Raw genomic sequence first — 230686 nt, 5'->3', positions numbered from 1 at the left:
CCGGGCCGAGCGCGTCCACCGCGATCGCCAGGGTCAACGCGGAATCGATACCGCCAGACAGCCCCAGGACCACACCCCTGAAGCCATTCTTATTCACATAGTCACGCACCCCCAATACCAGCGCCTGATACACCGAGGCGAGGTCTTCCAGAGGCTCCGCGTCGTTGCCCTGGGCGATGCTCACTTCGTCGCCGTCGGCCTCTACCGTGACCGGCAGCAGGCTCTCGATAAACTCGGGAGCCCGCCCGCGCAGACTGCCGTCTTTATCCACGGCAAAGGAGCCACCATCAAATACCAGCTCGTCTTGACCGCCAACGGAATTGACGTAGACAATCGGCATGTCACCGGCCTGTGCCTGGCGCCCCAGCAGCGCCAGGCGCTCGGCGGCCTTGCCACGATGGAAGGGAGAGGCATTGATATTCAGCATCAGCTTGGCACCGGAATGCTTGGCCTGCGCCACGGGCTCCGGGTGCCAAATGTCCTCACAAATGGTAATCGCAGTGGGAATGCCTTTGATGTCCACCACACACGGCTGGTCACCGTGGGCAAAGTAGCGCAGCTCGTCAAAGACCTGGTAATTGGGGAGCTTCTGCTTGGCGTACTCGGCAACCAGCTTGCCATCCTGAATCAGCCCCGCCATGTTGAGCACGGTGCCGCCTACCACACGGGGGTACCCCACCAGTACCGCGCAGGGAAGCGCCGCTTCCTGCAACTGGTTCAGGGCATCGTCGATACGCTTTTGCATACTGGGGCGCAGCAGCAGGTCTTCGGGCGGGTAACCACACAGGGTTAGCTCCGGAAACAGAACCAGATCGGCACCGTGTTCGCGGCGCGCCCGGCGAGCGATCTCGACCACTTGGTCGGTATTGCCCGGGATATCCCCCACCATTAGATTGATTTGCGCCAGCACTAGCTGCAAAGTAGACATCTTGTAACCCCATTGCGTTGAGGCCGCTATTGTAGCCACGCAGCGAAAGCGCACAATATCTGCTGGGGCAAGAACCTACTCACACCAAGAGAATAAAAAGTGAGCGACCAATCCCCAGCGGCCAACCAGCTCGCGAGTGCTTCGGGTTTTTCCATGCCATCCGCTACGGCTACAGAAACCACCGCAGACAATAAGAGCAATGGGAGCCCAACCCCCAGGCAATTACGCCTGCGCCAGCGGGACCTGCTGAAGATCTACGCCTGGTACCGGGTTGCCATGAGCCTCGTCCTGCTCGGGCTTTTCATCTCCGGCATTAGCCGCGGTTCCGTCGGCACCCTGTTCCCGGCACTCTATTTGAACACCGCCATCAGCTATTCGATCCTGAATATCGCCTGGATTATCTTCCTCTACCCCAGTCGATTCCGCACATCGCCCCGGCGTATCGGCAGCATTCTCGGCTGCGATATCCTCGCCTTTTTATTATTGATCCAGGCAAGCGGTGGGCTCGATTCCGGCATTGGCTACCTGCTGTTAACAACCTGTGCGGTAGGCTCACTGCTACTAGACCGGCGCATGAGCGCCTTCCTGGCGGCAATCGCCAGTATGGCGGTCATTGGCCAGCATGTACTAAACACCTTTAATGAACGGGCCGATACTCAGGATATCGTGTCGGCAGGCAGTCTCGGTATTCTGCTTTTCACCAGTGTGACCGCACTGCAATACCTTTCCACCCATATCCAGCTGGCAAACGAAAAAGCGGAGCAACAGCGTAGGCAGGCCGCGCGGCTGCAGCGCCTGACCCAGCAAATTGTGGCGCAAATGCGCACCGGTGTGATGGTGCTGAATGCGTCGGGAGAACCCGAGCTGATCAACCGTGCCGCGCGCCAGCTACTGGGCCCAAAACAACTACAGGACAGCGGCCTCGAGGGCGACCTGCTTATGCATTTGGCCGAACTGCGTCATCAACCCGGTACAACCAGTGGTATCGTTCAGGGAGACCCTGGCAGCGAAATCCGGGCCAGTGTCACCGCGTTAAGTGGCGACACTTCCGACAGCTCGCTGGTATTCCTGGAGGACAACCGCAAACTGACCCAGCAAGCACAACAACTCAAACTGGCCTCCCTTGGCCGGCTCACCGGCTCCATTGCCCACGAAGTACGCAATCCCCTCAGCGCAATCAATCACGCGGCCGAGCTACTCTCGGAGTCCGAGTCTATCAGCGGTGAAGATCGCCAACTGACGGAGATTATCGGACGTCACAGCCAACGGGTTAATCAGATCATCGAAAATGTTATGCAGCTGTCGCGCCGCCAGGCCCCAAAAACAGCCATGCATGATCTTCGCCAATGGGCCACCACATTTTTGGAAGAGTACCAGCGAGAAACCAATCACCAGTACCAAGTAACGCTCACTAGTCCTGACACACCGGTACACGCACGGTTTGACCCCAATCAAATGGCGCAGGTTGCGACCAATTTATGTAACAACGCTGTGCGACACTCCCACCAAGCGCTGGGACGCTCCGTTGCAGAAATCGCTATCCGGTTTAACCCGAGCCGTGAGTGCGCGCAACTGGATTTTATCGACTTGGGGGACGGTGTAACAGAAGAGCACAAAGACAAAATTTTTGAGCCTTTTTTCACAACTGCAGCAACCGGTGCCGGCCTGGGACTATATATTGCGCGGGAATTATGCGAATCTAATCGGGCAAACCTGTACTACTGCAGAGACCCCAAAAATCGCAGCTGCTTCCGAATAGATTTCGCCAGCACCGAGCAGATTTTCTAACGACGTTTCTGATTGTCGATCAATAATAACGCTGAACATGATGACCGACCGTCAACCCATTGCCCTGGTTGTCGATGACGAACCAGATATTTGTGACCTGATCTCCATGACGCTGCAGCGCATGCATGTGCGCGCAGATATTGCAATGTCAGTTGCGGAGGCGCGTCGACGACTGCAGGAAAAACAGTACGATTTCTGCCTGACGGATATGCGCCTGCCTGACGGTGACGGGCTGGAACTGGTAGAAACAATCCAAAACCTCCCCGCGGATCGCACCCTCCCCGCTGCAGTGATCACCGCCCACGGCAATATGGATACGGCTATTGCCGCACTTAAGCTCGGCGCATTCGATTTTGTCAGCAAGCCCGTTAACCTCGCGCGCCTGCGCACACTGGTACAAATGGCTCTGCGCCTGGGTGAGGATCGGTTCCTGAAAAAGCAGGAATTTCCAGCGCTGCTGCAAGGGCAATCAGTCGCCATACAGGCACTGCGCACTAAAATCGAAAAAGTTGCGCGAAGCAATGCACCCGTCCACCTTTTCGGAGAGGCCGGTGCCGGTAAGGAGCTCACAGCGCGCTGTATTCACCAACTGGGCCCCAGATCCGATAAAGCATTTGTCACGGTGCACTGCTCAAGTATTCCTGGGGAGCAGTTTGAGCGCGTATTGTTTGGCAGCAAGGATAGTAACGGTGACAACGAAGGACTTCTGGCTGCGGCCAATGGCGGTACGGTTTTTTTCGACGAAATCGCCGAGCTGCCGAAAGAGATACAGGGAAAGCTGGTACAGGTCATTGAAGAGAAGCGCCTACCTGCGAGCGCGCATAACAGTCCAACCCCTCTCGACGTGCGCGTTATCAGCAGCACACGAAAATTGCTTTCTACGCTCACCCGCAGCGGCCACTTCCGCAGTGACCTGTACTTCCGACTAAATGTAATTGACCTCGTGGTACCACCACTGCGAGACAGGGCTGAAGACGTACCATTACTAACACGCTTTCTGTTGCGCAGGTTAAACGAAAATCAGAGGGGGGGCACTCCTCGCGTCAGCCAGGAAGCGCTGAATTCACTGCTTTGCTACTCCTTCCCCGGTAACTTGCGCGAGCTCGAAAATATTCTTGAGCGGGCGCTGACACTGTGTGAGTCCAGCACCATTCGCCCGCAAGATCTGGATCTGGGCGGTGGACCCCAGATACTCCCGGCGACCTCTCCCCCACCCTCATCGAACAGCGAATACGACGAGCGGGGTAATAGCGCTCACGCCATTAGCGAGCAAGCCACCTACCCCGGTCAATTTAGCGCAGCCGATCACGAAACGCTGGACGACTTCCTGGAGACCATTGAGCGCGATGCCATTGAATTGGCGCTCAGCCAGACCCGCTGGAACAAAACAGCTGCTGCCGCAAAACTTGGGATCAGTTTTCGCTCACTGCGATACCGACTAAAAAAATTAGGATTGGAAAGCGAATAACCCGGCAAAAGCCGGGTTATTCGTAAACACTCGGCCCAGATTACCAACAATCAGTGCCATGCGGGCCGCTCGCATTGCGCACCCCTGCGTTGGTCAGCGTCAGACTCCCACACTTACTATCCAAAGCCTGTGTAGTACCGGCGACAGGCGTCGCTGTAAGCGTATAGCTAGTCGCATCATAATTGGCAGTCACATTGTACATACCCTCACCGGAAGCAATTCCACCACCATCTTTTAATGTGGTCGCCACCGAGCAATTTACGCTGTCATAACTGCTATAAGTGGTGAAGCAACGCTGTAAGCGATGCGCCACATCGTTTAATGCGGCCTTGGCATCCGCGCGATTACTTTTGCGCACGGAATCCATATAGGAAGGGTAAGCAATTGCAGAAATAACTCCCATAATTGCGATAACTATCAACAGTTCAATTAAGGTAAAACCGGTTTGTTTTTGCATTTTTTGAATCTCAACCTTTGTAAAGCTTATCGCAACTGACGCCAGGACATACGGCCAACCGCCTCGGTTGGGAAACCACCTTCCGGCACGGCCACATCGCCGCGAATATTACTTGTGGGCAGATAGGCCTTTTCACCGCTGCGGATGATTTCCGAATAACTAATTACCGCATAATCCACTTCCACACCGTCTTCGCCGAAGATACTGTGCCCCTCGTAACGGTCACCTACCGCCACCAGTTCCATTAGCCAGCCGCTACCACCAAAGGAACAGGGGTCCGTTGAGGTAATGGTGGTTGGGAACAGAAGGCGATCGTAAACCAACAGCGGCTTACTGATCACGCGTTCGCCCGTAACACCACCAGAGTATGACAGGTCAAGGTACCAGCCTTTTTTGGTTTCCCAAAAGCTGGTATCCGTGTTTCCTGCCACCTCGCGCACGCCATCGGCCTCTGTGGAAATGGTTTTTTGGAACAATTGATCACGACCAGTGACCTGAGCATCCTCATCGGCAATCGCGTAGAAGCTATTGATTACAGTGCCCACAGCGTTATCGGTACTCGCCATATACTGGCCGGTACCGAAGTAGACCATGATTGCGTTGTCCATTTCACCATTGAGGCCAAGCGTCGGCGTAGAGGTAATCGGCTGTGGGTTGCCGCTCGAGTCTACCGCAGTAAACAGCGGTAAATTGGTTTGCCCCTGGGATAAGGCCACGTCCCAGTTACTCGCATTGTTTGCACTGAGATCGAATTTCCACATATTGCCGAGCAGGTCGCCCGCGTAGGCGGTGATCACTTCACCATCGGCATTGGCAATCAACGCAGGCCCTGCGAGACCATTGTTACCGGTATCATTTACTTCGATCACCTGAGTTTCGGTCAGCGGATTTTCTAAGTCCACGGCAAACAGGCGCGCTCGGTCATTTTCAGAGTTGTAGCCATTGCCAAAAATCAGTTTCCAGCCATCATTGGTCGGTGCGATCAGGGGCTCGCCGGTGATATTGCCAATACCGGGGAAATCCGCCTCGGTTAATTCGAACAATACGTCTGACGCATCGAAACCGTCAGGATTGGTGACATCCAAAGCAAAGATACCGCGACCGCCGGCCCCCAAAGAGCCAACCAAGATGTTCTTCCAAGCACCATTTACAAAGGCATCACCCACAAACAGCTTGCCGTCCATACTATAAGCGTGCGGGTTAGTCGTGCTACCGTAATCAGTTTCAGCTATGTTGGCCAGCTGTTCATAGACACCCGAAGGTATATAGGCAAATAGCTCCTCACCGGTAGAGGCATCGAATGCGTGCAGCATGCCGTCATTGGCACCGACGTAAATAACCTGGCGACGATTTTCCTTCTGACTGGAATAGTAATTATCGTAAGCGAGGCCACCCAGCGCTTCGGAAAGGTTACTGAAGTTGTACTTCTGATCACCGGCAAATACCGGACTGGAGTTCACAATATCTCCCAGCAACGAACTGCGTTCACGCAAGCCGGTAACGTCCGCACCACGAATCCAGTTCAAGCGCTCCTGCCCCTGGGCATCAGTACCGCCATCCTTCAAAGCAGTTTGTTGCGCGGCAGTCAAGTTTGCCCAGGTAAAATCAACACCTGCCGTACCGTTATGGGTTACGATATCCCGCAAGGCCGGACTCGCAAAATCGTCGTTTTCAGTCTGCCATTTCGTAGTCCCGACACTACCGTCACTATTCAGGTTCAATGCTCGGATTTCGCCGCTCCAGTCAGTGCTGTTAAAGCGAGCCTGATAAATCACGGTATCGGTACCGAGACGGGTGGAGTTGGTGGCTACCGAGGAGGCAGAACCATCTGTACGCCCAACGATGTTTTCCAGCACTTCAGACAGGTCTTCAGCAAAAGACTGAGGGTCTGCGGCACTAAAGAATCCACCGCGGCCATTAACGGAAGCGTGCAGCAAGTCATCTACTTTTGCCGAGTTACTGTTCGGATTAGGCCAAGTTACGGTCGCACCAGATTGAATTGCTGCAAACGCGGTATCTTTATTGACCGATCCCTCAACGCCAAAAGCCACACCGAAGGTAACCATATGCTGCCAAAAGGCAGGATCGATGGTGTCGTCTTTCACCGGCACCTGATTGTCAAGATCTGTACGCAGGTCGTTCTTCCAATAATACATCGCCACATCGGCAACCGTATTACTGTGTGAGTCGGTAAACGGAGATACCGCACTGTAGGTATAGGATTGTCCGTCGGGTCCGGTGATCTCCGTACCGTCAGTGCCATCCACATTGTTACGAGCATCTGCCGTACCAGCTTGACTTGAATTCCAGTAACCATCGGTCATCAAGATGGTATAGCTGGCGCGGCAGGCCAAGTGTGCCGTGTCATCCTCAACTCCCGGGTCCTGGCCCCACGGCCCCTTGTTATCCGTACGAGAAAAATATTGACCCGCATCATCCAGTGCACGTCGCAATGGCGTGCCGGAAGTGGTGACGTCTCCCTGGTATAAATTGTCGAAAAAGGTTGAGCGATTAGTACCAGAGAAAGCTCGCACACCCGCCTTGATGGTACGAGTGTTCACACCATCGACGGCTGTATTTGCTTGATTGATTGTTCCATAGCCAACGCGCAAATCCTCCCCTTGCGCCTGGAACGCGCGGCCGATACCCGCACGAGCAGCCAGCGTACGCGAGCGATAATAGGTATACCAATTGGCAAAGTTCTGTATTTCCTGTTCGTAGGTGCAGCTACCAGCAATACAGTCGGTGCGTTCATCACGACCGTGTCCTGTGTACGTAGAAACGCCAGGCTTAATCTCCTGCTTGGTGTAATTGCCAATAACCCACTCATCGGTACCGCTATACCAGTAATAAGTTGCCGGCATGTATTTCTGCGCTGCATCAGTCGAGGTGCAGGCGACATTTCCATCGGTGCCTTTGCTACAACTAACCCAGCCATTATTGTTGTAGTTAGTATTTTCTACGGTAAGGTTCCGAGCTATTGCATTGACTGTTGTGGTTCCGGTGGGACAATCGCCCGTATGATCGGGGTTATGCAGGGCACAGGCAGGCTTAGCATTCGAGTACAAAGTCCCATCATGTTTTAACCACGGCTCGTAGGTAATAGAGGGGTCGTAGTAACTTTTATTGATTTGCGGGGAACGCATCATAACACCGTATGGATTGGTGCCATCCGCGGTGACGACCTGATAATTTGCGTCCTTAGACTGATTGAAATTCGCGGATCCATAAACATTATCCGCGCGCGGGAAAATAAACGCTGTGTTTCTACGGTAATCTTCTGGCGTTATTTCAAACTGCATGGACCCCGAGTCGTCGAGAATAAACATCACATTCGGGGGAGAACCCGCACTGAGAAACAGCGGGCTCTGCGCCATATCCACCGACATCGCACTGTGGCTAACACTCAGGCTCATTACCGCGGCAGCCAGTCCGGCATAGAATTTTTTCACATTCAATTTTTTATACATGAAGCTTTCCTTGAGCCGAACTTAGCGCTTATAGGTAGACTGGAGAATAACCACCGCATCCGGGGTACCACCTTCAGCACGGCTGGTGACGCGGTAATACACCGTGTCTTCCGTCTTCAGGGTACTGGCGAAATCCACCGCACCACCGTCGGATGCATTAGTGGTGATCGTTGAGGTAACTTCTTCGATCACATACTGGGGCTGGCTAGCGACCAACTGAACACCCGCCGAACTGCGAATCGAACCCGCATCCCATCCATAGCTATCCCAATAACCGGTACTACTGGAGCCATCCATCGCCTGTACCAAACCGGCAGTGGTGCCATCAAAAACGGGAATGGTCGCGCCGGTAAGCACCTCCTCACCCGCACGCAGGCCCGCCTCGGCGGACTGAAACGCGAGGTTGCGGTCGCGCATATTACCGGCCATTAGTTCCTGCATACCGCTGCCGCGAATAGCCGCCATGCCCACTAAAGTCATCAGCAGCACCATAATGAGACCGACAATCAACGTCATCCCGCGCTGACCTCGGATTGCATTGAAGCTTGTTACTTTTTTCATAATCTTCTCGTGATTGACGCTTCGATCAGGGCAAGCGACTGCGGATGCCTACGGTATTGATAAACACTTGGCGCAAACGACGATCACCGGGCGTTGCGTTGGTGACACCATTGAACGTATACGGCTGCTCTTCCTGCAGTAAATTGTCTTCCGTACTCTGAATCAAGAGCTGAACACGCACACTGGAAATATCCTCCCAATCAGCAGTCGTGGTGAGGGCAGAGGCATTAACATAGACATCAGGAATACCATCGCCAGAGGTGTCGCGGCCATAGGTAAGCTGCATATTCTCGACTCCCTCCAGCAGTTCCAACGCGGTACCACCGTTGGTCTTCTGCCAAAGACTTGGCTGGCCGTTGCTATCTCCGATGTAATACAGCGACGTATTCATCTTGATAATTTCGGAATCATCGCCAAAGGTCTCCTCGGGATTGCTATTGCCCCCCCAAGAGGAGATGGCGTTGCCAGGCGTAGCGTTTGCGCCAGAGTGAACAACATTGACCTCCAGAGCGCCACCGCCTGCTGCTTGCAAGTTGGTAACTTGGAAAACCCGTGCCTTGGAGCAGTCGGACACCACCAGAATATCGTTTTCACACAGGCCGCTGTAACTATCCAAACCCGCACCACAACTGGCCGTCACCCCGGTATCTTCCGCGAACAACTGGGCACTGTCGTTGTTACGGGTAACATCCACACCATTACCATTGGCCCCACGTACTACCAATACATCGGTGCCCTCGACAATATCTGTTGGGTAGTCAGCAGGGGGAGTGGCACCAACATTATCCAGTCCCTCAATACCGATCTCGAAGTTGTAATCGAGGCCGCCGGAGTCATTCAGCGTATTGGTAAAATTTAGGTTGCGGCTCATACATCCCATGTAGCCGGCCATACGAATATCTTCGGCAAGAAACTCCATCGCCAGGCGGCCACTTTCCTGCACCCGTGCCAGTGCCTGCTGGGTAGAAAAAGTGGTACGGCTCGACAGGAACAGCTGCACCACACCGGTCATCAAAATCAGTCCGATGGTGAGAGAGATCATCAACTCAACCAATGAAATACCCTTTTGGCTGTACATAGTTCTTTGGGTATGCATTTTTCTCAACATTACTTATTAACCCTCATAGTCGAGTGGTGTAGACGAACTCACTTTCGCCTTCATTGGCATCGCCGGAACTATTTTGCTCACCCCACTGGATGGTGACGGTGCAGAAATTGGTGGCCGCGACACACTCAATACCACCATCGGCAGCCGGCAGCGTATCTTCCACATTGGTAAGCCATTCGCCCATATCCTGTTGCGCCAGAGTGCCTCCGGTAGGCTTGGCATCATCAACCCCAAGGGAATAACTCGCAGCATTGGCGCGGTTAATACGCGCACGATCAAGAATGTCGTAAGCGAGAATATTGGCTTGGGAGCGCAGATAGGCACTATGGTTGTATTGCAGCGATTGACTTTGCAGCGCGGCAAGCGCAAGCAGAGAGGTACCGAGAATCAGCACGGTTACCAAGACTTCTATCAGGCCAGCGCCCTGTTGTTTCTTCATTGGAATTCCTTTTTTAGGAGCAGCCAGCTGTTAAGAGCAACCAGAGGTGCTGCGCTTGGTGCTCAACATTCCTGCGGCACCCACAGTAATCTGCCGTGCACTGTTACTGCTGCAGCCGTTAAAACTGGTATTCAGGGTCACTTCACCGGTACCTGACAGACCAAGTGTTCCCTGGCGTGTGAAACGAACAAAGCTAGGAGAGGATCCACCCTGCGTCGCGGTTACTGTGGCACCATTACCGGGAGCCTCCCAGAAGCGCAGCACCGCCGCACTATTAGCAACTATTGGAGAGGCTGCGTCGTCCGTTGCCGCAGTGTCCACTACCACAATCCAGTTATCGGCCCAGCCCCCATCACAATCCGTTCCGTCACTGCTGCCACACAAGGTAACCCGCTCGCCCCTCTTGATCGCCTCACTACGTGCGTACTGAAGCGCACCTAATATCTCCTCCCCCAGGGTGGCAGAGCGAGTGTTCTGGACCATGGAATTGAAGCTCGGGATGGCGATACCAACCACGACGGCAAAAACCGTCATAGTGACCAACAGTTCAATCAAGGTCAGCCCCTGCTGTTTAAATCCCATAATGTGTAAGCCCCCGGATATTCTGCTTTTTATTACTTCTGGATTACCGCTCGTATTTCATCCACTTCTTAGCAGCTCAGCCTATTGCCAAAGATGGTACGGTTGAACTGCTAATACTGGCGCCGATTCTATCTTAAGAGGCATTTCCAATGTGCCCGCACTGGATGCCTAAATAGCGCGATGTTAGCTTTTGCGCACCCTATCACGCTTGCTGCGCGTACAGCAGTAGTGACCGACAAGCGGCGAGTTGAAGGGAGCAAGCGGCGGCCAGGACGGCAACCGCTGAAAATATATACAAGTCAGGGAGGAACTGTGAACCAACGTGGTCTCACATTAATTGAGCTGCTGATCACATGCAGCATTCTCGGCATCTTGCTCGCGATTGGTATACCCAGCTTTCAGCAACAGCTGGAAACCAGCCGCACAAGGGCCGCTGCCGACGCACTTCTACAAGCCATCCACCTCACTCGCAGTAAAGCCGTCAGTACAAACCGCCGGGCAACCTTGCGCAGGCTCGACACCTGGCATGCAGGCTGGGAAGTCTTTTATGACCGGGATTTCGATGGGGAGCGTGATGCCGATGAACAGCAAATCACCACAGGCACAGCTCTCATTGGGGTAACGATTGACGGCAATGGGCCACTGACCAATTACGTTTCGTTTATTGGCTCGGGGGAAAGCCGTTATGCGGGTACCGCAAACGGTGGCGGCTTTCAGGCAGGGACCTTCACTATTTGTCCGACAACCCCGGGAGAAGGTTACCAACTAATTCTCGCGCGCAGCGGCCGTGTCCGGGTGGACAGGGTCACTGCTGCAGATTGCGAGTAGAATGCTGTGCGGGTCAGGCCCGCAACTCTTTGGGTAGGCTGAAGCTGATGTTTTCCGGGATACCGGCCACTTCATCCGGGGCGTCCGCGCCCAGATCTCGCAGTTTCTTGATCACTCGCTCCACCAGTACTTCCGGTGCCGATGCGCCAGCAGTGATACCAATGCGTTTTTTTTCCTTCAGCCAGGAAGCATCAATGCAATCCGGGCCGTCAATCAGGTAGGCCTCGGCACCGCAGCGCTCGGCGAGCTCACGCAGGCGATTGGAGTTGGAGCTGTTCGGGCTTCCCACTACCAGCACCAGGTCACACTCCAGCGCCAGCTGCTTCACCGCATCCTGACGGTTTTGGGTGGCATAGCAGATATCATCCTTGCGCGGGCCGCGAATACTGGGGAACTTGGCCCGCAGAGCATCGATCACCCGGGAGGTATCGTCGACGGATAGAGTAGTCTGGGTAACAAAGGTCAAATTGGAGGGATCTTTTACTTCCAGCTGCGCCACGTCCTGCTCATCTTCCACCAAATAGATGGCGCCGCCAATACTGGTGTCGTACTGCCCCATGGTGCCTTCCACTTCGGGGTGCCCTTCGTGACCGATCAGAATACATTCACTGCCATCGCTGCTGAATTTGCTGACTTCAATATGCACCTTGGTGACCAGCGGACAGGTTGCATCAAACACTTTCAAACCGCGATCGGCCGCTTCCTGCTGCACGGCTTTGGATACACCGTGCGCGCTGAAGATCACGATCACGTCGTCCGGCACTTCATCCAGCTCGTCCACAAACACCGCACCGCGCTCACGCAGGGCATCTACAACAAATTTGTTGTGTACCACTTCATGACGCACATAGATGGGTGCTCCAAACACATCCAACGCGCGGTTCACGATATCAATAGCGCGGTCAACACCGGCGCAGAAGCCGCGAGGATTGGCGAGACGAATTTGCATCTTACTGTGTCCTTGACCTATTTAAGCCGTCTAATTAATTGACCGAGGCCACTTCGAGAATTTTTACGTGGAAGAATACGGTTTGACCGGCGAGAGGGTGATTGAAATCCACCTCCACATCATCCTCGCCAATTGCGCGAATCACACCCGGCAATTCTCCATCACCGTTATCAAACGAAACCACCAGCCCCTCTTCCAACTCCATATCCGGTGAGAAATGGCCTTTTTTCACCTTCTGAATATTGGATGGGTTGCGCTGGCCGAAGCCCGCTTCCGGGGGAACTTCGATCTCCGCCTCGTCACCGGCCTTCAGACCGAGCAAGGCGCTTTCAAAACCAGGCAGCAGATTACCGTCACCAACGATAAACGTGGCTGGCTCACCTTCAAAATTGGAGTCAATTTCCGAACCGTCATCCAGCTTCAATGCAAAGTGCAAGGTGACCCGGCTGTGTTCGCCAATTACGTTATTACTCATACTACTTCTCTAACAGATACGTCCGTTCAGCGATTAGGCTTCCGCGCCACTCTTGTTCGATTCTTCGTCTTTTTCTTTAAAAAACAGCAGCTCGATCAACAACATTGCTGCGCCCACGGAAATCGCCATATCGGCAACGTTGAATACCGGAAAATGCCAGTCTCCGTAGTACACGGAGATAAAGTCACGTACATAACCGAGCAGCATGCGATCCCACAGGTTACCCAGTGCACCGCCAAGAATAAGCGCCAACGCCATGGGCTCCCAGCGTTTGTCCGCCGGCAATTTCTTGATCCAGACAACCACCACGGCACTGAATATCACTGCCACCGCGCCGAAAAACCAACGTTGCCAGCCACCGGCATCCGCCAGAAAGCTGAACGCGGCACCGTAATTTTCGGCATAGGTGAACTGCAAAAAGCCGGGAATAATCTGCAGTGGCGGCCCATACATAAAGCGCTCCACCGCCCAAACTTTAGTGGCGATATCAATCACAATCACCACCAGCGACAGCAGGTACCATCTCCAGGGTGCCGCGAACAGGCCAAACGAAGACTTGGGCTTGAGAGCGTTAGGCATAGTGTTCCTCATGCAAAATCGCGTTGTTCATGCAAGGTCGCATTGCTCATACAAAGTAGCGCTTATTACGCAAAGTGACGCTCTTCACCATTGCCACTTACGTTTTCTACACAGCGCCCACACAATTCCGGGTGCTCACTATTGCTGCCCACATCTTCACGATAGTGCCAGCAGCGACCACATTTCGGCGCATCAACTTTATGCACGGATACGCGCAAGCCGGCGAGTTCTGTTTCCTCGGCACCGGCTGCGTCCGCAATCGGCTGCACGGAGGTGGAGGAACAAATCAGCACAAAGCGCAGTTCATCTTTCAGTGCATCCAGCTTGGCTTGCAGTGCTGGGTCGGCAAACAAAGTCACCGCGGCCTGCAGGGAGCCACCGATATTGCCCGCCGCACGCTGCTCTTCGAGCACCTTGTTCACCGCAGTTTTCACATCGGCAATGGCAGCCCAGAAGTCATCTCCCATTTCGATGCCTTGCGGCAACTCGGGGAATTCATGCCATTCCGCCAGCATGACGCTGTCTTCGGTATTGCCCGGGATGAACTTCCACAGCTCCTCCGCGGTGAAGCTCAGGATCGGCGCAACCCAGCGCACAAACGCCTGCATGATGTGGTACAGCGCAGTTTGTGCGGAGCGGCGCGCAACACTGTCTGCCTGAGTGGTGTACTGGCGATCCTTGATGATATCCAGGTAGAAACCACCCATTTCCACTACACAGAAGTTATGCAACTTCTGATAGATCTGGTGGAACTGATAGCGATCGTAGGAAGCGATAATCTCTTCCTGCAGCTTCGCGGCCTGCTCCAGCGCCCAGCGATCCAGCGCCAGTAAGTCTTCCACCGGCAACAGATCTTTCGCCGGGTCAAAGCCCGCCAGGTTAGACAGGAAGAAGCGCGCAGTGTTACGCAGGCGGCGGTAAGAATCCGCGGTGCGCTTCAGGATTTCGTCAGAAACCCCCATCTCGCCACTAAAGTCGGTGGCCGCAACCCACAGACGTAATACGTCCGCGCCCAGTTTATTGATCACATCCTGAGGAGCCACCACGTTGCCAACGGACTTCGACATCTTGCGGCCCTGCGCATCCACGGTGAATCCATGGGTCAGCACTTGCTTGTAGGGGGCGCAATCGTTGATGGCGATAGAGGTTTTCAGGGAAGACTGGAACCAACCGCGGTGCTGGTCTGAACCTTCCAGATACAGATCCGCCGGGAAGCGCAGGCCTTCACGGCGCTCAAGCACTGCGTGGTGGGTTACGCCGGAGTCGAACCATACGTCCAGGGTATCGGTGACCTTCTGGTAATTATCCGCTTCATCACCCAACAGCTCTTTGGCATCCAGGTCGAACCAGACGTCCATACCGCCTTCTTCAACCTTCTGCGCCACTTTTTCCATCAGTGCCGGGGTGTCCGGATGAATCTCCTGGGTTTCCTTGTTCACGAACAGCGCGATAGGTACACCCCAGGTACGCTGGCGGGAGATACACCAATCGGGGCTGGCATCCAGCATGGAGTCGATACGCGCTTTACCCCAGCCCGGGATCCACTGTACTTCGTCCGCCGCTTTCTGCGCGTGTTCCAGCAAATCGTTCTGTTGCATGCTGACAAACCACTGCGGGGTAGCGCGATAAATCAGCGGCGTCTTGGTGCGCCAGCAGTGCGGGTAGCTGTGCAGCAGTTTGTCCTCAAACAGCAGCACGCCTTTTTCTTTCAGCAGCTCGACAATTTTGCCGTCAACTTTGTAGACGTGCTCACCGGCAAACACGGGCACCGCATCGCGGAATACTCCATTGTCGTCGACATAATTCAGGGTCTCGATACCGTAACGCTTGCCCACATTGAAATCGTCCGGGCCGTGGTCCGGTGCGGTATGCACACAGCCGGTACCTGCATCGGTGGTGACGTGATCACCGAGGATGACCGGCAGCTCTTTGTCGTAGAAGGGATGCTTGATCTTGAGGTGTTCCAGCGCGGCACCGCGAATACGGCCAACCACTTCGCCTTCCAGGCCTGCACGCGCCAAGACGTCATCTTTGAGTGCCTCGGCAAGCAGGAGGCGCTTGTCGCCCACCTGTACAACCACGTACTCCAGGTCGCCGTTTACGGATACGGCTTGGGAAGAAGGCAGGGTCCAGGGGGTGGTGGTCCAGATCACTACAGAAAGCTGACCATCACCGGCGTGACCACCGGCTGCATCGGCAATGGCCAACGCAGTTTCGTCGGTTACCGGGTAGCAAACGTCGATAGAGAATGAGGTTTTATCCTGGTACTCGACTTCCGCTTCGGCCAGGGCGGATCCACCCACCACACTCCAGTAGACCGGCTTGAAGCCACGGGAAAGGTGACCGTTTTTCACCACACCCGCCAGGGAGCGAATGATGTCAGCTTCGAACTGGAAGTCCATGGTGCGGTATGGATTGTCCCACTCACCGAATACACCGAGACGGATAAAGTCTTTCTTCTGGCCTTCGACCTGCTTGGCTGCGTACTCACGACATTTCTGACGGAAAGTCTTGTGATCCACCTTAACGCCGGCCTTGCCAACCTTCTGCTCCACTTTGTGTTCGATGGGCAGGCCGTGGCAGTCCCAACCGGGCACGTAGGGGGCGTCGAAGCCGCTCAGGGTTTTCGACTTTACGATGATGTCCTTGAGGATTTTGTTAACCGAGTGGCCAATGTGAATATCGCCGTTGGCATAGGGAGGACCGTCGTGCAGGATAAATTGCTCACGACCGGCGCGGGCTTCACGAATCTTTTCGTAGAGCTTGCCTTCTTGCCATTTTTTCAGAATCTCCGGCTCCCGGTTAGGCAAGTTGCCACGCATCGGGAAATCGGTTTGAGGAAGATTCAGGGTCGCTTTGTAGTCGGTCATTGGCTATCTACTTCGGTTGTAGCTCAGAAATAATTCATTCTTTGTGCCTTTACACACTTCGTTAGGGAAACTTTCTTACGAAGTGCAAGGCTAAAAACCTAAGCTGGAGTGCTGGGGATCAGGTTTCAAAACCGTCGGTGACAGGACGTCACCGCCGGAGCGTACATGGATGTACTCGCAGCGATTTTGAAACCTGATCCCCAGTGCTCCAGCGCCACCGGAGAAAAGAAAGAGCTCCGGGGTTCTTTAATCTCGTTCAGTGGCGGCAGGGCACTGGGGGCGAGTTTTCAGGACCGCTGTAAACCCATCCCTGGGCGCTGCGGCGCAAACTTCCTGTTTGCGACGCTCCTGAAAACTCACCCCCAGCCCCCTACCTTCGCATCTCACAAAATACTTCGTTGGATGCGACGGGGTAATTCGTGATGCTCAAGCTGGCTTGCGGTTAGCAAACCAGGCTTTTGCATTTTCAATGTCGTCGGCGATTTTTTGTTTGAGGATATCCAGCGACTCAAACTTTTCTTCATCGCGCAGCTTGTGGCAGAAAGTCACCGCAATTTCACGGCCGTAAAGGTCGCCGTTGAAATCGAACAGATGCACTTCCAGCAGCGGCTTGGCCCCCTCGCCTTCTACCGTGGGGCGGAAACCCACATTGGCAACGCCAGCCACTTCCATGCAGCTGCCACCCATAGGTGCGCCGCTAGTCCGCTTTGCCGTCACCGTGTATACGCCCACTAAGGGCGAGCGGTAGCGGTGCAACCGCACATTGGCAGTCGGCGCGCCGAGCTGCCGGCCGAGCGCACGACCGCGGGCAACAAGCCCGGTAATCCGGTATGGCTTGCCCAGCAATTGCTCAGCCAGGGCGAAATCCGCATCCTGCAGGGCCTTGCGGATACGCGTACTGCTCACTCGCTCACCACCAATCTGCAAGGTGGCGGTATCCTCGACACTAAAGCCGGATTTGGCGCCGGCCTGCTGTAGCAAGGCGTAATCACCACTGCGATCGCAGCCAAAACGGAAGTCATCGCCCACTACAAGGTGGCGCACCCCCAGGCCATCTACCAACACCTGCTGGATAAAGGCGTCGGCGCTCAAGCTGCGCAGGCGCTCGTTGAACTGCAGGCACAACACCCGGTCCACACCCGCATCGAACAGGGCCAGCACCTTTTCCTTGAAGCGCATCAGGCGCGCCGGGGCTTTTTCGCCGGAGAAGTACTCGTGGGGCTGGGGTTCGAAAATAATTGCCACCGAGGGCAGCTGGTGCTCAGCGGCCCGCGCGCGCAGCTGCGTGATAATGGCCTGGTGCCCCAGGTGCACGCCGTCAAACGACCCAATGGTGGCCACGCATCCGCGGTGGTGCGGGCGCAAATTGTGCAGCCCGCGTATCAGCTCCCGTTGCTCGGTCACAGTGCTCCAACCACCCTTTTCCGCCCTAGCAAAATCAAGCGGCGCAGTATACCGGATTTAACCGGCTTCTGGGCACCGTCAACCGTGGTGCAACCCCCGAAAATTCAGGAAGTCGCCCGGAAATGCCGCGGCCGCAGACCGCTGGCCAGCAGGACAAAGCCATAGGTGGCGCCACCGGCGGCAACAAGGGCGCCCATACGCCAAGCTCGTTCCCACCACAGCCACTGATTCCACTCGCCCCAGAAATGCAGGATTGTCAGCAGTATTGCTGCCATGGCCAGATTGGCCAACAGCAGGCGCACAAGATACATCCGCCAGCCGGCCTCCGGCGCATAGACGCCGCCCTGGCGCAGGCCGCGGTACAGCAGCCAGGCGTTGATCGCCGCCTGCCCGGCGGTGGCCATCGCCAGCCCCATATGACCAAGCTTAAAGTAGATATGCAGTGGGATGACGAACAACAGGCTCAACAGCATCTTTGAGGCGATGGCGATCAGGCCAAACTTCACCGGTGTGGCGGTGTCCTGGCGCGCGAAGTACCCCGGAGCCAGCACCTTGATCAACATGAAAGACAGCAGGCCGAAGGTATAGGCGCGCAGTGACCACGCAGCCATCTCCATGTCCCGCGGGGTCATATTGCCGTACTGGAACAAAACGGTGAGCAGGGGCTCGGCCAGCACAAACAGGGCCACCGCTGCCGGCAGCGCGATCAGAGTGACGCTGCGCAGCGCCCAATCGATGGTATGACGGAACTTGCGCGGGTCGCCGCCGGCGTGCTGGCGGGAAAGGTTCGGCAGAATAACCGTCGCCACGGCCACCCCAAATACTCCCAGCGGCAGTTCCGTCAGGCGATCAGAAAAGTACAGCCAGGTCACCGAGCCGGTTGGCAGGAAAGATGCCAGCACCGTGTCCAGCACCAGACTGATCTGGGTAACCGACACACCAAAGATCGCCGGCGCCATCAAGCGCAGAATCTTGCGCACCCCGGGGTACTGCCAGTCCCATTTTGGTCGCGGCATCAGCCCCTGCTGCATCAAAAAGGGGATCTGGAACAGCAACTGCACCACGCCCGCCGCCAGCACCCCCCAGGCAAGCGCCATCACCGGCGGTTCAAACCAGCCGGCGGCAATGGTGGCCGCACCGATCAGCACCAGATTCAGTAATACGGGGGTGAGCGCGGGGATCAAGAAACGGTCGAAGCTGTTCAACATGGCGCCGGCAAAACCGGTCAGCGAGATCAGCATCAGATACGGAAAGGTGATACGCAGCATTTCCGTGGTCATGGCGAACTTTTCAAGCTCGTTGCCGCCCCACCACCAGCCAAAGGCAAATATTCCTGCCACCAGTGGCGCACACAGAACTCCGAACAAGGTCACCAGCAACAGGGTGCCGCCCAGCGCACCCGCAACGCGATCGTTCAGCTCCCTGACTGCCGCAATACCGCCGTTCTGGCGGTACTCTGCCAAAACCGGCACAAAGGCCTGGGAGAAAGCCCCCTCGGAAAACAGCCGGCGGAAGAAGTTGGGGATTTTGAACGCCACAAAGAAAGCATCGGCGGCATCGCTCGCACCAGTCAGGCGTGCAAAGACGATATCCCGGGCCAGGCCCAGCACCCGCGACAATAAAGTGGCGCTCCCCACCACCGAACTTCCGCGCAACAGTCCCCGTTGCGGACTATCTTTTGGTGCCTGCGGGGCCTGCTCGGGAGAGTCCGGGTTCGGATTGGAGGTCTGTTTTGGCGAAGATCCTGCCACTTCCCTGATTCCTGGTTCACGATCACAACATAATGGCCGGCAAGTCTACCGCAATCTACCTACTCGGCCATCTGGTCTGGGGAACTATTCCCGCATTTCATCCGCGCCACGCCCTACGCTTGGCGCAAGAGGGAACTATACTCAGGTTATGCAGTTGGCGCGCTACAGGGAGTAGTGGCAACAGAGGAGTAACGGAATGACCATCAACGCATTGATTATTGCACTGATACTGGCGGTTCTGCTGTATATCGCCGTAGCCATGGGCCCGCGCCCGCGGCGTGTGCGTGTGCGCATCGAGCAACCGAGAGACCGGCGTTACAGGCGACCTCAAGACTGAGACACCCCTCATACCAAGAGGCGGAACTCAGTCACAAGGGGCGACGCCATATTTCGCCATAATTGTTGCGGAATTCGCCCGATGGGCGCCACGCCAGTGCCTCCTTGCGGGATTTAAATAACTCTCAACCGAAGCGGGAAACACCCGATCGGAACCAAGAGAAGTTATTTCAATCCAATCGCAAGGAACACGATCATGAAAAAGTTGTTGATGGCAGTAACCCTGAGCACTCTGACCCTGAATGCTATCGCTTCCGCTGAAGCCGCTACTGACACCGAAATTGATTCACAGGGCTCCGTCCTGACCCCGGCCGCACAGGCCAGCGTATTCACCGGCGCCGCAGTTGCGGGAGCCGCCGTAGGAGGCCCCATCGGCTTTATCGCCGGGGCAATCGGCGGGGCCTGGCTGGGCGATCAGATTAAGCAAGCAGAAGAGGCAGACATGCTCGCAACGCAACTCACCGAAAGCCGCACCGAACTGGGCAACCTCGCACAACAACTGGATGCGGCGCGACTGTCCGCTAACGACGCCCGCGAGCTGGCACTGGAGAGCCTCGAATTCCAGATGCTGTTTACCACCGGCGACGACGAACTCCAGGAAGCTCAGGAACGTCAGGCTGCAGCCATGGCCGACTTCCTCAACCGCCACCCGCAGCTGCAGGTGTACCTTGAAGGACACTCCGATCCACGCGGCAGCGACGGTTACAACAATGTGCTGTCAGACCAGCGCGCACTGAGCGTACAGCGCGCCCTGGAAGCCTACGGCGTCGCTCCGGAACGCATCGAACGCCGCGCCCTCGGCGCCAGCCAGTCCAAAGCCAGCAAAGGCGACCACGACGCCTACGCGCTGGAGCGCCGTGTAGACATTCACTTCGGTATGCCGGAAGCGGTTGCGGGCTCCTTCTGAGCGAGCAAGCTAACGTAACGCACTAAACAGACCGGCCGCCGCTCTACAAAAGTAGCGGCCGGCTTCCCCGAGCACGATTCCCCTTCTGGGGCAGCAGCTCAGACTCCCTCAAGCTCAACCCTGTATGTGGTACTTTGCGCGCAGCACGCCTGTAGCTGCGCGCCTTTTTGCCACCTGAGTTGCCGCCCAAGCAGATCCAACCTGCAGATATCTTTGCCTCGGGCACCGCTAATCGGGCATGATTTTCCGCTGAAACAAATCTAATAATTCGTCACAGCGCCGGAAACCTATGAGCAGTCCCACCATTGCCATCGTCGAAGATGAAATCGCCATTGCCGAAAACTACCGCGACGCCCTGCGCCGCAGCGGCTACCAGGTGAATCTCTATCACACCCGACCGGACGCGCTGGCGGCCTTCCAGCAAAGACTGCCGGATCTGGCGGTGATCGATGTAGGACTGGGGGCTGAAATTGAAGGAGGCTTCGAACTGTGTCGCGAGCTGCGCGCCATGGCACCAACTCTGCCCATTCTGTTCCTCACCGCGCGAGATTCCGAGTTGGATATCATCTCGGGCCTGCGACTGGGCGCCGACGACTACCTGACCAAAGATATTTCACTGCCCCATATGCAAGCGCGTATCAGCGCCCTGCTGCGGCGGGTCAGCGTCATGCAGTCGAATACTGGCGATGACGACACCATCACCCAGGGTGACTTGAAGCTGGACGTATCCCGCCTGCACTGCCACTGGCAAGGCGAACCGGTGGACCTTACGGTGACCGAGTTCTGGATTGTGCACGCACTGGCCAAGCGCCCGGGCCATGTCAAATCCCGCAGCCAGTTAATGGAGGCGGCGCGCGTGGTACTGGACGACAACACCATCACCTCCCACGTAAAGCGCATTCGGCGCAAATTCCAGGCGATTGACGCCCAGTTCGATGCCATAGGCACCGCCTACGGCATGGGCTATCGCTGGCAGACCTAATGAAGCCACTTTCATGAACTTGCGCCGCCAACTGGTCCTACTAAGCCTTTGCGCGCTCGCCCTGCCCTGGTCGGGCTGCCAGTATTTGCGCCAGGTCGACCAGGCCCTGAGCCAGGGGCAAATGCAAACGCTGGAGGCGACCGGTAACGCCATCGCTGCGCGCCTCGCCAGTGCTCCGGAACTGGTGGCACCAGACCCCAGACGCACCGGGCGTCCACCGGGGGCCCAGCTATACCTGCACCCTCTGGAGACGACGCCACAACTGGACGGCTACGGAGCGGAATGGAGTGGGCGCGGCTTGCAACCGAGGGTACTGACCGACTCAGAGGACGAACCTCTCGCCCAGGTCACCCTGGGCAAACGCGGCAGCCAGGTTTACCTGATACTGACTGCCAGGGATGCCAGCCCCAGCTACAAGGACCCACGCGTCCCGGGTATATCCAACGGCGATACCGTAGAAATTCACACCGCCCACCAACAGTACACCTTACCCGTGGCCAGCCAGGGGCCGGTGCAAGCCATGTGGTACAACCCGCGACGAGGCGAGTATGAACGCGAGCTGCGCATCCGCGGACGTTGGACCGCATCCCCGCAAGGCTACCAACTTGAACTGGCGCTGCCATTTGCACTGACTGGCGGCGAGCTTGCACTGCGCGTGCTCGACCGCCAGCGCAGCGACGGCGGCAAACCCGCGCGCCAGGCCAGCACCCTGCCCGCCGATGGCCGCCCCGGCATATTGGTAGAACCGCTGCCCGCGCTGCAAAGGGAGCTGGAGCACTTCGCCCGCCCGGAGCTGCAACTCACGATTGTCGACCAGGAAGGCTTCGTGCTGGCCCGCACCGGCCGCGACTGGCATCAGGACACTGGGCAATACTCTAGCGGTGCAGAGAGTAACTGGCTGCAGGACTGGCTCAACCGCCAGGTACTCGCCACCGATAAGCTGCCGCCTCTCCCGGAAGACGCATTACCAGAGACCCTCACACAAAACCGGGAAACCGCGAGCCAGTGGTTCAATTTGCCGGCGGCACGCGCAAACGGTGCTGCCGAAGAGCGCATCGCTGCAGTGAGCGTGCCGGTGGTCACCCGTGCCGACAATATCATCGAGCGACCGCTACTCGGCCGAGTCATTACCGCCCAGTCTTCCAACGCCCTACAGTCGCTTACCGAGTCTGCGGCACAACGGCTCTGGCTGACCACCGCCGCCGCGGCGGGACTGGTACTGCTACTGCTACTGGGTTACGCCAGCTGGCTGTCCTGGCGCATTCGCAAACTGCATCGAGCCGCGCAAACCGCGGTGGACAGCAGCGGCCGCCTGCGCGGTGAATTCCCCCGACCCTATCTCAACGACGAGCTGGGAGCGCTGAACCGCGCCTTCGCCAGCCTGCTGGCGGAACTGGATCACTACCATCAGTATTTGCGCAGCCTCGCCAGCAAACTGTCCCACGAGCTCCGTACCCCCCTTGCCGTAGTGCGCTCTTCCCTGGACAACCTGGCGGCGGGAGAACTGGATACGGACAGCCGGCGCTATGCCGAGCGCGCTGCCGAAGGCGGAGCGCGCCTGTCGTCCATTCTCAACGCGCTTTCAGCCGCCAACCAACTGGAGGCCAGTATCAGTCAGGCGGAGCGCGAGGAATTCGACCTCTGCGACCTGCTGCAGCTACTCACCCAAAGCTATGCCGACGCCCATCCCAAGCACCAGCTTGCTCTGGACAGCCCCGATGGGCCTCTGGATTACCACGGAGCGCCGGAGTTACTCGCCCAGCTACTGGACAAGCTTGTGGATAACGCCGCCAGCTTTGCCCCGGAGGGTACCGCAATTCAGCTAACACTGGAGGCCGATGATGAAGCCTACCGAGTGCGCGTCGGCAATACGGGGCCACTCTTGCCAGAAGGCTTTGAACAGAAGCTGTTTGACTCGCTGGTATCGGTGAGGGATGACGGCGGCAAGGCCGGCCATCTGGGGCTGGGGCTGCATATCGCACGCTTGATCGCCGACTTCCATCACGGGGAGCTGCAGGCGGCCAATCGCGACGATAACAGTGGGGTAGTTTTTACCCTGAGCCTGCCACGCTGAACGGCGCTGCGCACGCCACCTTGGCGAAGCTATCCCCAGCGGTCACAAACAAGCCGCCAAGGCGGTTGACAAACAACCAACGCTGGGGATAATGTCGCGTCCCAAACGGGCCCCCGGCCCGATTGTTCGAGATTTTATAGATTCCAGACAGGAGCAACCGGTGGCCAACTCACCCCAAGCGAAGAAACGCGCGCGCCAAAACGAAAAGCGCCGCAATCACAACGCCAGCCTGCGCTCCATGGTGCGCACCTACATCAAAAAGGTAGTTGCGGCCATTGATGCAGGTGACGCAGAAAAAGCCAAGACCGCTTACGCGGAAGCTGTGCCGGTTATCGACCGCATGGCTGACAAGGGCATCATTCACAAGAATAAGGCTGCTCGCCATAAGAGCCGCCTGAATGCCCAGATCAAGAAGCTGGCTGCCTAAGCCACCGCTTCCTGAGCACAAAAAAAACCCCGCTTATGCGGGGTTTTTTATTTACAACAAAATAAGATTGTCGCGATGGATTAGCTCATCGTCGTCGCGATAACCAAGCAGCTCAACAATGCGATCGGACGACTGGCCACACACCTTGGCAGCCTCTGCACTGTCATAGTTGACCAGTCCGCGAGCAACCTCCACACCAGAACTGCTCACGCAGCTCACCAGCTCACCGCGGTGAAAACGCCCCTCCACGCCCACAACGCCCACCGGCAACAGGCTTTTGCCCTGGTTACACAGCGCGCGCTCGGCGCCGGCGTCCAGCACCAACTTGCCACGAACCTGCAACTGCCCCGCCAGCCAGCGCTTGCGTGCGGTCAATGGATCCGCTTCCGGCAGCAGCAAGGTGCCCACGTCTTCGCCCGCAGCCACGCGCTCGATTACCCCGTCGATACTGCCACCAACAATCACCGTGCGCGCCCCTGAGCGCGCCGCCAGCTGCGCCGCGCGCACCTTGGTCGCCATACCGCCACGCCCGAGGCCACTGCGGGAATCCCCCGCCATTGCCGCGAGCCGCGGGTCGGTCGCAGCCGCTTCACGCACCAGCTCTGCATCGGGATTATCCCGGGGATCCTCGGTAAACAGGCCATCCGCATCGGTGAGAATCAGCAGGGCATCCGCCTCCACCAGGTTCGCCACCAGCGCCCCCAGGGTATCGTTATCACCGAAGCGAATCTCGTCGGTCACCACCGTATCGTTTTCATTGATAATGGGCACGGCGCCCAGGGACAGCAGGGTCTTGATGGTGCTGCGCGCATTGAGATAGCGGGTGCGGTTGGAGAAGTCGTCATGGTCGAGCAGGATCTGCGCAGTGCGGCAGTCGTACTGCCCAAACGCGTGCTCGTAGACCTGCACCAGGTGGCTCTGCCCAATAGCGGCCGCCGCCTGCAACTGATGAATGGAGTCCGGGCGCTTGCGCCAGCCCAGGCGATCCATGCCCGCGGCGACGGCGCCGGAGGAGACCAGCAACACCTCAATGCCCTGGCGGCGCAAAGCGCTGATCTGGCCGGCCCAGTTCTGGATGGCCGCGCGATTAACCCCGCGACCATTGTCGGTTAACAGGGCACTGCCAATTTTTACGACCCAGCGCTTGCTCGCCGCAAGCTGCCGGCGTGGCGAGATGGAATCCATTTCTTCCTCATATGGGGTATGCCCCCGCAGAAAAACCCTTATCCAGATTTTTACGCTGCGAGGACCGATAAATCAGGGACGATATTCTATATCGACGTCGTAGTCGTCGTCGTCCCATTCTTCATCATCTTCCCCAGATTCTTGCGCCGATTTGCGCTTGGCACGCTGTGCCTCACGCAAATGGTCGATGCGCTCGCGGGCCTCGCGCTGCATCTGGCGCTGCGCTTCCTGCTCCGCCTCGAATAGATCGCCGTCCAGCTCTTCCTGCTCCTTGCGCTCTTCGAGGTAGTCCATCAGCTGGCCGGACAGCACATCGGTGCCATCGCCACGAATGGCCGCCACGCGGAATACCGGCCCCTGCCACCCCAGTGCGTTTACCACGGCCTGGCAACGCTCTTCCAGCTCCTCCGCCGGCACCAGGTCGGTCTTGTTCAGCACCAGCCAGCGCTCGCGCCCGGCCAGTGTCGGGCTGAAGGATTCCAGTTCGCGCTCGATGGCCAGCGCATTCTGCGCGGGGTCGGAGCCGTCGAACGGCGCCAGGTCCACCAGGTGTAGCAGCACACGGCAACGGGTCAGGTGCTTGAGGAAGCGGATACCAAGTCCCGCGCCCTCGGCGGCACCCTCGATCAATCCGGGGATGTCGGCAATGACAAAGCTGCGGTACTTCTGCACCTTCACCACACCAAGGTTTGGCACCAGAGTGGTAAACGGGTAATTGGCCACCTTGGGCTTGGCCGCGGACACCGCACGGATAAACGTCGACTTGCCCGCATTCGGCAAACCCAGCATGCCCACATCGGCGAGCACCTTCAGCTCCAACTTGAGGTTGCGGCGGTCACCCTCGCTGCCCGGGGTGGTCTGGCGCGGCGCGCGGTTGGTACTGGACTTGAAGCGGGTATTCCCGAGGCCGTGCCAGCCGCCCTGTGCCACCAGCAGCTTCTCACCCGGCTCCAGCAGGTCGCCGAGGGTCTCCCCGGTTTCCACGTCGATGGCGGTGGTCCCCACAGGCACCTTCAGCACCAGGTCTTCACCCTTGGCGCCGGTACAGTTGCGCCCGCGCCCAGCTTCGCCGTTCTGGGCCTGGTAGCGGGGCTGATAGCGGTAATCCACCAGGGTGTTCAGTGACTCATCGGCCACCAGATACACGGAGCCGCCGTCACCGCCGTCGCCACCGTCGGGGCCGCCCTTGGCGACAAACTTCTCGCGACGAAAGCTCAAGCACCCTTTACCGCCGTTGCCGGCCTGCACCGAAATCGGCGCCTCATCTACAAATTTCATGTGTCTACTTACCGGGTTATCCGGTCTTCAGTGTAATTTGCGGTCCATCAATACAAAAAAGCCCCGCGAATGCGGGGCTTTTCGATCGGGCGTTGTGACCGCTTAGGCTGTTTCGATGGAAACAAACTTACGGTTGTTAGCGCCTTTCACCTCGAACTTCACTACGCCATCAGCGGTAGCGAACAGGGTGTGATCTTTGCCCATACCAACGTTTACGCCAGCGTGGAACTTGGTGCCGCGTTGACGAACGATGATGCTGCCTGCGGAAACCGCTTGGCCGCCAAAGCGCTTAACGCCCAGGCGTTTACTTTCGGAATCGCGACCGTTTCGCGTACTACCGCCAGCTTTCTTATGTGCCATGAGTAGTTACTCCTCTTCTATTACCCGGGGATTAGCCTTTGATGCCAGTGATTTTAACTTCGGTGTACCACTGACGGTGGCCCTGACGCTTCATGGAGTGCTTACGACGACGGAACTTGATGATCCGTACTTTTTCGCCGCGGCCGTGGCTCAGCACTTCTGCAGTCACCTTGGCACCTTCCACTACCGGCGCACCGATGTTGATGGTGTCACCGTCCACTACCATCAGAACCTTGTCGAAATCGACAGATTCGCCAGTAGAGACTTCAATTTTTTCCAGGCGCAGTACTTCGCCTTCTTCTACACGGTGTTGTTTGCCACCGCTCTCGATAACAGCGTACATATCTCTATGCTCCAAAATGGACGACACGAAGCAGCGGCAGAGTCACAACAAGATAAGTGACCAACTAACCAGCATTTTGGGAGCTTGCGCCGTTGATGTTAAAAACTTCTTCCCTACCCACACTACATCCACAAAACACGGACGCGGTTTGAGCGGGGCGCAGATTCTAATCAATTCGCCCGCTGGATACAATAGTGCGTTTTTCGGACAGATCAGCCCCTGACTGCCCGCCAACCGGGGCTTGGCAGGCTCTTTCTAGCCTCGCGCCTTTCCCAGTGAAGACAAAACCGCTAGTCTTGCCGCCGTGAGAGAGATAAGCGCGGAAATCAAGCGCAGTAATAAGGAACCTTGTAAGGACCCCCGCATGTTGCCCTTCCACCAGGTAGCCGCCGACGACTTCGCGGCCGTCAACCAGCAAATCATCGACCAACTGCATTCCGACGTCCCTCTGGTGGAGAATATCGGATACTATCTGGTCGAGGCCGGCGGCAAACGCTTGCGCCCATTACTGGTACTGCTGTGCAGCCGCGCCGCGGGGTATGCGGGGAATGCCCACATCACCCTGGCGGCGATTATCGAATTTATCCACACCGCCACCCTGCTCCACGACGACGTTGTGGACACTTCCGACATGCGCCGCGGCCGCCTGACCGCCAACGCCCAGTGGGGCAACGCACCGGCGGTGCTGGTCGGTGATTTCCTCTACTCGCGCGCTTTCCAGATGATGGTGGCACTGAAGGACATGGATATCATGTCGATCCTCTCGGACACCACCAACACCATCGCCGAGGGCGAGGTACAACAACTGGTGAACGCCGGCGACCCCGCGGTGAGTGAAGCGAACTACCTCAGCGTGATCCATAAAAAAACCGGCGCCCTGTTCGAAGCAGCCTGCGAAACCGCCGCGGTGCTGGCGGGATGCAGCGCCGACGAGCGTGAATCCCTGAAGCTCTATGGCCGCCATCTGGGCTCGGCATTCCAGCTGGTAGATGACGCGCTGGATTACCGCGGCAACCCGGAAGAGCTGGGCAAAAATGTGGGCGATGACCTGGCCGAGGGCAAACCCACCCTGCCGCTTATCTACGCAATGGCAAACGGCACGGAGGAGCAGGCGGCGCTGGTGAAAGAAGCCATTGAACAGAAGAACTCCGAAAAACTGACGGAGATTGTTGCGGCCATCGAGAGCTGCGGCGCGCTGGACTACACCTTTGAACGCGCCAACAAGGAAGTAGAACTTGCGCTGGAGAAACTGGAGTTCCTGCCCAACGGGGAGCACAAGGCGGCGCTGCGCCAGCTCGCGGAATTTTCGGTAGCGCGCACCAAGTAATACGCACACCGAGCACCAAACAAAAAAGCCCCGGATTGTTCCGGGGCTTTTTATTTTGCAGCCGTTAAGACTAAAAGGCTGTTAACCGCGAATCAGGGTTAACAACTCTTCGGTCTTGGCCTTCATCAACGCCGCATCACCACGGGACTCAACGTTCAGTCGCACAACTGGCTCGGTATTGGACATACGCAGGTTAAAGCGCCAGTCGTCAAAGGCGACACTCAGGCCGTCTACGTGCTCCACACTTTTCGCGTTCACAGCGTATTTTTCTTCCGCCGCTTGCAGCAGCGCCTTGGGATCTTCGACCTTGGAGTTGATCTCGCCGCTACAGGGGAAGGCAGCCATGCGCTCACCCACCAACTGGGACAGAGACTTTCCGGTGCTACTCACCAGTTCGGCCACCAGCAGCCACGGAATCATGCCGCTGTCGCAGTAGGCAAAATCGCGGAAATAGTGGTGAGCACTCATCTCACCACCATAGATGGCGTCTTCCTTGCGCATACGCTCCTTGATAAACGCATGGCCGGTTTTACTCTGCACCGGAGTACCGCCAGCAGTCTGCACGATATCTTCGGTGTTCCAGGTCAGTCGCGGATCATGCACGACCTTCGCGCCCGGATGTTTAGCCAGGAACGCCTCGGCCAGCAGGCCAACGACATAGTAACCTTCAATAAACTCGCCACTTTCATCAAAGAAGAAGCAGCGATCAAAGTCGCCATCCCAGGCAATACCGAAATCGGCACCGCTTTCACGCACCGCAGCAGCGGTCGATTCGCGGTTCTCCGGCAAAATCGGGTTGGGAATACCGTTGGGAAAGTTGCCATTGGGTTCGTGATGTACACGCACAAACTCAAACGGCAGGCTTGGAGCCAGCGCATCCACCACGGCTCCGGCACCGCCATTACCCGCATTGACCACCAGCTTTAACGGTTTCAGCGCAGAAGTATCTACGTAGCCGAGCAGGTGATTTACGAAGTCGTCGCGGTGGGCAAAGGTGTGCAGTTCGCCACGCGTCTCGACCGCAGCGAAATCATTGTCTTCGGCCAGCTTCTTGATATCCAGCAAGCCAGTATCGCCGCTGATCGGGCGCGAACCCGAGCGGACAAATTTCATACCGTTGTAATCCATGGGGTTGTGGCTTGCGGTCACGCAAATGCCACCGTCAAAATCCCCGTGAAACGTCGAGAAGTAGATCTCCTCGGTACCGCACTCACCAATGTGGTAGACATCTGCACCGGCATCGCGCAGGCCATTGGCCAGCGCATCGGTCAGCTCGCCACTAGTCAGGCGAATATCGTGGCCCACCACGACGCGACGGGCGTCGAGAAATTGGGCGAAAGCCCGACCTACGCGATAAGCGACATCCGTGTTCAGCTCGTCCGGCACCCGGCCGCGCAGATCATAGGCTTTAAAACAGGTTAATTCAGACATCTCAGCCACTCTCCCCTGGCAAATAGACATTTTGGTAAACATGGTTGGTGGCTTCGATAAAGCCGTCGACAGAACCGCAGTCGAAGCGGCGCCCCTTGAATCGATATGCAAGAACACAGCCACGTTTGGCTTGGGTCAGCAGGGCATCGGTAATCTGGACCTCGCCGTTTTTACCCGGCGGGGTCTCGCGAATCAGGTCGAAAATATCCGGCGTCAGCACATAGCGGCCGATAATAGCCATATTGCTGGGGGCCTCTTCCGCCTTGGGCTTTTCCACCATGTCGGTGACCTGGTACAGGCCCGGCTTGATTTCATTGCCGGCAATCACCCCAAACTTGTGGATCTGCTCCTTCGGCACTTCCTCGACGGCAACGATGCTGCAGCGGAACTGCTTGTACAGTTGCACCATCTGCCCCAGCACGCCCAGATCGTCGTTCAGGCACAGGTCATCCGCCAGTACCACAGCAAAGGGTTCATCACCGACCAGGCGCTGCCCCTGCAGGATCGCATCCCCCAGGCCGCGCATTTCCCCCTGGCGGGTGTAGGAAAAACTCGCAGTGTCGATCACCTTGCGCACGCTATCGAGGTAACGCTCCTTGCCGGTGCCGGCAATCTGGTGTTCCAGCTCAAAATTCGTATCGAAATGGTCTTCGATCGCACGCTTGCCGCGGCCGGTGACAAAACCGATCTCGGTCAGCCCCGCCTCAATGGCTTCCTCTACGCCATATTGCACCAGCGGCTTGTTGACCAGCGGCAACATCTCCTTGGGCATGGCCTTGGTGGCCGGCAGGAACCGCGTACCGTAGCCCGCGACCGGGAAAAGACACTTTTTGAGCATTGCTCGCCCCTCATTATTAAATCGATTCCGTGTAACTTGTGCCGAAACGCTGACTTTCAAGAGCAACATGGCAAAACCACGGACATCCGTCGACCGCGCAACTTATCACAAATGGATGACAGTCTTCAGGCACACCTCGTCACAGCAACACAGGACTAGCGGTCTCTGCGGGCAATCTGGCAAGATGTCCGGAGTTTCGAGCCAAACAACGACGGTCAAGGGCTAATTGGGACAGTTCCAGTCACAAAAAGCGTTATGACTGACTGGACAAGATATCCTTAGCGCTTAGAATGCCGGCTCGTGTAAGAAATACCCAGAATGGGGACCCAATGAGTAATTTCGTTCAAAAAAGCAGCTACACCCGTGAGGAACTTCTGGCCTGTGGCCGCGGTGAAATGTTCGGGCCGGGCAACGCGCAGCTGCCGACTCCCAACATGCTGATGCTAGACCGCATCACCCACATCGCCAAAGACGGCGGTGAATTCGGCAAGGGAGAGTTGATCGCCGAATTGGATATCACTCCAGACCTGTGGTTTTTTGACTGTCACTTCCCTGGCGACCCGGTAATGCCCGGTTGTCTTGGCCTCGACGCCATGTGGCAGCTGCTGGGTTACTTCCTGGCATGGAAAGGCAACCCCGGCCGCGGCCGTGCTCTCGGTTGTGGCGAAGTGAAGTTCACCGGCCAGATTCTGCCGACCAACAAGAAGGTCACCTACCACATCCAGATGAGCCGCCTGGTAGAGCGCAAGCTGGTGATGGGTATTGGCAATGGCTCTGTGTCCGTGGACGGCCGTGAAATCTACACCGCAAAAGACCTGCGTGTAGGCCTGTTTACCCGTACCGACGACTTCTGATACGGCAGACAGTCACACCGGTGACTGTCACATAGAAATATAACAATTCACTCTACAAGTTTTATTGGAGATCACTATGCGCCGCGTAGTCATTACCGGAATGGGTATCACTTCTTGTATCGGTAACAACACACAAGAAGTGCTGGCCTCCCTGAAAGCTGGTCGCAGCGGTATCCGCGCGATGGAAGAGTACGCAGAGCTGGGCCTGCGTAGCCAGATCGCCGGCGTGGTCGATATCGACTTTAAAGAGCACATTGACCGCAAGCACCTGCGCTTCATGGGTGACTCCGCGGCCTACGCCTATATCTCCATGGCGGAAGCGATCGCCATGGCAGGCCTGGAAGAATCCGAGGTCTCCAACCCGCGCACCGGGTTGGTGATGGGCTCAGGCGGCACCTCTACTGCAGCCATCATCGAAGCAGCCAACATCCTGAAAACCAAGGGTGTACGCCGTGTGGGCGCTTACCGGGTTCCCCAGGTGATGGGCAGCACCGTATCCGCGTGTCTGGCCACGCCATTCAAGATCAAGGGAGTGAACTACTCCATTTCCTCCGCCTGTGCCACCTCCGCACACTGTATCGGCAACGGCGCAGAACTGATTCAGATGGGCAAGCAGGACGTGGTATTCGCGGGCGGCGGCGAAGAGCTGGCCTGGAGCCTGACGCACCTGTTTGACGCCATGGGCGCCCTGTCTTCCAAGTACAACGATGCCCCTACCACCGCATCCCGCCCCTACGACGCGGACCGCGACGGCTTTGTAATTGCCGGCGGTGGCGGCTGTCTGGTGCTGGAAGAGTACGAACACGCCAAGGCCCGCGGCGCCAACATCATCGCGGAACTGGTGGGCTACGGCGCCACCTCTGACGGTTACGATATGGTAGCCCCGAGCGGCGAAGGTGCGGCACGCTGCATGCAGCAGGCACTGGCTGGCATGGACGGCAAGGGACTGGAAGGCAAAGTGGACTACATCAACACCCACGGCACTTCTACACCGGTGGGCGATGTCGCGGAGCTGCGTGCCATGAAGGAAGTATTTGGCAATGACGTGCCGGCGTTTGCCTCTACCAAGTCCCTCACCGGTCACTCCTTGGGTGCTGCCGGCGTACAGGAAGCCATCTACTCCCTGCTGATGATGCAGAACGACTTTATCGCGGCCTCCGCCAACGTAGAGACAGTAGATGAAGCAGCGGAAGGGCTGGATCTGGTCACGGAACTGCGCGAGGCTAAGGTCAACCGCGCGCTGTCCAACTCCTTCGGCTTTGGCGGTACCAACGCCAGCCTGGTGTTCGACAAGATCTGATCGCTGTGCGTGGGCCGTTCGCGGCCCTCAACGCAACAAAAAAGGGCGAACCGCTATGCGGTTCGCCCTTTTTTGTTCTGCATGCTTCTAGAAGTCAGACTCAGGAAACAGGCTTCTGCAATCGTTCCAACCACAACTCCACCTGGCGAGTGAGCCCCTGGCGCCAGCTGCGCTGCTGGATACCGAACACATCCCGCAGGCGACCACAGGCCAGCACATAGGAGCGATCCTTTTCCGCTGGCTCCAGCACGGTCAACTCCGCGGTGAAGTCATCCCCGTTTAGCGAGCGCATCCGATCGACCACCTCGCGCCCAAAATCCATGGCGGTGCAGGTATCGGCGGAACCGTAGTGATACAGGCCGGATGTCGGTGCGCCGCTGGCAAGCTGCTGGGTGATCGCCACCACAACACGCACAAGGTCGGACACGGTCACCGGGTTGCCTAAGCTGGCGTCGTCCAGCGACACCGCGCGCCCGTCCAGCAGGCTGCGAATGACCCGGCCCAGTAGCGCCTGCTCGCTGCGGTCTACCTGCCAACCCAGGCGCAAGATACTGACGTTATCCAGCGAGGTGAGCGTTTGCTCGCACGCAAACCAGTCACGTCCGCGCTCGGATAGCGGGTCGGGCTCGGCTTCCTCATCAATTTTTCGGCTGCCTACATGGCCGAAGACCCCGTAGGAGGAAAGGTGCAGTATGGCGTGGCACGATTGATTCAGCAGAGCGTGACACGCTGCCTTGGCCTCGGGCATGCGAATACCGCCGGCACAGCTGGCGGCATTGACGATAATCGGGCGCACGCCCTCCGGGAGTCCGCCTTCGATAAACTGCTCGGCACTCAGCAATTGCACCCGGAACCCGACCTTTTGCAGGCCCTTTTGCAAGGCGCTATCCATTGCGTTGCCCGCACCGATCACGACGACGGTATCGGGCTTGTAGCCAGTGTGGTGCATGGCGGTTCAGGCCAACTTAGAACGGAATGTCGTCGTCGAAGCTGTTATCAAAGCCACCGGCGGGAGGCTGATTACCTGCGGGGCGATTCTGCGGCTGACCGCCACCCTGCTGCTGGTTGGACGGTGCCATCGGTGAAGGCGCAGAGCGACCCTGCGCGTATTCGTCCTGATAACCACCCTGATCCTGCTGGAAACCACCGCCCTGGTTTTGCTGCTGGAAGCCACCACCCTGGCCCTGCTGCTGGTAGCCACCTTCGCCACGGCTGTCCAGCATCTGCATTTCGCTGGCAACGATTTCGGTAGTGTAGCGGTCCTGGCCGGAGTTCTTGTCCTGCCACTTGCGGGTACGCAGGGAACCTTCCAGGTAAACCTTGCTGCCCTTGCGCAGGTATTCACCGGCAATTTCAGCGAGGCGATTGAAAAACACCACACGGTGCCATTCGGTACGCTCCTGCTGCTGACCGCTCTGCTTGTCCTTCCAGGTCTCGGAAGTGGCCACGGTCACGTTGGTTACGGCACCACCGCTCGGCATGTAACGGGTCTCAGGGTCACCGCCCAGGTTACCCACCAGGATTACTTTGTTCACGCCTCTGGAAGCCATGCGCCTCTCCTCTCTGCGCCCCGGGACGACCGGGACTCTCATGTTCTAGAAAAATAAAAAATAGTGTCGGAAAACCAACGGAGCTGCGGCAGAGCAAGCCCCGGCGCAGCCAACGGTGTATTTATATCCAGCAGCATACAATACTCGGCAAGGGCCGTCACCGCCGGTACGAGACTGGGACAGAGCCAGCCTCAGACTAAGCGGTGTCAATTAGCTACTGGCAACCGGCAGGCGGATTCTTCGCAGCTGCCACCAGCTGATCGACCAGAGCACCAGCACCCCCAATACGAAGGTCGCGACGCTGCCTGCGCCCCCATGGCCATATAGGAGCCCGCCCAAGCTACCGCCGGCAAACGCCCCCAAAAACTGGCAGGTGGCATAAAGGCCGGAAGCTGCACCACGGCACTCGGCCGGCGCTTCCCGGGTCAGCTGTGCAGGTAGCAGTGCCTCGAGCAGGTTGAATGCCAGGAAGAACAGCGCCAGACAGGCGACAATCCAGCCCCCCTGGGTCGACGGCATCAACGCAACACCGCCAAAAACCAGTCCCAACAGGGCCAGTCTCATTGCTGCGGGTACCTGCTGGCGCTTTTCCGCCAAGCGCATCAGCGGCACCATCACCACGAAGGTACCCAGCAACAGCGGTGCATAGAGCTTCCAGTGGTCCGCACTGGGCAACTGAAGCTGCTCCACCAGCAATAGCGGCAGGGGGATAAACAGTGCGGTCAGTAACAGGTGCAGGAAGAAGACCCCACACACCAGGCGCCACACCGAGGCATTACTGAGCACACGCGCGAAATCGCCCGATACCGGGCCGCGTCGCACCTGAACTTGCGGGTTGGGTACCAGGCGCCACACCAACAGTATCCCCAGCAGCGCAAGGAGCGCGGTCAGCCAGAAAATTGCGGACAAGCCACCCAGGTTTGCCAGCAGCGGGCCGAGCACGACTGCCAGCACGAAGGCCACACCAATGGAAGCGCCGATGATTGCCATCGCTTTACCGCGGTTCTCATCCCGGGTCAGGTCGGCTGCCAGCGCCATGGTTGCCGCGGCAATGGCACCGGCGCCCTGTAGAATACGCCCGCCAATCAGGCCGTACACCGACTCGCTCGTGGCCGCGACCACGCTGCCTATCGCGAACACCGCCAAACCCAGAAATATCACCGGCTTGCGCCCCCAGCGATCGCTCAGCACACCCAGGGGGATCTGCAGGATCGCCTGACTCAACCCATAGGCTCCCAAAGCCAGCCCCAGCAGGGCCGGGGTGCTGCCGGTATAGTCACTGCCGTATAGAGACAGCACGGGCAGCACCATAAACAGGCCGAGCATGCGGAACACATACAGGGAGGCGAGGCCGGCGAGCGCGCGGCGTTCGGTGGAGTTCATGCAAAAAATCCGGACACAGGAAAAATCGGGGCGCATTGTACCAGTGCGGGCCGCAGGAATTGATCCCCCTCGGCGTATCGCGTTACGCGGATTTTGGCACGTCGGCGCCTGGGATTATACTTGACCGTTTGTTTCCGCCGGGCCACACATGGCCCGACGCGCGAGTCACACACTTTTTGCAACAGGAAGACGAGTGGACACGATTTATGTCAGGGGTGCACGCACCCACAACCTGAAGAATATCGACCTGGATATTCCCCGCGACAAACTTATTGTGATTACCGGCTTGTCCGGTTCGGGTAAGTCCTCACTCGCCTTCGACACCCTGTATGCCGAGGGGCAGCGCCGCTACGTGGAATCCCTGTCCACTTACGCGCGCCAGTTCCTGTCAATGATGGAAAAGCCGGATGTGGACACCGTGGAGGGGCTATCGCCGGCGATCTCCATTGAGCAGAAGTCCACGTCCCACAACCCGCGCTCCACCGTCGGCACCATCACCGAGATATACGACTACCTGCGCCTGCTGTTCGCCCGTGTCGGCGAGCCCCGCTGCCCGGACCACGATGTGCCGCTGCAGGCCCAGACAATCAGCCAGATGGTGGATCACGTGCTGGCCCTGCCGGAGGGTACCAAGATCATGCTGCTGGCGCCGGTGGTGCGTGACCGCAAGGGTGAGCATCTGCATGTGTTTGAGCAGTTGCGCCGCGACGGTTTTGTGCGCGCGCGTATCGACGGCACCGTGTGCGACCTGGATGACACCCCCAAGCTGGACAAGCGCAAGAAGCACACCATTGAAGTAGTTGTGGACCGTTTCAAGGTGCGCGAGGACCTGCAGCTGCGCCTGGCCGAGTCCTTCGAGACCGCGCTGAATCTCACCGACGGCATCGCCTCGATCAGCTTTATGGATGGCGACCGCGACGACTACCTGTTCTCCGCCCGCCACGCCTGCCCCATCTGTGACTACTCACTGGAAGAACTGGAACCGCGACTGTTTTCCTTTAACAACCCCGCCGGCGCCTGCCCCAGCTGTGACGGCCTCGGCGTGAAACAGTTCTTTGACGAAGACAAGGTGATCCTCGATCCGGAGAGCAGCATCTCCGAAGGGGCCATTCGCGGTTGGGATCGACGCAATATCTACTACTATCACATGCTCGATTCCCTCTCGCAGCACTACGGCTTCGACCTGGACAAGCCGTGGAAAAAACTGACGAAGAAGTACCGCGCGGTGATTCTGAATGGCAGTGGCGACACTGACATCGACTTCAGCTACGTCAACGACCGCGGTGATATCACCGTGCGCCGCCACACCTTCGAGGGCATTATCCCCAACTTCCAGCGCCGCTACCGGGACACCGAATCCCAGTCGGTGCGCGAGGAACTGGCCAAGTACCTAAGCACCCAGAAGTGCCCCGAGTGTCACGGCACCCGTTTGCGCCGTGAAGCCCGGCATGTATTTGTGGATAACCGCACCCTGGCGCAGATCACCGAGCTGCCCGTGGGCGACGCCTTCGAATACTTTGCCGACCAACTGAAATTCAAGGGCGCGCAAAAAGAGATTGCCGATAAGATCCTCAAGGAGTTGCGCGATCGCTTCCGCTTCCTGGTGGATGTGGGGCTGAACTACCTGACCCTGAACCGCAGTGCCGAAACCCTGTCCGGTGGTGAGGCCCAGCGAATTCGCCTGGCCAGCCAGATCGGCGCCGGCCTCGTCGGTGTGATGTACATCCTCGACGAGCCCTCCATCGGCCTGCACCAGCGCGACAACGAACGTCTGCTCAACACCCTCACCCATCTGCGCGACCTGGGTAATACCGTGATCGTGGTCGAGCACGATGAAGACGCCATCCGCAGTGCGGACTTTATTGTGGATATCGGCCCCGGCGCCGGGGTACACGGCGGCGAAGTGGTGGTTGCGGGCACCTCGGAGGAAATCGCCGAGTGTGATCGCTCGCTTACCGGGCAATACCTGTCCGGTGAGAAGAAGATCGCGATTCCGGAAGAGCGCTATGTGTTTGACCCGGATTACGTACTGCGCATTGAAGGTGCCACCGGCAACAACCTGCAGTCGGTCAACCTGGAAATCCCGGTGGGCCTGTTCACCTGTATCACCGGAGTCTCTGGCTCCGGTAAGTCCACGCTGATCAATACCACCCTGTATCCGCTGGCTGCTACCGCGCTGAACAAGGCCACCACCCTCAAAGCGTCGCCACACAAAAAAATTGAAGGGCTCGAGCACTTCGACAAATGTGTGGATATCGACCAGAGCCCCATCGGCCGTACACCGCGTTCCAACCCCGCCACCTATACCGGTATTTTCACCCCCATCCGCGAATTGTTTGCTGGCACTCAGGAAGCCCGCTCACGGGGATACAAACCCGGGCGCTTCAGCTTCAACGTCAAAGGCGGCCGCTGCGAAGCGTGTCAGGGTGACGGAGTGATCAAGGTGGAAATGCACTTCCTGCCGGATATCTACGTGCCCTGCGATACCTGTAAAGGCAAACGCTACAACCGGGAAACACTGGAAGTGCAGTACAAGGGCAAGAACATCCACGAAGTCCTGGAAATGACCGTGGAAGACGCACGGGAATTCTTCGACCCGGTTCCGTCGATCGCGAAAAAACTGCAGACACTGATGGATGTGGGCCTGTCCTATATCAAGCTCGGCCAGGCGGCCACCACACTTTCCGGCGGTGAAGCGCAGCGGGTAAAACTCTCCCGCGAGCTTTCCAAACGGGATACCGGGCAAACCCTGTATATCCTCGACGAGCCCACCACCGGCCTGCACTTTGCCGATATCCAACTGCTGCTGGATGTACTGCACCGACTGCGCGATCACGGCAACACCATCGTGGTGATCGAGCACAACCTGGATGTCGTGAAGACCGCAGACTGGATTGTCGACCTCGGCCCGGAGGGCGGCTCCGGTGGCGGCCAGATCATTGCCACCGGCACGCCGGAAGACGTCGCCGAGGTAGAGGGTTCCCACACCGGCCGCTTCCTCGGGCCGATGCTCGGTTAAGACCTCGATTTAAGAACTTGGCTTAATCGCCCGCAGCAGAATCCGACTGCTGCGGGCGATAGCGACGTACCGCCTGTCGCTCAATCTGTGCGCGATCAAAATACACCGCACGCAATTGCTCACTGGCAAACAGGGTCGCCTGATCCGCGTAGTGCGGTGATGCAGTATCCAGCGTGGCGCTGCCAAAGTTATGCACAGCGCGCGATTGCACCTCACCGCCCTCGGGCCAGCTGACGAACATCACGTAGCTGTCGCCGGCGCGATTCGCCCAGAAGCCCTCGTCGTTTAACTCGCCCCCGTAAACCGCACGCAGCGTATCCGCAGCACCGCTCAATGGCAGGCTGAGATCCCCGCGCACATGCCGGTTAACCTCGCCGAAAGGCACCCGATGCTGCCCGTGTGCGTCAACCAGATCATCCACCGCGGTACGGAAGGCTTCGTCCACCAGCGTGTCGGCAACCTGCGCAGAGTTCGCGGCTTGGAACGGGGCAAGGGTCAATGCCGCCAGCGCCGCCAATTTATCGGTCTGCGCAAAGCTGCCCGACCAGCCCCGCAAATCCTCCAGCGCGGCGGCATAGTCCGTATCAACGAAACGTTCGTGGGCGTCACCTAACCACGCATTCAACCCGGTTAACTGATAGGAGTCCGGGTGGTAGTCGGCATCGTACTTGAAGGTTTCAAATTGCTCGGGAGAGATTTGCACGCTGTCGCCATACAGGGCTTCGATCTGCAACGCGCGGTTGGTGATTACCGACTCGATACCCATTGATACGGGGAACTGCTCGGAACGCGGGTCGTCATCGCCATCGGTAGCCTGGAACGGCGGATTGTTCGCGTTGTATACCAACCCGGAAACGGGGTTAACGGTTTTCGGCATCTGTGCAAACGGGCGGTATCCCTGCCAGATCAATTCGGAACGATCACCGGGCAAGACCTTGGACCAGTCCCAACCTTCAATCCGCTGCGGGAACTGCGCGTTGTAGTAGTGGGCAATGTTGCCCGCACGATCGGCGTACACATAGTTGATGCTGGGCATCGCCTGCAGGCGTAACGCGGCCTCGAAGTCATTCAGGTTTCGCGCCTTGTTAAGCGCCAGCATAAAGTCCAGCGTGCGCGACTCCTGCATACCCGCCCAGCGCAGCGCATAAACACCGTGTTCGGTTTCCATCACTGGCCCGTGTTGTGAGCGCAGCACGTCCTTGCCAAAGGTCCAGTGCAGTGGCCCGAAGAGCTTCACCGTCATCGAGGCAGGCTCGCGCTCAAACTCTACCCATTCGCCATCCAACCGATATTCGTTGGCATTTTCCGGGTTAATGCTCAGCCGGTAGATATCCACAAGGTCCGGCTTATTCACCGTATTGGCCCAGGCAACATCGCGGTTGTGGCCGTGAATAATCACCGGCGACCCGGGGAAAGTACTCCCCGCCATATCCAGCCCCTCATCGGAGTGAATACTCGCCTCATACCAAGCCACCGGCCCGGTCAGTGGCTGGTGCGAGTTCACCAGTAATCGGGTCGCACCATCCGACGAACGATGGGGTGCCACGGCGATGCCCTGGCTACCAATTGGCAGGTTGCTGAGGGGCTGCCAGCTCAGCGCGTCGTCACCGGCCACCGCAAGCTCAAGGGGCTGCTCACTATTCAGCAGCTCGCCGAGCGCTTTGTCGAAGCCATAAAACATTGGTGTCTTAAAGGTGAAGCCGGCAACGAGATCTTTCCCCGTGACCGGCAACAGCGCGCGCGCAACAGCATCCGGATGCTGCACCGCATACAGATTAATACCCGCCGCGTAGGCTTCGGCCATGGCCCGCCCTTCTGGTGACAGGCGCTGCTGGTAGCTGCTATTCACCGCATCCCATACCCCCATCCACTGCACCAGGTAGTCCGTTTTGATCGCGGACCAGCCCTTGTGTGTTGCAAGGCGACCGCGTGTCGCCAGGATCACATCCTGAATGGTGGCGAAATCATCCTCGGCATGGGCGTATGCGAGCCCGAAGGACGCATCCGCATCGGTGACACCAAAAACATGCGGAATGCCCCATTCATCACGCAGGATCTCCGCGCTGTAGTGGTCCGCGGCAGTTTCCATTTGAGTACGTAAGGTAGCGTCGATAGGGGCCGGCAAATTCTGTTCGGCAGCGTACCAGACCGTCGCAACGCAACCAGAGGCGGCCAATAGTGATGTGAGCAAGCGCATTGTTATTTTCTTATTGCAAATAAACCGTCAGTTTCAGGCCCATTGCGTGACAGGTAAAGCAGCGAACCTGTCTGACCGGTCAACTCCGCCAACAATTAATTGTCCGGTCATTCATCTACTGCGCCGGTGATACCTCAACCAATATCTATAATTTTCGCGGTAAACCGGAGCGGGAAGCACAGACAAACGTGTTTCTTCCACACCATACAAACGATCTCCGCAACCCAAAAAGCAACGAAGCTCTGACGATCCTTCCCGCCGAATAACAGTAATTGCCGGCACGGAAACTTATCGCCCTGAACAAGTCGACAAAGGATGTTCTCCTACATGGAAAACCCATCGCCTATCAAAAATTTGCTGCGGCATTTGAAACACTGGTATGTCGTGAAAACCACGCCACGCACCAATCGCGTGTATACCCAGTTCCACCGATTTCCACACCAGTATCGCGCTCTGGTGGAGCGGGTGTTACCGCAGATAATCAGCGATCCGGCAGCGCAAATGCGCATCCTTATATTCGGCTGTTGCAGTGGCGCCGAGCCAATCTCCCTGGCTACTACCTTGCGCCGCCACTTTCCAGATCTCGATTTCCGTATCGAAGCGTTCGACATAGTGCCGGAAGTCATTGAGCGCGCGCAAAACCCAATTTACTCCCGTGAAGAGGTCTACCAGGGTCCATTCGTGACCGAAGATTTTGTCGGCAGAACCTTCGATATAGAGGGCGACAACTACCGGGTTAAACCAGAAATACTGGACAGCATCCAGTTCCATGTCGGCGACATGCTGGACACGGACTTTATTGCCGAGCTAGGACATGCCGACCTGGTGTTTGCCCAGAATGTCCTGTTCCACCTGCCGGCCGCCAATGCGCGCAAGGCGTTTGCCCATCTGGAGAAGCTTGTAGCGCCAGGTGGCGCGCTGTTTGTCAATGGTATGGACATGGACATGCGCGTGCAGCTCACCAAAAAATTTCAGCTGCAGCCGGAAGACTATCTGATCGAAGAAATTCATAACGATGCGCGCCGCGACCGTGGTGACGGGTGGGCTGGTGCCTACTGGGGCAGAAAACCCTTCAGCCGCCGCTCCCGCGAATGGATTCGCGAACACTGCACTATTTATCGGAAGGCCACCGTATGACTACTGTCGAAGCAACCGCACAGAACGCCACCGAATTTACCCTTGCAGATACCGAGCAATCTGTTGCCCAGCGCTTTGAGAAACTGGTAGAACGTTACGGGGATCGTCTCGCCATAACCGACGCCAGTGGGTCGGTTACCTACAGCGCACTCAACCAGCTGGCAAACCGCTTCGCCCACCAGATTATCGCCCGGGTCCCAGCCGAGAAACCGGCGCGAGTGGCCCTGTATCTGGAAAAAGGGATTCCGCAAATTGCGGCCATTCTGGCGATTTTAAAGTGCGGCCACACCTATGTCCCCATCGACCCCGCCTTTCCTCAGGCACGCAACCGATACATCTATCAAGAATCCCAGGCAGCCCTGATCATCGGCAATGGGGCAAGCCTGAAAGCCGCCCGGGAATTGGCGGGCGACGACACCGCGATACTCAATCTCGACAGCGTCTCCGAGCATAACGACAGCAACAACCCGGATATTCCCGTTTCGCCGGACACACTGGCGTACATTATTTACACCTCTGGTTCCACCGGTACCCCGAAAGGCGTGGTGCAGAACAACCGCAACCTGTTACACGGCTGTATGCGGCGCAGCAACCTGCAGAATGTCACCCCCGAAGACCGCATGACGCTGTTGTATTCCTGCAGCGTCATCGCTTCTGTTTACTGTATTTTTGGCGCCCTACTCAATGGTGCCGCGTTATTTCCCTATGATTTTCATCGGGAGGGTGTGGAGAAACTGGCAGACTGGTTGAAGTCACGACGCATCACGATTTATCACTCGGTCGCCTCACTGTTCCGGGAGTTCGCCGCCCAGTACCGGCCGGAAGAAGACGATGACTTCCCTATTCGGCTTGTGACCTTCGGCGGCGAGAGAGTGCTGACCAGCGACATCGAGCTGGCGAGAAAAGTCTTTTCCCCGAAAATCGAGTTCTATACCGGCCTGGGTTCCACCGAGACCGGCACCATACGCTACTTCCACATAGGTCCAGACACCGAGCTCGATGGCGACGTGGTGCCCATTGGCTACCCGGTAGAGGGTGTGGACATATTGCTGCTCGATGAAAACGGTGCAGAAGTCGCGCCGGGAGAAGTCGGTGAAATTACCGCGCGCAGCCGCTACCTGGCACTTGGTTACTGGAAAAACCTGGAGGCCAGCGCCAAGGCATTTAGCCGCGATCGCCAAGACCCCAGAATCACCATTTATCGCACCGGTGACCTCGGCCAGATGGATGCCGATGGCCTGCTGCACCACCGTGGGCGCAGGGATTTTCAGGTGAAAATTCGCGGCTTTCGCGTGGAGGTGAGTGAAGTCGAGGCGCGGCTGTTGGCGCACCCCGACATCGCCGAAGCCGTGGTCGTCGCGCGCGAACATGAGCGGGAAACGCAACTGGTGGCCTACCTGGTACCGGTAGAGGGCGCTGCGCCGAACGTCCAGCAGCTGCGCGACCATATGAGCGAGGCGCTCAACTACTACATGATCCCGACCATATACGTGCAGCTCGAGCAACTGCCGAAAACCCCCAACAACAAAGTCGACCGCAACGCACTCCCATCGGCAGCGGCAAGCCAAATGCTGCCCGGCACACCCTACATCGCCGCACAGGGACCGACCGAAGCCCGTTTGGTAGCGTTCTGTCAGGAGCTCCTCGGCAAAGAGACCGTCAGTATCACCGATAACTTCTTTGCGCTCGGTGGCCACTCACTGAACGCAACCCAGTTACTGGCGCGTATAAACGAACAGTTTGATGTGAACCTGGATATGCGCAGCATCTTCGAGGAAAAAGATCTTCGTGCGCTCGCCACCCGCATCGATACTGTTATAAATACGCGTACAAGTAACGGCATCGATACCGGTGCTGAAGAGCACGTCGCAGAAAAAGGGATTACCCGCGCGCCCGCCAATACCCGCATTCCACTGAGTTCGGCGCAGAAACGGATGTGGCTGGCAGAAAAACTGTGGGGAAATAGCCAAGCCTATAAAATCTCCAACTCGGTGTTATTAAGAGGGGCGCTGAATATCGCCGCTCTGGAGCAGGCTATTGCCGCCCTGCTCGAGCGCCACGATGTGTTGAGAACGGTATTCCCGGAAGACGCAGAGGGGCCCTATCAACAGGTGCTGCCGCACACCTCGTTCAGTCTCAACACCATCGACCTGCGTAGGGAGCCACAAAAAGGGCGCGCCACCCGTGCGCTCGCCTACTGCCAAAAAATCCTGCGGGAACCAGACTCACTGGAACAGGGGCCGTTATTTCACGCTCATCTGATCCGTATTGATAACGAAACGGCGATTCTCGCCCTGAGCTTCCACCACATCATTTACGACAATATCTGGTCCAGTGGTATTTTCTTTGCGGAATTGGGCAAACTGTATGGCGCACTGAACAGCGGTAAAGTGATTTCACTGCCATCGCAACCATTGCAGTTTTCAGACTATGCCTACTGGGAACAGCAGCGTGAGACAGTGCCCACCTATCACCAGCAATTGAACTACTGGCGCGACCAGCTTAGCGCACTGCCGTCTCCACTGGATGTTCCCGCGGATAGAGTGCGCCCTGAAGCACCAGATTTCAGCGGCGGCATGGTGACCTTCAAGTTACCCGCAACCTTGACTGCAGAACTACATCTTCTGGCCCGACAAGAGTCCGCGACTGGCTTTATGTTGCTGCTCGCAGCGTGGCAGCTCTTGCTGCATCGTTATACCCAACAGAGCGACATCATTGTTGGGACTCCCAGTGGGCGCCGCCCGCATACGCAGACCGAGTCAATGATCGGCCTGTTTATCAACACCCTGGTAATGCGTACCGATTTTTCTCAGGCAAAAAGTTTCCGGGACTTGCTGCAGCGGGTACGTACAACCACCATTGACGCCTTTAGCAACGATCAGGTTCCGTTTGAAGATCTGGTTGCCGAACTGAATCCGCCGCGCGCTTCTGGAGAGCCGCCCTTTTTCCGACACCTGTTCATCCACCGCAAACAAAGCGCCGGGCAATGGAAACTGCCAGGACTCCGGCTAACGCCATTAACCACTCATGCCGGCGGTGCAAAATTTGATCTCACGCTTTCGATGCTGGAGAGCGATTCAACCCTGTCCGGGACACTGGAATATCGCACCGCGCTGTTCGACCGGGAAACCGCAAAAAATCTTACGCTCAACCTCGAACAACTGTTGAGCAGCATCGTGGCTATGCCCGACAAGCCGCTCGCAGAACTGCCATTACTGGCTCCTGAGGAACACCGCCTGGTATGCCGGCAGTGGAATCAAACCCGGACCGAGCTGCCGGTGGAACCGACCGTTCCACAGCTGTTCGATCAGCAGGTGCACATCCATGCAACAAAGACTGCTGTAACCGGCTCCGATGAGCAGCTCAGTTATCAACAGCTGAACCTGCGCGCCGACGGCTTCGCACAGGAGCTACGCGTCCGCGGTGTTAAGCCCGGCACCCTGGTCGCCATATGTATGCAACGCTCGACCAACCTGATGGTAGCGCTGCTTGCGGTATGGAAGGCGGGTGGCGCCTTTGTTCCACTGGACCCGATGTTCCCCCCCGAGCGGCTCGGTCACATCCTGGACGATAGCGGGACCAAATTGCTGGTTACTGACAGCGCCAGCCGCGACAAGCTACCCGCGTTCACCGGCGAAACGATCTTGTTGGACGAGAGCGCCGAATTCGAAACCAGTGAAAAGCATCCTCAACAGACTGCCTCTTCGCAGCAGGCTCAGCCAAATGCGCCGGCCTATGTTATTTATACTTCCGGCTCTACCGGCCGTCCCAAGGGCGTGCAGATATCCCAGCGCAGCCTGGTGAATTTTCTCTGCTCCATGCAGGAAAAACCCGGTTTCTCCGCCGACGATACGTTACTCGCGCTCACTACCGTCTGCTTCGACATTGCGTTACTGGAACTGTTCCTCCCTCTTCTGAGTGGTGGTCGTCTGGTGATTCAGGACTGGAAGCAATCGCGGGATCCCAAGGCGATACAGGCAACCCTGTGCCGCGAGAGCATCAGCGTAATGCAAGCGACACCGTCCACTTGGCGAATGCTGCTCGATCATGGCTGGCAAGGTAACCCAGGGGTGCGCGTGCTGTGTGGCGGCGAGGCCATGGGTAAAGACCTGGCCGGACGGCTTTTGGATTGTGGCCTGCAGGTGTGGAACCTTTATGGCCCAACCGAAACTACAATCTGGTCATCCGTCAGTGCCGTGGAATCGCCCGCAGATTCGGCATTTATCGGGATGCCCATCGCGAACACCACTCTCTACGTGCTGGATACTGCGGCCCAACCACTGCCCGCCGGTGTGCCCGGCGAACTGTGTATCGGTGGCGAAGGTGTTGCACTCGGCTACTACAATCGCGAAGAGCTCACGCGCGAAAGATTTTTCTCATGCCAGACACTCAATGGCGAGCGGCTATACCGCACCGGAGACCTGGTGGTACGCCATCGCGACGGACGCATTGAGTACCTGGGGCGCATGGACCATCAGGTTAAGATCCGTGGTTTTCGTGTCGAAGTGGGCGAGATCGAAGCGCGCATCGCCGAGAACCCAGCTGTGCGGCAGTGTGTGGTGATCGCACACGATGACGAGTCCGGCGGAAAATATCTGGTCGCCTATCTTCTGCGCCAACAGGCAGAAACCTCGGGGCAAGCGATCAGTGAGTTACCCGATAGCGAGACCCTGCGCCAGCAGCTTCGCCTCACCCTCCCGGAGTATATGGTGCCATCCGTCTTTGTCCCGGTAGCGTCATTCCCACTCACGCCCAATGGTAAAGTAGACAGAAAGGCGTTTTCGCCACCGAGCGCAAGTGCAACCATACCATCCACAGAAGTCCACGATACTTCGGGCACTGCAATTGACCTGCAAACCAAAGCCATCGACGAAACCACCAAAACCATCGCAACGCCAGCAGACATCCATAAAACCATCCAAAGTGTTTTCGAAAGCCAGCTAAAAACATCGGTAACCAACTTGGAGACCAGTTTCTTCGACCTTGGTGGCCACTCCTTATCGGCTCTTAACGTTATTGCACGACTTAACAAGCTATTTGCACTTGAGTTGCCGCCGACACTGCTTTTCGATTTCCCCAGTGTCAGTGCACTGGCACAGGCCATTTCTCAATTCCAAGACGGGAAATCTGAAGCCCAGGTGCTCGCAACAGCGAGCGTCGACGAAAAAACGGAGCTTCAGGTCAACAGCATCCTCGACAGGCTACGTGACAACCAGCAGGCAAGTGATCTACCGAGCTTCCCGCACGGCATGAAGATGCAACGCTCTAAAATCGCAAGCATGCTGCTGGCACCGATGTTCGCGATTAAGCGGGGGCTGGTACGCATCGCACTGGAGAAGCTCATCCTTAAACTGGAAGGGGGCTCCACATTCAGCCTTACCATGCGCGATCTGTATCGCAAGTATTACGATATTGAGGTCGGCGACTTCACCAGTGTCAGATTTGAACCTTCTAAGTTGAAGCGCTACACCCGGGTTGGTAAATACTCAACAATTTACCCCACGGTGCAATTCCAAACCGCGGATCACCCCCGTAATACACTGTCCACCCATGGTATTTTTTACCACTCACGGCTCGGGTTCAGTTCGGGCTATGAACTCGATCGGACCACTATCGAGGTAGGTAACGATGTATGGATTGGCGATGGAGCAAAAATACTCTACCCCACACAAAAAATTGGTGATGGTGCCGTCATCGCCGCAGGCGCGGTCGTTATCGAAGATGTTCCACCCTATGCCGTTGTTGCTGGATACCCAGCACGGGTCGTCCGCTATCGCTTTTCACAGGAAACCATTCCGAAGCTATTGGAAATTCAGTGGTGGACCATGTCGGGCAAACAACTCCATCACAGCAGAAGGGAGTTTTTGAAACCATTGGAGGGAGAACGAATCCGATAATCCTGTGCATGCGACTGTAAATTGAAATACCGGTACTAGATCAAAAGGACCTGAGAATGCCCTCGGAAGTTGAAACGGCTTTGCAGCCAGAGGCGAGTGTCGAACTGGAACAAGCACAATTTGTCTCTGTCACAGCTGACACCTACAGTGAATCCATTGATAAAAGTGCCACACTTCGGACTGGACACACAAATGAGGAGGCACGTCTTCTGCTATCGCACTGGGAGGCATTTTCCCAGTCGCGTAGCGATATACCCGGCTCACTTCATGCGCACTCTAGTTTCTACCTTCCTTTCCTTGCATCAAATGATATTTACCGTAGTCCACGAGTGGTTCTATGGGAGTCTGCCGATGCCCCTCGGGGAATATTAATCGCCCGTATCGCGTTGAGTAGAACCAGGTGCTCACTGGGACCGATTTCGATCCCAATGCCGCTGCTCAAGACCTTGGAAATAGTAAACGGCGGGTTTGTTGCCGATAGTGCGGAGGTTGCACAGCAACAGCTGCTGTACCTTCGCGATCAGCTTGCCAGCAAGGAAATCGATTGTATCGCCGTCCACCATCTACACAGTGACAGTGAGCTTGGCAAAGCCCTGTCACACGGTCTAAACCAGGCAGGAGAAGGAAATCCGGTATACACGGAGCATTGGTACACCGAGCTGACGGATGCCGATGGCGAGCCGGTGATCACCAACTCCTCGAAAACGCGCGGTTCCTTTCGACGTAAAGACCGTAAACTGGAGCGGCACTTTGACAACAAGATCCAGGTCGTTGAGTTTACAGAACCGCATCAGGTAAAGCCTCTCATCGCCGCGGCCTCCAAGATCGGCGACCAGAGCTATCAGGGGGGGCTTGGTGTCGGCGTCCGCGACAATCAGCACTGGCAGAACATTTTGGGTATCCTCGCAAACAATGGCCAGTTGCGTGGCTTCTTACTGCAGGCGGATGGAAACGACATTGCGTATGCGGTAGGCGGTTTGTGCAACGGCTGCTTCTGCTATATGGCCGCCTCCTTTCTGCCGGCACATCGAGACATTGCACCCGGCGGCTATCTGTTACGTCGCATTCAGGAAAAGCTGCAAGCCGCAGGGGTCCGCTGGTTTGACTTCGGCTTTGGCGATGCGAGCTACAAGGCGCTCTACGGTAACAAGAACAACAAGGAGGTGACCCTGCATTTTTACGGAAAATCTGTGGCCGCGCAGGTAACACGAATAGCGGACGGAGCGACCCGGATTGGAAAGCAATGGATACGCACTCTTCTGGTCAAGAGCGGTCTGATGACCTGGACGAAACGTCAGTGGCGACGCCGTCTCGAGCAACGCAACAAATAGCCCTGTAACTCTTGGCCGCGGAGACTTAGCGGTCGACGTTTACACAGGTTCGCGACTGGATTCATCCCGCTGCCATTGATACCGCGCATTGCCATGCCGGTAGCGCCACGCTGTGAGGTAGCTGAGAGCATTAACCCCGTAATACACCAGAAACTCCAGCATACTGGGACGCTGTGTAAAGACCGCACTGCGATGCGTTATCGGTGTGTGACATTCCGGCAGCTGCAATAGCTGTAACTTGCCCAGTTTGCTACGAGTTTTGATCTTCAGCAGGTCCCAGACGCCTTTCGGCGCAACAACTCGGCTCTGACTTTCTCTATTCACCACAATGTTTTCGTAACCGAAAACCGCACGCACATAGCCATCGTCCGAAATAATCTCCGGGAATAGAGAGAACCGCTCACGCGCAGCGCGGTTCAGTCCATAGACCCCGGCTCCGTAGCCAAACTCACTACAGAATCGCGTTTTTTGCCAGGCGGCATAGTAACACCGGACCAGGTAACTACTATGTGCCATATCCATTACACCTTCGGGCGCGACTACAGTCGGCTCCGCACCATTTTCGCGTTCCCGGCACTGATCGAGCAGCTTTAGCAGTGATATATCGTCAATACTGACATCCGCATCTACATAAATACGAGGAAACCCGGGGCCCAGCTTCTCCGCCTCATTAATTGCATGTGTTTTGCCTGCGCGCTGGATTTCCAGGCAGCAAACCTGCGGGAACTTATTGCGTACAATCTCCGCGGTAGCATCCGTGCAGCCGTTACAGGCAACCACCACAGAATAGTGACCAAGAAGCACGCCTGGGTACACAACATCCAACAAGGTGGCGATCGAGTGCTCTTCGTTATACGCGGGAATAATGATCGCGGGCTTGTGCGGATCAAGCATTACTGCGCGCCTTGTGCCATTGCCACTGGTCATCCAGAAACTGCTTCCAGACCGATTGTTGCTCCCTACTTCCTTTACCTATCTGCACCAAAGCAGAGAACGCAGCAAAGCGTATCGCGGAACCCAATGCAATCAGTACTCGTGCCACAACAACAGTGACAGATGACCCATGCTTGGCAAAGTACTGTAGTTTCGATCGATACAGATGATTGAGCTTATTGATACCAGAAAGCGTCTTACTACCGGCATGTAAAACTACCGCATTACCGGTAACCCGGGGCTGCGCCCCGAGGGCACGCGCCCGGCGGCATAAATCAATTTCTTCCGAATACAGGAAGAAGCCCTCATCAAAGCCATTCAGCAGCCGAAAAAGTGCCTGATCGATCAGCAGGAAACAGCCAGATACCGCATCAACGCTCGTACCTTTGCATAACGCACGAGGAGAGTAGCCGCCACTGGTGCGCCCGAACGTCCTGCGCAGCAGGAAGTCTCCACCCAGGCTCCAGCTCAATAGATCAATTAAGGAAGGTTCCCGCCACGCGGACTTTCCGTCGTACTCCCCCTGCTCATCACAGGTCACACCGCCCCAAATTCCTGCACCGGGTGTGGCAGCCGCGAATGCCAGTAAATTACTGAGGCTGTCATGCTGTAAGCGCACATCGGGATTCAGAAACAGGATCGGCGCCGAGTTGTCGATCGCCGCGGCACCCAGGTTGCATCCCGCCGCGAAGCCAATGTTTTCGTCAGACTCTATCAGGTGAATTTTCGGAGACAATGGCCTCAGGATCGACAAGGAATCATCCATGGAAGCATTGTCCACCACAAAAAACTCTATCGCCGGTAACGGCAGGTCACCATCATCGATATCCGCGAGTAATCTGGCAATATCTGCACCGCAGTTGTAACAGACAATAACGATATTGAGCCGAGTCTTACTGGACACGCTCACCTCCCGAAGTTATTCGATGAAGAGTTAGTTTTGCGTCGCCGGAGCGAGCGTTCCCTGCGTCGCTGGCACCCTAGCGGGCACTGGCCGACGCAGTTCCGTAACCGCAACCACGGCGCCACAGAAGAGATAGAACAGACACACCATCTGGCCGAAATACGATACGGCGAGAAAACTGACACAGTGAACAAACAGTGCCACCGCCATGCCCCAAAGCAGGCGGCTCTGGGCGTGGGAGCGGGTAAATTTTTGCGCGCGACCAAGTCGCACAAACAGCACCAGCAGAAAAAACGAAAACAGCAATAACTGGACAATCCCGCCATCGACCCCTTCGAGCACATACTGATTCGTGATGTCTTGCATGCCCCAGCCCCAGTGCGCGGTGGCAGTGGTGCCGAAGGCCCACCATTCACCCACATGGTTGATGGATTGCTGAATCAGATTGTAGCGATGCCAGCCGGTAGACCCGCCGGTAATGTCAATCCGTGATAGCAGGTGCCAAACCGGGGTATCCATTGAAAAATGCAGTACAGTAAGTACCGCGACCATGGCCATCGCCATGGTGCGCATGTAATGGCGGAAGGTATAGAAGGCGAGTCCAGCGAAACCGCACATAAGCGCCACCACAGGGGTGCTGGACGCGGTGGCCAGCACAATCAACGGCATACTGGCGATACCGGCCGCAATTAGTAGGCGGTTGCCAACCCTTCCCTGCCACAGTGCGACGAGGCAGGGAAGAATGGTTGCCCAACAAATACCCGCCATAATCGGATGCATGAATGGGCCCTGTGCGCGCAGCCGGCCATAGCGGGCGAGCGTCTCCGCCGGTACGCCACCGAATACGGAAAACACATTGCGTCCACTGAGCTGTTCCAGAATGAAAAAAGCAAGCATCGGCAGTGATAACAACGCAAAACACAGCAACATTCGCCGCATATCTGCGAATGAATGCAGGTAGGCCCTCCCGACCAGGTAGGCTCCGAAGGTATCAAAGGCACCACCGGCACTGGTAATCACACCATCGATACCGCCGATCAATATCCCCGAGGCGAGCATATTCCATAACGTCGCAGTAAGAATTAGGGAATCCGCCATGCCCCAACGTATTGTGCGCAATTGCCCACTCAATATCGCCACAGCTAGCGTGGCCATAATCATGATGCGCACGAAGGTGAAATCGAGAGAAAGTACAACGATGCGCTGGGCGCCAGGCAATGCAACGGCAATCAACAGCAAGGGTATTAGTTGAAAACGCCGCGGTAATACCAGTAGTGCAAGCAGCGCAGCAACCAGCGCGGCCAGCCCGATGGGATGCACCATCGTCTGGTCCGCCCATAGAGCGCCACCAAAATGCTCCGGCATTACACGTTCAGTCATCCACGATTACTCCAGAAACATTTCCCGGTTGCCGTGCTCCAAATTGACCGCACTAAACTGGAAGTGCGCTAGCGCGATTCAGCAACCGGCTCACGAAGCCGTTTGCGGTAGATTCGCCTTATGGTTCCGACGAATGACCGCACCTTGTCTGCAAGCTTTAATTCACGCAGCCAGAATGGAAACAAGGCAAAGCCCGTATAGTTAGGCACGGCCGCACCAAACAGCCGTAGCGTATATAAGCGCGCCCACAGGTTACCGCGCGCTGCCAGCAGGTTTGGCTGCGAGCGAGGGAGCAAGGACGCATCCCGCGCAGTGATTTTCAGGTAGCCGGCGGCGATGGCAGCCTCAACAATTTCTTTGCCCCGTTGACTGCGAATCACGATCAGGGAACTGCCCGGTTCCCCCGGCGCTATCTCACGATACCAGGGGTCACCAACCGCAATATCGGCAAACTCACCGGTATGATCCGGACAGATGTAACAGCGCCATTGCCGGTGGCGCTGCAAATAATCCCAGGATTCGGCATAACTCATCTCACGCCGCTGAAGCTCGTCTTCACTATCCATAAACTCCAGTGACCACACACCGGGCCAGCCGTTACCACGGTAACGTAACGAACGGATCGACTCGGGCGTTTTCGCTCCCTGCATCTCAGCGAGCTTCAGCGACGCATTAGTAGACGGAACACCGGCGCAGAATAACGCGATGCTCACACCAAGCTTTTCTTTCAGCGCTGGCGAGACCTTTCGCGCGGCATTTACCGCAGCCACATCACAGGGTTTACCAATGAATACGCATGGACCGTCGGATTCAGTGATCTTTCGTAACTCCGCGCAGGGGCTGGAGGGAGCATACCGGGAACCGCCTGCGGCAAGCAGCGATGCGCGATCCTGACTAAACACGGTACGGTTGCGGTAAGGTTGCTCCGGATCGGCCGCGGTATGGAGCGCACCACGCATGTTCTGCTGCTCGAGGCAATACAACGCAATTGCAGTGATCGCCCCACCACTGGATGAGCCTCGCCGAACTTCTTCATCTACGGCATAACCTTCCAGCACGTCATACACAGGGCCCCATCCGGAACGCAGTTCCTCACGAACCGGTTGATCTTTGAAACTGGAATCGTGCTTCAGTTGCGCCCCTGGACAAGCCTCGAATGCCTTGCCATTACTCTCTACATCGGCATTTTTCACATATGGACGAATTCCCTCGCCGGGAATATCCGCCATGGAATATCGCTTGCTCTCGAGTTCCGCGCACACACCACAACCGGTGCATAGTTGATAATTCCGTACATCTTCAATCGTGTTGATTTTCTGCATGAACTTCTATATCCGAAAGACGTCTTCGTAACTGCATCAGTCAGAAAATATGTCTGCGTCGACGTCGCAGACTTCTTCTAGTGCGTTTAAGCCATGAAAATATTAGCCCAACACCTGTAGTCCACCGTTCGCAGACTCAAAAACGGCGCATATTACTAGGTAGTAGCCGCCCACAACCGCGCAGATTCCCACACTCACAGGTTCTCGCAGCATTCTGCGATGGTATCCATCTGTGATCTGGCAATGGAAAGCACACGGGGAAGCTTCTTTCGCAGTAACGGAGCTATCTGTTCCCGCTGCGCAAAGGATTCGAATACAGAATCGACCAGGTCCTGAGTCTGTGTAACTCGAGGATCAAATACCTGATCCTGCTGACCACAAGTTGCGAAAACGCCTAGTGTTTTATCGCTATAGGCAATTGCAGCACTGGGCACTCCGGAAGAAAGAGAGGCAATCGTAGAATGCATGCGAGTACCGCAAAACCACTGCAACCGTGCAATAACCCATTTAATCTCCATCTCACTGTATTGACCGGTAAGCACGCGCACCCGGCCATTGGCAAGCGACCCTAGTTTATCCGCCAGTTGTCGACAGGCTCTCAAGTCGGACTCTATCTCAGCCTGCGGCACGTTCACATGTGGAACCAGCAACACATTGACATCCGTTTCCCTTAATAGCCGCTCAACCAAATTCTGCACCGCCAGGGCATAGTTTGCGGAAATACCATACTGGCGTGCGGCAGAGTCACCACCGTTATAAATCAATCCGCTGATGTTCAAGCCGATGACGTCGGGATTAGCGCCGTACGATTCGTCCAGCCACTGTGCAACGGAGTCTTCCAGCCGTTGTGGGCGTACTGTCGGCAACAAGAAAGCGACGTCGACGCCGCACTTGTGTCGCTCGCTGTCAAACTCCGAACCTAACAAATCCACCATTATCTCGAAGCTACGCGCGTCTCGAGCCCAGGTTGCATGACTGTGCCTCACAATATCCGCCGCGCGCGCATGCGCCTTTTTACTGCGAAATGGGCCGTAGGTTTGCGGTAGCAAAATCAACGGCTTGTGCGCGGCTAACGCAATCTCTTTGGGGCGGCTAATCAATTCGAATCGGCGGCTGCCGTAGAGGTCCGTAAAACTGTCACCACCGCTGATATCAAGTACCACATGGGACTGGCGAATAGTTTGTATGCCCGGGTTCATCAATTTAGGAAACACCTGACTCAGCCGCATGTGCGCGAGGCTCTCCCTTCTGTAAATACGCCGGCTATTGACCAGTCCACAACCGCGAAGGGACCACTCACTATCACCGATACGGAGATTTCTACGCCGTATGCCTTTTCCGTTATCAAACACACACAGGTCAGCACTAGGAATTCGCTCATGAATGGCGTGCACGACGGAGTTGGAGAGCGCACTTACACCAAGATTTCCGGTATCTGGTGCGGCGCCCAGTAAGGAGATACTGGTCATGGATCGTTAGCCTTTTTGGATACTTTCCGACACCAGGTACAGGACTCACATCCCGCGGTATTTAGCATCGGCAACAATTATTTGTACTCGCAGAAGACTAGTTCATGCAGAAACAATTGATATTGCGAAGAATCGATCTGGGCGGGATTCAAGCGTTGGTGTGGTATTTCCGTCTGGATAGTTGGCGCAGGTTAACTCTCCACACTCTCTATTAGACCTAAACTAGCGAGGGTCTTCACCGGCACAAGTATGCATTGCCCACAAGCGCACTATTGGCTGCTGTGCCGAAATTACGCTAGCTATAAAAACCCTGTCCGCGGGAGTCTGGTTTGTCCGTTCGCTCAAGCATTCTTAAAGGCGCATCGATACTCAGCGCCAGTCAGGGAATCGTCGCAATCAGCTCGATGTTGCGCAACATTATTGTCGCCCGTCACATAGATAGTGAGAATTTTGGTATTGCCACGACCTTTGCGTTGACCATCTCACTGGTGGAAATGACGAGTAATTTGGCACTGGATCGCGTACTGGTGCAGGATGATGAGGGCGATAGCGACGCCATGCTGGGCTCCGCACACTTGATACAGTTCATCAAGGGCATCCTGATCGCTTTGGTTCTGGTGGCAATCGCCGGTCCGGTGGCACATCTATTTGGTCTGCCCCACTTGATTCATGCGTTTCAACTGGTGGCACTGATCCCTGCTTTACACGGGCTGATGCATTTCGATTTCGTTGTACGGCAGCGCGAGCTCGACTTCTTCCCCACCGCCTTGTTCGACACCTTACCTGAACTGCTCACCCTGTTGGTTGCAGTGCTCGCAACCTACATTTTCGATGACTATCGGGTAATGCTTACTGTTATTCTGCTGCAAGCAATACTTTGTGTCGTTGCTTCGCACATACTCGCGCGCCGCCCATATCGCTGGACATTGAACTGGCCTCTGGCAAAGCGCAAACTTCGCTTCGGCTGGCCACTGTTGATTAATGGCTTTCTGATGTTCGGTATCTTTCAAGGCGACCGGGTAATCATCGGTTCGCAATTCGATATGCATACGCTCGGCTGGTACAGCGTCGCGTTTTCACTCTGTATGCTACCGACAATCATCTTCGCAAAACTCAGCGCGTCAATTCTAATGCCGATCCTTTCGCGCAATCGCGGCAACAGTGGAATATTCGTCCCTTGTTGCACCATGAGCCTCACCGCCTGCGCCGCCTTCGGTTTATTGATGGTACTGGGGTTTTCGCTGGCCGGTTCCGCATTGATCCAGTTGAGCTTTGGTGATCAATATATTGAGGCTGCGAGTGTCATCGTCATATTGAGCATTATGCAAGCGCTACGGGTACTGCGTATTGCACCATCCATTATCGCTAACAGCCAGGGACGTACTGAGAATGCAATGATTGCGAATATTTTTCGCAGCCTGGCGCTGCCAGTCGCAGTCTATCTCGCCGCCACGGGGCACTCCGTTCAGGCGGTTGCGGCCTGCGGCATTGGCGGGGAAGCCGTTGCACTCGCCATTTCCGTCTATCTGGCGCCCATTAAGCATGGGAAATCCATATTCGTGCGCCGCCTTATCATGCTAGCTGGATGTGGTACCGCGATTGCGGCGGTCACAATTGGACTGACTCCCACAGGCACAGCGGCCAGTGGAATATCCGGCCTTTTCCTGCAATTGCTGTACGGTGGCGGTATCGCTCTGGTACTGGCCAGCCTCCTGGCGCTGACAGATCCTCATTTGCGTAAGGAATGTCGTCACCTCTGGCACCGCACAGGTGACACAAAATCTGCAGATCAATCACTGATAAACAATGACATTTGAATCAAGCGCCATGCACCTTCCCAAACAATACCTGATAGCGAGACAACCCATTTCCGAGCTTTCTGGCTGGCGTAATGTTGAGTACCTGGGTTGGTGCTTATCCCTCTCCAAAGAAGTGCCGCTTATCTCGGTCGAGAACCTCGAAGGTGAGCTCATCGGACGAATTATCGGCTGGGTGATATGGCAGGGAAAACTCCTGCAGGACGGGGACACCATCCAATCCACAAACCAGGCTGACGGTATCGCTGTAGAGTACGAAGCGTTTTGTGGACGCTTTGTGTACCTATACCCTCTTCAAAGGCAGCTAGCGGCAATTACGGATGCCGGTGGCATGATGTCACTGGTATTCAGCACCGATCTCGAGGCTGCCGCGTCTACCCCCGCGGCGCTGCAAATGATCCAGGAACTGCACTTTGATCAGGTGACCTTTGACGCACTGACGGCGGGACGCCCAAAAAAATGGCTCCCTTTTGGCGTCACCCCCTATCACGGGGTAAAACGATTGCTCCCCAACCACCGGCTTACCCTAAGCGATTGGAATATTGAGCGGACATACCCGCACCTGGCCAACGTCGATGGTAAGCACATAGAGTCCTCCTTAAGCCACACACCTTCAAGCGACGGCTTCGATGTAGAAAACGTAACAGGACTGCTTGCCGGCTGGGTAAAGCAAAACGTCAAGGCACTGGTAAATGCGGGCCATAATGTGGCGCATCTGACCGGTGGCGTGGACTCAAGAATGATACTGGCGGCATCCAGGGAGCTTAGCGAGCAAATGCGCTTCCAGACAGTGAGCGCGGATGATGCCGGTACACGCCTGGATAATCATATTGCAGGGAGAATTGCTAGAAAATTTGGGCTCAATTACAGCACCCTACCATTTGAACAGCCAACCGACGCAGACATCCAAGCATGGCGTCAGCGTACCGGCTACTGCGTGGAAGATGCGGTTACCCAGCTGTGTACGACTGCGCGCATTCATAACAACCATTGCCATGAAATGACCGGCACCTGTGGCGAAGCATTAAAGAGCCCATATTGGTACCCGAGCGACGAAGACTTATCCACGCTAACGACTCAAGGGTTACTGCGCCGCTTTGAGTTCCCCGAAAATGACATCACTAGGAAGCTGGCAGACGCGTGGATAGGCGAATTCCCGGAGAATATTAGCGCCGGCAATCTATTGGATTTCGCCTATGTCGAACTGCGTTTAGGGTGCTGGGCTGGCCCCAGTATGTTTGGTCATGACGTACCCTTCCCATCCATCAGTCCATTCAACAGCGCCCGCTACTATCGAGCGATCTTGGCCATCCCAGAAAAAACACGTGCCCGTGGAGATTTGATCCCAGCGGTCTACAGGCATCTCTGGCCGGAGCTGCTGGACACACCATTCAACCGTGCCAGCGGATTTGCCAAACTGCTTTTTCTTTCCGAAGAAATACGCCGGATGTTGCCTGTAGAATTTAAAGATCAAATAAAGCGCATTCGCGCGGCGTTGCACGCTCGCAAGGTGCGTTCCCGGCAGAGGGCTCAGGTCTAGTGCATTTTTCTGACACCCGGTGCTATGGGCTGGCGCCAGTCACCTTTGTATTCGGCATTTCCGCTTTTGCAGATTCAGTAAATTGAACCGGGCCTGGCACCGGCCGAAGAACCTGCTTACGCACCACGGGCGCTCCGAGAAACCCGTTTTTCTGTAACGGGGCGAGAAAGTAATCGGGTAGTTGGTCCGCAGCCACATTTTGCCACTCCTCATATACCGCAGACGGGGTCAAATCGAGTATCGACTTTTCCGGAAAGGTTAAATCGTTGCGAACACGAAAAAACTCGCCATTCTCCATCAACATCGGATGCTCCCCGCAGCCTCGATCACGGGCAACAATCAGGCGTGACGCCTTGTCGACAGGCTGAGCCTGCCATTTTTTTCCACGTTTCAACGACCAGAATACATTGCTCCGCTCCTCCGCCGTAGGTGGGATCATGGCAGCGCCCAGAAAGATATTGTTGTAAAGCTTTAGTCCGGATCCGTCGAACCCGTCAGCAATCGAATGTACGTTCAAAGCGACGTTGTAGCGATAGTGGCCATCATTCGTTACGCCATCACATTTACCCGGTCGTTTCTTAGAGAAAAAGAAGTTGTTACGCAATATCACGTTGTCGCCGAGGTTGTAGATACGGAGAGCGCTGTTATTCGAGGTGTCGTAAAGTGCATTACTCTCAATAAGTATATTTCGATAGGCGGTAACATCGGTTGGCATGTCATTTTGGTAGAGCATCATGCCAGAAGAGTTGCCAATACCATGTAAAAGGTTTCCTCGTACCACCAGATCATTGGCACTAATCGCTATGATGCTCTGGTGAGGTTTATGGTACGCCAACGGATCCTCCGGGTAGCGCACATAGTCCCTTCCGGTTATGTGGTTATTCTCAATAAGTCCATTGCGACTCTGGCTCATGTAAATGATGCCTGACGAGCCGGTGACCGTAATAAAGTTTCCTCGCACGGTGACGTGATTTGATTTTCGAATCAAAACGCCGCGAAACACCTCATAAAATCGGTTTCTCTCAATGAGCACGCTTTCTGTACGCCGCAGGTTGATCGCATAGACACCGTCATCTGGACCCCGCGACCAATGATCGGAGTGCAACTCACCGTTGCGTATAATAAGGTGTCGTGCGTTAACGACCTGCACCAGTCGCAAGCGGCGCGTACTGTAGATGTCAAAGCCATCGAAGGAAACATAACTGTCGGAGGGCTCCGGGTAATGGATGTCGATTCCTTCGAGCCGCGGACGCGCACCTGGTGCGGCCACATATTCAAGAAATGCTGTGGCACCAGGTGCCTGGTGCTCGACAAACGCCCTGTAGTGACCGTCGTGAACGACCACTCTTGCAGGCCCCTTTACAGTGCGGCGCGCTTTTTCCAGTGTTGCCCAGGGAGAATCCGCCGTGCCGCGGTTGTTATCGTCACCGTTTTTTCCGTCAACGTGATAGTCCGCCCATAGATTCACGCTGAATGTTATCAACAAGAACATGCACAGATTGGCCACCTGAACCTTCACGCTCGGCACCTCTCATACTCAATAATTACTACATCCAGATAACGGCGTAATCAGGATAGTCCTGTTACCCATCCTACGATGGCGAATTCAATTGTTGCCTGAAAACAATCGATAAAGTGGCGGCTGGAATATGTATATCTGCCCTCTTTTCACATATTGACACATACACTAAATGTTACCGGCATCTATCTCTATTCTCTTGCTCTCAGCGGTAAATTTTAATCGTGAAACTCGACCTCAAAGACACTTCCGAACGTCACCAGGGAAAGTGGCGGCTACTTCTCTTTTCGATGCTAATCGTCTGTTTATATGCCGGTTTACGACCCAACCCGATTCCTCAACTGTTTCGTCATTTCGATCTGGCTCTGCACTTCTCCGCATGCGCGGGCGTTGCGTACGTTGTGGTGTTCGCATTCCGGCCACCGCTGCGCCACTGTGTCATGGCTGCGCTTTTTTTCGCAGCAGTTGCCATTGAGGTGGCACAGGGCGCACTGCTATCACGCCGCGCAGCTTCCAGTGCGGACTTCTTTGCGGGCATTGCTGGAATCCCCATCGGGTGGTGGCTCGCAAGGGAAGTTCGGCGACGCCTGCGTCGTTGGTGCAAAAGGAAAAGTTGGCGGGTTCCCCGCACACGCAATCATTGGTGACAATACTTTCCCAGCGACCTTGCGTGCTTCGGATACTCGTCCAATATTATGATCAAAAGGTGTTCAACTGGTTTAAAACACACACAAACCGTTCAAAACACCGGCAGTAAGTTGTAGAAGTGATCCCGGAGGTATCGCAGTGCAGCAGGGATGGATCCGCACACATCAAAGTGATTTGGCCGCTGTTTATCGTCTACTTGATGGTGCGCTGATACTCGGCGCCTTGTTAGCCTGCACTCTTGTCGGTGGCATATCGCTCGACAAGGACTGGCTCATAGCCGGTCTTACCGCGGTAATCCTATTTGCGTTTATTGGCGAGTCTCTAGAACTCTACCGGTCATGGCGCACAGAAAGCTTCCGCAATATGCTTCTAACGACCGCTCTCGCCTGGGCAGTGGTCTGCCTCCTACTGCTACTCATCGGCTACTTCTCCGCACACGCAGACATGTATTCCCGCATCGTGGTAGGCAGTTGGTTCTGTTTAACGTTGATTGGGCTAGGGTTGTGGCGTTTAGCTTTGCGACAGTTGCTCCACTACCTGCGGGTCAATGATCACAATACCCGTTCCGCGGCAATCCTTGGATTCAATCAAGCGGCAGTCAACCTGGCGGAGGAATTACAGCGCAACCCCCAATTAGGTATTCGGCTACAGGGTATCTACCGGCTGCCCGGGCACGACGGAGACACGGTAGCAACCGAAAACTCCAACCTCCTCGCAGGCGATTTGGAACAAGCGTTATCTGCTGCCAAGGCCGGCGATCTCGACTTGATATATATCGCCTTGCCAATGGGAGAGGCCCGTCATATCGGTGAGCTACTGGCAGCGTTGGGAGACACCACCGCCACCGTCTATCTTCTTCCGGATATCTTCGGGAGTAACTTATTGCGCACGCGCTGGCAACGCATTGGTGGCAGCACAGTCCTGAGCATTTACGACAGCCCAATTCAAGGAATCAACAGTTGGTTAAAGCGGCTCGAAGACCTGCTGGTCTCGACACTGGCTTTAGCCCTTTTGAGCCCACTAATGTTATTCATCGCACTGGGCGTAAAACTTACCAGCCCAGGTCCAGTACTGTTTAAACAGCGTCGCTATGGTCTCAACGGCCACACAATCGACGTATGGAAATTTCGCTCAATGACGTGCACGGAAGATGGCCCAAGTATCCAACAGGTGCAAAAAAATGATGCGCGTGTAACACCCCTCGGTCGCTTCATACGATGCACTTCACTGGATGAATTGCCACAACTATTCAACGTGCTCGGCGGCACTATGTCTATTGTGGGGCCACGCCCGCACGCGGTAGCCCACAACGAACAATTCCGTTCCATCGTGAGCGGCTACATGCTGCGCCACAAAGTGAAGCCAGGTATTACCGGCTGGGCACAAATCAATGGGTGGCGCGGCGAGACAGATACACTGGAAAAAATGCACAAGCGTGTCGAACACGACCTCGACTACATTCGCAACTGGTCAATATTCCTCGACCTCCGAATTCTATGCCTCACAGTTTCACGTGGTTTTGTGGGAAAAAATGCATACTGAATTAACACCGCGCCGATTATTGGCTGTTTTGGTGCAGTTCATGTGCACACTTCGCAGGTGCTTCTAAACTCAGATTTCAGTAGAAAAGAAGCACCGCAATTGTTATAGACGGGTTAGTAGCAGTCCCCGCCTCAACGCGATATCGCATGCAGGAAGGACGTATATGCTCTCCAATACCCGCTCCTTGGCAACTTGTATTCTTGCCATTGTGCTCTCGGTATATTGTGTTGTCACTTCCGCCGATCCAATAAAACTTGGATCTGGCTTGCTGCTTACGCCTGCCGTCGGCATGGATTTACGATACGACGACAACATCAACAATGCGCCCCAGAATGGGATCGATAGCTTTCTATTACTCACCACCCCCCGAGTGGGACTAGAGTACGATCGCGGAGCGATTGTCTACTCGATGGAGTATGCTCTTTCGCACGGCAACTACCTGAACAGCGGCCGCAGTTCATTTACCGACCACGCACTGAGTGGCACCGCCGATTGGGACTTGGGTAGGCGGCACAATCTAACCTTCGGTGCTGCCTATCTCAGTATCAATGACGAATTCAACGATCAGGTTATAGATGACCTCGAAAGCCTCATTTTCGAGCGAGATCGTTATCGCCAGTCCGACCTGTTCGTTTCCTATGGTTTCGGCGCGGAGGGTGCGCGTGGTTTTCTCGGCGTCACCCTGGGCACAACCAACCGCGACTACCGGGAAGAAATCGTCGCACGTGATCGGCGCTCGCCTTTTATCAGCGGTACATTCTCCGTAAACATCGGCGGTAATACGGCTCTTCTCGCCAATCTGGAAGGAAGACGCATCCGCTATGACACTCCGGCTGGCGACTTACTGGATCGCGACAATGACGAAGCCACACTGATGGTGGGTATCGAGCGCGAAACCGAGAAAATCACTGCCACGCTGCTCGGTGGCATGGTCAAAAAGAGCTACACAGATTCAGCAATCGCAGACTATCGCCGGCCTCGCTGGCAAGCATCGCTGAATTGGAGTCCTGTGGAAACAAGTGAATTGCTACTCACTGCGGAGCGGCGCCCAATCGATTCGGCAGCTGGCATTGCCAACTTCGTTGATGCAACTTCCGGTTCTGTCGCATGGCAACACTCGTGGAACGAAAAAGTCGAAAGCGATCTGTTCTTTCGTTACACAAAAGCAGATTTTACCGGAACACAGTTGACCGAGAACATCCGTCGTTGGGGCACAACTGTGCGTTATCGATTCCGCCCCTGGATGGACCTTCGAACCGGCATTTCCACCCTGAATCAAGGGGCAACCAGCCAACTATTTTCCTACCAACGCAATCAAGTATTCATCGGATTTGACGCGTCCTACTGAAGATGTGAGGAGAGTTTATGCGCAAACATAGAATCCGCTGGGCCATGAGCTTTCTAGCTCCATGGTTTATAGCTGTAATCATCACCCAAGCGAACGCTGAGGTATCGTCAAAATTACTTGATGACCAGTATCAACTCGGCGCTGGCGACGTCATCAATATCCGTGTATTTGGCGAAGAGGAGCTTTCGCTTGAAGTACGCCTCAGTGATAGCGGAGTTATCAACTATCCATTTCTGGGCGAGGTCAAGGTCGCTGGGCTCAGCGCGTCACTTGTAGAGAAAAAGATTGCTTCCGGTCTACTTGATGGGTATCTGGTTAACCCCAGCGTCGAAGTAACGATCACCCAGTACAGGTCATTCTTTGTTGATGGTGAGGTCAACACACCAGGTAGCTACGCCTATTTACCTGGCCTCACGATAAACAAAGCTGTCGCTATGGCCAGCGGTTTTACGCCGCGAGCGTCTCAAAACAAAATTCTGATCAAGCGCGGTCAGGGTAACGAGCAAGTCACGATCGAAGCGGACCTGGATACCAAGCTATATCCCGGTGACATTATTACCGTAAAGCAGAGCTTTTTTTAGTAGAGAAACCATATGAACTATGCACAGGGCAATGGTGGCGACGAACCACCTCAGGAACAAAGCCTGGATTTACTTCGCTATTGGAAAATTCTGTTCGCTAAGCGCTGGCTGATCTTCGGCCTCAGCGTGGCTATGTCCGCTGCCGCGATTGCATTTATCTACAAAATGCCATCGCGCTACCAAGCCACCGCGTCGCTGGTTTTTGAAGTGGATCAAGCCAATCCGGTTTCGGTCGAGGAAATCTATGACCTTGGCGCGCAGCGCCGTGACTACATTCTCACGCAAACGGAGATGTTAAAGTCGCGCCAACTGGCTGAGCGGGTCATAGAGCGCCTAAACTTGGTGAATCACCCTGAATTCGCCGCGCAAGGCAAGTCCGGGCTGTTCGGTCTATTTTCAAAGGGCAACGCGTCAAACAGCTCAGTGTCGGCCAAAGCACAAACTGCAACACTCGACAACGTCACCTCAGCATTTCTCAAGCGTTTGACCATCTCGCCCGCGCGCAATACAAATCTTGTGAAAGTTCAGTTTGAAGCGAAATCGGCAAAGCTCTCTGCCGATGTTGCCAATGCGCTGGTAGAGGAGTTCATCTTCTTCCAGTCCGAAGCGAAAGAACAGTTCACTAACCGGGCTACTTCCTGGCTGAATGAGCGACAGGAAACTCTGCGCTCCAAGCTTGAAGCGTCAGAACAGAACTTACAAAATTTTCGCGAAACAGAAGATCTCGTTGATCTCAGTGGCGTGCGCGGCCTTTCCGAACAGGACTTGAATGCTGCCACCACCCAACTCCAGGAAACGCGGCGTGAATTCAAGCAAATTGCCAGCGTCTTCAATCAGTTTGAGCGCCTGAAAGGTAATGAGCTCGCGCTGGCCAATTTGCCGGAAGTCATCAGCAATCCATTGATTCAAGAAATAAAGCGCAATGAAGCAGCGGCCGAGCGCAATGTCTCAGAGCTGGCCAGACGCTACAAGCCAAAGCATCCAACGATGATAGCGGCCAGTAATGAACTGGATATGATCCGTGCTCAGCTTGCCAGTGAAGTCCGCATCCTTGCTGAATCTATTGAAAGCCAATACAACACTGCCCGAGCGAGAGTTGCAGCGCAAGAACAGGAAGTGCAGCGGGCGAAAGCTGCCTACCAGAACGTTTCGCAGAAAGAATTTCGCTATCAGGAGCTGGTGAGAGAAGTAGAAGCAAATCGCCAGCTCTACGATACCTTCTTTACGCGAGCGAACGAAACGCGCGAGGCTTCGGGTTTCGAAATCGCCCCTGCGCGCTTTCTTGATTCAGCGGTAATCCCAAATACGGCGACGAAGCCCAACAAAAAGCTCCTGGCAATACTGGCAATCGTCTTCAGCGCTGTGTTTGCTACTGCGATCGCCCTGTTACTCGAAGTTTTCCGCATGGGTGTACGTAGCCCGGAAGATGTAGAGGTACATCTCGGACAGAACCTGATCGGCCTGCTGCCACAAGTAAGCACACCCAAAGATTCAAAATTGGGCCTGCGCACTTTCTTCGATCCGAATCATTACACATTTAGCGAGGCTGTCCGCACGCTGCGCACTGGTGTGGTACTGACCGGTCTCGGCAAGTCGATGCGCACCATATTGATCACGTCCTCCGTTCCCGCCGAAGGCAAGACAACGGTCGCAGAGAATCTCGCATTCGCGCTCAGCCAGGTAGAACGCGTTCTCCTGGTTGATCTTGATTTACGCAAGCCCACTGTTGCAGCGGATTTCCGCATAGCCTCCAATCACCCTGGAATTACTGACCTAATACAGGGCAACAAGCTATTGGAAGAATGTGTCTACAAGGATATTGGCAGTAACTTGCATGTAATGCCCTCTGGAAGCCACCTTTCGGACCCGCAACAGCTACTGGTTTCTCCACGCTTTTCAGAAACCATCAGCAGCTTGGCGCAGGACTACGATCGGATTGTGATCGACAGCCCTCCGGTCCAGGCTGTAAGCGACGCTCTGATCATTTCACACCTAACAGATGCTTTGCTGTACGTCATTAAGTACGACTGCACCAACAAACGGACCGTTTCCCGCGGAATCGAACGGCTCACCAAGATCAACAGCAAGATTGACGGTATCGTTCTCACACATGTTGACACGAGCAAGGACGCTATATACGCCGATGAGTATTATGACTACGACTACGGCAACAGCCGGCGCGATCGTAAGCTCGTTGCAGAAACCACCGCGAGCTCTCAGCCGGTAGGATCGGTTTCTTCCTCCAGAGATCACACCAATGCAGTGTCTACTCGAATCGCCGCGCAACCCATAAGCGACACGCATACTGTTGCACGCTCAAGCATCCACGTTGATCAGACATCAGCACATTTCGCCAATAGTAAAGCGACATTAGCCCATGAGCTTGTCGAAGACGATGTGGCAGTTGTCGCCGAACCGCAGCATCAAGTGGTGGCCGAGCCAGCGGTGACGACAGGAGTCGAGAATGAGTTAGTAACGAAGGAAGCCGCGATCGAAGCGGAGGAACAACGCACAACAGACGTTGAGATCGCTCCCGAAGAAATTGTATTCGTACGTGCCGAAGATCACGTACCGGACGATATTATCAATGATGCCGATGTGGCCGTTGCCCCCGAAGTCAGCATCGATACCGATTTCGCACCAGCAAGCATCCAAGAACCTGGCCTAGAAACTGTCCCGGAAAGAATCCAGGAAGGCACCTCGGAAGTCTCCCAGGATGAATACCAGGAGAGGTCAACCGAAAGTGGTCTTGATAGTGTTGTGGAAACCGGCACAGAGGCTGCCCCTTTTAGCGCGCCTACTTCCCAGGAAGATTACACGGCGGAAGTATCTATCGATCGAGAATTGCTCACCGATATGAATCCTGTAGAACTCCCGCAGCTTGAATCGGAAGAGTTAGCAGAAGAGGATCCCACTTCAGAAAACGACATCGAAGACGTACCGACTTCCGTCACTGATGAAAAATCAAAGAAAAAGTCTCGCTCACCACGAAGTCAAAGATCAAGAGCCAAAAAGAAGCAACGGAAGAAGCGTGCCCGCGCCAAACGCAGAGCCGCGAAGTAGCGTATATCGAACCATCGTGCTTAGGTAAAATCGGTATCAAATATACGCGCTAGATATACCAGCCTATAGCCACAAAAGATTGTGGTTATAGGCATTTATTCCCTATAAGTTATTTTTTCTATTCCCCAGCACCGTTCTGGATTGTACCCTCAATATCGCTCATCAATTACGCATACCCACCAATTTACGTCCATTAATCGAAAAAAAATTCTGAAAAATATGGGCATAAATTCCCTCGGTTGTTTCCAAATTGGATAGGCCAAGCGCTCGTCTCACAGCTATAAAGAAAGGGGTATTGTTAATAAGTCCCCCAAAGCTGGAATCGACGAGTTATGCGAGTATTACTTGTTTTTGGAACACGACCAGAAGCGATAAAAATGGCCCCGCTGGTAAACCTATTGCGGGGAGACTCGCGATTCGATACCAAGGTTTGTGTCACCGGGCAGCATCGCGAAATGCTGGATCAGGTGCTATCTCTATTCGAGATTGAGCCGGATTATGATCTGGACATAATGGAACCAAACCAGGATCTCTTTCAGGTAACCTCCCGTATTTTACTCGGCATGCGGGAGGTACTTAACGACTGTAAGCCTGACCGTGTATTCGTACACGGCGACACCACCACCACACTTGCTGCATCCCTTTCAGCCTACTACTGCAAAATACCCGTAGCCCACGTCGAAGCTGGCCTGCGCACGGATGACATCTACAGCCCATGGCCAGAGGAAATGAATCGGAAGCTGACTGGAGCTATCGCACAATACCATTTTGCGCCCACCACTTTGTCCCGTCAGAATCTACTCAACGAATCCGTTGCGGAAGAAAATATCACAGTCACTGGCAACACGATCATCGATGCACTCATTGATGTCGTACGTCGCATCGAAACCGATGACAAGCTCAGTGCAGAACTCGAATCACAATTCCCCTTCCTGCATCCGGACAAAAAGATTGTATTGATTACCGGCCATAGAAGGGAAAACTTTGGGACCGGACTAGAGAATATTTGCCACGCCATTCGTGAACTCGCTGCCCGGGATGACGTTCAGTTTGTCTTCCCAGTGCATCTCAACCCCCGAGTACAGGGTCCTGTCAATCAAATGCTGTCAGAACTCGACAATGTGCATTTGATAAGTCCACTTACCTACCTTCCGTTTGTCTACCTGATGCACCGTGCGCACCTGATCTTGACGGATTCTGGCGGTATTCAGGAAGAAGCACCATCACTAGGGAAACCCGTACTGGTGATGCGGGACATCACCGAACGGCCCGAGGGTGTAAGGGCAGGTACGGTCAAGTTAGTGGGCACAGATAGCGCAAAAATTGTTGCTGGAGTTAATACGCTGCTGAACGATGAGTTTGCCTATGAGGCAATGAGCGCGGCGGTAAATCCGTACGGCGACGGATTCGCCTGCGAGAAAATCTTGAAAGGAATTTTACATGCAACGCAGGAAGTCGCCGTTTAATCGGATTTCCGTCATTGGTCTCGGATATATTGGCCTGCCTACCGCGACAGTTATAGCATCCAGAGGCATTGACGTAATTGGGGTCGATGTAGCCGCTCCCGCGGTTGACGCCGTCAACGCGGGTAAAGTGCATATTACTGAGCCAGGCTTGGAACGGCTGGTAAACCACGTCGTCAATGCTGGCAGATTGCGCGCTGTCACATGTCCCGAGCCAGCAGACGCCTTTGTTATCGCCGTTCCCACGCCATTCGTCGAAGGCACGTCATCCGATGTGCCCGCCCCGGATCTGAGTTATATCCAGGCCGCGGCAGAATCGATCGCACCCGTCCTTAAGCACGGTGACTTGGTTATTCTGGAGTCCACGTCGCCAGTGGGAACCACAGAAAAACTGTCGCGCTGGCTACGCGACGCGCGCACCGATCTAGCCTTTCCAGTCCAGGATCAACCCGGTACGGCGGATGTCCATATTGCTTACTGTCCTGAACGTATTCTGCCAGGCAAAGCGCTTGAAGAACTGATCTCTAACGATCGAATCATCGGCGGGGTCAGTGACGCCTGCAGCCAAGCTGCACTCATCCTTTATCACCTGTTTGTCGAGGGTGACTGTATCGTGACCGACGCACGCACGGCGGAGCTATCCAAACTAACGGAGAACGCCTACCGTGACGTAAACATCGCATTCGCCAATGAGATGGCGTTTATCTGCGATGAACTCGGTGTCGACGTATGGGAGCTGATTCGTCTGGCCAACCGCCACCCGCGAGTAAGTATTCTTAACCCGGGTCCAGGGGTTGGCGGTCACTGCATAGCCGTGGATCCCTGGTTTATTGTCAGCGGAGCTCCGCAACAGGCAAAGCTCATTACTCAGGCCAGGAAGGTCAATGATGCACGCCCGGCCTATGTGGCGGAACAGGTTTTACTAGCTGCACAGAATTACACAGATCCAGTCATCGCCTGCCTCGGGCTTGCATTCAAACCAGACATCGATGACTTGCGGGAAAGCCCGGCTATGGAAGTGGTAAAAGAACTTTCAGAACACGCTGGCAGTCAGCTCCTTACCGTCGAACCAAACATTACCAAGTTACCAGCGGAACTTGAATTGAAGGGAGTCAGCCTATCGTCCCTTGATGAGGCGCTCCCCTGCGCGGATATCGTTGTAGTACTCGTTGATCACTCGTCATTTCTCGCCATAGACAGTAATCAGCTCGCAGGGAAAACGGTGATCGATACCCGTGGGTTGCTTCCGCGGCTAAAGAAACAGGCAGCGTCTGTGGATAACTACACAACGATAGCCGACTAGCCACGGCGGATTGCCACGTATGCATATCGCATTAACTCTGGATTATGAGCTGTTCTTTGGCAGGCAGACGGGGACCCCCGACGCCTGCTTGTTTAAGCCCTGCGACGCACTCATAAGAATTCTCGATGCATTTTCAGCTCCGGCGGTATTCTTCGTCGACGCCAGCTATCTAGTCCGATTGCGCGAGTTCGCGGAGAAATTCCCACACCTCGAGCAAGAATACCTTTCCTTGGTTTCGCATATCCGCGAGCTTGAAGCGCACGGCCATCAAATCCAGCTGCATATACATCCACACTGGTTTGACTCATGGCATGACGGCCACCAGTGGCATACGGTGATCGACCGCTACAGACTCTCGCAGTGGTCAGACCAGGATATCGTCACAATTGTTGCTCGATGCACGCGGGAGCTGAATCAGCATCTCAAACAAAAGGTATTTGCATTTCGCGCCGGTGGCTGGTGCATACAGCCGTTTGCTCCTCTCGCGCAACCGCTGATCGACAACGGTATCAGCATAGACAGCTCGGTCTATCACGGCGGCGGCGCCAGCTCACAAGCACACGATTTCGATTTCCGCTCCGCTCCCTCCGCTGCGTGCTGGAACTTTGATCGCGATCCATGCCAAGCCGTGGACAGAGGCCCGTTTACTGAAGTGGCGATCTCTTCTCTTCGGGTATCACCGCTCTTCTACTGGCGCTTTGCCCTGAACCGATTGTTCGCTCGTGGTCAGCGCCACCGACCGTTCGGAGATGGCTACGCCGTGGCTAATAGCCGCGCCGACTTGCTGCACCTGCTCACACATTACTCGCACATGGCTGTCTCTGTGGATGGGTTTAAGGCAAGCCTGTTACGGCACGGGTTCAATAATGCCAGGCGCAAGCAGCTCGAATGCTTCATCGCGATGGGGCATCCGAAATCACTCACGCCCTACAGCCTCGAGCAGCTGCATAGATGGGTGCATGAGCTCTACGACAAAGGTCTTTATCTGTCGGGCTATCGCCGTCCAGCCCCCTTACCAGCTAACACGACTCAGGCGCCATCCAAGGTCGTCCACGAATAGTTGGATTCCAACTACATCCTTCACAAGCACATGGAAGTGTCTTGTGGGAGTTGACGTTACACGCCCAGGAAAAGGATTTCATTCCATGCATAGAATTGAACTACTCGGCGCCCCGATGGACGTCGCATCCCAGAAAGATACCGTGGCGCTGATTGGCGATCGGATCCAATCGCACACATTTACGCAGCATGTCGTCGTCAATGTGGCAAAACTGATTCATATGCAGAGTGACTCCACGCTTGCCGAATCGGTGGAATCGTGTGACATCATAAATATTGATGGCGCCGGTGTGGTATGGGGCGCGCGCTTTCTCGGTCACGATGTACCCGAAAGGGTTGCTGGCATCGACCTGTTTTACAGCCTGTTGGAAATGAGTAGTAAAAAGGGCTTTCCGGTATATTTTCTTGGTGCTCGCGCACCAGTAGTATCAAAAGCGGTTTTGAGGATAAAATCTCGTTTTCCCAAGCTCAATGTAGCCGGGTGGCACCATGGTTACTTCTGGGAGGACGAGCAATCGGTGGTGGATGACATCCGCCGCTCCGGGGCGAGATTATTGTTCGTTGCCATCACATCCCCGCACAAGGAAAATTTCATCCACCGCTGGCGTGACCAGCTTAACGTCGACTTCGTCATGGGCGTTGGTGGCACCTTTGATGTGGTGGCGGGCAAGGTGCAGCGCGCGCCCATATGGATGCAACGAGCCGGCTTGGAATGGTTGTTCCGGCTACTACAAGAACCGCGCCGCATGTGGCGCCGCTACTTGGTTACCAATAGCGTATTTGCGTGGCAGCTTCTGATAGAGAAGTTCCGTTTGGGATTCAAGCCCCGCCCCACGCACCACGTACATGCACAAGAATCAAATCAAACAAGGGAGTGACTGGCCTATTGCGCACGGCAGCTCCCAACTTCAGGCTTACTTATTCCTGTAAGCTGGATGCACAATCCAGAACTTTAGGAATGTCATTTGGGGAGGCATCCGCGCGTGAATATCGATATCAATTGCGACCTCGGCGAGGGAAGCACGGCTGAAGACTGTGCGCGTGATGCACTACTAATGCCATACATTTCGCGCTGCAATATTGCCTGTGGTGGCCACGCAGGCAATCAGGAAACCATGGCTATTTCACTTAAAAACGCGGCAAAGCACCAACTCAGCCTTGGTGCGCACCCTGGGTATCCGGACCCTGAAAATTTTGGCCGTAAGAGCTTGCAGATTTCGGAGCAAGAACTCGTTGCATCGGTAGCAGCACAGATCCAGGCTCTGGCTGATCTTGCCAACCAACAGGGAGCCGTTCTCGGCCACGTGAAACTGCATGGAGCTCTGTACAACGATGCGGAAGCCAATCCCGAGCTGGCAGCGCTTCTGACCGAACTGATCCATCGCGATTTCCCCGACCTGCACATTCTTGGACTGGCTAACGGCGCGATGGAAGCCGCTGCCAAGTCGGTCGCTCACCCATTTATTCGCGAGGGTTTTATGGATCGCCGCTACCTCAACAAGCGGCAGCTTTCCCCCAGGTCAATGCCCGGCGCTGTCATCGAGGACTTCGACCACTGTATCCAACAAACCCTCGGACTCATCCGCGGCGACGGTTTCCCTTCCATCGACGATAACGAGCTTACCTTTACCGCAGACAGCATCTGCCTGCACGGTGACAACCCCAATGCCGTGCAAATAGCGGAAAAACTCGTGGATGCCCTACAGCGCGAAAACATTTGCGTTGGCGCATGACTGGTACCATGCATGCACCCGACTTCGTTATTCAGAGTAATGGGGATACCGCCTGGGATATCTGTTTTGACGGTGAAGTCTCGGAGGCATTGAGCACGCTGATTATTGGTATCGAGAGCCATCTTGAGCATCAGATGGCGGGCGGTCAGTGGCCCGAAGTTATCGAGCTAATTCCAGCGTACCGCTGTCTGACCGTGCGCTATAACCCGCTACAATCCCCCCCTGAAGATCAGCAGCCACTGAATGAGCGTCTGGAACGGCTGGTAGGTGAAATCGTTGACGCAAACGATAAAGTCCGTGCGCCAACACCACCTTCAAGAGCCACAACAGTTGAAATCCCGGTATGCTACGAAGGCGATTATGCGCCGGATATGAACGAGCTATGCGAAAGCGTCGGCCTGACGCGCGATGAGGTCATTCGCCGACACAGCGCCCCTTGCTATCTGGTGCATATGCTCGGTTTCACACCCGGCTTCCTCTATCTAGGCGGTCTTGACCCTCGACTTGCCTGCCCGCGCAAAACCAAACCCGCATTGAATCTCGCGGCAGGCTCGGTCGGTATTGGTGGTAGCCAGACCGGGGTTTATCCACAGGAGACACCCGGCGGCTGGCAAATAATCGGCCGCACACCGATCCAGCTGTTCGACCCGGCGCGAGACTACCCATTTATAGCGCGGCCCCTCGACCGAATTCAGTTTGTCCCTATTTCGGCGGCAGAATTTAAGGCTCTCGAGATGGCGCAAGAGCAGAGACACGGATCGGCAGGGAAAACACCGTCATGCTGAACATCCTCTCTGGTGGGCTACAAACGAGCATTCAAGACGGCGGCCGTAGAGGCTGGATGCGGTATGGCGTTGCCCCAGGTGGCGCTGCGGATCCCGTTGCCATGGCAATGGCCAATCAACTTTTGGGTAATCAGCCTGCAGCCGCTTGCCTCGAAGTCACCATGGTCGGCCCGAAAATTCAGTTCGGGGGAGAGTTATGCTTGGCCGTGTGTGGCGCACGGTTTGATCTGACATTAAACGATATGCGGATCGAGAACGACACGAGCATCCATGTTCGCCCGGGAGATATCCTCAGTTTTGGCGCTCTACGTAGTGGTGCTCGTGCCTATCTTGCAGTATCTGCCGACATACAGGTTCCCAAGGTATTCGGAAGCCTTGCAACCCAGATACAGGTGGGGCTCGGCGGCTTTCACAACCGCGCAGTGAAAACTGGAGACAGCATCCCACTGTGCAACGTGCGCGTGCCCGCCACACGTCAATTGCCGGTCGAATTCCGCCTGAACTACACCGGGCGCCCCCAGCTGCGGGTAATCGATGGTGCCGAGGCCCAGTATTTCACTTCCCAAGACCGGGAGCGCTTTACCTCGACAACCTATGCGGTATCAGCCCAGAGTAACCGGATGGGGATTCGTTTGCAGAGCACGCCCTTAGACACCTCGGGATTGCCGCAAATGACTTCCTCAGGCCTGTGCCCAGGTACCATTCAGGTGCCCCCGAGTGGCCAACCCATTGTGTCGTTTGTAGAAGCACAAACCATCGGGGGCTACCCGCGCATTGGCCACATCATCGAAGCCGACCAGCACCTGCTTGGCCAACTTAAGCCGCGGGACCGCGTTAACTTCACTCCGGTAACACTGGACATTGCCCACCGACTCCTCAGGGAAAAACACGCACTATTGGCGCAACTTCCCGCCCGCCTCAAGTAAGCGATTACTCTCATTGCAATGTAAGTACACCCTAACGCCTTAAGTCCTTCAGCCTCTATGCGCGGGTATACCACTTCAGTCCTTGATACTGAAAGCTAACGGCAAGAAAACGTGCGCACCCTCTCAACGCGGTCGTCTTGGCGCCTGCTCCCCTTCCCTAGCCCCCAGACAGCATCTAAGGTGCATGCGCTTTTCACAAGAAATGACAACGCTGTCAAAGCGTTGTCTCTTGCGTCGCTGAAAGCCTGGCCGACCCGGTGATCGGTCCGAAATAACAATAAATGGAGACAATATGAGTACTTTCGACACTTCTCGTTGGATTCCCTGTTGTGCGCTATTCCTTGCCGGAACGCTTTCCTGCGTGACACAGGCAACCGCGGCATCCGCGCCCACATACGATTCAACACAAAGTTACGCCGGTGGCAGCGAGGTCTGCTATCAGTCTGACCTGTTTCGTGCCCAATGGTGGGCCGGGCCCGGACAATCACCCGAGGCGGTATACACGGCGACAAACAGCTGGGACAGTCCCTGGCTGCTAGAGACTGAGGGAGGCTGCACAGACATCAACCCGAACGCCACTCCGGTTGCTGTAGCTTCTGTATCACTTTCCGAGATAACCGGTGCGGGGAGCGCGGTCCTGGACGCTGCCGGCTCATACGACGCTGACGGCGACACCCTGAGCTTTGCGTGGAGCCAAATTTCGCCCGCCGCGCCACTCGCGAGCATCACAAGCCCGCAGAGCGCGGCTACTGAAGTTCAACTTGCCGCCGTTGCCACTGACACCACCTACCGTTTCCGAGTGACCGTCAGTGATGGAAGTTTGACCGCAACGGATTCCATCAGCTTGCTCCAACGTGCTGATACACCCCAGGGCAACACCGCCCCAGTGGCGCGCGCCGAAGTGGATCAGTCCCAGGTGAGCTGCCCCGCAATGGTATTACTCGACGGGAGTAACTCTTCCGATAGCGATCTTGATACCCTTTCCTTCCAGTGGCGCCAGACCGCAGGTGCCACAGCCCAAATCAGCTCGCCCAACGATCCAACCACTCAGGTCACTCTGCCAAGTTCGGCCGGAAATTTTTCGTTTGAGCTAACGGTGAGTGATGGTGCACTACAACACAGTGATGCGACCACTATCTCCCAACAATGCGGGGGGAGTGGTTATCCAATTTCCCTGAGTGCTCTGCAACAGAAAGAAGCCGAACTGACTTCTAGCGACCTGTTCCGAGCGGTAAAGGAAACGATCACAACACGCACCAACACAGCAGTTGAACAGGTGGCACCGAGGCTCAGTTCAAACCCAGCTAACGTGCGCCGTGCGGAAGCAATCGTTAGTAATCAGAAGTGGGATTTTCTGTTCCCAGTTCGGGCACCGGAATACTCTTACACCAATTTTCTCCGCGCAATCGCAAAATTCCCGGCCTTCTGTGGTGATTACACGGACGGGCGCGATGCGGACGCCATCTGCCAAAAATCTCTCGCAACCATGTTCGCGCACTTCACCCAAGAGACCGGTGGACACACAAGTCACTGGGTCGAACCCGAGTGGCGCCAGGGGTTGTACTTTTTGCGCGAGCAGGGATGGACCGAAAGTGCCGCGAACGGCTATGGAATTTGCGATCCATCAACCTGGCAGGCACAACAATGGCCGTGCGCGACCTTTGCCGACGGTAGCTACAAAAGCTACTTTGGTCGCGGCGCTAAACAATTAAGTTATAACTACAACTACGGGCCATTTTCTGCAGCGATGTTTGGCGATGTAAATGTCCTGCTCGAATCACCCGAGTTAGTGGCTGACACCTGGCTTAACCTCGCCAGCGCCGTGTTCTTTTTCGTCTATCCGCAACCTCCGAAACCCAGCATGCTGCACGTCATCGACGGAACCTGGCAGCCGAATGGTCAAGATCTCACCAGTGGCCTGGTACCCGGCTTCGGTGTAACAACGATGATCATAAACGGCGGGATCGAATGTGGCGGCAGTGCGGAACATGCGCAATCGCAAAATCGTATCGATTACTACCAAAACTTCGCAGAGTACCTGTCTGTACCGATTCACGCAGATGAAATATTAGGATGTGCCTCAATGGACAGGTTCGCAGTGGGCGGTGCGGGCGCGATGGAAATCTATTGGGAGCAGGATTGGAACTGGGACCCCAGCTATCCGAATGGTGAGAGCTACGCGTGTAAACTCGTTGGCTACCAGACGCGCTTCTCGGCATTTATTGAGGGCGACTATGTGCGTTGCGTTGACCATTTCTTTGACGTGAATATCGACTACGACAACTAGCGCGATCCTGTAGCCGCCACGGGCAAGGCCGCACTGTTTATCAATGCGATGTACAGTGCGGTTTTACGGCGGGGGTTGCCACGTAAAACGTGGGCAGCAATCTGGAGGTTAAGAGTCAACCCAGGTTATAGAAGACTCATCGTCTCCATGCTTATCGGCACACGGAGTAGACTTAGGTGGAACCACACCCACACGACTCTTCGGGTCGGTATGCTGCTGTTCCCAATGCGCCACCGCTTCCGCGCAAAGCATCTTCTGCTCTGCGGTAATCGCAACACCATTCGGCCATTTGCCCAACTCTATTGCGCGCTTCAGGCTACCGACTATCTGAGGATTGAGTATCTTCAATAGTTCATCGAGCGATTGGAACATCTTCGAATCACCTTCGTATTCAACAAAACAGACACACCAAAAAAAAGCCGGTCAAAGACCGGCTTTCCTTTGCTCGGACACTATCGGCCTTGCGACCGACAGTTTACCGACGACTCAAGACACGTGGTCTTAAGCTTCTGCAGCTTCTGCAGTCTCGTCCGCAACCGGACGATCCACCAGCTCGACGTAGGCCATCGGCGCCTTGTCGCCTGCGCGGAAACCACATTTCAGAATGCGGATGTATCCACCAGGACGGGCTTCATAACGAGGACCCAGTTCGTCGAACAGCTTGCGCACTGCATCCTTATCACGGATACGGGCGAAAGCCAGACGGCGGTTAGCAACACTGTCTTTCTTGGCCAGGGTGATCAGCGGCTCGGCAACGCGACGCAGTTCTTTGGCTTTAGGCAGTGTGGTTTTGATCAGCTCGTGCTCTACCAGAGAAGCGGTCATGTTCTTGAACATGGCCTTGCGGTGAGAGCTAGTACGACTGAATTTACGGCCACTATAACGATGACGCATAACTCAATTCCTCACGACTAGAATTGCTTTCTCAGCAAGTCGTTTGTGAGTGGTATTTGCTATGGGCACACACCACTCGGGTTTCTTACAGGGCCGGGCTCAACACCCGCACCACAAACGCTTTACAGGGGGCTCAGCTTGCTATCGCCTTTGAGGCTGGCCGGCGGCCAGTTCTCAAGACGCATACCCAGCGAGAGACCGCGAGAGGCCAGAACGTCTTTGATCTCGGTCAGAGACTTCTTACCCAGGTTCGGAGTCTTCAGCAGCTCTACTTCGGTACGCTGAATCAGGTCGCCGATGTAGTAGATGTTTTCTGCCTTCAGACAGTTAGCCGAACGAACGGTCAGCTCCAGGTCATCAACCGGGCGCAACAGCACCGGATCAACTTCCTCTTCCTTCGCTTCTGGCTGGGCATCCTTCTCGCCTTCAAGGTCCACAAATACTGCGAGCTGCTGCTGCAGAATAGTGGCGGCGCGACGGATTGCTTCTTCCGGGTCCAGAGTACCGTTGGTCTCCAGATCCAGAACCAGCTTGTCCAGGTCAGTACGCTGTTCTACACGCGCGGATTCCACGCTGTAGGACACGCGACGAACCGGGCCGAAAGATGCGTCCAGTTGCAGACGGCCAATGGCGCGGGTCTCTTCTTCGTCTTCGCGACGTGCGTCGGCGGGCTGGTAGCCACGACCGCGCGCAACGGTCAGACGAATGTTGAGTTCAACATCGCCAGTGATGTTAGCGATCACATGTTCGGGGTTCACGATTTCAATGTCGTGGTCCACCTGAATGTCGCCTGCGGTAACCGCACCTGGGCCTTTCTTGCTCAGGCTCAGCACTGCCTGGTCCTTGCCGTGCATCACCACCGCAATTTCCTTCAGGTTGAGCAGGATTTCGATTACATCTTCCTGCACACCTTCAATTGCGCTGTACTCGTGCTCAACACCGTCGATCTCAACTTCAGTGACGGCGCAGCCCGGCATGGAGGACAGCAGGATGCGGCGCAGCGCGTTGCCGAGAGTGTGGCCGAAACCACGCTCCAGCGGTTCCAGAACCACTTTAGCGTGGTTCTGGTTGTACTCGGTGACGTCAATACGACGAGGTGTCAAAAACTCGTTGACAGCAGTCTGCATAGCCATACCTGTATTACAGTTTTATTCCTTAAATGGAACAGAGCCTTACTTGGAGTAGAGTTCCACGATAAGGTTTTCATTGATCTCTGCCGGCAGATCTACACGATCCGGAACACGCTTGAAGGTACCTTCGAGCTTGCTCGCGTTCACGTCTATCCACTCAACGTCACCGCGCTGTGCAGCGAGGGAAACGGAGTTCTGGATACGCATCTGCTTCTTGGACTTCTCGCGAATGGAGATAACGTCGCCTTCTTTAACAGAGTAAGAAGGGATGTTTACGGTAGCGCCATTCACCAGGATCGCCTTGTGAGATACCAGCTGACGTGCTTCAGCACGAGTAGAGCCGAAGCCCATGCGGTAAACCACGTTGTCCAGGCGTTTTTCCAGAAGTTGCAGCAGGTTTTCACCGGTTGCACCTTTCAGACGCGCCGCTTCCTTATAGTAGTTGCGGAACTGCTTTTCCAGCACACCGTAGATACGGCGTACTTTTTGTTTTTCACGCAGCTGAATACCGTAGTCGGAGAGACGGCCGCGACCAGCGCCGTGAACACCCGGCTTGGTTTCTGCACGACACTTGGAGTCGTGCGGGCGAACGCCACTTTTCAGCTGAAGATCGGTACCTTCCCGACGGGAAAGTTTACATTTTGGTCCAATATAACGTGCCATTTCGTCAACCCCCTCTTACACGCGACGTTTCTTGGGCGGACGACAACCATTATGCGGGATTGGCGTCACGTCGGTGATGTTGGTGATCTTGTAGCCGCAGTTGTTCAGTGCGCGAACAGCAGATTCGCGACCGGGGCCAGGGCCCTTAACTTCGACATCAAGGTTTTTCAGGCCATACTCCTGAGCAGCAGTGCCTGCGCGCTCAGCAGCAACCTGGGCTGCGAATGGGGTGCTCTTACGAGAACCGCGGAAACCGGAACCACCAGCGGTAGCCCAGCTCAGAGTATTGCCCTGACGGTCAGTGATCGTCACGATCGTGTTGTTGAACGATGCGTGGATGTGGGCAACACCGTCGACAACGGTCTTTTTGACCTTTTTGCGAGCAGTAGTTTTTGGCTTAGCCATACCTATATCCTAAATCCTGTACTTGTGAAGACTTGCGCGACGTAAGTAATTACTTACGGATCGGCTTGCGCGGACCTTTACGGGTACGAGCGTTAGTCTTGGTGCGCTGACCGCGAAGCGGCAGGCTGCGACGGTGACGCAGACCGCGGAAGCAACCCAGGTCCATCAGACGTTTGATGTTCATGGATACTTCACGACGCAGATCACCTTCAACGGTCAGTTTTGCAACTTCACCGCGGATGGTTTCGATCTGGTCTTCGGACAGATCACGAAGTTTGGTGGATTCAGCGATACCTACCGCTGCCAGAATAGACTTGGCCGTAGTGCGTCCGACACCATAGATATGGGTCAGGGAGATCACGGCGTGCTTGTGGTCTGGTACGTTTACACCAGCAATACGTGCCATAGAGGCGTACTCCACGTATTGTGAACCGCACAACTTTGGTTGTGGCGCGATTCAATTCTTAATTCGGCGCTGACAGCGAATAAAAAGCCACCAACACCACCAAAAAGGCGCGCAAGAATAGCTTTTCATACACCAAATTGCAATAGCCCGCCTTCCCAGAGCCGAAACTCAGGGTGAAACGGACGACAGTCAACGCCCCCTTTTTAGACCATCGAGACAGCACTTGCTGACTCTTAGGTCTTACCGCAGATCAATACATCTGCGGTGTGCCTTTTAACACGGGGCTGTGCCAAGAGGCAAATTCTTTCAAGAACGATTGGTTTCCTAACCAACTCGGCGCAGTTGCGCCGAAACTCGCCTTCCCTGGCGAGCCACTAATCGACAAGCTGTGCCGATTAGCCCTGCCGCTGCTTGTGACGAGGCTCAGCGCTGCAGATAACCCGCAGAACGCCTTTGCGACGTACGATTTTGCAGTTACGGCAGATCTTTTTAACAGAAGCGCGTACTTTCATGACCTTACCTCAATTCAATCCTGCTGCCTGGGTCACCGATTAACGGCGACCATAGCTTTGCAGATTTGCCTTTTTCATTAACCCATCATACTGGTGGGACAACAGGTGCGACTGCACTTGCGCCATGAAGTCCATCACAACGACCACAACGATCAGCAGTGATGTACCGCCCAGATAGAACGGAATGTTCAGCCCAACTACCAGGAACTGCGGCAGCAGGGATACCAACGCGATGTAGCAAGCACCCACCAGGGTCAAGCGAGTCAGAACGCTGTCGATGTAACGAGCGGTCTGTTCACCTGGGCGAATGCCCGGTACGTAGGCACCGGATTTTTTCAGGTTGTCTGCCACTTCATTCGGGTTAAACATCAACGCCGTATAGAAGAAGCAGAAGAAGCCGATCAGCAGAGCGAACAGAATAATGTTCAGAGGCTGACCCGGGCCCAGCTGCAGTGCCATCCACTGCAGAATCTGTGCACCAATGCCTTCACCACCCTGGCCGAACCACTGCGCAAGTGTCGCAGGGAACAGCAGGATACTGCTGGCAAAGATCACCGGGATCACACCGGCCATGTTGACCTTCAGCGGCAAGTGGCTGGACTGTGCCGCAGGCGCCTGCGAGTAACGACCTGCCTGACGACGTGCGTGGTTGATAGTAATACGGCGTTGACCGCGTTCCATCACCACTACGAAGTAGACTACCGCCAACGCAACGAAGCCGATGGCCAGCAGCATCAGGATGTGCAATTCACCCTGACGCGCCTGCTCGAAAGCCTGACCGATGGCACTGGGGAGACCAGCGACGATACCGGCAAAGATCAGCATCGAAATGCCGTTACCAACACCGCGCTCGGTGATCTGCTCACCCAGCCACATCATGAACACTGCACCGGTTACCAGTGACACAACGGCCACAAAGTAAAAACCGAATGCGGGCTCTGCGGAATAAGCCAGGTTTTGTCCGGCGAGACCAAAGGTCATACCGATACCCTGGATCAGAGCCAGAAACACCGTTAGATAACGAGTGTACTGGTTGATTTTACGACGGCCTGCATCACCTTCCTTCTTTAACGCTTCCAAAGAAGGCGTTACCGCGGTCATCAACTGCATGATGATGGACGCAGAGATGTAAGGCATGATGCCGAGCGCGAGAATACTCATCCGCTCCAGTGCACCACCGGAAAACATGTTAAACAGACCCAGGATCGTTCCCTGATTCTGATTGAACAGATTCGCCAGTTTCTCCGGATCAATACCGGGCACCGGAATGTGGGTCCCTATGCGATAAACAAGAATCGCGAGAAACAGAAAACGAAGGCGAGCCCAAAGCTCGCCTAATCCCTTGCCGTTGCCCAGGGAGTTAACACCAGTTCCTGGTCGTGCCATTGGGGCCTCGATTTAGTCTTCTACTTTTCCGCCAGCAGCTTCGATGGCTGCTTTAGCACCCTTGGTGACACCCAGACCTTTAACGGTAACCGCTTTGGTCAGTTCACCAGAAAGGAACACTTTGGCGCGCTTAATGTGGTTGCCGATAATATCGGCATTCTTCAGCGCTGCCAAATCAATAGTGTCGCCTTCTACCTTCGCCAGCTCCGCCAGACGCACTTCCGCTACAAAGCGGCCAACGCGAGAGGTGAAACCGTACTTCGGCAGACGCTTCTGCAAAGGCATCTGACCGCCTTCGAAGCCCGGACGAACACTACCGCCGGAGCGGGATTTTTGACCTTTATGGCCGCGACCGCCGGTTTTACCCAGGCCGCTACCAATACCACGACCAACGCGCTTGGCGCTGCTCTTGTGACCCTCAGCGGGAGACAGTTCATTCAAACGCATGTTACGCCTCCTCCACTTTAATGAGGTAGTTCACTTTGTTGATCATGCCGCGCACAGAGGGAGTGTCTTCCACTTCCACAGTGTGACCAATGCGGCGCAGACCCAGACCAGCAACACACGCCTGATGATTCTTCAGACGACCGTTGATGCTTTTAACCTGGGTTACTTTGATGGTCTTCTTAGCCATGACTCATTCACTCAAAGCAAGTTCAGACCGGGCTGCAGCGAATCACTACAGCCCGAGCCGAATCAGTTCAGGATTTCTTCCACAGACTTGCCGCGCTTGGCAGCAACGTCTTCTGGGCTACTCATTTTGCCCAGCGCACTGAAGGTGGCGCGTACGACGTTTACCGGATTGGTAGAGCCGTAGCACTTGGCCAGTACGTTGTGGACACCAGCCATTTCCAGTACGGAGCGCATGGCACCGCCGGCAATTACACCGGTACCCTGGGAAGCGGGCTGCATGTATACCTTGGAACCGCCGTGGCGACCGTTGGTAGCGTACTGGATGGTGTCACCATTCAGGTCTACCTGGATCATGTTGCGACGCGCAGCTTCCATAGCCTTCTGGATGGCAACTGGCACTTCGCGGGCTTTACCACGACCAAAGCCAACGCGGCCATTGCCATCGCCAACTACGGTCAGAGCGGTGAACGCAAAGATACGACCACCCTTAACGGTTTTGGCAACACGATTGACCTGAACCAGTTTCTCCTGGAGGCCTTCGTCGTTGCTCTTCTCGACTTTTTCTCTAGCCATAACTCAACCCTTAGAATTTCAGACCGGCTTCACGGGCAGCGTCAGCCAGGGCCTTAACACGGCCGTGGTATTTGAAACCGCTACGATCGAAGGCTACCGTTTCAACGCCAGCGGCTTTCGCGCGCTCAGCGATCAGGGTGCCAACGGCTTTAGCAGCATCGACGTTACCAGTTTTGCTTTCACGCAGGTCCTTATCCAGAGTAGAGGCGGTGGCCAATACCTTGTCGCCATCGGCAGTCAGGATCTGTGCGTAAATGTGGCGGGGAGTGCGGTTCACTGTCAGGCGAACGGCGCCCAGCTCACGGAACTTGGCGCGGGCACGACGTGCACGACGCAAGCGAGTTTGCTTCTTAACGTTCATATCTATGCCTTACTTCTTCTTGGCCTCTTTGCGATACACGCGCTCATCGGCGTAGCGGACACCCTTACCTTTGTAGGGCTCCGGCGGACGGAATGCGCGGATCTCTGCGGCCACTTGACCTAACAGCTGCTTATCGCTGCTCTTCAGTACGATTTCAGTCTGGCTCGGGGTTTCTGCAGTAACACCTTCCGGCAGTGCGTAATCTACCGGGTGAGAGAAACCGAGAGTCAGGTTAACGGTCTTACCAGATGCTTTCGCACGGTAACCTACACCGTTCAGCTGAAGTTTCTTTTCGAAACCCTGACTGACACCGACCACCATGTTGTTAACCAGCGCGCGGGTAGTGCCGGCGAGGGCACGTGCCTGCTTGGAACCGTTGCGTGCAGCAAAGGTCAGCTGATTCTCTTCCTGTTTAACTTCAACGTCGCTATGCGCGGAGAAGTTCAGGTTGCCATTACCACCTTTCACAGCGATTTCCTGACCTTTCAGGTCAACGGAAACGCCAGCGGGGATACTTACGGGACTATTAGCTACTCGAGACATATTAACCCCCGCTTAGAATACGGTGCAGAGCACTTCGCCGCCGACGCCAGCCTGACGGGCAGCACGATCGGTCATCACACCCTGAGAGGTGGAGACGATAGCGATACCCAGGCCACCGCGAACGGACGGCAACGCTTTTTTACCTGCGTAGTTACGCAGGCCTGGACGGGAAACCCGGTCCAGCTCAGCAATTACCGGCTTGCCCTGGAAGTATTTCAGTTCGATGGTCAGCTCAGGCTTGGCACCTTCGCTAACAGCTACATCAGTAACGTAACCTTCGCTCTTCAGAACGTTTGCTACGGCTACTTTCAGTTTGGAAGAAGGCATAGAAACACTGCCCTTGCCGCGCGCCAAGGCGTTGCGGACACGGGTCAGCATATCTGCCAACGGATCTTGCATACTCATTACTTAAGACTCCTCAAGTGTGCCGTATTACCAGCTGGACTTAACCAGACCGGGGACATCACCACGCATAGCGGCTTCACGCAGTTTGTTACGGCACAGGCCGAACTTGCGGTAGACAGCGTGGGGGCGACCAGTGATACGACAGCGACGTTGCTGACGTACCGGGCTTGCATCGCGCGGCATTTGTTGCAGCTTGAGTTGAGCCTCCCAGCGTTCCTCATCGGAAGCGCTGGCACTGGCGATGATCGCCTTCAGCTCTTGACGCTTTTCAGCGTACTTAGCTGCGGTTCGAGCGCGCTTGTTCTCGCGCGCAATCATGGATTTCTTCGCCATGGAATCCTCTTAACCCTTGAAAGGGAAGTTGAATGCTTTCAGCAGTGCACGACCTTGTTCGTCGGTAGCTGCTGTAGTAGTGACACAAATATCCAGGCCACGAATTTTGTCTACTTTGTCGTAGTCAATTTCCGGGAAGATAATTTGTTCTGTTACACCCATTGAGAAGTTACCACGACCGTCGAACTGCTTCGGGCTAATGCCACGGAAGTCGCGGATACGTGGGATAGCGATACCAATCAGTCGCTCCAGGAACTCATACATGCGCTCACCGCGCAGAGTTACCTTACAACCGATCGGCCATTCTTCACGGATTTTGAAACCCGCGATAGACTTGCGCGCTTTGGTCACAATAGGTTTTTGACCAGTGATTGCAGTCATGTCATTGACTGCATGTTCCAGTACCTTCTTATCACCAATGGCTTCACCGACACCCATGTTGACGGTGATTTTGGTGATGCGCGGCACGGACATTACGTTCTCAAGTCCCAGCTCTTCTTTAAGCTTGGACGCGAGTTCTTTGGTGTAGAGCTCTTTAAGCCTTGCCATGTTTTCCACCTGACTTATGCGTCAACGGCTTCGCCGCTGGATTTGAAGACGCGGATCTTAGTGCCATCTTCCAGTACTTTGAAGCCTACCCGGTCAGCTTTTTGCGTATTCGGGTTGAAGATGGCTACGTTGGAAGCCTGAATAGCGGCCTCTTTCTCAACGATCCCACCGGCAACACCCAACTGTGGGTTCGGCTTCTGGTGTTTTTTGATCATCTGAACACCGGATACGATCAAACGGCCATCGTTCAGCACCTTGGTTACGGTGCCACGCTTGCCCTTGTCGCGACCGGCGATAACGATCACTTCATCGTCACGCTTGATCTTGCGCATTACTCTTCTCCGCTCGTGGCTTAGATAACTTCGGGAGCCAGTGAGATGATCTTCATGAACTTCTCACCACGCAACTCACGAGTTACCGGGCCAAAAATACGGGTGCCGACCGGAGCTTGGTTCTGGTTCAGCAGCACCGCTGCGTTATCGTCAAATTTGATCAGGGAGCCGTCTGGGCGACGCACACCTTTTTTGGTGCGAACCACAACAGCGGTCATTACCTGACCCTTTTTCACTTTACCGCGAGGAATCGCTTCCTTAACGGTTACTTTGATAATGTCGCCAACACCAGCGTAGCGACGGTGGGAGCCGCCCAGCACCTTGATGCACATGACACGGCGAGCCCCACTGTTATCGGCTACTTCTAAGTAGGATTCTGTTTGAATCATTGTTCCTCTCCGAAAACCGGTTTAGGTTTTCACAGTCAATGGGCCCAGGTTTAAACCTTCGCCGCACGCTCTACAATAGTTTGCAAGGACCAGGACTTACTCTTGGACAGCGGACGAGACTCTTCAATGGTCACAACATCACCGATGTTGCAGTCATTGTTCTCATCGTGTGCCTTGAGCTTGGTGGACTTGCTCAAAATTTTGCCGTAGATCGGGTGCTTAACACGGCGCTCGATCAAAACGGTGATGGTTTTATCCATCTTGTCACTCACAACCTTACCGGTCAGAGTACGCTTCAGTTTTGCTTCAGCCATGATTAATTACCTGCCTTCTCGGTCAACACAGTCTTAATGCGAGCAATGTCGCGACGAGTCTGCTTCAGCAGATGGGTCTGAGTCAGCTGACCGGTGGACTTCTGCATACGCAGCTTGAACTGTGCTTCAAGCTGGGTAATCAGTTCCTGGTTCAGTTCTTCAACTGACTTTGAGCGTAGATCTGCAGTCTTCATTACATCACCGAACGCTTAACGAAAGTTGTCTTTACAGGCAGCTTGGCTGCGGCGAGCTCAAATGCTTCGCGAGCCAATTCTTCGGAAACACCCTCCATCTCGTAGAGGACCTTACCTGGCTGAATCTGGGCAACCCAGTATTCAACGCTACCCTTACCTTTACCCATCCGAACCTCGAGAGGCTTGTTGGTGATGGGCTTGTCTGGAAACACACGAATCCAGATTTTACCGCCACGTTTAACGTGACGAGTCATTGCGCGACGAGCCGCTTCGATCTGACGCGCAGTAATGCGTCCACGACCGATGGCCTTGAGGCCGAACTCGCCAAAGCTCACTTTAGAGCCGCGCTGAGAAAGACCGCGGTTGCGACCCTTCTGTACCTTGCGGAATTTTGTACGCTTTGGTTGTAGCATCTGCGCACCCCTTACTTAGCAGCTTTCTTGCGAGGCTTCGCTGGCTTCTCTTCGGCAACTTCGTCACCGATGACTTCACCTTTGAAGATCCAAACTTTCACACCAATGATGCCGTAAGTCGTGCTGGCTTCAGCGGTGCCGTAGTCGATGTTGGCACGCAGGGTGTGCAGAGGTACACGACCTTCGCGGTACCATTCGGTACGTGCGATCTCAGCGCCGCCCAGACGGCCGCTAACCTGGATCTTGATACCTTGTGCGCCCTGGCGCATAGCGTTTTGTACGGCACGCTTCATAGCGCGACGGAACATAACGCGACGCTCCAGCTGCTGAGCAACGTTCTGGCCAACCAGAGTGGCGTCCAGATCAGGTTTGCGCACTTCTTCGATGTCGATGTGCACGGGCACACCCATCTGAGCGCTAACTTCGTTGCGCAGACGCTCTACGTCTTCACCTTTCTTACCGATTACGATGCCCGGACGCGCAGTGTGAATAGTCACACGAGCGGTGTTGGCCGGACGTTCGATCTCGATGCGGCTCACAGAAGCGTGGGCCAGTTTTTTGCGAATGAATTCGCGAACTTTCAGATCCGTGTACAGCTTGTCTGCGTACTCGTCGCTGCCGGCATACCAAACAGAAGTATGCTTTTTAACGATACCCAGACGAATGCCGGTAGGATGTACTTTTTGTCCCATGGTTTTCTCGCCTGCTCTCTTATTTCTCGGCTACTTTCACAGTGATGTGACAAGTACGCTTCAGAATACGATCGGCACGACCTTTTGCACGCGGCTTAATGCGCTTCATGGTCATACCCTCATCCACGAAGATGGTGGAAACCTTCAGTTCGTCGACGTCGGCACCTTCATTGTGCTCGGCGTTGGCGATGGCAGATTCCAGAATCTTCTTGACGATCGCAGCACCCTTCTTGTGGCTGAAAGCCAGGATATCCAGGGCTTCCTCGACACCTTTGCCGCGAATCTGATCAGCTACCAGACGCGCTTTCTGTGCCGAAAGACGAGCACCGCGTAGTTTTGCTTGCACTTCCATCTCTATAACCTCGGCTTAGCGCTTCTTCGCTTTCTTATCCGCGGCGTGGCCACGGTAAGTGCGGGTAGCGGCGAATTCGCCCAGCTTGTGGCCAACCATTTCTTCGTTGACCAGAACGGGCACGTGTTGACGACCGTTGTGTACAGCAATCGTCAGGCCCACCATTTCCGGCATAACCATGGAACGGCGGGACCAGGTTTTAATCGGCCGGCGATCATTTTTCTCGATCGCTGCCTCCACCTTTTTGATCAAATGCAGATCAATAAAGGGACCTTTCTTTAATGAGCGTGGCACTGTCGATTCCTCTCTAGCAGCTCAGACATCGCGCGGCTTATTTGCCGCGACGACGTACAATCATGTTGTCGGTGCGCTTGTTCTTACGCGTTTTCTTACCCTTGGTCGGAACGCCCCAAGGTGTCACAGGGTGACGACCACCGGAGGTACGACCTTCACCACCACCATGCGGGTGATCTACCGGGTTCATCGCCACACCGCGAACGGTAGGACGAACACCGCGCCAGCGTTTGGCACCAGCTTTACCCAGCTTGCGCAGGCTGTGTTCAGAGTTGCTCACTTCACCCAGGGTGGCGCGGCACTCAGACAGAACTTTACGCATTTCGCCAGAACGCAGACGGATAGTCGCGTACTGACCTTCACGGGCAACCAGCTGTACAGAGGCACCGGCAGAGCGGGCCAGCTGAGCACCTTTACCAGGCTTCAGCTCGATGGCGTGAATTACAGAACCAACAGGGATGTTGCGCAGCGGCAGGGTGTTACCTACAGCGATAGGCGCAGCGTCGCCAGATTGGATCTTGGCACCGGCCTTGAGGCCTTTAGGCGCAATGATGTAACGACGCTCACCGTCGGCATAGCACACCAGGGCGATGTGCGCGCTGCGGTTCGGATCGTATTCCAGGCGCTCAACGGTGGCTGGAATGCCATCTTTGTTACGCTTGAAATCCACTACGCGATAGTGATGCTTGTGACCACCACCGATATGACGGGTGGTAATGCGACCGTTGTTGTTACGGCCACCGGTCTTGGACTTCTTCTCAACCAGCGGAGCGTAAGGCGCACCTTTGTGCAGGTCGGTGTTAACAACCTTTACCAGGTGACGACGGCCAGCAGAGGTCGGTTTTGCTTTTACAATAGCCATTGCAACTTTCCCCTTTACTCAGCGGCTTCGAAGTTGATGTCGCTGCCTTCGGCCAGACGAACGTAGGCTTTTTTCCAGTCGTTGCGCTGACCCATGCCAGTGCGAGTACGCTTGGTTTTACCCTTAACGTTCACGGTGCGAACCTGCTCAACAGAAACGTTGAACAACTTCTCTACCGCGGCCTTGATTTCGGCTTTGGACGCGTCGGTGGTTACCTTGAAAACTACCTGGTTGGCGGCGTCCGCCAGCACAGCAGCCTTCTCGGAAATTACCGGGCCCAGCAGTACTTTGTAGATTCGCTCTTGGTTCATCCCAGCACCTCATCAATTTTCTTCAGTGCAGAAACGGTAACCACGACCTTGTCAAAGCGAATCAGGCTTACCGGATCGATACCCTGTACATCGCGAACATCGATCTTGTGCAGGTTGCGCGCGGCCAGGTAGAGGTTTTCGTTAACCTCTTCGGTCACGATCAACGCGTCGGACAGATCGTACTGTGCCAGTTTGGTTACCAGCTGCTTGGTCTTCGGCGCTTCAACGTCGAAAGACTCAACTACAACCAGACGCTCCTGACGAGCCAGCTCAGAGAGAATGCAGCGCAGTGCAGCGCGGTACATTTTCTTGTTCAGCTTTACACTGTGATCACGCGGCTCAGCAGCGAAGGTTACGCCACCAGAACGCCACAGCGGGCTACGGATAGTACCGGCACGAGCACGGCCAGTACCTTTTTGGCGCCACGGCTTCTTGCCGCCGCCGGAAACCGCAGAGCGGTTTTTCTGAGCCTTGGTACCTTGGCGAGCGCCAGCCATGTAGGCGACAACTGCCTGGTGTACCAGGTCCTGATTGAATTCACGACCGAAAGCCACTTCAGAGACTGCAACAGTGCCTTTAGCGCCTTCGGGAGTAGCGATATTCAGTTCCATATCTATTTCCCCTCAGACTTAGGCTTTAACTGCCGGACGAACGATTACGTCACCACCGGGAGCGCCAGGTACGGCACCTTTAACCAGCAGCAAGTTACGTTCGGCATCAACACGAACCACTTCCAGGTTTTGCGTGGTTACACGCTCAGCACCCATGTGACCGGCCATTTTCTTGCCTTTCCACACACGACCAGGAGTCTGGCACTGACCGATAGAACCGGGAGCGCGGTGAGACAGGGAGTTACCGTGAGTAGCGTCCTGGGTACGGAAATTCCAGCGCTTAACGCCACCCTGGAAACCTTTACCTTTGGAAGTGCCGGTTACGTCGATCTTCTGACCAGCTTCAAAGCCAGATACAGTGATTTCAGAACCGATTTCGAAGGACTCTTCAGAACCATCAGTACGCAGTTCGAAAAGTGCAGAGCCAGCCTCAGTGTTGGCTTTGGCGAAGTGGCCCGCTTGGGGCTTGGAGACACGGAAAGCCTTACGGGAACCCACAGTTACTTGAACCGCGGAGTAGCCGTCAGTTTCCACAGTTTTCACCTGAGTGACGCGGTTCGGAGCTACCTCGATAACAGTTACCGGGATAGAAGCGCCATCTTCGGTGAAGATGCGAGTCATGCCGCTCTTGCGGCCGACAATACCTATAGTCATCTTTTCAACCTCTCAGTGCACGGGGCTTTAACCCACTGCGGCCGCCCAATTTCAGAGCGTTACACTACCCAGACCGTTTTCGCCTGGGATTCGGTAGTTAATTTAACGTGTTAGCCGAGACTAATCTGAACCTCAACACCGGCCGCCAGATCGAGCTTCATCAGCGCGTCAACGGTTTTCTCGGTAGGCTCTACAATGTCCAGCAAACGCTTGTGAGTACGAATTTCGTACTGGTCGCGCGCGTCTTTGTTGACGTGCGGAGAAATCAGTACGGTGTACTTCTCTTTACGAGTCGGCAGCGGGATAGGACCGCGTACTTGTGCGCCAGTGCGCTTGGCCGTCTCAACAATCTCCTGGGTAGACGCGTCGATCAGCTTGTGATCGAACGCCTTCAGGCGAATTCGGATGCGTTGACCCTGCATGGAATCAAACTCCAATAATAAAAGCTAAAGAACGTCCTTTTACGCAGCCCCGAGGGCGGGCGAAAAGGAGCGCGAATTCTACGGGCGAAGTTTTGAGCTGTCAACCGCTAATAGCGAACGCTCATGCGGGCATAGAACACGGCTGAATCCTGCTCGGGAGTCGCTTCCTTAGTGGGTTCTGCGTAGTTCATTGAGAGTGACCAGAAGGTGCCCGAAAGTGCCAATCCAACGCCACCCGCACCAAGCGGGGTCTCAACGTTAATTTTTTCCGTTCCGTCCGCACCACGGTCTAGGGATTTGGCTTCGCCGTAGTCAAAGAAGAGATATGGCTCAACGGTCACGCCCCACGGCTGCCAGCCATCGTAATGCAGCTCAGCCTGCCCATACCATCCCCGGTCACCACTGACAGCGCTGGGCAAATAGCCCCGGATACTGGTAGGGCCACCGAGCGAGAATGACAGCGAACCCGGCAGCTGCGCGTCATTACTGTGCTGCCAGGAGGAAAGCAGAATACCGTAGAAACCTGTGGTGCCCGCGCGCACGTACCCGGTCAGCGCACCGTTATACAGGGTTTCCTGGGTAGCCTGGCGGGCAGAGCCCACGTCGGACTTGTCGTCAAAATCAGTGTAGGCCAGCATTTGACGGCCAGTCACCTGCCAGTTGCGCCCTACCCAGTTGACGCTGACGCCAACCTGACCCTGCAGGATAGCGTCGTCACTAAACACGACCCCAGCAATTTCGGTAGTAGAGCGGGTGTAGCCCGCAGCGCCAAGCACATTCAGCCAGCCGCGCTCACCAGACCAGGCCAACCAGGAGGACTCGAGCCCGAGGCGGTGCGAATCGCCCTGTACTTCGGAAGTGGCAAAATCCCCCTCGGTCAGGTCTGTGCGAGTCAGTGACGCACTGCCACCGACACGCCAAAGGGTACCGGGGAGAGGCCGGTTGTAGCTCAGACTGAGGGACTGTGCACCCTCACTACCCGACAGGTAAGCAATGGCACGGTCGCCTCCGGAAAGCAGGTGCTGGCGGCGGTACATAAAGCCAATTGACTCGCGCCCAGAGCTCTCGTAACCGTAGTTGTCGGCGAAGGTCTGGAAAAAGCCGCGCTCGGGCTCCTGCACGGTGACCACAATGTCTGTCAAACCAAAAGATTCACCGCGACGCAGTTCCGCGCGAATGCGCTCGTCGTGCAAGCGGTTGAACTCGAGGATATCCGCCTGCAGCCGCGGCATATCCACAGTTTCCAGGCCCTGGTGCTCGACCATCCACTCGGAGAAGAAGGCGTCCGGCGTGTATTCGTTGCCTTCAAAGCGAATCTCGCCCAGCTTGCCCTCGATCAGGCGAATCGATACCACACCCTCTTTTACTTCCTGCTGCGGCAGCACCGCTACGGCGGTGTAGACCCCAGACTCGCGGTAGGTGCGGTTGATCGACTCTACGATCTCCATCAATTGGCTGTGGGCGACCTGCTGCCCCAGATAAGGTAGAACGATGTCCCGCAGCTGCTGTTCGGTAAGCAGTTCCGATGGACTGAAGCGCACGCTGCGCAGCTCGAATACCGGCCCCTCCAGCTCTCGCGGATCACCGGTCACTTCAACCTCATCGATCAGCCGCAAAGCGGGCACCGCAGGGCGGTCCATCAGCAACTGCTCGCGACGGCGAATCTCCGCCGCCTGCTCCCCCGCATCGGCGCCGGGAATGTGGTCGGGCAGATCGACTTCCGTCTGCGCCCAGGCACAGGGCACCGCCACTGCGAGCGCCAGTGCCTGCGCGAGTTTTCCAAATTCCAACCTTGCCACTTTCATCACCATTCAGGTTTATTGCCAATTCCCGGCGGCTTGTGCCGGGACGGCCGTGTTACATCTTTTATATAAACGTCGTTCGCGCTTACCCCCTCAAAAGAGGGGGGAGAGAATTAGCGCATGGCCAGCGTGTCGTCCACAGAGATTTCCGCATAACCGGGTTCGTCACTTTCCGGGTCCATCTCGCTGTACTCATCCGGGTCCAGCCAGTCGACCGGGTTCCAGAAGTACTCTTCCGCATTCAGATAATCCAGCGGGCGACTGAACCACAAGCGCCACAAGTCGCGACCTTCGGCACGTTCGCCGTCGATGGAGTTTTCCAGCTGGTGCTCGATGGAAAGACGGCTGAAACCGGGGTCGCCGATCACATACTCACCGTCTTTACCCTGATAGGTCAGAACCAGAGGATCGCGATAGCGAGTGACCTGCGCGTTGGTGAGCAGCAAGTTGCCCTGCACATCCAACCAGAACTCTCCATAAGGCGTAACTAGCTGGCCATTCAGATCCTGTGGTGACAGGTCGACGTTATCCAGAGTCAAACTCAACACGCCACTCTGCATATCCAGCTCAGAGGTCACTTCCGCACTTTCGATACGCAGGTCACCACTGGTCGAGATTGCGCCGTAATCAGTCATCAGGCGGTCGATGGTTAAACGTTCATTGTTTTCCACATTGACGCCTACCCACTGAGCGGCTGCGCCATCGATGTTGGTCAACGTCAGGAACAACTCCGGGTTGCCCTGACTATCCACGTTCATGTCGATGGTTGGTGCACGCAATTCCAGTTCACCAGAAGCAGTCATCAGCACCTGATCAATCTGGATACCTTCTTCGGCAATGAAGCTACCTTCTGGAATGGTCATCTGGTTCGCCAGCAGGAATCCGTCGATCCACAGGTGCGGGGTACCAATCAGCTCGGCAATTTCTACATCGCCGAAGGCGCGCATATGAATCTCGCCATTCTGCGCAGACAGCAGTTCCGCATGCGCGTCGTTCAGCAGGATCAGGTTGATGTCACCTTCGTCGGTGACAGCAGAGAACCACGGCACATCCATGATCAGAGGATCGCCGATGCCCGTTGCCGCGCTCAGGTAGCTGCGACCACCGGCCACACCCTGTAGGTGCAGATCGGCATCGCTGCGCCCATCAATACGGCCGTTGCTGCTCAGCAGGTCAAATGCGTAATCGCCACTCCAGCTACTGCTCAGTTCCGACAGCAACATGCTTTCGGAGCTGTGCACGCGAACACCACCTTGTGACTCCAGGCGGCTAGCACTACCCATGGTCCAACGGTTGGTATCGATCGCCACAGCGCCACCCGCTCTCACCAGGGTGTCCGCAGACTGGGCAATGTCGCCAGTAGCGTGCAAGGTGAGTGCGCCACCGGTATGCACGTCGCGGCGCAGCGCTACGTCACCGCCATTGGTGAGCGTGAAACCGCCACCAACATTCAGCAACTGCAGATCCGCATCGCCAACCAGCGCGACATCGCCGCCACCTACAACCTGCAGGCGCGCATCGCTATCCATCTGCCAGCTTGCTGCCGATGCGGACAGGTCACCATGCACAACCAGGTGCTGACCTTCGGCCTGCGCCATTTCAGCGGCGATATCCAACTTCATGCTACCGAAGGTTTCGGCACGCTCATTGAGCTGAAGCGTTCCACCGGCGGTAATTTCGGTATTGCCTTGGCCAATAAATTCGGCCAATACAACATCGCCCACACTATCGAGCTGAGTATCCCCAGCTACTTGCAACAGACTGCCCTGCCCCATCACAAAACTGTTGGCGCTCAGGGTAAATGCATCGCCACTCACCACATCCAAAGTTGGATCCACGCTGACAGCACCCGCTGCAGACAAGAGTACCGCCCCTCCGGCAGTCAGGTGATCACGCAGCTGGATGTCAGACATAGAACTGCTCAGGGACAGTGCACTGCCACTATCCACCCTCGCCAGGCTCATGCCTGCCACAGTGGCAATATCGATTGCACCACCCACCTGCAGCAAGGCGTTGTCGCCCATGGTCCAGCTGTTGGCGGAAGCGGTCAGGTCGTTGTCGATGGTGAACTGCTGGCCGGCAGACTGGGTAACGTCACCGCGCAGACTCAGGTTCGTATTGCCGGTAACCGCAACGTGGTCAGTCATGGCCAAGTTATCGCCATCGACGATGGTGAGGTCGGCACCGATGTTGGCAGCTTCGCTGAAGGCGATGTCGCCACCGGCAGTCAGAACTGCATTGCCATCCACGTCTACCAGTGCGAAGTGCTGCTCGTTAGTGGTGGTCGCGTCGAAGTCACTCGCCACCTGCAGATTGGCGCCGGCACCCATGGTGAAGCTGTCACTGTCTACGGACAGGTTGTTACCACTTACCAACTGTGCGGCATCGCTCAGGGTGATCGCATCAGCTGCCTGCAGGGTGATGCTGTCGACGGCGTTCATGGTTTCACGCAGGGCGATCTCGGCATCGCTGGTCAGGGCCAGGGTGCTGCCGCTAGCCACTTGCGCCAGGTCCATACCGGCAACGGTATCGATCTGCATGGCACCGCCGCTCTGCAGCTGAGCAGCATCGCCCATGCTCCAGCTGTTGGCGGAAGCGGTCAGGTCATTGCCGATGGTGAACTGCTGGCCGGCAGCCTGGGTAACGTCACCGCGCAGGGCCAGGTTTGTATTGCCGATAACCGCAACGTGGTCGGTCATGGTCAGGTTGTCGCCATCGATGATGGTGAGATCACTACCAATGTTGGCAGCTTCGCTGAAGGCGATGTCGCTACCGGCAGTCAGAACTGCATTGCCATCCACGTCTACCAACGCGTAGTGCTGGCCATTGGTGGTGGTCGCGTCGAAGTCTGTGGCCACTTGCAGGTTGGCGCCGGCACCCATGGTGAAGCTGTCACTATCTACGGACAGGTTGTTACCACTCACCAACTGTGCGGCATCACTCAGGGCAATGGCATCAGTTGCTTGCAGAGTAATGCTGTCGACTGCGTTCATGGATTCACGCAGGGTGATTTCGGCACCGCTGGTCAGGGCCAGGGTGCTGCCGCTAGCCACTTGCGCCAGGTCCATACCGGCAACGGTATCGATCTGCATGGCACCGCCGCTCTGCAGCTGAGCAGCATCGCCCATGCTCCAGCTGTTGGCGGAAGCGGTCAGGTCATTGCCGATGGTGAACTGCTGGCCGGCAGCCTGGGTAACGTCACCGCGCAGGGCCAGGTTTGTATTGCCGATAACCGCAACGTGGTCGGTCATGGTCAGGTTGTCGCCATCGATGATGGTGAGATCACTACCAATGTTGGCAGCTTCGCTGAAGGCGATGTCGCCACCGGCGGTCAGAACTGCATTGCCATCCACGTCTACCAACGCGTAGTGCTGGCCATTGGTGGTGGTCGCATCGAAGTCTGTGGCCACTTGCAGGTTGGCGCCGGCACCCATGGTGAAGCTGTCACTGTCTACGGACAGGTTGTTACCACTTACCAACTGTGCGGCATCGCTCAGGGTGATCGCATCGGCTGCCTGCAGGGTGATGCTGTCGACCGCGTTCATGGATTCACGCAGCGCAATCTCGGCGCCGCTGCTCAGGGCCAGGGTGCTGCCACTAACGACTTGTGCCAGATCCATACCGGCAACGGTATCAATCTGCATGGCACCGCCGCTCTGCAGCAGAGCAGCATCGCCCATGCTCCAGCTGTTAGCGGAAGCCGTCAGGTCATTGCCGATGGTGAACTGCTGGCCGGCGGACTGGGTAACGTCGCCGCGCAGGGTCAGGTTTGCATTGCCGGTAACCGCAACGTGGTCGGTCATGGCCAGGTTATCGCCATCCGCGATGGTGAAGTCAGCACCGATGTTGGCTGTCTCGCTGAAGGCGATGTCGCCACCGGCAGTCAGAACTGCATTGCCATCCACGTCTACCAGTGCGAAGTGCTGCTCGTTAATGGTGGTCGCGTCGAAGTCACTCGCCACCTGCAGATTGGCGCCGGCCCCCATGGTGAAGCTGTCGCTGTCTATGGACAGGTTGTTGCCACTCACCAGCTGCGCGGCATCGCTCAGGGTGATGGCATCGGCTGCCTGCAGGGTGATGCTGTCGACTGCGCTCATGGATTCACGCAGGGCGATCTCGGCACCGCTGGTGAGAGCCAGGGTGCTGCCGCTATCCAGCTGTGCGAGGTCCATACCGGCAACGGTATCGATCTGCATGGCACCACCGCTCAGTAGTAGGGCGGTGGTGCCCATGCTCCAGCTGTTGGCGGAAGCGGTCAGATCACCGCTGATGGCGAAGGTCTCAGCAGCAGATTGAGTAACGTCACCACGCAAAGTGAGATTCGCATTTGCGGTACCCGCGGAGCCAACGGTGACATTACCGACAAGATTCAAGTGATTGCCGTCGGCGATAGTCAGGGCACTTCCGAAGTCGGCCGCTTCACTAAACTGGATATCGCCGCCTGCACTCAACTGCGCACTATTAGCTACATCCAGCAGAGCAAAGTCGATGCTTTGCTGGGCAATCACGTTCATCGCACCGCGGGTATCAACCAGGCTGCCGCTGCCGGCAGTGAAGCTACCAACACGCGCGGAGGCTTCGGCAATTCCCTGCCAGTCGCCATAAGTCAGCCAGGTTGCCGCGTCGGCGAGGGAAACATCGCCATCAACATTTAACAGCAGGTTTGCACCGGAAACATTCGAACCGACGGTAACGTCGTTCAGGAAGTCGATATCACCAGCGCTATCGATAGAAAGGTCACCCCCACTGGTAAGCAATCCGAAGGTGCTGGCAGAACTTGCTGAGGTAAATTCAAACGAAGAACCAACACCACTTTGCAGTGCACTGTTCGCGGCGGCGGCCCAGGCAAGCGCTTCAGCACTGACCGCACCACTGGCACTGCTAGTTTGACCGACGGACTGAACAACCGAGCCGCCCAGCAGCAGCGTCATGTCAGAAATAGATCCGGTGCCTACGTCCAAATCACCGACGAGGAACAGGTCGGCGTCACCGGTCAGATGCAGGCGACCACCGATATTGGTAATCGCATCGAAAGTAACGTCATCACCGGCGCGCTGCGTCAGGTTACCCGTCACTGATAGGGTTTCGAAAATTTGTACACCATCGGTGTCAACTACCGCATTGTTGGCAACGAGCAACTGACTGGAACCCGTCATCTGCCAGCTCTGGGCCAGTAATGCGGAGGTTGCAATACCACGCAGGTTGCGACCTACATCCAGTGTTACGCCATCATTAACAAATACATCGCCGAGGGTTTCCAGGCGCAGGTTATTGCCAGTAGTCACGTCATTGGCAAACGTGATGTCGCTGTCGCTATCCAGAGTCAGGTTGGTACTGGTAGCTACTTCACCAAAAGTGCTGTCGCCACCACGCAGGGTAAACAGCGCAGAGCTACTTGAGGTCATCTGGCTGGCCGCATTCGCAACGACCGCACGCGCCGTCACATCAATAGAATCGGCATCCAGCAAGCTAGTTGCAGCAAGGGCGAAATCGTTACCTGCGTTCGCGAGGAACTGACCAGTGGTAAAGGCACTCCCCCCCAGCGTTACGCTTCCGACACCCGACTGCAAATTAATCGATGCAACTTTGCTACCCGCGCTGCCGATATCACCCTGAATTTCCAGGCCGTTGGCTGCGGTAACCACGACATTACCGTCGGTAAGCAGGTCGCCGGTAACTAGCAACGTTTCACTATCAAGATTGACAGTCCCTGAGGCCGCAACATCAACCAGATTCAGCGCGTCGCGCGCATCAACGTAGACGTTGTCGGCCTGCAGATATAGCGCATCGATATCACCCAGTGTTGTATCCAGCAGGTTCAATGCGATGAGATTGATATCGCCATTCGCAATCAAGGATTGCAGGTCGAGGCTATCAACAGCAGTGAGCTGGATATCGTCTTCACTGCGAATGAATTTACCAGCGGCCATAGTAATGCTCTGGGCATCCGCCAGCAGTCGCGCATCGCCACCGGAAGAAGCGGTGGTATAGGCAATATCGAGATTGCCATTTAACTGCATTGCGCCGGTTGCCAGCAGGTCGAGATCACCCTCAGAGGTGATATCTCCCAGAGTCATGGCGCCAGCGGTCGCGTCAAAGTCGCCACTGCCGATATCGAAGGTCACTGCATCGACATCGATATTGTCTGCGGAAAGTTTTGCCAGATTGGTGACGGTTACGGTTACCGCACCGCTGTCGAGGATGTCCCCCACGGCGTAGAGATCCAGAGCAGAAGCACTGATACCACCGTCAATGACCAGATTACCGCTGGCATCGATGCTGAGAACACCATTCAGACTGGCGCCCAGACGCGCCTCAGAAGTACCCGCGATATTCAGCCAGGCGTTGTCCGCAGTAATATCCAGGTCGCCACCACCGGACATACGCAGGTTCAGCGCCTGAATATTACTACCCAGATCATCTCCAGCCACCAGTTGAATCGCGCTGCCGGAAACAACGCTTTCGCTATCTAGGCCCAGGATATCTGCATTACTGATCAGGCTTGCAATGCCGCCCGCGCTCACCGCGTCGACAATCAAATCTCCACCAACTTGCGTAAGGTACAAATTGTTGGCTGCGCCTGCCTGGCGTAGTACGCCATCCAGGTCTACCTGGACGCGGTTGCTTACACTACCGATATCGCCCTGGGTATTCGCCAGGTACAAATCGTTTGCGGAAATATTGGTACCGCTGATCGCGTCGATGGCGCCGTTCACCGCCAGGCGTACATTACCGTCGGTAGAAACAATACTACCCAAGGTCAGGCCGCTGGCAGACTCCGCGTAAATCTCGTCGGTAGCGGCAATGTTCAGTACGCCGGTGGTATCGATCTTGATCGGGTCCACTTGCGAAACATTAAAGGTAATCAGCGAACCATTCTCACTAGTTTCGATATCACCGGGGCCCGCTTCCAACAGCGCAATTTTTTGTGCATCGGTAATGGTTGGGTTATCGCGATCGATAACGAATACCAGATCCGCGAGGTCTTCACCCACGCTGCCACCACTGACATTAATGTCGAGGTTCGGCGCAACGATGTTGGCTTCACGATTGGTCAGTGTTGCCTGCGCATCCGCATTCAGGGCCGCCGCGTTAATACTGATATCCAGCTGGCTCTGGCTCCATTGCGCACCCTCGATCAGGTCTGCATACCAGGAGCTGGCCTCATCGATCACCAGCGCGTAGTCCGCGTCATAACTGCTGGTCAACAGGTCGCCGTAGTCGTAACCCTCCAGGGTACCTTTCTGCTCTACGCCAATTGCATCTTCTTCATTCGCGTAAACGTCCGGGGCCGCGACCTGATCTGCGAACCAGTCTTCCAGCGCGAAGTATTCGTCTTTCGCCAGCTGGGTTGCCTCGGCAACTGTCGACACGCCGTAGCGGGACATAAAGGTGTCTTCGAAGGCGCCGTCAATGGTGAAGCCGGCTTCAGACGAATCGCTCAGGCGCTGCTTGATCAGCCAGTAAGTGTGGTATTTGCTCGTGAACTGGTTTTCATAGCCGGTAACCGCAATTTCACCGGCGTCCGCATCCTGCAGGCCAAGACGATCCCACACGGTTTGCAGATAAGCCAGCTCTTCATCGGTTTTTTCATTTTGGCCGATACCATTGACAAGGCTGCCATTCCCGAGAGTCACCACCACATCCTCACTGGCGGTAATGGTGTTCACCGCCAGATCGCCCGATGCCTGGTAGATGACGATATCGTCGGCCGCTTCCAGGGTGACTTCATTCACGGCTATATTGATGTAATCGTAGGTGGACGCGGTGCCGATGGTACCCGCCGAACCGATGCTACCGGAGTAACTCACCAGGTCGAGGGTATCGCCCTGGATATGGGTACCAGTACCGACACCTTCCAGGCCCTTATCCACAGTACCGGCGATATCGTACAGCGCACGGAATTTTTCCAGCTGCACAGCGCCGGACTTGCCGGTGATATCGAAATACACAGAGCCGCTATTTGCATCCAGAGAGACGGTATTGGTGGCGATATTCAGCGGGTCGCTCAGGCTGCCGAGATCCCCTTCTGCCGAGTAAAGACGCAGGGTTTCCGCATCGAAAGCCGCGCCAGCACTGACATTCAGGGCACCACCGGTATTGATGTCGGTAGTGCCGAGAGGGTTATAGATATTGCCGTTGATGCTGACATTTGCTGCCGAATCAATATCAATGCTGCCGGTACCCACACCGGTAAAGGAAATGCCGATACTGTGATCCGCTTTCACATAGGTGTGGGTTTCCATATTGAGGTAATACGGGATATACACGCTCGGGTCGGTGTTGGTCCAATTGGAACCGTAGTACTTGTCGTAGCTGTAACCGATTGCCCACCAGTAGCGGCTAATACTATCCGCATCGTATTCCTGACGGATGTAGCTGGTCGCAGTACCGTTGGTACAGACATCCGGATTGGCCGCACAGGTGGTGTAACGGCTTTCTTCCACCGTCCACTCCAGGTCACCGTTGGCTCCAGTTCCCTGCCACTCACCCACGGTATTTGGGTATTTGGCCAGGTAGCCATCCGGGAAATCAGTATAAGAGCGGCTGACCGAGGCATCTTCGCGGATGTAATACAGCTGTCCTGCAAGCGGATCGTAGGTGGTACTGGAAGTGGTGCCGGTACCGCCGGAAGAGCGAATAAACGCACCATCTTCGTAGCTTGTCGCATAGGAAGTGGTTTCGTATTCCTGAATCTGGCCGCCAGGGCTGTGCACATACCAATGACTGAAGTAGTCATTGCTACTGCCGCCGTCGTTCATGTTTTTGGTGAAGTTGTAGTCGGTGATACGCACGATACCCACAGCATCGTCACCCGCATCCAGGCTATTGATCACCAGTTCAGTGTTTGAGTTATTGTCGATATCGATCTGACCAAGGCCATCGCGTACCAGAATTTTTCCATCCGCACCGGTGGAAGAAATTTTGGCATTGATCGACAGATAGCCACCACCGGAAACCGGTACGTCGTCCACCAGCAACTGACCGCTGGCCACATCGTAAGTCAACGTAATACTTTCGGCACCATTAACTTTGGAAATTTGAGGATCGATATAAATATAGCGATCTTCAAATGGCGTCATAAAGTCGTTGATGTAATCCGGGTTATCCAGGCGTAGAGTTTGTCCGGGCTGCAGCTCGATCTGATCACCACTGGAAAGACCGGCAAGACTGATGTACTGAGCAATTGCCGAATCGAAACCGCTGCCGACGCTCACCGACCAGTTGTTATCGGTTCCCACCTCGATGGTACCGTTGATATCTACACGGCGAGCGTTGATAACAACTTTTTCACCGACAATGGTGGTACCCGGCGAGCCAATATCGCTCTTCACCGAGTTATAGCTGGCAGTACGAATCAGATTACTCTGCTTGTTTTCTACCGGCTGGAACTTCCAATTGCGGCCACCACGGCTATCACTGTCGGTCTTAAATTTCAGGTTTACACGGTCGTCGGCGGTGTACTCCTGACTGTCACTGAAACCCCAATTGAAGAACACATGAACAGTGTCGTAATCCGAGTTGTCATCGGAAGGGTTATCGAAATAACTGTGCTCGTTGTTATAGCTAGTACCGTCGACGGTACATTCGTTCGCAGTGGCACAGGCATAGAACCAGTTATTAAACTCATCGATCCCTACCGCATCGATATCGTCTTCGTAGCGGTGATTGATCCAGTACTGGACAAAATCGTCGGCGTCGTCTGGCTTCCACTTGTCGACAAAGTTCACCAGTGCTGACGGTGCGCGACCGTAGTAGACGTCGCTGTTGCCGGCATCCACAACCAGGCTACCGTTTTCCACGGTGAGGTTGATGGTGTTGGCGGCGATGGTGGCCTGCTGCAGCAGGTCGCCCTCTTCCAAAGTGATATCCACAGTGGACAGCAGGTTGGTAATAGCCCCATCCACAATGACATCAGAATTGAGGTAGTTGGTGCCACCCGGGTTGTGGACAATATGGATACCGGAGCTAACACCCGTCGTGCTGCTGTCTTCCTCGGTGATGTAAGCCTCATCCAGAGAGGCCCCGCCAGTAACATACACGTTACCGCCGGTCTGGTTGGCAATGTACAGGTTACCCACCAGCAGGTGCTGGTCATCGCGGTTGTTGATATCGATGTAAGCATCACCGCGAGCGATAAATTCAGGACGGTTATTGCTCGCGCCCTGCAAATCAATCGTATCCGCCAGCAGGCTAACGTTACCCGCAGATGCGCTGATATCGGTCACTGCGATTACGTTGTTTTCCTGTTCGGACAAGGTATCCAGAACCACGGAAAGCGCGGCAATTTCGGTTTTCAGCTGGACAATTTCATCGGTATAGGGGTTTTCACCGGTGCTACCAGTGTTAGTAGCAGTACTGCCACCGCCGCTGCCGGTATCACCGGTGTCTTCATTGCCGTCGGTCTTACCGCCCTCATTACTGGTACCGTCTTCGGTCCACGCCTCATATTCGTCTACCAACGCCTGCAGTTCATCGATATAGGCCTGCAAGCTGGCACGCGAGGAATACTTTCCGCTTAACTGACCTGCACTACCGTAACCCGCCAGGTCAGATGTGATATTGCCCGAGTCATCCACATCCACCCACTGGTAAGCATTCTGACCCGCAACCACAGAGCCAGAACCTTCAAACACCAGCGAGTTATCGCTGCTGGTGTCATTGGAACCGAAAGTGGTTTCTGTGGAGAAGAGTTCCAAATAGGGGTTGCGCTCAACACCATCGGCATTGGCATAGAGAGAGCCCTCATTGGCTTCCACTGTAACGTGGCTATCACTACCCAAATCAATGTCATCGCCGAAGATTACGGTGTTGGTGACATTAATATCGGCGTCGGCATCGTTGCCCGCCGGAATCGGGACCGCAGTCCAGTTGTACACATTGGTGCGCGCATCGGCCACCAGCTGGTTTTCGTACAGGTAGCTGGAACCACGGCCCGCATAGATACCGATATTGTCGAGGGCGTTGATGATGACGTCCTGACCGATATCCACCGTGTTGGTAACGTTGACATTCACATCGGATACGCCGCCGGCCACACCGGCAACCGCCCACACGCTGGTTTCCGCCTGTGCGGTGGCAGAACCAATGGTGTAGGTACCGATACCGATTTCACCAATCGGGTTGTACAGCACCACATCATCACCAATGGTGACGGTGTTTTTGGTGGTGGCATCCACGTCGGATTCCGAACCGGCGCCCTGCAGGGCACCGCCCACTTTCAATACCGCCGCGTCGTACACATAGAAACGCGTGTGCGCGTCGATTGCGATACCGTGGTCATAAGTACTGTCGAGCCAGGCCAGATCACTGATTGCCAGTACGGCATTGTTGCCAATGGTCACCGCCGCTTCGACGCCAGTAAGATCCTGGTACGACAGACCTGCGGAACCATTGGCAGCACCACCGGCACCAGCATTAATGCTGGTGGAGAAGCCGGACTCCGCTGGGTCCTGAATTTGCAGTGCACTGTTGTCGGCTTCGATTTCGATTTGCAGCGCTTCGAAGCTGACGTTGTTGCCCAGGGTTACTTCAACATCGTTGTCGATATCAGAGTTGGCTTCCGCACCGGAGCCACCCACCACCGAAACCGTGGTGGAGTCGACACCGGAGAAGAACTGGCTTTCGTGCGCAGCAGACAAACGCACCTCGCCACCCAGAACCGGCACCGCGGTGTAACCGGAAGCCCAGTCTGCGATCTCAACACTCGCGGATTTATTGGAATTCGAATTGTTGTAGCTGTTCGCGTTGGAAACCGCCGCGGAGCCCGCGTAGTAACCGCCACCACCGGCGGTGGTGAAGCTCTGGTTTTCGTCGTAGTTATAGGCGTCGAGGATAAAGTCGCCGGTGCGCAACACCGCGTTGGAAATCGGGTTGCTGCCGTACTCTACGCGTGCGGATGTACTGGACTCTGCGGTAGACCAGTTAAACCCACCGGCAAACAGGCCAACGAAGTAACCATCCGCATCCGCGTACTGCACCGCGGTATTACGCGCATAAACGCCGAAGTCGTTATCTGGGATACGCACGCCATCGCCCACTTTGGCAACCGCTTGCGAGCTGTTTTCTGCGAGCGCTTCGGACCCGGCCACGCCGGCCAGCAAGCCACCGGATGCGGCAAACGCATTGGCATCGGCGCTGACATAATCATCGTTAGAACCATCACCGGTTTCGGCGCGAACATTTACATCCGCGTTACCGGTGAAGTAGGTACCATCGCCAACTTCAGCCACCGCCTTGGCATCCGCGATGGCATAGGAGAAGGAACCACCCATGGCACCACCGGCAGCAACGGTGACACCGTAAGCGCGGGAGAAGACTTCCGGAGTCGCCTGGGCATCGATATTGACCGCGGCATCGGCATCAATGGTGCCGTACACGGTGGCATTTACATTGGATTCGTCGCGGGCGTCGGTCACCACACCCTGAACACCGGCGAGCAAACCACCGGCCAGAGCAAAGGCACTGGTTTTTACCAGGCCAGCGGAATAGGCATCCAGCTCAACCGTGCTGTAACCACTGATGGCCTTGCCGGTTTCACCCAGCCAGGCATCCACATCACTGTTCTTTTCGGCAAAGCCAATGGACGCACCAATCGCGCCGGCACCGATAGTGACACTCAGGGAGCCTTCGGTAGGATCGGACGGCTTGCCGGCATCCAGGTCGCCCACGCGTAGCTCTGTGGTATCACGTGCGGATACGGAAATATCACCAGTGCTGTCACCGGTCGCAGAAGACACACCGGCAACGGTGCGCAGTTCACTGCGCACATCGTTGTAGTTCACGGTAATACCGGTACCACCGCCGCTGATCACCCAGGACTTCATTTCGCCCGCGGCATCATCGCCGGATACATCCATCACCTGCGCATCAACGGTCACGTCGTTGGCGGTGAGATCGGTATCCACGGTAGCGATGGTCATGTCATACAGACGGGTAACACCCACGGCACCGGAGATAGCGCCGCTACCCAGGGAAACGGCACCCAGGCCCTGATAGGTAAACAGCAGGGTCTGCGCATCTACATCCAGAGTATCCACATCGATGTCACCGCCGGAGATACGCGCGGCAACCACACTCTCGCCACCGATCTTCAGCGAATTACCGGATTCGGTCGTGGTGCTGGTGCTCGGCGCAGTGGATGCTTCGATGGTGGAGCCGCTCTCTTCTTCAATCGCGGCAATATCATCGCTCGAAAGATGCGGGTTGTAGCCAGCGGTATCTTCCGCCAGCACATTATTCGCGGTCTGGCGCGATGGATCGAATTCGTCTTCCGCATTGGTACCGTCTTCGGTGGTGGTATCACCCTGACCGAACAGCGCAACACCAATGCTGACCGCGGCACCCACATTGGTGGAGGCACCGCCGGCCATGGAAATCATCCACGCCTCGCGCTGCGCCGTGGCATCAATATCGAGCGTACCGGCGTCGATATCGGAGCCGACAACTTCGGAGTACACCTGGCTACGACCGAGTACCACGTTGGCCACAGCACCTACGCCGACACTGCTGCCGGCACCGATACCCAGGGTTTCCTGGTCGACATCGAGAATGTCCTGGGCATTGACTGTGACACTGGTGGCATCGGAGGTGCCGTCCTGGCCAACAATCTGGGTAGTGAAGTAATCGTCGGCGGTATTGGAGCTGGTGCCATTGTCATGCAGCAGGCCATGCACACCTGCGCGGGTTTCACCTTTGAATTCGGTGACGTTGATCATCGCCGCCACACCAAAGCCGGTACTGAGGCCGGCACCCAGGGAGTAGCTGTTTACACTCTCCAGGCGGTCGGCGTCGACAGTCACGTTATCCGCCTTGATCAGGGTGGTGTCGTCATCACCGGAGTCATCCAGGTCGTTGCCGATCAGCGCAGTGCTGTCGCCGCCCACCAGGTTAATCGCAAGACCAAAACCGATACCCACGGTGGTACCGATACCCGCAGAACCGGCCGCGGAATTCACATCCTGACGGCGCTCGGCATTGACCACCACATCAGTGGCGGTGATGGTGCTATCGTGCAGCCACGCCTTGGTGCCGCCCATCATTTTATTAATGGTCACCGAGGCCGCACCGCCGAGACCACTCTCGGCGCCCACACCCGCGGCAATACCGGCGGAAACAGCCTGCGCAAGCTGGGTGGAATTCGCCTCCAGTACCAACTCATCCGCATCGATGGTGCTGTTATCGATCTCTGCGTTTGCTTCTTTACCCATATGGTTGGTAGAGAAGCCACCAATGCCAGCGCCACCGCCAGAAATTGCGACACCCGCAGAAACGCCCAGCCCGTAGTCATGGCTGGAACCACGCACAACAACGTCCGCGGTATCCGTGCCAGATACACCATTATTGATGGTGGAATTCTTAATGTAAGCGTCCGTGCTGGACTCGAATACATTGGTGGCGACGTTCGCGGTAATCGCTATATTCTTGCTGCCGGAACCACCGACGGTGATCGCCTGCTGCTTAACAAAACTGGTGGCGTTAACCGCGACACCGGTAACCGCTTCATTGCCTTCGCTCAAATTCTGCGAGCCAAATGCGGTGGTAAGGTCATCCATGGACACGTCGGAGTTGCCGACCGCATTGGAGTTGCCATCAGAGTCTTCTTCGGTGGCAGAAAGATCCGGCAACGCCGTCATGCCGGTAAGTTCACCATCAAGGATATTGAAGGTACCACCAAGGCCCAGCGCCTTAACGGTTGCGTCTTCGATATAGGCCTGGGTCTTGCCGTATTCAGCCGCAGTGGAAATTGCGATCGCACCCGCGCCGCCATTCAGGCCAACGCCAACCGCACCACTGCCGACCAGGTTTTCGGTATGCGCTTGTGCTTCGACCCCAACGTTGCCGTAGGCATCGATATTCGCTTTGTCTGCGATACGCGCCGTCACATTGCCGTCGACAACACCGGTACCAATGGACGGAGCTACCGATATCTGATTCGATGCGGCAACACCAGCGTCGATGGTAAGCAGCCAGTTATCGCGCAGCGCATCGACGTAAACATGTTTTGCGGCGAGTACCGTGCTCGTATCGCTGCTGTCATCGCCAAGAATTTCCGCAGTAACATCGGAATCCACACGGTTTACCGCCAGAGCGATGCCGCCTGCAGAACCGCTGGAAGAACCTGCGCCCATCCAGGCGGTGGACACGCTGTCGGTATAATCGGTGGACTGCACGCGAATGGTGCCGCCGCTATTGGTCGCGGAGCCGTCGGAGTTTTCTCCGACATTTTTAATCCCCGCCTGTACCGTTTGGTCGACGTCGGTAACACCGATGGCACCCGCGAACGCGAGGCCAGAACCGCCGGTAGAAGCACCAATACCGATGGCGTTACCTACCAGCAGGTTTTCATCACCGTCGGAACCACTAGACGCTTTCACGGTAATATCGTCGGAAACTTCCAGATCAACATTACCGATGCGTGCACGGGTTTCGTGCCCGCTGTCGCCCACCAGATTCAGGGCCACCGCCAGACCGCCAGCCGCACCACTACCGGTGGAAACACCCACCGCGCCCGCAACGTTAACTGCGTCCATATCGTTTTGCGCGGTAACGGCCACATCTTCAGCGTGAATAAGGCCTTCTTTACTGCCGTTCCAGTCACCGATTTCGGCTTTAACGGTGTTATTGAGGCTGTTCACCGCAACCGAACCAATACCTGCGTACTTACCGGTGGCCACACCAACACCGATGGAAACGGTGTACAACAGGGCCTCATCACGGGCACTTACATCGACACTGCTCGCCGCAGTATCGGACTCATTGATATTGGCGTTGCGAATCTGTGCGGTTTTTTCCGTGCTGACATCCGCGTGGGCGTAAGAAATCCCGAGGTTGCTTTTACCAACCTGTACCACACCGGCAACCGCGATAATGCGCTCACCCTCGGTGCCATAGTTGTAGGCGGAGCCGGTGCCGTCATCACTGGTGTGCACTTCGGTGTTATCGAAAGCACTTGCACCGGAGAAGTCGTAATCGTCATTTACACTGCTGGAACCCAACCCATCCAGAATAGTGTCCAGGCTGCCGTTCTTACTGCCGGCAACGTTAACGGAAACGGTATCCGCGCTGGTGATATCCACATTTTCCAGCAGCGCTTTGCTATCGCTGCGGATAGAACCGATGGCAAAGCTACCCATGAAGCCAAAAGCATTTTCGGCATTATCGTTATAGCCAACACCCGCGGCGCCGATACCAATACGCTGTAAACCGCGCGCACTGATATCGACATTCTGGAAATCATTAATTTCGCTTCTGGTACCGGAGTAGTCGGTAACCACGGCTTCCACTGCTTTGCCGCTGTACACGTCTTCGTTGTATGCACTGCTCCAGATATTGTTGCCATCCGGGTTGCTGTCGCCAATCAGGTCGGCGGGATCATCAATATCCGCATAGGTAATCGCCAGGCCAAAACCTTGCTGACCGCCGGCATACAGCGTACCGCCACCCACACCGACATCGGTGTTGTTATAGGCGGTCACCTCCAGATTTTCATCACCACCTTCACTGGAACTGATTGAGGAACCTTCGACGCGCGCGGATGTACCATCGCGCACCATGGCACCGGAAATGGAAAGTCCCGCAGAAGTGGACTTGCCACCCTGCGATGGTTTGTCCACCGCCAGCGCCAGGCCAATGGAGGTCAGGTCGCCACCGTGCAGCGCCTGCACGGCGACATCGCCAGCATCCACCACGTCGGAATCCACCAACCACGCCAGCGCATCATTGAAGGTAATCTGGTAAGCAATGGCACCGGCCATTGCCTTACTGTTGGGTGTAGACGGGGACTGGGACAGGTTGACCGCCGCCGAACCGGAGGCAGAGGCCGATACAATTTTCTGCAGCGCCTGAATATCGAGATTCACTTCATCGCCAGCGCCGCTGTGTGCGCGAATATTCGCACCGTCAACGATGGACTTGGCGTCCAGATTGGAAACAGAAACCGTTACACTGCCCGCACCGGCAAAGCTGGTCGCATCCGCGTCAACCTCGGCCACACTATTGCTGCTATCGGAAGAGCTACCGTTTGAGCCATCACTGGAGGCCTGATTGACCGAGCTCTTGCTGCTACTGTCGCTGCTGCTGGCGTCGCTGTGTTTTCCAGATAGCTTGCTGGAAATTTTGCTGGCCAGACCACCGGTCTTGCCATCCAACCAGCCCTTCAGCTTGGTGGACATACCCGGCTCGTCGGTGTGCTCCTGCAGCAGCGCACCCGCCGCCGCTAAACTGCCATTGGTACCGGAAGATTTACTGCGCACCTCTACATTGCGCGCAACAATAGCGCGCTCGATGGGCGCTGGGGCCGACGGTGCGTCAGGTGCAGGCTGGGAATCGTTTTTGAACGAAACCTTTTCTTCTTCTTCAGAGTTGTCGCCAATGAACGCCTTGGTGTCGCCCTGGGTGATGTTGACCGCGATAGCCACACCCACGGCACTCTCACCGGTGGTCCAGTTAACCGCGCCGCCCGCGGCCCAGTTACCCATTTGATGGTCGGCAACAATAACCAAATCTTCGGCGGTAACGAATGCACGGTTACTCAGTGAGGCGTGCGTCAGCGCTTCGGAATTCAATACGGCAATAGCGCCGTTAAAGCCGGTACCCGCACCCCAACCGGACGACGGGGTAACCACAAAGTGCCGTTCGTCGGTTTCGGCGGTAATCGATATATCGCCGGCCGCAGTAATCGTCGACTCACCGATACCAGCGACCGCGTCCGCGTTTTGCTGAACAAAGACGATAGAGCCACCAACGGATTTACCTTCCTCGTTGGTACCGTTGGCGTTAGGGATCAGGCCGAGACTGCCAATGTTACCCGCCACGTTGGCACTTTCGATGAGGTTGAATGCGCGTACCGAGACTGACTCATCAAAGTCAAAGGTATAGGTCACCGTCTTGAACGGTTCGAAATCATCGAGAATACCCGGCGTGCCGCTATTGCTCTCTACCTTGCGTTCAGCACTCCAGCTGCCGGTGCCGGTGGTAATAACGGTGGCGTTATCGCCGATCCAGGCTTTGGTGTCGATATCGTTCCACACCACATTCACGGTGCCGCCGTAGGCTTCCTTATCGGCACTCGCACCGGAGTTGGCAAAGGTGGTCAGGATATTACTTTCCAGCCCGCCGGTACTGGTGAACTTATTCTTGATGTCGGACATGGTGTCCCACCGATCGTAAGTGGAAACGATCGGCATTTTCTGCTCGGCCACCACACCGAGATTTTGCGCATTGACGGTAACGTAGTCACCGACTTCGGCAACGGCCTCACCCTCATTGATTGCGAAGTTAAACGCGAGCGCCGCACTTTTTTCCGCATTGGCGACAACATTGCCGCGCTTTTTCGGCGAGGAAATACTGGATTGCGCCGTGGTGCGATAACCACCCTGGTCACCACCCACCGCACCGCGGCCATCACCGCCACCGATGGCATCATTGTCGGTACCGAGATCGGTACCCGCTGCTACCAGGACATCACCACTGGCATTGATGGTAGGTGCTTCATCCGCGCCGGAAACATTGTTGCCGAGATACGCGTAGGCTTCGTGATCAGACAGGTTGAGAGACAGCGCAAGGCCCCCCTTCCACTCAACCTCACCGGGCTTGCCATTATCTTCCGGAGATTCAGTACTTTCCGGCAGGTACTTGGTAAGCAGTCCGGAGGCACCGGACTGCACTTTGCTGGCGCCCTTGATCAGTCGGGAACCAAACATCCGCAGGAGTTTGCCTGCACCAATCTTCACACCGGAATGCACGCGCTGCTCTACGGTGCGGTCCAGCGCGGTCACGGTTACATTACCGACCTTGTCGCCGGCACTACCAATATCCGCGCCCATTTCTGCGGTCGCGTTGGTATCAAAATCACCCACGGCCACTGCGATGCCGTAGCGGGTGCCGGTGAGACCATAAACACTGGATGAGGAGTAGAAACGGTTCAGGTTCTCTGCCGAGAGCACCAGGTTGGCCGCATCCAGATCCGCGCCGTTTTCAATGCGTGCAGTCGCATTTACATCGCCCTCGCCCACGGACGCGGCAACCACGGCCTTGTTCGAGTTTTGCGCCTGGATAACAAAGGCGGAGGCTGCCACGTAGGCCTCATTGTGCGCGATGACGCTGAGGTCCTGCCCCGCATGCACAACTGCACCGGATTGAATCTCGGTGGTACTGCTCGCATCGGAATGACTGTAAATACCAGCCAAGGCCACGCCCGCAGGCGCGCCACCTAGCACGGCCGCCAGCGATTCACTCATGGCATGAGATTCAGAAGCCAGGGTGATGTCATCGGTCGCGTTGAGGTCGGCAGTGCCGGTCACGGTTACAGTGGCATCCGCCAGCGCTTCCATATAGTTAAATTCAACACCCAGCAGCTGGGCTACCGACTTAACGCCAAGGGTCGTACCCAGCTCCGCATACATGGAGCTGATGGCGATGCTTTCGGCCTTGGCGGTAATGTTCGCCGCGTCGATTTCACCGGATAGGGTAATGCTGGTGGTGGCACTCGCGGTGCCATAACCAACTTCGCTCTTGTCGCTGGCGGTGATGGTGACATCACCATCGGACGCAACACCCGTAGCATCCAGGTGGCTGCCATCTTCCAGGGTTATTTTGCGACCGTCGATGGTGATGTCGCCGCCGCCGGTGGACAAGCTGCCCGCTACATTGATGGTGTCACCGTCCAGCGTAATATTCGCTGCGGCAATATCGGTAGCCGAAGAAACCGTGATGGTATCCGCAATCAATTCCAGATCACCGCCGTATACCAACGACTTGGTCCAGGTCAGGTCATCGGAATCCAGGGTAAGCTTTGCCGCATTCAGACCGCTCAGGTCGAGGCTGTCGTCGATCGACGAGCGCAGGATGATATCGCCGGTGGCGTTGAGCGTGCCGCTGGTGTCGAAGGTATCGACTTCCAGACTAATGTTATCGGCAGAAACGGAAGTATCTGCGGTCAGCGTCAGGGTGCCGGCGGTAAAGCTGATGTCGGAACCGCTGAAATCGAAATCACCACTGTCCACCCAGACAATATCGCTCGCTGCAGCGCCGGTAACCGCACTGTCAGAGGCATTATCGGAAAGTACAATGGCCGCGTCGGTGACCAGCGCCAGCTCGGAATAGCTGAGGTTACCCACGTCCGCATAGCGCGCGCTTTGCTCCAGAGTGATGGTGCCAAAAGTCGCGCTGTCGCTATCGCCGGCATCGGCAATGGCGCTGCCGTTGATTTGCGTATCGGCGGAATCGAAGGAAATATTGTCTGCGGTAATCGAATTGCCGCTGGTTACGGAGATCGCACCGGCGGAAAGCTTCAGCTCGCCATCGAAGTCGACTGCCCCCACCAGCTTGAAGTCATCGGTCCCTGCTGCCACGTATTCGCTGTCGGTGGCCGCGGCCGCAAATACCATGTTATTGCTGGTCACCAGCGACAGTATATCGGCGCTGATTTGGGAAAAATCGAAATCGAGCGTGTTACCGCTCAGACGGATTTCGCCAGTGGCGGCCAGCTGATCGCCTACCGAAAGGGCATTGCCCGCGGTCAGTACAATTGCCTCGGCGGAAATTGTGAGGCCGGATGTGGTTTGCAGGTTCTGCGCTTCAAGCTCCAGCGCAAAATCCAGATCGATCGAGCCGGAGGATTCCTCCCACACGAGATCGCCGCTGCTGTTGGATACCGAGCTGGCATCGCTGGTGAGGTAAAAATCGTTGGTGGTGACGACTTTGACACGGCTCGCGGAGATATTGCCCAGGTCATCGTAGTTGGCGTCGCCGTCCAGCAATACCTGCCCGAGGCTGTCCGCGGCCGTAGCGTCAGCAGTCAGGCCGCCACTAACCTGGATATCACTCGCGTGCAGCGCCACATCGGAACCAGACACGACGTTATCCGCGGTGATCTCGATTGAGCCTGCGCTCGCATCCAATGTATCGTAGGCATCCAACTGCCCGACGATGACCATGTCACTGGCACCGGCGGAAGTCACCGCACTTTCGTCAATAGTGGCGGCCAGAATCAGGGCATCGCTGCCTGCGTCGAGATTGAATTGCGGAGCATCCACATCAACGATACCGGTGACGTATTCATTCTCATCGTCCTCGGTACCGATACTGCCCAGAGCAGTCAGATTGCTGGTTACGGTAACCGTTTGATCCGCAATAATGCTGATATCACTTGCCAGCACATCACCTGCCAGCGACACGTTGTCGCCGACGAACATCGCCGTCGTCGCAGCTTCGGACGCAACCGAGTCATCCCGCGCATCGATGGTCGCACCACTCTCAACAACAATATCCGCCGCACTGATGGTGATACCGCCATCGGCCATCAGGTCGCCACCAACGGTAGCATCGCCCTCGGCGACAATGGTGATGGTACCGCCTTCTACCTGCAGCGCCGTAGGTGCAGTGAAATCACCCACATTCACCATGGCCGCGTCAACGTAAATCGCCTGAATGGCATTGCCCGCGGTCATCACCGCGCCGGCATCCACAACAACTTCGTTTGCGAGGATATCGATACCGTCAGCGGTATTAACTTTGCCCGAAATGGTTACCAGACCACTGGCGGACACGCTGTAGTCGTCGTTGGCAAGGGCGGTAATGCCCTCATCGGAAAAGTCCGGAGTACCCACATCCAGCCAACTCTCGATCTCAGTTTGCGAGGGCGTTCTTACGGAAAGCTGACCGACATTGATGACCCCTGACGCCCCCACAAGAAAACCGTAGGAGCTTGCAAATACAACGTTGCCGCCCAGTGTTCCGTCCTGGTAGCTGTTCAGCACACCGTGTACTTCCGGGCGGCTGTTACGCACGATATTCACGAGCTGATCAACATCGCTGTCCAGCTCAAGATTGACCGTGTTGAGATCGCCTACCACGAAATCATTGAAAACGTTGACGCCAACCGAGCCCTTCTTGTACTTGCTGGTGACTTTTTCGACGTTACCGCCGAGATCTTCCACATCGGTAAACGCATCCACCGCGTCAACATTGTGTGTCGCCGCCAGCAGGTTGACCGCGCCACCGGAAAGCAGCGCCCCCAGGGTGAGCTGCTTGCCCCTATGCGTACGTTTACTGCGATTCAATTCGGCTCCGTTGCCGCGAACGGCATGGCGAATTGCACGAGCAAGCATATGGTGGCGGAAGGGTTTCATGCTTTGGTCCTTGAAAACGGTAGGGGTTTTCTTCGTCGTTCTAATTTTGTGTACGACCGTCAAATAAACGGCCTTTTTATGATCTTGCTAAAACAGCAAAGCAGCCGCGCCGACAATTCGGCTTACGACTGCTTTGAACCTGACCCAACATACTGACCAGGTGTTTCTTTGCTGAAATATCCAGCGAGTCCGATTAGTTCAATGCGCCGGCCTCGGCTTTCTCTTTCGCTTCGGCAACTGCGTTGGCTTGCGCCTGCTGCTTGGACAGCTGACGCAGCGCACCGAGGGAGTGCAGGTGCGCGTAGATCCAGGCCAACTGGCCACTCTTGAACCAGCTCTGTACCTGCTCAGGCTCCACTTCCAGCAGTTTGGCCTCGTCCACTACGTGCAAGCCTTCCAGGCGCACGGGCTTTCCATCCCCAGCCATAACCTGCATATCAAAGGCCTTGAACAGCTTGTGCTCGGCAAGGGCCGCCGTGAACTCTTGGGTCGCCTTATAGGATTTGTCGAAATTGGTCAGGAACTGGAGGACGTTATTCAAGGTCTCGCTGTTCTCGCCTTGCTCGTCGAACAGCGGCTCTCCGGCCTCTTCAGAAAATTGCTCGCATCCCTCATCGAAACAGACCGTCTGGTTGTCGGTCATCGCAAAGGGGTAGCGGCGGATAAACGCAGGTACGTAGCTGCCTTGCCAGCTGCCATCGTCATCAACCAATGCGTGCTGATTGTTGCGCAGTGACAACAGGGCCAGAGGGAAGTACTGGCCGGACTCATTGTGGCTGAAGAAAATCGGCAGATCCCGACTGGCTTCAAAGAACTCTATGCCGGTAAGCGGGACCGAGTTGATCTCACGAGAGAACAGGAACTTGTTAGCCGGGGTAAACTTGAGATTGCGGTGATTCTCCCGGTTAAGGGCCACCGGCTTACGGTAAAAAAGCAGTTCGCTCATCAGTTATATCTCGAAACCTTTGTGGATATCTCACCGGATACCCTGTTCTTAATTCCTACCCACCGGCGACCAGCGAGGGGGCGATCAACATGCGCAATTTAACGAATTTGGTGTGACGGGGTTAGCATTATTTTCAACATTATTAACACTATGTCAGTTAAGTCAGGTTAGGGGTGGCGCAGATTTGCACTCTCACTTACAGCATTTTTACGCCATTGATGAAGGTAGCCAGTTCGCCCCCAGCAGGGGCCAATATCCCGCTCAGCGGTCTCTCCCCACCGCCACAGGTTCTACGGGCTCAGCAGACATTCTTGGACGATCGGCTATTTCTGATCGAGCACTAAGAATCACCAGTAAAAAAACCGAGATACCCAGCAACCCCGCCACGAAATACTGTTTTGACATGCAGTGAGTCCCGCAAATTAGTAAGCCGGCGGCCCGTACCAAACCCGCGTAAAAAAAGATCCTTGGAATGAGTTACGTAAATGCGAGGCGCATTCCCTCAATACAAATCAATTTTTTTGAAAATTCTTGTTGATCATATTTGCCACAAGATCTAAAACGGGCGTACTAGCGGAAGCACAGCAAGAACAGCAGCACATGCCCCAGCACGAACAATTACCAGAACTGACCGGGCAGCTCTATGAAGAGCTCCGGCGCTGTGCACGGCGCATCCTCGCAAATCAGTCCGCAGGATTAACCCTGCAGACCACGGATGTGGTACATGAAGCGTGTCTACGCCTGATTGAATCCCCGGCGCAGTTTGAAAGCAGGACCCACCTGTACCGCTGCGCGGCCAAGGCTATGCGACACTTACTGGTCGACCACGCGCGAGCAAAATCTGCGCAGAAGCGCAACGGCGTGCACATGCGCACCGTGTGGATGGACAACCTCCTGGGTGATATCGACGTAAACCTCGGCCTGTTGACTATCGATCAGACATTGACCGAAATGTCACAAATCGGCGAGCGCCTCGAAAGCATTGCCGAACTGCATTACCTCGCAGGCTTCACCCAAGCCAGAGTTGCTGAAATTTTGAACATCAGTGTGGCTACCGTGGAGCGCGAACTGAAATTTGCCCGCGCATTCCTGACCGATCGCCTGCAAGAGCTCCACCACCCCACCCCAGCCTGATCCCGTTATGTCCAACCGCACAACCCGCCTGAAGGTGGTTAAAGATCTTTTCGACCGCTGCGCCGATGCTCCTGTGAGCGAACGTGACGAGCTCCTCGCCTCCTCGGAAGCCAGCCCTGAAGAGCAGCGCGAAGTCGAGCGGTTACTGACATTCCACGATACGGCCGATATCAACGCGCAGCAGACACATATTATTGGCCAGCAGCTCCGCACACTCAGCCAGAGCATTCCTTCAGGGCAAAAGCTTGGTGCTTTTGCAATCGAAGAAGAAATTGGTCAGGGCGGCATGGGTATCGTGTTTCGTGCGCGCAGGGCTGATGGCAGCTATGACCAGCAGGTGGCAATCAAGATAGCGCCGAGCTTTGCGAGCGCAGAAGAGTTAAAGCACTTCCATCAGGAACGGCAGATCCTCGCCAAGCTACAACACCCGAACATTGCAACCCTGCTCGACGGCGGTGCGACCGACGATAGCCGCCCCTATCTGGTCATGGAATACGTATCGGGCAAGGCGATTCACGAGCATTGCCTTACCCAAAAATTGAATCTAAGGGCGCGACTGCAACTGTTTGTTGAAGTCTGTAAGGCGGTTAGTTATGCCCACAATCAGCTGATTATTCATCGCGATATCAAGCCAGAAAATGTGCTGGTCACAGAACAGGGCCAGGTAAAGCTACTGGATTTTGGTATCGGCAAAGCCCTGCAAGGAGAGGCTGACCGCACCAACGCAACCGCACTGCAGGGCATGACCCTGGCCTATGCGAGCCCGGAACAAATTCGTGGTGAACGGACCACCATGGCCACCGACGTGTATGGACTGGGCGCGCTGCTGTACTGCCTGCTTACCGGCCGCTCTCCCCACGGGCTGGGCAACAACAGCGCAGAGCAAGCGGTGGAAGCCATTTGCCACACCGAGACAGCCCCACCCAGCCGGGTACCAGGGGACACAGGGGGAATCCAGGATCGACGCTCACTGCGCGGTGACCTGGATAATATTGTCAGCAAGGCACTGCGCAAAGAGCCGGAAAGACGCTATGACAGCGCCCGCGACCTGCAGCGGGATATTGAGCGCTACCTGAACCGTGAGCCGGTACTGGCGACCCCTTCGAGCTTGTTTTACCGTGCGGGCCGTGTGATTGCCCGCCACCCCGCCGCCAGCGCCCTCGCCGCCTCTGTGGTCATGGCGATTAATCTCGGACTTGCGGCATCTTTGTACCTCGCGGACCAGCTGCGCACCGAGCGCGACAGCCTTCTGGACGCACAACGCGAAATCAAGCGGCAGATGTATACCGCGGAACGCACGACGGCATTGCTGACCGGTATGTTTGAAGCGGCCTCACCTGCAAGAGCCCAGGGCCCTACAGTCAACGTCGATCAAATCTTGCAGGACGGCGCACGCAAGATTCGCGAGACGCTGGACAATGATCCCGCCGTTAAATCGCAACTGCTTAAATCGCTTGCACAGCTGAATTACAACGTGGGCAAATACCACGAGGCCGCGACACTTCAGCAGGAAGCCCTACAGCAACTCGATAGCGCCGCACTACTGCCGACAGAATTCAGCGCGATGGAAGCTGCCCATATGCGCGCCGAACTGTTGATCGGGCTCGGCCGCTACCAGCGCGAATCCGGTGCGGTTAATAGCGCCGCTACGGCACTTGCAGAGGCATTTACCCTGCTGGAGCAGCATCCGGACAAGCACCTGCAGGCACAGGCGTTGCACCGCCAGGGCCAGCTTATCTCGCGGGTCGGATCACCAGATGACGCCATTGAGATACTTAACGCGGCGAAAGATATTTGGCAGCAAATGCCGGACCAGGGCGGCGCACTGGGTTTAGCCAACAACCACAGCCTGTCCAACGCCTATTTCAATAAACCCGACTTCCCGATGGCCGCGGAAACCGAATCCGCAGTACTCGCTGAGCGCATAAAATTACTGGGCGAATCCCACCCCGACACGCTCAACAGTTATCGTTTTGTCGCGCGCAGCTATATGCGCGTGGGCCGCTGGCAGGAAGCCCGTGAGCTCGCGCAGCGGGCCTATCAGGTGAGTGGGAAAATTTTTAGTGCCGAAAACAAGATTTTTCGCCACAGTGCAATCACTTACGCACGCCTGTTGGGTCGCCTGGGTGACTTTCAGGCGGCCGCCGATGTATTGAATCCATTCCTTGCCGGTGAGGTGCGCGAGCTGGAGACCACAGCCGAACTCTACCATCATCGCGGCTACTTCAATTTCCACCTGGGGCACCTTGCGCTGGCGCGAGCCGATCTGGAACGCGCCGTGGAAATACTTGGCAAAATTTATCCACACAATTCCGATTCCACCTTTTTGCCCCGGGCCAATCTCGGCGAGGCGATGGCGATAACGGGCGATGTCTCCGCCGGTATTGAACTGATCAACCAGGTGAAGCAGGAAAACATCGTGCAATACGGTGCCGATGACTATGGGGTGGCAAGCTGGAACCTGCGTCTTGCGCGTATTGCGCTACATCGGGGCAAGCTGCAAGAAGCGCGGGAACTGAACCAACTGTCGCAAAATATTAATTTGAAAACCTTTAGCCACGACCACCCCATCGTATTGCAAAACGATGAAACAGAAATGCGTATCGCGCTTGCCCAAGGCGATACATCGCGTGCGATAGAGATCTGTAAACGGCTGATAGAAACTTACGAAAGTATTTTCCCGCTGGATGCACCCATCATCGGGCGCCACCGACAGCTTTTGAAAGAGCTCACCAAGCCAGCCTGATTCTATTCTTCTCGGCTATCACAATCTCGATATCTGGCGCCAGTTCGCATACGCCGGTCGTGCTGTGGATGGAAGTGCAGAAGGATGCACGCCGGCCTTTCAGAGCAAGGGCGGGAAACTAAACTGTTATAGCAAGCAGTAAAGCGTTACACAGGAGGGACAAGTCATGACCATGGCACCCACTGTCAGTCGATACCTTGATAACCATTCCGTCCACTACCGGGTGATTCCCCATGAACACAGCGCGACCAGCCGTGAAAGCGCGCACAAAGCGGATGTTCGTGAAGACCGGGTGGCAAAGGCGATCCTGCTAAAGGACGACCAGGGCATGGTTATGGTGGTCATACCCGCAAGCAGCGGCTTGGATATGCGAGCGGTGCGCGATGAAACGGGACGCAACCAGCTGGAAATGGTGAGCGAGTCAGAATTCAGCAACATCTTCAGCGATTGTGAACTCGGCGCCCTGCCACCACTGGGTCAGGCATATGGACTGACGACATTGGTTGATACTGGACTGGACAGGCGCGACACAATCTATCTGGAATCGGGCGATCATGAATCACTGGTGGCACTGGATGGAGGAGATTTCGACCGTCTTATGGCGACCAGTCGGCACTGCAACCTGAGCCGGGACTGGTGGTAAACCCGGTTACACAAAAATGAGAGGCAAAAAAAAGCCGCGGCATTTCTGCCGCGGCTTTTTTGCTTTCGATCGAGAGTAAAGATTACTCGATGATCTTAGCTACAACGCCAGCACCAACGGTACGGCCACCTTCGCGGATCGCGAAGCGCAGACCATCTTCCATTGCGATCGGCGCAATCAGGGTAACGGTCATCTGAACGTTATCGCCTGGCATTACCATCTCGGTACCTTCTGGCAGTTCACACGCACCAGTTACGTCGGTGGTACGGAAGTAGAACTGAGGACGGTAGCCTTTGAAGAACGGGGTGTGACGGCCACCTTCGTCCTTGGACAGTACGTACACTTCTGCTTCGAACTTGGTGTGCGGGGTGATGGAGCCCGGCTTAGCCAGAACCTGACCACGCTCAACTTCGTCACGCTTGGTACCACGCAGCAGCGCACCAATGTTCTCACCAGCGCGGCCTTCGTCCAGCAGCTTGCGGAACATCTCTACACCAGTACAGGTAGTAGTGGTGGTTTCCTTGATACCAACGATCTCGATCTCGTCACCAGTGTTGATAACACCACGCTCAACACGACCGGTAACTACGGTACCACGACCGGAGATGGAGAATACGTCTTCGATCGGCATCAGGAACGGCTGGTCTACCGCACGCTCCGGCTCCGGAATGTACTCGTCCAGGGTTTCAACCAGCTTCTTAACAGCGGTGGTACCCATTTCGTTGTCGTCTTCGCCGTTCAGCGCCATCAGAGCGGAACCAACGATGATCGGGGTGTCGTCACCCGGGAACTCGTACTGGTCCAGAAGTTCACGAACTTCCATCTCAACCAGTTCCAGCAGCTCTTCGTCGTCAACCATGTCGGCTTTGTTCAGGAATACCACGATGTAAGGTACACCTACCTGACGGGACAGCAGGATGTGCTCACGAGTCTGCGGCATGGGGCCGTCAGCTGCGGAACATACCAGGATAGCGCCGTCCATCTGAGCAGCACCGGTGATCATGTTCTTAACGTAGTCGGCGTGTCCCGGGCAATCCACGTGTGCGTAGTGACGGGTCGGGGACTCGTATTCAACGTGAGAGGTTGCGATGGTGATACCACGCTCACGCTCTTCCGGAGCGTTGTCGATACCGTCGAAAGCAACAGCGTCGCCGCCCCATACTTCTGCACATACGCGAGTCAGTGCAGCAGTCAGAGTGGTTTTACCGTGGTCAACGTGACCGATGGTGCCCACGTTTACGTGGGGCTTGGAACGTTCAAACTTTTCTTTTCCCATTTTCAGGATCCTCTAACTAAAAAGTTTTAAAGGGACTAAAGCTTAAGCTTTGTTCTTTGCAATGATTTCGTCAGCGACGTTTTTCGGCGCTTCCGCGTACTTCAGGAATTCCATGGTGTAAGTAGCACGGCCCTGGGTAGCTGAACGCAGGTCGGTGGCGTAACCGAACATTTCGGCCAGCGGCACTTCCGCGTTTACAACTTTACCGGACGCATTTTCGTCCATGCCCTGGATCAGACCACGACGACGGTTCAGGTCGCCTACTACGTCACCCATGTTCTCTTCCGGGGTAACCACTTCTACCTTCATCACCGGCTCGAGCAGTACAGCACCGCCCACGTCTGCCAGCTTCTTGGTAGCCATGGAGCCCGCGATCTTGAACGCCATTTCGTTGGAGTCCACATCGTGGAAAGAGCCGTCATACAGGGTAGCCTTCAGGCCCAGCAGCGGGTAGCCAGCAAGAACACCGTTCTGCATCTGCTCTTCAATACCCTTGTTTACTGCGGGGATGTATTCCTTCGGTACCACACCACCAACGATCTCGTTGACGAATTCCAGACCTTCAGCGGACTCGTCCTCTGCCGGCTCGAATTTCACCCAAACGTGACCGTACTGACCGCGACCACCGGACTGACGAACGAACTTGCCTTCGATCTCAGAGGTGTTGCGGATGGTTTCACGGTAGGCAACCTGAGGCTTACCGATGTTGGCTTCAACGTTGAACTCACGACGCATGCGGTCAACGATGATGTCCAGGTGCAGCTCACCCATACCGGAGATGATGGTCTGGCCAGTCTCTTCGTCGGTCTTAACGCGGAAAGACGGGTCTTCCTGAGCCAGTTTGCCCAGTGCGATGCCCATTTTTTCCTGGTCCGGCTTGGACTTCGGCTCTACCGCTACGGAGATTACCGGCTCCGGGAACTCCATACGCTCGAGGACGATCTTGGCGTCTTCAGAACACAGGGTGTCACCAGTGGTCACATCTTTCAGGCCGATGGCCGCAGCAATGTCACCTGCCAGTACTTCTTTGATTTCCTGGCGGTCGTTGGAGTGCATCTGTACCATACGGCCGACACGCTCTTTCTTCTGCTTCACGGAGTTGTATACCGCGGTGCCGCTTTCCAGCTTACCGGAGTACACACGGAAGAAGGTCAGAGTACCAACGAAGGGGTCGGTAGCGATTTTGAACGCCAGTGCAGCAAACGGTGCATTGTCGTCAGCTTCACGGGTTTCAACGGTTTCTTCCGCGTCGAGCAGAGTACCTTCGATCGCCTTAACCTGGTTCGGGGCCGGCAGGAACTCGATAACCGCGTCCAGCATGGCCTGTACGCCCTTGTTCTTGAACGCAGAGCCGCCCAGAACCGGTACGATTTCGTTAGCCAGGGTACGCTGACGGATCGCTGACTTGATCTCTTCTTCGGTCAGCTCACCTTCTTCCAGGTACTTTTCCATCAGCTCTTCGGTCGCTTCCGCAGCCGCTTCAACCAGGAACTCGCGCATTTCTTCGCACTCGTCCTGCATATCGGCCGGGATGTCGCCGTATTCGAAAGTCATGCCCATGTCATCTTCGTTCCACAGGATGGCTTTCATTTTGATCAAGTCTACAACGCCCTTGAACTCGTCTTCGGAGCCAATGGTCATTTGCAGAGGTACAGCGTTCGCATTCAGGCGATCTTTCAGCTGGCCCACAACCTTGCGGAAGTCCGCACCGGCACGGTCCATCTTGTTTACGAATACCATGCGCGGTACTTCGTACTTGTTTGCCTGGCGCCATACGGTTTCGGTCTGAGGCTGAACGCCTGAAGAACCGCACAGTACAACGACCGCGCCATCGAGAACACGCAGGGAACGCTCTACTTCAATGGTGAAGTCAACGTGTCCAGGGGTGTCGATGATGTTTACGCGATGCTGCGGAAACTGCTGCTGCATACCAGCCCAGAAACAGGTGGTTGCTGCAGAGGTAATGGTGATACCGCGCTCTTGCTCCTGCTCCATCCAGTCCATGGTTGCGGCGCCTTCGTGCACCTCACCAATTTTGTGGGACAGACCGGTGTAGAACAGTACGCGCTCGGTAGTCGTGGTTTTACCGGCGTCTACGTGGGCGCAGATACCGATATTACGATAGCGTTCGATAGGCGTTTTACGTGCCACAGTTGTATCCTCGATATAACGGCAAAAGGCAGCCAGGCCGGGTGTTTAAAAACTGGCCGTGCTGCCTTTCGGTTTTAATTGCCGATGTAAATATTCATCAGACTTAGAAGCGCCACTATCTTAGAAACGATAGTGAGAGAACGCCTTGTTGGCTTCCGCCATACGGTGCACGTCTTCACGCTTCTTAACCGCGCCGCCCTTGTTCTGGGCTGCGTCGATCATTTCATTGGCCAGACGCTGGGCCATAGACTTCTCACCGCGCTTACGGGAGAAATCTACCAGCCAGCGCATTGCCAGCGCGGTACGACGTGCAGGACGCACTTCTACCGGTACCTGGTAGGTAGCACCACCAACACGACGGGATTTTACTTCCACCATCGGGGCGATGTTTTCCAGGGACTCTTCAAAAATTTCAATCGGATCTTTGTTCAGCTTTTCTGAAACCAGATCCAGAGCACCGTATACGATGCTCTCTGCCACAGACTTCTTACCAGAGATCATGACATGGTTCATGAACTTGGCCAGAGTCACGTTCCCAAACTTGGGATCGGGCAGTACTTCGCGCTTGGCGACTACTCGTCTTCTTGGCATGGGATTGCCTCTCTTCAGGGTTACTCTGAGATGCCGCCGCATTCGCTAATAAATAGCTTCTACAAATCGGCGAGCTCAGCCTTACTCCGGTTATTCGTTAAACCGAAACGCAAATTGACCTTGGGGAATTATCCCTTAGGACGCTTGGCACCGTACTTAGAACGGCCCTGCTTGCGATCGTTTACGCCGGCACAGTCAAGTGCACCGCGTACAGTGTGGTAGCGCACACCCGGCAAGTCTTTTACACGACCGCCGCGAATCAGTACCACGCTGTGCTCCTGCAGGTTGTGGCCTTCACCGCCGATGTACGAAGTTACTTCGAAACCGTTGGTCAGGCGCACACGACAAACTTTACGCAGTGCGGAGTTCGGCTTCTTCGGTGTAGTGGTATACACACGAGTACAAACTCCACGACGCTGCGGGCAAGCTTGCAATGCAGGCACATCGCTTTTTTCAACTTTGCGTTTTCTCGGCTTACGAACCAACTGGTTGATCGTTGCCATTAAAAATCACTCCAAAATAAAACGCCCCCACCAATTACAGCAGTGAGGGCCTATCGTCAGTGCGCGATATTCCGGCGAACCTGAAGTTCGTCAGGCAATCGCACCCCATTAGCGGGGGCCGCATTCTATAAACGCCGCATCCCCGAGTCAACCACCAAGCGAAGTAAACACTTACATCGCTTGGTAATTGCGATCCGGAACTGACTGGAAAACGCCGTATAGACAGAACCTTCCAGTCAGACTACTCCGTTTCGTTGACCTTATTCCCCGGAAGATTTCAGGGCTTCGGTCAGCGCCGCTTCCACCTCTTCTGCAGAAGGACCTTCGGCGAAGCCTTGGGTCTGCTGCTGGGTGCGCTTGCGCTTGCGCTCGGCGTGGTAGGCGAGACCGGTACCGGCCGGGATCAGACGACCCACTACCACGTTTTCTTTCAGGCCGCGCAGGTTATCGCCCTTACCGGTTACCGCCGCTTCGGTCAGTACGCGGGTGGTCTCCTGGAAGGAGGCCGCGGACAGGAAGGACTCGGTCGCCAGAGACGCTTTGGTGATACCCAGCAGCAGGCGCTCGAACTGAGCCGGTTGCTTGCCTTCGGCACGCAGACGCTCGTTCTCTTCCACCACGCGCTGGTATTCCACCTGGTCGCCCTTGATGAACTCGGAATCACCCATCTCGAGGATTTCAACCTTACGCAGCATCTGACGCACAATGGTTTCAATGTGCTTGTCGTTAATGCCTACACCCTGGAGGCGGTAAACCTCCTGGATCTCATTGGTGATGTAGCGCGCCAGCTCTTCCACGCCCTTCAGACGCAGAATATCGTGCGGGTTGGACGGGCCATCGGAGATAACCTCACCCTTCGCTACGGTTTCGCCTTCGAACACGGTCAGCTGACGGTGCTTCGGAATCAGTACTTCGTAGTGATCCTTGCCGTTGGCCAGCGGCTTGCCGTCCAGCGGAGCAATCTGCAGACGAACCTTGCCCTTGGTCTCTTTACCGAAGGAAACGGTACCGGAGATTTCCGCCAGGATGGACGGCTCTTTCGGCTTACGCGCTTCAAACAGGTCGGCAACACGCGGCAGACCACCGGTGATGTCCTTGGTACCGCCGGATTCCTGCGGAATACGTGCGATTACATCACCAACGTTTACCTTGTCGCTGTCTTTCAGGCTCAGGATCGCGCGCGGCGGCAGTGCGTAGTGCGCCGGTGCATTGGAGTTCGCCAGAGTCAGCTCTTCGCCGTTCTCGTCTACCAGGGTCACAGCCGGACGCAGGTCTTTACCTGCCGCCGGGCGCTCTGCCGGATCGATCACTTCGATGGAGGACAGACCGGTGATTTCGTCAGTCTGCTTGCGAATAGACAGACCTTCTTCCATGCCGGACAGCTTCACCCAACCGGCAACCTCGGTGATGATCGGGTGGGTATGCGGATCCCACTTGGCCACGATCTGGCCACCGTCGATACTTGAACCTTCGTCAACGCTGATGATCGCACCGTAAGGCAGCTTGTAGCGCTCACGCTCACGACCGGCAGGGTCGGCAACCGCCAGCTCACCGGAACGAGATACCGCAACCAGGTTGCCCGCTTCGGTTTTCACGGTTTTCAGGTTATGCAGGCGCACGGTACCGCCCTGTTTCACCTGGATACTGTCCGCCGCAGAAGCACGGCTAGCCGCACCACCGATGTGGAAGGTACGCATGGTCAGCTGGGTACCCGGCTCACCAATGGACTGCGCGGCAACAACGCCCACAGACTCACCCGGGTTCGCGCGGTGACCGCGCGCCAGGTCACGGCCGTAACACTGTGCACAGATACCGTGTGCCGTCTCACAGGTAATGGCGGAACGCACCATAACCTCATCGATGCCCATGCCTTCGATACGCTCTACCCAGGCTTCGTCGATCATGGTGCCGGCCGGAACAGCGATTTCTTCGCTGCCAGGCTTGGCTACGTCGCGCGCAACCACTCGACCCAGGATACGGTCACCCAGGGATTCAATAACGTCACCACCCTCAATCACCGGCGTCATGGTCAGACCTTCGTCGGTACCACAATCGATTTCGGTGATTACCACGTCCTGCGCCACGTCTACCAGACGACGGGTCAGGTAACCGGAGTTCGCGGTTTTCAGTGCGGTATCCGCCAGACCTTTACGAGCACCGTGGGTCGAGATGAAGTACTGCAGTACGCTCAGACCTTCACGGAAGTTCGCGGTGATGGCGTTTTCAATAATCGAGCCATCTGGACGCGCCATCAGGCCACGCATACCGGCCAGCTGACGAATCTGCGCTTCAGAACCCCGTGCGCCGGAGTCGGCGTACATGTATACGGAGTTGAAGGAGTCCTGCTCGGTGTCGTTACCCTCGCGATCCACAACCGGCTCTTTCTTGATGCCGGCCATCATCGCCTGGGTAACCTTGTCGTTGGTACGGGACCAAACGTCGATTACCTTGTTGTATTTCTCACCCGCGGTCACAAGACCGGAGGCAAACTGGCTCTCGATCTCTTTTACTTCTGCTTCTGCAGTCGCAATCAGGTCAGCCTTGGCTGCCGGGATCTCGAAGTCGTTCACACCAATGGAGGAACCGGACTTGGTGGAGAAGTCGAAACCGGTGTACATCAGCTGGTCAGCGAAGATAACGGTCGCCTTCAGACCAACCTTACGGTAACACTCGTTCAGTACGCGGGAGATCGCCTTCTTCTTCATCGGCTGGTTTACCAGCTCGAAGGGCAGGCCTTCCGGTACGATGTTCCACAGCAGCGCGCGGCCTACAGTGGTGTCGTATACGGTACGGGTTACGTGCTTCTCGCCGTCTTCGCCGATCACGGTCTCGTCGATACGAACCTTGATCTTCGCCTGCAGGCCAACCTGCTTGGCGTAGAAGGCGCGGCTGACTTCCTTGATATCGGAGAAGGACATGCCTTCGCCTTTATCGTTTACACGCTCACGGGTCATCCAGTACAGACCCAGTACCACGTCCTGAGACGGTACGATGATCGGCTCACCGTTTGCCGGTGACAGGATGTTGTTGGTAGACATCATCAGCGCGCGGGATTCCAGCTGCGCTTCAATGGTCAGCGGTACGTGTACCGCCATCTGGTCACCGTCGAAGTCGGCGTTGTACGCCGCACACACCAACGGGTGCAGCTGAATCGCCTTACCTTCAATCAGTACCGGCTCAAATGCCTGGATACCCAGACGGTGCAGAGTCGGTGCACGGTTCAGCAGTACCGGGTGCTCGCGAATCACTTCGTCGAGAATGTCCCATACCACCGCTTCTTCGCGCTCGACCATTTTCTTGGCCGCTTTGATGGTGGTTGCCAAGCCGCGCGCTTCCAGCTTGCCGAAAATAAACGGCTTGAACAGCTCGAGGGCCATCTTCTTCGGCAGACCACACTGGTGCAGACGCAGGGTCGGACCTACCACGATCACGGAACGACCGGAGTAATCCACACGCTTACCGAGCAGGTTCTGACGGAAACGACCCTGCTTACCTTTAATCATGTCTGCCAGAGACTTCAGCGGGCGCTTGTTGGAGCCAGTAATGGCGCGGCCGCGACGGCCGTTATCCAGCAGTGCGTCCACAGACTCCTGCAGCATACGCTTTTCGTTGCGCACGATGATGTCCGGCGCGTTCAGCTCGAGCAGACGCTTCAGACGGTTGTTACGGTTGATCACGCGACGGTACAGGTCGTTCAGGTCAGAGGTCGCGAAGCGGCCACCGTCCAGCGGTACCAGCGGGCGCAGATCCGGCGGCAGAACCGGGAGAGCCTGCATGATCATCCACTCCGGCTTGTTACCGGACTTGTAGAAGGCTTCCAGCAGCTTGAGGCGCTTGGACAGCTTCTTGATCTTGGTTTCAGAGTTGGTTGCCGGAATCTCTTCGCGCAGGCGCTGGATTTCCTGAGGCAGGTCGATGTCGTTCATCAGCTCCTGGATGGCTTCGGCACCCATTTTCGCTTCGAACTCATCGGCGAACTCTTCCATCGCTTCGAAGTACTGCTCGTCGTTCAGCAGCTGGCCGCGCTCCAGGGTAGTCATACCCGGATCGGTCACAACGTAAGATTCGAAGTACAGTACACGCTCGATGTCGCGCAGGGTCATGTCCAGCAGCAGGCCGATACGGGACGGCAGAGACTTCAGGAACCAGATGTGCGCAACCGGGCTGGCCAGCTCGATGTGGCCCATGCGCTCACGGCGTACTTTCGCCTTGGTTACTTCAACACCGCACTTCTCACAGATGATGCCGCGATGCTTCATGCGCTTGTACTTGCCGCACAGGCACTCGTAGTCCTTTACCGGGCCAAAAATCTTGGCACAGAACAGACCTTCACGCTCTGGCTTGAACGTACGGTAGTTGATGGTCTCCGGCTTTTTCACTTCGCCGTAGGACCAGGAGCGAATCGTGTCCGGGGATGCCAGACCGATACGGATAGCGTCAAATTCTTCGAGCTGATCCTGGGCTTTCACCAGGTTTAACAAATCTTTCAAGGCCTTTCCTCCACTAGGGGGTAGTCTTCCCGGCCAACTGCCTCTGGGGCCGGGAGGGCCGGTGGTGGCCATTGCTGCGGGCCGCCACCGGTCTCTGTCTACTAAATCCGATTAATACCAGTGTTATTCGTTTTCCAGCTCGAAGTTCATGCCGAGCGAGCGGATTTCCTTAACCAGTACGTTGAAGGATTCGGGCATGCCCGGTTCCATGCGGTGGTCGCCATCCACGATGTTCTTGTACATCTTGGTACGACCTTCAACGTCATCGGATTTGACCGTGAGCATTTCCTGCAGGGTGTAAGCAGCACCGTATGCTTCCAGTGCCCACACCTCCATCTCACCGAAGCGCTGACCACCGAACTGCGCCTTACCACCCAGCGGCTGCTGGGTAACCAGGCTGTAAGAACCGGTAGAACGCGCGTGCATCTTGTCGTCTACCAGGTGGTTCAGCTTCAGCATGTACATGTAGCCAACGGTTACCGGACGCTCGAAGGCATCACCGGTGCGGCCATCGTACAGAGTGATCTGGCCGGAATCCGGGATGTCAGCCAGACGCAGCAGCTTCTTGATTTCGGGCTCTGCCGCACCGTCGAATACCGGAGTCGCCATGGGTACACCGCGACGCAGGTTTTCGGACATGGACAGCACTTCTTCGTCAGACAGCTCGTCCAGCTCTTCCTTGCGGCCGCCGGTGGAGTTGTAGACTTCTTCCAGGAAACCACGGATCTTCGCCGCTTCCTGCTTTTCCTTGATCATGCGATCAATTTTCACGCCCAGGCCTTTCGCCGCCATGCCCAGGTGCATTTCCAGAACCTGACCAACGTTCATACGAGACGGAACACCCAGCGGGTTCAGAACCACGTCTACCGGCTCACCGTTCTCGTCGTACGGCATGTCTTCCACCGGCTTGATCACGGAGATAACACCTTTGTTACCGTGACGGCCGGCCATCTTGTCACCAGGCTGGATGCGACGCTTGATCGCCAGGTACACCTTGACGATTTTCAGTACGCCCGGCGCCAGATCGTCGCCAGATTCCAGTTTCTTCTTCTTGTCTTCGAACTGCTCGTCCAGCAGTTTGCGACGATCGCTCAGCTGAGCTTCGGCTTTTTCCAGCTGCTCGTTCAGGCTCTCTTCTGCCATGCGCAGTTTGAACCAGTCTTCACGCGGCAGTTCGGACAGGATCTCAGCGTTCAGCACGTCGCCTTTCTTGACGCCTTTGCCGCCGGCAACTTTCTGGCCTTCCAGCGCAGCCGCCAGACGCTCGAAGGTCGCGCCTTCAACGATGCGGTACTCTTCGTTCAGGTCCTTACGTACTTCATCCAGCTGCGCCTTCTCGATAGCGAGAGAGCGCTGGTCTTTCTGCAGGCCGTCGCGGGTGAAGACCTGTACGTCGATGACGGTACCGCGGGTGCCGGAAGGCGCACGCAGGGAAGTGTCTTTAACGTCAGAGGCTTTCTCACCGAAGATCGCACGCAGCAGTTTTTCTTCCGGGGTCAGCTGGGCTTCACCTTTCGGCGTCACCTTACCTACCAGGATGTCACCAGCGCCCACTTCTGCACCGATGTACACGATGCCGGACTCATCCAGTTTGTTCAGCGCAGACTCGCCCACGTTGGGGATATCCGCGGTGATTTCCTCACTGCCCAGCTTGGTGTCACGGGCAATACAGGTGAGTTCCTGAATGTGGATGGTGGTGAAGCGGTCTTCCTGTACCACGCGCTCGGATACCAGGATGGAATCCTCAAAGTTGTAACCGTTCCAGGGCATGAACGCGATGCGCATGTTCTGGCCCAGCGCCAGCTCACCCAGGTCGACAGAAGGACCGTCGGCGAGGATGTCGCCGCGTGCAACCACGTCACCGGTCTTCACGATCGGGCGCTGGTTGATGCAGGTGTTCTGGTTAGAGCGGGTGTACTTGGTCAGACCATACAGATCCACACCCGCATCACCGGCTTCTACTTCGTCGTTGTGTACACGCACAACAACACGGCTGGCATCGACACGCTCAATCACACCACCGCGCTTGGCAACGATACATACACCGGAGTCGCGCGCTACAGTGCGCTCCATGCCAGTACCTACCAGCGGCTTGTCGGCGCGCAGAGTCGGCACCGCCTGACGCTGCATGTTGGAACCCATGAGTGCACGGTTCGCATCATCGTGTTCCAGGAACGGAATCATTGCCGCAGCCACGGACACTACCTGGCGGGCGGAAACGTCCATGTACTGGATCTCTTCCGGCGCTTTCAGGGTGAATTCGTACTGGTGACGCACGCTTACCAGGTCATCGGTGAAGCGACCGTTCTCGTCAACTTCTGCTGAAGCCTGTGCAACGATGTAGTTGGCTTCGTTAATCGCTGACAGGTATTCGATCTCGTCGGTTACCTTGCCGTCGACAACCTTGCGGTACGGGCTTTCCAGGAAGCCGTAGTGGTTGGCACGGGCATAGGTCGCCAGGGAGTTAATCAGACCAATGTTCGGACCTTCCGGCGTCTCAATCGGACATACGCGGCCGTAGTGGGTCGGGTGTACGTCTCGCACCTCGAAGCCCGCACGCTCACGGGTCAGACCACCCGGGCCCAGAGCAGAAACACGGCGCTTGTGGGTCACTTCCGACAGCGGGTTGTTCTGGTCCATAAACTGGGACAGCTGGGAGGAACCAAAGAATTCCTTCACCGCAGCGGCAACCGGCTTGGCGTTGATCAGATCCTGCGGCATCAGGCCTTCGGATTCCGCCATGGACAGACGCTCTTTCACCGCGCGCTCAACACGCACCAGACCAACGCGGAACTGGTTTTCGGCCATTTCGCCCACGGAACGCACGCGACGGTTACCCAGGTGGTCGATATCGTCGACCATGCCGCGACCGTTACGGATCTCGATCAGAGTTTTCAGAACATCGACGATGTCGTCTTTGCTCAGGGTGCCCTCACCGGTCTCGTCCGCACGACCCAGACGGCGATTGAACTTCATGCGGCCTACCGCAGACAGGTCGTAACGCTCGTCGGAGAAGAACAGGTTCTCAAACAGGGACTCTGCAGACTCCTTGGTGGGCGGCTCGCCCGGGCGCATCATGCGGTAGATTTCCACCAGCGCTTCCAGCTCGGTGCGGGAAGGATCGGCGCGCAGAGTGTCAGAAATGAACGGACCGCAGTCCAGGTCATTGGTATACAGGGTGTTGAAGCTGTCGACATTCATCAGGCGCAGCTTGGTGATCACCTCTTCGGTGATCTCGGCATTGGCCTCAACAACCACTTCGCCGGTAGCTTCGTCGATTACGTCGTGGGCCAGTACGCGGCCGTAGGCGTAGGAAATCGGCGCTTCCAGCTTTTCCACACCTGCTTTTTCCAGCTGGCGAATATGGCGAGGCGTGACACGACGACCTTCCTCAACGATTACCTTGCCGCTGCCATCCTTGATGTCGAAGGACGCAACATCACCACGCAGGCGGGAAGGAATCAGATCCAGGCTGACGGTTTCGTCATTCAGGGTGAATTTGCTGGTGTCGAAGAACATTTCCAGCATTTCTTGCGAGCTGTAACCCAGTGCGCGCAGCAGAATGGTCGCCGGCAGTTTACGACGACGGTCGATACGTACATACACCAGATCTTTCGGGTCGAACTCGAAGTCGAGCCATGAACCACGGTAAGGAATTACCCGTGCGGCGTACAACAACTTACCGGAAGAGTGGGTCTTACCTTTATCGTGGTCGAAAAATACACCCGGGGAGCGGTGCAGCTGAGACACGATAACACGCTCGGTACCATTGATTACGAAGGTACCGTTTTCAGTCATGAGCGGAATCTCGCCCATGTACACTTCCTGCTCTTTAATGTCCTTGATGGACTTATTCGCAGATTCTTTATCGTAAATAATCAGACGAACGCGCACACGCAGCGGGCACGCGTAAGTGACGCCGCGCAGGGTACACTCTTTTACATCAAAGGCAGGTTTGCCGAGGGTGTAGCTCACATATTCCAGTGCGGCATTGCCAGAGTAGCTGACAATTGGAAATACAGACTTGAACGCCGCCTGCAGGCCGATATCCAGGCGCTCTTCCGGGCGCGTGTCGGCCTGAGTAAATTTGCGATACGAGTCCAGCTGTATCGCAAGCAGGAAAGGCACGTCCATGACCTTAGGCAGTTTGCCAAAATCCTTGCGGATACGTTTTTTCTCAGTGTATGAGTAAGCCATTCATATTCCCCAGCTTGATCGGTGACAAGACTTCATCAGAGCTACGGTCAGCAATCTGACGTTACGCAGCCCATCCGGGCGAGAAGTCTCTGCACATTGCGCTACGCTTTAAGGACTGACCAAAAAACATTCCACCCTGTGCACAAACCTCTCGGTTTGTTTGCCGTTTACGCTGCGACCTGTTCCTCACCAGTGGCGGGAAAAGCCCCATGCTGCAAACGGCAAAAAGGCCGGCGGACAAAAGTCCACCAGCCTTTCCGCCAGCAACCGACTGATCGGCTACCGGCGGTAGTGTGTAAAACCGAATTACTTCAGTTCTACGGTAGCGCCAGCTTCTTCCAGCTCTTTCTTGGCTGCTTCGGCTTCGTCTTTGGAAACGCCTTCTTTCAGCGGGCTCGGAGCACCGTCTACCAGCGCCTTGGCTTCTTTCAGGCCCAGACCGGTGATGCCGCGAACAGCTTTGATCACGTTTACTTTCTTGTCGCCAGCAGAGGACAGAATTACGTCGAATTCGTCTTTCTCTTCTGCAGCAGCTTCGCCGCCAGCCGGGCCAGCCATAACAGCAGCAGCTGCGGTTACGCCGAACTTCTCTTCCATAGCTTCGATCAGCTCAACAACGTCCTTAACGGACATTTCGGCGATCGCATTGATGATATCTTCTTTAGTCAGAGACATGAGTTAGTACCTGATTTCGTGTGAGCAGGAAACTGCTCGTAATTTCTATAAAAAGTGGATAACTGCCATTTCGCTTTTTGCGAAACTATTAAGCAGCTTCCTGCTCTTTCTGGTCGCGAACGGCCGCAATAGTGCGAACCAGTTTGCCAGCGGATGCTTCTTTCATGCAGCTCATCAGCTTAGCGATTGCTTCATCGTAAGTCGGCAGGCTTGCCAACAGAGCGATGTCAGTCGCTACGCCTTCGAAGGCGGCACCTTTCAGCTCCAGCTTTTCATTGTCTTTTGCGAACGCCTTTAGGATGCGCGCGCCGGCACCCGGGTGTTCGTTAGAGAAAGCAATGATGCTGGGACCTACGAACGTCTCGATCAGACATTCGAATTCGGTACCGGCCAGAGCGCGACGCGCCAGAGTATTGCGGACGACTTTCAACCAAACGCCGTTCTCGCGAGCCTCTTTGCGCAGGGCAGTCATGTCATTCACGGTTACGCCACGGGAATCCGCAACAACCGCAGACAGAGCACCCTCAGCAGCCTGCTGGACTTCCGCGACAATCGCTTTCTTGTCTACGAGTCCAATAGCCATAGTGTCACTCCTGGATTTGAAAAAAGATTGGGGTCAAATGAACCCAATCCGTTCCGGTGCAAAAAGCTCAAATCCAGTAAAAATACTGGTTTGGGCAACACCGTCTGCGTAGGCTCGCACTCCTCGGTGTAAAACCTAGCGGCCAACCTGGCCGGAGCGCGGATTAAGCAGGGAGCATTTAAACCTCAAATACCCACCGCACCTACGGTCTTTGACGGCCCGCCGCATTGCCTAGGCGCTGCGGCGAACCCCAAAGTTCTTTTACAATCTGGCGCTAATTACTTAACGTCCAGAGTAGCCTGGTCGATGGTCAGACCCGGGCCCATGGTGGTGCTCAGGGTGATCTTCTTCAGATACACGCCCTTGGCAGAAGCCGGCTTGGCCTTCTTCAGGTCAGCAACCAGTGCTTCCAGGTTTTCTTTCAGCGCGTTTACGTCGAAAGCAACCTTGCCGATACCACCGTGCACGATGCCGCCTTTGTCAGCGCGGAAACGCACCTGACCAGCTTTAGCATTCTTAACCGCAGTCGCTACGTCCGGGGTAACGGTGCCGGTTTTTGGGTTCGGCATCAGGCCACGCGGGCCGAGGATCTGACCCAGCTGGCCAACGACGCGCATAGCATCCGGAGAGGCCACAACTACGTCGAAATCCATCTTGCCAGCTTTAACTTCTGCTGCCAGTTCGTCCATACCAACGATGTCAGCGCCAGCTTCTTTCGCGGCGTCGGCGTTGGCACCCTGGGTGAATACAGCAACACGTACTTCTTTACCGGTACCGTGTGGCAGAGTGGTCGCGCCACGAACAGCCTGGTCGGATTTACGCGGATCAATACCCAGATTGATCGCTGCGTCCACGGTTTCGGAGAACTTAACCTTGGAGAATTCTTTCAGCAGCGCTACTGCTTCGTCGATACCGTAAGCCTTGCCAGCTTCCAGTTTTTCAGCCATTGCGCGCTGACGCTTGGTCAATTTAGCCACTTACAGACCCTCCACTTCGATACCGGCACTGCGAGCAGAACCAGCGATGGTGCGCACCGCTGCATCCATATCGGAGGCAGTCAGGTCTGCTTTTTTCATTTCAACGATTTCTTCGATCTGAGCGCGGGTCACTTTACCGACTTTCTCGGTGTTCGGACGGCCGGAACCGCTCTTGATCTTGGCAGCCTTGCGCAGCAGAACCGACGCGGGCGGCGACTTCATGATGAAGGTGAAGGAGCGATCGTTGTAAACGGAGATCACTACCGGTACCGGCAGGCCTGGCTCCAGGCTCTGGGTCTGTGCGTTAAACGCTTTACAGAACTCCATGATGTTCACGCCGTGCTGGCCCAGTGCAGGACCAACGGGGGGGCTTGGGTTGGCCTGACCGGCCTTAACTTGCAGCTTGATGTAAGCTTCTACTTTCTTAGCCATTACAGCTTCCTCTTTAACTGGGTATTAGCGCCTGCGCTGTACACTTATACAAACGTGCAACGCTCAGCTCCCCTGTTTTCCCATCAGGCCAGGGCATTTTCAGCACTGGGCTTTCAGGGACGCGAAAGCCCTCTTCCGCCGAAACGAAAGAGGGCCGAATCCTTTCAGCTCGAAATCAGCTCTTTTCTACCTGGCTGAATTCCAGCTCTACTGGTGTGGAGCGACCGAAGATCAACACCGCCACCCGCAGGCGGCTCTTCTCGTAGTTGACTTCCTCAACCACACCATTGAAATCATTAAACGGACCGTCGATAACACGCACCATTTCACCCGGCTCGAACAGCGTCTTGGGCTTGGGCTTATCAACAGAGTCGTCGATGCGATTCAGAATCGCCTGAGCTTCACGATCGGTGATTGGCGCCGGCTTGTCCGCCTTGCCGCCAATAAAGCCCAGCACACGAGGGGTCTCTTTAACCAGGTGCCAGGTGTCGTCGTTCAACTCCATTTCCACCAGCACGTAACCGGGGAAGAATTTACGCTCACTCTTGCGCTTTTGGCCGGCACGCATTTCCACCACTTCCTCGGTGGGCACCAGCACCTCACCAAAGAGGTGGTCCATTTCGTGCAGCTCAATGCGCTCCTTCAGAGAAGTCTTTACACGCTTCTCATAGCCGGAGTAGGCCTGAACCACATACCAATGCTTTGCCATGGATTAACCTTTAGCCAATGATCTTGGAAGCAATCCAGCCAAGACCGGAGTCCAACGCCCAGAGAATGACCGCCATCAGCAGCACAAACACAACCACGATCAGGGTGGTCTGGGTTGCTTCTTGACGGGTCGGCCATACTACGCGGCGCACTTCATTTTGCGCTTCCCGCAGCAGATTCCAGAAGGCATTACCCTTCTCGGTCTGCACTGCAACAAATACCGCAACCAAGCAAAGCGCAACGATTGCCAGCACACGATACAACAGGGGAATTTCGGCGTAGTAGGAATTACCGGCAACTGCAGCGCCAATCAACGCCACGACTACCAGCCACTTGAGGCCGTCAAGACGAAAGGTTTTCGCCTCTACTTTTGCATTCATACAAAGAAGCCTTTAGTGCGCCCAGATACTGCAAGGCGCCTTTATTGCCTACGACCACAAAGAGCGACAGCAGTACAGGATAGCCCAACTGCAGGCCCCTTGCGGGCATCTGAAAGTTGGCAGGCCAGGAGGGACTCGAACCCCCAACAGTCGGTTTTGGAGACCGATGCTCTACCAATTGAACTACTGGCCTGGAACACTTCCGGAGGCAGACTGCGCCATCTCCGGAAAAAATGAGGGGCGGATCATACCACCGACCCCAGCATTTGCAAGCGCGACTACAGATTCACATTGTAGTCGCGCCTTTCACCGATTACTCGATGATTTTGGCTACAACGCCAGCACCAACGGTACGGCCACCTTCGCGGATCGCGAAGCGCAGACCATCTTCCATTGCGATCGGCGCAATCAGGGTAACGGTCATCTGAACGTTATCGCCTGGCATTACCATCTCGGTACCTTCTGGCAGTTCACACGCACCAGTTACGTCGGTGGTACGGAAGTAGAACTGAGGACGGTAGCCTTTGAAGAACGGGGTATGACGACCACCTTCGTCCTTGGACAGTACGTACACTTCTGCTTCGAACTTGGTGTGCGGGGTGATGGAACCCGGCTTAGCCAGAACCTGACCACGCTCAACTTCGTCACGCTTGGTACCACGCAGCAGCGCACCAATGTTCTCACCAGCGCGACCTTCGTCCAGCAGCTTGCGGAACATCTCTACACCAGTACAGGTAGTAGTAGTGGTTTCCTTGATACCAACGATCTCGATCTCGTCACCAGTGTTGATAACACCACGCTCAACACGACCGGTAACTACGGTACCACGACCGGAGATGGAGAATACGTCTTCGATCGGCATCAGGAACGGCTGGTCTACCGCACGCTCCGGCTCCGGAATGTACTCGTCCAGGGTTTCAACCAGCTTCTTAACAGCGGTGGTACCCATTTCGTTGTCGTCTTCGCCGTTCAGCGCCATCAGAGCGGAACCAACGATGATCGGGGTGTCGTCACCCGGGAACTCGTACTGGTCCAGAAGTTCACGAACTTCCATCTCAACCAGTTCCAGCAGCTCTTCGTCGTCAACCATGTCGGCTTTGTTCAGGAATACCACGATGTAAGGTACACCTACCTGACGGGACAGCAGGATGTGCTCACGAGTCTGCGGCATGGGGCCGTCAGCTGCGGAACATACCAGGATAGCGCCGTCCATCTGAGCAGCACCGGTGATCATGTTCTTAACGTAGTCGGCGTGTCCCGGGCAATCCACGTGTGCGTAGTGACGGGTCGGGGACTCGTATTCAACGTGAGAGGTTGCGATGGTGATACCACGCTCACGCTCTTCCGGAGCGTTGTCGATACCGTCGAAAGCAACAGCGTCGCCGCCCCATACTTCTGCACATACGCGAGTCAGTGCAGCAGTCAGAGTGGTTTTACCGTGGTCAACGTGACCGATGGTGCCCACGTTTACGTGGGGCTTGGAACGTTCAAACTTTTCTTTTCCCATTGCGGGCCTCCCAATATAAGCGTGAACCGCACTCGCGGCCTTACCAAGAAAAACCCCCGGAAATCCGCTCGGGAGCCTTTTGCACCCAGGCCGCAACAACGCAAAACCCGGATACAAATAACCGCGGAGACACAGGCCACCGCGGTTACGAATAATGGAGCTCATGGGCGGATTTGAACCGCCGACCTCACCCTTACCAAGGGTGTGCTCTACCCCTGAGCTACATGAGCTTACTCCAACTACCGGCAATCCAGCCGGCGCAGGCGGGGCCGCCTGCTTTCTTGCAACCTAAGCTGCAATTTCCAAATACCTTTCCAAGCAGGCTCCACACAATGGAATGGAGCGGGCAGCGGGAATCGAACCCGCATCATCAGCTTGGAAGGCTGAGGTTCTACCATTGAACTATGCCCGCGCTATCGCGTGCGAAAACCTCCAACCAAAAGAGCAACAACCTCTTCCGGCCTCGATGCCAGCACACAGGCATCTAAATAATGGTGCAGGGGGGTGGATTCGAACCACCGAAGCTTGCGCGTCAGATTTACAGTCTGATCCCTTTGGCCACTCGGGAACCCCTGCTCGAAAGCGGTGCGTATTTTCTACAGCGACCCGATCGATGTCAACAAGTTTTTCCTTAAAATTCACACACTTAACTGAACTTCTTCAGCAACCTGTGGAACAGGATAGAGATGGAGCTGACGAGAGGAGTCGAACCCCCGACCGGCTGATTACAAGTCAGCTGCTCTACCAACTGAGCTACGTCAGCATCTCCAAAACGAAGCCTTGCGGCCTCTCTGTGAAACCCGAGGGCTCACTCACTTCAAAGGTTGTTGATCCCCCCTGAAGTGGAGGCGGGATTCTAGGGGAAGTGATGACGACACGCAACAGCCTGTTGTCGTTTTTCTTCACCCCAGGCAGACATTTCACTGTTACTGCTCGGCACCCGCCTCACGTATCTCACTACACACGTTTTGGCGACGTCCGATATCCGGATAATCCAACTGTAGCTGCTGCCAAAACTCCTCGCCCACAAGCTCTGGCGAACCGCCATCCACCGCAGGACTGGCACTACTGAGCACAACCCAACGCTCCAGATAGGTTTGCGGCTCTTCGCGGTATTCGGCGTCAAATCCGCGCGCCCGCAACTCCTCGGTTAGGGACTGCGCGCGGTCAATCTCGGAAAAAATACCAAAGGAAATACCATTCTCCAGCGACCCCTTGGGGATAACATAACTATCCACCCCCGCGGCCTGGAGCTCACGGAGCTTACGGAAGGCGTCCTTGGATGAGTTCAACGGTGCCAGGTACACCCAATAGCGCATTTGCCCCTGCATCTCGATATCGCGCAAATCCGCCTCGACCTGCAGCGCCTGCAGGCGGCGCACCACATCCTCCCCCTGATAAGCCTCATCAAACGGCCCGACCATGGTGCACAGCGGATCTGCGACCGTGTCGGCTTCAGCCACCGGGGGCACAGGCGGCTGCGCCGCAGCGGCAGGTGCCCGCGCGGCCAAGTCTTCAGGGTCCAGCTCACTAACCAGAGATATGGTGTCAGCGCCGCGATCCGCCTGCGACACCACAACTGTCTTTGCCGGGGTACGCTCGGCGGTCATAAACCAGCCGAACAACCCCAGATTTGCAACCACTAACAAGAAAAATATCCAGCGCATAGGGACTTCGTTGTTCTATTCCACATAATTAATTCAAACCGTGCCCAGAGTGGCGACACTCCGGAGTCACACTTTGCCGCCCGCTTGAGCGGGAAGCACAGGCGAGAGAGCAGAGCACTAGACCTCTTCGAGATCCGCGCATGCCAAGCCCTCCATCACCAGCTCATCGAGAACCTCCACCGCACTCTGAGCGGGAGATGTGGGCAACGAGGCGATAAAAGCGCCATCACCGCCGGTAAACAGTAACCGGGGCGCCCCAGCTTTCTCGCCGGATACCGCTGCCAATTGGCGCAGCAACTCGCGCTGCGCCATCTCAATGGCGCCCAGCACCATTAACGGCAGTCCATGATTGACCGCCTGTTCGGTATTCATGCCTGGCGCAAGCGGCATTCCCTGGGAGAACACCTCATCGACCTTTACTGCGTCGGTGTCGCTGTACAGGGCGCGTCGCATCAATCCCAGGCCCGGCACAATGTAACCGCCCAAGTGTTGACCACCCGCGCCCAATAAATCCAGGGTGACCGCGCTACCGCAATCCACCACCAAGGCCGGCGAGGGATCTCGTGCGTAGGCCGCCAGCACTGCCAACCAGCGATCCACCCCCAGGCGGCCAACCTCCTGATACGCGCAGGTTACGCCGGCACACTCGGGCGAAACCCGGGCAAAGGCCACAGGAACGGCAAATTCCTGCTTCAACCGCGTGGCGATCTGATGCGCCACCTCCGCCCCGGCAACGTTGCCACAGCGAACTCGCGTTGGCCTGTGCTGAGACCAGGCATCCGGCAAGTGATCGGCGGACCACCAGGGGCCCGGCGCAAACGCCCCACGCGCAATCACTTGAGAAGCACCTGCGGAGGCGACGCGTAGCAAGCGCCACTTGCCACGGGTATTCCCCTGGTCCAACTCCAGAATCATCTCAGCCAAAATTTCACTCTCAACACGGAAACCTCAACGACACCCGAGCATGCAGAGGCACACCCAAATAGCCAATCACGACGCAGGTCGCAGGGAAACCTCACCACCATGAAACACCTGCGGCTGGCCATCGATTTCCAGTACCAGTGCGCCACTGTCATTCACCCCACGCGCCACGCCGCACCAGCGCTGCTGCGCCGATTGTACGCACACATCGGCCCCAGAAAACTGATCCAGTGCCGACCAGGCCTCACGCCATGGCGCGAAACCGCTCTGGGGGTAGGCCGCCAGCATCGGCAACAGTTCGTCCAGCATGGCCGCCACCAGCGCATTGCGAGAGATACCGGGCTGCACTTCCTGCAAATCAATCCACGGCTGCCCAATGGCATCGGACACCGACGCCGGCAAGCGCATATTCAGGCCAATACCGACCACCACACCACAGCGGTCGGTCAAATCCCCACTCAACTCCAACAGTACACCCGCGAGCTTGCGACCACGGCACCAGACATCATTCGGCCACTTGAGTCGTACGTCCGGCACATCAAAGCGAGACAGCGCTCTGGCCAGCGCAACGCCCACCGCGAGGCTCAACCCCTCCAGCAACTGCACACCGCCATTGAACTGCCAGCCAATGGAAAGGCTAACGCCGGCGGCGAACGGGCTCTGCCACTGCCGCCCACGACGGCCGCGCCCGGCAGACTGCTGCTCAGCAAGCATTACCATCCCGTGGCCGCGACCACCTTCCAGCGCAGACAATACCCGGGCATTGGTCGAATCCACCAAGTCGAATACGTGCAGCCCCGAGAGCAACGTCCCCGCATCCGATGCCAGGCCACTGCGTATATGCTCCTCAACCAACAGGTCCAATCCACCCGGCAGGCGATAGCCACGGCCTTTTACCGATTCCACGTGCAAACCGAAGGCCTCGAGTTTCTGCAATTGCTTCCACACCGCCGCACGGCTCACGCCCAGCGCTTCACCCAGTGCCTCTCCGGAATGCACATTGCCGTCCGCCAGCCGTTCCAACAGCGGGCGCAGGGCACCGAGCGCTTCGTTTTTAGTGGACACAGGTGAGCCAGGGGAATCAGGGGAACTCAAGCGTTTTACTCCAGTGGGTATTTGGGCCAAACGGGGTTAGCGGTAGATACGACAGTAGCGACGCCCCAGGGACGTGAGGATTTCGTAGCCAATGGTATCTGCGGCCACCCCCATCTGGTCCACGGTCAGGGATTCATTCAGTACCTCGATGATTTCCAGGCGCGCCCGCTGCTCCGCAGTAAGCACGGAAATATCAAACACCGAAGTATCCATGGAGACCCGCCCAATCATCGGCACCTCTACGCGCCGATCACCAATAACGGCGCAGCCGCGACCACGACCGCTTTGCGCGCGCAGTATACCGTCGGCGTAGCCGCCTCTCACCACCGCCAACCAGCTACCGGCGGCAACCATTTCGGTTGCGCCATAGCCCACCGCGCTATCGGCAAAAATTTCCCGTTGCTGCAGTACCGGCAAGCGCAAATTAACCACCGCACTCATAGGATTGGTCGCCGCAGGCGTTGGGTTAATGCCATACAGCGCCGAACCCGGGCGCACCAGATCAAAATGATATTCCTCACCTAGATAAATACCGGAGGAATTAGCGAAGCTGGCGCGCACCCGCGGATGCAGGCTGCGCAGCTTTGCCAGTAAATCCTTAAACAAATCCAACTGCTGTCGATTCTGTGGATGCGCGGCCTCATCGGCACAGGCCAGGTGACTCAGGAATAACTGAACATTCGCGCCAGCCAACAGCTGCTCGTCCTGCAGCAACTGATGAAATTCAACGACGGTCATGCCCAGCCGGGTCATGCCAGTATCTACCTTGAGCGCGCAGGGAGCCGCGATGCCATGCGTATCCGCGGTGGCCTGACACCACCTGCGCATCTGGCCCACGCTGACCAGCACAGGTATCAGACCCTCTGCCGCACACTCCGCCTCGCACCCGGGGCGCAAACCGGTCAACAGATATATGTGCACGGCTTCGCGCGCAGCGCCGGGGTTCGCCGCACTCTCAAACTCTCCCGCAGAAACAGACTCGAGCACTGCGCGCAATTGCCGCCCCTCGGCAAGGGTGGCAACAAAAAACTCCCGACACCCGGCACGGTAGAGGGCCGGGGCAACCTGTTCGATACCCAGGCCATAGGCATCAGCCTTGACCACGGCACCGCACCGACTACTGTCGGCTAGCCGGGAGCGCAGCGTGCGATAGTTGGATGCAACCGCACCCAGATCTATTCGCAGCAGCCCTTCGCATTCCTGTTCCGATATCGTCACCGATTACCCCAACAAACTCTTTTCACACTCGCACAATGGGAACCGCCTACGCTGCCGACAGCAGCGATTCCCGCCGCAGCGCTTTGGCCCCCAACAAGACTGCAGCCACCACACACAGCAAGGTGACGGCGGAACCCGCCAGCATCGCCGGCAGAGAAACCACTTCGCCGACCAACAAATCCTTCAGCCACTGCTGATGACTTACCAGCGGCACCAGCTGCCAACTCCCCTCAAGGCTTACCTGCGCCATATCCAGCGCCATCAACAGCACCAGCGGGGCGATCTGTAAAATACTGAGCTGGGTCTGCGCATCTTTAAATGACTGTGAACGCAGGGCCAACAGAATCTGCAATACCGCCACCAGCAGCGCCAACGGCAACAACAGCAGCCCCATGCTGAACACGCCAGACAGGGTAGTCGCCTGCTGGATACCCAGTTCCGCCAGTGGCATCAGTGGCATTAATAGTACCAATGCGGTGATGGACATCAGCGCGCCCAACCACCCCAAACTCGCCACAGCCAGCATTTTCGCCGTGATGATCTGCCACGCGGGCAATGGCTGCAACAACAGCGTTTCCAAACTGAGGCGCTCACGCTCCCCCGCAGAGGTGTCCACGGATGTCGCCAGACTGGCGACAAACAGGGTCAGAATGAGCAGCCCCGGAACCATCGCCAGCAGCAATGCGCCTCGCGCCGACGGAGTACTCACATCCCGCACCTCCAGCTTCCACGGCGCCAGCACCTGGGTAGCAACCCCACGCGCCACGAGACGCTGGGTGACCACCAGTTGCTGCAGTGCGCCGAGCCGTTCCTGCAGCTGCCGCTGCGCGCGGCCGCTACTGGTATTGGATGAGTCCACATATACATAGAGTGGCGGAGCCAGAAAGTCGCGGTAGCGCTGATCAAACTCATCGCCGACAACCAGCACCAGGTGATACCCCTGCCCCAGCAGGCTGCGCGGCTCGCCATCGTCGAGACTGACCACCTCAAGCCCGGGCCCGTCCAGCTGTTCGGTCAGTAATGGCGCCTGCGCACCGCCGAGCACCGCAACCCGGGTTACCTCCTCGGCTTTCTTCTTGATCATGAAGGTGGAGCCTCCCGCGATCATCGCCGGAAACAGCAGCGCAAAGCTCACCGCCATAATCAGGGCACGCCGATCGCGCCAGGCCTCTAAAAACTCTTTGCGCAACAGCGGCAGCATAAGTTTGAGCTGTAACATCGCTTTAGCATTTCCTTTTGCACCACGCATCGAACTTGTACCACGCATCAGACCACCTCCTCGGCCACCCGCGTGCGCTCACCGTACGCCAGCGCCACGAAGCTATCCTCGAGATTTTCGCTACCGGTCTCGGCAATCAACTCATCCGGCGCCCCGCGACCGACGATCCGGCCTTGCGACATCACCAGCACGCGATCCGACAGCTCCGCCACTTCCGACATCACATGGCTGGAAAACAGAATCGCGGTACCCGCCGATCGCAGGCGCAACAGGGTGCGGCGCAACAGGCGTACTGCGAGGACGTCGAGACCCCGTGTGGGCTCGTCGAGAATAAGATGCTTTGGCCTGTGCACCAGCGCCCGCGCCAGCGACACTTTCATCCGCTCTCCCTGGGAAAAGCCGCCCATGCGCCGCCGCCACAGCTTCTGTAACTCAAGCTCCTCACACACCGACGCCAGCGCAGACTTGAGCGCGGCCCCGGACAAACCCTGCATACGCGCAAAAATATCCAGATACTCAACCACGGTAAGGCGCTCATAGAGCCCCTCGCGATCACCGACCACACCCAGCTGGCGGCGCGCGCCTTGCGGGTCCCGAACCGGGTCGATTCCACCTACCAACACCTGCCCGCTTTCCGCACGCAACAATCCGCACAGGATGCGTAAACAACTGGTTTTGCCAGCGCCGTTAGCACCAAGCAATGCCGTAATACGCGCGTCCGGAACCTCAAAACTCAGGTCCCGCAGAACCGGCTGGCCGGCAAACGACTTGCTGATACCCTGCACCTGAATCATGGCTGCGCCTCCTCTGCTGAGGCCGTAGCCTCGCTCTCCGGATTAAGCCGAGGCTGTATTTCTTGTTGCAACTCTTGTCTCAGCTCTTGCCTCAAAGAGGGCCCAAACATACCGGCCATAAATGGCGGGCGCTGGATATCGGCGACACACGCCTGATCCAGCGACTGGCCGCCATTCAAGAATTCTTCCATCAAATCGGGAATGCAACCGCGCGCACTGTTGATGTGACCACCGCCCTGAACAATCAGGTGCTGGCGATTTTCCAGGTAGTCGAGGTCCTGTTCGGCATAGAGGGGTGGCGTGATTGGGTCTGCGCTACCGGATATCAACAACACGGGATGTGATCGAGCCTCGCTCACCGGATACTCCTGCGAGGGAACCGGCCATTGCGCACAGCCGCGCACAAATGGCTGTACAAACGCCTCGCCGAGGAAGGTACCCGCGGCATCCCTGAGGATTTCATCGCGTTGCATACGGCTCACTTCTTCGGCACAGGCCACAGAAAACGTGAGCCCCATCGCCATACTCCCCTCCAGCCTGGCAAACAGCCCGACGATACCGGACAGCGGCAACAGATTACCTTTGGCTGCCTGGTCGATCGCGAATGGCAGCTGTGCCGCCACGCTAGGATCGTACAATGCTGTGCGCACTGCGTTGGCCAGCATCCAGCTCTCGACCGGCTCTTCCGAGGGGAGACCAGTAAACGGATCCGGGAAACTGACTGCACTGGCTTTATCCCAGTTCGCCAATATCAAATCCAGCGCGCTGCGCCAGTCGCCGAAACCGCCACACACCGGGTCCGCAGTACAGTCTTGCTGCAGCTGCACCAGCGCGGCTTCCGCGGCCTGCGCCGTGAGGAAAACCTTGCTGTCGATGGGAGCGACCCCATCCAACACCAGGCTTTGCAGGGACTGCGGATACCACTGCTGATACAGGAGTGCCGTGCGTGTGCCCCAGGAACCACCCCACAGACTGATTTTTTCGTGCCCCAGCACCTTGCGCACCTGCTCAAGGTCTTCCACCGCCTGACGACTGGTTAGTGCCAGTGGGCGCTCGGGGTCCGCTTGATAGCAATCGGCCAGCAGCTCAACAAAGCGCTCTATATCGGCCGGGGGCGAGTCGCTCAGACCACAATCAAATACCTGAGAACGCCCAGCACCGCGCCGGTCAACGAACACCAGATCCCGCTCGCGATTGATCTTGCGCAGCGGGTTAAGCAGTTGCACCAGATCGGAGGATGCCTGCCCGGGCCCGCCGGCGAGCAGATATAACGGCTCACGACGGGCGTCGCTCAGTGCCGGCGCCACCAGCACGGTCAGCTCCGCTACTTGCCCGGCCTGCAAACCTGCAACCGGTATTGCGTAGCAGCGCAGCGCATCCGCCCAGCCACTGCCGTGGCACAGAGTCGGCTCCAGCGCGGCGGCACTTGCCAAACCTTCTTTGCCGGCCTGAGTTTCGGCCGACTGGGCAAACACCGTTGCCCCGGCGAACAGGCACAGGGCCGCCACCGCTATCCGTCGTTTCATTTCCCTGGTCCTTCGCTGCTGCTTCATCCGTGATTGGCTCTCCGGTACCGATGCATCAATGTTCATTGCCGCAGTCTACCGAAGTTTTTGCCCCATCGCTGCGCTATGACCCCACAAGGCCGTAGCGTCAGCTAGCGCCGAATGGTATTGTTTGCGGTCGCTTGATTACAGAACAACCACTGCGAACCCGCCGAAATGAGCTTTTCAGACAGAGAGAAACAACTGGTACGGGCTGCTTTTGCCTGGGGCCAGATCACCCAGAAAGAAGGCTATACCCTGTCTGACCTGGAAATTGAAAAATCGGTACTGTTCCGCCGCCTGCTTGCGGGCCGGCCGCCTCTGGCATTCCCCCCGCCCCTGCGCCACGGCTTCCCCTGGTATGACGTGATCGAAGGCCGCAGCGAACACGTGGTCAGCGCCTCCGAGGCATCCCCCGAACACAGCTTTATTGCACCCGGCAGCAAGCCGGGAGACACCTATATTCTGATCGACGGCGCGTTCTGGCGCGTGGCGGAGACTCTGCGCGAGCGCGAGGATTATCTGGTGGAATGGGGCGAGTATCCGATGCAGTGGCGCTTGCAGAAGCAGTGGGAGGTCAACTATGAAATGACCCAGCAACTGCACAACTTCCGCCAGCAAAACCCGGATGCCAACGTGGACCTGGCGCCTGGCAGCGGCCAGCGCGAGTACAGCGAATTCCGCGTGGATGACGATCAGACGGTATGGCTTTCCGAATGGCACCTGACCCGTATCGGCCTGCCTGGCTGGGTATGGGTTGGTAAAGCGGTGGATACGGAGCCTGCAGACCTTGAGCTGGCGCCCATCTGCCAGGATCAAGGCGGCCCTCTGGTACTGGGCGTGGCCGGCGCCGAGCGCGGCCCGGGCTGGCTGCGTATCGAGCAGGCCGATGGCGATTCGCGCTACATCAAGTTGGGTGAAGATCTGGAATACAAGAAGGTAATTGCTTCAGCGGTTACTGAGTTCGACCGCCTGCTGCAAGCTGTTCGTGGTGAAGTGCTGGAAGTAATGGATCGCCGCGGCGACGATGTGCTGCGCTGCTATCAGGTACCCATGCATCTGGCACCGCTGGAGCACTTTGATTTTGCGGATGTGAATTACGACCTGGTGCCGGATAACGCTTACAACGGGTAACTCAAACCAGATGAGATCTCGTAGCACTCTCCCTGGCGGCCCTGCCGCCGGGAAAGTTTGCGAGACACGCCGTGAACCCATCCCCGGGGGCTCTTCTAAAACATCCCTGTTTTAGAAGGTCTCGCAAACTTCCCCGACGTCAGCCCCTTCACTCTCCCCACTGCTCTTCGACCAACCTTCGCTTCCGAAGTGCCTAACTTCAAATTGAAGCTGGAGTACTGGGGTGTTGTTTTTGGAAGCGTCGCAAACAGGGATGTTTGCGACGCAGCGTACAGGGACGTATTCACAGCGGTTCCAAAAACAACACCCCGGTGCTACAGCGCCACTACAGGGTCGTAAGAAAAGCGGAGTTGAGAATCACCGCTACAGCTGAATCAATCCACATCCCGCCCGCGCCCAGCGCGCAGCAGTTCAAACCACTCTTCCCGATCCAGCTCAAGCTCCAGAGCAGACAAAGCCGCTTCCAGTCGCTGCGGATTACCGCTACCCAACACCGGGATCATGTTCGAGGGATGCTTCAATAGCCACGCCAGTGCCAGCTGCATCGGTCCATCCTCTGCATTCAGGCCGCGCGCTGCGCTCAAGCGTTTGAGCTCCTGCTGCACGCGCACTGCATCTTCATCGGTTCCGCTAAACAGACGACCACCGGCAAACGGAGACCAGGCCATGGGGATAACACGGTGTTGCTGGCAGTGGTCCAGCTGGCCGTCGAACATGGCTACCGAGTGCAGCAGTGACGCTTCGATTTGATTGGCCACCAGCGGCGAAGACAAGCGCGATTGCAGCAGGTCAAACTGATGGGGCAGGAAGTTAGATACACCCAACTGCTTTACCTTGCCCTCTTGCACCAGAGTTTCCAGCGCCTCGGCCAGCGCGTCGGCATCCATCAGTGGGTCCGGGCGATGCAGTAGCAACAGGTCCATTTGTTCCACACCCATATCGAGCAGGCTGGTTTCAACGGCCATGCGCACGTGGGCGGCACCAGTGTCGTAATGGTTGATACGCGCACCAGAGGCTTCACCGGCAAGCCGGATGCTGCACTTGCTTACCAGCTCCATGCGCTCGCGCAGCTGTGGCTTCAGGCGCAGCGCTTCACCGAAAAACTGCTCGCAGCGGTAGTCACCGTAGATATCCGCCAGATCAAACGTGGTCACGCCCAGATCCAGCATGCGTTCGAACAGGGAAACGCGCTCGGCCGGTGAATAACCCCAGTCGGTGAGACGCCACAAACCGAAAGCAATGCGGGAAAGAGAAAAATCGGGAGCGAGAGAGGAAGAAATGCGCTGCATAAAAAAATCCGCTGGATCAAAGTGATTCCAGCGGATTTTCACATAAATAGCGGGATGAATGGTCCTCCCCCGCTGAGGCTTACCCTGGCCTAGGGCAGCTGCAGGGTTTCAGCGATATCCGCCCAGGAAACCAGCTTGAAGTTCTGGCTCGCGCTGGGCATACGATTGCGGCCGTCCTGCACTACCAGCAACCCCTGTGGATATTGCGCGCCAAGCGCCGCGCTGGAAACTTCCAGGCCGTCGGTTTCGGAGCTGCCATCAAGCCCTTTGTCCAGATTGATGTCCACCTTGAAGTGCCCCACAAACTCGCTGCCGTCGCGATTAAACAAGGCGTAGCTGTTGTTGCCCTGACTGGACACCACCAGATAGCTCTTGTCCGCGGCGTGATAGAAACCCATGCCTTCCACATCCGCCGCCAAGCGCTCGCCGTCCACCGGTGCAATCAGCTGCGGCTTGGCCTCGCCAGCGAGGTATGCGGCAATATCCAACCGCCAGATGCCACCGTCTTCCTCGCCGAAGAACAGCATCTGCATTTCATCATCCACCACACAGCCTTCCACCTGGCTGGCCACTTCCAGTGAAGCTACCTTGCGCAGGCTCCAATCCACATTGCCGGTACCGGGAACAATCTGCAGCAGCTGCACGGCGCCTTCCTTGTCGGAAACCCAGGTCATCAGGTCGGCACCTTTGCGGTACACGCACAGACCGTAGGGATCTTCCATTTCCAGGTTGCGCAGCCCCAGATATTCCACCGCGCCCGCTGCGGTAATACCGAACAGGCTGACACCCGGATCGGTGCGATTGGTAGCCGCGGCAATAGCGACAAACTTGCCGTGCTGCATCGGGCGCAGGTCCACGTTGTTTACCCGGCCGACCTCGAAGTGCTCCACCAGCTTGCCATTCAGGTCATACACACTGAGACCACTCTTCTTGTCGGTACCGAGAATCAGGCTGGCGCTGGGCTTGGCCGGGTTAACCCAGATTGCCGGGTCGTCGGCGGCATCGCCACCGGAGGCGACCGGTGCGGTCTGACCGCTGGCACGCACGCGCGGTATCTCGACCGGGCCGCGGAACGCCTGCAGTTCTTCGGGTGGCTGTGGCAGGGACACCGCAAAGCGATGTACCTGGTCACTCTCTTCCTCCAGAGCCAGCAGTGCCTCACCCTGCACCGCAGCAGATACCGGTTCAATATCGGCAAGCGTTTCCACAAACAGTGGCCCCAGGGCAGGATCGTTGATATTGAAGGCCATGACTTTTTCTGCGACGGTCAGCCACAGATTGCCATTGACCTCATCCAGCCACAGGCCACCGAATTCGCCCTCGGGCAAATCGCTTGCCGCGATAAACACCTGACGCGCCTCATCCATTTCCGCATCGGCATTCAGGCTCCAGATGCCCAAAGGTGGCTGGGCAACCAGCAACTTGCCCCTGCGATCATCGACGACACAGGAAGACACCTGCTCACCAAAATACAGCGGCCGCAGGCCGGTAAAGGTCCAGGCTTGTTCACGGGGGTGCACCACATACTCGTGACCAAGACCCGTCTCATCAATCGCAAACAGATGTGTGCGCCCCGCCTGCGAGGAGAAGCACATGGCTACTTGCGGGGCGCTCGTCGCCATCGCCGCCAGGTAGCGGATCCGCGGGCTGCCCTCTTCCACGTCCAGCAGGCGCAGCTGCAGCTCGCCACCGTCTTCGTCATAGACGGCAATCAGCCAGCTGTCTTGCTCCAGCGGATGCAAGGCAAAGCGCTCTACGGTACCGCCATCCAACGCCAGCTTTTCGTTGCCTTCCTTGTCCACCAGAACCAGACCGCGCTTCTCGCTAGCGAGCAACAGGTATTCATTGCCACCCAGGGAAAGTGGCGCCAATTGGCTCGATACAACATCGGTGAGTGCCAACTGGTGCTCCGCGGCGATACCTTTCGGCGTCGTCGCCTCTTTGCCAATCTGCGGTCCGCACGCGCCAATTAAGGCCGCGGCGGCCAATGTGCTGAACAGTTTTAACAGGGTTTTACACGCCATAATTCATTCGTTTTGCAGGTTCTTACTGTGCAGGCCCGGTCTAATTTCCTGAAAGACCGCGCCAGTGCATCGGCCAAAATACGCCGCTCCCGTGACAGGAATGTGGCAAACAGATGACCAATGAATCCCATGTAAAAAAATAGCAGAAAGCCCGAGCGCTCCAGGTATCCCTGCAGCGCCCAGGCTTGCTGCTGTGACCTCCGGCACTAACTCTCCGCGGAGCAGTTAGCACAAAGAGATCGCGAATAGCCCTTTATTAGAAAGTGCTATAGGTCACGCCCAGTACATAGGCAGGACCGTACTCTTCGTACTGGCCGTTGTAGCCGCGACGATTGGCGTAGAAAGGTTCATCAGTCAGGTTGACCGCATTGAAGAACACCTGCATACCGTTCTCAAAACGATACTTGGCGGACAGGTCCACCTGCATATGGGTGTCTTCGTAGAGGTCGAAAGCCTCGTCTTCCAGGTCCACTTCCAGCAGGCGCTCGCCCTTGTAGGCGGTAGACAGGCGCAGGCTCAACGCATCGCGCTCATAACCGACGATAAAGTTAGCCACCAGATCCGCTTGCGATGGCAGCGCAACCTTGTTGCTACGTTCGGCATCGGCGCCCAGGCCCAGGTCTGCTTCGGAGTCGGTCAGGGTGGCGTTGGCGCGCAGCAGGAAGCCATTGTCGAAGCCGCGGGTCCAGGCCAGCTCGGCGCCGCTCAGGGTGGCCTTGTCGCCATTCATCGGCTGGAAAATTTCCGCTTCATCCACGGCCAGGCTACCCACATACATGCTGTAGTCGGCCGTGCTGGACACATCGGCAGTCACCACAAAATTGTCGATCTGCTTGTAGAAAGCGCCCACGGAGAACATGCCCAAGGCATCCGCGTAGTACTCGAAGGAAGCGTCGAAGTTACGCGCTTCGTAGGGGGCCAGCAGCGGGTTACCGGCTTCCACCTTCAATTCACCTTCGTCGTACTCGATCTCTGCCGGAGACGGATTCAACGCGCCAAAGGACGGGCGGGACAGGGATTCGGTGTAGGCTGCGCGCAGTACAATGTTATCGCTGTAATCGAACTTGAAGTTCACGCTCGGGAACAGCTTGCTGTAATCGTTAGCGTATTCCACTTCGGATACATAGACGTCTTCGGCAATTTCTACTGCGCCGGGGATCGCTTCACCGGCCTCAACCACGCGGTAGCCCTGAGCGGAGAAGTCCGTCGCCTCGTAGCGCACACCGTAGACCAAGTTGGCGCGACCGAAGTCGATATCGTTCATCACGTAGAGCGCAGAGATGTCTTCGCTCATCAAGTAGTCGCGCGCGGAATCCAGTGCGGTATCGGTTTCATCAATTTCGAAACTGGCCAGGTTCGCATTAATGAATGCGTTGATGGCGCTTTTGCTGGCGCTCGGGCCGAAGGTACCCAGGTCGTAATCGATGCCGTTGGCGGCGAAATCGGCGAGGGTGTAGTCATCTCCGAAGCCGTCATAGATGGTGGCATTCAGGTCACCGGTTTTTTCCCGGCGGCGCTCGTGCAGGCCGAGCTTCAATTCAGATGGATTGCCAGCCACTTCGATATCGCGACGAATATCGATACGCAAGCTGACTTCTTCATCATCGGTGTAGTTGTCTTCGATGACGATCTCGTCGAGCTCGTAGCTGGCGGCATCCAAGGCGCTGGCATCCGCAGCGAACATTTGCGGGATTTTGCCCGCGCTGGTGTAGCCCAGCTCCAGACCTTCCTGTACGAAAGTGGTGTCGCGGCGATGGGGTTCAGACTCTTCCGCATGGGAATAGCCCAGTGCGTATTCCACACCCCAGGTATCCATGTCGTGTGAACCACCGGCAACCAGTGACAGAATTTCCTGGGCTTCGTAACGGTCTTTCAGCTCTTTTTCCAACGCGGCGTCCGACCAGGTCGCGGAGGTTGCGGAAACGCTGGACGGATCATCATTTTCTTCATCCAGCTTGAAAGAGTTACGCTGGCGCTGCTCGTCATCGGAAAAATCGGAATACAGGCTGTGCAGATACACTTGCTGGCCTTCGGCGACTTCCAGATCGAAGTTCGCGGCGAGACCGGTACGCTCGCGGGTCACGGTGTAGTCGCGCTGCTCGATTTCCGCAGCGGTGATGCCTTTACTACCATCCAGCGCGGTAAACTCTTCCCACACGCCGTCGGTTTCAATGTTCTCGGAACCGAAGTTACGCTCCTGGTGCGAAGCGGCAACAGCAACACCCAGGGTGCGACCGTTCAAGTCAAATTTATTGGTGTAAGTGCCGGCGAACTTCGGGCTGTTTTCGCCCTGCAATTCGCTATAGCCATTCTCAATACTCACCTTGTAGGTCTGGCCGTCGTAATCCAGCGCGTTGATGCTCTTGATTTCGATGGCACCACCGATGGAGTCGGCGCTCATATCGGGAGTCAGGGTTTTGAATACTTCCAGGCTGGCGAGAAGGTCAGCGGGAATAACATCGAGAGCCACGGCACGGCTATCGGTTTCCGGCGCCGGCAGGCTCATGCCATTGATGGTGGAGGCGTTCAGGTTTGGATCAATGCCGCGCACACCGACAAAGCGACCCTCGCCCTGATCGCGGGAAATAAACACGCCCGCCATACGCTGTAGCGCTTCGGTGACGTTAGCATCCGGCAGCTCGCCGATCGCTTCAGAGGTTTGCACGGCAACGACTTTATTGGATTCACGCTGGCGCTCGATATCACTGCGCGCGTTGGCGGCCTGCGCGGTGACCACAATGGTCTCCATCAATTCGTCTTGTGTTTCTACGCCTGCATTCGGCACTTCCTGTGCGCCTGCATTGACACTGATTACCGCAGCCGTAAGCGGCGCCAGCATTTTCAAATTAAATACCGTCTTAGTCATAGTCCCCGTTCCCGTTGGAGGTAGTTTTTAAACAGAAGCAGTTGGGCGACCGGTAATCTGGCGTGTAAATCCAAGTCCGATCTGTTGATTTGCGAGCGCAGGCTAGACTCGGGATGTGAATCTTGCGTTACGTTTTTTTTAAATTTGTCATATTGCGCCGCTAGGCTTGGTTCCGAACGTGACACAAGCCAGAAGGATTTAGCGACAAATCAGCTTCTGGCGCCGCGGCTCGACCCGCGATTGGGCCCGCGACTGGACACGAGAGCGGGCCCGCTAGGAAAGCAAAATAAATTTTGGTGAACAATTTATGACAGACCACAAACACGGCGACCGGGTGCCACACAACGCTCAGCGCAGAGCGTTACTGAAAACAATCGGCGCCACCGCGGCGGCTACTGCCAGTGCGAGTTTGTTACACGGCTGCAGCGACAAGAAAAACCCGAAAAATACACATAATCTCGGCTTCGAAGAGATTCCCCACGGGCTGGATTCCAAACATCACCTGCCGGATGGCTACAGTGCGGACCTGCTACTGCGCTGGGGGGATTCTCTGGATGCTTTTGCCGGTGCCTTCTCTCCAGATACCCTCGATGCCGACGAACAATCCCGCCGCTTTGGTTACAACAACGACTTTCTTGCGTTTATGCCACTGGATCCCGACGCAGTACCCGGCGAAGGCGACAGACACAACCTGAGCAACAACAGCAAACGCGGCCTGCTCTGTGTAAACCACGAATACACACAGCCGCATTTAATGTTCAGTGGCTACACCGAACGTAGCTCGAATCGTGGCACCAGCCACGCGCATATCGCGGTGGAACAGCAAGCCTGCGGGCACAGCATTGTAGAAATTGAACAGACTGCAGAAGGGTGGCAAGCAGTACTGGGGAGCCCCTATAACCGCCGTATTTCTCTCACCACCGAAATGGCAATTGTTGGTGATGCTGCCGGTGACAAACGCCTGCAGACCAGCGAGGACCCGAGTGGTACGAAAGTTTTTGGCACTGTGGGCAACTGCGCGGGTGGCAAGACTCCGTGGGGAACGGTCTTGATTGCCGAGGAAGGTTTTGGCGGCGCATTTCAGGGCGACCCGGACAATGTTGCCGACGAGATCGAGGCACGCAACCACCACGCGTTTGGCATCGAACCGGAAAACCGCAACTGGGGCGACTACGATCGTCGTTTTGACATCACCGTAGAACCGAATGAGCCAAACCGCTTTGGCTGGATGGTGGAATTCGACCCCTACGACCCAAAATCCAAGCCGCGCAAGCTCACCGGGCTCGGCCGCTTCGAACACGAAGGGTTTACGGTAGTCAGCAAACCCAATGCACCGGTGGTGGCGTACGGAGGCGATGACGACGAGCACCAGTTTGTGTATCGCTTTGTGTCTAAGAAGAACTACCTGCCCCGCAATAACACCCATAACCGCGATCTGCTCACGGAAGGTACCCTGTATGCCGGCCAGTTCCGCGAAGGCGGTGGTGGAACCTGGTTGCCACTGATATTCGGACAGGGCCCACTGACGCCAGAAAACGGGTTTCGCAATCAGGCAGACGTAATGATTGATTGTCGGCGTGCAGCGAAACTGATCGGTGCCACGCCGATGGACCGCCCGGAAGATGTGGAAACCAACCCGGTAAACGACTGTACCTATGTGATGCTGACCAAAAACAAGAAGCGCAAGGCCGGGGAGGAAAATGCAGCCAACCCACGTGCGCGCAATACCGCCGGGCATGTACTGGAGATTGTTCCCCCGGGACGAAACGGCCAGCGCGATCACACAAGCGACACCTTCCGCTGGAATACCTTTTTGCTGGGCGGCAACCCCAATGCAGAAGATCCCGCCGAGCGCGGCGCCTACGGACAACAGCCCGGCAACATATCGCCACATGGCTGGTTTGCGAACCCGGATAACGTTGTCTTTGATAGCAGCGGCAATATGTGGATAGCCACCGATGGTTGCGAGGACTTCGGCTTCCACGATGGGCTCTGGGCCATGGCGACCGAAGGCGAACTGCGCGCAGCGCCCAAGCACTTCTTCGGCTGCCCGGAGGGCGCAGAAATCTGCGGGCCGGAATTCACCCCGGACGGCAAAACCCTGTTTGTCGCGGTGCAGCACCCGGCAGATGTGGATAACTCAACCTTCGACAACCCACTGCACCGCTGGCCGGACAACGATCCGGAGCTGCCGCCGCGGCCATCGGTACTGGCCATTCGGCGGAATGACGGCGGCACTATTGGCAGCTGATGTGATACTGCGTGCCGTGCATTTGGCTAGTATTTTTTGAACACCTGTGTAGTACAGGTGCACGACACTCAACGCCATCAAAGGACCTGCCAGGATGTTTTTGCTGACAACATGGAAGTGCATAAACCGCACACTTGGCAAAGAAGCATTGCTACTGACGGCGATTCTTCTCAGCGCCTGCTCAGATGGATCCCGCGACGAAAAAGTAACTACTGACGCAGTCACTGTGGACAATGGCGTGCAGGTCCAACTGAATGGGTCTGGCGCTAGTTTTCCGTTTCCAATTTACGCGAAATGGTTCCGAGATTTCTCCCGTTCAGAGACGGGTGTGCAGGTGAATTACCAGCCGAAGGGCAGTAGCGCGGGCATTCAGGACTTCATCGCTGGCGTGGTGGATTTCGCGGCGTCCGATGCGGCGATGACGGAGCGTGAAATCGCCGAGGTAACGCAGGGTGTCGTACTGTTACCGGTGACCGCGGGCGAGGTAGTGCTCGCCTACAACCTGGAGGGTGTAGACGAATTAAAACTGCCGCGAGATGTCTACCCGGAAATATTCCTCGGCAAGATTGACCACTGGCAAGATCCAAGAATCATCGCGGCGAATCCTAACGTTGTGCTGCCAGACAGTGCAATTACCGTAGTCACACGGGCGGACGCATCCGGCACCTCGTATGTATTTAGCGGCCACCTGAGCGCCATCAATGACAATTTTCAGTCTGCGGTAGGTCAGTCGACCACACCCAATTGGCCTGGCGGCGCCAATTTCGTATCCGCGCCGAAAAACGATGGTATCGCCGCAGAAGTCAGGCAGACCCCCGGTGCCATCGGTTACGTGAATTATGGCGTCGCCAAACTGACTGACCTGCCGGTGGCACGGCTGGAAAACAAGGTGGGCAACTTTGTCTCGCCGGGCCCTGCGGCCGGCGGCGCTGCGCTGGCCAATGCACAGTTCTCTGCCGGTACCCTGCCGGGCAACAATGCTCCTAACCTGATTGCATGGGTACCAGACCCAACCGGTAACAACGCCTATCCAATTGTCAGCTTCACCTGGCTACTGGTATATGTGGATCAAGACAACGATAAGGCGGCCGCAATGCGCAGGCTGGTGGACTATGTGCTGAGTGATGAAGCACAGGCAGAGGCCAATGCGCTTGGTTATATTCCTCTGCCGCAGAATGTACGCGAGAAAGTGCGCGAAGCCGCGCAGTACATCAAATAGCGATGCGGCTAGGGAAATAGCGCTGCGGCTACGAAAAATAGCGCCGCGGGCTACGGATACTCAAAAACTTTTCAGCCATCGCAGCAGTGCCTGGCGGCGCCAGAGCAGTAACAGCAGAGCAATCGCAGCGTAAATGGCAGGCTCGATCCAGCCGCTTTTCACCGACCACCAGAAATGCCAACACACCAGACCAGCGACCACGTACAACAGACCGTGTAGCTTTTTCCAGTTGCGCCCCATCTTTCTCAGTAACAGTGGAAGCGATGTGATCGCGAGCAACAGCAGAACCAACCAGGCGGTAAAGCCCAGCAGGATATAGGCACGTTTGACGATTTCCTCGCCGATCAGCGACCAGTCGAGGCCAAGCTCCAATACCAGCCAGGCGCTGAAATGCAGCGTTGCCCAGGCAAAACACCAGAGCCCCAGGGGCCTGCGCAGCCGATTCAACTGGCCGAAGTTCAGGCTTTTTGCCAGCGGTGAAATCAGCAGTGTGAGCAGCAGCAGGCGAATGGCACCCATACCTAGATAGTGGATCAGTTCCTTAACCGGATCACCACCCAGGCGCCCCTGGTTAATGGCCACAAACAGCCACAATAGTGGCAACAAGGCACCGAGATGCACCGCCACCTGCAGCAGAATGGCAAGCGGCTTTTTCCACCGAGCCGTCACTAGTAAAACTTCCTGAGATCCATATTGCGGTACAGGGACGCAACCTCTTCCGCATAGCCATTAAAGGGCAATGTGGGCTGGCGCTTCACCGCAAACAGGCCGCCCTCACCAATAAACCGTTCACTGGCCTGGGACCAGCGCGGGTGGTCCACCTGCGGGTTCACGTTGGCATAAAAGCCGTATTCCTGCGGCAGCATCTTGTTCCAGCTGGTGGGCGGCATCTGTTCCACCAGTTTGATTTTGACGATCGACTTGATGCCCTTGAAGCCGTATTTCCACGGTACTACTAAGCGAATCGGAGCCCCGTTCTGCGGAGGCAGTGTTTTGCCGTACAGGCCAACGGAGAGAATGGTCAGCGGGTGCATGGCCTCGTCCATACGCAAGCCTTCCACATAGGGATAGTCGACACCGCCGCCGATATAGCGGTTGCGCTGGCCCGGCATCTGTTCCGGATCGTACAGGGTTTCAAAGGCGACGAACTTGGCGCGACTGGTGGGCTGGAAGCGCTTTAAAAACTTACCCAGTTCGAACCCCACCCAGGGAATGACCATGGACCAAGCCTCCACACAGCGCATGCGATAAATACGCTCCTCCAGGCCGATCTCATTCATCAGCTGCCACACGTCCACCGTCGCCGGCTTTTCAACCTCGCCTTCCACCTGCAGCGTCCAGGGCTCAGCACGCAAACCCTGACTGTTCTTCGCCGGGTCGGTTTTGCCGGTGCCAAATTCATAAAAGTTGTTGTAGTTACTCACCTTGTCTTCCGGGGTGAGCACCAGATCGGGGACAGGTTTCTGCGGAGTAAATTTCAGCGGCTTGCGCGGCGCCTGTTTAGGCTCATCCTTGCGGCCAAACAGGTCCAGCCCCATAGCTTTCTCCCCCACACCGGCGCTGGCCAGTACGCCACTGGCAACCAGCCCCTTGATCACACTGCGGCGGGATACATAGGCCGATTCCGACGTGGTTTGGGCTTCGCTCAAGTCACTGGGGGCGGGCTTCTTAATCAGCACGGTGGCATCCTCGGGTTGGCAATTCGGGGGTTTGCTGTTGTTCTGTCGCGGACAGGGAAGAATTCTTACATTGCGCAGTGAATTCAATGACCGTATACGCAATACCGGCCCGATCAGCTCAGAAAGAATTGCTGGATACCCAGCAGTACATTGGTGGTTGCGACCGACGCAAGAATAAGCCCCATTATGCGACTGACAATACTCGCGCCGGCATCGCCAATCCAGCGGTAAATCCAGTTCGCGGTGAGTAACAGCAGCAACACAATACCCAGTACCGCGAGCATCGCGGTGGCGGTATTCACCTGGTGAATGGGGTCAAAACGGTGGTTATCGGTCAGCACTACCGCCGCCAACATGGCACCGGGGGAGGCAATGGAGGGTACCGCGAGGGGAAATATCGCGGTTTCGTGGCCCCCGCGGATAATATCGACTTCCTGCTCGGGTTTGCTTTCACCAAAAATCATGGTGAGTGCGAACAGGAACAGTACGATGCCGCCGGATACCTGAAACGCGGACAGCGGCACGCCAATGGCCTCCAACAGGTACTGACCGGCCAGTAAGAAGAACAGCAAAATGCCCGTGGCCACTGCTACCGCAAGCAGCGCAATCTTGCGTCGCTGCCATTCACTGTGGCGGCTGGTCACGGCAATAAACACCGGCAGGGTGCCTACCGGGTCGATCACTGCAAAGAAAAAGACAAAGCTACTGAGCCAATCGTCCAAGTGATCTCCTGCAAGCCCGTGCTAGTATCGGAAAAATATGGGAGAGGCTTCCAACAGAGTTTAGTGCATGACAAACCATTCCCCGACCGCGCGCCGTATCGCCAAAACCATCCTCAATGGCTTTGACGCCTATTTCGCGGATTTCCAGAATATGACCCTCGGGGCAAAAGCCCGCTTTGAAAAGGCCGCGTGGGATGCGGTGCACGAGACCAACAAGGAACGCATCGACCTGTATAAGACCAAGGTCAACCAGGTTCTCAAGCTGGTGCACTCGGTCACCAGCAAAGACACCACGCAACTGGAGCTATGGGGCCAGGCCAAAGCCACCTACAGCCAGCTTATTGCCAACAACAACAATTACGAGATTGCTGAAACCTTCTTCAACTCGGTGTTCTGCAGCCAGTTTGATCATGCGCATATTCACGACAGCCATATCTTCGTGAAATCCTCGCGCGCACCGGACGAAAAGCCACTGCGCGACTACAGCATTTACATCAGCTACAACGGTCAACATGGCCTCGAAGCCATGATTGAAGACATCCTGGCGGATTACAGCTTTTCCATTCCCTGGGAAGATACCGCGCGCGACCTGCGCAATGTCTGCGATGCCTTGCGCAATGGACCGCTGGCGGGGAAGCTGGAGTCACTGGAGGACGAGCACCAGCTGCGCGTGGACATGCTGGAATCGGTTTTCTACCGCAACAAGGCCGCCTATCTGGTTGGGCGACTGATGTTTGGCGGTGAGGTAATCCCGCTGCTCCTGCCGTGTTTAAACAATGGCCGTGGCGGCATCTTTGTCGACACCCTGATCTACGACAACGATTCCACCAGTATCATTTTCAGTTTCACCCGCTCCTACTTTATGGTGGACGCGCCGATTCCCTCACGGTTCGTGCGCTTCCTGTCCACCATTATGCCGCTCAAGGAAAAGTCGGAGCTGTATAACTCCATCGGCTTCCACAAGCACGGCAAAACCGAGTTCTATCGCCATGTCATTGCCCACATGAAGACCAGCAACGACAAGTTTGTGATCGCACCGGGCATTAAGGGCATGGTGATGAGTGTGTTCACGCTGCCGTCTTACCCGGTGGTATTCAAGGTCATCAAAGACAAATTCGACAACCCGAAGACGGTGACCGAAGCCATCGTCAAAGAGAAATACAAATTCGTATCCCGCGCGGACCGTGTGGGACGCATGGCGGACACCCAGGAATACACCAACTTTATTTTTTACCGCAACCGCTTCAGCGAGGAGCTGCTGGCGGAGCTTCAGCAACTGGCGCCTTCGAAACTACTGGTGGATGACAAGTGGATCATCATCAAGCACCTGTATGTGGAGCGGCGCATGGAACCGCTCAACCTGTATCTCGACGACGCCAACGACCAGCAGACCATTGAGGCCATGGAGGAATATGGCAACGCCATCAAACAGCTGGCGGCGGCGAATATTTTCCCCGGCGACATGCTGCTGAAAAACTTTGGTGTGACCCGCCACGGGCGCGTGGTGTTTTACGATTACGACGAGCTGTGTCCGCTTACCGAATGTAACTTCCGCAAGATCCCGGAACCGCAGACCACCGAGCAGGAGCTGGCAGACAGACCCTGGTACACGGTCGACGAGGCCGATGTTTTTCCGGAGGAATTCCGCCTGTTCTTCTCCGGCAACCCGGTGGCGCGCAAGGCCTTCGAAGACCAGCACAGCGACCTCTACGACTACCGCTACTGGCAGGGTCTGCAGGAGCGCATCCGAGCCGGACGGGTGGAGAGCACCTTCCCGTATCGCCGCAAGGTCCGCTTCAAGCGCCCTTCGCGCAAGCCGAACCACTGACTTCAAAGTCGCGGTTTGATCGGCCTCCCGCTGCGTGCGTAGATGGGAAAAAAGCCCGCTAACAGCGACTATAGTTAGAGGAGCGGATTGATACCGAGGAGGTAGGAAGTGCGGTATTTCAGCGGTAGCGCACTGTGCGCGGGCCTGGCGCTGTGGGGCGTCACATTGACTGGTTGCGGTTATCTCCCCAGCGAAATGGACGGCAAGCCAAAAGCCGCCGAGGCCAAGCCCCAGGACGCCACCACTGAGGTGTTCAACCATGTCGCCAGCTGCGGTACCCGTGCCAAGGGCTACAAGCTACTCTCCTTCAGCGACCTGTATGTCACCACCAACGATCCGCGCTTTCCCTTCCAGCGCGCCAGCAACCTGCCCGGGAATTTTGATGTCCGCGCCTATGTGTGGGGCTTCCAGAGCTGTGAAAGTCTCAGCGACTGCAATAGCGGTGACCACTACTGGCTGATTGGACGCGGACCCGGTGATGACTTTTCTACCTGGGTGGTCACGCCCCAGTTCCCGCGCATTACCATCAGCTCTTCCTGCCGCAACAAACTCAAGGTCGGTGAGCGCTACCGCTTTTCCTTCAGCAACGGCCAGCTCACAGGATTTAGCAGGAACTAAACTGCACGATTCTTGAGGTAGCGGTAAATCGCATCCTGTGAGCGCACATTGCGCTTGCTGTCGCGATTGGCGATGCGACTATTGGTCTGCTCCGCATCCAGTACCCGCGCCTTCTGATTATCCTGCCATTGCAGCTCCAGGATGTTCATCACCGTTTCACGATGTTCTGCCGCCAACAACGGGAAGGTCACTTCTACCCGGTGATCCAGATTACGGGTCATCAAATCCGCCGACGAGAGATACACCTGCGGGTCGCCGCCATTGTGGAAGGCATAGACCCGCGCATGCTCGAGGTACTTATCCACCAGGCTAATCACCTGAATGTTTTCGGACAGTCCTTTCTGCTCACATTGCAGCGCACACATACTGCGCACGATGATCCGCACCCGCACCCCCGCCAGATTGGCGCGGTACAGGTAGTCCACCACTTCGCGATCCACCAGGTTGTTACATTTGATGAATATTTCCGCCGGCATGCCCGCCTCGGCCGCGGCAATCTCACGATCAATCGCCGCGAGGATATTCGGTCGATTACTGTGGGGGGAACTCCAGATGTGGTGGTAATTCGGTTGCAGATGTGGCTGCTTGATAAAGTCGAACACCCGGTAGGCATCCTGCCCCATTTGGGTATCGCTGGTGAGCAGGCTGAAATCGCAATAAATACGCGCGGTACTTTCGTTAAAGTTGCCGGTGCCGAAATGGCTGTAATAGCGATCACTGCCGTTTTCTTCGCGCACAATGGAAATCAACTTACAGTGCACCTTGAGGCCGGGCACACCGTAGATCACCTCCACGCCCGCATCACTCAATTCATTGGACCAGTGAATATTGGCCTGCTCATCGAAGCGCGCCTGTAGTTCCACCACCGCGGTAACCTGTTTCTGGTTGCGCACCGCATTGATCAGCGCCGCGACGACCCGCGAGTTTTTTGCCACCCGGTATAAGTTGATGCGAATTTGGCGCACCTTGGGATCAATTGCCGCCGATGCCAGCAGCTTGGTGATCACGCGAAAATCGTGATACGGGTAATAACACAGGCGATCCCGTTCGTTCAGCCAGTCAAAGATGTTGGCACTGTCCGGCAAGGTAGGCAGCGGCTTGATCGCCCGGTAGGTGTGCTGTTTGCTGTCCGCCGGAAAACTCATGAAGTCCTTCGAGTTGTGGTAGCGCCCGCCGGGTGTATAGCTGTCGTAGCGCCCCATTTTCAGCTTCTTCTTGATCAGCTGCAGCAGCACTTCCGGCATGGTGGAATCGTAAACCAGCCGCACCGGCTCCGCCTGCTTGCGCTTCTTCAGGGATTTCGCCACGCGGTCAAGAATGTTCTGGGTCACATGTTCACCCAGCTCCAGCTCGGCATCACGACTGATTTTGAAGGTAAAGGCAGCCGCCTTTTCGATGGGCAATACATAGCGGAACACTTCCACCAGACAGGCGCGGATCACATTATCCAGAACGATATAAACCTTCTCCTGCTTGTCCTCCCGGTGCGGAATCGCAATAAAGCGCGGCAGGATATCAGTGGGAATCTCCAGTGCGGCAAAGCGCAGGCTGCCGTCTTCCAGCTCCAGGTAAATACCGAAGTAAATACTCGCTTCATTCAGCAGCGGCATGGTATCGCGATCGTCGATAAAGAAGGGTTCCAGCTCCGGCAGGACTTCGCGGTGGAAATACTCCTCCACATATGCGCGCTGCTTGGGCGTAAGCTGGCGCTCACTGATCAGGTGGATATTGTTCTTGCCGAGGTCCTTCAGTACCTTGCTGTAGGCGTTACCAAAGCGCGCGTGCAGGCGCGCCGCCATCTCATTGATATTGATCAGCAGCTCGGAAAAGCTCTCTTTCTTTTTGCTGCCCTTGGTAAACGTGGCCAGGCGGCGGACATCCGCCACACGAACCCGGTAGAATTCGTCCAGATTGTTGGAGAAGATGCCAAGAAAACGCACCCGCTCAATCATTGGCACGCTTTCATCTTCTACTTCCTGCAGCACCCGTGCATTGAAGGAAAGCCAGCTGAGCTCTTTGGGATATAGAGGGGTGTCGTTTGCCATACTCTTTACTGCATTTGCCGGGGAAGGCATATCTGCACTGGGCTCTATAGTGGTCGCGACGCCCGGCGACAGTGCAAGATTATTGGGTTTCAAAACAGTACCTTCCATTGAAGCCATAGTTCATTGACCGACAGTTTGCTACATTTTTATTGCAACCATTTGACAACCATAACCATGATTGACCCCGCCGACGCCGCCAGCCAGGACGCCAACCACGAACGCCTCGCGGCCCTGGATCTTGGCTCCAATAGCTTCCACTTACTGCTGGCTGAATTTCGCGATCAGCGTATGGTGCGGCTGCACACCGATCGCGCCATGGTGCGCCTGGCGGAAGGGTTGGGCGCCGATCGCAGTCTCGATCCGATAGTGGCGGAGCGTGCACTGGAGGCCCTGCGGCGTTTCGCGCCGGTGATCCAGGACCTTCCTCAGGACAAAGTACGCGTAGTGGGCACTAACACACTGCGTGCGGCCAGCACGCGCGCCGACGGTTTTCTTGAAGAAGCCGAATCCATCCTCGGCGCTCCCATCGAAATCATCTCCGGTATCGAGGAGGCGCGCCTCATTTACGCCGGGGTTATGGCTGCCGCAGAAGGCCCGCCCTGTTTACGTTGTGTCGTCGATATCGGCGGCGGCTCCACCGAGCTGGTGCGAGGTATGGAAGTCCCGCGGCAACTGCAAAGTGTCAATATGGGTTGTGTGGCCTTCAACCGCCGTTTTTTCAGCGACGGTAAAATCGATGGCGGCAAGCAAAACAATTTCATCCGCGCGCGACGTGCCGCCCAGGCGGAACTACAGGAGCTGCAGCATATTGCCGACGATGCCCTGGTGATAGGCGCATCCGGCACCGTGAAGTCGGTCTCGCGAGTTCTCAACGATGGCGAGCTACTGCCAATCTTGCGCGAGGACATCGATGCGCTGGCGGACAAAGTTGCCAAATGCAAAACTGTCGAAAAAATCGACCTGCCTAACCTCGACCCGCAGCGTCGTCCGGTATTTGCCGCTGGCCTTGCCATACTGCACGGCATATTCCGCGAACTGAATATCCAGGAAATGCATATATCGCCCTATGCCATTCGCGAAGGTATCGTCTACGACCTGGCGGGCCGCGCCCACGGCGGTGACCGCCGTGCCGACACCGTCGAAAACCTGATGGAGCGCGGCGAGATTGACCGCGACCAGGCAAAACGCGTAGCCAATACCGCGCTGCAATTTTTCGGCCAGTTAAATCCGCACGCACCGGTGAGCCAGCGGCGCCTGCTGCACTGGGCAGCGGACCTGCATGAACTCGGTCTGGCGCTGTCGCACAGCAGTTTCCGCAAACTCGGTTCCTATATGATCGAGCATGCAGACATGGCCGGGTTTAGTAAAAGCGAACAGGAAAACCTGGCCTATCTGGTGCGCAACCAGCGTGGTGATATCAAAGCCGTGCGCGAACACTACGGGTTCCACCCCAACAATGATTTATTGTTGTGCCTGCGCCTCGCCTGTATCGTGCACCGGGATCATGTGGACCGCGCCATCGATGGCCTGCAGCTCTCCGCGGATGGCCCCGGCTATCGACTGCAGGCCCCTGAAGACTGGTTATACGCCCACCCGGCCATTGAGGATCTCCTGTATATGGAGGTCGAGTGCTGGGAAGAAAAATCGATAAGAGTGAAACTGATTTCCTCGTGACTACTGACATCGCAAGCAGTCTCAAGCTGCAGCACCAATACGCAGACCTGGGGCCGGTATTTGGCACCCCCACATCGCCCACGCCGCTGGAAAACCCCCATACCATCCACGTGAACCCATCGGTAGTCGCACTGCTGGGATTGCCCCCGGCAAGCGCCGAGGATCTCGCTTGGGCAGAACTCACCAGTGGCGCCAAGCTGTTTACGGGCAGTGTGCCCTTTGCCATGAAATATACCGGCCACCAGTTTGGCAGTTACAACCCCGACCTCGGCGACGGCCGTGCGCTGCTGCTTGGCGAGGTAGAGTATCAGGGACAGCGCTGGGACCTGCACCTCAAGGGTGCGGGGCAGACACCCTACTCGCGATTTGGCGATGGCCGCGCGGTATTGCGCTCAACCATTCGCGAGTATCTCGCCGGCGAGGCGCTCACCGCGCTGGGAATCCGCAGTACTCGCGCACTGAGCATCGTTGCCAGCAGCGAACCGGTGGCGCGGGAAAAGATGGAAACAGGGGCGGCGCTGATCCGGGTGGCCGAGAGTCACATCCGCTTCGGCCATTTCGAGTATTTGTTTTATACCCGCCAGCTGGAGGCACAACACAAACTGGTCGAGCATGTGTGCGCGCAGTTTTTACCGGAAGTGAATGGCCTCCCGGTGCAGGAACAGGCGGAAGCGTTGCTGCGCTTTACCGTGCGACGCAGTGCAGAGCTGGTGGCCGGCTGGCAGTCCGTAGGCTTCGCCCACGGGGTATTGAATACCGACAATATGTCGATTATCGGCGATACGTTTGATTTCGGCCCCTACGGTTTCCTGGACGATTACGAACCCGGGTTTATCTGCAACCATTCCGATCATACCGGGCGCTACGCGTTTGACGCGCAACCCGGTGTAGTGCTGTGGAACCTGAATGCACTGGCCCATGCATTTTCCAGTTTACTGGACACCGAAACACTGAAGGATTGCCTGGGCCAGTACCAGCCCCTGCTGATCGATTTTTTCGCCGAACGCATGCGACGCAAACTCGGGCTTGCCCTCGAAGACGATGGCGACCAGCAGCTGTGTGCGGATCTATTGCAGATTCTGGAATCAGGGCAGGTGGATTACACACTGTTCTTCCGCGCCCTGAGCCATTACTGCGGCGAACGGCCGGCAGTGAGCCTGCACGCGCTGGTCGCCCCGGTGCAACACCAGGCGCTGGACGACTGGCTGTCCCGTTACGACCAGCGCCTGCAAAAGGAGCAGCGACCGGCAACAGAACGCAGCCACGATATGCTGCGCACCAATCCCAAGTTTGTGCTGCGCAACTATCTTGCCCAGCGGGTGATCGAAGCCGCCGAGGCGGGTGACTACGGGCCACTGGCAACCCTGTTCACCCTGCTGCAATCACCGTTTGATGAACACAGCAAGTACGAAGACTGGGCTGCTGCGCCACCGGAGTCTGGCAAACATCTGCCGATCAGCTGCTCTTCGTAACAAGAATAAGCGCGCGCCAAACAACGCTCACCCGGATTCAGCGGGCCAAACGATAGGTTCTACACTCTCTACAACAAGGTAAATATCCCAATGCGGAGCGTGACCTTAAAACATGTTATGGTCAGCTTTGATTACTTGCGATGGAAGCTCTTATGAAAAAACATTTCCTGGCCATGACCGCCGTATTCACCGCCCTGCTGCTCAGCACTCAGCTGGCTTTTGCCGATGTGGTGGGACGCTGGAAAACCGTTGACGACGAAACCGGACAAGCCAAGTCCATCGTGGAAATCTACGAGAAGGGCGGCAAATACTACGGCCGCGTGGTGGACCTGCTGATGAAGCCGGACGACACCGTATGTGAAGCCTGCCCCGGCGCCAACAAGGGCAAGAAAGTTGTTGGCATGGACATCATCACCAACATGGTGAAAAAGGGCGATGTGTACGAAGGCGGCCAGATTCTCGACCCCACCAAAGGCAAGGTCTACGACTGCAAGATGTGGGAAGAAGGCGGCAACCTGATGGTGCGCGGCTACCTGGGTTTCTTCTACCGTACCCAGACCTGGTATCCGGCGGACTGATACTCACGGTGTAAACACCAAATAAAAAAGGAGGGCCTGAGCCCTCCTTTTTTGTGTGTAGATCGATGGGGGCGACGCTGGATACGATTTATCCGCTAGGCATCGCGGATCCTTTCTGACAGCGTTAATTAACTAGAATCGCAGCTGCACCCGTACCGCACCAACCGTGGCATTGTCACGACTGGTTTCATGCGGATGCACTCGCTGCAAATCCGCGGTGATACGCAGCCAGGGTGTCACAAACAGGTTATAGAAGGCTTCTAACCCCTCTTCATCTTCAATGAAAAATGTCGGGTCGAAGGGCATAGACCCGCCAACTTTTGCCAGACCGCGGACCAGGTCGTCACTCAGGCCGTATTTAAAATAGCCGATACCCCAGTGATCCTGTGTACGGCTCGGAAACAGCCCCTGCCCGCCGAGGCCGGCGATAAAGTGCCATTTCAATGGGTTGGGGTTACCATCGGAAATGGCCCCTTCCGCAAACAATCCCCAGCCGATATCCGGGCTTTCTGGATAGTGATAAAGATATTGCTGCACCCGCGTACTGAGGTACCAGTAACCATCTTTCGTCAGGATCGATTCAGCGGCCTCTGGAAGATCGATGAGCGCCGGAATAGTGGCGAGGTCGAGCCCTTGCTTTGAACTGTATACACCACGTACGCCATAAAACCCTTTTTGACCTGAAATGGTCACCGGAAAAGTTACCGAGAGGCTGGTGGTGGTGCCATCGCGAAACGGATGACGGATAACGTCGTAATCCTGAGCATTGCGTGGGTCATAGACCATCAGGGTAAAACCTGCGTGCTCGGCTTTCAGCTTGCCAATTACCCCAAACAGGTAAGGTGGTGTGACCCCGGTAATGGGCGCCGCGAGTGCGGTATTCAAAAAGGTATCGAGACCACCCCCGCCGGTGAGCGGCTTCTTGGCCGCAGCGTCGAGCATATTGAACTTGCCAATGGAAATCCCCCCGCGCTCGCCGAAACTCTGCGAAAGCGTCAGTGCCAGCTCCTGATCACTCCCACCGAGCCTGGGAAAGGCCATTGCGGTATTGAACGGAAATAGCGCCCCGCTCAGAGGATCGTTGGCATCCTCGCCAAAGAGCCATTCCTGATGTGCGTTGAGTGAAAGTCCGCGCCACAACCCGGCCTTGGCCAGATTTACATTGACGATCAGATCGCCCTTGCCGCCATACTGCCAACTCTTGTGTCCGTCCCCCGCGGTGATGCCTTGGGAGAACTGGGTCAGCCAAAGATCAAGGTCTACCCCACCCTCACGCGCGGCCTGCCGTCTGCCGCCGGGACAGTCAAATAGTGCTGGGCGCGCGCAATATGCGGTGCTGCCGGTCGCCTGCTTGCTCGGTTGCGCGAACCCTAGAGGAGCAGTAACGCTCCCCATTAATACGAATGCGATAAACGCATGTTCCAGCCAATACCTCATGCGGATAGATGTCGCAGTTATCAACCTTCAGGAGAACAAGGAAACACGCTTAGAGCCCATCACGAAATGTGAACCTACCGTCCATCATAGTACCCACCACTTTGGTATCGGCAATCTCTGAAGGTTTCACGTCGAAAATATTCTTTTCCAAGATGACAAGGTCAGCGTATTTTCCAACTTCGATACTGCCTACCTTGTCTTCCATGCGTGCCTCATAGGCACCACCCAAAGTTACCGCCTGCAGGCACTGTTCAAGCGTGATTGCTTGGCTCATTGGCGGGAATACGCGCTGGTCGCTTGGGTTTGACGGGTCCCTCCGGGTTATGGCCGCCTCGCACTGGGTTAATGCCCCCATGTTTTCTCGATTTGTGCTGGGTACATCGGCAGAGATACTTACGTTGGTGCCGCCATCGATGGCGGTCCTGATTTGCTGAAAATACTTGAGAGTCCTCTCTTCCCCGATGGCCGCAGACGTTGCTTCCATCCCCCCACTCCAAGTTGTCGCCCAGATGGGCGTGATATTTACCGGAATTTTGTTTTCCAGCACGCGCTTCATGTCATCCGGATGCACAACAGTAAAATGTTGCAAGGTGTTGCGCGCCTCGACATTGCCGTCTTTCTTTGAGGCAAGGAAGGAGTCGATGGTGTCACGCACCGTCTGGGAACCGTCCACATGCACCGAAACATCAAAACCAGCCTTATTCGCGGCTTTAATTACTTCATCTGTGCGCTGTGCCGATACGCCACGCTTCACCTTCTTGCCTGGTTTATCAGTGAAAGGTTCAATCATAACGGAGGCATGACTGGTATGTACGCCCTCCGGGTGTATCTTGATACCGGCAACTCGAATCAATTCCGTGTCATACATACCTTTCAAAGTTCTGGCATTTTCAACCAACTGATCGACTGATTGCGCATCTGTTTTGTACAGAACCTGCATAAAAGTACGAAGTTTTAGCGTGCCTTGCTGCCGCTGTTCATCCAATAGCTTCAGCGCAGTCTTGTAATCATCAAAATGTCTTGAAAGACTCTTGATATTGGGCGTGATCAGTCCCTGATTTACATAACCTGTGTAGCCGAAGCTTGCCGCCAAGTCGTATAGTTCGCGCTGACTTTCCTCAATCATCTTGTCTGCCTGCCAGGCGCCAGACTCTATAAAGGCGTCCATCCATGCAAACTCTTTTGCGTAACCCGTAGGGTTACCTTTCTCATCACGCACCCATTCAATTAGCCCGGGAACGGGGTCTTCGGTATCTTTATTGACGCCGCCCAATTCCATGGCTTTGCTGTTCATCCACATATCATGCATGGTGTAATCAAGAAGTATCACCGGACGATCGGGAACAATAGCGTCGAGATCCTTGGCCGTTGGCAGTTCATCCATCAGCGCTGGATTCCAGCCGGATCCTCGAATAAATTCTTCATCAGGATTGTCTTCTGCATACTTCGAAATAATTTCCAAGTAATCAGATTTCGACTTCGCCTCGCCCAGCTTTGCGCCCAGCGCCATCCAGCCCGATGCAATCAAATGTTCATGGGCGCTAAAAAAACCCGGCAGCAACATTTTGCCTTTTAGGTCGATCTGCTTGGTTTTATTACCGACAAATTTGGACGCACCCTCTGCATCCCCCACGTAGGTGATTTTGTTTCCCGTAATGGCGACTGACTCCGCCCAGGGCTGCGCCGGATTCATTGTGTAAACCTTGCCGTTGGTGAAGAGGATATCGGCATGCTGTGGCGCGGCACTTGTGAGAGTGCCAAACAAAAAGATCCAGCTAATAAATGAGAGTTTGAGGAAATACTGAGAGCAGCTTTGGCGTATCTTGGATCTCATGACAATGGCACACTTTATGTTAACAATCACCGAGTTACCGGTGCGAATAGCATGTGACATTAAGCGTACAGACAGGAGCGAACACATGCCGTGCGGGCGTCGAAATTCTCTTCACGAGTTTGTTCCGACCTGAAGTGTCCTAAATATAGTGGAAGATTTTTTTGCAGCGGGCAGGTACAAAAAAGCCCCACCGGTTAGGGCAGGGCTTTTTGTTTTCGCTACGTCAGGCAGAAGTTTTCACACCGGCCAACCAGTGCGCGAAGGCTCACTTTTCAACCACTTCCACCTTATCCACTTTCTGGAAACCGCGCGGCAGTTTGTTGCCGCGGCGACCCCGCTCACCCTGGTAGTGCTCCAGCTCGGAGATTTTGATACGGGTGTGGCGTTTACCGGCGTGAATCAACAGCTGATCCTTGCCTTCCAGCACCGCAATGCCCACCAGCGTTTCTTCGCCACTGGCGGCGCGCGCAGCCGGGATGTTGATAATCTTGTTACCCTTGCCCTTGGACAGCTCTGGCAGCTCGGATACCGGGAATACCAGCATACGCCCTTCGCTGGTCACTGCCGCGAGCAGCGCTTCGTCGGGGTTTTCGATCTCCTGCGGCGGCAACACACTGGCGCCCTTGGGCAGGGTCAACATGGCCTTACCGGCCTTGTTGCGCGATTGCAGGTCGGCATACTTGGCGATAAAGCCGTAGCCCGCATTACTCGCCAGCAGGACTTTCTGATCGTCCGCGCCCATCAACAGGCCTTCAAAGGTGGCACCGGAGGGTGGGTTGATGCGCCCGGATACCGGCTCACCCTGGCCCCGCGCAGATGGCAGCGTGTGCGCGGCAATGGCGTAACTGCGCCCGCTGCTGTCGAGTAGCAGCGCCGGCTGGTTGCTCTTGCCGCGAGCGGCAAAACGGAAGCCGTCGCCGGCCTTGTAACTGAGCGATTCCGGATCGATTTCGTGGCCCTTGGCCTGGCGAATCCAGCCCTTGGCCGACAGCACCACGGTAATCGGGTCGGAAGACAGCAGTTCGGTTTCGCTGAAGGCCTTGGCTTCGGCGCGCTCGACGATGGGCGAGCGGCGGTCGTCGCCAAACTCTTTGGCGGCTTCCAGCAACTCTTTCTTGATCAGGGTCTTGAGGCGACGCGCGCTGTCCAGGGTCTTGGTCAGCATATCGCGCTCTTTCTCGAGTTCCGCCTGCTCACCGCGGATCTTCATTTCCTCGAGGCGTGCCAACTGGCGCAACTTGGTGTCGAGTACGTATTCCGCCTGAACCTCGGACAGCTCGAAGCGGCGCATCAGCTCCTGCTTCGGCTCTTCGTGGGTGCGGATAATCTCGATCACCTCGTCGATATTCAGGAAGGCGATCAACAAGCCATCCAACAGGTGCAGACGCTTCTCGACCTTTTCCAGGCGGAACTGCAGGCGACGGCGGGTGGTAACGGTACGGAAGCTCAACCACTCGGACAGGATCTTGTCGAGGGATTTAACCTGCGGGCGACCGTCAATGCCGATCATGTTCAGGTTTACCCGGTAGCTCTTTTCCAGGTCGGTGGTGGCAAACAGGTGGTTCATCACCTGCTCCAGGTCCACACGGTTGGACTTGGGCACAATCACCAGGCGGGTCGGGTTTTCATGGTCTGACTCGTCGCGCAGGTCGCCCACCATCGGCAGCTTCTTCGCCTGCATCTGCGCGGCAATCTGCTCCAGCACCTTGGAGCCACTGGCCTGGTGCGGCAGCGCGGTGATCACGATATCGCCGTCTTCCTTGGTCCACACCGCGCGCATTTTCACCGAGCCCTTGCCGGTCTCGTACATTTTGTGGATATCCGCGCGCGGCGAGATGATCTCCGCCTCGGTGGGCATATCCGGGCCGTGGATAAACTCGCACAGGTCACTCACCGTGGCCTTGGGGTTTTCCAGCATGTGTATGGTGGCATTGACCACTTCACGCAGGTTGTGCGGCGGAATGTCCGTGGCCATGCCCACCGCAATACCGGTGGTGCCGTTCAACAGGATATTCGGCACCCGCGCCGGCAACACCGCCGGTTCATCCATGGTGCCGTCAAAGTTCGGCTGCCAGTCCACGGTGCCCTGACCCAGCTCGGACAGCAGTACCTCGGAATACTTGCCCATGCGCGATTCGGTGTAACGCATGGCGGCGAAGGACTTGGGATCGTCCGGGGAGCCCCAGTTACCCTGGCCATCCACCAGCGGATAGCGGTAGCTGAACGGCTGCGCCATCAGCACCATGGCTTCGTATACGGCGCTGTCCCCGTGCGGGTGGTACTTACCGATCACGTCGCCCACGGTACGGGCAGATTTCTTGTATTTGGCGCTGGCTTTGAGGCCCAGCTCGCTCATGGCGTAGACGATACGGCGCTGTACCGGCTTCAAACCATCACCGATATTCGGCAGGGCGCGGTCCAGAATCACGTACATGGAGTAGTCCAGGTACGCCTTCTCCGTGTAGTCCGCCAGGTGCTGGCGCTCGGAAGCTTCGTAGACTGAGGGCTCGGTCATACTGCGAGAGTCTCGTTATTCTGTTGGGGACAGGTAAATATAAGAGGGGGATTATGGCCGACACAGACGAGCGGTTCAAAGATCCTGTCCACATCTGCAGCAGTTTGCAGGTCGCGGGGGAATGCGGCTAAATACGCAGCGACTATCAAATTGAGCCCAAATTACGCCGAAACTAGGCTCAAATCAGGCCCTAACAACCGCGGTCACTCGCGCCGCCACCGGTATGGAAACCACTTATGCCCGCGCTCTTCGCCTTCCTGCACCACCTGGCATTTCTGGCCCTCGCGGTCACCCTAACGGTACAACTGGTGGTGCTGGGGCAACCTCTCACTGTGCAGAGCGCGCGCAAATTAGGGATTGTGGACCGAATCGTGGGGGCATCCGCCGTGGCCCTGCTGATTGTCGGCCTGCTGCGCGTGTATCACTTTGAGAAGGGCGCTGACTACTATTTCCACAATGCGGCGTTTCACGCGAAGCTGGCACTGTTCGCCCTCGCTGCCAGCCTGTCGGCCATCCCCACCCTGCAATTTCTCGCCTGGCGCCGGGAAATTGCTCGCGGGCAGCAGCCACAACTGCCGGAACGGCGCCGCCGCTGGCTGCGTATTATCGTGCACACCGAGCTGACGGCGCTGGTGGGCATGGCCCTGTGCGGCGCGCTCATGGCCAAGGGCATCGGTTACTTTGGCTGAGGCCGCCTGTGCCCCTTGAGCGCCATGCGCCGCCCAGAAGGCATCCAAACCCGACAATTTTCGTACCAGAGCAAAACACCAACTATTCTGACCTCAGATATTGCTCACAGGTGCACGGGTGAAAAGACTCCGACTGATCCTCGGCGATCAGCTCAATCACAACCACTCCTGGTACCGCGATGATGATGCCGACACCTGGTACTTCATTGCGGAAATGCGCCAGGAAACGGATTACGCCAGGCACCATATCCAGAAGGTAGTGGCATTCTTTGAGGCCATGACCGAGTTTGCCGCGTGGCTGAAAGCGCGCGGTAAACATGTTATCCACTACACCCTGGATCACCCCGAAAACACACAGAACCTCGCCACCAATATTGCCGGACTCGTCGCCAAGCATCACTTTGCATGTTTCCAGTATCAGCTGCCCGACGAATACCGACTCGACCAGCAGCTCAAACAGCTCGCCGATGACCTGAGCATTCCCACCGAGGTATTTGATAGCGAACATTTCCTCACCGAGCGCAATGCCCTGAGCACATTCTTCAAAGGCAAGAAAACTCTGCTAATGGAGAGTTTCTACCGTCACATGCGCAAGCAGCACGACATCTTGCTGACCAGCGTAGGCGAGCCTGAGGGCGGGCAGTGGAATTTCGACCAGAGCAACCGCAAGAAGTGGACCGGCACACCGGAAATCCCGCACGCGCGCGGCTTCCGCAAAAACGTAACCGCAACCGTCGCGCGTCTGAAACACTGTGGTGTTGAAACCATCGGCGCTATCGACCCTCAGCAATTCAGCTGGCCCACCTCACGGGAAGATGCTTTGGCGGTGCTGCGGCATTTTTGTAGCGCGCTGCTGCCCCACTTTGGCGATTACCAGGATGCCATGCATGATCGCGAAGTGTACCTGTTCCACAGCCGCCTCAGTTTTGCGCTGAATAGCAAGCTGCTGCACCCGCAGGAAGTGATCGATAAAGCCATCGCCCACTGGCGTAAACACCAATCTGAAATCGATATCAGTCAAATCGAAGGGTTCGTTCGGCAGATTCTGGGCTGGCGAGAATATATGCGGGGCATCTACTGGAAAGCGATGCCCGACTATCGCCGCTGCAATCGCCTGCACAACCACAGGCCGTTACCCGAGTTTTACTGGGGCGGTGACACGCAAATGAATTGCCTGCACCACGCCATCCGCAACAGCCTGGACAATGCCTATGCCCATCATATTCAGCGGCTGATGATTACCGGTAACTTCGCGCTGCTAGCCCAGGTGCACCCGGACCAGGTAGAAGCCTGGTACCTGGGTATTTATATCGATGCTATCGAGTGGGTGGAGATGCCCAACACCCGGGGTATGAGCCAGTTTGCCGATGGCGGTCTGGTTGCCACCAAGCCCTATGTAAGCAGCGGCAGCTATATTCACAAGATGAGTAATTACTGCGAATCGTGTCAGTACAATGTAAAAGAACGCACCACCAATGAGGCCTGTCCGTTTAACAGCCTGTATTGGCACTTTATCGAAGAGAAGCGCGAGCTACTGGCCCACAATCCGCGCATGTCGATGATGCTGCATCAACTGGACAAGATGTCTGAGACCGATCGCAAAGCCCTGCGCACGCGCGCCAGGCAGATCATTCAGAATCCGGACGAGTTCTAGGCGGCGCGAGGACCGCGCCGCCCGACAGGTTCGCCCTGTTATCGATTCCAGTTCACCTGAAACTGAACCGAGTTATCCACACCTTCATCACCGCCGTAGCGATATATGGAGAGGGTGCCACTGACGCGGTCAGTAAATGCCATTTTCACAAACGGCTTGAGATAGGTGTCGCCGTCGATGGAAATATCTTCGCTGTAGCAGTTACTACAACCAGCGATCTCCCGGCTCATATCCAGATGACGATAACCCAGGTTCAGGCCGACCAGGAATTTGCGGCTGTCGCTCAGCGGGTATTGCACACCGGCATCTACGTTCAGATTCCATGCAACAATTGAAGAATCTTCTGTGGACCGATCCCCGCTCCACTCATTCTCTACGTACTGCGAAAATTCAGCCTTGTCGTCCACCAGAATCGCACCGGCGCCGAGATTGAAATTAAACAGACCGTATTCACCAGAATAACCCGCTCCCAGCCCAAAGCCGGAATCGCTCACCCCGTTAAAGCGGGCTACATCGGCATCAAAATTGAATATTTCACCATGCAGGCTCCAGCTACCCTGATAGTAACTCTCAGATGCCTCAGCCATTGGCATCTCTTCTGCACTGGTATTTACCGCCATTACCGAGGCCAACAGGCCAGCTAACCAATGCCACTTATACTTGGTCATATTTCCCCCAAAACAGTTTTATATTGCTATTAGCCCCGCAACACGCGGGGCAGCAATTAGAAGGCTGAAAGACCAAAAACGCAAGATTGGTTCCCTGCATACTCAGTCATGTTCCAAAGCGCTAGTTTGAGAATTCCACCCGCGGGTCACCTCTATCGGTGCCGATATAGTCAGGCGCGCACTGAATAAAGTCTTGTTGGCTGAGGCCAGCTTCTATCAGGAACAACTGTACGTTGCGACTGCGACGATTGGAGAGTTCCAGCAGTTCTTCACGCATGCCGCGCGGCGGATCGCGGAAGAATTCGCGGCCGGTTTCGCCGGATGCCGCCATCGCCTGCGCCTCGTGGGGAAACATTACCTGCAAGTCCTGTGTGGTGGCTACGCCACAGATACCAGGCCGTGCTTTCGGGTTGTCCTTCAGAGTACTCACCATGCTGTTTAGCTCGGTCATCGCATCGCTACTTAGCTGGTCGCTGCCGGGGGCAAACAACAGGTCATCAAAGCGTTCGGCACGGAAGCGGTCCCAGGCCAGCTTGGCCAGGCTGTAAAAACCGATTGGGGTAAAGTAGGCAAACAGCGACTCGAGAATCGCCCGCTGCAGCAACTCACTGAAGACAAACTGGAAGTTGAAGTCGGGATCATAGAGATCACCGGTTACCGGCATTTTGATACGCACATCGCCATTGCCGTCTTTCAGTAAAGCCAGGGCAAAACTGAGAGGAATAATGCTTCTTTTCACCTCAAGGTGGTCGGTGTCTTTTGCCCGTCGTACTTTGATTTTTTCCAACCCCATTTTCGCCAGTGCATCGAGCTTGTTATTCAGGACCGAGAGAGTAAGCACGGCATCCAGCTGCCCCTGCAAAATCTTGTAACCAAGCAGGCGGGCGATATACGGTGTGGCCGGAATCAGGTTGGCGCCCTCTACATACCCAAGCAGGCCGCCATCCCAGTGATTGTTATCACGCAGATTGATATGACCAGCCACGTGCATTTCGCTGAAGCCACCCGGGCTGGCCCTCAGGATCAGGGTTGCCGCTTCATCTTCGTAATAGTTACTCGCGCCGCGCAGCAACACATTGATATGCCGAATGGGTAATTTCGCGTGATAGCGCTCGCTTTCATCGAGCCACAGGAAAGCGCCCTCGTCTATATAGACTTCGCGAATGCGATAGCGGAAACGATTAGCCTCACGGGCAATATCGCCGCGGCGATACTTGTAGCGATCCGCCTCGGGGGTGCGGTCGCGGAAGCGTTCCCAGGCACCGAGGTCCCCTTCGATACCACGCGCCAATATGCTGCGCGGCCTGAGCAAATTGATACTATCAATCGCCAGGTGCTTTTCTGCGGGCTGATACTCCAACCGGGCGAGGCTCAGGTGCTGAATTTGGGTATTCCACTGATAGTTTACAAACTCCGGGGCTCTGGGGTTTCGCTGAAACAACTTGCTGTTGGCAACTTCCAGGGACAGAACGCCCGTGCGCTCTTTGGCATAGGTCACCTGCCGGGCTTCAGCAAACTCCAGCTCCAGAAGTCGATCACCGCTGGTGTCATTGATACCCAGGCGATGGAACTGCGCTATATCCAGAACCAGTTCGCGCCGGGCAAAGTCGAAGCGACCCGAGGCATTGAAATCCTGTAGCTCCAGACAATAGCGCACACCGGGTACATAGCCTTCGGGTAGACAGCCGTTTACCTGGCCAAGATGCAGGTTTTCACTCACTAACTGCCCGTCGCCAAACCCCAGTAGGTCCGCTTGCAGTGACTCCACCATTAACAGCGGTGCGGGTAGCCCCCCGGGAAAGTCTGATTGAGTCACACGTAATCCGTCCACGGATACATGGCGAAGATTACGCATGGACTGGGCGTTGCGAAAGTCACTCAATTGCATGCGATGCCCGCTGTGCAGCGCAATGGTTCCCACGTCAAAGCAAGGCGCCAAGGCTTTTTCTGCAAAACGCATTTCTGGTAAGCAACCGCTTAAACCCGTGATTTCTCCCTCAGCGACCGCCAGAGTACCCGCCGCTAACACCAGTTCGTCGACATCCAGATAGTCAAAACCAACCCGTCGATTCGCTCCCTGGTTCAACGAGAAATCACTGACGGTGATATGCCCGCTGCTGCGGAATGCAACATCCGCTTCGCCCATCACCAGAGTCTGCTCGCCGGGAACCTGCAGTCGCCCGACTCGCATGCAGGTTTTCGAACTACTGCCTTTACTCCGGCCCGATGGCAGGCAACCGGCCCCGCCCTGTGCGTCGAGATCTGCAACCCGCAGCCGACCGCCACCGGGCCACGCCAATCCGCGCCATTGCAGATACGCCAGCTCCAGCGACGGTTTCTGATTCAGCGCCGGTAACAAACGCAATTGATTTGCCTGTAGCGGCCCCAGCCGCAAACGCTCGTTACCACCGCTTGCGTCCGAGCCGCCAGCAAGTGAGATCAAGTTATCGCCGGTCAGTGCAATTACGCCCCAATCGAGGCAGCCCGCCCAGAATGCGGTGTTGTCACCGCGCAACTGCGATGCCGCCAACCAGTCTTTCGGCCCGCAACCGCGTAGTGCGTTAAGGCGTAAATCGGTCAGATTGAGCGCCAGCGACCGCCGCCCGCCCATCTGTACAAAACCCACATTCGCTATGGACAGCTGCGCCAGGTCCAACTGCGGTGGATCAGACTGGTTGCCGTACAACGCCAACTGCCCAATGGTGATGCCGTCGCCACGGGAGGATAGATCGCGACTGCGCAAGCACTGGGGTAAACCCCGCTCGGGATCACCCGTGTCGGGCCAGCAAACGTTTATGCTCGACGCCTGCAGGGCATCAAACTGCCAATCCGCGCGCGCAAACGCGACGGCAGGCAAGTCCACACGCATCGAAAGGCTGGACAGGTCGCGAATATCCGCGGTGAAGTCGCTGCTTTGGCCCGTGAGCGAAAAGCGCTCCAGCGCGAGCTGATTCAGATCGGCAAAAAAGCGGTCGCCCCAATATTTCAACGTGAAAGTGTCGCCGGTACCCAGCGCCTGTAACTCGGCACAACGTTCCGACGACAAGCAAAAGGCCGCACCGGCGAGGGACGCCCCTGGCAGAGTGACATGTGCCATCGCAGGCTGAGACTGAAGCCGAATTTCCGCTTCCGGGAGCGCCAGGCTGGCCAGTGACAAAAGCGATTCACCACTGGCACTACTGATGATCGCGTGATCCAGATTCAGCGCTGCAGCATCCAGTTTGAAGCGAAAGGCACTGTCCGCGGGCTGATCGCCCTGCGGCATAAGGGCGCGACGCTCAAATGCGAGATTCAACGGCTGCTGTTGTTGCAGATTGCGAATATCGAAGCAGCTGGGAATACCCTGGCCGTCGGGTGCGCCCCCTTTCACATCATCCCGGGTATCCTTCCTTGCATCCTTCCTTGCATCCTTCCTTGCATCCTTCCTTGCATCGCCCTTGGTATTTTCCGCGGCGACCAGTAGCTGCCAGGACCTGGGCAGGCAGCCTTGCAGGCTCTCCAAGGCTACCGCATCCAGCTCCAGTTGCGTGCTACTGGTGCGCAGGTGCTTGCCGATGGCGGTGGTTTCGCCACTAGCCTGCGCGGCTGAGTCCGCACTTTGCGCCGCTTCGTTCTGCAATACGCCTTTTTCGCTGCCGTCGTCACTGCTAATCAGCTCCGTCGCGGTAAAGGCGGTGTCCTCGCTCCCCCACCAGAATTCCTCACCGACGGCGAAGTATTCGCCGGGCTCGAGCAGGTCGTTACCACGCTTGAACAAGCCTGGCCCTGCGCGTAACTGGGTGAGAACCACGCCGGTTTGTTGCTCAGTTGTTGCCGCCAGATGATCGTCCAGCACCAACTCGTCGAGGGAAAACTCCCCGAGGATGAGATAAGGGGAAGCGGGCATATCGTCTGCGCCGCCGTGACGCTGCCCTCCGCCTTTCTGGACATCGTCACCCGGTTTACCAGCCTCGTCGGCAGCGGAATCCGCACGAAATATAAAATTGCCGACACCATTCAGCGCCACTAACCGGGCACACAAAGGCGAAATCCGATCGGGTAGCAAGCTAGCGGGCGCGCATCCGGACAGGGACTGCAGTGAAAAGTCGTCGGCAAGCACTTCTTTTTTGTCTGGCGTAATCTGTAATCGCGCCCAGTCGAGTTGCGTTAACTCTGCACCATCCCCCAGGCGAGGGCGTGCACTGCCCGTGGAAGCTTGCTGCAACCGTTGTTCAAACTGAACATGCGCAAGAGAAAACGGCCCGCTCTCAAGCGCCCACGCTTGTGCCGGCCAACCATTGCGGGCGACCTTGCGTGGAAACTGCATGGAAAACACTTCTTGAATACTGAGCTGAGACAGGTTCACACACTGGTCGGGGGTATCCCAAAGCGCCCCAGGCAAACATCCGTTTGCCACATCCAGTGACGTATCATTCAGGCCGAGGCGACGGGTTTTGTTGCGATACTGCAATGCGCCAATATGCAGCTCGTTAATTTTCAGTGGCTCGGGATGGGGAGCCTTGCCCACCAGATCTTCGATCTCGCCTGCGGACAGTACCCCGTCATTGATATCCATGCCAAAGCCATCGCTCCAGGCGAAACGCGTAGCCTGTGGCAGGTTCAGCGTGCCCGCGGTGACGCAATAATGCTGAGTGTCGTTGCGCCAGGCATTAGGGCACCAGGAGAAGCGCTGTGCGATACCACTTTGCCATGCCAGTGATTTGTCCGGTCGCACGAAGTCGAAGTTGTTGATGACAATGCTTTCGGCGCGCCAGTTAGGCAGCTGCCGATTTTGATAGCGCAGGCGGACCTCTTCCCCGCTCAGCCGGTGCCAGGATATTTCACCCTGTTTGCCGAATGAAAACTGCCCGCTTTCGTCGAGATCCAGTCGACGTGCGCTACCGCAGTGCCCACTGATGCTATTCAGTGCAGGTACCGCCTCCGCCCAGCGTGCGGGTGAACAGCCCGCAAACTTGCGCGCATGGGTATCGGCCATGGTGAAATGATTACCGGGCCGATCAAAATGGACGTCGCGCGTCTGCAAATGCACCAGTGCAACGATTGGGTCATCTTCCGCGGACGGCAGGCGTGCAGCGCCCTCCGCAGGGGGCTGGTAGCCGAGACTGTGTTGCGAAACCGTGCCGGGCCGCTCATCCCACGCGAGCACATTGTCCAGCACCATCTCTTCCGCGCCAATATCGAAATTTAGCGGTTCCTGCGCCTCGCGAAATGCGCTGACAAAGAATTCCTTAACCGACATTTTCCCGATACGGAAACAGGTCGGGCTGGTCCACTGAGGGCGGTGGAGATAGCAGACCACCGTGTCGTGCACCGTTGCATTGGCCCACTCCAGGCGCCAATTTTTCGCTCGCTTGGGCCCCTCTTCCAGCCACCAGCCACCTATCTCCCACACTCGCCCATGTATTTTCCCCGGGTGGGATTCCAGATCCATGTAGGCGCCGTGCAAGTCCATCTGCCGCACGCGAATTTTGCCGCGCAACAGAGCCCACCAACTGAGACCGAGGGACATTTCGCGGACACGAAAGCCGCGCTCAGATTCGTTGCGCATTTCTACGTTGCGCAAGTGCGCGTGAAGACGCGGCAGCGACACATTCACATACTCAATACGCGCTTCGAGTCCCCGCGCCTGCAGCCAGCGCTGCACCATACCGGGCACAAGGATCGAGACAAAAAGATTCAACACCGCCACAACCACGAGCAGAATCACCAGCGTCCACAGCAGTCGGTGTATACCTCTGCCTGCAGGCTGCCGAGCCGGCGATACGGGTGGTGAATTGGACGTTGGTTTGGACATCAAATCTCAGCGCATAAAGGATTCAGCGCAATGCCCACCATTTATTGGCGAATTCTGGTGAGGAGTTGCGGGCTCTATACATTAAAGACCAGAGAGCCACTTGCACATGTCGTGTCAGGCAACCGAAAAAGCATTTCTTGCCGCGTTATTTTCCCTGCAACGGGCAAAACACCTGTGTCGCGAAAATTCCGGCGGCAAAAGCGTCGCGGCAAAGTCCACAAAACGTGCTATTCCACCCACGCCCATTACACTGTTTATATTTCAATCAAATTGGCACAAATGGTTGCAGCGCACACAAGCCAATGTGCGATCGAGTAGGCAAGAAGCAACAGGGACGCGCCGGAAATATGCAAAAGCAAACTCACTGTCAGGATCTGGTACTGATCGGCGGCGGCCATAGCCATCTGGTACTTTTGCAACAGTGGGCCAAGCAGCCACTCCCCGGCGTACGCCTGACACTCGTCTCACCACAGGTGCAAAGCCCCTACTCACCCATGGTGCCCGGCTTGATTGCCGGACATTACAGCCACAGCGACATCCATATTGATCTGCCACGCTTGTGCCGCGCCGCCGGTGCGCGTTTTATTCACGCCTGCGCGCACAATATCGATCCACTGGAAAACCGCGTGTCACTGCTGGGCCGTCCTGACCTGGCTTTCGATTTTCTGTCGCTGGCGGTAGGCGCATCGCCATGCCACGACATTCCCGGTTCGGAACTTGCGGTACCGGTAAAGCCGATCGGTCAGTTCTATCGCTACTGGGAGCAACTCAAGCAACAGATACAGCGCAAGCACCAACCTCTGAAGCTCGGAATTATTGGTGGCGGTGCCGGTGGCTGCGAATTGGCGATGGCGATCGCCTGTGCACTGGAAGAGCCGCTATACAGCGGTCGCGTGGAGTTGCACCTGGTGCAATCCGGCAGAAAAATTCCCGCCGACTTTCCGCTGCTGGCGCGGCGGTTGGCCGCGCGGGAAATGTCCCGCTTAAAAATCCATGCGCATACCAATTGGCGAGTGACCGAAATCACCTCGCGAGGAATCTATAGTGACGAAGGGCGCTTTATAGCGCTCGACAAGGCGATGTTGTGCACAGAGTCTTCTGCACCACCGTGGCTGGCACAATCTGGCCTGGCCATCGATCAACATGGATTTGTGCAGGTGGACGATTATCTGCGCTCGATCAGTCATCCACATATTTTTGCCGCGGGTGACGTGGCCGCCACCCGCGCACCGCAACCCAAGTCGTCTCAGGCAGCGCAACAACAGGGGCTGACGCTGTTTCACAATGTGCGCGCGGCTCTGCAAGATACCTCGCTGAAAGCCTACCGACCACGCCCCAGTCGGCTGCAACACTTGAGCTGTGGGGGCCAACATGCAATTGCCGCATTCAGCGCTCTGTCGGCAGTGAGCGCTCTGTTTTGGCATGCCAAAGACCGCGCCGACCGCCGCTTCGTGGATCAGGTCAATCACCTGCCACTTTCGCGGTTTGTCCGTAGTGGCGACGCCCACGCGCAAAATATCGTGGAAGAGAATGCGCTCGGAGACGGCGCATTGGGTGTCGATCTGTTTGATCAGGCACTGGCGCGACTTGCACAGCCCGCCCCAAAAAAGGCAAGTGAAGAAACGGCTATTGATCGCGCGCGCAGCATTGCACTTACCACCGCCACCAGCGCGCTCGAAATACCCAGCGATAAGCTGCTGGTGCAACACACCGAGCAGCTTTGTGCACCCGTGCAAGATCCATGGCTATTCGGCCGCCTGGCAGCACAGCACAGCCTGTCGCACCTGTTTGCGGTGCAGGCAGAACCTTTTTCTGCGCAGGCACTGGTCACACTGCCAACCCAGCTACCCAACGCGTCGCCTGCGCTCGCCAGTCGTGATTTACAATTAATACTCGACGGTGCGGCGCGGGAACTCAACCAGTATGACTGCTCGCTTACTGGCGGGCAGCTTTTGGAAGGACCAGCGGCGCAAATTGGGCTGACGCTGAATGGCAGTGGCGATCGCGCTTCTCTTGCTGCACGGAACAGCGTGCGCGCAGGCGACTGCCTGATTCTTACCAAGCCGCTGGGTAACGGTGCGCTATTTGCCGCACAGGCACAGGGAAAGGCGCATGCGCGTTGGTTGCAGCAGGCCCTGGATACCATGCTGCAAAGCAATCTGACCGCAGCCAACATCTTTATGCGTAACGGCGTGCGCGCCATGACGAGTGTCCATCGCGCCGGCTTGCTTGGGCAAATACTGGAGATGCTGCACTGGCACCCCCAACCCGTGGATGGGGCAACGCAACCCGCGGAACTCTCTACCCTTGCGGTCAGTGTACTTACCGATGCCCTGCCATTTTTGACCGGCGCCACTTACTGCGCCGAGCACGCGGTGCTGTCTTACCTGCATCAACACAATGCGCGCAGTTACAAGGCCGTGCAAAACCCGGGTTTCTGGCAAGGCAAACCCCACCTGCCCATGCTGGTGGACCCACAAATCTGTGGTGGACTGCTGGGTTCGGTACCTGCCGAACATGCGGAGCAATGTATTTCTGCACTGCACGCAGCAGGCTGGCGGCACGCTGCGGTAATCGGTGTTGTGGACACCTTGGCCACAGAGAATGATGCGCACGCGCAAACCAGCGCGCAGCCCATTTATCTGGCAACTGGCAGTGACTGGAAGAAGCTTGCGGCCAACCGCGCCACGGCAGTGCTATAGACTTTCTGCCGTGACAGCGCCTGCGCTTGCACTGGCGTGACACCTGCTATTCCCTTTCTCGCGAGACCATTTCTCCTGTAACCATTAATTGATTGCCAAACGCATATCTTGCGAGGATACTGGCCTCATCTCAGGCCAGATAGCTACCAAGCGTTTTCTCTATCTGCCTTTATGCCGGGGCGCCCCGGTGCATTAAAAATATTATAAAACGGGTCACACAGAGCGCTTCGAAGAGCCAGAATTAATAAGCTCTACAGGAAACTCTGTTATGAAAAAAATCGTCATTATTGGCGGCGGCGCCGGGGGACTACAGCTAGCCACCAGTCTTGGACGCCACTTCTCTTTTGCGCGTTTTGGCCGGCGCAACAAATCGCCTGCAGCACAAATAACGCTGGTCGATAAAAACCGCACCCATATCTGGAAGCCACTGCTGCACCAGGTCGCCACTGGCGCACTGGATTCAAGCCTCGACGCACTCAACTATCAGGTACATGCGCGCGCCCACGGATACCAATTTGAACTGGGCAGCCTGAAATCCCTCGACCGCGAAAATAAAACGGTGGAGCTGGCGGAAGTTCACAACGCCGATGGCGCGCCACTGGTGCCGGCACGCAAACTCGATTACGACTACCTGGTGATCGCCCTCGGTAGCCAAAGCAACGACTTCCATACACCGGGTGTGCGTAAACACTGCCAGTTTCTCGATAGCGCAGAGCAGGCGCAGAAATTTCACAGCCGCCTGCTCGATCAATTCCTGTTACTCGACAGCCAGGTGGTTAAGTCCGTGCATATCGCCATTGTCGGCGGCGGCGCCACCGGTGTGGAGCTGGCGGCAGAGCTGGTGGATTCGGTACAGGAAATGGGCCACTACAGTCGCATCAAAAATGGCGACCTCAAGGTAACCCTGATCGAGGCCGGTCCTCACCTGTTGCCGGCGCTACCGCCGCGCCTGGGTAACAGTTCGGAAAAAGAGCTCACCAAAATTGGGGTGCGGGTGCTCACCAACACCCAGGTCGCGGAAGCGACGAGCTCTGGTTTTATTACAAAGGACGGTGACGAGATTCCCGCTGCCATGCGCGTATGGGCCGCCGGCGTAAAAGCGCCGGACTTCCTGCAGCAACTGGACGACCTGAAGCTAAACCGACAAAACCAGATTGAAGTCGAAGCCACCCTGCGCAGTGTCACCGACTCGGCGATCTTTGCATTGGGTGACTGCGCCGGCTGTATCGACGGCCACGGTGTGAAGGTGCCACCGCGGGCGCAGTCCGCACAACAGATGTCGAAGACGCTGAGTGAAAACCTGATCCGTCTGGTGGAAGCCGAGGCCAGTAGCGATACCGGCAGCGAGCAAGCAACACTGCAACCGTTTGTGTATAAGGATCGTGGCTCACTGGTGTCCCTCTCCAAGTTCGATGCCGTCGGCAACCTGATGGGAGGGCTGGTGAAGGGCAGCCTCACCATTGAAGGCCGACTGGCGGGTGTTGCCTACCGCTCCCTGTATCGCATGCATCTGGCGGCCATACACGGCTGGCCCAAGGCCATGCTTTTGTACATTATCGGCCAAGCTAACCGATTCGTAAGCCCACGGCTCAAGATGCACTAGTCCACCTCTTTGCTGATCTCGTCGCGGCCGGTACCATGGCAGAAATCTCATCAGGTACCGGCGGCACGCGCAGCAATGACCACTTCCCCACCCACCGCATCAACCTTCACCAGCTCAACACTGCTTGCCCTGTCCCTCGCAGTAGCAACGGGCTCCGCCCATTCCACTGCCGAAGAGCAAGCCACTGGGCTCGAGCAGGTTTCCGTGACCGCCGCGCGGACTCCGCAGCCACTGCTTTCACAACCGGCTTCCGTCAGCATCGTAAACGGGGAAACTCTCAGCGCAATCGGCGCGGTGCATCCCAGCCAAGCCCTGTCCTCGGTACCGGGAATGAACATCAACCGCGGCAATGGTCAGGAAAGCCTGATCGGCCTGCGCTCCCCGGTACTCACCGGTGCCGGTAGCTGTGGCGCTTTTGCGGTCGCCCAGGACGGTATTCCGGTGCGCGGGGCCGGCTTCTGTAACGTTAACCAGCTGTTTGATACGCACTTTGAACAGGCCGGCCGCGTCGAGGTATTGCGCGGCCCGGGCACGGTGCTGTACGGCTCCGACGCACAACACGGAGTGATCAACGTACTGAGTTCGGCCCCGGTGCAGGGTAGCGAATCCACAATTGGTATCGAAGGCGGTGCCAACGACTACCAGCGCCTGCAGCTGACACACAACCGGGGCGATGATCAGGGCGGTACGCGTATCGACTTTACCGGTGCCCGTGACGGCGGCTACAAGGATGACTCCGGCTTTGATCAGCAAAAACTGCAGCTGCGCAATGACCGTCAGTGGCAGGACTGGTCCATATCGGCACTACTCAACCTGAGCAATCTCAATCAGGAAACCGCGGGCTACGTGGTGGGCAAAGATGCCTACAAAGACAACGCGCGCAAACGGGAAAACCCCAACCCGGAAGCCTTCCGCGACAGCCAAGCGGCACGGGCACAGGTAAAGATACAGCGCACCCTGGGCAATGGTGATGAGCTGCAGATCACCCCTTACGCGCGCTACACCGACATGGCCTTCCTCATGCACTTCCTGCCCGGTACACCGCTGGAGGAAAACGGCCAGAAAGGCGTCGGGGTACAGACCTCGCTGCGCCAGCAGATTGATCCGGCGCTGACACTGACCAGTGGTGTGGATCTCGAATACACCGCGGGCTGGCTCAAGCAGACTCAGGACGGCGGCTTCTCGGTATTTCCCGCCGGCAACCACTATGACTACTCGGTGTCCGCAGCGGTCGCGGCCATTTTTGCCCAGGCCGACTGGCAACTGGACGAGCGCACCACCGGTAGTATCGGCGCGCGCGGCGAATACCTGCGCTACGACTACGACAATCACATGATTGGTGGGGACACCCAGGACAATGGCGATATCTGTATCAGCGGATTTACCGGCGCCATTGGCTGCCGATATTCCCGCCCGGACGACCGCGCGGATGACTTCGCCAACCTGTCACTAAACGCCAGCCTGACCCGGCAGCTGGGCGACCAGCTAAGCGGTGTATTGCGCCTGGCAAGCGGCTTCCGCGCGCCACAGGCCACGGAGTTGTACCGCTTGCAGAATGGCCAGACCCGCGCCGACCTGGATTCCGAATCCATCGACAGCCTGGAAGCCGGTATCCGCCACGCCGGAGAAACGCTGCGTTACAGCCTTACCGGGTTTTACATGGAAAAGTCGGACGTGGTGTTCCAGTCATCTGACCGGCTCAATCTGAGCGATGGCGAGAGCCGCCACTATGGCCTGGAATACGAACTGGATTGGCGCCTCAGCGAGGCCTGGAAACTGGCGGCCAGTGGCACCTTTGCCCGTCACCAGTACACCAGTGACCTGAGCGCGCCAGGGTCGGGCCCCATCGCCAGCGACGGCAACGACATCGATACCGCGCCGCGCGCTATGCACAGCCTCAACCTGGCATGGCAACCGGCCGACGCCACCGAGATCGCGCTGCAGTGGCAATACACCGGCGGCTACTTTACCGATATTGGAAACGCCCATCGCTACGACGGTCACCAGCTATTGCACCTGCGCGCGCGGCAGGCATTGAGCGACAGCACATCGGTTGGTTTGCGTATCGAAAACCTGGCGGATGTGGATTATGCGGAGCGCGCCGACTACTCCAGCCTGGGCGGTGGTGACCGCTACTTTATCGGCGAGCCACGCAGCGTCTACGCGGACGTAAAATTCCGCTTCTAACAGAATCAATAATCGCGGTGAGTTTCAGGGCCTGATCACCACAGGCCCGCCGCGGTTGATACCCGGGGCCTTCCAGGTTTCTTCCCAGAACAGCTTCCACTGCATGGGCCAGCTGAGCCCGCAACGCACCTCGCCCTCGGCAAAGCGATAGTCGATACACGGCACGTTGATGGCCGGGTTGCCCACCTCGGTAAACTGCGGCTGCCGGTAGCGGTAGTGATCGATTAGATAGCGCAGGCCGTCGTCGATTTCCCGATAGCGAAAACGCAGCCGCGTCGGCGTATTGGTCACTCCGGTAAAGCCTTCGCCCTCGCGATACCAGTCCACCAGCTGCCCGCGCGCGCCGTAGATACGGGTGGTGGTCAGCAGGCTCTGCTGCTCATCATTGCCATTGAAGGTCGCAATTTCGGTTTCACGCAGCTGGCCGCGGGTGTTGTACCGATAGTTAGTGACCGTGGTCGCCTCGGGGAAGCCATTGTCATCGTTGTCCAGGTCCATTTCCACGCGCAGCAACAGGTCATCGGTGGAATAGCGATAGGTGAAAGTGCGACGGGATTCCACTACACCGTCGGCATCCAGATCGAAGGCCCAGCTTTCCTCGCGCAGCCGCCCGCTGCTCTCATACAGAAATTCATAGGTGTTGATGCGGTCAACCTGGCCATCGTCGTTATCGTCGAAACGCACCGTCTCCCGCAGCAGGCGGGCGCCCGCGCCGTACACATAGAGCACCTGCCGTCGCCGATCGATCACCCCATCCGCGCGAAATTCCACGCCGTCGTCTTCGGTTTCCAGCACCTCGAACGGTTGACCGAGATCGTTATAAAAGTATTCGTAACGCAAGCGGCGCTGCACCAGACCGTCGGCATTCCGATCCGATTCCTCAAGCCGCAAGCGCAGTAATCCGTCATCGTCGTAGAGGCTCTCTATCGCGAAAATCGCGTCGACTACCCCACTAACCGTGAAATCCTGCTCAAACACATACAGGTCGAGATTACTGCCCTCGTCATAAGCAAACACGAAGCGGCGTTGTTCCTCCGGCAGTACTCGGCCATCCTGCTCGATGATTTCAATCAAAAAGCCTTCGTCGTTGTAGAAGCGCTCGGAGGTGTAAAAGAAATTCACTATCCCGTTCTCTTCGAGATCGGTTTCGCGCAATACAAATATCGCCCGCCCCCAGTCGTCATAGGTGTATTCCAGACGTTCGCGCCAGCGGTCCAGCTCATCGGGAAATAGCGAATAGCGAATATCCCGCGGCAGCCCCAAGTCGTTATAGCGCCACAGGATGCGCTGCTCGATGATATCGTCATCGTTAAAGTCGCGGGTTTCATCGAATGGCACCAGCGTCGGGATCAAGATACCCAGGGCGTCGTAGAGATATAACAGCGGCGCATCCAGCGGCAGCTGGTAGCGAATTTCAAACTGGCTTTTTATTGCCGGCAGCGAATCCAGGCCGCGGCGGAAAGGGAAGGCATAGAGGTCGAAATCAAAATTGACGCTGTAGTCGCGCAGGTCGGCATTCCAATCGGTCAGGTCAATACCATTACTCGGGTCCTGGTCGCGGTCGAGGATCAACAAGAACAGCATCATATTGGAGGCCAGGTCCAGTGCATCCACACGCTGGTGATCCTCCAGCGCCGCACGGAACTCCCACTCTTCGGTAAAGGGTAATGTGCCGGCAAGATTAAACGGGCTCATTCTGGGGCGGGCAAGTGCCGCGCCGAGATCGACGCCCCCCAGGGAAAAACGAATGCGTTCCCCCTGCCGGTAACGAAATTGGCCCTTGTCATCGGTGAGGCCGGAGAAACTCGGCGTTTCATAAAACAGGCCTTTGATATCACCGACAAAGATTCCGGTTTTTTCCTCACCAGTATTCGAGGTATTTGCGTTGGTCGCGGTGGGCGTATTCGTGGCACTGGTCGTAGTGGCGCGCGGTGCTTCGCCGGGGCGGGGGGCATTATCGTTGTCGTTGTCGGACCGACACCCGGCAACACAAATGCAAAGAACTAAGGGGATTCCCGCGAGTAAAATCCAGCGGCGAAAATCGACACCCGGTAAAGCGAGCCTGAATGGCACTGGGTACTCCTTGTCGAACTACAACTCAAAAACTCCGTTCGCACCTGAAAAAGTATTGCCGATATCCCCTGTCGCGGCCGCTCCCGTAACGCGGTAATACACCTATTGACGCAAAATGGCCGATATCCTTCGAGCTCACGATGAGCACGCCGCCCCCAAAAAAGAACTTACGTCAGGCAGGCGATAAAAAAAGCCCCCGGCAGCGGCAGCTGGCGGGGGCTTTTTTATTGGGGTGCGTAATGGAAAATTAGATCTTCCAGGACTGCACCTTTTCCAGACCATGCTCGGCAACCCACTGGTTCAACTGTTTCGGGTTGCGTTTTTTCTTCTCGATGGTGGCGTTGGTATATGGGTTGCGGTAGTGACCGGTTTCCAACTTCGGCTCTGCCGGCTTGTTCGTCGCAGGTTTGCGGCCCGCGCGGCGTGGCGTTTCACCATCGCGCTTGAGCGAGCGCGCAACACGTGCTTTCAGGGAGCGCACGTAGTCCGGCGCGTCCTCGTTGTTGAGCTGTCCGACCAGCCAATCCACGATCATTTCGCCACGCGCCGGGAAGAACTCTTCTTCTTCCATATTGTATTCGGCAGCCAGGTTTACCAGCGCCTTATCAAAGGCGATAACGCCCTGTTTTTTGCGTTCGGCCTGAGCCTTCTGCTCCTGCAGCTCCTCGATTTTGGCCTGATGGGCTGCGATTTGTTGTTCGATCTGATCGTAATCTTGAAACATATATATAGAGCCTCGATATATATTGCGCGTAAACGCCTAGCCTAAATGGCGTGTTTTATTTTGTACTGGTGTGCGGCAAGCCGCTTTGACTTGAAACAGCAAATAACGAAGAGTACGAAATAACGGGACAAACCCCATATCCTTCGGTTGTATATTTCCCATTAACGCGGCGACATACCCTGTATTTGCAAACATCCAGTCTTTGCATATACACAAGGCACACCAAATTGCAGTTGGTACGCCACAGGTGTCACGGATCTTCGGCGGTTTGATCCAGCGAATACTGACAGCCAGACCTTCTCGAAATAGCGGCAATTAACCGAAAAATATTAGCACCCGAAAATAATAACCGACTTGCGTCTAATTATTTATTTTACAGGATTAAAATAACCAATCAGGTAAATAGCATTACTAAATCGCAAACCCGAACAACACAAAAGTAATACCGTTTTCCGATATTTCAAGCATGCTTAGGAAATTATTCCCTCACTGACTCTTCGTTACCGGCACCGTAAACCTCAAGCGGCACCTCAGCGAGGGCTGCGCATAATACTGCGTTGATATTCAATAGCCAACCATTGCCCGCTTAATTCGATTTCCTTTTTATATTCGTCGATATGGTTAGTGGGATATTAGCCATAAGTCGCTAAATACTTCGCCACCGCAATTGTCTTCAGACTGCCAAACCACTGTTCTATTCTTTTGCAGAGAGTAGGACTATCGCCATCAGGGGATCGAACACATGCGTAAAATACGGGATATTCACCATATGCCCACTCTTGCGGCACTGATGACGCCGTTCCCCTATCACATCGATATCGACTCCCCCATCGAAGCCGCCGAATCGCTGATGGAGGAACATCAGGTACATCACCTGCCGGTAACCCGCGATGGTGACCTGGAAACCATTATCTCCCGCGGTGATATTGACCGAGTTCAATCACCCGGTCACAGGCTGGAGGAACAGCAGCTTTATGTGCGTGACCTGTGCGCCCGCCGCCCGTATATCGCCGACATCCACGATCCACTAGACAAGATTCTGCTAGCCATGGCAGATACCGGTATCGGCTCGGTACTGGTGATGAAAGAGGGGGAGCTCGCGGGTATTGTTACGGTGACCGATGCCCTGCGTTTTTGCAGTGAGTACCTTACGGACCTGACGCAAAAGCCCGGTGACGACATCGCTTGAAATACGTTTTTATACTGCCACCTACAGCGGCCACACCCACAACAGGGTGGGCACCGCAACGAGCAGCACCAGAATTTCCAGCGGCAAACCCATTGGCCAGTAATCGCCAAATTTAAAACCACCCGGACTCAGAATCAGCGTATTGTTCTGGTGCCCCACCGGTGTCAGGAACGCACACGACGCGCCTATCGCCACTGCCATCAAGAAGCTGTCTGGATTCACATGTAACTGCTCCGCGGCACTGAGCGCAATGGCGCACATCACGGCTGCGGTAGCGGCATTGTTCATAAAGTCCGACAGGGTCATGGTGACCACCAGAATCAACACCAGCGCATACAGCGGATTCTCCTGTGCCAGGTTTTCCAGCATGGTTTTCGCCACCACGTCCGCGGCGCCGGTGGTATCCATGACCTGCGCCACAGCGATTAACGCGCCAAGCAACACCACCACAGAGCCGTCCACCGCCTCGTATGCATTGCGCAGTGGCACCACTTTCAACGCCATAAATGCCAGTACGCAGGTGGCGAAAGAAATCGCCGCGGGCATCAAACCAAAAGCAGCGCCCGCCACCGCCAGTGCCATAGCTACCAGCGCCACGTAGGCTTTTTCCTTGTTCGGCATACTGATATCGCGCTGCGCCAGCGGTACGCAACGCTGTTCGTTGGCGAAGCGCGCCAGGTTTTCCTCACTACCCATCATCAGCAGTGTGTCGCCACTCATCAGTGGTGTGGAGCGCAGGCGTTTTACCGAGCGACGTCCCTGCCGCGACAGGGCCAGCAGGTTGGTCTCGTAGCGCCCGGCCAGGCGCAAATGTTCGGCACTGCGGCCAATCAAATAGGAGTCCGGCAGCACCACCAGTTCGCGCATTACCAGATCGTCCTGCTCCCTGGAGCGTTTATCGTCGCTGTCTTTCTTGGTTTCTTTTTTGCTTTCCTTGCCCTGCGCCGCCTCCAGTTCGCCTTCCGGCGTTTCCGCGGCTTCACCTGTATCGGTTTGTGCGCCATCACCGTTGGACAGTGCCGGCGCGGTGGAAACGGTGGCCTTGGCGGCCACATCCGATTGCGGGTCGGCGCTCAAACTGAGCCCCAGACTGGAGAGCACAGATGACAGGGACGCCGGCTCCGCTTCAATCAAGAGCAGGTCGCCGGCGCGTACCCGCAGCCCCGGCATGGCGGTGGATACCCGCGCATTGTTGTGCACCAGCCCAATCACCTGGGCATCGTCGTCGCCAATCATTTTTACCAGCTCAGCGAGGGACTTTCCGATGGCAGCACTCTTGTCCCCCACCAGGGCTTCGGTGAGGTAGGTGCCGGTATCGAAGGTACTGGCGCCCGCCTGAGTACGGGCCGGCACCAGCCGCCAGCCGATGAGCGCAACGAACACAATGCCGACCAGCGCTACCACCACCCCCACCGGGGTAAAGTCGAACATGCCATAGCCACCGGCGCCGGTGTTCGCACGAAAGCCGGAAACAATCAGGTTCGGGGGAGTGCCGATAAGGGTGGTCATGCCACCGAGAATGGTGCCAAAGGAAAGCGGCATCAGAACCTTGCCCGGTGGCAACTGGTGGCGAACCGCAAGATCGGTGGCAACCGGCATTAGCAGCGCCATCGCCCCGACGTTGTTCATAAACCCGGACATCGCTGCACCCAGTGCGGTCAGCGCGGCGATGGCCATGGTGATTCCCCCGCGTTTGGGTACCACCTTTTGCGCCAGTGCATCCATGGCCCCGGTACTCTGCAGGCCGCGACTCAGAATCAACACACAGGCCACGGTGACCACGGCCGGATGACCAAAGCCGGCAAACGCATCTTCCGGCTCGATCAGCCCGGTGAAAACACAGGCCAGTAACGATGCCAGCGCCACCATATCGTGACGCCACCGCCCCCAGATAAACAGGCCGATGGTGACGACGATGATGCCAAGAATGGTGATCTGGTCGAGGGCCATAGAGGAAGAAGATTCCGCTTCTGATTCGGCCCGAGGAAAATCATTGGGCTATCCACAAACATAGTGGAAAAGCACAACATCTATAGAGAAACCAGGGAAAACCCAGGAAAAGACGGCGACAAAGACGACGAAAAAAGACTGCTGGCTCAGGACTACTGATTAGAGAGCTGCAGCCGCTTCAGACCAAAGCGCTTGGACAGGATGCGGTCACGCAGCCAGCGAGGTAGCCAGCGCGCCATCCACGGCAGTAACCGGCTCTTGTTGCCGATACGCAGTATCGACGCCGGGCGCTTGCGCAACAGCTCCGCGGCCAGACGCTTGGCCAGGTCGCGCGCCAGGGTGGCGTTTTGCTGGGATTCGACGGCGCGGGCGCGCACATGGTCTTCGCTGCGCTTGTACCAAGAATCCGGCGCCAGCAATCCGCGCAGGGAGGTCTCTGCGTGGCGGCCAAATTCGGAGGCGATAGCGCCGGGCTGCACGGTCACCACGCGAATGCCAAACGGCTTTAATTCCAGACGCAGTACATCGGACAGGCTGTGCAGAGCAGACTTGGACGCACAGTAAGCGCCGGAGAAAGGTGTGGCCAACACGCCGGAGACGGAACCAATATTACAGATCACCCCGCTGCGCTGAGACTTGAGCAGCGGCGCACAGGCGCGCGCCAGCGCCATGGGGGCAAATACATTGGTGTGGAACTGGGCTTCCAGGGCGCGGGTATCCAGCTCCAGCAGTGGCCCCATCTGGCCGTAACCGGCATTGTTGACCAGGATATCCAGGCGACCGTAGGCGGTCTTGATGGCGTGCACCACACGATTGATATCCGCCTGGCTGTTTACGTCGAGGGACTCCGTGGCGATTCCCAGATCCGCCAGTTCCAGCAGGCTTTCGGCGCGGCGCGCAGTGGCAATCACGATGGTGCCGCGGGCGTGCAGAGCCAGCGCCAGTTCGCGGCCAATACCACTGGAGCAACCGGTGATCAGCGCGACCCGATCCGGTACCACGTAACCGCGACCGATCTGCGCCAGGCTCTCGGCGGCAAATCCCTGATCGGATGGGCGGAAGCGGTTGGCGGGTAGCTTGCTCACGTGTACTGCTCCAATAGTGCGCTCTGTCTTAGTTGGTTGCTGGTCTCAGTTGGACGATTCTTGGGACGGCTTGAAGTAAGGATTCTGGATCAGGCCAAATACATTGCCGAACGGATCAAGGAAACTGGCCATCAAGATACCGTCCCCGACATCGACAATTTCTCCATGCAGGCGGGCGCCGAGTTCGCTCATGCGCTCAACCTGAGCTGCAATGTCCGTCACACCCCAGTAAGCCACCACGCCGTCAGCGCGACTGATCACATTTCGTGCGCTGGGGTCGAGCCCCAGCTCAAAGCCCCCGACATTGAAACCCACATAGCATTCCGCATCAAAATACGGCTCGGTTTCAAGCAGGGTGGTATACCAGGCCTTGGCTTCCTGCAGATCGGTAACGCCGTAGATAACACTTTGCACCCCAGAAAACTGACTCACCTAAGACCTCCCTCCGGCGATTTGTTTCCGGCATCCAGACGTCTCAAAGGACCGTTGTCGCCGGCGTATTCTTGTTTATTTTTTGGCCAGAAAAAATGCTATTGCAGCTCCTGCTCCAGCTGTTCGAGCAGGTCGAGGGGCTCGATTTCTTCCCCTTCCATTTCGTCGTTCCAGTTGATGCCCACCAGCAGTACGTCCTGGTGCATACCTTCCAGCCAGTCGTCCATAAACTCTTCGAGATCAATGGGCACGACCTTGTAGTTGGACCAGTCATCAGCGATATGCGCTTCGGCGTATTCCCGCAGGGACCAAAACGGCATTACATCGGTGTCGGCACGACGCTCCGATTCGCACAGGGCGAAGCCCTCTTCTCCCTCCAGTGCCCACACACAGCCCTGCTCTACCGCTTCCGGCAGAAAGCGGGCGCAATTTTCCTCAAAGTCGTCTCCGAGAGGTTCCAATTCCATACCGGCTAGCCTTAAAAATGATGCTGGCAGTTTACGCCAGAATGGGGTGGATAAGTAGAAACTTGCGCTGGGATACGATTCTTGTGCGATAGCACACTTAATGAGCAGCACTAAAGTTGCAAGCGATGCCCATTTTCCTTGAGCCAACGCCGCAACTGTTTGTAGTCAGGGCACAAGCTGGCTACCAAAGCCCAGAATTCACGCCCGTGATTGTGGTGTTGCAAATGGCAGACTTCGTGGATCACCAGGTAATCCACCACCGGCTCCGGCGCCAGACACACCAACCAGTTGTACTGGAGTTCGCCGCGAATGGTGCAATGCCCCCACTTGCTGCGCGTGCGTCGTACCTTTATCGAAGTAAATTGCAGCCCGAGCTGGCCAGCAAACTGTTGAGACTTTTGCGTAAGTACCGCCAACGCCTCGCGTTGATACAACTTCTGCAACGCGGCTTGAAGCTGCCCTTCATCGGGTTCCTTTATACGGCTATACAGCTGAATGTAACCATCGCGAATACCGGCATCCGCCGCGCGCGCCGCACGATCCAGTTCGAGGGTTTTGCCCAGCCAGGGAAACTTCGCACCGAAGGCGAAGTGATGTTCGGGCACCTGCGCCTGGCGGTGTTCAAGCCCGCGCAACTGTTCGCGCACCCAGCCGATATTGTCGCGCAGAAACTGGTGACCATGGCGCTCGGCACAGCGCTGTGGAATCCGCACCTCCGGGCCTTTTTCCGTTACCACCAGCCCCAATCGCTTGCGCCGCGGTGAACGCGAGAGGCGGTAGGAAATATCCTCGAAGGTAAACAGATCCCCGGTCACACTAGTTACTTTAAATAGAGATATTTGAATTAGAGATATTTGAATTAGAAGCCGTTAGTGGGCGGGAACCGGCACCACCGCCATGGTAATACGGGAAATACAATTGAGCTTGCCGCGCGCATCGTGAATGCGGATTTCCCACACCTGACTGGTGCGGCCAATATGCACTGCCGTCGCCTTGCCGGTTACCTCACCATCAACCACCGGGCGCAGGTGATTGGCATTGATCTCCTGACCGACGCAGTAAAACTTTGTGGTATCCACCACCATATTTGCGGCCATGGAACCCAGGGTCTCGGCCAGGGCGACGCTGGCACCGCCGTGTAGAATACCAAACGGCTGACGGGTGCGCTCATCCACTGGCATAGTGCCTACGATAAAGTCATCACCGAGCTCGGTGAGCTTCATCCCCAGGTAGGTCGGCATGCTGTTTTCCATGGATTGGTTTGCAGCATCCAGATCAATGTCGCCGTGCCAGATCGCCATATCATCACCTCTCGATATTTCTTCAATTACCGCGAAAAATATCAGTAAAACAGCAGTGGATTGAAAGCACCAAAGCCACCAAAGTGCATCATCTCAGCTTCCAGGTGACGCATTTCCCGCAGCAGGGTGCGACGCTGGCGGCGCAGGGAGCGGGCCTCTTCTTTGGTTTCCGCTTCGTCCAGCGCTTCTTCGATATTGTCTACCTCGCGCTCCGCATCGTGGTAGCGATCGACCAGCGCGTTGTACTGCTTCTCGGCCTGATAGACAGCGAGCCCCCGCTCGTAATTGGCAAGAAACAAATCCGCACTGGGACCGGTACACACGCCTTCATAGTTGCGCCCACGACGCCCTACTACAAAACCATTTTCCGGGGTGCAGTATCTTTCCACCCCCTCTTCATGACCGCGCATCCAGGCCTCAGTATCGGTGCGCACCCCGTACTCGTGACACTTCTGCGCAATTTTGTACACGGTACCCTGGCCTCTGCCACGGGCACCATCTTCGAGGCCGCGCTCGTACCAGAGTCCTGCCTGGCATTCGCTTTCGGAAATTACCGCACAGCCGCTGCCGAGCAGTATCCAGATGGGCAATACGATAAGGGTTATCAGCTTCCAGCTTTTTATTGAGGAGGTCATATGGGGTTCCGCCATTGATACCCGGCCATTCAACACCGTACTCGGTGAACCGGTGCTGAATCAGCCAAAGCGCTTGTCAGCGACAAACGGGTTGGTCTGGCGCTCCTGCCCAAATGTGGACATGGGCCCGTGACCGGGGATGAACTTCACCGCATCGCCCAGCGGCCAGAGCTTTTTGGTAATGGAGTCGATCAGATCCTGATGATTGCTCATGGGGAAGTCGGTGCGGCCGATGGAACCGGCGAACAGTACGTCGCCCACTAAGGCAAGGCCACTGTCGCGGTGGAAGAAGATGACGTGGCCCGGGGTGTGGCCGGGGCAGTGCACGACTTCGAGCACTTCGTCGGCGACGGTGACGGTGTCGCCGTCTTTGAGCCAGCGATCTGGGGTAAAGGTTTCTACCGGCGGGAAGCCATAGGCTTGGGCCTGGGCAACAATTTTTTCGATCCAGAACTGGTCGGCCTCCTGAGGGCCTTCAATCGGCAGCTCGAGCTGGCGCGACAGTGGAGCGGTGCCGCCGACGTGATCGAGGTGGCCGTGGGTCAGGAGGATTTTTTCCAGCTTGAGGCCACGCTCTTCGACAGCGGCGAGGATACGGTCGATGTCGCCACCCGGGTCAACCACGGCGGCGCGCTTGCTTTCATCGCACCACAGCAGGGTACAGTTTTGCTGGAAGGGTGTGACGGGGACCGAGTGAAATTGCAGAGCCATGGGAGTACCTGTTTTATCTTCGGTGGCGATTATAACGCCCGTGGTCTTATCCGGCTAAGGAGGGTTGTGACCCTGACTCTGCATCGGTGGCGGCACCGGCAGCGGGTACTCCCTCGCAAGACACGCCGTGAACCCATCCATAGGGGCTCTTCCGCGAGGTCCCTCTCGCGGAAGGTCTTGCGAGGGAGTACCCGCTACCGGCGCCTTCGATTCTGGCTCTAGTGGTTAAACCACCGCTTCCGATGTTCTTTTTAGCGGGCTCGGGCGGCGTGTTGAGGACTTCTTCAATACCTCTTTCACGTCTTCGACCAGGTTCTTATGCACCAGCGGGTTCTCCCAGTAGCCATCGTGGGAAACCAGTTGCGGGCCCCAGCTGGCAGCGGTCCAGTCGGACAGCGGGCGGGTTTCGAAGTCGCGGTAAACGGCCTGGTTATAGGAGGGGCTGAGGGGCTTCAGGGGCCAGCCGAACAGGTCGTCCGGGTGGTAGAAGTTCTTCCAGCGGAAGTTGTAGCCGCGGGTTTCGGAGGTGACGGCCTGGATCTGGTCGCGGGCCATGCCGGCGGACCACAGGGGGTTGCTGGCGCCCAGGGTGTACCAGTGGCTGAGCGTCTTGCCGCGCAGGAACAGGTCTTTGGCGGAGCCTTTGTGGACGCCCTTGGGGCCACCGTCGCGCCAGATACCGTGACTGATAGTGGGGCGCTGGGCATCCCACAGGTAATTGGACAGGGTGCTGCAACCGATGGAATGGGTAAGCAATATGACCGGGGTCTTGTCGCTGGTGGCTTTGGCGGCGCGCTCGAAGGTCTGGTATATCGCTTGCTGGCTCTTGTCGTAGTTGCCGCCGCGCTGGTGTATATCTGCCAGCTGCGCAGAGGCTTCGGCGAGGCCACACAGCATAAACTTGCGTGCGCGCAGGTAATCCATATCGCGCTTTTGCATGGCGTCGAACACGCGTTCGATGTTTGGCTGCAAGTGCGTATCGCAGAGGATGGTTTCGGTATGAATCCGGGACCATTCGTCGCCCAGTGCCGACTCGAGTGCCTGGAACAGTGGCTCGGCGAAGTCTTCGTTTACGGCCCCCATGCCGGGTGCCGCAAGGATTACTAGATCGGCCATATTCGCTCCCTGTGATTATTCTGGTTTTCTTATTGGATACGAATACTTCTGCGGGGTTACCCGCGCATCCTGAGTGTTGTTTATTTTTGCGCCACTCTTTTTATAACGAACGGTGACGCATTAACCACAAACAGAAAAAACTACCACTGGATGGCCAGAATGGGAAGATTTGCGCCAGAAATGTGCCCTGATCGGCGTTTTTACACGAGATTCCAAAAAATTTGGCGTGTAAGGGAAATAAATGGGAACTGAAACGCCAGAACACCGTCAAAGAATACAGTTCCCCAAATCGCGTTTGCAGTGTCAACGCATGGCGATAGGACTCTCTCATCGTATCTTTGCTTCAAGCCGGCCTTGCGCCGGCTTTTCTTTGTCTGATGACTTCTAACGCTGGGGGATGCTCGAAGCCGAATCAATCAGGCTTCCATTGCGGCATCCTCTGCGCAGTATTGCTGAATAAACTCGTGGTGTGGCGGCAAGGCCTGGACAGCGCGCGCCACCTGGTTACGCAATCCGGTTTGCAGCTGTTGCATCTGCTGCTCGGTCATCATGCGCGTGACCGGATGGTATCGCTGCGGCGTTAACCCCTGGCCCAGCATAACCTGCACCCACGAATCCACTCGGAACAGTTCATCGTTATTCTGATAAGCGTGAGCGCGCTCTGTGAACAGTGCAATGCGCTGGGCGAGGCTATCGGGAATGGCCATCTGCCGGCAGTGATCCCAAAAGGGATCGCCATGGCGCTGGTTAACATGGTAATGCAACACGATGAAATCGCGGATGTCCTCGAGCTCGCGTTGGGTCTGCTTGTTATATTCATCTCGCAATGAGGGCTCTACACCGTCAAACGGGAACAGCTGCATCAGGCGCACCACACCAGTCACGATTAAATGAATACTCGTGCTTTCCAATGGTTCGATAAATCCGCTGGCCAGGCCGAGGGCAATACAGTTGTTCTTCCAGGTTTGCTTTCTTCGCCCGGTCGTAAAGCGAATTACCCGTGGCTCGGTCAGGGCTTCACCGTCCACCCGGTTCAATAAAAGCCCCGCAGCATCTGCATCCGAAAGATAGCTGCTGCAGTACACCAGGCCGTTACCCACACGCGTCTGCAATGGGATCCGCCAGCGCCAGCCGGCAGTCTCGGCAATAGAACGAGTGTAAGGCATTGCCGGTTCCGTAGCCGCGGTTTGCAATGGCACCGCCCGATCACAGGGCAACCAGTGCGACCAATCCTCAAACTCACTGCCCAGGGTTTCGCCAGCGAGCAGACTGCGAAAACCACTACAATCGATAAACAGGTCGCCAGCAATTTCGCGCCCATCATCGAGAATCAGCGCCTCAACATCCCCACTCGCACTATCTTGCCGCACATCGCGAATCAAGCCTTCGATGCGCATTACCCCATGGGCTTCACTGATATCGCGTAAAAACGCAGCGTAGCGTGTGGCATCCAGGTGGTAGGCAAAATTGATATTGGAATTGGCCGAGGTGGCAAATCGGCCGGCTTCTGCAGCCTGATGTTCAAGGCAGAATTCTCCAATATCACTACCAAAGCCCATCTCCCGGCCGCGTAACCAAAAGTGATGAAAATCACACATCCAGGCACTGGTGCCGGTTTTCCCAAAGGAGTGAATATAGCGCTCACCTTCACGCCCCCAATTTTCGAATGCGATCCCCAATTTGGCCGTGGCGCCGGTCGCCCGCAGAAATTCCTGTTCATCAATGCCAAGCAGGTGATGGAAAGTGCGCAATGGCGGGATGGTGGCCTCGCCAACACCCACGGTGCCAATCGCATCAGACTCCACCAGAGTAATTTGTAGCAGGTCACCCAATTTTTTCGACAATGCCGCAGCGGCAATCCAGCCAGCAGTGCCACCGCCAGCAATCACAATACGCTTTACGGTTGTATCAACACGCTTACTGTTTTGTGTATTCATGTTCAGACCTCAACGATTCAATCGGTTGATCAACATGGCGCGCAACTGGCGCGCGCTGGCATTGTCCAATTTCCCTAATACACCACGCGCGTGTTCAGGCAGGTGCTCACCGGCGTGCTCAGCATCGCCAAACACGTAGTACTCGAACAATTGTCGCCACCCCTCTTTTTCGTGCGCGGGCTTATCACGCAGGGAAAGAATGCCGTGATACAACGCGTTCATACCTGAACCTGTGAACTGGGGAGCATCGTCCCACCAGTAATTCACCAAAACATTGAATGGGCTCAGCCCCTCAACATGGTGCATCCACATACTGGGAATATAAATAGCATCTCCCGGCTCCAGCTCAGTCACCAGTCCATGCGCCACGGCTTCGCGGAACCGCGGGAAGCGCTCAAAGTCCGGCTCGGCAAAATCCACCATGCTGATGGCCTGCCCGCCGGGGGTTAGATCCAGCGGACCGAAGTACAGGTTCTTGAATTGATCGGGGGGGAATAAAGTGAATCGCCGACGCCCGGCAACACAGCACGCAATATTGTCCAGAGCATCATAGTGGCAGCTGGCTACGGAGCGATTACCGATCCAGATTTTCATTTGCGGCTGCACGAGCGAGTAGTCTGCCTCAACACGCGGGATTTGGAGGTTATTTCGTTCCCGTAAACCAGGAAAGAAAGCATCTACAGAAGTCGAAGATACGTAATATGACGAATAGTCGTTTTCGCTCGGTGCAGTACTGTCCATGGTTTTCAGGATCTTCTGCAGAACGTCATCGATGGGGGCACGCAGGGTGTCGTAATTCAGCCGACGAACATCCTCATCGTAGAAGTAACGACCCGAGCTGTCGCGACCAAAGTTCACCAAACAGGGTTTACCGTTATAAAACCCACTAAGATAATCCACCGCAGCCTCAGCAGATCGATCCGCCGCCCCCACCAACGGCCACTGTTTCACCAGTCCTCTCAGTACCACTGGTGTATTGCACTGCAACAGCCCGGTAGGAATTTGCCTGTCTGATCCAACCACAACTTCATCCACTGGCGTGCTAACACGTGCGGAGCTCATCATTGCAGCTTCATCATAAACGGGCATTTTTGCGTGCCACCAGATTTTCAATATTGCCGAGGGAAGAAAGCATAAGGAAAGCGCCACGCAGATATCCCGCGACGTTCAATGCGTGCAGGCTCTCCCCATTTAAATTATTCAGCCGCTCTTCGCTCACGGTGTAATAGCCCGAGAGCTGGTGTTTGTCCCCATTTTTGAGATCTACATTAATCGATACAGGCTCAATCACCCCCACCTCATCCAACGCGGCAAACATCTGACGACCGAACTCTTCACCTTGATGAATAATACGTAGCACACTCGAGATATAGTCCAGGTAGGGGCTGTTGCCACCAAACTCCAGAAATAGTGGTGCACCTTCTTTGCGACTTAACTTGGGGCTTTTCTCGTCTACATAAATCATCGGTTGCGGAGTATCGCCGTCCTCGGGCTCCTGAAATCCGATAATAAATGGACCTCGAGCGACCACGGCTGGGACATAATTCCCCGCCCATCCATTTGCACTTTTCCCCTCGCTATCTAGAAAGAGGTTCTCCCCTTTCTGTAGCCCGAGAATCGCAACCCCTTGAAAAGCACCACTTTGTGCATCTTTTCTTAACAGGATGGGGTATTCCCGTTGGACATTTTCGAATTCAGTGGGAAAAGTAAGCACCGCCGCTGCGCCATCACCCAGCGCACTAGAAAAGTTTTGCAATACGTTAAGATCGGAATGCTCAACATTGTTCAACAGCACAAAGTTCGTATTCATAATCACCCCGTTATTATTATGTGGAAGTAGTACTTCTTTCAGGGATTGAAACCAGTGTTTGATAAAACCACAAGTTAATACTACCGGTATTTTCTATGCACAAAAAGCCGCTGTCTCCAGCGGCTTTCTGAGTTGTCATACAACAAACTTTACTACCAAAATCATCAGAACTTGTAGTAAGCCCCGAGCTGGTAACGTGCACCAAGGTCATCCATATAGCGCACCATACGCTCGTTACGGTTGTACTCCTTGATGTCCTCTCCAGTGATGTTGATCCCCTCGAAAGACAGAGCAATTTGATCGGTCAAATCGTAACCTATGCTCATATCAATCTGCGAGAAGGTGTCTACATAACGCGGGTTACGGGATGACCCCTGGTTGGTGGCGGTAAGGAATTTATCGCGCCAGTTGTAAGCCAGTCGCGCCTGTAAACCGAAGTTTTCGTAAACCAATACCACATTCGCGGTATCACTGAGACCGGTCAGGGCAAACTGATTCTCGGTTGGCAGTCCCAGATCATCAAAACCTACGTCACCGCGCACAATGGTGTAGTTAGCCTGGATACCGAAGCCACTCTCGCCAAAGAAGTGCTGGGCGGCCAGTTCTGCACCGTGGATCTTCGCTTCGCGGTTGTTGATTGGTTTACTGGTGCGGAACACCATTTCCGGGTCGCCCGCTTCCGGGATGATATCCCACCCAGCGGTTTCACCCAGCAACAGTAGCTGCTCAGTTGTGCCTTCAAAAACACCATTCGGGAACACAGTCGGATTATCGGTAATAGCTTCCGGGTGCTCCATCAACACAACCATTGCATAGAGGTTGGTGTCATCTGTGGACAGCCCCAGAGATTCCAGTTCGGCTTGTGCGGCAATGGCGCGTGGGCCAGCAGTCTGATCGAGAATACCGAAGTGGGTTTCGTCTACCTGGCCGGTGCCGATAAAGTTATCCACACGCTTCTCGAAGAAGCCCAGTGACACGTAGCTGGAGTCGCCGTAGTACCACTCCATCGACAAGTCGAGGTTGTTAGACTCCAGTGGAAGCAGACCCGGGTTGGATGAAGTCGCGGTAGGAATGGCGCCATTTAATGTAGAGCCGCCGGTCTCAAAGTTACCTGGTGCCACTTTCAGATCACCGTAACCCGCGCGGGCAATGGACTTACTGTAAGAGAAGCGACCCACCAGATCCTCGGTGAACTGAATATCGAAATCCAGACTCGGCAAGAGGTTGTCGTAGCTGGCGCGCTCAGACCAGGCTTCCTGATCGCCTGCCGCACCCGGGGCAAAGTCGTTGTTATTTTCCCAAACCAAATACGGAATTGGGTTAACCAGTGACTGGGACGACACATCGGTCGTCTCGTAGCGAACCCCGGCGAGGAAGTTCACCGGCATGCTATTTAGTTCGCTATTCAGGCCAACCTGGAAATATGCCGCCGAAGTATCTTCTTCGAGCACATCACTGAACGTGTTGGTGTCGGACACACACAGGCAGGTATCCGGGTACAGGGTGTTAGCGTAGCGAGTCAAAGCCACCGCATCGCCGCGGAATGCGATTGCCGGACTACTGCCAGTATTAAAGTCTTCAAACTCGCTGGCCACATTGATCACGTCCAGCATATCCGCCGGAAATTCACCCGGGTTTGCGATACCCCAGTTACCCAGCGCCTGATTTACACCAGAAGTCTGGTAGGCATTCATTTCCATTTGACGAGTTTCGATGCCGAAGTCGAAGCGACCGTTATCGAATTCGAACTGGCCGTCGAATTTCGCCTGCGTAATGTCATTAACGGAGCCGGCGCCGCGTACGCGCAAGATGGAAGATCCTACATTCTGTGCGGTCAACGCATTGCCCGCTACGGTCGTAGTGTGAGAGTACTGCGGCGTGGTGCCGGAGAAATCCAGTGTTTTACCTGTCACTGTGGGTGAGCCAAGACCAATGGCCACTTCACCCGCACGGTCCGGCCCGGTTGGCAGACTTTCCATAGAGGAGTCGTGCACATCAAACGCCAGGGTGAGCGCGTCATTCACCTCAAATTCGAAGTTCACGCCCAGGGAATCGAGCGTGTTGCTCTGGGCACGGTACTGCTGCTCAAAACCGATATCCACGGTACCGCCATAGGCCTCGCTAAGAGACAGCGGTGTAGCAATTTCAGAATCGTCAAACACTATCCGTGCAAGGTTGGAACCGTTCTGAATCCAGTTGGTAACTTCACCGCGATGCTCTTCGATATCGTTGTCTGCATAGAGATAGTCAACGGTCGCGGTGAGCTTCTCGGTGGGCTGGAATTGCAAAGTGAGTTGTCCGTTGAGACGCTCGCGCTGGGTATCGGAGAAAGCGTAGCGGAAGTCATTGGGACGCGCATACAGCTGACCATCGTCCGGCGCATTCACAATTTCCGCTTTGTCTGCGTCGGTTACCGGATTCTGGTTGTACAGGTCATCCTGCCCCCAAACGCCAATATTCCAGTTGTTTACGGTCACACCGGAATAACCGGAATCGCGCTTTTGATGGCTCAACGCCAAAGACGCGCCCCAGGTGGATTCTTCATTGGCCCAACTGACAATACCGGAAAATTCCGGTGTGATATCGTCGTTGTAGCGGTTGGTGGTGTCTGCCACCGCCTTTACACCAGCGCTGGCGGTTAGACCCGGGTTATCCAGCGGGCGGGTCGTTTTAATATCGATGGTGGCACCGATACCGCCAGTCGCCACATTGGCTTTGCTGGTTTTGTATACCTCAACACCACTCACATTTTCTGAAGCCAAATTCGCGAAGTTAAATGCGCGCGTACCGCCAGCTTTGGTAGAACCATCAGAACCGCTACCGCCGCCGTAAGTGGTACCAGTAGGCATGGTTCGTCCATTCAGGGTCACCATGTTGTTGTCTGGGCCAAAACCACGCACGGTTACTTCAGCACCTTCGCCGTTCACGCGATTGATGGACACACCGGTAATCCGCTGCAGAGATTCGGCCAGGTTGGTATCCGGGAACTTACCCATATCTTCGGCAGAAATTGCATCCACCACACCGGTCGAATCCCGTTTGATATCCATGGCTCGATCCATGGAGGCGCGGATGCCGACAACGGTTACTTCTTCCAGGGTATCTTCCTGGGCGAGCAATTGTGGCGCGCAAGTCATTGAGGCGATGGCAGCGACCACCGCACCCGACAGTTTTGTGCGTTTGAACATTCGGATTTCCCTCTTCGCATTTCCCGTCTTCGCCCCACGCAAAGCTGCTCTCTCTCGGGACGGACGGCGACTCTGGTTATTTTTCAAGGTTATTGTTTGCAATGCAGGCACCGTATCGGCGGTGCCGGATAGGACGCCCCTTGCGGGTATCCACACTTCAAAAGCACAGCCAAGCGTGAAACTTTGCCCTATCTACTCAGGAGGACGCGCGAGCAGGGGCAATAGTCCCCCTCTGGTCAAACAAAAAATGGTAAACGGCAGGCGATACCGAAAATCCGTGTTCGATTACGGCTTCTGAAACGTCTTAATCAGGTACAGAACCATATTTCCGTCCCACCGGCCTGGAGCCCACATGATTTCCAATACAAGAACAAAGGCACTCACTTTTTCCTTATGGATGGCTTTTGCCGGTAGTGTTGGAGCGAATGCACCAACAGAAAAACTCTCAACCACCGCTGAAAATCCGATCCGTATGAATCAACTTGGATTCCTGCCAGCCGCCAATAAATTGGCGGTCGTACTCGCAGACAGTAATCCTGGCACTTTCGTCATACGGGATCTGTCCACAGATGAAGCGGCGCTGCGCGGCAGAATGCAGGCATCGCAAGAGAAGACCCTGGGGGGCACGCAGAGCTGGCGAGCAGATTTCAGCGCGATTCAAGCGCCCGGCACCTACGCAATAGAATTACCCGAGGGGCAGCGCGAAGTGTTTCGAGTTGAGAGTGGGCTTTACGACGCTCTGGCTGATGCCAGCCTCAAGGCGTTTTACTTTCAGCGCGCCTCCATGCCCATTGAAGAGCATTACGCAGGTATCTGGGCCAGACCTGCAGGACACGCGGATGACAAAATTCTGATTCACTCTTCGGCTGCCAGTGCCGAGCGCCCTGCGGGTACTATCGTGTCGGCCCCCAAGGGCTGGTACGACGCCGGCGACTACAACAAATATGTCGTCAATAGCGGTATTACGATGGGTACATTGATGAGTGCGTACGAACGCTTCCCCGAATATTTTTCAGCACGTTCGCTCAATATTCCCGAGTCCGAGAATGGCCTGCCCGATATTCTCGACGAGGTGCGCTACAACCTGGATTGGCTCACTGATATGCAGGATCCCAATGACGGCGGTGTGTACCACAAACTGACCACCGCCAACTTCGAGGGTATGGTGGCCCCACATCTCGCCACAAAGACGCGCTACATGGTGCAGAAAGGTACTGCGGCAACACTGGACTTCGCCGCCGTTATGGCGCAGGCCGCACGAGTATTCGCACCATTTGAACCACGGCAGGCCGCACACTACCTGAATTCGGCGCGGGCAGCTTGGCAATGGGCAGAGGAAAACCCCGCGGTGGCGTACCGACAGGACCAGCTGAACCAACAGTTTGACCCAGACATCGTAACTGGCGCTTACGGCGATAAACATTTTACCGACGAACACTTCTGGGCTGCCGCGGAATTGTTTCTCGCCACTGGCGAGCCACAGTACTGGAAGATTATCCGCACCACTCCCACCGAATACGCACTGCCAAGCTGGGGCGATGTGCGCTGGCTCGGGTATTACAGTTTGCTCGCCAATGCAGGCAAGCTCCCCAAAGAGAGCACCCCGTGGCAAAAAAGGGTGGCCGATAACCTGGTGCAAGCGGCCCTCGACCTAACCCTGGCAAGCACGCGCAACGCCTACCGCTCACCCATCAGCAGCGACCCCAAGCATTTCGTCTGGGGGAGCAATTCAGTGGCGGCTAATCAGGGCATTTTGTTATTAGAAGCCTTCCGCATCACCGGTAACGCAGACTTCCTGCGCAGTGCCGAAGATACCCGCGACTACCTGCTCGGACGCAACGCCACTGGCTATTCGTTTGTCACCGGCTTCGGTATCCGCACCCCGCAGCACCCACACCACCGTCTCACTGCCGCGCGCCCGGAGCTTCCACCCCTGCCCGGGTTTCTTGTCGGCGGGCCCAACCCGGGCCAGCACGATGGCTGCAACTACCCCAGCGACATCGCCGATGAATCGTTCGTTGACCATGTGTGCAGCTTCGCCAGCAACGAAATCGCCATCAACTGGAATGCGCCCTTTGCTTACCTGATCAACGGCCTGCACGCTCTGGAAAGCCAGCACGACCAGATAGGCTCGGACTCCGAGGACGCCCACTAGCTCCGCGACCAGTTGGTCGCAAAGTATCCACCGCCTCCCCCCCCTGCCAAGGGGGAGGTGAACGAAATTCCGGGCTGGCACACTAAGACTGTACAATTGTGCCTCCCGGGGTTTAGGTGTGTGGGAACCCCGGTCAATGTCCTGTTGATTGGTCAATGCCATGCTCCTAGCCTCCAAGTACAGCCTTCCCGACTGCCCCGAACACACGTTGCAGAGGCCTCGGCTGCTGTCACTGCTGGAACAAAGTCAGAGTGACCAACTATTACTGGTCACCGCCCCCGCCGGCTACGGCAAGACCACTCTGGTCACCTCCTGGGCACTCGAACAAGACAACCCGGTTGCCTGGTACTCCCTGGACGGCGGCGATAACGAGCCCGGCCAGTTCTGCCGCTACCTGGTAGAAAGCGTGCATCGCGCTACCGGCAATGGCGTGCCGGAAACCAGCAAGATCCTCGCCGCTCAGCACAATCTCGATCCCTCACTGGTGATCAGCCAGATGCTGGCGGAATTGCGCCAGCTCCCCAGTGAACTGCGTATCGTCCTCGATGACTACCACCAGATCGACAACCCTATCGTCCACGATGCCACCCGCTTTCTGCTGCGCCATGCGCCGGCAGGTATCGGTATCGTAATTACCAGTCGCAGCCAGCCACCACTGGGCCTCGGCGCATTGCGCCTGCAGGGCCGACTGCTGGAACTGGGTGCGGAAGACCTGGCACTCACCATCGACGAAACCACCCAGCTACTCGCTCGCCGCCTGCCGTTTACTCTCGGCAGTGACCGTGTTGCCCAGCTGCATCAGCTGTCCGAAGGCTGGCCGCCGGCCATCCAGATGTTCGCGCTATCCGTGCGTGACCAGGAAGAAGTAGACCGCTATCTGGGCGAACTGGAGCAGGGCCACGCACATATTCTCGATTACCTCGCCGAAGAGGTACTGGAACGGCTGGAGCCGGAGTTGCGCCAGCTGCTTGCCCGCACCTCTATTCTAACCCGCGTAAATGGCCTGCTGGCGGAACGCCTGAGTGGCCAGACTGGTGGCCAGCAACAGCTGGAAACCGCGGCCAGTCGCGGCCTGTTCCTGCAAGCGCAGGATTCCAGCCGCCAATGGTTTCGCTTCCACCCAGTATTTGCCCGCTTCCTGCAGCGCCAGTTATCCGACGGCAGCCAGCTTACCCAGCTGCACCAGACCGCCAGTGATACTTGGCAAGAGCTGCAGCAACCGCTGGAAGCCCTGCGCCATGCACTGAAGGCGGAAGACCGCGACCGGGTACACCGCCTACTCGCCGAACAGGGCGAACAGTTCCTGCGCGAAGGCCAATTCCGGGTGCTCAATGACAGCCTCAATTGGCTGGGCGAAGACCTGATCAAACGCCACGCCTCGTTCACTTTGCTGGCGGCGCGCCTCGCCCGCGACAGCTTTGATTACGAGCGCTGTAACAAATTGCTGGCGGCGGCGGAAAGCTGGCTGCAACGGGAAGACCCCAAACAATGGGAAGCCTTTGAAGGCGCATTTGCCGCGATGCGCGCGCAGGCAGCCGTGTCCCGCGGGCAAATCCTCAAAGCCAAAGAGTACGCACAGGAAGCCCTCGACCTACTCCCCAAAGATCAGGTCAGCGAGCGCATTGCCGCACAGCTGGTTATCGGTGAAACCAGCTTCTGCCTGGGTGAGCTGGATCAGGCCATGCACCATATGGAGGCTGTGGAAAAAGCCACCCTCGCGCAGCAGGACATCCCCAATGCAGCCTGGGCAGTGTGCCAGCAGACTGAAATCGCCTTCGCCAACGGCCTGCTGAAAAAGGCCGCCGCACTACAGGCGCGCGCGCAGCGGCTGATCGAGGAACACCATCTTGTGGGCCTGCCGATTTCCGAATTTATTTACCGCCTGAAAGGCCAGCTGCAGTGGGAAGCCGGCGACCTGGACGGCGCTGCCGAGTCCGCCCGCCGCGGCATGCAGATTAACCGCAAAGTGGGCGAGCGCTGGCTGCTGCCGGAATACACACTGCTGTTGAAAGTCGCCCTGGCGCGTGGCGACAAAGATGAATGCCTTGAATGGATGGAGCGGGTTGAGCACCTGCTCTCCGGTGAACAGTATCACCGCGACTGGGTTGCCAACGCCGATGCGGCGCGCATGCGCGTTTGGCAGGCCCTGGAAAACACCGAAGCCATCGCTACCTGGCAGGAACAGGCGGAACCGGTTGCCGACCGCCCCAGCAACCATTTCGAGCAGTGCTACGGCCGCAACCATGTGCGTGCACTGATTTCCCTGCACCGGTACTCCGATGCCAACCGCTTGCTCGGCCGTCTGCAACAGGTCGCGGATGAATGCGGCCTGATAACCGACCAGCTGCGTAATCACGTCCTCGCCGCCCACCTTGCCTGGCTGCGTGAACGCCGTGAAAAAGCGCTGGAAAATCTGCGTGCGGCGCTCACCATCATGCTCGACAGCGAGCTCAACGCGAGCTTCCTGCAAATCGGCAAGCCGATGATCGTCCTGCTGAAAGCTGCGCTGGAAGAAACCGGCGAGCAGGCCCTGAACGAGGCCCAGACCGAGAAGGCACAGAAGCTCATCAAGCTCGCGCAACAGCAGCCGGAGCTCGGCGGCGGCATCCGTATCGAACTGGACGAAACCATCGTGCGCGAAATCCTCGCCAGCGATGCCGTGCCCGACTTCCTGCGTCACTCTCCCCTCACCCCACGCGAGTGGCAGGTGCTGAATGCGATTCACTCAGGCCTTTCCAACGAGCGTATCGCGCGACACTTCAAGGTAGCGCCCAGCACCATCAAGACCCACATCCGCAGTTTGTATCAGAAACTCGATGTGAAAGATCGCCAGCAGGCGATTGCACTGGCAGAGCAGCTGTTACGCTCGGTGCAGGACAAGCCATAAAAAAAGGCCGGTGTGATTCACACCGGCCTTTTTGCTTTTTAAAGAATCCTACCAACAGCTAAGCATCATTTCTTAATGCTTGCCTTATCTCTGGGCTACCGCTAGCTTCGGGAGGATAGATATTGGTGGGCCACTTTAAAGGCGCAAAATCCTTGCACATATGCAAGCTACCAACTTTGGATTTCACTTTCTCGACACTGGCTTGAGCTTCTGGGCCTAGTTCCAGCGTGATACTCCTAAATATTTTATCCTGAAGCTCTTGGATAGGAGTCTTATCAAAGGCCAAATTGCCTTTTTTGTCACGACTGTAAAAATCCTGAATAAAACAGACCTCAACAAAGTATTGATCACTCACTGGAAATACAAAAAGATAATCCCGCAAGTAAAGGTCCCGTAAACTCTCTCCTCGGCCACATATCTTAAAACTAGCACTAGGAACTGGAAGGTGGCGATGTATCTTCCAGTCTACTGGTCCATGATAGCGCGGCACATGGGAGTGATGCCCTTCCCAGTTTTCGTATCCGTAACGATCATTTAGATAGTGCATGATAAGCGTTTCGAATACTTTTGGGTTAAAGAATGAAATATCTGGCAACGGATGCTCATCCGACCTACCAATCACTGCAACAGAAGCATGCAACTCACCCTTGCAACCACTCATCCAGGGACCGTAAAAGGCCCACCGACGCGCAAACAAACATGCAACACCCCAGCGCCGGCTTGGCATGGTAAGGTCAGTGTGCAATCCGGCCGGAGAATCACGCAATACATCGTATCCGGGATAAGTACTTTTTTGTTTGCAAACAGAGCGGCGGGGGCTGTGGCGCGGGGCAGTAATACAGACTTTACTACCTGCCAGATATAAGGGAATGGTAGGAGCCCCTGTAAAAAATGGCCCTGCTGGAACAGTGGACTCGTGCCTCTTACGCCATTCGATTGGAGGATACTTTATAAAATTACGCACTCTTCAACCTCACAATTTAAATCTTCTACGCACATCTTGAGCCACACTCTGCCCAACTGCATAGGATACGCCGACTCCCCCAATGGCAGTTGCAATACTTCCAAGCATCACCATTGCGGGGCCACCAACCACAGCCGCTGCCACACCGATTGGCGTAGAAATTGAAATAGCTCCCTTCAACCATGCCGTGGCATGCTCATTTCTATCATAGAGATCATTCTTATTATTCATCCGTCTACCAGCTACCGAAAACTGACTTAACGCTCCTCTTGCACTCAATCCAGTATCCGCAAAATTCTTATTCACACTAAGCTTAAGTTGATGTGCAAGCTTTAATGCTTTTGCTGGAGAAGTGCGAGGCCGATAAAAATAAACAGTATGATCCGGTAGAGTAACACCCTTATTCGCTAGAATTTGCATAGCCTGGGTCAGCACCGCTGAGCCGCCAAAGTCAGCCACCCAAGCAACAGATCTAACTTTTCTAGCCTGTTCCATAGTTGCCGCTAGATGAACAGCGGAAGCACGACTAGAATCAACTGTAATCGGGTCGTAGCAGACGAGACTTCCTAAGCGCTTATTACCAGGGGTAAAGTGCAGATCGCACCCATCAATTCTCACTGAGATCGTGTTTTTACCAAGAAATGTCATAGCTCCAGCAATACTGTAATTCGCTGCGTCATTAGCAGTTTCGTAATGCGAGTCTGCGACGGTAACTAATCGGCCGGAAATCGGACTTACCTGTCCGTCCTCAACATATTGAGTGTGCCAAGAACTATTATTTGGACCCAATTTTGCTCTATATGTGCCTAACCGAGTCTGCTCCTGACCCGATCTATGCGTGTGGTAATAGTTATCATCCAGAACCAACTCAGTAATACAAAACTGGTCATTGGGCCATCGCACAACAGTAGCTTTTAGACCCGGCAAGAACACATAGTATTTTTCGCTTCCGCCAGAGCTGCGCCGAGACTCAGGACGGACGTACACATTATTTTTGCCCAGCATCCCGGTAGTCAGTGCATTGAGTTCTTTTACCGCAATTCTCGCCCAATGATGATTTCGGTGGGCAGCTTTTTGCAGCTGCAGGTAAACGGGCTTTAGTTCCGGGATGCATCGAATAGGTTTACCAGAACTTTGCCCGGCGATTAATGACGTGTTCTGGGGGGAAAGGGGCTGGGAGGAGATTGGTGCGCTCATGCAAATCCTTGCGTCGTTTCAATTCCATTTGAAAGCGTCAAGGATGTTAAAGAGCGCGATATTCTTGTTCAAGCTGCGGAGCCAATTATTGCAGGCACACCGGTACCAGCTTTGGGGTAGACTTGGGGACGATAAGGGAGAGGGGGCCTCCTCCAGATCAGCCCCCAGAAATGACCGACCTTTCGGTCAGAGACGGCATTTAAGCCGCCACATTCTCCCCCTCCCCCCCCGATCAGGGGGGAGGTACGCCGCCTCCCGTATCGCCATACTCACCCTAACCTAATAAGTATCCATTGACGGACTCTGGCATGAGCGGTATTCACAAAGACAAATCAAACGGGGAATGGTGGCGCAACGGCGTTATTTACCAGATCTACCCGCGCAGCTTCTGCGACGCAAACGGCGACGGTATCGGCGACCTGCCCGGTATCGTGGAGAAGCTCGACTATGTGAAATCCCTGGGCGTGGATGCGATCTGGATCTCCCCGTTCTTCAAGTCACCGATGGCAGACTTCGGCTACGACGTATCTGACTATCGCGATGTTGACCCGATCTTCGGCAATCTGGCCGACTTCGACCGGGTAATCGAGAAAGCGCACTCTCTGGGTCTGAAGGTCATCATCGACCAGATCCTGAGCCACACTTCCGACCAGCACGCCTGGTTCGAAGAAAGCCGCGCCAGCCGCGACAACGCCAAGGCCGACTGGTACGTGTGGGCAGATGCCAAAGAAGACGGCAGCGCGCCGAACAACTGGATGTCCAACTTCGGTGGCAGCGCCTGGCGCTGGTGCACCCGTCGTCGTCAGTACTACCTGACCAACTTCCTCAAAGAGCAGCCGGACCTGAACCTGCACAACCCGGAAGTTCAGGAGCAGCTGCTCGCGGATCTGCGCTTCTGGCTTGACCGTGGAGTCGACGGCTTCCGCCTGGACGCCATCAACCACGCGTTCCACAACCAGTCTCTGCAGGACAACCCGGGCCGCCCAGTGAAGCTGGACGAAAACGGCCTGCCGCCGGTAAACAGCTACGAGTACCAGTGGCACATTCACGATAAATCCCAGCCGGAAAACCTGGTATTCCTGCAGCGCGTACGCGCCCTGCTGGAAGAGTACCCGGGTGCAATGACCGTGGGCGAAGTGGGCGACGACAACACCCACAAGATCATGGCCGAGTACACCACGGAAAACCGCCTGAACATGGCCTACTCCTTCGACCTGCTGTCCGAAGACTGCAGCGCGCAGTTCCTGCGTGACACGCTGGAGAAGAACCGCCAGGTAATCGAAGAAGGCTGGCCCTGCTGGTCCATCTCCAACCACGATGTACCACGCTCTTTCACCCGCTGGAACAAAGGTTTCGACAGCGAAACCGCTATGGCGCGCGCGCCGATGTTCCTGCTGATGCAATTGATGCTGCGTGGCAGCGTGTGCCTGTACCAGGGCGAAGAACTCGGCCTGCCGGAAGCGGACGTGGCGTTCGAAGACCTGCAAGACCCGTACGGCATCAACCTGTGGCCAGAATTCAAAGGCCGCGATGGATGTCGTACCCCGATGCCGTGGTTTAACGGTGGCGAAATCAATGCCGGCTTCTCCAAGGTAAAACCCTGGCTGCCGGTTGCTGAAGAACACTACCACCTGGCCGCCTCCGTTCAGGAAGACGACCAGCACGCAATGCTGAACCGCTTCCGCGCCCTGTTGAAGTGGCACGCGGAACTGCCAAGCGCCCTGGCCACCGCCAGCCAGAACATTCTGGAAACCGGCGACGACCTGCTGGTATTCGAGCGCGCTAGCGAAGGCGACGCAGAGCGTTATTTTGTGGCCCTGAACCTGGGCCAGGAAGCGGCGGAAATCGACCTGCCGGAAGCGTTTGCCGGTAGCGAAGACATTACTCCAGAAGGATTTGCGGGCGCGCTGAGCGGCAGTAAGATCGAACTGCCGGCTGCCGCGGCACGGGTCTTCCTGAAAAAGTAAACCCCAACACGCAAGCCAGCGAAAAATAGCCTCACAGAAGGAAAGGAAAAAACACTGACTTTATTGAGAAATTGGCGTTTCTGTTAACGCCTGTACCCCTGCTGCGGCGAACCACTCGCGAAATGCAGGCTCAAAAGGAGTACCTCTCAATAAGATCGTTAACGAAGTTGCTCTCTCGTCGAAGCACGATTTCCAGTTTTCTGGAATTTTTCGAAGCCGGCTGTTTAGCCGGCTTTTTTTTGCCTCGCATTCGGCCGTGACTGTGGAGTTTTATTTCTATCGACGCCTCTGCTCATTCCATTTCAATGTAAAAAGCGCCAAAAACAGACCCTACCATGCCTCTCACTTGCCCAGAGGTCCGCGCCATGCGGGCCGATGGGCAAGCTCATCCCGCGGCCAAACCGGGACACACCGGCGCGTCGCTTTGGGGAAATTCAAAGGTCGAAATTGTGCATAGCGGTGCAGGGGTTCGTTCGCCCTGAAAAAAGGGCACCCAACTTTCTGCAAGCTTTGCCGCACAGCCGACCTGCAAGTTGCTCGCGAGAGCAGATGAGGTATGCATGCAAGGCTCTTCCAACTCACGGAACTATTCACCTAAAAGCTTTTCACTTAAAAGCTTTTCGATTAAAAATTTCTTCAAGAAAATCGCCGTCGCTGCCAGCTTGGTGCTAGCCGCGTCAGCGGTTTTTGCCCCGGTAGCGCAAGCCGGTGACTATCCCTACCCGTACCAGCAGCACAGATCCATGACCGATGGCAGTGCCTGGTGGCGCCGGGATGTGATTGGTGGAGCGCCGCATATCATTATCGATATCAGTGAGCAGCGTGCCTATTTCTACAAGGGTGGACGCCTCGCGGGTATTACCCCCATCGCCACCGGTATTGCCGGCTACCGCACCCCGACGGGCAGCTTCCGCGTCTCGGAAAAAAATATTGATCACCGCTCCAACCTGTTTGGCCAGTACGTAGATCGGGCCGGATATGTACGCAAATCCAGCGTGGATGTGCGCAAAGATAAACGCCCAGCCGGCACTGTGTTCCGCGGCGCGTCTATGGACTTCTTCATGCGCTTCAACGGCGCGGTAGGCATGCACGCCGGTAAAGTTACCGGCCGTCCGGAATCCCATGGCTGCGTTCGCCTGCCCTGGCACATGGCCAAAATCTTTTATGAAAATGCTCCCATCGGTACCAAAGTAACGGTACGCAAATAAACGGCGATATCTCCTCGCCACTCCTATATCTTCCCCCCAATGAAAAAGGGCAGCGTAAGCTGCCCTCTTTTTTATGTTCTCGTGTGTAAATCAGCCGAGGCTGCCCAACACATCCTGCATGGTCCAGAAGTCCCAGCCTTCCGGTAGTAATTCACGCTCTTCCGCACTGGCGACAATACCGCGGCGATGCTCCGGCCACGCCAATACAGCAACGCCTTCGTAACCGGTGAAGCGCTGGAACAGTACCGGCGCAGAAAGATTGCGCTCCAACTGTTCGCACAGCGGATGCCAGGAAAGTGGCAGCTGGTGGCGCACCTGAGTCCAGCTACGCTCTTCTTGCGCCTCTCCCTCAGGGGATGATGTCTGTGCGGACTCCTGATCCGCATAGCGCACCTGACTCGCAGCCAAGGCACTATCATCTGGCAAGGTGAGTACGCCCATCGCCTGCTGTTGTGCGCACAGCACACACGCGTCGATGGAGATACCCAGCTCGGTACCGCGCTGGACCGGCACAAACCAGCCACTCTCAGCGGGCACCTGCCACTCACAAAAGCCACAGGTACCGCTGTCGGCCGCATCTGGTTCAATCTGGTCCAGCGCCCGGGCCTGTTTGCCCGGTGCCCAGAAATGCGCAGCGTCCGCGGTGAAAAATTCCTGCGCGTACTGGCTCACATGCCAGTGGAAATTAAATGCATCGGCCACCCGCTTGCGGTCACGCGGGCCGAGACCACGATAGCCGCGGTGGTTGACCTTGGCCAGGCAGTATTCGCAGGCGTGCGGTGCACTTTCCAGGCCGGGCGCTGCCAGCGCTTCGCGGGCGGTGCCAATCCATACCACCTGATCCGATGCCTCCAACGCTCCGCAACAGCTGGCGAGGTGCACCCGATGAAAGAATTCTTTGCGCACCTGCAGGTCGTCTACCGCAGCCACATCCACCGAGTACACCATTACCGGGTGCCCACGGTACAACCAACCGTGTTCGGTCTGATCCAGATCACCGAGGGTGACTTCCATACCCTTGAGCAATGCCTGCTCGATGGAGCTGTCCAGCGCCGCATTTACCTCTTCCGGCACTGCAACTTTTGCCGCGGGCGCCTCTGCCACAGCGGTATCACCAGAGCTTCCCATACCGGAAATCGCTTGGGTCAGCGCCTCAAAATGCCGGGAGAAGCGTCCCATTAGAAGGACTCCTCAAGGATGCTGTGGATCTTGGTTTCGGAATTGGTGATCACGCGGAAAGCCACTCGCTTGGATTGCTCGATATTCTCACTGCCGTCCGCATTGTATATCGGACGGGAGGAAGAATACCCGACAGCCGCCACATTCTGCATCATCCAGGCGTGGTGAGTGGTTACTTCACCCAGGGTGTACACAAAACGCAGCACTGAGCGCGCGCGATCCTGCGACAAACGCAGGTTATTGAAATACATGGCATTCAGATCGAGGCTCTGACCCCAGCCGGAACTGGTGTGGCCTTCAATACGCACCGCATCCACCGAATCCTGATACGGCACCAGCACATTCATATAGCGGGGAAAGAACTCTTCAAACACCACCTGATAGCTGGCGCTGAGCGCGGCCTCACCGGTATCGAACATCGCATCGGAGTTATTGAACGCAACCGTCAACGTGTCGCGGTCAATGGTGGCGCCCCAGCGGGCCAGATCCGGCGCGAATTCCTGTTGCAGGGATTCATAAATCGCCAGCTGGTTTTCCTTGTAGGACATGGCGATGGTGCGAATCTTTTCCCGCTCGATCATCACCGAACGCATCATCGCCACGGCGATGCACAGGAACACCATCATCAGGCCGGCCATCAGGTCGGACACGCTGATCCACGAGGACTCACCGTCACCGCGGGTCGTTGCCCCGGAGCGGGTAAACCCCGGCCTCGCTGCCATCAGGCGACTTCCTCACGGGCACGCTCCGCAGACTGGTTCAGGCGCTGCATCTGCGCCACCAGCTGGCGGTAATCGCGAGTGAACTGGCCGCTGATGGTGGCCAGCGCCTGCCCCATGGCCGACATAACGCCTTCCACTTCTTCTTCCATCTTGCGCTCCACCAGCTGGTATTGCTTGCCGATGGAATTCTCGGCGTCGCCAAGGCTCTTGCGGATCACATGGCTGAGGGCATCCACCATTTCCTGGTGGGTACGTGCCTGCTGCAGTGCCAGCTCCTGCATACCGTTGCGGTGGGTAGTGACAGAATCCTGCACCAGGCCCTGAATAAAGTCCGCGTCCAGGCTCGACATTTTTTCGAAGGCACCGGAGACCGCCTGAATCTGCGCACCCAGCAGCTCGCTCTGTTTGGCGATGCTGACCAGGGACTGCTGCATATCGCTGGTCATTACCTGCTGCACCACATCGATGCCCTTCACGAACTGATCGATACGCTCGCCCAGGTGCGGCAATACATTCTGCATCTGTGCCGCAACACCGCGGTAGCGGTCCAGTTGCTCGGTAACCGCGTGCATCTGCTCGCGCGCCTGCGCGTTGACGTTTTCCATGCCGTCAAAGAACTGCGGCACTTCCGCCAGCTGCTGGTGAATGGTTTGCAGGTCGCGCGCTACCTGTACCAGCCCCATCACCGCCGTGTCGCAGTGCTCGGACCAGTACTCCACACGCTCTTCGTGCGCTTTGTATTCCTGGGTGAGGGTCTCCACCATGGCATCGAAGCGTGCGAAGTTTTCCCCGAAGCGGGTCATGTTCTCGCCGAACTGGTTTTCCACGCGCTCGTTAAAGCGCACCACCACCTGTTCCATCTGCTCCACCAGCGCCTGCGATACCTGCTTGGAAAAGTCGCTCAACTGGTTTTCGCTCTGCTTAAGTTGACGCTCCTGGCCCTGTACCAGCTCGCTCTGCAACTGCTGCAGGGCATCGCGAATATCCGCCAGGTCGGTTACCTCGGCCACATCGCCGGGTACCGGGATAAAGCGGGTCAATGCACGCAGCACAATGGACAGGCCGATACCGCACACACTGGTGATAAACGCGGTTTTCAAACCGTCCAGCAGGGTGGCAATACTTTCGTCGATATCCGCCAGGCTGAATTCGAACAGGCCGATAATCACCCCGGTGAAGGTACCGAGAATACCCAGTGAAGTCAGCAGCCCCGGGGCCTGCTCGACAAACTCATCCGCGCGACGCACAAAACGGCACACCAGCGCCAGCGCAAACAGCACCAGCATCAGCGACAGGAACCCTTCGGTAACCGCATCCGGACTCAGGGCAACAAAGACAGAGCGCAAAAATTCAGACATGGAAGCAATCTCGTGTGAAATCTACTCGATTTAATTTTTTTGATTTTCTGTTTCTTGGTTAGAGCATCTAGCCCTTTAACTGCAACACAAATTCCTGCACCGAATCCCCGGAGGGCAAGCGGGCAAGGTGGTGACTGAACAGGCGGTAGCCGGGCAGCAGACGCATCAGGTCGGCGGTGCTGCCGAGGCTGCGGTCACTGCGGCCATCGGCAATACCGGTCACCGCTACGCGCTCGTCTTCCAACACCTCGTACATCGCCGGGCGCTCCGGCTGCTGGCTGGCTTTGTACACCAGGAAATGCAGTTGGCCACCGGGGTTCATCCGCCCGGCCAGCAGTTCGCCCAGGGCTTCAATTTGTTGCGGACTACAGAAATTCAGCAGGTCCCACAGAAAAACCCCGTCCAGCTTGGTGCCGGGGTCGAAGCTGAACATGGACTCACTGAAACCGCTGCCCTCGCCGTGCATTTTCTTGCGCCAGGCCAGGGATGCGTGCAGGTCCTCCACGTACAGGGAGCCCACCTTCTTTTTCAGTGCATCGATATTACGGCCGTTCTTGCGGCCGCAATCCAGCACCGTGGCACCGGCAGGCAGGGCAGCCAGGGCTTTGCCGATACCGGCAAATGCGACCTGCTCGTCGTCGCGTACCTGACGGAAGTATGCGCTTACGTCGGAGGCGCCACCACTGCGCACTTGATTGCGCGAGGTGGTGCTGTCGTACTCGAGGAAATGCTCGGTAACGTTCTGGTCCATGCCCTCGCGCTTCATCAGCGAGTTGAATAGGCTGAAGCGATCCATACATTTCAACAGAGTCACCGTGGAGTGTCCCTTGGACGCCACCTGTGGATAACTCGGGTCATCCACATATTCGAAGCAGAAGTTCTCCTGCAGGCGGAAGCGCCGCGGTTTGTTCGGCTGGTTGCGGCCGGTGTAGCGCATGGTATGCAGGATGGTGCCCTGCTTTAGGTGCGGCTGCAGCAGGCGAATCAGGTGCTGGATAACATCCAGATCCAGGAAGTTGAGCAGGTCCCAACACAGGATGACGTCGAACTTTAAGTTCGCGGGCTTGGGGAGCAGGTGATCTTCCAGCGCTTGCAGCGGATCGTCGCTGTGCTGGTTGTCCGCCAGGTATTCCACCAGGTCTTCAATGTGACACTGGCAGTTAAGGCCAAGAAAAGCCTGGGTAGTGCCGGACGAGAGTGGCCCGAGGTCGAGGATTCGGTCCCCACTTTTGACCATCTCGGTCGTTAACGCAGCGAGGCCAAAAGAACGGTGTTGCATTGTTTATCGCAAGAATTCGGGGCGTGAGCCAAAGGGAAAATACACAACGCCGCAGGAGAGCCTGCGGCGTTGCAGCGGGGATTAGCTGTCAGCCAGCTCCGCTTCCTTGGCCTGATCCTTGGCACTGTCTTTCGGAGCGAAAGACTTTTTCGCCGCAGGTGCGCTCGGCGCCTCGTCCTTCGGCGGCAGGTTCGGGTGAACCAGCTTGTCTTTGAATTCGGAGTGACGGGCTTTCATCTCGTCATCGGTGTCGACCATATCCATGGAACCGCGGAACTTACCACCGTCATCCAGCTGGATGCGCGGGGCAATCAGGTTGCCCTTAACCACAGCAGTGTTGCGGATTTCGATCAGCTCGTCGGCCAGCGCGTCGCCGGTCAGGGTGCCGTTGATCACGATGTTCTGCGCGTGGATGTTCGCGTTGATTTCACCTTCGCGACCGATGGACAGGTCGTGACCTTCCATAATGACGGTGCCTTCGATGGTGCCTTCAATGTGCAGGTCTTCGGTGCCGATCAGTTCGCCGCGGAACTTGATGTTTTTACCGATTACGGAGCGATCCTTCGCCATGGATGCATCGAGCTTGTCCGCGAAAGGACGCTCAGCTGCACCACCTTCGTTCATCCCAGAAAGAAAAGAGTTGGAATCCAGATTTGCATCTGGCTTGGGGTCGAGAGGATTCGCCATTGTTCCACCTAATAACCGTAGAGAGCTTATGAATTTTTGTTAAACGACGTTTGTAGCGTTTTTTGGTGACAGTTCCCATAGCGAGTGAGACAAAAAAACCGGCCACCGGCCGACTTTGTGAGGCCCTTCACAATAAATTTTTACGCGCCAAGCGACTAATTAACCCATTCGCATAAAAAGCGCGCAACACGCTCGTTTCAGGTGCGCTTGCAGGCAAAAAGCACAAGTATCGCGCACGCCAAAATAATGCCGAAAAATCGCACGAAATTTACGGCGATAACTCTGGTTCGAAATCAGGCTCCGGGAGTTTTTACAAAATAGTCATGTGCTGCTTTATTGACCCGACCAGACAAGCGAATAGTCGACAGCATGGTGGGAATCGCCATCACCGCATACATACCGATAATCAGGCTGTTCACAATGTTCAGTGACAGCACCGCACCCAGAATAATCAGCAACATGTACAGCACCGTGTACACGACCTGGAAACGGGTGCCGAACAAAAACACAAAGCACTTCATGCCGTAGTACCAGAAAGTAACGATGGTACTGAATGCCAGTGGCACGACCATGATCAGCAGCAGTACCGGGCCCCAGCCACCAAACACGCTGCTAAATGCATCCGCAGTCATGGAAACGCCTTCCATACCTTCGCCTTGTTGCCAAACACCGGTCAGCAGAATCACCAGCGCCGTACAGGTGCACACAATCAAGGTATCCACGATCGGCCCGATCATCGCCACCACGCCTTCGCGTACTGGCTCGGTAGTTTTCGCCGCACCGTGAGCCAGAGACTCGGTACCAATACCGGCCTCGTTGGAAAAAGCTCCGCGGCTAACGCCGGTAGCAATCACTGCACCCAGTGCGCCACCGGCAACCGCTTTACCGGTAAATGCGTCGCTAATAATCAGCGCGAACGCATCGGGAATGCCCTGCCAGAAGTAGGCAATCACCCCAAGGGTCAGCAACAGATAGAAAATCACCATGGCCGGCACAATGCGCACCGCGAAACGGCCAATGCGCTGAATGCGCCCGGAAATTACCGCCAGTGCCGCCAGCGCAAGTAACAGGCCGAGGGAGAAATCAAACAGGAAGCTATTGTCTGCGCTTACCCAGCCCATGGGCTCGGCAAAGGATACCCGCAGCAGCTGCACCGTCTGGTTGGACTGGAAGGAAGGCAGCAGGCCGCACAGGCCGGCGATCGCAAACAGGTAGGCCAGTGGGCGCCAGTACTTGCCCAACCCCTCACGAATCACATACATGGGCCCGCCCTGGATCTCACCACTGCTATCGCGGCCGCGGTACATCACCGCCAAGGTAGCCGTATAGAACTTGGTGGCAACCCCCACCAGTGCAGTTACCCACATCCAGAAAATCGCCCCCGGGCCACCGGCACTGATGGCAATAGCCACGCCGGCAATATTGCCGAGGCCGAGCGTACCGGAAAGCGCCGTGGACAGCGCCTGACGGTGGGATACCTGGCCGGGATCGTTCGGATCGTCGTACTTGCCGCGCAGCAGGTCGATACTATGGCCAAGATGGCGATAGGGGCGTGCGCGGGAGCTAATCAGCAGAAACAGGCCACCGCCAACCAGCAACACCAGCAGTGGCGTGCCCCAAGCGTAGGCGACAAAGGTATTGAGGGCGGATTCGAGCGATTGGAGAAAGGACATAAAAATGGGCGAAGTCGTCGGTTTACAGCAAACCGACGATATTCGCCCAATCGCCTTAAAATCTCAAATTACAGGCAAAAAAAAGCCCCTTTTACAGGGGCTTTAAATCAGCAATCGATGCTTTGAATTTACGCTGCGGCAGCCTCACCGCTATCCGCTTCCGGCTCGGCTTCGTGTTCGCGCACAAAGAATACGGAGATGGCACCGCACACCATAAACACACCGGCCAGCATAATGATGTAGATGGCCTGGTTGTCGAATACGGTCGCCAGGATCGGGCCGGCAACCAGTGCGGACAGGATCTGAGGGGCGGCGATGGTGAAGTTGAAGATACCCATGTACACACCGGTCTTCGCCGCCGGCAGCGAGTCAGACAGGATCGCGTATGGCATCGCCAGGATTGCGGCCCAGGCGATACCCACACCGATCATCGGCAGCATCAGGCCAACGGCACCGCTCGGTACGGTTACTTCGGTGATCAGCAGGTTCACCTGGGTAGCATCACCACCTTTGAACAGTACAAAGCTCATGTAACCCAGGCCACCCAGCAGCAGGGACAGCGCGTACGTCGGCTTGCGGCCGATGGTGTGCGCTACGCGCGCCAGTACGATGGAGAAGAGCGCGGCAAACAGGGAGTAAGCGGCAAAGATAATACCCACCCAGTCACCGGCGGCGCCTTTGGCGGCGGCGATGTGCGCGGGGATTTCGCCAACGGTGGCGAGGTAATCGTGATCAAACCACTTGGCTTCCACACCCCACACGTGCTGGGTGATGGCCGGGGTGGTGTACACCCACATAATGAACAGGGAGAACCAGGAGAAGAACTGCACTACCGCCAGCTGACGCATGGTTTTCGGCATGCTCACCAGCAGAGCGAAGAAACCGGCCAGGCGCTGGGGCAGGGATTTGCGCTCGGCGCGCTCGCGAGCCACTTCTTCCGCGTCGATACCTTTGTACGCGTTGTACTCTTCCGGCGGATACTCTTTGGTGCGGAACACGGTCCACAGTACCGAGCCCAGCAGCACAGAAGCACCGATATAGAAGGCCCAGATAACAGAAGGCGCAACTTCACCGGCCTGCGCGGTGTTTTCCAGCCCAATCACGTTGGTGAGGATAAACGGCAGCATGGAACCCATGACCGCGCCGATGTTGATCAGCAGGGACTGCACCGAGTAGCCCACGGTGCGCTGCTCGGAAGGCACCATGTCGGATACCAGTGCGCGGAACGGCTGCATGGTGACGTTGAAGGCGGCATCCATCAGCGCCAGCATCACACCACCAAACAGGATGGGTGCAATAAAGGCCACCACAATGCTGGCATTCGGCATAAACGCCATACCCAGCGCCGCAGCAATGGCACCAAACAGAATGTAGGGGTTACGACGGCCGAAGCGGCTCCAGGTTCGGTCAGACGCAGAGCCAACAATCGGCTGTACGAGCAAGCCCATCAGCGGCGCTACGATCCAGAACAGGGACAGGGAGTGCAGGTCGGCACCCAGGTCCGACAGGATTCGGCTGGCGTTGGCGTTTTGCAGAGCAAAACCAAATTGCACCCCGAGGAAACCGAGGCTGACATTCCACACCTGCCAAAAGGGAAGCTTGGGCTGTTTCTTCATCGCTGTATTCGCCTGTTTATTGTGGGCTAGCGCACGCGCTGGCCGGCCAATTGCCGCCTGCGCACTGTGCGCTGATTACCGTATTTCTGGTTGTGGATGAATTCTGTCAGCCATCACAAGCCCAGCCATCCTCCCTAGAGGGGGCGGAGTTAGGGGTACACCCGCCGGAAAAGTGTACAAAATGCCAGCAACACACAAAAAGCACGACTACCCATAAGGTCCCTATATTTACACTTTAAATATTTAAAATCGAATAAAGTCCTTATTTAGGGACTAAAAATAAAGTGTTAACAAAGTCCCACAATTGGGACATAATCGGACAAAAGCGGCTTAAAATCCCATAGAAAGGACATTATGGACTACACCGCGAAATCCCCTGCCGCCGTTGCCGAGCTCCTCGGCCAGCGCCTGAAGCAGGCCCGCCTCAACCTCGACCTCACTCAACTGGAGGTGGCCGAGCGTGCCGGTGTGGGCCGCAAAGCGGTGATGAATGCGGAGAAAGGCAAGGTCCAGCTGGAAGCGCTGATCGCCATACTCCAGGCCCTCGACCTCACCACCCAGCTGGATAACTTCCTGCCACCCCAGCCCCCCTCGCCGGTACAACTGGCCAAACTCCAGGGCAAACAGCGGCAGCGGGCCTCTGGCCAGCACAAGCAAGAGAGCGATCAAGACACGGATGAGGACACAACCGCATGGTAATGGAAGTCATCAGCGTGCACCTGCCGGACGGCCACGGCCCCGATGGCGAGGCCAAGAGCCACAACGTCGGCGCCGTCAGCTTTGATACCGACACCGGCCTGGGCGCCTTTGAATACACCCCCGAATTTATCGACACCGGCATCGAACTATCGCCGCTCAAGATGCCACTGACCAAGCGCATCTACTCATTCCCACAACTCAGCTTCGACACCTACCGCGGCCTGAACGGCATGATTGCCGACTCCCTGCCCGACGACTTCGGCAACGCAGTACTGAACGCGTGGATGGCCGCCCAGGGCAAACAGCCCGCAGACATCACCCCACTGCAACGGCTGCAATACACCGGCAAGCGCGGCATGGGCGCACTGGAATACGCCCCCGCCACCCGTCTCAAACACCTGAACGCCTCCCAGCACATCGCCATCGACGAACTGGTGGGCATTGCCCAGGAAGTACTCGACAGCCGCGCCGGCTTTCAGGTGAATTTGGGCCCGAACGGAAACGACGAGCGTGCCGCCCACCCGGAAGAAATGCTCGCCCTGCTTTCCGTGGGCATGAGCGCCGGCGGCGCCCGCCCCAAGGCGGTGCTCGCGTTTAATCAGGACTTCACCGAAGTGCGCTCCGGGCAGACCGACGTGCCGGAAGGCTTCACCCACTACCTGATGAAGTTCGACGGTGTAAGCGAACACAACAAAAACAAAGAAACCTTCGGCGACCCCATGGGCTTCGGCGCCATGGAATACGTCTACTACAAAATGGCCACCGCCTGCGGCATCCACATGATGCCCAGCCACCTGCTCACCGAAGGCGACCGGCGGCACTTTATTACCGAACGCTTCGACCGCCGCGGCAACCACAAGACCCATATCCAGACCTTAAACGGCATTGCCCACGTGGATTACAAGGTGCCCGGCTCCTACTCCTATGGCGAACTCTTCGCCGTGGCGCGGCAACTGAAACTCCCGGCCACCGATGCCGAACAACTGCTGCGCCGCATGGTGTTCAACATCGTCGCCCGCAACCACGACGACCACGCCAAGAACTTCGCCTTCCAACTCAACGGCAAAACCTGGCAACTGGCCCCCGCCTACGACCTCGCCTACAGCTACAAACCCGGCAGCCGCTGGGTGAACAGCCACTGGATGAGCTTGAACGGCAAGCGTGATGATTTTTCCCGCACGGACTTATACAGCCTGGAAGCGGTAAGCCCGCTGTTTAGCAAGCGGAAAATTGATGGGGTTGTTGAGGAAGTAGTGGAGCAGGTTTCAGATTGGCAGAAGCTTGCAATGGCCAATAACGTACCGTCTTCACTTGTTGATGAGGTAGGGAGCAACCTGAGGCTTGGGTTGTAAGCGGGAATTCGCAAAATATTTATGCCCAGATATAGACATCCATATTTAGACATTATGTCTAGATATGGGCATTTATGGCTATATACAGACATAATGTCTATATCTGGGGCTTATGAATAAAACTGTTAAGGCACACTATGAATAAGGTAATTGCGTTTTTTCTTGTTTGTGTTTCTTTTTACACCGAAGCCTGGGAATGCAACAACGAGAATAGATACAAGCAGTCAATAGGTGCGCATGCTG

General features: G+C 56.3%; 169 protein-coding genes, 5 tRNA genes and 1 pseudogene (1 of these 175 cut by a window edge). 52 read left to right on the top strand and 123 right to left on the bottom strand.

What is annotated here, in order from left to right; all coding sequences use genetic code 11:
* Positions 1–928, bottom strand: the 5' portion of a protein-coding gene (locus KUV22_RS15540) for an NAD+ synthase (RefSeq protein WP_222232623.1). The gene continues 701 nt to the left of window position 1, outside the view; only the first 928 of its 1629 coding nucleotides appear in the window; the start codon lies at positions 926–928; the stop codon falls past the left edge of the window.
* A gap of 99 nt (positions 929–1027) precedes the next feature.
* Here KUV22_RS15540 and KUV22_RS15535 point away from each other — a divergent pair, with 99 nt between their 5' ends.
* Both KUV22_RS15535 and KUV22_RS15530 read left to right on the top strand, forming a co-directional pair.
* Positions 1028–2716, top strand: coding sequence for a sensor histidine kinase (locus tag KUV22_RS15535; protein ID WP_222232621.1), 1689 nt, complete (start codon positions 1028–1030; stop codon positions 2714–2716).
* 40 nt (positions 2717–2756) lie between these two features.
* The gene (locus tag KUV22_RS15530) at positions 2757–4184 is read left to right on the top strand and encodes a sigma-54-dependent transcriptional regulator (protein WP_222232619.1); all 1428 of its coding nucleotides are present in this window, start codon (positions 2757–2759) and stop codon (positions 4182–4184) included.
* Positions 4185–4224: 40 nt separating this feature from the next.
* Here the strand turns inward: KUV22_RS15530 and KUV22_RS15525 are convergent, their stop codons facing one another.
* From KUV22_RS15525 to KUV22_RS15500, 6 genes are read right to left on the bottom strand one after another with little or no spacing between them, the layout of a single operon-like run.
* Positions 4225–4641 carry a type IV pilin protein gene (locus KUV22_RS15525; protein ID WP_222232617.1) on the bottom strand — a complete coding sequence of 139 codons (417 nt, stop codon included), beginning with the start codon at positions 4639–4641 and terminating at the stop codon, positions 4225–4227.
* Positions 4642–4667: 26 nt separating this feature from the next.
* A complete protein-coding gene (locus KUV22_RS15520) occupies positions 4668–8111 on the bottom strand; it encodes a pilus assembly protein (protein WP_222232615.1) in 3444 nt (1147 codons plus the stop codon).
* Positions 8112–8132: 21 nt separating this feature from the next.
* Positions 8133–8672, bottom strand: coding sequence for a pilus assembly PilX family protein (locus tag KUV22_RS15515; protein WP_222232613.1), 540 nt, complete (start codon positions 8670–8672; stop codon positions 8133–8135).
* A 25-nt stretch (positions 8673–8697) separates the two neighbouring features.
* Positions 8698–9750, bottom strand: a complete 1053-nt coding sequence (locus KUV22_RS15510; RefSeq protein WP_222232611.1) for a PilW family protein — start codon at positions 9748–9750, stop codon at positions 8698–8700.
* Between the two features lie 43 nt (positions 9751–9793).
* Positions 9794–10219, bottom strand: a complete 426-nt coding sequence (gene pilV / locus KUV22_RS15505) for a type IV pilus modification protein PilV (protein WP_222232609.1) — start codon at positions 10217–10219, stop codon at positions 9794–9796.
* Between the two features lie 30 nt (positions 10220–10249).
* The gene (locus KUV22_RS15500; RefSeq protein WP_222232607.1) at positions 10250–10801 is read right to left on the bottom strand and encodes a GspH/FimT family pseudopilin; all 552 of its coding nucleotides are present in this window, start codon (positions 10799–10801) and stop codon (positions 10250–10252) included.
* 312 nt (positions 10802–11113) lie between these two features.
* On the opposite strand from KUV22_RS15500, the gene KUV22_RS15495 reads away from it, so the two are divergent.
* A complete protein-coding gene (locus KUV22_RS15495) occupies positions 11114–11629 on the top strand; it encodes a GspH/FimT family pseudopilin (RefSeq protein WP_222232605.1) in 516 nt (171 codons plus the stop codon).
* Between the two features lie 13 nt (positions 11630–11642).
* Here the strand turns inward: KUV22_RS15495 and ispH are convergent, their stop codons facing one another.
* The 6 genes from ispH to murJ form a co-directional block, all read right to left on the bottom strand.
* The gene (gene ispH / locus KUV22_RS15490) at positions 11643–12578 is read right to left on the bottom strand and encodes a 4-hydroxy-3-methylbut-2-enyl diphosphate reductase (protein ID WP_222232604.1); all 936 of its coding nucleotides are present in this window, start codon (positions 12576–12578) and stop codon (positions 11643–11645) included.
* 34 nt (positions 12579–12612) lie between these two features.
* Positions 12613–13053, bottom strand: coding sequence for an FKBP-type peptidyl-prolyl cis-trans isomerase (locus tag KUV22_RS15485; protein ID WP_010132142.1), 441 nt, complete (start codon positions 13051–13053; stop codon positions 12613–12615).
* A 33-nt stretch (positions 13054–13086) separates the two neighbouring features.
* A complete protein-coding gene (gene lspA, locus KUV22_RS15480) occupies positions 13087–13632 on the bottom strand; it encodes a signal peptidase II (protein WP_222232603.1) in 546 nt (181 codons plus the stop codon).
* 65 nt (positions 13633–13697) lie between these two features.
* Positions 13698–16502 carry an isoleucine--tRNA ligase gene (gene ileS, locus KUV22_RS15475; RefSeq protein ID WP_222232602.1) on the bottom strand — a complete coding sequence of 935 codons (2805 nt, stop codon included), beginning with the start codon at positions 16500–16502 and terminating at the stop codon, positions 13698–13700.
* Positions 16503–16928: 426 nt separating this feature from the next.
* Positions 16929–17906 (bottom strand): bifunctional riboflavin kinase/FAD synthetase, encoded by a 978-nt coding sequence (ribF, locus tag KUV22_RS15470; RefSeq protein ID WP_222232601.1) that lies wholly within the window; start codon positions 17904–17906, stop codon positions 16929–16931.
* Positions 17907–18010: 104 nt separating this feature from the next.
* Entirely contained in the window at positions 18011–19657 is a 1647-nt protein-coding gene (gene murJ, locus KUV22_RS15465) for a murein biosynthesis integral membrane protein MurJ (protein ID WP_390625299.1), read from the bottom strand.
* A gap of 196 nt (positions 19658–19853) precedes the next feature.
* On the opposite strand from murJ, the gene KUV22_RS15460 reads away from it, so the two are divergent.
* The 5 genes from KUV22_RS15460 (at position 19854) to rpsT (ending at position 24383) form a co-directional block, all read left to right on the top strand.
* Entirely contained in the window at positions 19854–19994 is a 141-nt protein-coding gene (locus KUV22_RS15460; protein WP_157520416.1) for a hypothetical protein, read from the top strand.
* A gap of 195 nt (positions 19995–20189) precedes the next feature.
* The gene (locus KUV22_RS15455) at positions 20190–20900 is read left to right on the top strand and encodes an OmpA family protein (protein ID WP_222232600.1); all 711 of its coding nucleotides are present in this window, start codon (positions 20190–20192) and stop codon (positions 20898–20900) included.
* A 289-nt stretch (positions 20901–21189) separates the two neighbouring features.
* Positions 21190–21882 carry a proteobacterial dedicated sortase system response regulator gene (gene pdsR, locus KUV22_RS15450; RefSeq protein WP_222232599.1) on the top strand — a complete coding sequence of 231 codons (693 nt, stop codon included), beginning with the start codon at positions 21190–21192 and terminating at the stop codon, positions 21880–21882.
* A gap of 13 nt (positions 21883–21895) precedes the next feature.
* The gene (locus KUV22_RS15445) at positions 21896–23956 is read left to right on the top strand and encodes an ATP-binding protein (RefSeq protein WP_222232598.1); all 2061 of its coding nucleotides are present in this window, start codon (positions 21896–21898) and stop codon (positions 23954–23956) included.
* Positions 23957–24116: 160 nt separating this feature from the next.
* Positions 24117–24383, top strand: coding sequence for a 30S ribosomal protein S20 (gene rpsT, locus KUV22_RS15440; protein WP_010132154.1), 267 nt, complete (start codon positions 24117–24119; stop codon positions 24381–24383).
* A gap of 51 nt (positions 24384–24434) precedes the next feature.
* Here rpsT and proB read toward each other — a convergent pair whose 3' ends face one another.
* From proB to rplU, 4 genes are all read right to left on the bottom strand, one after another.
* On the bottom strand, positions 24435–25568 hold the full coding sequence (gene proB, locus KUV22_RS15435; protein WP_222232597.1) for a glutamate 5-kinase: 1134 nt from the start codon (positions 25566–25568) through the stop codon (positions 24435–24437).
* A gap of 72 nt (positions 25569–25640) precedes the next feature.
* Positions 25641–26846 carry an Obg family GTPase CgtA gene (gene cgtA / locus KUV22_RS15430; RefSeq protein ID WP_222232595.1) on the bottom strand — a complete coding sequence of 402 codons (1206 nt, stop codon included), beginning with the start codon at positions 26844–26846 and terminating at the stop codon, positions 25641–25643.
* Between the two features lie 102 nt (positions 26847–26948).
* On the bottom strand, positions 26949–27206 hold the full coding sequence (rpmA, locus tag KUV22_RS15425) for a 50S ribosomal protein L27 (RefSeq protein ID WP_010132157.1): 258 nt from the start codon (positions 27204–27206) through the stop codon (positions 26949–26951).
* A 31-nt stretch (positions 27207–27237) separates the two neighbouring features.
* Complete coding sequence (gene rplU / locus KUV22_RS15420; RefSeq protein ID WP_222232593.1) at positions 27238–27549, bottom strand: 50S ribosomal protein L21; 312 nt, start codon at positions 27547–27549, stop codon at positions 27238–27240.
* 364 nt (positions 27550–27913) lie between these two features.
* Here rplU and ispB point away from each other — a divergent pair, with 364 nt between their 5' ends.
* On the top strand, positions 27914–28876 hold the full coding sequence (ispB, locus tag KUV22_RS15415; protein ID WP_222232591.1) for an octaprenyl diphosphate synthase: 963 nt from the start codon (positions 27914–27916) through the stop codon (positions 28874–28876).
* 81 nt (positions 28877–28957) lie between these two features.
* Here ispB and KUV22_RS15410 read toward each other — a convergent pair whose 3' ends face one another.
* Together KUV22_RS15410 and galU are read right to left on the bottom strand one after the other, a co-directional pair.
* Positions 28958–30307 carry a phosphomannomutase gene (locus tag KUV22_RS15410; protein ID WP_222232589.1) on the bottom strand — a complete coding sequence of 450 codons (1350 nt, stop codon included), beginning with the start codon at positions 30305–30307 and terminating at the stop codon, positions 28958–28960.
* 1 nt (position 30308) lies between these two features.
* Complete coding sequence (galU, locus tag KUV22_RS15405; protein WP_222232587.1) at positions 30309–31145, bottom strand: UTP--glucose-1-phosphate uridylyltransferase GalU; 837 nt, start codon at positions 31143–31145, stop codon at positions 30309–30311.
* Between the two features lie 329 nt (positions 31146–31474).
* Here galU and fabA point away from each other — a divergent pair, with 329 nt between their 5' ends.
* Positions 31475–31999, top strand: coding sequence for a 3-hydroxyacyl-[acyl-carrier-protein] dehydratase FabA (gene fabA / locus KUV22_RS15400; RefSeq protein ID WP_010132163.1), 525 nt, complete (start codon positions 31475–31477; stop codon positions 31997–31999).
* A 76-nt stretch (positions 32000–32075) separates the two neighbouring features.
* A complete protein-coding gene (fabB, locus tag KUV22_RS15395) occupies positions 32076–33299 on the top strand; it encodes a beta-ketoacyl-ACP synthase I (RefSeq protein ID WP_222232585.1) in 1224 nt (407 codons plus the stop codon).
* A 100-nt stretch (positions 33300–33399) separates the two neighbouring features.
* Here fabB and KUV22_RS15390 read toward each other — a convergent pair whose 3' ends face one another.
* From KUV22_RS15390 to KUV22_RS15380, 3 genes are all read right to left on the bottom strand, one after another.
* Positions 33400–34248, bottom strand: a complete 849-nt coding sequence (locus tag KUV22_RS15390; protein WP_222232583.1) for a sugar nucleotide-binding protein — start codon at positions 34246–34248, stop codon at positions 33400–33402.
* A gap of 16 nt (positions 34249–34264) precedes the next feature.
* Positions 34265–34849 carry a single-stranded DNA-binding protein gene (gene ssb / locus KUV22_RS15385; RefSeq protein WP_222232581.1) on the bottom strand — a complete coding sequence of 195 codons (585 nt, stop codon included), beginning with the start codon at positions 34847–34849 and terminating at the stop codon, positions 34265–34267.
* 210 nt (positions 34850–35059) lie between these two features.
* The gene (locus tag KUV22_RS15380) at positions 35060–36232 is read right to left on the bottom strand and encodes an MFS transporter (protein ID WP_222232579.1); all 1173 of its coding nucleotides are present in this window, start codon (positions 36230–36232) and stop codon (positions 35060–35062) included.
* A gap of 193 nt (positions 36233–36425) precedes the next feature.
* Here KUV22_RS15380 and uvrA point away from each other — a divergent pair, with 193 nt between their 5' ends.
* Complete coding sequence (gene uvrA, locus KUV22_RS15375) at positions 36426–39251, top strand: excinuclease ABC subunit UvrA (protein WP_222232577.1); 2826 nt, start codon at positions 36426–36428, stop codon at positions 39249–39251.
* A 22-nt stretch (positions 39252–39273) separates the two neighbouring features.
* On the opposite strand, the gene KUV22_RS15370 is transcribed toward uvrA, so the two are convergent.
* A complete protein-coding gene (locus KUV22_RS15370; RefSeq protein ID WP_222232575.1) occupies positions 39274–41448 on the bottom strand; it encodes a penicillin acylase family protein in 2175 nt (724 codons plus the stop codon).
* Between the two features lie 327 nt (positions 41449–41775).
* On the opposite strand from KUV22_RS15370, the gene KUV22_RS15365 reads away from it, so the two are divergent.
* The 3 genes from KUV22_RS15365 to KUV22_RS15355 all read left to right on the top strand — a co-directional run bounded on the left by KUV22_RS15365 (position 41776) and on the right by KUV22_RS15355 (position 49813).
* Positions 41776–42585, top strand: coding sequence for a CheR family methyltransferase (locus KUV22_RS15365; protein ID WP_222232573.1), 810 nt, complete (start codon positions 41776–41778; stop codon positions 42583–42585).
* Entirely contained in the window at positions 42582–48482 is a 5901-nt protein-coding gene (locus KUV22_RS15360; RefSeq protein WP_222232571.1) for a non-ribosomal peptide synthetase, read from the top strand. Before KUV22_RS15365 ends, KUV22_RS15360 begins: the two co-directional genes overlap by 4 nt.
* A gap of 428 nt (positions 48483–48910) precedes the next feature.
* Entirely contained in the window at positions 48911–49813 is a 903-nt protein-coding gene (locus KUV22_RS15355; RefSeq protein WP_222232569.1) for a GNAT family N-acetyltransferase, read from the top strand.
* A gap of 39 nt (positions 49814–49852) precedes the next feature.
* On the opposite strand, the gene KUV22_RS15350 is transcribed toward KUV22_RS15355, so the two are convergent.
* From KUV22_RS15350 to KUV22_RS15330, 5 genes are all read right to left on the bottom strand, one after another.
* The gene (locus KUV22_RS15350; RefSeq protein WP_222232567.1) at positions 49853–50707 is read right to left on the bottom strand and encodes a glycosyltransferase; all 855 of its coding nucleotides are present in this window, start codon (positions 50705–50707) and stop codon (positions 49853–49855) included.
* Positions 50700–51650 carry a glycosyltransferase family 2 protein gene (locus tag KUV22_RS15345; RefSeq protein ID WP_222232565.1) on the bottom strand — a complete coding sequence of 317 codons (951 nt, stop codon included), beginning with the start codon at positions 51648–51650 and terminating at the stop codon, positions 50700–50702. Before KUV22_RS15345 ends, KUV22_RS15350 begins: the two co-directional genes overlap by 8 nt.
* A 30-nt stretch (positions 51651–51680) precedes the next feature.
* Positions 51681–53030 (bottom strand): hypothetical protein, encoded by a 1350-nt coding sequence (locus KUV22_RS15340; RefSeq protein WP_222232563.1) that lies wholly within the window; start codon positions 53028–53030, stop codon positions 51681–51683.
* A 68-nt stretch (positions 53031–53098) separates the two neighbouring features.
* Complete coding sequence (locus KUV22_RS15335; RefSeq protein WP_222232561.1) at positions 53099–54352, bottom strand: Coenzyme F420 hydrogenase/dehydrogenase, beta subunit C-terminal domain; 1254 nt, start codon at positions 54350–54352, stop codon at positions 53099–53101.
* A 194-nt stretch (positions 54353–54546) separates the two neighbouring features.
* Complete coding sequence (locus tag KUV22_RS15330) at positions 54547–55821, bottom strand: polysaccharide pyruvyl transferase family protein (RefSeq protein WP_222232559.1); 1275 nt, start codon at positions 55819–55821, stop codon at positions 54547–54549.
* Between the two features lie 329 nt (positions 55822–56150).
* On the opposite strand from KUV22_RS15330, the gene KUV22_RS15325 reads away from it, so the two are divergent.
* Both KUV22_RS15325 and KUV22_RS15320 read left to right on the top strand, forming a co-directional pair.
* Positions 56151–57638: an oligosaccharide flippase family protein gene (locus KUV22_RS15325; protein ID WP_222232557.1), complete on the top strand. Its 1488-nt coding sequence runs from the start codon at positions 56151–56153 to the stop codon at positions 57636–57638.
* Entirely contained in the window at positions 57628–59178 is a 1551-nt protein-coding gene (locus KUV22_RS15320) for a hypothetical protein (RefSeq protein ID WP_222232555.1), read from the top strand. The genes KUV22_RS15325 and KUV22_RS15320 overlap by 11 nt, the downstream gene beginning before the upstream one ends.
* A gap of 22 nt (positions 59179–59200) precedes the next feature.
* Here the strand turns inward: KUV22_RS15320 and KUV22_RS15315 are convergent, their stop codons facing one another.
* On the bottom strand, positions 59201–60697 hold the full coding sequence (locus KUV22_RS15315) for a right-handed parallel beta-helix repeat-containing protein (RefSeq protein WP_222232553.1): 1497 nt from the start codon (positions 60695–60697) through the stop codon (positions 59201–59203).
* Positions 60698–61483: 786 nt separating this feature from the next.
* Here KUV22_RS15315 and KUV22_RS15310 point away from each other — a divergent pair.
* The 12 genes from KUV22_RS15310 to KUV22_RS15255 all read left to right on the top strand — a co-directional run bounded on the left by KUV22_RS15310 (position 61484) and on the right by KUV22_RS15255 (position 77435).
* A complete protein-coding gene (locus KUV22_RS15310) occupies positions 61484–62887 on the top strand; it encodes an undecaprenyl-phosphate glucose phosphotransferase (protein ID WP_222232551.1) in 1404 nt (467 codons plus the stop codon).
* Positions 62888–63050: 163 nt separating this feature from the next.
* Complete coding sequence (locus KUV22_RS15305; RefSeq protein ID WP_222232549.1) at positions 63051–64235, top strand: outer membrane beta-barrel protein; 1185 nt, start codon at positions 63051–63053, stop codon at positions 64233–64235.
* Positions 64236–64252: 17 nt separating this feature from the next.
* A complete protein-coding gene (locus tag KUV22_RS15300; protein WP_222232547.1) occupies positions 64253–64816 on the top strand; it encodes a polysaccharide biosynthesis/export family protein in 564 nt (187 codons plus the stop codon).
* 12 nt (positions 64817–64828) lie between these two features.
* Positions 64829–67879 (top strand): GumC family protein, encoded by a 3051-nt coding sequence (locus KUV22_RS15295; RefSeq protein WP_222232545.1) that lies wholly within the window; start codon positions 64829–64831, stop codon positions 67877–67879.
* A 332-nt stretch (positions 67880–68211) separates the two neighbouring features.
* A complete protein-coding gene (wecB, locus tag KUV22_RS15290; protein WP_222232543.1) occupies positions 68212–69345 on the top strand; it encodes a non-hydrolyzing UDP-N-acetylglucosamine 2-epimerase in 1134 nt (377 codons plus the stop codon).
* Positions 69320–70645, top strand: coding sequence for a UDP-N-acetyl-D-mannosamine dehydrogenase (gene wecC / locus KUV22_RS15285; protein ID WP_222232541.1), 1326 nt, complete (start codon positions 69320–69322; stop codon positions 70643–70645). Before wecB ends, wecC begins: the two co-directional genes overlap by 26 nt.
* A gap of 19 nt (positions 70646–70664) precedes the next feature.
* Positions 70665–71705 (top strand): hypothetical protein, encoded by a 1041-nt coding sequence (locus KUV22_RS15280; protein WP_222232539.1) that lies wholly within the window; start codon positions 70665–70667, stop codon positions 71703–71705.
* Between the two features lie 85 nt (positions 71706–71790).
* On the top strand, positions 71791–72582 hold the full coding sequence (locus KUV22_RS15275; RefSeq protein ID WP_222232537.1) for a WecB/TagA/CpsF family glycosyltransferase: 792 nt from the start codon (positions 71791–71793) through the stop codon (positions 72580–72582).
* A gap of 105 nt (positions 72583–72687) precedes the next feature.
* The gene (pxpA, locus tag KUV22_RS15270) at positions 72688–73437 is read left to right on the top strand and encodes a 5-oxoprolinase subunit PxpA (protein ID WP_222232535.1); all 750 of its coding nucleotides are present in this window, start codon (positions 72688–72690) and stop codon (positions 73435–73437) included.
* 8 nt (positions 73438–73445) lie between these two features.
* Positions 73446–74222: a 5-oxoprolinase subunit PxpB gene (gene pxpB, locus KUV22_RS15265; protein ID WP_222232533.1), complete on the top strand. Its 777-nt coding sequence runs from the start codon at positions 73446–73448 to the stop codon at positions 74220–74222.
* Positions 74216–75148 carry a 5-oxoprolinase subunit C family protein gene (locus KUV22_RS15260; RefSeq protein ID WP_222232531.1) on the top strand — a complete coding sequence of 311 codons (933 nt, stop codon included), beginning with the start codon at positions 74216–74218 and terminating at the stop codon, positions 75146–75148. Before pxpB ends, KUV22_RS15260 begins: the two co-directional genes overlap by 7 nt.
* A gap of 292 nt (positions 75149–75440) precedes the next feature.
* Positions 75441–77435, top strand: coding sequence for a glycoside hydrolase family 19 protein (locus KUV22_RS15255; protein ID WP_222232529.1), 1995 nt, complete (start codon positions 75441–75443; stop codon positions 77433–77435).
* A gap of 108 nt (positions 77436–77543) precedes the next feature.
* On the opposite strand, the gene KUV22_RS15250 is transcribed toward KUV22_RS15255, so the two are convergent.
* From KUV22_RS15250 to KUV22_RS15095, 32 genes are all read right to left on the bottom strand, one after another.
* Entirely contained in the window at positions 77544–77807 is a 264-nt protein-coding gene (locus KUV22_RS15250) for a YeaC family protein (protein ID WP_222232527.1), read from the bottom strand.
* A 129-nt stretch (positions 77808–77936) separates the two neighbouring features.
* The gene (gene rplQ / locus KUV22_RS15245) at positions 77937–78329 is read right to left on the bottom strand and encodes a 50S ribosomal protein L17 (RefSeq protein ID WP_010133817.1); all 393 of its coding nucleotides are present in this window, start codon (positions 78327–78329) and stop codon (positions 77937–77939) included.
* Between the two features lie 122 nt (positions 78330–78451).
* Positions 78452–79456: a DNA-directed RNA polymerase subunit alpha gene (locus KUV22_RS15240; RefSeq protein ID WP_010133820.1), complete on the bottom strand. Its 1005-nt coding sequence runs from the start codon at positions 79454–79456 to the stop codon at positions 78452–78454.
* Between the two features lie 45 nt (positions 79457–79501).
* A complete protein-coding gene (rpsD, locus tag KUV22_RS15235; protein ID WP_222232525.1) occupies positions 79502–80122 on the bottom strand; it encodes a 30S ribosomal protein S4 in 621 nt (206 codons plus the stop codon).
* A gap of 15 nt (positions 80123–80137) precedes the next feature.
* Positions 80138–80527, bottom strand: a complete 390-nt coding sequence (gene rpsK, locus KUV22_RS15230; protein ID WP_010133822.1) for a 30S ribosomal protein S11 — start codon at positions 80525–80527, stop codon at positions 80138–80140.
* A 49-nt stretch (positions 80528–80576) separates the two neighbouring features.
* Complete coding sequence (gene rpsM / locus KUV22_RS15225) at positions 80577–80933, bottom strand: 30S ribosomal protein S13 (RefSeq protein WP_010133823.1); 357 nt, start codon at positions 80931–80933, stop codon at positions 80577–80579.
* Between the two features lie 395 nt (positions 80934–81328).
* Positions 81329–81445, bottom strand: a complete 117-nt coding sequence (gene rpmJ / locus KUV22_RS15220) for a 50S ribosomal protein L36 (protein ID WP_010133825.1) — start codon at positions 81443–81445, stop codon at positions 81329–81331.
* Between the two features lie 39 nt (positions 81446–81484).
* Positions 81485–82831: a preprotein translocase subunit SecY gene (secY, locus tag KUV22_RS15215; RefSeq protein WP_029250111.1), complete on the bottom strand. Its 1347-nt coding sequence runs from the start codon at positions 82829–82831 to the stop codon at positions 81485–81487.
* Positions 82832–82843: 12 nt separating this feature from the next.
* On the bottom strand, positions 82844–83278 hold the full coding sequence (gene rplO / locus KUV22_RS15210; RefSeq protein WP_222232523.1) for a 50S ribosomal protein L15: 435 nt from the start codon (positions 83276–83278) through the stop codon (positions 82844–82846).
* 1 nt (position 83279) lies between these two features.
* Positions 83280–83465, bottom strand: coding sequence for a 50S ribosomal protein L30 (rpmD, locus tag KUV22_RS15205; protein ID WP_077406649.1), 186 nt, complete (start codon positions 83463–83465; stop codon positions 83280–83282).
* A gap of 62 nt (positions 83466–83527) precedes the next feature.
* Positions 83528–84037, bottom strand: coding sequence for a 30S ribosomal protein S5 (gene rpsE / locus KUV22_RS15200; protein ID WP_010133830.1), 510 nt, complete (start codon positions 84035–84037; stop codon positions 83528–83530).
* Positions 84038–84047: 10 nt separating this feature from the next.
* Positions 84048–84398 (bottom strand): 50S ribosomal protein L18, encoded by a 351-nt coding sequence (rplR, locus tag KUV22_RS15195; RefSeq protein WP_222232521.1) that lies wholly within the window; start codon positions 84396–84398, stop codon positions 84048–84050.
* A gap of 9 nt (positions 84399–84407) precedes the next feature.
* Positions 84408–84941 carry a 50S ribosomal protein L6 gene (gene rplF, locus KUV22_RS15190; protein ID WP_222232518.1) on the bottom strand — a complete coding sequence of 178 codons (534 nt, stop codon included), beginning with the start codon at positions 84939–84941 and terminating at the stop codon, positions 84408–84410.
* A gap of 12 nt (positions 84942–84953) precedes the next feature.
* Positions 84954–85346, bottom strand: a complete 393-nt coding sequence (rpsH, locus tag KUV22_RS15185; RefSeq protein ID WP_222232516.1) for a 30S ribosomal protein S8 — start codon at positions 85344–85346, stop codon at positions 84954–84956.
* Positions 85347–85373: 27 nt separating this feature from the next.
* Positions 85374–85679 carry a 30S ribosomal protein S14 gene (rpsN, locus tag KUV22_RS15180; RefSeq protein ID WP_010133834.1) on the bottom strand — a complete coding sequence of 102 codons (306 nt, stop codon included), beginning with the start codon at positions 85677–85679 and terminating at the stop codon, positions 85374–85376.
* Between the two features lie 9 nt (positions 85680–85688).
* Positions 85689–86228, bottom strand: a complete 540-nt coding sequence (gene rplE / locus KUV22_RS15175; protein ID WP_077406658.1) for a 50S ribosomal protein L5 — start codon at positions 86226–86228, stop codon at positions 85689–85691.
* Between the two features lie 14 nt (positions 86229–86242).
* The gene (gene rplX / locus KUV22_RS15170; RefSeq protein ID WP_077406661.1) at positions 86243–86560 is read right to left on the bottom strand and encodes a 50S ribosomal protein L24; all 318 of its coding nucleotides are present in this window, start codon (positions 86558–86560) and stop codon (positions 86243–86245) included.
* A gap of 20 nt (positions 86561–86580) precedes the next feature.
* Positions 86581–86949, bottom strand: a complete 369-nt coding sequence (gene rplN, locus KUV22_RS15165; RefSeq protein ID WP_077406664.1) for a 50S ribosomal protein L14 — start codon at positions 86947–86949, stop codon at positions 86581–86583.
* Positions 86950–86999: 50 nt separating this feature from the next.
* Positions 87000–87263 (bottom strand): 30S ribosomal protein S17, encoded by a 264-nt coding sequence (rpsQ, locus tag KUV22_RS15160; protein WP_222232514.1) that lies wholly within the window; start codon positions 87261–87263, stop codon positions 87000–87002.
* Positions 87264–87265: 2 nt separating this feature from the next.
* Positions 87266–87457 (bottom strand): 50S ribosomal protein L29, encoded by a 192-nt coding sequence (rpmC, locus tag KUV22_RS15155; protein WP_010133840.1) that lies wholly within the window; start codon positions 87455–87457, stop codon positions 87266–87268.
* Positions 87457–87870 (bottom strand): 50S ribosomal protein L16, encoded by a 414-nt coding sequence (gene rplP, locus KUV22_RS15150; protein WP_222232512.1) that lies wholly within the window; start codon positions 87868–87870, stop codon positions 87457–87459. The genes rpmC and rplP overlap by 1 nt, the downstream gene beginning before the upstream one ends.
* 11 nt (positions 87871–87881) lie before the next feature.
* The gene (gene rpsC / locus KUV22_RS15145; RefSeq protein WP_222232510.1) at positions 87882–88562 is read right to left on the bottom strand and encodes a 30S ribosomal protein S3; all 681 of its coding nucleotides are present in this window, start codon (positions 88560–88562) and stop codon (positions 87882–87884) included.
* Between the two features lie 19 nt (positions 88563–88581).
* Positions 88582–88914, bottom strand: a complete 333-nt coding sequence (gene rplV, locus KUV22_RS15140; protein WP_010133843.1) for a 50S ribosomal protein L22 — start codon at positions 88912–88914, stop codon at positions 88582–88584.
* A 15-nt stretch (positions 88915–88929) separates the two neighbouring features.
* Positions 88930–89208, bottom strand: coding sequence for a 30S ribosomal protein S19 (gene rpsS, locus KUV22_RS15135; protein WP_010133844.1), 279 nt, complete (start codon positions 89206–89208; stop codon positions 88930–88932).
* Positions 89209–89245: 37 nt separating this feature from the next.
* Entirely contained in the window at positions 89246–90070 is an 825-nt protein-coding gene (gene rplB, locus KUV22_RS15130; protein WP_077406676.1) for a 50S ribosomal protein L2, read from the bottom strand.
* Between the two features lie 14 nt (positions 90071–90084).
* On the bottom strand, positions 90085–90381 hold the full coding sequence (gene rplW / locus KUV22_RS15125; RefSeq protein ID WP_077406679.1) for a 50S ribosomal protein L23: 297 nt from the start codon (positions 90379–90381) through the stop codon (positions 90085–90087).
* Positions 90378–90992: a 50S ribosomal protein L4 gene (gene rplD / locus KUV22_RS15120; RefSeq protein WP_222232508.1), complete on the bottom strand. Its 615-nt coding sequence runs from the start codon at positions 90990–90992 to the stop codon at positions 90378–90380. The genes rplW and rplD overlap by 4 nt, the downstream gene beginning before the upstream one ends.
* Positions 90993–91010: 18 nt before the next feature.
* The gene (rplC, locus tag KUV22_RS15115) at positions 91011–91646 is read right to left on the bottom strand and encodes a 50S ribosomal protein L3 (protein ID WP_222232506.1); all 636 of its coding nucleotides are present in this window, start codon (positions 91644–91646) and stop codon (positions 91011–91013) included.
* A gap of 110 nt (positions 91647–91756) precedes the next feature.
* The gene (gene rpsJ / locus KUV22_RS15110; RefSeq protein ID WP_010133849.1) at positions 91757–92068 is read right to left on the bottom strand and encodes a 30S ribosomal protein S10; all 312 of its coding nucleotides are present in this window, start codon (positions 92066–92068) and stop codon (positions 91757–91759) included.
* Positions 92069–92175: 107 nt separating this feature from the next.
* Positions 92176–93867, bottom strand: a complete 1692-nt coding sequence (locus tag KUV22_RS15105) for a ShlB/FhaC/HecB family hemolysin secretion/activation protein (protein ID WP_222232504.1) — start codon at positions 93865–93867, stop codon at positions 92176–92178.
* A gap of 116 nt (positions 93868–93983) precedes the next feature.
* Positions 93984–116003, bottom strand: a complete 22020-nt coding sequence (locus tag KUV22_RS15100; RefSeq protein ID WP_222232502.1) for a leukotoxin LktA family filamentous adhesin — start codon at positions 116001–116003, stop codon at positions 93984–93986.
* A gap of 193 nt (positions 116004–116196) precedes the next feature.
* Complete coding sequence (locus tag KUV22_RS15095; protein ID WP_222232500.1) at positions 116197–116949, bottom strand: SapC family protein; 753 nt, start codon at positions 116947–116949, stop codon at positions 116197–116199.
* Between the two features lie 531 nt (positions 116950–117480).
* Between KUV22_RS15095 and KUV22_RS15090 the strand changes: the two genes are divergently transcribed.
* From KUV22_RS15090 to KUV22_RS15080, 3 genes are all read left to right on the top strand, one after another.
* Positions 117481–118083: an ECF-type sigma factor gene (locus KUV22_RS15090; protein ID WP_315857564.1), complete on the top strand. Its 603-nt coding sequence runs from the start codon at positions 117481–117483 to the stop codon at positions 118081–118083.
* A 7-nt stretch (positions 118084–118090) separates the two neighbouring features.
* The gene (locus KUV22_RS15085; RefSeq protein ID WP_222232496.1) at positions 118091–120829 is read left to right on the top strand and encodes a serine/threonine-protein kinase; all 2739 of its coding nucleotides are present in this window, start codon (positions 118091–118093) and stop codon (positions 120827–120829) included.
* Between the two features lie 166 nt (positions 120830–120995).
* Complete coding sequence (locus KUV22_RS15080) at positions 120996–121472, top strand: aminoacyl-tRNA deacylase (RefSeq protein ID WP_222232494.1); 477 nt, start codon at positions 120996–120998, stop codon at positions 121470–121472.
* Between the two features lie 82 nt (positions 121473–121554).
* Here the strand turns inward: KUV22_RS15080 and tuf (KUV22_RS15075) are convergent, their stop codons facing one another.
* The 26 genes and pseudogenes from tuf (KUV22_RS15075) to KUV22_RS14955 all read right to left on the bottom strand — a co-directional run bounded on the left by tuf (KUV22_RS15075) (position 121555) and on the right by KUV22_RS14955 (position 148382).
* The gene (tuf, locus tag KUV22_RS15075) at positions 121555–122748 is read right to left on the bottom strand and encodes an elongation factor Tu (RefSeq protein ID WP_222232482.1); all 1194 of its coding nucleotides are present in this window, start codon (positions 122746–122748) and stop codon (positions 121555–121557) included.
* A gap of 42 nt (positions 122749–122790) precedes the next feature.
* Positions 122791–124899: an elongation factor G gene (gene fusA / locus KUV22_RS15070; RefSeq protein WP_222232492.1), complete on the bottom strand. Its 2109-nt coding sequence runs from the start codon at positions 124897–124899 to the stop codon at positions 122791–122793.
* Between the two features lie 120 nt (positions 124900–125019).
* Positions 125020–125490 carry a 30S ribosomal protein S7 gene (gene rpsG / locus KUV22_RS15065; protein WP_222232490.1) on the bottom strand — a complete coding sequence of 157 codons (471 nt, stop codon included), beginning with the start codon at positions 125488–125490 and terminating at the stop codon, positions 125020–125022.
* A 128-nt stretch (positions 125491–125618) separates the two neighbouring features.
* The gene (gene rpsL, locus KUV22_RS15060) at positions 125619–125993 is read right to left on the bottom strand and encodes a 30S ribosomal protein S12 (RefSeq protein WP_010130332.1); all 375 of its coding nucleotides are present in this window, start codon (positions 125991–125993) and stop codon (positions 125619–125621) included.
* A gap of 260 nt (positions 125994–126253) precedes the next feature.
* Positions 126254–130483 (bottom strand): DNA-directed RNA polymerase subunit beta', encoded by a 4230-nt coding sequence (gene rpoC, locus KUV22_RS15055; RefSeq protein WP_222232488.1) that lies wholly within the window; start codon positions 130481–130483, stop codon positions 126254–126256.
* 123 nt (positions 130484–130606) lie between these two features.
* Complete coding sequence (gene rpoB, locus KUV22_RS15050; RefSeq protein ID WP_222232486.1) at positions 130607–134680, bottom strand: DNA-directed RNA polymerase subunit beta; 4074 nt, start codon at positions 134678–134680, stop codon at positions 130607–130609.
* 306 nt (positions 134681–134986) lie between these two features.
* The gene (gene rplL / locus KUV22_RS15045) at positions 134987–135355 is read right to left on the bottom strand and encodes a 50S ribosomal protein L7/L12 (protein WP_010130328.1); all 369 of its coding nucleotides are present in this window, start codon (positions 135353–135355) and stop codon (positions 134987–134989) included.
* Positions 135356–135443: 88 nt separating this feature from the next.
* Entirely contained in the window at positions 135444–135938 is a 495-nt protein-coding gene (gene rplJ, locus KUV22_RS15040; RefSeq protein WP_077406725.1) for a 50S ribosomal protein L10, read from the bottom strand.
* 278 nt (positions 135939–136216) lie between these two features.
* Entirely contained in the window at positions 136217–136915 is a 699-nt protein-coding gene (gene rplA, locus KUV22_RS15035) for a 50S ribosomal protein L1 (protein WP_222232484.1), read from the bottom strand.
* A complete protein-coding gene (rplK, locus tag KUV22_RS15030) occupies positions 136916–137347 on the bottom strand; it encodes a 50S ribosomal protein L11 (protein ID WP_077406732.1) in 432 nt (143 codons plus the stop codon).
* A 175-nt stretch (positions 137348–137522) separates the two neighbouring features.
* Positions 137523–138056 (bottom strand): transcription termination/antitermination protein NusG, encoded by a 534-nt coding sequence (gene nusG / locus KUV22_RS15025; RefSeq protein ID WP_077406736.1) that lies wholly within the window; start codon positions 138054–138056, stop codon positions 137523–137525.
* A gap of 10 nt (positions 138057–138066) precedes the next feature.
* Positions 138067–138435 carry a preprotein translocase subunit SecE gene (secE, locus tag KUV22_RS15020; protein ID WP_010130322.1) on the bottom strand — a complete coding sequence of 123 codons (369 nt, stop codon included), beginning with the start codon at positions 138433–138435 and terminating at the stop codon, positions 138067–138069.
* Between the two features lie 117 nt (positions 138436–138552).
* A tRNA-Trp gene (locus KUV22_RS15015) sits at positions 138553–138628 on the bottom strand.
* A gap of 120 nt (positions 138629–138748) precedes the next feature.
* Entirely contained in the window at positions 138749–139942 is a 1194-nt protein-coding gene (gene tuf / locus KUV22_RS15010) for an elongation factor Tu (RefSeq protein WP_222232482.1), read from the bottom strand.
* Between the two features lie 155 nt (positions 139943–140097).
* Positions 140098–140172: transfer RNA gene (locus KUV22_RS15005), tRNA-Thr, on the bottom strand.
* Positions 140173–140280: 108 nt separating this feature from the next.
* Positions 140281–140354: transfer RNA gene (locus tag KUV22_RS15000), tRNA-Gly, on the bottom strand.
* Between the two features lie 80 nt (positions 140355–140434).
* Positions 140435–140518: transfer RNA gene (locus KUV22_RS14995), tRNA-Tyr, on the bottom strand.
* Positions 140519–140629: 111 nt separating this feature from the next.
* A tRNA-Thr gene (locus KUV22_RS14990) sits at positions 140630–140705 on the bottom strand.
* Positions 140706–140868: 163 nt separating this feature from the next.
* Positions 140869–141609 (bottom strand): SPOR domain-containing protein, encoded by a 741-nt coding sequence (locus KUV22_RS14985; protein ID WP_222232480.1) that lies wholly within the window; start codon positions 141607–141609, stop codon positions 140869–140871.
* A 117-nt stretch (positions 141610–141726) separates the two neighbouring features.
* Positions 141727–142524, bottom strand: a complete 798-nt coding sequence (locus KUV22_RS14980) for a type III pantothenate kinase (RefSeq protein WP_224919405.1) — start codon at positions 142522–142524, stop codon at positions 141727–141729.
* Between the two features lie 75 nt (positions 142525–142599).
* Complete coding sequence (birA, locus tag KUV22_RS14975) at positions 142600–143595, bottom strand: bifunctional biotin--[acetyl-CoA-carboxylase] ligase/biotin operon repressor BirA (RefSeq protein WP_224919312.1); 996 nt, start codon at positions 143593–143595, stop codon at positions 142600–142602.
* Positions 143596–143661: 66 nt separating this feature from the next.
* On the bottom strand, positions 143662–144066 hold the full coding sequence (locus tag KUV22_RS17580) for an alanine racemase (RefSeq protein ID WP_449288827.1): 405 nt from the start codon (positions 144064–144066) through the stop codon (positions 143662–143664).
* 33 nt (positions 144067–144099) lie between these two features.
* A pseudogene (locus KUV22_RS17575) lies at positions 144100–144843 on the bottom strand (alanine racemase); the annotation flags it as partial.
* A 46-nt stretch (positions 144844–144889) separates the two neighbouring features.
* Positions 144890–146062 (bottom strand): ABC transporter permease, encoded by a 1173-nt coding sequence (locus tag KUV22_RS14965; RefSeq protein WP_261319595.1) that lies wholly within the window; start codon positions 146060–146062, stop codon positions 144890–144892.
* A 47-nt stretch (positions 146063–146109) separates the two neighbouring features.
* A complete protein-coding gene (locus KUV22_RS14960) occupies positions 146110–146856 on the bottom strand; it encodes an ABC transporter ATP-binding protein (RefSeq protein ID WP_222232470.1) in 747 nt (248 codons plus the stop codon).
* Positions 146853–148382 (bottom strand): alpha/beta fold hydrolase, encoded by a 1530-nt coding sequence (locus KUV22_RS14955; protein ID WP_222232468.1) that lies wholly within the window; start codon positions 148380–148382, stop codon positions 146853–146855. Before KUV22_RS14955 ends, KUV22_RS14960 begins: the two co-directional genes overlap by 4 nt.
* Before the next feature lie 195 nt (positions 148383–148577).
* Between KUV22_RS14955 and KUV22_RS14950 the strand changes: the two genes are divergently transcribed.
* The gene (locus tag KUV22_RS14950) at positions 148578–149534 is read left to right on the top strand and encodes a hypothetical protein (protein WP_222232466.1); all 957 of its coding nucleotides are present in this window, start codon (positions 148578–148580) and stop codon (positions 149532–149534) included.
* A gap of 374 nt (positions 149535–149908) precedes the next feature.
* On the opposite strand, the gene KUV22_RS14945 is transcribed toward KUV22_RS14950, so the two are convergent.
* The 3 genes from KUV22_RS14945 to KUV22_RS14935 form a co-directional block, all read right to left on the bottom strand.
* Entirely contained in the window at positions 149909–150823 is a 915-nt protein-coding gene (locus KUV22_RS14945) for an aldo/keto reductase (RefSeq protein WP_222232464.1), read from the bottom strand.
* An 89-nt stretch (positions 150824–150912) separates the two neighbouring features.
* Positions 150913–152847 (bottom strand): phytase, encoded by a 1935-nt coding sequence (locus tag KUV22_RS14940; protein ID WP_222232462.1) that lies wholly within the window; start codon positions 152845–152847, stop codon positions 150913–150915.
* A gap of 256 nt (positions 152848–153103) precedes the next feature.
* Positions 153104–155713, bottom strand: coding sequence for a TonB-dependent receptor (locus KUV22_RS14935; RefSeq protein WP_222232460.1), 2610 nt, complete (start codon positions 155711–155713; stop codon positions 153104–153106).
* Positions 155714–156020: 307 nt separating this feature from the next.
* Between KUV22_RS14935 and KUV22_RS14930 the strand changes: the two genes are divergently transcribed.
* Entirely contained in the window at positions 156021–157964 is a 1944-nt protein-coding gene (locus tag KUV22_RS14930) for a PhoX family protein (protein WP_222232458.1), read from the top strand.
* Positions 157965–158058: 94 nt separating this feature from the next.
* Positions 158059–159183, top strand: coding sequence for a phosphate ABC transporter substrate-binding protein PstS (gene pstS, locus KUV22_RS14925; protein ID WP_222232456.1), 1125 nt, complete (start codon positions 158059–158061; stop codon positions 159181–159183).
* Positions 159184–159243: 60 nt separating this feature from the next.
* On the opposite strand, the gene msrQ is transcribed toward pstS, so the two are convergent.
* From msrQ to KUV22_RS14910, 3 genes are all read right to left on the bottom strand, one after another.
* Positions 159244–159852, bottom strand: coding sequence for a protein-methionine-sulfoxide reductase heme-binding subunit MsrQ (msrQ, locus tag KUV22_RS14920; RefSeq protein ID WP_222232454.1), 609 nt, complete (start codon positions 159850–159852; stop codon positions 159244–159246).
* Positions 159852–160862 carry a protein-methionine-sulfoxide reductase catalytic subunit MsrP gene (msrP, locus tag KUV22_RS14915; protein WP_222232452.1) on the bottom strand — a complete coding sequence of 337 codons (1011 nt, stop codon included), beginning with the start codon at positions 160860–160862 and terminating at the stop codon, positions 159852–159854. Before msrP ends, msrQ begins: the two co-directional genes overlap by 1 nt.
* A 113-nt stretch (positions 160863–160975) precedes the next feature.
* Positions 160976–161584: a MarC family protein gene (locus KUV22_RS14910; RefSeq protein WP_222232450.1), complete on the bottom strand. Its 609-nt coding sequence runs from the start codon at positions 161582–161584 to the stop codon at positions 160976–160978.
* A 67-nt stretch (positions 161585–161651) separates the two neighbouring features.
* On the opposite strand from KUV22_RS14910, the gene aceK reads away from it, so the two are divergent.
* Positions 161652–163412: a bifunctional isocitrate dehydrogenase kinase/phosphatase gene (aceK, locus tag KUV22_RS14905; RefSeq protein ID WP_222232449.1), complete on the top strand. Its 1761-nt coding sequence runs from the start codon at positions 161652–161654 to the stop codon at positions 163410–163412.
* A 108-nt stretch (positions 163413–163520) separates the two neighbouring features.
* Entirely contained in the window at positions 163521–164030 is a 510-nt protein-coding gene (locus tag KUV22_RS14900; RefSeq protein WP_222232448.1) for a hypothetical protein, read from the top strand.
* Here the strand turns inward: KUV22_RS14900 and ppk1 are convergent.
* Positions 164027–166075: a polyphosphate kinase 1 gene (ppk1, locus tag KUV22_RS14895; protein WP_261319594.1), complete on the bottom strand. Its 2049-nt coding sequence runs from the start codon at positions 166073–166075 to the stop codon at positions 164027–164029. The genes KUV22_RS14900 and ppk1 overlap by 4 nt on opposite strands.
* A gap of 174 nt (positions 166076–166249) precedes the next feature.
* Here ppk1 and KUV22_RS14890 point away from each other — a divergent pair, with 174 nt between their 5' ends.
* The 3 genes from KUV22_RS14890 to KUV22_RS14880 all read left to right on the top strand — a co-directional run bounded on the left by KUV22_RS14890 (position 166250) and on the right by KUV22_RS14880 (position 169799).
* Entirely contained in the window at positions 166250–167749 is a 1500-nt protein-coding gene (locus tag KUV22_RS14890; RefSeq protein ID WP_222232446.1) for a Ppx/GppA phosphatase family protein, read from the top strand.
* Entirely contained in the window at positions 167746–169221 is a 1476-nt protein-coding gene (locus KUV22_RS14885; protein ID WP_222232445.1) for a protein adenylyltransferase SelO, read from the top strand. The genes KUV22_RS14890 and KUV22_RS14885 overlap by 4 nt, the downstream gene beginning before the upstream one ends.
* A gap of 152 nt (positions 169222–169373) precedes the next feature.
* Complete coding sequence (locus tag KUV22_RS14880) at positions 169374–169799, top strand: DUF2147 domain-containing protein (protein ID WP_222232444.1); 426 nt, start codon at positions 169374–169376, stop codon at positions 169797–169799.
* A 132-nt stretch (positions 169800–169931) separates the two neighbouring features.
* On the opposite strand, the gene KUV22_RS14875 is transcribed toward KUV22_RS14880, so the two are convergent.
* The 3 genes from KUV22_RS14875 to parC form a co-directional block, all read right to left on the bottom strand.
* Positions 169932–171236: a carbohydrate porin gene (locus KUV22_RS14875; RefSeq protein WP_222232443.1), complete on the bottom strand. Its 1305-nt coding sequence runs from the start codon at positions 171234–171236 to the stop codon at positions 169932–169934.
* Positions 171237–171285: 49 nt separating this feature from the next.
* Entirely contained in the window at positions 171286–173070 is a 1785-nt protein-coding gene (locus KUV22_RS14870) for an amidohydrolase (RefSeq protein WP_222232442.1), read from the bottom strand.
* Positions 173071–173335: 265 nt separating this feature from the next.
* The gene (gene parC, locus KUV22_RS14865) at positions 173336–175585 is read right to left on the bottom strand and encodes a DNA topoisomerase IV subunit A (protein ID WP_222232441.1); all 2250 of its coding nucleotides are present in this window, start codon (positions 175583–175585) and stop codon (positions 173336–173338) included.
* 236 nt (positions 175586–175821) lie between these two features.
* Between parC and KUV22_RS14860 the strand changes: the two genes are divergently transcribed.
* Both KUV22_RS14860 and KUV22_RS14855 read left to right on the top strand, forming a co-directional pair.
* The gene (locus KUV22_RS14860; RefSeq protein WP_222232440.1) at positions 175822–176274 is read left to right on the top strand and encodes a DUF2214 family protein; all 453 of its coding nucleotides are present in this window, start codon (positions 175822–175824) and stop codon (positions 176272–176274) included.
* Positions 176275–176392: 118 nt separating this feature from the next.
* Complete coding sequence (locus KUV22_RS14855; RefSeq protein WP_222232439.1) at positions 176393–177928, top strand: cryptochrome/photolyase family protein; 1536 nt, start codon at positions 176393–176395, stop codon at positions 177926–177928.
* 38 nt (positions 177929–177966) lie between these two features.
* Here KUV22_RS14855 and KUV22_RS14850 read toward each other — a convergent pair whose 3' ends face one another.
* Together KUV22_RS14850 and KUV22_RS14845 are read right to left on the bottom strand one after the other, a co-directional pair.
* On the bottom strand, positions 177967–178596 hold the full coding sequence (locus tag KUV22_RS14850) for a porin family protein (RefSeq protein ID WP_222232437.1): 630 nt from the start codon (positions 178594–178596) through the stop codon (positions 177967–177969).
* A 121-nt stretch (positions 178597–178717) separates the two neighbouring features.
* Complete coding sequence (locus KUV22_RS14845; RefSeq protein WP_222232435.1) at positions 178718–184390, bottom strand: DUF748 domain-containing protein; 5673 nt, start codon at positions 184388–184390, stop codon at positions 178718–178720.
* 347 nt (positions 184391–184737) lie between these two features.
* Here KUV22_RS14845 and selD point away from each other — a divergent pair, with 347 nt between their 5' ends.
* The 3 genes from selD to KUV22_RS14830 all read left to right on the top strand — a co-directional run bounded on the left by selD (position 184738) and on the right by KUV22_RS14830 (position 190882).
* Positions 184738–187092, top strand: coding sequence for a selenide, water dikinase SelD (gene selD, locus KUV22_RS14840; protein WP_222232434.1), 2355 nt, complete (start codon positions 184738–184740; stop codon positions 187090–187092).
* A 268-nt stretch (positions 187093–187360) separates the two neighbouring features.
* Entirely contained in the window at positions 187361–188695 is a 1335-nt protein-coding gene (locus KUV22_RS14835) for an NAD(P)/FAD-dependent oxidoreductase (RefSeq protein WP_222232432.1), read from the top strand.
* 75 nt (positions 188696–188770) lie between these two features.
* Positions 188771–190882 carry a TonB-dependent receptor gene (locus KUV22_RS14830; RefSeq protein ID WP_222232430.1) on the top strand — a complete coding sequence of 704 codons (2112 nt, stop codon included), beginning with the start codon at positions 188771–188773 and terminating at the stop codon, positions 190880–190882.
* 24 nt (positions 190883–190906) lie between these two features.
* Here the strand turns inward: KUV22_RS14830 and KUV22_RS14825 are convergent, their stop codons facing one another.
* Both KUV22_RS14825 and KUV22_RS14820 read right to left on the bottom strand, forming a co-directional pair.
* Complete coding sequence (locus KUV22_RS14825; protein WP_222232428.1) at positions 190907–192955, bottom strand: hypothetical protein; 2049 nt, start codon at positions 192953–192955, stop codon at positions 190907–190909.
* A gap of 247 nt (positions 192956–193202) precedes the next feature.
* A complete protein-coding gene (locus KUV22_RS14820; protein WP_222232426.1) occupies positions 193203–193679 on the bottom strand; it encodes a hypothetical protein in 477 nt (158 codons plus the stop codon).
* Between the two features lie 742 nt (positions 193680–194421).
* Here KUV22_RS14820 and KUV22_RS14815 point away from each other — a divergent pair.
* Positions 194422–194868, top strand: a complete 447-nt coding sequence (locus KUV22_RS14815; protein WP_224919338.1) for a CBS domain-containing protein — start codon at positions 194422–194424, stop codon at positions 194866–194868.
* A 21-nt stretch (positions 194869–194889) separates the two neighbouring features.
* On the opposite strand, the gene KUV22_RS14810 is transcribed toward KUV22_RS14815, so the two are convergent.
* From KUV22_RS14810 to KUV22_RS14750, 13 genes are all read right to left on the bottom strand, one after another.
* Positions 194890–196818 (bottom strand): SLC13 family permease, encoded by a 1929-nt coding sequence (locus tag KUV22_RS14810; RefSeq protein WP_222232424.1) that lies wholly within the window; start codon positions 196816–196818, stop codon positions 194890–194892.
* A gap of 152 nt (positions 196819–196970) precedes the next feature.
* Positions 196971–197903 (bottom strand): SDR family oxidoreductase, encoded by a 933-nt coding sequence (locus KUV22_RS14805; RefSeq protein WP_222232422.1) that lies wholly within the window; start codon positions 197901–197903, stop codon positions 196971–196973.
* A gap of 45 nt (positions 197904–197948) precedes the next feature.
* Positions 197949–198335, bottom strand: coding sequence for a VOC family protein (locus KUV22_RS14800; RefSeq protein ID WP_222232420.1), 387 nt, complete (start codon positions 198333–198335; stop codon positions 197949–197951).
* A 98-nt stretch (positions 198336–198433) separates the two neighbouring features.
* Entirely contained in the window at positions 198434–198802 is a 369-nt protein-coding gene (locus tag KUV22_RS14795) for a DUF2750 domain-containing protein (RefSeq protein ID WP_222232418.1), read from the bottom strand.
* A 110-nt stretch (positions 198803–198912) separates the two neighbouring features.
* Positions 198913–199617 (bottom strand): M48 family metallopeptidase, encoded by a 705-nt coding sequence (locus KUV22_RS14790; RefSeq protein ID WP_222232416.1) that lies wholly within the window; start codon positions 199615–199617, stop codon positions 198913–198915.
* A 54-nt stretch (positions 199618–199671) separates the two neighbouring features.
* Positions 199672–200103: a hotdog fold thioesterase gene (locus KUV22_RS14785; RefSeq protein WP_222232414.1), complete on the bottom strand. Its 432-nt coding sequence runs from the start codon at positions 200101–200103 to the stop codon at positions 199672–199674.
* A 41-nt stretch (positions 200104–200144) separates the two neighbouring features.
* Positions 200145–200738 carry a DUF2799 domain-containing protein gene (locus KUV22_RS14780; RefSeq protein ID WP_222232412.1) on the bottom strand — a complete coding sequence of 198 codons (594 nt, stop codon included), beginning with the start codon at positions 200736–200738 and terminating at the stop codon, positions 200145–200147.
* Positions 200739–200798: 60 nt separating this feature from the next.
* Positions 200799–201449: an MBL fold metallo-hydrolase gene (locus KUV22_RS14775; protein ID WP_315857563.1), complete on the bottom strand. Its 651-nt coding sequence runs from the start codon at positions 201447–201449 to the stop codon at positions 200799–200801.
* Between the two features lie 225 nt (positions 201450–201674).
* Positions 201675–202565, bottom strand: a complete 891-nt coding sequence (locus KUV22_RS14770) for a hypothetical protein (RefSeq protein ID WP_222232410.1) — start codon at positions 202563–202565, stop codon at positions 201675–201677.
* A gap of 416 nt (positions 202566–202981) precedes the next feature.
* Positions 202982–204502 carry a tryptophan halogenase family protein gene (locus KUV22_RS14765; protein WP_222232408.1) on the bottom strand — a complete coding sequence of 507 codons (1521 nt, stop codon included), beginning with the start codon at positions 204500–204502 and terminating at the stop codon, positions 202982–202984.
* A 9-nt stretch (positions 204503–204511) separates the two neighbouring features.
* Positions 204512–205567 (bottom strand): cupin-like domain-containing protein, encoded by a 1056-nt coding sequence (locus KUV22_RS14760; protein WP_222232406.1) that lies wholly within the window; start codon positions 205565–205567, stop codon positions 204512–204514.
* A 10-nt stretch (positions 205568–205577) separates the two neighbouring features.
* Positions 205578–206312, bottom strand: coding sequence for a SapC family protein (locus tag KUV22_RS14755; protein ID WP_222232404.1), 735 nt, complete (start codon positions 206310–206312; stop codon positions 205578–205580).
* Positions 206313–206476: 164 nt separating this feature from the next.
* Positions 206477–209500 (bottom strand): TonB-dependent receptor, encoded by a 3024-nt coding sequence (locus KUV22_RS14750; RefSeq protein WP_222232402.1) that lies wholly within the window; start codon positions 209498–209500, stop codon positions 206477–206479.
* A 352-nt stretch (positions 209501–209852) separates the two neighbouring features.
* Here KUV22_RS14750 and KUV22_RS14745 point away from each other — a divergent pair, with 352 nt between their 5' ends.
* Both KUV22_RS14745 and malT read left to right on the top strand, forming a co-directional pair.
* Positions 209853–211655, top strand: a complete 1803-nt coding sequence (locus tag KUV22_RS14745) for a glycoside hydrolase family 9 protein (RefSeq protein ID WP_315857562.1) — start codon at positions 209853–209855, stop codon at positions 211653–211655.
* Between the two features lie 160 nt (positions 211656–211815).
* Positions 211816–214542, top strand: coding sequence for an HTH-type transcriptional regulator MalT (gene malT / locus KUV22_RS14740; protein ID WP_224919348.1), 2727 nt, complete (start codon positions 211816–211818; stop codon positions 214540–214542).
* 58 nt (positions 214543–214600) lie between these two features.
* On the opposite strand, the gene KUV22_RS14735 is transcribed toward malT, so the two are convergent.
* Positions 214601–215308, bottom strand: a complete 708-nt coding sequence (locus KUV22_RS14735) for a hypothetical protein (protein WP_222232396.1) — start codon at positions 215306–215308, stop codon at positions 214601–214603.
* A 207-nt stretch (positions 215309–215515) separates the two neighbouring features.
* Positions 215516–216703, bottom strand: a complete 1188-nt coding sequence (locus KUV22_RS14730; RefSeq protein ID WP_222232394.1) for a hypothetical protein — start codon at positions 216701–216703, stop codon at positions 215516–215518.
* Between the two features lie 308 nt (positions 216704–217011).
* Here KUV22_RS14730 and KUV22_RS14725 point away from each other — a divergent pair, with 308 nt between their 5' ends.
* Complete coding sequence (locus tag KUV22_RS14725) at positions 217012–218670, top strand: alpha-amylase family glycosyl hydrolase (RefSeq protein WP_222232391.1); 1659 nt, start codon at positions 217012–217014, stop codon at positions 218668–218670.
* Positions 218671–219230: 560 nt separating this feature from the next.
* Positions 219231–219878 carry a L,D-transpeptidase gene (locus KUV22_RS17415; protein WP_261319591.1) on the top strand — a complete coding sequence of 216 codons (648 nt, stop codon included), beginning with the start codon at positions 219231–219233 and terminating at the stop codon, positions 219876–219878.
* 90 nt (positions 219879–219968) lie between these two features.
* Here the strand turns inward: KUV22_RS17415 and KUV22_RS14715 are convergent, their stop codons facing one another.
* The 7 genes from KUV22_RS14715 to KUV22_RS14685 all read right to left on the bottom strand — a co-directional run bounded on the left by KUV22_RS14715 (position 219969) and on the right by KUV22_RS14685 (position 228392).
* On the bottom strand, positions 219969–221057 hold the full coding sequence (locus tag KUV22_RS14715) for a hypothetical protein (protein WP_222232389.1): 1089 nt from the start codon (positions 221055–221057) through the stop codon (positions 219969–219971).
* Positions 221057–221779 carry an OmpA/MotB family protein gene (locus KUV22_RS14710; RefSeq protein WP_222232388.1) on the bottom strand — a complete coding sequence of 241 codons (723 nt, stop codon included), beginning with the start codon at positions 221777–221779 and terminating at the stop codon, positions 221057–221059. The genes KUV22_RS14715 and KUV22_RS14710 overlap by 1 nt, the downstream gene beginning before the upstream one ends.
* A complete protein-coding gene (locus KUV22_RS14705) occupies positions 221779–223137 on the bottom strand; it encodes a hypothetical protein (RefSeq protein WP_222232386.1) in 1359 nt (452 codons plus the stop codon). The genes KUV22_RS14710 and KUV22_RS14705 overlap by 1 nt, the downstream gene beginning before the upstream one ends.
* A 67-nt stretch (positions 223138–223204) precedes the next feature.
* Positions 223205–224416: a hypothetical protein gene (locus tag KUV22_RS14700; RefSeq protein ID WP_222232384.1), complete on the bottom strand. Its 1212-nt coding sequence runs from the start codon at positions 224414–224416 to the stop codon at positions 223205–223207.
* An 81-nt stretch (positions 224417–224497) separates the two neighbouring features.
* Positions 224498–225103, bottom strand: a complete 606-nt coding sequence (locus tag KUV22_RS14695) for a bactofilin family protein (RefSeq protein ID WP_222232382.1) — start codon at positions 225101–225103, stop codon at positions 224498–224500.
* Between the two features lie 293 nt (positions 225104–225396).
* Positions 225397–226776, bottom strand: coding sequence for an alanine/glycine:cation symporter family protein (locus KUV22_RS14690; RefSeq protein ID WP_222232380.1), 1380 nt, complete (start codon positions 226774–226776; stop codon positions 225397–225399).
* Positions 226777–226904: 128 nt separating this feature from the next.
* Positions 226905–228392 carry an MFS transporter gene (locus KUV22_RS14685; RefSeq protein ID WP_222232378.1) on the bottom strand — a complete coding sequence of 496 codons (1488 nt, stop codon included), beginning with the start codon at positions 228390–228392 and terminating at the stop codon, positions 226905–226907.
* A gap of 354 nt (positions 228393–228746) precedes the next feature.
* Here KUV22_RS14685 and KUV22_RS14680 point away from each other — a divergent pair, with 354 nt between their 5' ends.
* Both KUV22_RS14680 and KUV22_RS14675 read left to right on the top strand, forming a co-directional pair.
* Complete coding sequence (locus KUV22_RS14680; RefSeq protein ID WP_222232376.1) at positions 228747–229091, top strand: helix-turn-helix transcriptional regulator; 345 nt, start codon at positions 228747–228749, stop codon at positions 229089–229091.
* Positions 229085–230443, top strand: coding sequence for a type II toxin-antitoxin system HipA family toxin (locus KUV22_RS14675; protein ID WP_222232374.1), 1359 nt, complete (start codon positions 229085–229087; stop codon positions 230441–230443). Before KUV22_RS14680 ends, KUV22_RS14675 begins: the two co-directional genes overlap by 7 nt.
* The last annotated feature ends 243 nt before the right edge of the window (positions 230444–230686 follow it).

Origin of the sequence: Microbulbifer agarilyticus (genome assembly GCF_019800665.1) — a bacterium.
Taxonomy (GTDB): domain Bacteria; phylum Pseudomonadota; class Gammaproteobacteria; order Pseudomonadales; family Cellvibrionaceae; genus Microbulbifer; species Microbulbifer agarilyticus_C.
Note: the sequence above shows the minus strand (reverse complement) of the source record. Positions and strands in the feature narration are given on the sequence as shown.

Bases quoted from the DNA above. Each gene is read 5' to 3' on its own strand.
- KUV22_RS15530 (WP_222232619.1), top strand. From the start codon at position 2,757: ATGACCGACCGTCAACCCATTGCCCTGGTTGTCGATGACGAACCAGAT.
- KUV22_RS15525 (WP_222232617.1), bottom strand. From the start codon at position 4,641: ATGCAAAAACAAACCGGTTTTACCTTAATTGAACTGTTGATAGTTATC.
- KUV22_RS15520 (WP_222232615.1), bottom strand. From the start codon at position 8,111: ATGTATAAAAAATTGAATGTGAAAAAATTCTATGCCGGACTGGCTGCC.
- KUV22_RS15515 (WP_222232613.1), bottom strand. From the start codon at position 8,672: ATGAAAAAAGTAACAAGCTTCAATGCAATCCGAGGTCAGCGCGGGATG.
- KUV22_RS15510 (WP_222232611.1), bottom strand. From the start codon at position 9,750: ATGTACAGCCAAAAGGGTATTTCATTGGTTGAGTTGATGATCTCTCTC.
- pilV (WP_222232609.1), bottom strand. From the start codon at position 10,219: ATGAAGAAACAACAGGGCGCTGGCCTGATAGAAGTCTTGGTAACCGTG.
- KUV22_RS15500 (WP_222232607.1), bottom strand. From the start codon at position 10,801: ATGGGATTTAAACAGCAGGGGCTGACCTTGATTGAACTGTTGGTCACT.
- ispH (WP_222232604.1), bottom strand. From the start codon at position 12,578: ATGCAAATTCGTCTCGCCAATCCTCGCGGCTTCTGCGCCGGTGTTGAC.
- KUV22_RS15485 (WP_010132142.1), bottom strand. From the start codon at position 13,053: ATGAGTAATAACGTAATTGGCGAACACAGCCGGGTCACCTTGCACTTT.
- lspA (WP_222232603.1), bottom strand. From the start codon at position 13,632: ATGCCTAACGCTCTCAAGCCCAAGTCTTCGTTTGGCCTGTTCGCGGCA.
- ileS (WP_222232602.1), bottom strand. From the start codon at position 16,502: ATGACCGACTACAAAGCGACCCTGAATCTTCCTCAAACCGATTTCCCG.
- KUV22_RS15460 (WP_157520416.1), top strand. From the start codon at position 19,854: ATGACCATCAACGCATTGATTATTGCACTGATACTGGCGGTTCTGCTG.
- KUV22_RS15455 (WP_222232600.1), top strand. From the start codon at position 20,190: ATGAAAAAGTTGTTGATGGCAGTAACCCTGAGCACTCTGACCCTGAAT.
- pdsR (WP_222232599.1), top strand. From the start codon at position 21,190: ATGAGCAGTCCCACCATTGCCATCGTCGAAGATGAAATCGCCATTGCC.
- KUV22_RS15445 (WP_222232598.1), top strand. From the start codon at position 21,896: ATGAACTTGCGCCGCCAACTGGTCCTACTAAGCCTTTGCGCGCTCGCC.
- proB (WP_222232597.1), bottom strand. From the start codon at position 25,568: ATGGATTCCATCTCGCCACGCCGGCAGCTTGCGGCGAGCAAGCGCTGG.
- cgtA (WP_222232595.1), bottom strand. From the start codon at position 26,846: ATGAAATTTGTAGATGAGGCGCCGATTTCGGTGCAGGCCGGCAACGGC.
- rpmA (WP_010132157.1), bottom strand. From the start codon at position 27,206: ATGGCACATAAGAAAGCTGGCGGTAGTACGCGAAACGGTCGCGATTCC.
- rplU (WP_222232593.1), bottom strand. From the start codon at position 27,549: ATGTACGCTGTTATCGAGAGCGGTGGCAAACAACACCGTGTAGAAGAA.
- ispB (WP_222232591.1), top strand. From the start codon at position 27,914: ATGTTGCCCTTCCACCAGGTAGCCGCCGACGACTTCGCGGCCGTCAAC.
- KUV22_RS15410 (WP_222232589.1), bottom strand. From the start codon at position 30,307: ATGTCTGAATTAACCTGTTTTAAAGCCTATGATCTGCGCGGCCGGGTG.
- galU (WP_222232587.1), bottom strand. From the start codon at position 31,145: ATGCTCAAAAAGTGTCTTTTCCCGGTCGCGGGCTACGGTACGCGGTTC.
- fabA (WP_010132163.1), top strand. From the start codon at position 31,475: ATGAGTAATTTCGTTCAAAAAAGCAGCTACACCCGTGAGGAACTTCTG.
- fabB (WP_222232585.1), top strand. From the start codon at position 32,076: ATGCGCCGCGTAGTCATTACCGGAATGGGTATCACTTCTTGTATCGGT.
- KUV22_RS15390 (WP_222232583.1), bottom strand. From the start codon at position 34,248: ATGCACCACACTGGCTACAAGCCCGATACCGTCGTCGTGATCGGTGCG.
- ssb (WP_222232581.1), bottom strand. From the start codon at position 34,849: ATGGCTTCCAGAGGCGTGAACAAAGTAATCCTGGTGGGTAACCTGGGC.
- KUV22_RS15380 (WP_222232579.1), bottom strand. From the start codon at position 36,232: ATGAACTCCACCGAACGCCGCGCGCTCGCCGGCCTCGCCTCCCTGTAT.
- KUV22_RS15370 (WP_222232575.1), bottom strand. From the start codon at position 41,448: ATGCGCTTGCTCACATCACTATTGGCCGCCTCTGGTTGCGTTGCGACG.
- KUV22_RS15365 (WP_222232573.1), top strand. From the start codon at position 41,776: ATGGAAAACCCATCGCCTATCAAAAATTTGCTGCGGCATTTGAAACAC.
- KUV22_RS15360 (WP_222232571.1), top strand. From the start codon at position 42,582: ATGACTACTGTCGAAGCAACCGCACAGAACGCCACCGAATTTACCCTT.
- KUV22_RS15355 (WP_222232569.1), top strand. From the start codon at position 48,911: ATGCCGCTGCTCAAGACCTTGGAAATAGTAAACGGCGGGTTTGTTGCC.
- KUV22_RS15350 (WP_222232567.1), bottom strand. From the start codon at position 50,707: ATGCTTGATCCGCACAAGCCCGCGATCATTATTCCCGCGTATAACGAA.
- KUV22_RS15340 (WP_222232563.1), bottom strand. From the start codon at position 53,030: ATGACTGAACGTGTAATGCCGGAGCATTTTGGTGGCGCTCTATGGGCG.
- KUV22_RS15335 (WP_222232561.1), bottom strand. From the start codon at position 54,352: ATGCAGAAAATCAACACGATTGAAGATGTACGGAATTATCAACTATGC.
- KUV22_RS15330 (WP_222232559.1), bottom strand. From the start codon at position 55,821: ATGACCAGTATCTCCTTACTGGGCGCCGCACCAGATACCGGAAATCTT.
- KUV22_RS15320 (WP_222232555.1), top strand. From the start codon at position 57,628: ATGACATTTGAATCAAGCGCCATGCACCTTCCCAAACAATACCTGATA.
- KUV22_RS15305 (WP_222232549.1), top strand. From the start codon at position 63,051: ATGCTCTCCAATACCCGCTCCTTGGCAACTTGTATTCTTGCCATTGTG.
- KUV22_RS15300 (WP_222232547.1), top strand. From the start codon at position 64,253: ATGCGCAAACATAGAATCCGCTGGGCCATGAGCTTTCTAGCTCCATGG.
- KUV22_RS15295 (WP_222232545.1), top strand. From the start codon at position 64,829: ATGAACTATGCACAGGGCAATGGTGGCGACGAACCACCTCAGGAACAA.
- wecB (WP_222232543.1), top strand. From the start codon at position 68,212: ATGCGAGTATTACTTGTTTTTGGAACACGACCAGAAGCGATAAAAATG.
- wecC (WP_222232541.1), top strand. From the start codon at position 69,320: ATGCAACGCAGGAAGTCGCCGTTTAATCGGATTTCCGTCATTGGTCTC.
- KUV22_RS15280 (WP_222232539.1), top strand. From the start codon at position 70,665: ATGCATATCGCATTAACTCTGGATTATGAGCTGTTCTTTGGCAGGCAG.
- KUV22_RS15275 (WP_222232537.1), top strand. From the start codon at position 71,791: ATGCATAGAATTGAACTACTCGGCGCCCCGATGGACGTCGCATCCCAG.
- pxpB (WP_222232533.1), top strand. From the start codon at position 73,446: ATGCATGCACCCGACTTCGTTATTCAGAGTAATGGGGATACCGCCTGG.
- KUV22_RS15260 (WP_222232531.1), top strand. From the start codon at position 74,216: ATGCTGAACATCCTCTCTGGTGGGCTACAAACGAGCATTCAAGACGGC.
- KUV22_RS15255 (WP_222232529.1), top strand. From the start codon at position 75,441: ATGAGTACTTTCGACACTTCTCGTTGGATTCCCTGTTGTGCGCTATTC.
- KUV22_RS15250 (WP_222232527.1), bottom strand. From the start codon at position 77,807: ATGTTCCAATCGCTCGATGAACTATTGAAGATACTCAATCCTCAGATA.
- rplQ (WP_010133817.1), bottom strand. From the start codon at position 78,329: ATGCGTCATCGTTATAGTGGCCGTAAATTCAGTCGTACTAGCTCTCAC.
- KUV22_RS15240 (WP_010133820.1), bottom strand. From the start codon at position 79,456: ATGCAGACTGCTGTCAACGAGTTTTTGACACCTCGTCGTATTGACGTC.
- rpsD (WP_222232525.1), bottom strand. From the start codon at position 80,122: ATGGCACGTTATATTGGACCAAAATGTAAACTTTCCCGTCGGGAAGGT.
- rpsK (WP_010133822.1), bottom strand. From the start codon at position 80,527: ATGGCTAAGCCAAAAACTACTGCTCGCAAAAAGGTCAAAAAGACCGTT.
- rpsM (WP_010133823.1), bottom strand. From the start codon at position 80,933: ATGGCACGTATTGCTGGTGTAAACGTACCAGACCACAAGCACGCCGTG.
- rpmJ (WP_010133825.1), bottom strand. From the start codon at position 81,445: ATGAAAGTACGCGCTTCTGTTAAAAAGATCTGCCGTAACTGCAAAATC.
- secY (WP_029250111.1), bottom strand. From the start codon at position 82,831: ATGGCACGACCAGGAACTGGTGTTAACTCCCTGGGCAACGGCAAGGGA.
- rplO (WP_222232523.1), bottom strand. From the start codon at position 83,278: ATGCGTTTGAATGAACTGTCTCCCGCTGAGGGTCACAAGAGCAGCGCC.
- rpmD (WP_077406649.1), bottom strand. From the start codon at position 83,465: ATGGCTAAGAAGACCATCAAAGTAACCCAGGTTAAAAGCATCAACGGT.
- rpsE (WP_010133830.1), bottom strand. From the start codon at position 84,037: ATGGCTAGAGAAAAAGTCGAGAAGAGCAACGACGAAGGCCTCCAGGAG.
- rplR (WP_222232521.1), bottom strand. From the start codon at position 84,398: ATGAACGTTAAGAAGCAAACTCGCTTGCGTCGTGCACGTCGTGCCCGC.
- rplF (WP_222232518.1), bottom strand. From the start codon at position 84,941: ATGTCTCGAGTAGCTAATAGTCCCGTAAGTATCCCCGCTGGCGTTTCC.
- rpsH (WP_222232516.1), bottom strand. From the start codon at position 85,346: ATGAGTATGCAAGATCCGTTGGCAGATATGCTGACCCGTGTCCGCAAC.
- rpsN (WP_010133834.1), bottom strand. From the start codon at position 85,679: ATGGCGAAGAAATCCATGATTGCGCGCGAGAACAAGCGCGCTCGAACC.
- rplE (WP_077406658.1), bottom strand. From the start codon at position 86,228: ATGGCAAGGCTTAAAGAGCTCTACACCAAAGAACTCGCGTCCAAGCTT.
- rplX (WP_077406661.1), bottom strand. From the start codon at position 86,560: ATGCGCAAGATCAAGCGTGACGATGAAGTGATCGTTATCGCCGGTCGC.
- rplN (WP_077406664.1), bottom strand. From the start codon at position 86,949: ATGATTCAAACAGAATCCTACTTAGAAGTAGCCGATAACAGTGGGGCT.
- rpsQ (WP_222232514.1), bottom strand. From the start codon at position 87,263: ATGGCTGAAGCAAAACTGAAGCGTACTCTGACCGGTAAGGTTGTGAGT.
- rpmC (WP_010133840.1), bottom strand. From the start codon at position 87,457: ATGAAGACTGCAGATCTACGCTCAAAGTCAGTTGAAGAACTGAACCAG.
- rplP (WP_222232512.1), bottom strand. From the start codon at position 87,870: ATGCTACAACCAAAGCGTACAAAATTCCGCAAGGTACAGAAGGGTCGC.
- rpsC (WP_222232510.1), bottom strand. From the start codon at position 88,562: ATGGGACAAAAAGTACATCCTACCGGCATTCGTCTGGGTATCGTTAAA.
- rplV (WP_010133843.1), bottom strand. From the start codon at position 88,914: ATGGAAGTGCAAGCAAAACTACGCGGTGCTCGTCTTTCGGCACAGAAA.
- rplB (WP_077406676.1), bottom strand. From the start codon at position 90,070: ATGGCTATTGTAAAAGCAAAACCGACCTCTGCTGGCCGTCGTCACCTG.
- rplW (WP_077406679.1), bottom strand. From the start codon at position 90,381: ATGAACCAAGAGCGAATCTACAAAGTACTGCTGGGCCCGGTAATTTCC.
- rplD (WP_222232508.1), bottom strand. From the start codon at position 90,992: ATGGAACTGAATATCGCTACTCCCGAAGGCGCTAAAGGCACTGTTGCA.
- rplC (WP_222232506.1), bottom strand. From the start codon at position 91,646: ATGACTATAGGTATTGTCGGCCGCAAGAGCGGCATGACTCGCATCTTC.
- rpsJ (WP_010133849.1), bottom strand. From the start codon at position 92,068: ATGCAGGGTCAACGCATCCGAATTCGCCTGAAGGCGTTCGATCACAAG.
- KUV22_RS15100 (WP_222232502.1), bottom strand. From the start codon at position 116,003: ATGAAACCCTTCCGCCACCATATGCTTGCTCGTGCAATTCGCCATGCC.
- KUV22_RS15095 (WP_222232500.1), bottom strand. From the start codon at position 116,949: ATGAGCGAACTGCTTTTTTACCGTAAGCCGGTGGCCCTTAACCGGGAG.
- KUV22_RS15085 (WP_222232496.1), top strand. From the start codon at position 118,091: ATGTCCAACCGCACAACCCGCCTGAAGGTGGTTAAAGATCTTTTCGAC.
- KUV22_RS15080 (WP_222232494.1), top strand. From the start codon at position 120,996: ATGACCATGGCACCCACTGTCAGTCGATACCTTGATAACCATTCCGTC.
- tuf (WP_222232482.1), bottom strand. From the start codon at position 122,748: ATGGGAAAAGAAAAGTTTGAACGTTCCAAGCCCCACGTAAACGTGGGC.
- rpsG (WP_222232490.1), bottom strand. From the start codon at position 125,490: ATGCCAAGAAGACGAGTAGTCGCCAAGCGCGAAGTACTGCCCGATCCC.
- rpsL (WP_010130332.1), bottom strand. From the start codon at position 125,993: ATGGCAACGATCAACCAGTTGGTTCGTAAGCCGAGAAAACGCAAAGTT.
- rpoB (WP_222232486.1), bottom strand. From the start codon at position 134,680: ATGGCTTACTCATACACTGAGAAAAAACGTATCCGCAAGGATTTTGGC.
- rplL (WP_010130328.1), bottom strand. From the start codon at position 135,355: ATGTCTCTGACTAAAGAAGATATCATCAATGCGATCGCCGAAATGTCC.
- rplJ (WP_077406725.1), bottom strand. From the start codon at position 135,938: ATGGCTATTGGACTCGTAGACAAGAAAGCGATTGTCGCGGAAGTCCAG.
- rplK (WP_077406732.1), bottom strand. From the start codon at position 137,347: ATGGCTAAGAAAGTAGAAGCTTACATCAAGCTGCAAGTTAAGGCCGGT.
- nusG (WP_077406736.1), bottom strand. From the start codon at position 138,056: ATGGCAAAGCATTGGTATGTGGTTCAGGCCTACTCCGGCTATGAGAAG.
- secE (WP_010130322.1), bottom strand. From the start codon at position 138,435: ATGAATGCAAAAGTAGAGGCGAAAACCTTTCGTCTTGACGGCCTCAAG.
- tuf (WP_222232482.1), bottom strand. From the start codon at position 139,942: ATGGGAAAAGAAAAGTTTGAACGTTCCAAGCCCCACGTAAACGTGGGC.
- KUV22_RS14985 (WP_222232480.1), bottom strand. From the start codon at position 141,609: ATGCGCTGGATATTTTTCTTGTTAGTGGTTGCAAATCTGGGGTTGTTC.
- KUV22_RS14980 (WP_224919405.1), bottom strand. From the start codon at position 142,524: ATGATTCTGGAGTTGGACCAGGGGAATACCCGTGGCAAGTGGCGCTTG.
- KUV22_RS17580 (WP_449288827.1), bottom strand. From the start codon at position 144,066: ATGAGTGCGGTGGTTAATTTGCGCTTGCCGGTACTGCAGCAACGGGAA.
- KUV22_RS14965 (WP_261319595.1), bottom strand. From the start codon at position 146,062: ATGTTACAGCTCAAACTTATGCTGCCGCTGTTGCGCAAAGAGTTTTTA.
- KUV22_RS14960 (WP_222232470.1), bottom strand. From the start codon at position 146,856: ATGATTCAGGTGCAGGGTATCAGCAAGTCGTTTGCCGGCCAGCCGGTT.
- KUV22_RS14955 (WP_222232468.1), bottom strand. From the start codon at position 148,382: ATGAAACGACGGATAGCGGTGGCGGCCCTGTGCCTGTTCGCCGGGGCA.
- KUV22_RS14950 (WP_222232466.1), top strand. From the start codon at position 148,578: ATGAGCTTTTCAGACAGAGAGAAACAACTGGTACGGGCTGCTTTTGCC.
- KUV22_RS14945 (WP_222232464.1), bottom strand. From the start codon at position 150,823: ATGCAGCGCATTTCTTCCTCTCTCGCTCCCGATTTTTCTCTTTCCCGC.
- KUV22_RS14940 (WP_222232462.1), bottom strand. From the start codon at position 152,847: ATGGCGTGTAAAACCCTGTTAAAACTGTTCAGCACATTGGCCGCCGCG.
- KUV22_RS14935 (WP_222232460.1), bottom strand. From the start codon at position 155,713: ATGACTAAGACGGTATTTAATTTGAAAATGCTGGCGCCGCTTACGGCT.
- KUV22_RS14930 (WP_222232458.1), top strand. From the start codon at position 156,021: ATGACAGACCACAAACACGGCGACCGGGTGCCACACAACGCTCAGCGC.
- pstS (WP_222232456.1), top strand. From the start codon at position 158,059: ATGTTTTTGCTGACAACATGGAAGTGCATAAACCGCACACTTGGCAAA.
- aceK (WP_222232449.1), top strand. From the start codon at position 161,652: ATGACAAACCATTCCCCGACCGCGCGCCGTATCGCCAAAACCATCCTC.
- ppk1 (WP_261319594.1), bottom strand. From the start codon at position 166,075: ATGGCAAACGACACCCCTCTATATCCCAAAGAGCTCAGCTGGCTTTCC.
- KUV22_RS14890 (WP_222232446.1), top strand. From the start codon at position 166,250: ATGATTGACCCCGCCGACGCCGCCAGCCAGGACGCCAACCACGAACGC.
- KUV22_RS14880 (WP_222232444.1), top strand. From the start codon at position 169,374: ATGAAAAAACATTTCCTGGCCATGACCGCCGTATTCACCGCCCTGCTG.
- KUV22_RS14875 (WP_222232443.1), bottom strand. From the start codon at position 171,236: ATGAGGTATTGGCTGGAACATGCGTTTATCGCATTCGTATTAATGGGG.
- KUV22_RS14870 (WP_222232442.1), bottom strand. From the start codon at position 173,070: ATGAGATCCAAGATACGCCAAAGCTGCTCTCAGTATTTCCTCAAACTC.
- parC (WP_222232441.1), bottom strand. From the start codon at position 175,585: ATGACCGAGCCCTCAGTCTACGAAGCTTCCGAGCGCCAGCACCTGGCG.
- KUV22_RS14860 (WP_222232440.1), top strand. From the start codon at position 175,822: ATGCCCGCGCTCTTCGCCTTCCTGCACCACCTGGCATTTCTGGCCCTC.
- KUV22_RS14850 (WP_222232437.1), bottom strand. From the start codon at position 178,596: ATGACCAAGTATAAGTGGCATTGGTTAGCTGGCCTGTTGGCCTCGGTA.
- KUV22_RS14845 (WP_222232435.1), bottom strand. From the start codon at position 184,390: ATGTCCAAACCAACGTCCAATTCACCACCCGTATCGCCGGCTCGGCAG.
- selD (WP_222232434.1), top strand. From the start codon at position 184,738: ATGCAAAAGCAAACTCACTGTCAGGATCTGGTACTGATCGGCGGCGGC.
- KUV22_RS14835 (WP_222232432.1), top strand. From the start codon at position 187,361: ATGAAAAAAATCGTCATTATTGGCGGCGGCGCCGGGGGACTACAGCTA.
- KUV22_RS14830 (WP_222232430.1), top strand. From the start codon at position 188,771: ATGACCACTTCCCCACCCACCGCATCAACCTTCACCAGCTCAACACTG.
- KUV22_RS14820 (WP_222232426.1), bottom strand. From the start codon at position 193,679: ATGTTTCAAGATTACGATCAGATCGAACAACAAATCGCAGCCCATCAG.
- KUV22_RS14815 (WP_224919338.1), top strand. From the start codon at position 194,422: ATGCGTAAAATACGGGATATTCACCATATGCCCACTCTTGCGGCACTG.
- KUV22_RS14810 (WP_222232424.1), bottom strand. From the start codon at position 196,818: ATGGCCCTCGACCAGATCACCATTCTTGGCATCATCGTCGTCACCATC.
- KUV22_RS14795 (WP_222232418.1), bottom strand. From the start codon at position 198,802: ATGGAATTGGAACCTCTCGGAGACGACTTTGAGGAAAATTGCGCCCGC.
- KUV22_RS14785 (WP_222232414.1), bottom strand. From the start codon at position 200,103: ATGGCGATCTGGCACGGCGACATTGATCTGGATGCTGCAAACCAATCC.
- KUV22_RS14780 (WP_222232412.1), bottom strand. From the start codon at position 200,738: ATGACCTCCTCAATAAAAAGCTGGAAGCTGATAACCCTTATCGTATTG.
- KUV22_RS14775 (WP_315857563.1), bottom strand. From the start codon at position 201,449: ATGGCTCTGCAATTTCACTCGGTCCCCGTCACACCCTTCCAGCAAAAC.
- KUV22_RS14770 (WP_222232410.1), bottom strand. From the start codon at position 202,565: ATGGCCGATCTAGTAATCCTTGCGGCACCCGGCATGGGGGCCGTAAAC.
- KUV22_RS14765 (WP_222232408.1), bottom strand. From the start codon at position 204,502: ATGAATACACAAAACAGTAAGCGTGTTGATACAACCGTAAAGCGTATT.
- KUV22_RS14760 (WP_222232406.1), bottom strand. From the start codon at position 205,567: ATGATGAGCTCCGCACGTGTTAGCACGCCAGTGGATGAAGTTGTGGTT.
- KUV22_RS14755 (WP_222232404.1), bottom strand. From the start codon at position 206,312: ATGAATACGAACTTTGTGCTGTTGAACAATGTTGAGCATTCCGATCTT.
- KUV22_RS14750 (WP_222232402.1), bottom strand. From the start codon at position 209,500: ATGTTCAAACGCACAAAACTGTCGGGTGCGGTGGTCGCTGCCATCGCC.
- KUV22_RS14745 (WP_315857562.1), top strand. From the start codon at position 209,853: ATGATTTCCAATACAAGAACAAAGGCACTCACTTTTTCCTTATGGATG.
- malT (WP_224919348.1), top strand. From the start codon at position 211,816: ATGCTCCTAGCCTCCAAGTACAGCCTTCCCGACTGCCCCGAACACACG.
- KUV22_RS14730 (WP_222232394.1), bottom strand. From the start codon at position 216,703: ATGAGCGCACCAATCTCCTCCCAGCCCCTTTCCCCCCAGAACACGTCA.
- KUV22_RS14725 (WP_222232391.1), top strand. From the start codon at position 217,012: ATGAGCGGTATTCACAAAGACAAATCAAACGGGGAATGGTGGCGCAAC.
- KUV22_RS17415 (WP_261319591.1), top strand. From the start codon at position 219,231: ATGCAAGGCTCTTCCAACTCACGGAACTATTCACCTAAAAGCTTTTCA.
- KUV22_RS14715 (WP_222232389.1), bottom strand. From the start codon at position 221,057: ATGGGACGCTTCTCCCGGCATTTTGAGGCGCTGACCCAAGCGATTTCC.
- KUV22_RS14710 (WP_222232388.1), bottom strand. From the start codon at position 221,779: ATGGCAGCGAGGCCGGGGTTTACCCGCTCCGGGGCAACGACCCGCGGT.
- KUV22_RS14705 (WP_222232386.1), bottom strand. From the start codon at position 223,137: ATGTCTGAATTTTTGCGCTCTGTCTTTGTTGCCCTGAGTCCGGATGCG.
- KUV22_RS14700 (WP_222232384.1), bottom strand. From the start codon at position 224,416: ATGCAACACCGTTCTTTTGGCCTCGCTGCGTTAACGACCGAGATGGTC.
- KUV22_RS14695 (WP_222232382.1), bottom strand. From the start codon at position 225,103: ATGGCGAATCCTCTCGACCCCAAGCCAGATGCAAATCTGGATTCCAAC.
- KUV22_RS14690 (WP_222232380.1), bottom strand. From the start codon at position 226,776: ATGTCCTTTCTCCAATCGCTCGAATCCGCCCTCAATACCTTTGTCGCC.
- KUV22_RS14685 (WP_222232378.1), bottom strand. From the start codon at position 228,392: ATGAAGAAACAGCCCAAGCTTCCCTTTTGGCAGGTGTGGAATGTCAGC.
- KUV22_RS14680 (WP_222232376.1), top strand. From the start codon at position 228,747: ATGGACTACACCGCGAAATCCCCTGCCGCCGTTGCCGAGCTCCTCGGC.
- KUV22_RS14675 (WP_222232374.1), top strand. From the start codon at position 229,085: ATGGTAATGGAAGTCATCAGCGTGCACCTGCCGGACGGCCACGGCCCC.